Here is a 230686-nt window from a genome sequence, read left to right on the forward strand (position 1 = left end):
ATCTTCTTGATTAAACATAGTATTCTCTTCTATGGAAGGGTGAAATAATCCCCATAGTAGAGAGCGATGCGCACCGGCGACCAATACATTATTGGCGGCTGATTTATTCCATTCACCTATAAATTGCTCGCATCAGGAGGCCATCATCAACCTAAAACAGCCACAGCAACTGCCGGATCCCAGCCGGATTAACTTCCGCCTGCTGCACTATTTTCGCGTGGTGGCGGAAGAGATGAACTTCACCCAGGCCGCACTGCGGCTGAACATCTCTCAGCCCCCGCTCAGCAAGCACATCAAGGAACTGGAGAGCCAGTTGGGCGTCGAGCTGTTCAAACGCACCACACGCTCGATGGCGCTGACGCTGGCAGGCCGAACCTTGTTTCACAACGTCGAGATGCTATTGGATCAGGCGGGTAATGCACTCAATCAGGTGCAGCAATTGGGGCGTGGCGAAGCGGGACACATGGTGATTGGCATGGTCGGCACTTCGGTGTGGGGCGGGCTGATACCGGCGCTGAAGCGCTTTACCGAACAAACGGCCAACGTCACCTGGGCGTTGAACGAACTGACGCCCAGCCAGCAGATCACCGCGTTGCAAAAGCGTCATATCGATATTGGCGTCTGGCGGGAAGCCAGGGAACAGATACTGCCGGGGCTGACATGCCAACTGCTGGCACGGGAGAACATTGCGCTGGTGCTGCCGCAGGACCACCCGCTAGCCCAGGCAGAAAGCCTGCCGCTGGCGGCGCTGCGGCATGAAAAATTCATCGTACTGCCGCCTCATGAAGCCAGTCTGGGGTTGTACCTGCATAACCTGTGTCTGCAGCAGGGCTTCAAACCGGATATCGCCTATCAGGTCAACGAACCGCAAACCCTGATGGCACTGGTGGCCGAAGGCTATGGCATCACGCTGTTGCCGGACAGCTATGGCCGCATTCCGTGGCCCGGCGTACGTTTCTGTCCGCTGCAGCAGGCACCGTCGGCGGATCTGTACGCTATCCATCACGCCGACAGCGCAACACCAGTGGTTCAGGCCTTTCTGGCGATGCTGCGTAAGGCGACTTAGCAACGTACCGGCGAATTTACAGCGCCGGCTGTACCATAAACTGGCCTGCGCTGCCGCGATCCGCCATTTCCAGCGTCTGGCTGTAGTAGAGGAACGGGAAATGTTCCGAGGTGGACTGATTGAAGTAAACCAGCAGCTCAACGTCCCCGTCGATCCACACCGTGTCTTTCCAACCGCGATCTTCCGCCATTGGTTGCGCACCGTTAACGCGTTTAACCAGGAACTGTACGCCCTGAATGTGGAACGCCTGCGGGGTATCCGCATGGATGTTCCAGCGTTCCCAGCTCCCCTGCTGAGTTTGCACATCGATGCGGTTCATGTCCCAGATCGCCCCGTTAATCCCGGCCTGGCTGTCGCCCAAACGGAATTCGCGGGTACGACTGACGCTGCCGTCCAACAGCTGATCCGCCAACAGGCGCATCGGCAGGTTATCGGTCACCAGCGGCAATAATCCGGTCGGCTTCAACGTCAGCACCTGGGTAGAAACCAGAATGCTCGAAGGCTCAAACAGACCGCGCAGGCGATCCATAATGCCCGCCGCTTCGCCGGCGGTGATGGTCACCTCATCGCCTTTTGACATGTCGATCAAGACTTCGCGGCGTTCGCCCGGTGCCAGTGAAAGCTGCTGTACCGCGACCGGCGCAGGTAAAAAGCCCTGATCGCTGGCGATCACGTTGAGCGGTCGGCCGTCGCTCAGTTGCAGCATGTAGCGGCGTGAGTTGGAAGCGTTAAGCAGGCGCAGGCGCACCCAACCGCGGGAAACTTCGATGTATGGGTTTTGCACGCCGTTAACCAGCAGCGTATCGCCGACAAAGCCCCCCTGCGACGGCGGATCGTATTCCGGTGTGCCAAAGTTATCGAGCCGCTTGTCCTGAATGATCAACGGGAAATCATCTACGCCATAGTGATTCGGCAACGGCAGTGATTTGCTGACCTCGTCTTCGACCAGCCACAGCCCGGTCAAGCCATTGTAAACATGGGGTGCCATGCGGTTGGGGGTGCTGGCGTGATACCAGCACGTCGCCGCGTTCTGGCGGATCGGCAGCACCGGCGACCAGTCAACGTTGGGAGACATCATGCGCGGCGCGCCGCCCACCAACGTACCCGGCACCTGCAGGCCGCTGATGGTCATTGCCACCGGCTCCGGCAGGCGGTTGCTGTAAATCAGCTTTACGTCATCACCGTTGTAAACCCGCACCGTCGGCCCAAGGTACATGCCGTTGATCCCCCACACCGACGCCTTGCGGTTATCCATAAATGCCCAGTGGGCGCGCTGCAAGGTTAAAAACAGCGGTTGGCCACGGCGGGATTCCAGCAACGGGGGGACAGGTAACGGGGTCTGCGTTCCGCTCGCCTCAGCCCTCAGCGGCACGGCTCCCGCGCACAGCGCCAAGCCCGATGCCTGAATAAACTGACGTCGACTGAGTGACATATTTTCTCCATGAAAAGCAATGACTAAACCGTGTGCAAAGACCGGGCCCCTGTTAATCAGATTAGCAGGAGCCCCGGCGTTAACGGCATTTGGCGCCGTTTAAAAGTTCATTCTTTGAAGCCGGTAGGAATATTATTTTCCGGCGGCATTGCGCTGGGCGACTTCCGCATCCAGCTCGGCGATTTTCGCCAGCATCAGCTCATGACAATGGGCCGCCAGCTCACGCACATTTTCTCTACCATAGCCGCTGATATCGACCGGCTCCAACATTTCGACGATCGCATGACCATTATTCCAACGGTTAAGATTAATTTTACCGCTGGTGGTGGAAACGCAGATGGGCACAATCGGCACCCCGGCGGCGATTGCCGCATGGAATGCGCCGGTTTTAAACGGCATCAGCCCGCGCCCGCGGCTGCGGGTGCCTTCTGGAAACATCCAGATCGAAATGTCGCGTTTTTTAAACTGTTCGGCGACCTGTGCGATGGTGCCGTGCGCTTTGGCGCGATTATCACGGTCAATCAGCAGGTTACCGGTCAGCCAATACAGCGGGCCGAAGAACGGCACCCACAGCAGGCTTTTTTTACCCACGGTCACGGTACGCGGCTGTACCGCTTTGGCGGCGGTCACCATATCGTAGTTATTCTGGTGGTTGGCGATGTAAATGCAGTTGCCATTCTTGGCCGCATCGGCCGGTACGCGGACTTCCACCTTTAAACCGAATAACCCGGAAAGGCGGCCAAACAGGTGACCGAAGGTCGCCACATGGCGAGGATCGCGCGGGCTGAACAAACAGTAGATAGAACCGAAGATGCACACCAAAATACAATATAGAGTGGCAAGAATGGCACGCAAAATTAATAACATAACAACCTCATTAGCACACTGCCGACGCAGCCTGAAACGCTGCGCAGATCCCTTTACTCATTCTTTGATTGCAGGGGCTGAAAACCTGCCCTGCATTTTTTTGCTATTTTCCCGCCAGCCGGCGATACGCACAATAATTTTATGCAGAGAAATGTTAACTATTTGAAAATAATTGCCGGTTACGTGAAAAAAAGCGGGCGCAATATGCTGCGCCCGCTGGTTATTCCCTCTGGGTTACTCTTCGCTGTCGCCCGTCGGCGCTCGCGCAGGGGCGTCGATCTCTACGCGGTCGATACGCTGCAGGCCACGTGGCAGTGAGGTGCCTTTACGGCCCCGCTCCGCACGGAACTTCTGCAAATCTTCCGGACGCAGCGTCAGCTTGCGTTTACCCACATGCAGCGTCACGGAAGTCTGCGGCGGCAACACGAACAGCCATGTCAGCTTGTCTTCACCGGAGGCGGCCTGCGCCGATGGGATAGAGACAATCTTGTTGCCCTTGCCCTTCGACAGCTGAGGCAGATCGGCAACCGGGAACAGCAACATGCGGCCCGCCGCGGTGATCGACAGCAGCATATCGTCGTCGCCGTGAATTTCCATAGGCGCCAGCACTTTGGCGTTGTCCGGCAGGGTTATCATCGCCTTACCGGCACGGTTGCGTGCCACCAAATCGTTGAAGGTACAAACGAAGCCGTAACCGGCGTCGGAAGCCATCAGCAGTTTTTGGTCGTCCGCCGCCATCAGCACCTGCTCAATGGTGGCGCCCGGCGGTGGCGTCAGCTTGCCGGTCAGCGGCTCGCCCTGCCCACGTGCCGAAGGCAGCGTCAACGGATCCAGCGCGTAGCTGCGTCCGGTGGAGTCGATAAACACCACCGGCTGGTTGGTCTTGCCGCGTGCTGCGCTGCGGTAGCTGTCGCCGGCCTTATAGCTCAGGCCGCTTGGGTCGATATCGTGGCCCTTGGCGCTGCGCACCCAGCCCATTTCAGACAGCACAATGGTCACCGGCTCAGAAGGCACGAAGTCGTGCTCACTCATCGCCTTGGCTTCCGCACGCTCGGTAATCGGCGAGCGGCGATCGTCGCCGTAGGCCAATGCATCGGCCTGGATTTCTTTCTTGATCAGGGTGCTAAGCTTACGCTCGGAGGCCAGCAGCGCCTGCAACTGATCGCGCTCTTGAGCCAACTCATCCTGTTCACCGCGGATCTTGAACTCTTCCAGCTTCGCCAAGTGACGAAGTTTCAGTTCGAGTATCGCTTCGGCCTGAGTGTCTGTAATGCCAAAACGCGCCATCAGCACCGGCTTGGGCTCGTCCTCACTGCGGATGATGTGGATCACTTCATCGATATTGAGGAATGCCACCAGCAAACCTTCGAGGATGTGCAGGCGTTTCAGCACTTTTTCCAGGCGGTAATTCAGGCGGCGGCGCACCGTGTCGCGACGGAACGCCAGCCACTCGGTCAGGATTTCCACCAGCCCTTTGACCTGCGGGCGGTTGTCCAGACCGATCATGTTCATGTTGATGCGGTAGCTGCGTTCCAGATCGGTGGTTGCGAACAGGTGGTTCATCACCTGATCCAGATCGATGCGGTTGGAGCGCGGCACAACCACCAGTCGCGTTGGGTTCTCGTGATCGGATTCATCACGCAGATCTTCAACCATCGGCAGCTTTTTGGCGCGCATCTGGCTGGCGATCTGCTCCAGCACCTTGGCGCCGGAAACCTGGTGCGGCAAGGCGGTGATCACCGCGCTGCCGTCTTCTTTCTTCCAAACGGCGCGCATACGTACTGAACCGCGGCCATTTTGATAAATTTTGCGAATTTCGTCGCGCGGCGTGATGATCTCGGCTTCGGTCGGGAAGTCCGGCCCCTGCACGAATTCGAGCAGGTCTTCAAGCGAAGCTCCCGGTCGTTCGAGCAGCTCCACCGCGGCGGCAGCCACTTCACGCACGTTGTGCGGAGGGATATCGGTCGCCATGCCCACGGCAATGCCGGTGGTGCCGTTCAGCAGAATGTTGGGCAGGCGTGCCGGCAACATCTTCGGTTCCTGCATCGTGCCGTCAAAGTTCGGCACCCAGTCAACGGTGCCCTGGCCCAGCTCAGCCAGCAACACTTCCGCATACTTGGACAGGCGCGACTCGGTATAACGCATCGCGGCGAAAGATTTCGGATCGTCCGGTGCCCCCCAGTTCCCCTGGCCGTCCACCAACGGATAGCGATAAGAGAACGGCTGCGCCATCAATACCATGGCTTCATAACAGGCGCTATCGCCGTGCGGATGGTATTTACCCAGCACATCACCTACGGTACGGGCGGATTTTTTGAATTTGGCGCTGTTGCTCAGCCCCAGTTCCGACATGGCGTAGATGATGCGGCGCTGTACCGGCTTCAAACCGTCACCGATGTACGGCAACGCCCGATCCATGATGACGTACATGGAATAGTTCAGATAGGCGTTTTCAGTGAATGTGTGCAGCGGTAAACGCTCTACACCGTCATGAGTCAGATCACTCATTACTCAATTATCCTCAGACCGTGGCTTGGCAATCCCTGGACGACAAAGGGTTGATTCTGCCTGCGATAGTAACCCATCAGCGGGGTAGCTGTCACAGATGGCGCAGCAATCATCCGGCGAAGCCAGCGTATCAGGCAGTTTTATGCAAAATAGCGCTATGCGGCGACGCATTTATTGACTCACAGTCAACACTGTTGTGCGCTGGATCGCATTTTTACCTGTATTGCTAACGATTACACTCCTTATCAGCGAAATGTTTCCCGCCCCTGACGCGGAGAACATCACACATTTTAATTCTGACAGGAGCCGTGAAAGATGAGCAATATCCTGATTATCAATGCTAAAAAGCAGTTTGGCCATTCCAACGGCGAACTCAACCAAACCCTGAGTGACGTGGCGGAAAGCTTCCTGCGCGATGTGAAGCATCAGGTGCAGGTCACCGTGGTCGACGACGGTTACGACATCGATGCCGAGGTGCAAAAATACCTGTGGGCCGACGTGGTGATTTATCAGATGCCGGGCTGGTGGATGGGCGAGCCGTGGATCCTGAAAAAATACATTGATGAAGTGTTCACCGCCGGGCACGGCAGCCTGTACGCCAGCGACGGTCGCACCCGTTCAGACGCCGGCAAGAAGTACGGCTCCGGCGGCCTGATCCAGGGCAAGAAATACATGCTGAGCCTGACCTGGAACGCCCCGCTGGAAGCCTTTACCGACCCGGATCAGTTCTTCCATGGCGTCGGCGTCGACGGCGTGTATCTGCATTTCCATAAGGCCAATCAGTTCCTGGGAATGGAAGCGCTGCCGACCTTTATCTGTAATGATGTGATTAAACAACCGGATATCGACAGCGACATCGCACGTTATCGCGCGCATCTGACCGAAATTTTTGCTTAACTAGCATTATGCACGTCAATCAATGAGGTAATGATGATCACCGTAATTGCAGAAATCAAAACCAAGCCGGGCCACCGTGAAACGGTTCTGAAGGCGATTGAGAAACTGGTTCCGCTGGTACTGGCAGAGGATGGCTGTAGCGAATATACGCCGATGATCGACAGCCACACCCAGGCGCCATGGCAGAAGCTGTCGCCGGACTCGGTGTTTATGCTGGAGAAATGGGCCAGTCAGGCGCATCTGGAAAAGCATCTGGATATCGCTCACATGCACCGTCATCGCGACACCATCAAAGACAGCGTGCTGGGCGTGACCATTCACGTGCTGGGCAACGCCCTGTAAGCCCCGTGGGGACCGTCAATCGGTTCCTACAGCGTCTGCGCATCAATATGCGCACTGACGTAGTCCAGAAAACAGGTAATACGCGCCGCCAACTGGGTATTGCGGTAATACACCGCATTAATCGGTTGGCGCACGTCCAGCGTTTCCTGTTCCAGCAAGGGGATCAGTCGCCCCGCACGCTGATCGTCTCGCGTCATGAAATCAGCCAACTGCACTATCCCTTCCCCCCGCAACGCCAACTGACGCAGAGTTTCACCGCTGGAAGCCGATATTGTCGGGGTGATGGCAAAATGCTGCGCCTGCTGATAGCGCAACGGCCACAGATTGAGCGACTCCGGCTGGGTGAACCCAAGCAGGCAGTGCTCGCGCAGCGCTTCCACACTGCCCGGCGTACCATAACGCGCGAGATATTCCGGGCTGGCGAGAATGCGTAAGCGGCTGGAACCCAACAGGCGCGCATGAATGGTCGAATCCCGCAGCGCACCAATGCGAATGGCAATATCGGTGCGCTTTTCCAGCAGATCGATGATCAGGTTATCGGTATTCAGCTCCAGCTCAATCTGCGGATAGCTTTGCCGGAAACCGGCCACCAGCGGCACGATCACATGCTCCATAAACGGAGCGGCAGCGTTGACCCGCAGTTTCCCGGCAGGGATCAACCTGCGCAGCGCCATTTGCTCTTCGGCATTTTCCACCGAGTGGATAATCTCGCGTGCATGGCTGAGAAAGTTCTGACCTTCTTCGGTCAGCTCAAGTCTACGCGTGGTGCGGCGCATCAGGGTCGTATCGAGTTTTTTTTCCAACCGGCTGAGTGCGCGGCTGATGCCGGAGGTGGTCTGACCGAGCTGTTCGGCTGCGGCAGTGATGGAGCCACTGTCAACGACGGTGGTAAAGGCCAGTAATTCTTCGAGGGTGATTTTCATGCATGCCGCCCAGAGTGGTCGGGTGCCGTACGCAGCGCCCCTGCGGAAAGAAGGCCCGGCGGGGAAGCCGGGCCTGACAGTCAGACAGAAAGCTCGGCCATATCGCCTTTGTCCTGCAGCCAGTTACGGCGGTCTTCTGAACGCTTCTTGGCCAGCAGCATGTCCATCATTGCCAGCGTCTGATCCACATCGTCGTCACTCACCGTCAATTGGACCAGACGGCGGGTATTCGGATCGAGCGTGGTTTCACGCAGCTGCAATGGGTTCATCTCGCCCAGCCCTTTAAAGCGCTGAACGTTCGGCTTGCCTTTTTTGCGCTTCAGCTGTTCCAGCACGCCGGCTTTCTCTTCTTCGTCCAGCGCGTAGTACACCTCTTTGCCGAGGTCGATGCGGTACAGAGGCGGCATCGCCACATACACGTGACCGCCCTTCACCAGCGAACGGAAGTGACGTACGAACAGCGCGCACAGCAGCGTGGCGATGTGCAAACCGTCGGAGTCCGCATCCGCCAGGATACAGATTTTACCGTAACGCAGCTGGCTAAGATCTTCGCTGTCCGGGTCAATGCCGATCGCCACGGAGATGTCGTGCACTTCCTGCGAGGCCAGCACTTCGTCCGAGGAGACTTCCCAGGTGTTGAGGATTTTGCCTTTCAGCGGCATGATCGCCTGATATTCGCGATCGCGCGCCTGCTTGGCTGAACCGCCCGCCGAATCCCCTTCTACCAGGAACAGTTCGGTCATGTTCAGATCCTGCGACGTACAATCGGCCAGTTTGCCTGGCAGCGCCGGCCCGCTGGTCAGCTTCTTGCGCACCACTTTTTTGGCGGCACGCAAACGACGCTGGGCACTGGAGATCGCCAACTCGGCCAGCTGTTCCGCCGCCTGAACGTTCTGGTTCAGCCACAGGCTGAAGGCGTCTTTCACCACGCCGGAAACGAAGGCCGCACACTGGCGCGATGACAAACGTTCTTTAGTCTGGCCGGCGAACTGCGGATCCTGCATCTTGACCGACAGCACGTAGGCGCAACGGTCCCAGATATCTTCGGCAGACAACTTAACGCCGCGCGGCAGAATGTTGCGGAATTCGCAGAACTCACGCATCGCGTCCAGCAGACCCTGACGCAGGCCGTTGACGTGGGTACCGCCCTGCATGGTCGGGATCAGGTTGACGTAGCTTTCGGTCAGCAGCTCACCGCCTTCCGGCAGCCACAGCAACGCCCAGTCCACCGCTTCGGTATCGCCGGAGAAGTTACCGACAAAGGCCGCTTCCGGCAGGGTGATCAGGCCGTTGACCGCTTCCATCAGGTAATCGGTCAGGCCGTCCTGATAGCACCAGCGTTGCTCGGTGTTGTTCAGCTTGTCGATGAAGTAAATTTCGACCCCGGGGCACAGCACCGCTTTGGCCTTCAGCAGGTGGCTGAGGCGCGATACCGAGAAACGCGGGCTGTCGAAGAACTGCTCGTCAGGCCAGAAGTGGATGCTGGTGCCGGTATTGCGTTTGCCGCAGCTGCCGGTCACCGCCAATTCCTGCACCTTGTCGCCGTTTTCGAAGGCAATGCTGTAGACGTTACCGTCACGCTTAACGTTGACTTCCACCCGTTTCGACAGGGCGTTAACCACAGAGATCCCCACGCCATGCAGGCCGCCGGAGAACTGGTAGTTTTTATTGGAAAATTTACCGCCGGCGTGCAGACGACACATGATCAACTCAACCGCAGGTACGCCTTCTTCAGGGTGGATATCCACCGGCATGCCGCGGCCGTCGTCGATCACTTCCAGTGACTGATCGGCGTGCAAAATCACGTCGATGCGCTTGGCGTGACCGGCCAAAGCTTCATCGACACTGTTATCTATCACCTCTTGGCCGAGGTGATTGGGGCGCGTCGTGTCGGTATACATGCCGGGACGACGGCGCACTGGTTCTAGACCGCTGAGTACTTCAATGGCATCAGCGTTATAGCTGGATTGAGTCATCGTTGAATTTTTCGTGGTTAAAGGAAGGAACCGGAACCGCCTGCTCAGACAGCGTTGAGCCCTAAAAAATCCACAATCTGGGGGAAGTAGTGCTCGAAACCGACGAAAGCGTGGTTTCCACCCGATTCCACCGTCTGACGGCACGCAGTGTAATAGGCCACCGCTTGCCCATAATCGAGAATTTCATCGCCCGTTTGTTGCAGCAACCAGATTAAATCCGGTGACTCCAAGGGATCGATCTGCATCGTTTTCAGATCGTAAACGTGTCGTGACTCTAACACATATTGCTGGCCGGTGTAGGGGTTCTCGTTTTCGCCAAGGTAGTCAATCAGCAGCTCAAACGGCTTCACAGCAGGGTTAACCACTACCGCTGGCAGTGAAAAACACTGCGAAAGCCAGGTCGCGTAGTAGCCCCCCAGCGAGGAACCGACCAGGCCCATCGTCTGCCCGGCACGCTCCATCACCAGATTTTCGATCATTTCGGCGGCTTCGGCCGGGAAAACCGGCAGCTGTGGCACCAACATTTCGATGTGCGGATGATGCTCGGCCAGCCACGTCTTGAAGGACGTCGCTTTGGCCGAGTACGGCGAACTGTTAAAACCGTGCAGATAGAGCAGTGTAGAAGGCATCAGTACCCATCCGAATCCATGTCGGGGCGGAAGTCGTCGTTTTCCAATCGGAAAACCTGCGTCTCGATACGGCCGTCCGGCAACAGGTCAAGATAGCGCCAGCCGGGCGAAACATCGTCGATGGTAAAATTGGTGCAGTGCGGCTTGAACTGTACGCAGGTCGACGGCGACGCCAGCAGACGACGCCCCTGCCACTCCAGATCCAGCTCCTGGTGAATATGCCCGCACAGCAGCGTGTTCACTTTCGGGTAGCGCAGCAGCACCGCACCCAGCATATGTGGGTTGCGCAGGCTGTGCTGATCGAGCCAGGTGCAGCCGGAAGGCAGCGGATGATGGTGCAACAGCATCAGGGTATAGCGCTCGGGATAGGCCTGCAGGCAGCGCTCCATCCACTCGAGCTGGTACTCGCTCAGTTCGCCGTGCGGTACGCCGAAAACCTGACTGTCCAGCAGCAACACCTGCCAGTGGTCGCCCACCAGCACCTGCTTTGACGGAGTGATACCGGCGTCGGCCAATGCGTCGACCATCGCCGGCTGAAAGTCATGATTACCCGGCAACCAGACGCAAGGCGCCGGCAGACGGGCAATACCTTCGGCAAAATGCCGGTAGGCAGCCAATGAATGATCCTGGGCCAAATCGCCGGTGGCGACGACCAAATCAAAATCCCGCTGCTGCGCCAAAATGGCGTCCAACACCGCGTGATAGCTGCGATAGGTATTGATGCCAAGCAAAGTCTCGTTTTCGCCGGCAAAAAGGTGGGTATCTGTTATTTGCAGAATCCTGACCCTGGCCCCACTTGCCACGGTCGGTTTAAACAGGCTTTCCAAATGGTGTCCTTTGTTATCTCAGTCTGTCTAACAAACCGGAACCGCCATCGCTCCATGCGCCAAACAGTAGCGCAACCAATCAGCAAGAAACTGGTTAATTTGATGCTTTTCGTCGCGTTGATGCAACTTTTTGTTGGGATAATCATAACGCGCTTTAAAGCGATAGATCTGCTGACTTGAACACACTTCCGCAACCATCGCGTCATGATACAGGCGCACCGTCATGGCAGGCAGGCTCCAATAGCTGACCGCCGGGACGGTCTGCTCAATCTGCACCAGCGAGGTATAGCGCGTGGATTCCACAATAGTCAGACGATAACTGGCGCCACTCACCTGATAAGTCACCGTTTCACCCACTTCATCGTTGCGCGGCAGCAAGCGGCGCAATTGCGCGAAGTTGGTTTCGCACAATCTCATCATTTCGGGGAAATCAGGGGTATAGCGCTGTTTCATTAGTTGGCCCACTCTTTTCTCAACGATTCATGGTGCAACGCCAGCCACTGCAATGCAATCACTGATGCCGCGTTATCAATCGCGCCCTCTTCAACCCAGCGGTAAGCCTGTTCGCGGCTGACCACATGGACACGGATATCTTCATGCTCTTCTTCCAGTCCATGGATGCCTTCCGCCGTGGTGGCGTCCACCTCGCCGACCATGATCGACAAGCGCTCGCTGGTGCCGCCGGGGCTCGCCAGATAGCTCAGCACCGGCTTGCAGCGCCCGACCACCACGCCGGCTTCTTCCTGCGCTTCGCGGCGGCATACGTCTTCAACGCTCTCGCCGGTTTCGATCATACCCGCCACCATTTCCAGTAGCCAGGGCGAGCTACTGGTATCGACCGCAGCGATACGCAGTTGTTCAATCAGCACCACCTCGTCACGCACCGGGTCATAAGGCAACAGCACCGCCGCGTGCCCACGCTCGAAAATTTCGCGCTTAATCTCCGGGCTCATGTCGCCGTTGAACAAACGGTGACGAAAGCGATATAAATTGAGTGAAAAAAAACCACGGTAAAGTGTCTCACGTGCAATAATTTCTACATCATTTTTATCGAGAGTAACGGGCGATGGCTGCGAGTGGCTCATAAGCGAATTCTCCTGCGTGAGTATGCCGATAAAATAAACAGTTTTGATGACAGAAACGGCGGGATAATCTTCCTCGGCTTTATGATAGATTGTGAGCCATGATATCAGGTGTGACGTACGCAGCCAGTTGAACTAAGGTAAACAGGCGGCCTGAAAGGTAAAAGTTACGCAAGATGGCACATTCCGCCACCTTATGCGTACAACAGACTCTGTTAGAATCGGCAACTATTTCGTCTATCGTCAGCGCTAACAACATAGCAATATTGCTGCACAACAAGGAATGCAAATGAAGAAACTGCTCCCCCTTCTTATCGGACTGAGCCTGGGCGGCTTCAGTGCAATGAGCCAGGCAGAGAACCTGCTGCAGGTCTACAAACAGGCCAGGGAAAGTAACCCGGATCTGCGCAAAACCGCCGCTGACCGTGACGCCGCATTCGAAAAAATCAACGAAGCGCGCAGCCCATTGCTGCCACAGCTGGGGTTAACCGCGGGTTACGATTACACCAATGGTTATCGTGACAGCAATGGCGTAAACAGTAACGTCACCAGCGGCTCACTGGCGTTGACCCAGACCATCTTCGACATGTCCAAATGGCGCGCGCTGACGCTGCAGGAAAAAACCGCCGGTATTTCCGACGTGACTTTCCAGACTTCGTCACAACAGCTGATCCTCGATACTGCCACCGCCTATTTCAACGTGTTGAGCGCCATCGACTCACTGTCCTATACCCAAGCGCAGAAACAGGCGGTTTATCGCACCCTGGATCAAACCACCCAACGCTTTAACGTTGGCCTGGTAGCGATCACCGACGTGCAGAACGCCCGTTCCAACTACGATACGGTACTGGCGGCGGAAGTGACCGCCCGCAACACCCTGGATAACGCGTTGGAAAAACTGCGTCAGGTGACCGGTACCTTCTACCCGGAACTGGCTTCGCTGAATACCGACCGTTTCAGCACCCAGCGCCCGGAAGCGGTCAATAACCTGCTGAAAGAAGCGGAAAGCCGCAACCTGAGCCTGTTGTCCGCTCGCCTTAGCCAGGATCTGGCTCGTGAGCAAATCCGCTCAGCGCAAACTGGCTATATGCCAACAATAGACGTCAGCGCATCTACCGGCATCAGCAATACCAAATATAACGGTTCCGCTACTAGTGGCCCGGCGAATTCAACACGTTACAGCGATTCCGATGCTGGTCAGAATAAGGTTGGCATCAGCTTTAACTTGCCACTGTACAGCGGCGGCCAGACCAATTCGCAGGTGCAGCAGGCGCAGTACAACTTCGTCGGTGCCAGCGAGCAGTTGGAAAGCGCACACCGCAGCGTAGTACAGACCGTTCGTTCCTCATTCAATAACGTGAACGCCTCAATCAGCAGCATCAACGCCTACAAACAGGCGGTGGTATCTGCCCAGAGTTCACTGGATGCGATGGAAGCCGGTTATCAGGTAGGTACCCGTACCATCGTCGACGTGTTGGATGCCACCACCACGCTGTATAACGCCAAGCAACAGCTCTCCAGCGCGCGTTATACCTATCTGATCAACCAGTTGAACATCAAGTCTGCGCTCGGCACCTTGAACGAGAACGACTTGCTGTTGCTGAACGGCGCATTGGGCAAACCGATTTCTACCTCGCAAGACGTGGTAGCGCCACCGACTGCGGCACAAGACGCTTATGCTGACGGTTATCAGGACAATGCCCCTGCGCAGCAAAGCGCAGCGCCGGCACCGGTTGCCGCTACCCGGACATCTGCGCCGGTGAGCACAACCACTCCGCCTGTTCGCAACAGCGGCAATCCGTTCCGCAACTGATTCGCGCACAGCATTGAAAACGGGGTATGGCATCTGCCAGCCCCGTTTTTTTTGTCTCTGCTTATAGGTTTGGATCCTCAGCCCCAATGGCAGGAGTACACTTCCGTGCGTTTGGGCTGAAGATCTGGCTGAAGATCGAGAAAGGGCTCAAATAACCTGCATAAGTGCTTTCATGTATCCCATCGCATAGGCCATACCCGAGTGCCATGGCGCCTCACAGCTCATCTGCGGCGAATGATCGGGGATCAATACGCCGTCAAATTTGCAATCTTTTAGCACTCGCAACACCTTCGGCATGTCTATGTCGCCTTCATCGATAAAGGTTTCATGGTAGTACGGCACTTTGCCCTTCACATTGCGAAAGTGGATGTAGGCAATGGCATCCTGCTGTGCATACTGCTCCACCGCCTGGTAGACATCCCCCTCTGACATTTCGGCGATAGTGCCAAGGCAGAATTCCAGGGCATTGGCGCGGCTGGGTTGCAAATCCAGCAGTTTTTGATACAAATGCGGTTGATTGACCAACCGTGGCTGACCTCTTACAAACTCGAGCGGCGGATCATCCGGATGCGCTGCCAGCCTGACGCCAGCCTCTTCCGCCACCGGGACAATCTGCGCCAGGAACCACTCAAGACGCTGCCAAAGCTGCTCTGTCGTCGCCACCTCTCTCAACCCCGTAGCCTCTTCATCCACCACCATATTCCACGCCATGCTGGCCGGTAACGGGCTTTCTGTTTGCTCATTGGCCCCGTTCAGCCCAACGGTTTTTGCTCCGCCCCGCGCTTTATTTTCCTCTATTCGACCGGCGACGCCGGCCAGGCTGAAGTTATAGCCAAAAACGGGAATACCCGCGGCGCCCACGTTGCGAATAATTTGTTTAACCGTTTCTATCTGCTGAGTTTTTTTGGGGCCATCAAACAGAATGTCGTCCCAATGGCAGGGATCGAAGTTTTCGATGGCAAAAAATGTCAGGCCGAATTTCTCCATCCGGGCACGAATGTCGAGCAGCTCTTCCGTGCTCCAGATCTCCGCCTGTGCCGTTCCCCACCCTTGAGTGTCGCCCACGGGCTGATTCGAACGAGAAAAGCGATCGTTTCGATGAAAATAATCCACCATGTGCACCACGATATGAGTCGCACCGCACTGGCGAGCAAAGGCAAAGTGCTCATCATCCAGCATGTGCTTGTACAGACCGAAACCCAGTTTCATCACGTTATCTCCTGAAGAAAAAATTTTATTTATAACCGATTACGGATTCGTACCCTGCCCTCAGGCAGAAGCTATCAACCTGTAGGACAGGTTATGGGAAATAAAAATGACAGAAAAGAGGCAAATCACCGCGATGTGATCTTCATCGTCAATATGGCAACGGCAAACCGTCGGAAAGAAGAGGGGGTGATATCATCACGGCTATCGCTTTATCTCGTTTGGATGGGATCCGATGGAGAACACTTCAAGCTGGCAACGCCTGATCGAAGGCGAACTGCCGCCGGCACAGCGCCCTGCGCCGGCAATCTATGCTTCCTGGCTACGGTGTCGCAACCTGATGCAGCCTGCGGTGTGGAAAGCGCCCCACTGCGCGCTGGGCGCCACTTTCACGTCAATCTGCCAGCGTAAGAACGATCTGCTGACGCTCGGCCAGGCGGCGCTGGAAGACGCCTGCGAATACATGGAGCAGCGCCGCTGCCTGTTGGCTATCCTCGACGAAAGCGGCTGCATGCTGTGGCTGTGCGGCGATGCTCTGACCCGCGAACGTCTGCAACAGTTGGGGTTTATCCCCGGTGCCTACTGGGCGGAAGGTGATATCGGCACCAATGCACCGTCGCTGGCGGCGGCGGAGGGTCATCCGATACAGGTACGCGGCAGCGAGCACGTGCGTCAGGCGCTGCACGACTGGTCATTCTGCGCCACCCCGGTCTATGACAACAGCGGCCGCCAGCGCGGGTCGATTGCGCTGGGCTGCCTGCTGGCCGACTGCGCCGCCGGTGATCTGTCCCTGACGCTGGCGCTGGCACGCGAAATCGGTAATTCGCTGAATGCCGACGGCCTCCTCGCCGAGTCCAACCGCCACCTGAATCAGCTTTACGGCCTGCTCGACGGCGTGGATGACGGCGTCATGGCCTGGGACCATCGCGGCTACCTGCAGTACATCAACCAGCGTGCCGCCACCCTGTTGAAACTGGATGAGCAGCAAAGCCAGGGCAAACCGCTGACACAGTTGCTCACGCTGCCCGCGTTGCTCAACCGAGCCATCGTACAGCGTCAGGCGCTGCAGCACGTTGAAGTCACCTTCGAAAGCCAACGGCAGTTTATCGCCACGCTATTGACCCTGAAGCCGATCTTCGACGGCGAACGCTGCAGCTTTATCGCCCTGCTGCACCCGCTGGAAAGATTGCGCCAGTATGTGAGCAGCCAATTGGGGCGCGTCAGCCACAGCTTTGAACAGATGCCGTCCGCCTCGCTGGAAATGCGCCGGCTGATCCGCTACGGCCAGCAGGCGGCGAAGGGGCAGCATCCCATTTTGCTGTGTGGCGAAGAAGGCGTCGGCAAGGAACAACTCAGCCAGGCGATCCACAATGCCAGCGATCGCGCCGCCGGGCCTTATATCGCCCTCAACTGCCAGCTATTGCCGGAGGCCCAGGGGTTGCGTGAGCTGCTGGGCAGCGACGCCAACGAAGAAGAAGCGGGCCAGCTCAGCAAGTTTGAACTGGCCAACGGCGGGACGCTGTACCTGGAGCAGATCGAGTATCTGCCGGTAGAAATGCAGTCGGCGCTGCTGCAGGTGCTGAAAACCGGTGTGGTAATGCGGCTCAACTCGAACCGGGTGATCCCGGTCGACGTGCGGGTGATCGCCAGCAGCGCCGCCAATCTGCCGCTGTTGGTGCAGCAAAATCGCTTCCGTCGTCAGCTGTTTTACAGCCTGCAGGCGTTCGAGATCCAGATCCCGGCGTTACGCCAGCGCCTGAGCGATATTCCGCTGTTGGTGAAACATCATCTGCGTACGCTGGAACAGCATTTCCAGTGCCGATTCCGGGTGGATGACGAGGTGATGGCCCAACTTGGGCTCTATCTGTGGCCCGGCAACGATCTGGAGCTCAAAGGCGTGGTGGAGCGCACGGCGATGATGTGCCACGGCCACCACCTGCAACTGGCCGATCTGCCCGAGCACCTGCTCGGTCAACAGCCCTTACTGGAGAGCGATCCGCAGCCGGGTATGCCGCTATTAACATTGGCGGAAATGGAGCGTCAGGCAATCATTCGCGCGGCCAACGTCAGCCGCGGACAGTTGAATGAAATGGCGCAGCTGCTGGGGATTGGTCGTACTACCCTGTGGCGGAAAATCAAACAGTATCAGATTGATATCCGCCAGTTTAAGCTGCGCGCCTGAGGCGGCCGTCAGTGGCTGAGCTGCAATACCCCGCGCGCCGCATCCAGCATCGCTTTTTGGCCGTTGCGGGTTTTGCTCAGGCAGTCATGCATGCCAATCACCATCGGGATCCCCATCGCCTTCGCGAGGATCGCGCTGTGCGACAGCGCATTGCCACCGCTCAGGCAAATGCCCAGCACCAGGCGGCGATCTAACATCACCACGTCAGACGGCATCAGTTCGTCCATGACCAGGATCGACGGAGCGGTCAGCGTGATCAACGGCAACGGCTGCTGCTGCAGATGGCTCAAGGTACGGCGCAGCATGTCGCGTACATCCAACTCGCGCGCCCGCATATATTCGTCGTCCAGCGCGCGATAGTCCTCGGCTATCGCCTCCATTTCCTGCTGCCAGGCCTGCTCGGCGCTGCATTGCTGACGGGCAATGCGGGTATAGGCCGCCTGCTGCAGGTCCGGATCGTCCAGAAGCATGCTGTGTGCGCCGAAGATCGCCGCCTGCGGCTTGCCAATCAACGAGCCGGTGCGTTCCGCCAGGCGGTTCAAATCACTCAAGGTGTGTTGCAGTGCTTCACGGAGCCGCTGCTGTTCGTTCAGAACGTCGTCGGCGCCAATCTGGCGTTCGATGACCTTAGGACAGAAGCTGTGCGCCTGCCACACCGGGCCGCTGGTGACGCTTTCCGCCACCGGGATACCGTGCAGCGAAGGCAAGCTTTGCTCAGAGACCGTCTCGCCAAAGTGTTGCTCCGCCAGTACGCTAAAGGCCGCTAACGCCTGGTCGGCCTGCGCCCCGTCGGCAATCAGCCGGATGGTGTCGCCATGACGCACCTGCAACAATGCCAGCTGGTTAAGGCTGCGAGGGTTGGCGCACTGGCCCTGCTTTTCCAGCACCAGTTCGGCATCGAACGGCGCCAGCGTTTCCGCCAGCCGCGCCGCCGGGCGGGCGTGCAGCCCATGGGGGTTCTGCACCGTCCAACTGACGCTTTTCCCCTGCGTCAGCGGTAATTCAACGTTTTTGACTACGGGAGGAACGGCCTCGCCCAGCTGCGCCTGTTTGGCCTGCAGCGCGCCCTGCGCCTCGGCCAGCACCTGTTCCAGCCCCGCGCCGGCATTGGCGGCGACCACGGCGGCCAGCGTCCCTTCAACCAACGGTGCCGAACACAGCCTGACTTTGGCGGCCAGCGCCGGATCCAGCAGATCGATGGCGGTTTCGGCGCTCAACAACGCGCTGCCCAAGTCCATCAGCACAACAATGCCCGCGCCCTCGGCCACCGACTCTATCGCTTCCATCACCTTGATCGCATCGGTGCCAATCGGGTGTTCCGCGTCATCGACACCCGCCGCCAGCGCCAGCTTGCAGCCGTCGCCTCGCATCATCTGCAATGCCAGTTCCTCAACGCCGCGAGCCAACTGCGCGCTGTGTGAAACTACAACGATATTGATCATCTCGCCTCCTGCTATTGGCCGGCGACCTCTGCCAGCGTTTTCATCATCAGCATCACCGAAGTCGCGCCCGGGTCCTGATGGCCAATGCTGCGCTCACCCAGGTAGCTGGCTCGCCCTTTGCGTGCCTGCATGGTGATGGTGCTTTCGACCGCCTGCTCCGCCCGCTCACTGGCGCGCTGCAGGGCTTCCGCCACGCTGAGCTGCTGCTCAACCGACTGACCAAGGCTGTCCACCACCGCCCACCAGGCGTCGCACATGGTTTTATCACCCGGTTCCGCCTTGCCGCGCATCACTACGCCGTCAACGCCTTCCTGCATCAGTTGATGCAGCTCCGCCAGATCCAGGCTCTGCTTGGCGTTGGCCGCCTGTGCCGCACGGATGAAGAAGGTGCCAAACAGCGGACCGCTGGCGCCGCCCACGCTGGAAAGCAGCGTCATGCCGGTGTTTTTCAGGATAAAACCAATGTCTTTGTCCGCCACCGAAGGCAGTTTCTCCACCACCTTGTTGAAGCCGCGGTTCATGTTCAGCCCGTGGTCGGCGTCGCCGATCTCGGTATCCAGCCGGGTCAAGAAATCGCGCTGCTGAGTGAACACTTCGCCGCAACGCATCAGCCAATCGACCACTTGTTGTTTGGTTAACGCCATAATTCCTCCTCAGCAACCCCAACGCAGCGCAGGCGTTTTCACCGGCGCATCCCACAGGGACAACAGTTCGTCATCCACCTTCAGCAGCGTGATTGAAACCCCTTGCATATCCAGCGACGTGCAGTAGGAACCGATCAGGCTGCGTTCGACGATCATCCCCGCTTCGGCACAGCGTTCCGCCAGACGGTGATAGACGCCATACAGCTCGGACAGGGGCGTCGCGCCCAGGTTGTTCACCAATGCAATCACGCGATCGCCACGCGTCAGCGGCTGTTTGGTTTGCGCTTCATCACGCCATTCTCCCTGCTGACGATCCCAGACGCGGAGGGTGCGCTGGTAGTGGCCATGGTCTATCAGGGTATGGAACATGTCGTCCACCGCCGCATTGAGGGTGGTAAACGGACGCCGCGCAATGCCCGGCTCGCCATGAATGCCGACGCCAAACTCCATCTCGTTTTCCGCCAGCACGAACGAGGGCTTGCCGGCGGCCGGTACGGTACAGGCCCCCAATGCGATGCCGATCGAATGCCCGTGATTATTGATGCTGTGACCCAACGTCACCAGGCTATCCAGATCGTCGCCGCGCGCCGCTGCCGCACCGAGCAGTTTTTCCATCAGCACGGTATTGGCCACCCCACGACGTCCGGCGGTGAACAGGCTGTCTTTGACCGCCACGTCATCGTCCACCAGCACCGTCGCCACCTGGACGCCGCTGTCGTGCAGCAGCTCGGTGGCGGTTTCAAAGTTCAGCACGTCGCCGGTGTAGTTTTTAATCAGCAACAGCACCCCGGCACCGCCGTCGATCGCCTGGCCGCACTCGTACATTTTGTCCGGCGTTGGCGAGGTGAAAATTTCGCCCGGGCAGGCGCCGTCAAGCATACCTTCGCCAACAAAACCGCAGTGCATCGGCTCATGGCCGCTGCCGCCACCGGACAGGATCGCCACTTTGCCCGCGACCGGCGCGTCGGCGCGAGTGACGAACACCGGCTCCTGATGCATCAACAGCTCCGGGTGCGCCTCCGCCAGCCCCAGCAGTTGCTCTTCCAGTACCGATTCCACCTTATTAATCAGTTTCTTCACGGTTATTTCCTCGTTTGGTCCACGGGACGCAGCCTGCTGCGCCCCTGCGGTATCAGCTTGAGTGTCGTTGCAGCCAGGCTTTGCCCAGCCGATCTGCCGTCAGAATGGCCGCCTGAACGCTGGCCGGCGTGACCTTGAACGGCATGTTGTGAATTGTTTCGCCGGCGGCGCAGCTGGCTTCGGCAACCGCCATGATTTTCTCTGCCGCATCGCCGCTAACCCCCATTTGCGCCAGCGTGATCGGCAAACCGAGCTGCTGACAGAAATCCAGCACCGTTTCGATCTGCTCCATGCTGCTGTTTTGCAGCACCAGCTGCGACAGCGTGCCAAAAGCCACTTTCTCGCCGTGGTACAGATGATGGCACTCTTCAAGCACGGTAAAGCCGTTGTGGATGGCATGCGCCCCCGCCAACCCGCTGCTTTCAAAGCCGATGCCGCTCAGGTAGGTATTGGCCTCGATAATGCGTTCGACCGCCTCCGTCACTACCCCGGCCTCGACCGCCAGCTTGGCCTTGACGCCCTCCGCCAACAGCGTCTCATAACACAGGCGCGCCAGGCTGAGGGCCGCCAGCGTCGATTTTCCGCCCGCCATGCTGGTGGCCTGCGCATCGAAACACGCCTGCGCCTCAAAATAAGTCGACAGCGCATCGCCCATGCCCGCCACCAGCAGCCGCACCGGGGCCTTGGCGATAATGGCACTGTCCATCACCACCATGTCCGGATTGCGCGGATAAATCAGGTATTCGGCAAATTCGCCCTGTTCGGTATAAATCACCGACAACGCGCTGGTCGGCGCATCGGTAGAGGCAATCGTCGGGATCAGCACCACCGGCAGGTGCTGGTAATACGCAATCGCTTTGGCAGTATCCAGCGTTTTGCCGCCGCCGATGCCAATCACACCGCGACAGCCGTGAGCCTTGAGCTCCTGGCCGAGCCGGTCGATTTCCTTATGGCAGCATTCGCCGTTGAACACGCAGGCATGGTGCTTCACCCCGTGCTGTTGCAGGCTGCCCATCAGGGTATCGCCCGCCAGCTTCATCACGAAGTCGTCGGCAATCACGAAATAATGGTCGGCAAGGTTTTTTGCGTATTCGCCCACGGCGGCCAATGCGTTGGCGCCCTGGATGTACTTGCCTGGAGACTGGATGATTCTCAACATAACCGGATCCTTGTAGGGAAATTGGCGATGGTAACGTTCAGATATCAGGTGATGCTGCGTCGGTCTTGTGCCGCCGCGTTGTTATGGACTGACTATAGGGCTTGCCGCTCGCTTTGCGATCTCGGGATTTTTCGTTTCATTATGGAACATTACTTTCCCCATGACGTTCCACAATGAAACCCTGACGCCGCTTTTTTCGTCAGTAAAGCGAGCTGGCGCACAGCCCAACGTATAACTGCGTAAAGAGTGGATTCTGTGGGCGTTTCAGCTTTAATTTTGACCATCTTTCCCCTATTCTTACGGCCACTACTGGGAAAGGGCGAAAACAGCCCGACTGATGGGATTACTAACGATGAAACGGACAAAAAACATCAACCAAGAGACGTTCCGCAAATCCTGGCGCAACTACCGTGTTGCCCCCGTTGCTTTGGCGATCAGCGCAGTCTTTATGCTGGCCGGCTGCGAGAAGAGCGATGAAACTGTCTCCATGTATCAGAATGCCGACGACTGTTCGCGCAACAACCCTTCCATGAGCGAGCAGTGCACCACCGCCTATAACAACGCCCTGAAAGAAGCCGAGAAAACGGCGCCGAAATACGCGACCCGCGAAGACTGCGTCGCCGAGTTCGGCGAAGCTCAGTGTACTCAGGCACCTGCTCCGGCCCAGGCCGGCATGGCCGCAGAGTCGCAGAGCAGCGGCAGCTTCTGGATGCCGCTGATGGCCGGTTACATGATGGGCCGCATGATGGGAGGCTCCGGTTTTGCTCAGCAGCCGTTGTTCACCTCCAAAAATGCAGCCAGCCCGGCTAACGGCAAATTCGTTGACGCCAGCGGCAAGAGCTATGGTCCCGCGACCGCCGGCGGTCGCACCATGACGGTGCCGAAAACCGCGATGGCACCTAAGCCGGCAGTGACCAATACCGTCACCCGTGGCGGCTTTGGCGAATCCGTGGCCAAGCAAACCAGCATGCAGCGCAGCAGCGCGACGTCCAATTCCGGCTCACGCAGCATGGGCGGTTAATGCATGAAACGCGTTGCGATTACCGAGCGTCCGGACTGGCGCGAAAAAGCCACCGAATTCGGCTTCCGTTTCCACACCATGTACGGCGAACCCTACTGGTGTGAAGACGCCTATTACCAATTCACGCTGGCGCAAATCGAAGAAATTGAAAACGCCACCGCCGAATTGCACCAGATGTGCCTGCAGGTGGTAGAGAAAGTGGTCAGCAGCGATGCGCTGATGACCAAGTTCCGCATCCCGAAACACACCTGGGAATTCGTGCGCAGCTCATGGCACACCAACCAGCCTTCGCTGTATTCGCGTCTCGATCTGGCCTACGACGGCGTTAACCCGCCCAAGCTGCTGGAAAACAACGCCGATACGCCGACCTCATTGTATGAAGCGGCCTTTTTCCAATGGCTGTGGCTGGAAGATCAGATCAATGCGGGCAATCTCAGCCCGGAATCCGATCAGTACAACAGCCTGCAGGAAAAGCTGATCGAGCGTTTCGCCGATCTGAAAGCGCACCACGGCTTTGGCCTGCTGCACATGGCCTGCTGCCAGGACAGCGAAGAAGATCGCGGGACAGTGCAGTATTTGCAAGATTGCGCGCTGGAAGCCGGCGTGCCGACCGAATTCCTGTTTATGGAAGAGATTGGCCTGGGTGAGAAAGGTCAGTTTACCGACCTGCAGAACCAGGTCATCGGTAACCTGTTCAAGCTTTACCCGTGGGAATTCATGCTGCGCGAGATGTTTTCCACCAAGCTGGAAGACGCCGGCGTACGCTGGCTGGAGCCGGCATGGAAAAGCATCATTTCCAACAAGGCGCTGCTGCCGATGCTGTGGGAAATGTTCCCGGATCATCCAAATCTACTGGCGGCCTACTTTGCTGAAGACGAGCATCCGCAGCTTGACCACTACGTCACCAAGCCGCTGTTCTCACGCGAAGGTGCCAATATCCAGATCGTGCAAAACGGCCAGCAAGTCGCGAGCGTCGATGGCCCTTACGGCGAAGAAGGCATGATCGTGCAGCAATTCCACCCGCTGCCCCAGTTCGAAGGCAGCTATACGCTGATCGGCAGTTGGCTGGTCGACGATCAACCCTGCGGGATCGGCCTGCGCGAAGATCGTGAACTGATCACCCAGGATCTGTCGCGTTTCTATCCGCATATCATTCTCGGCTAACGGCTCTGTTCTTGAGTAAAAAGCGCGATCTTATCGCGCTTTTTTTATGCTTTTCGCCTGGTGATTAATCGATTAACCTCCTATAATCGAAGCGTCTGTTCTCCTCGGGCGGAGCAACCAGATATGAAACTGACGTCCACGATCCCACCGCAGGTCAACCTGGCGGACGGATGCTTTACCGCACCTGATATCCAACGCAAATCCACGACGCTGGGCAGCCTGGCAGGGATCTTTGCCGATCCCGTGGCCTGGCAAAGCTTGTCGGCGGAGCTTGCCGTCTATCAGGTAGAAATGTTGCCTTCCGTTCAGCAGGAGGGCGAGCTGTTTGTCGGCACCACTCATCTGCAACCCGGCCGGGTGGGCGACGAATTCTTTATGACCCGTGGGCATTTCCACCAGCGGCCAGAACAGGCCGAGTTCTATTTTGGCCTACGGGGTCAAGGCTTGCTGTTGCTGCAACACCAGGACGGCGCTTGTTCGCTGGAACAGGTTTCCCCCGGTAGCGTTCACCATATCCCCTCCTTTACCGCACACCGTTTGATCAACACCGGTAATGACGTGCTCTCTGCGCTGGCGGTCTGGCCAACGGTCGCCGGCCACAACTACGATGCGTTGCAGCCTCAGGGATTCAAGCTGCGGGTCTTTGCCGACGGCGAAGGTTGGAAGGCGGAGGCGCAGTATGAGTGACTCGATGCTGCGATTTGGGCTTGATGTCCGCATTAGCGACAGCCCGATGGGGTTCGGCTATGGCGATGACGTCATTGGCCCTTTGCCGGAGATCCGCACGCTGGAGCAAATCCGCCGCTCCCTGCGCGATCCTGACTGCCAGGGACCAGAGCAGGTGTATGCCATCGCAATGGACGTCGCCAAACAGCAACATTTGGCCGAATTGAAGAAACGCATGTTGCTGTTCGGCATTGTCACCTATGCCAAAGGTCAGTTGGGTCAGGAGCCGATACGCAGCCAGGGACACGTGCACCGTATCAGCGCGCACAGCGGTTGGTCACCACCGGAGCTGTATGAAATCTGGCAGGGAAAGGCGATCATTTACATGCAGGAACGGGTGGAATATGAACCGGGCCGCTGCTTCGCCGTCCACGCCGGGCCCGGCGAGAAGGTGCTGGTGCCGCCGGGCTGGGCCCACGCCACGATTTCTGCCGACCCTCACCAGCCGCTGACCTTCGCTGCCTGGTGCGATCGTGAATATGGCTTTGAATACGATGCCGTGCGTGAATACAAAGGACTGGCGTGGTACCCGCTGTTGCAGGGCGACAATATTATCTGGCAACAGAACCCGCGTTATCAATCCGGCCGGCTGCACGCCATCGGCCCACGCCAATACCATGAATTCGGTCTGAGTGATGCCCCGTTATACTCGCAGTTTGAGGCCGATCCGGCGCGCTTCCAGTTCATTTCCAAACCGGGCAGCGTAGCGGAAAAATGGCAGCGGTTTGAGCCATAACAAAAGCGGGGGCGAATACAGGTACATTCGCCCCCGCTTCTCTATTCAACGACAGATTAAGAGAACAAACCGCAGGCCACCCCTGCCGCCGCCAGGGCCAGCAGCCCCAACATCGCTTTCACCGGTGACAACCCCCGCTTGGCCATCAGGTACCAGGTCATCAGCACCACGATCAGCGGCATCAGGTTAGGGAAAATGCCGTCCAGCATTTGCTGCAGGTGAATATTCACCCCGTCTTTGGTGACGAACTCCAGGCCGGTGCCCAGCTTGACGTAGCTCGCGGCTACGCCGCCCATAACGAACACTCCCAGCAGGGAAAGCGCTTCCCGCAGACGTGAGGACTTGCTGCTGACCAGCATTTCCACCGAGCCGGAGCCCATATGGTAGCCCTTCATAAACAGCCAGTAAGAGCCGGGAATGACGATCAGACTGAACGCCATAATATAGAATAACGGGCCAATCACGCTGCCGCCGGCTGCCAGCGCCATACCGATGCTCAACAAAATGGGCAACAGCATGCCCGGCACCATGGAGTCGCCGATACCGGCCACCGGCCCCATCAGGCCGACCTTGAGCGTATTGATGGTTTCACCGTCGATCGGCTCGCCGTTGGCACGTTTCTCCTCCAGCCCGATCACCATGCCGTTAACAATCGCGCCCAGCTGCGGCTCGGTGTTATAGAACGAGGTGTGGCGGCGAATGGCCTCAATGCGCTGTTGTTTTTCCGGATACAGCTTTTTCAGCGCCGGCATCATGCTCAGGCAAAAACCGTAAGATTCCAGACGTTCAAAGCTCATCGATGACAGGTTGTACATCATCCAGCTGCGCCAGCAACGACGCAGGTCCTGCTTATTCAATTTTGGTGTTGGCGTATCCATCAGAATTCATCCTCATCGTCAGCCTGAGGCGCGGCCTGTGCGGCAGCCACCTGCGGCTCTGGCTTATAGTTGTAGTGAATCAATGCCAGCAGCGCGCCGACAATCACCAGCGCCACCATATTCAGCTTGAGGAAAACAATGCAGATAAACCCCACCAGGAAGTAAATCAGCATGCTGTAGCTTTTAATAATCTGCTTAAGAAGAATGGCGATACCGACCGCAGGCAGAATGCCGCCGACCACGTTCATAGTAGTCAGCACCAGCGTCGGTAAGCTGTCCATAAAGGCGTTGATATAGCGCGCCCCGAAAAAGACGGCGATAAACGTCGGCACAAAGCGCAACAGGAAGTTGGTGACCTGTGGCCAGATGGCGCTGTTGAGGTAAATGCCCTGTTCATCCCCGCGTTCCACCGCCAGATCCGCACGGTGGTTCCAGTAGGAATTGAGTACCATCATGGCATTGAACAGCACGGTGCCCATGATGCCGATAGTTGCCGCCAGGGCGACGGCCACCTCGGGCCCTTTACCGGAAAGAATGCCCAGCGCAATCGCCGGGAAGGCCACAAAGTTGAGGTCGGCCGGCATCGATCCGCCCGGTGTCACCATGGCGATATAAACCGCCTGTACCGCCACACCGATGATGATGCCGGTCTGTACATCGCCGAGGATAGCCCCCACCAGCATGCCGGAGACCAGCGGACGGCTGAGAATATACCAGCCTCCGGTCAGTCCCAGCAGCCAGGGGCTGCTCAGCGCGCCGAGATAGCAAAGTATCCCGATAAGCGTCGCTTCAAACCACATAGTTCACTCCTGCCGTTCAGGCTTATTTGAGTTTCTTTTTTGCGTCCAGCCAACTGAAATGGCTGGCATCCGGGACTAAACGGAATTCGATGGCATGGCCGTGTTCGGTCAGAAAATCGAAGGCTTCCGACTCTGTCACAGTCACGGATTGATTCGGACCGATAGTCACCGCGTCCTTGCGGGCAGACATCGGGCCGACGTTGATTTTCTTGTTGCGATTGCTGAGATCGATCCCTGCCTCCATCAGTCGGCGCAGCGTGACCGGCGATTTGCCAATCACGAAGTACTGCTTGTCGCTGGCGATCACCTTCGGCAATTTTTCTATCGCTTGCTGTACGGTGAACAGCCATACCTTGGTGTCCTGCACTGCCCCTTTCATCACCGATGACAACAACGGATCCGCAGCGACCTCATCATCAATCGCCACGATGCCATCGCAGGGCAGCTCTTTCGCCCAGCGGGTCACCAATTGACCGTGAATGACCCGGTCGTCGATACGTACGAATGAAATAGCCATACTCTCTCCTCAGAAATCGTCCATTTGCGCCGTTGCCGCCGGACGGGCAAGCGCAATCGCCTCACCGCCCTGCGCCACCAGCTCCTGTGCCGCCAGTTGAACATCCTTTCCTTCCAGCAATTCGGCACTCATCAGCAACATCGGGAAATTCACGCCGGTCACCACCGCTATCGGCACTGGCGTATTGGGATCAAAGGCGTGACGGCAGGCCACGTTGTACGGCGTACCGCACAGCATATCGCACAGCACCAACACGCCATCGGCCCCGTCGCTCACCCGGAGCAGTTCGTCAGCAAAATCCTGCTTGAAAGCCTCGATACCGGCGCCTTCACTCAGACCGACATGGCTGGTCCCCGGCAATTCGCCGTAAACCATGTGCGCGCTGCTCAGTAACGCCTCGGCCAGCGGCCCATGAGAAGTCACAATCACTCTCAACATAATGTTTATCCCCTTACCCAGGCTTTGATGGTGCCCAGGGTTTTACCCAGGCTGCGGCCATGAGGACTGATGCGATACGCCCCTACCACAGCCGGGACGATGAAGGTTTCCGCGTAATGCACCACGAAGGGAGCAAAATGGCCCTCAGGGCTTTCAACCACGGCCTCTTCCCCTTCCACCAGGTTCAGCACGTTCACTCGTCCTTCGGTATGGTGCAACACCGGTTCACTGAACCAGTGACGGCGGGTTTCGATAAATTCGCGCTCGTGCAGGCCGGTTCGCTCTTCCTGCCAGCCTTGCCCTTCAGCAACCGGTTCAATCCGGTTGACCAGATGCTCCGTTGCCCAGTCGGTGTCGCATTGCCAGTTGATCACCTGCTCACCGTGCTGCAGATGCACCGGGCGCGGCAGGCCATCTAACCCCACACGGCCCCAGTCCCACAGTTTGAAGGTGAAAATGTACGGCGTAGCGCTGATCTCCAGCACCATGGTACCCGCACCTGAGCAGTGCACCGTTCCTGCCGGGATCAGGAAGTGGTCGTGTTTGCGCGCCGGGAAGCGGTTCACAAAACGGCGATCGTCGAACGCCTTTTCGCCTCTTTGGGCGGCGGCCAGATCGGTCATCATCGCCTGCGGATCGGTGCCGTTTTTCATCCCCAGATACACTTCGGCATCCTGCTCTGCCGCCAGAATGTAATAGCTTTCATCCTGGGTGTAGTGCATACCGAAATGCTGTTGGATGTATTCCGTCAGCGGGTGCACCTGGAAGCTGAGGTTTTGCCCGCCGACGGTGTCCAGCAGGTCAAAACGGATCGGGAATTCGGCGCCGAAGCGTGCGTGCACCCGATCGCCCAGCAGGGGCCTAGGGTATAACAGCACCAAATCTTGTGAGGGGATCTCGACCCGAACGTCACCAAAACGCATTAGCAGGCTGTTTTCCTCGGGCACGCAGTCAAAACACCACGCGTAGTTGGCTGCCGTCGGGTCGAGATCGAACTGTTGTTTCATCCATTGACCGCCCCAGATGCCGGGGTCAAAAAAGGGCACGACGCGGAACGGACGTTGGGTGACCTGCTGCAAACCAGCGTGGAATGCTTCACCGCTCACGGCCTTGGGCTTACCTGCCTGGTTGGTGTCCAACACCAGGTCCGCACGCTGCAACAACGGGGTTTTATGGCGATCGAACACCCGCCATTCCACAAAAAAGGCCCGCTTGTAACGACGCAACACGTCTTCGTCCACATTGGTTACGCCCCAGTTGCCCAGTTCGCCACGGCGAAAACGCTGCTGGATTTCCCAGCGAGCCATGTCGGCATACACCAGCACATCGCCCTCGGTGATCAACGCCGCGCCGGGCCCATAAATCACGACCAGACCACTTTCGACGCTCGCAATTTGATCGCGCAGTTGCTGCACACGCTCATCATCAAAAAACTCAGGCAGTTGATGGCATGACAGCACGCCAAAAACACGATCATCGGTTAAGTTGCGCTCAATCATCGCGTGAATATGCGATTCATCATATTTGGCAAACTCGGAGTTAATACTGCTGGCTGGCTGCAGCGGATGGATAAAATTCTCGCTCAGCTCTGCCAAATTCACCCCAGGGTAGCAATCCACCACTAACAGGGTTTTGCGTAATCCGAGGGCGGCAACCTTGCGGCTGACAGCCTCGACCACCGCCGGCCAACCTTGCCAGGCGGCATGATCAAACCCCTGAACCGCCACTTCCGGGTGTTTGTCATAGCTTGTTGCGTTGCGCTGTTGCTCTGTCATATCCTTCTGCCTATGCACTGAATAGATAGAAAAAGATTAATCGATTAACCTCATAACAAACAGGCTGATTAACGAGATTAACCTCATATAACTGATAATAATCTGCTAAAAAGCTTATAAATCGCGATCGCCGTCACACTCTATTTAACGGAATTGCGCAGAAAAAGGTTAATCGATATACCTTAGTGCAAGAGCCAGTATCGACAGGAGATGAAATGAGCACCATAACCTTGGCGGATGTCGCCGCATACGCAAAAGTCTCCACCGCCACGGTTTCGATGGTCTTGCGCAACCGTGGCCGTATTTCGGATGAAACACGCAAGCGTGTGCTGAGCGCCATCGATCATCTGGGCTACGTTTACAATCAGACCGCGGCAAACCTGCGCAATCGCAGCAGCAATCAGGTCGGCCTGTTGCTGCACGACATCACCAACCCCTTTTATGCCGAGATGACCGCCGGGCTAAGCCAGGAGATGGAACGCCATCAACTGATGCTGTTTCTGGCCAACAGCGAAGAATCAGCCGACAGGCAACAAAAATTTGTCGACTCGCTGCTGCAAAACAGTGCCAGCGGCATGGTGCTGTGCGCCGCACGTCAGACGCCGAGCCTGTTTTTTGAAACGCTGAAACGCCGCAAGATCCCGGCCATCATGGTGGTCAGGCCGGTAGCCGATGCGCACTTTGACTTTGTCGGCACCGATAACTTCCTCGGCACGCAGTTGGCAACCCAGCATCTGTTGGATCTCGGCCACCGCAATATCGCTTTCATCGGGGGATCCATCAACTCCACCACCCGCGCGCAGCGATTGGGGGGTTACACCAGCAAACTGCTGGAACGGGGCATTATGGTCAAGGGAGAATGGATCGTGGACAGCGAAGCCAGCCAAAGCTCCGGCGCCAAGGCCGCGGAACAGCTGTTGATGGCCCATCCGGAAATCACGGCGGCGTTATGCTATCAGGACATTGTCGCGTTGGGCGTGATGCAGACATTACGCAAACTCGACCGCCAGATTGGCCGTGATTTCGCGCTGATAGGGTTTGATGATATTACCGAAGCGTCGTTGGTGCAGCCGGGTTTGACCACCGTATCGGTGGCCTCACGCGAGATCGGCCGCAAAGCGGGGGAACTGCTGTATAGCCGTATTCAGGGCAATGATGAACCGCCAAAACGCATCATCCTGCCGCCTTCGTTGGTGATCCGTCAATCCTGCGGCTTTGCCGATCAATCTACGCCGGCCTGATGCCGGCGTAGTACCTTTAACCGACCTGTACCGACAGCATACTCAGTGCGCTCATCTCGATACCCTCCACCGGCAGAGTTATCGCCTCTTTGCCGTCCCAACTGCCCAGTACGTATAACAGCGGCAGGTAGTGTTCCGGCGTAGGGTTAGACAGCGCCGCGCCTTCATGCTGCATAAAATTGACCAGCGGGTGGTTATCCCCCTGATAATTCAGGTTATCACGCACAAACCGATCAAACGACGTTGCCCACGGATAAGGGGTAGCGTCACCCTGCCATTTCACCATCCGCAGGTTATGCACCACGTTGCCGCTGGCGACGATCATCACCCCCTGGTCACGCAGCACCGCCAGTTTACGGCCCAGTTCATAATGGTATTCCGCCGGTTTGGTTCCGTCGATGCTGAGCTGCACGATGGGAATATCCGCCTCGGGATACATTTTAATCAACACGCCCCAGGTGCCGTGATCCAAGCCCCATTCACTGTCGTCTGCCGTGACGGCGATCGGCGCCAACACTTGCTGGATCTGCGCCGCCAGCTCAGGGGAGCCGGGTGCCGGATACCGGGTATCGAACAGCGCCTGCGGGAAGCCGCCAAAGTCATGAATGGTTTTTGGGTTTTCCATCGCGGTCACTGCGGTGCCACGAGTGTACCAGTGAGCGGAAACGGCAATGATGGCCTTCGGGCGCGGCAGCGTTTCACCCAGATGACGCCAGGCCTGGGTATAGCGGTTTTCTTCCAGCGCGTTCATCGGACTACCGTGGCCGAGAAAAAGTGCAGGCATACGAGAGCTGTTCATACAAGATCCTTGGTCAGTCGCAAACATGATGGGGACTAGACTACGCCGTTTGCCACGGCGACACAGCCGGATAACCGTGATGATGATCTTCAATAAATTTGAACGGTTAAAACGATAGAAACAATCAGCCAAATCCACTCGATTTATGCCTTTACTCTGTTAGTATCAGAAAATAAACGATAATTTCAGCATACAAGGAGACGACCATGTCCGTACCTCTGCTCCTGACCTTGCTGGCCGGCGGTGCCACCTTTGTCGGCGCCCTGTTCGGCATTATTGGCCAGAAGCCTTCCAACCGAATGCTGGCTTTTGCTCTCGGGTTTGCCGCCGGGATTATGTTGCTGATATCGCTGATGGAAATGCTGCCCGCGGCGCTGCACACCGTCGGCATGTCGCCCATGCTGGGTTACGGCATGTTCATGCTTGGGCTGCTGGGCTATTTCGCGCTGGACCGCATGCTGCCGCACCAGCACCCGCAGGACCTGATGCAGCAGCCGCTCAAGCCGCACAACCTGAAGCGCACCGCCGTGCTGCTGACGCTGGGCATCAGCCTGCACAACTTCCCGGAAGGTATCGCCACCTTCGTCACCGCCAGCGCCGATCTGGAACTGGGCATGGGGATAGCGTTGGCCGTGGCTATCCACAATATTCCTGAAGGTCTGGCGGTGGCCGGGCCGGTGTATGCCGCAACCGGTTCCAAGACCAAAGCCCTGCTGTGGTCCGGTATTTCCGGCATGGCAGAGATTCTCGGCGGCGTGTTGGCGTTCCTGCTGCTTGGCCCGATGATTTCGCCGGTGGTGATGGCGTCGATTATGGCGGCGGTTGCCGGCATCATGGTGGCGCTGTCGGTTGATGAACTGATGCCGTTGGCCAAAGAAATCGATCCGCACAATAACCCGAGCTACGGCGTGCTGTGTGGGATGGCGGTGATGGGATTCAGCCTGACGCTGTTGCAAAGCGGCGGCATAGGTTAACGATTTTCCGCCACAAAAAAAGCCGCATTACGCGGCTTTTTTATCGTCAGAAAGTCAGTCCGTTATCAGCTGGCTTTCTTTTCGTGAGCCTGGCGGTAAGCCACCAGATCTTCGATGGTCAATACGGTCATATCATGCTGCTTGGCAAACACGATCACTTCCGCCGCATGCGCCATGCTGCCATCGTCGTTAGTCAGTTCACACAGTACACCGGCAGGTTTGAAACCGGCCATAGAGACCAGATCGATAGTCGCTTCAGTGTGGCCACGACGGCTCAGCACGCCACCCGGCTGCGCACGCAGCGGGAACACGTGCCCAGGACGGTTCAAATCGCTTGGCTTGGCGTTATCGGCCACGGCCGCACGGATAGTGGTCAGGCGATCGGAAGCGGAAACGCCGGTGGTCACGCCCTGCGCCGCTTCGATAGTCACGGTGAAGGCCGTCTGGAACTGGCTGGAGTTGTTGGTCACCATCATCGGCAGTTCAAGCTGCTGACGACGTTCTTCGGTGAGACACAGACACACAATACCGCTGCCATGGCGAATGGTCAGCGCCATCTGCTCAACGGTCATGGTTTCTGCGGCGAAGATCATATCACCTTCGTTTTCACGATTTTCATCATCGAGCACCATTACACCGCGGCCATTGCGCAATGCTTCAATAGCTCGCTCTACGCGTTCTACCGGCGTGCCGAAATCTGAAAGTAGGGTCTGATTCATGGTAAAAAACCTCATTAAAAAATTATGGATTACCAGAACCAGGGCGATCTTGAGGAGTAGCTAGCAATAGCTAAAAAAATAACGCAAGCGGGCGCAAACCCGGCAGATACCGTTACTCTCTCCCATCCGGACTATAACCGTCGGCCCCGGAATTACACCGGATCTGCTGACCTCTAACCAAACTGCAAGAGACTGGCTGAGCGCTCGCGGGCTTTCACCGTAAAAGGTGATTTACCGCCGGTGGGGACTTGCACCCCGCCCTGAGAATAAGCGTTTCGACTATAGCGCTAATGATTAATCAGGGCAATTGGCAAAAGCACAATTCGACCAATCACAGGGAATGCGGTTATTAGTTTATCCGGCGGGCAACTCGCATTACACTAGGCGACAGCTATTAAACTCTGAAAGGGATACGCCATGATTGACCCGAAAAAAATTGAACAGATCGCACGCCAGGTGCATGAATCCATGCCTAAAGGCGTACGTGAATTCGGGGAAGACGTTGAGAAGAAAATCCGTCAGGTGCTGCAGTCGCAGCTAACCCGTTTGGATTTGGTCAACCGCGAAGAGTTCGACGTACAGACACAGGTGCTGCTGCGCACCCGTGAAAAGCTGGCGTTGCTGGAACAGCGCATGAACGAGTTGGAAAGCAAGCTGAACACCACACCCGCTTCGCAACAGCCAGACGCAGAATAGTTATCGCTAAGGGCGCGGCATCGCGCCCTTACTGCCGTTTTAGCGCCGCCTTCGGCCTGCGCGGCAACACCAGCCAAATCAACGCGAACATCCCCAGTGCATACAGGCTTTTCCAGCCGATAATGACCATCAGCAGCAAACACAGCACCAGCCCTACCGCCGCCATTAGCCGCGAACGTCCGTGCAAAATTCGACAGCCCGCCAGCATACACAGCAGGTAGATCAGCACAAAGATGCCATTGGCATACACCAACAGCATATCCAGCGGCAGTCTCAGCGTATAAATCAACAGGGTGAACAACAGGCAACAGCCCACCACCGCGCTTAATGCATTGACCGGTGCCTGTCCGGCGGACAGCTTAGCCAACGCGCTGGCTGGCCGATCCTGCGCCTGCGACCACACCAGCCGGGCGAAGCTTTGGGTATAGATATTCACGCTGGCAAAGCAGGCCAGGTAACCAATGACGCAGGCTACCCACAACGCATGTTGCCCAAACAATTGCACCACGATGCCCGGCAATGACGCAGCCGCCGCCTGATGTTCACCGTACGCGTGAAAGTGCAATACCGCCACGGTACAACCCCAGTACACCGCCCCGGCGACCAGCAGGCCAAACAGCAGGGCACGTGGGAAGTCGCGCTCCGGGTTACGAAACTCGGTTGCCAGATGCGCAAAGGCTTCCAAACCGACAAAGCACCAGAACATCACCGCCAGCGCGTGGAACAAATTAGGGGGAGATACTTCGTCGAGTGCTGGCCATGGGATTTGAGCAGGAGAGATGCCGCCACGCCACCAAATTGCGGCGACCAGCGCCACCACCAGCATGGCGATCAGCGTTTGAATATTGGCGCTGGAACCGGCGCTGCGCGTGCCCAGCAGCCAAATCACCATCAGCGTGGCTATTTGCACCAGCAGCAGGCCATTGGCGCTCCAGCCGAACGCGGCCTGCCAAAAACCTGCGGCAATCTGTAACGCCGCAGGCAGGCCCACCGGGATCACCGACAAAAACAGCCAGCCGGTCACTTTCGCCATCCGCGGGCCAAAAGCCAGACCGACAAAATGCGCGGCGCCACCGGCGCTGGGGAAATGCCGACCCAAAGCCGCAAAAGCGATGGCAATCGGAAACACCAGCGCAATCAATACCGGCCAGGCCCATAGGCTGTCGCCCTGAGCCACCTGGGCCGCCAGTGCAGGAACAGCGAACACCCCCGTTCCCAGCAATGAAGTGGACAATAGCCCAACGCCCTGCGCCAAACTCAGTTCCTGCTTCAGTCCACTCACTGCCACCGCCGTTTTATCCGCCATACTTCAAGTTGCATCCGCGTTCGCGGCTCTTGCTCACCCGGATCGCTGACTCATGTAAGCTCATCGGGAGTTGCTCGATTGCCGCCTTGATGCAACTCGAATTATTTAGGCTAAAAAGAGTCTGTTAGCCACGCCCGTCTTTGATTGCCTTGATAATATTGGTGGTCGACAGGCCGTCTTCAAAGTTCAGCACCTTGACGTCGCCGCCGTTGGCCCATACCTCGGCGCTGCCGGCAATCTCTTCCGGCTTATAGTCGCCGCCTTTCACCAGCAGATCCGGCAGGATATCGGCGATCAGGCGTTGCGGCGTGTCTTCTTCGAATGCCACGACCCAATCCACCGCCTCCAACGCACCCAGTACGATCATGCGGTTTTCCAGCGCGTTGACCGGACGGGTCTCGCCTTTCAGGCGCTTGGTTGAAGCGTCGCTGTTGACCGCCACAATCAGGCGATCGCCCAGTTTGCGGGCATTCGCCAGATAGGAAACGTGACCGGCATGCAGAATGTCGAAGATGCCGTTGGTCATCACCACTTTTTCACCACGCTGACGTGCTTGCGCTACGGCGTTTTTCAACTGGGCTTCGCTCATGACGCCAAAGCCGGTTTCGGCACGGCCACGCACCGCGTTTTCCAGTTCGATCGGAGAAACGGTCGAGGTCCCCAGCTTGCCCACCACCACGCCGGCAGCGGCATTGGCCAGGAAACAGGACTCTTCCAGCGTGTTGCCGGCAGCCAAAGCGGCGGCCAGCACGCCAATAACGGTATCGCCGGCACCGGTAACGTCGAACACTTCCTGCGCCAGGGTAGGCAGGTGCAGCGGCGGTAAGCCCGGTTGCAGCAGCGTCATGCCGTGCTCGGAACGGGTGACCAGCAGCGCGGAAAGCTCAAAGTCCGCCACCAGCTTCATGCCGCGTTCGACCAGTTCGGCTTCGTCCTTGCAGTGGCCTACCACAGCTTCGAATTCGGACAGGTTTGGCGTCAGCAGCGTCGCGCCACGATAACGCTCAAAATCGGAGCCCTTTGGATCGATCAGCACCGGCACCTTGGCGGCCCGCGCCAGTTGGATCATGCTCTGCACCTGGCTCAGCGCGCCTTTGGCGTAGTCAGACAGCACCAGCGCACCAATTTGCGGCAATGCCTGCTGGATGCGTTCCAGCATGGGCTGCGAATCGACGTTGGAGAAACCTTCTTCGAAATCGAGACGGATCAGCTGCTGATTGCGCGACAGCACGCGCAGCTTGGTGATGGTCGGATGTGTCGGTACCGAAACAAAATCACAGCGTACGTTCACTTCATTCAGCTTGGCGCTTAGCGCACGCGCCGCGTCATCAATACCGGTCAAGCCCACCAGGCGAGAGTTGGCGCCCAGTGACGCGATGTTCATCGCTACGTTTGCCGCACCGCCAGGACGCTCTTCAATGGTTTCAACCTTGACCACCGGCACCGGCGCTTCCGGTGAAATACGGCTGGTCGGCCCATACCAATAGCGATCCAACATGACGTCACCCACCACCAATACCCCGGCGCGGCGAAAATCAGGCAGTGTAACTTTCATCCGATAACTCCAAAAAAGTACAAAATTTTAGTGGCGCAGATATTACCACAGACGTCTGTAATAGCTGCAAAACGTATTGCGCAACCGGCCTGCCTAGCCCAGCCACTTCGCCCAACTGGTGCGGACTTGCTCACGCTCGGCGGCGAACTGCTCCTTGGCGACCTTGCCGGAATGCTCCTGCAACGCCAGGTGGTGAATTTCATCGCGCATGGTGACGTAGGCCTGAGTGAGCGCCTGCGCCTCTTCTTCCGGCATGATACCGTAATTGGCCATCAGCTCGAAAATGCGCACGTTATCCGACCAACGCGTCAGACGGGGCTCGGTGCTTGCATAGCCTAAGACCAGATACTGGGCAATAAATTCGATATCGGTGATCCCGCCTTCGTCGGCTTTGATATCAAAGAGTTCACGCTGCTTGTTGCCGAGGTGATTACGCATTTTCTCGCGCATCTCGCGTACCTCCAGCTGCAGCGTTTCGCCGTCGCGGGGTTTGCACAAAATCTCACGGCGGATCACGTCAAACTGCTGATGCAGCGCCGGATCGCCATGTACGATACGCGCCCGCACCAGTGCCTGATGCTCCCAGGTCCAGGCCTCGTTCTGCTGATAATCGGCAAAGGCTTCAACCGTGCTGACCAACATGCCTGCCGCGCCCGAAGGCCGCAGACGAGCGTCCACCTCGTACAAAATGCCGGAGGAGGTGCGGGTACTGAACAGGTGCATAACGCGCTGCGCCAAACGCAGATAAAACTGACGGCCGTCGATGCAGCGATCGCCGTCGGTCATCACGTCCGGCGGACAGTCCAGGATAAACACCAGATCAAGATCGGAGCTGTAACCCAGCTCCCAACCGCCCAGTTTTCCGTAGCCAATCACGGCAAAACCGCGCCCTTCCCGCTCCTGCAAATGGGTCGGCTGGCCATAGCGCGCCACCATGTCGTTCCACGCTTGCTGCACCACCGCATCGATAATGGCTTCCGCCAGATAGGTGAGGTGATCGCTTACTTTCATCACCGGCAGCGCGCCGGAAATATCCCCGGCGGCGATACGCAACTGCTGGGCCTGTTTAAACTGACGCAGCGCCTCAAGCTTCTGTTCTTCGTCGTCTTCCGGTACCCGCAACAGGTACTGGCGCAGTTCGCTGCGGTAAGCATCCGGCGCCACAGGCTGATACAGCGTCGCCGGATCCAGCAGTTCGTCCAACAGCAGCGGATAGCGCGACAGCTGGTTGGCGACCATCGGCGAAGCGGCGCACAGGCGAATCAGATGGCTGAGCGCCGCATGGTATTCCACCAGCAGCTCAAGGTAGGTGGTGCGCGTCACGATGCTCAACAGCAGTTGAGTCAACCGCAGCAGCGCAGTTGGCGCATCCTGACGCGGACAGACTTCCGCCAGCAGACGCGGCATCAGTTGATCAAGCACATCGCGACCGCGCGGGCCGATGGTGCGTTTGTCGACGTCGTGACGAAACTCGGCGATGGTACGCAACATTTGCCTGCGCGCTTCTTCATCCAGGTGTGGCGTCAACGGCGCCAGTTCATGTTCTTCCAGTGCGTCCTGCCACAGGCTGTGGTAGTGCTGATAATCGGGATCTTCGCCCACATCGGGGCTATCGTCGCCAATCAGGTCGTCAAATACCGCTCTGACCGCCTGCATATGGTTATCCAACGCGGCCAGCAGCGTCGACCAGTCATCGAACCCCATGCCCCAGGCCAGACGGGCCTGGTCGAGTTCATCTTGCGGCAGGGTTTGGGTTTGCTGATCGGCAATCGCCTGCAGCAGGTTTTCCAGCCGGCGCAGGAACAAGTAACTGGCGCTCATCGCCTGTACCTGTTGCGGCTCCAGCAACCCCAGTTCCCCGACCGCCTGCAGCGTGGGCAGCAGCGATCGCCCCTGCAGCGCCGGCTCTCGCCCGCCGCGGATCAATTGGAATACCTGGGTGATAAATTCAATTTCGCGGATACCGCCGGCACCCAGCTTGATGTTGTCTTTCAGCCCACGCCGCCGCACTTCACGGGCAATCATGCCTTTCATATTGCGCAGCGACTGGATCACACTGAAATCGATATAGCGGCGAAAAACGAACGGCCGTAGGGTCTTGCGCAACTCTTCACTGTAGGCGTCTTCCGCACCGCCCATCAACCGCGCTTTCACCATCGCGTAACGCTCCCAGTCTCGCCCCTGCTCCTGATAATAGTCTTCCAGGGCGGCGAAGCTCATGACCAGCGGGCCACTGTCGCCGAAGGGCCGCAGCCGCATATCCACGCGGTAGACAAAGCCGTCGATGGTTTGCTGATCCAGCGCCTTGATCAGCCGCTGCCCCAGGCGCGTAAAGAACTGCGCGTTATCCAACTCGCGCCGGCCTCCCTGAGTCTGACCGTTTTCCGGGTAGGCAAAAATCAGGTCGATATCGGACGAGAAGTTCAGCTCGCCGCCGCCCAGTTTCCCCATGCCGAGGATCAGCAACGGCTGGGGTACGCCCTGGGCGTTGCACGGGGTGCCCCACTCACGGCAGCAGGTTTGATACAGCCAGTCGCGAGCGCTGACGATCAGCGTTTCCGCCAGCCCGCTCAGCTGCAACAGCGTCTCTTGCGTGCTGCACAGGTTCTGCGCCTGCGCCCAGGCGATCCTCACCAGCGTCTCGCGACGGAACAGACGCAACGCGCGCATCAGTTGCGCTTCGTCGCGCACATCTTCCAGCGTGTCTTGCAGCCAGGCGGCGTAATGTTGCCACTCGTCCGCGACCGGCGGCTGTTTGCGCAACGTCTGCAGCCATTGCGGCTGGCTGAGCAACATGTCACAGACAAAATCGCTCGATGCCAAAACCTGCTGTTCCTGGCTGCTGAGCGCGCAGTCCGCGCCCTGAGTTTCCTGAAAACGCTGCACGATGCTCTGTGCCTGAACCTGTAACCTGCTCGAGAGTGGCAACATAGTGAAGGATCCGTTCTGCGGCCTGCGCCTCGCAGGCCAGCTTTATTAGCGGAGCGCGCCGTTTAACCAGAATGGCGCATGCGATAAGGCCTGCTTGCGGCTGGATTCGTACCAGCCTTGACGACGTTCGGCCAGCGCCTGCTGCAGTTCGCGCCAGCTTTCGATATAAGGACCGGTTTCGTCGTCGGGATAAGCGCCGGACAGCAGGATAAATGCCGACACTTGACGGGTCAGGCGCGGCAGCTGTTCCTCGTATTCATCCTCGTTCAAGGTGCGCGTGAAGGCCTCTTTCAACTCAGCCGCGCTGCGCCCCAGCATAATGTCGCTGAAACGTTTGAATGAACCGTCGAGCTTGGTTTGCGCCTTGGCGTCGATAAAGGGTTTCCAGGCACCGGTCACCAACCATGATGTGAGCGCTAACTTACACTGCAGGTATTCTGCGCTGTAGCACAGCACCTGCGGCTGAGTGCTCTTGTCAATCAACAGCGGCTCCAGTGCGGTCAGGCGGGCGCGCAGATCGGCGCTGGCCTTGCGGGGTACCAACCCACCGAAGATCACCAGTGCCTGACGGATCAGCGCAATCGCCTCCATCACCGAGCGACGGGCCTGGGTATCACCGCGCAGCCACAGCTCTTCGTGATACTGCCAGTGGCTCAGGCCCAGTTCGAAGCTGGCAACCATACCCTGCTCTACGCTGGATTTGGCCGCAGGCTTCAATACCGTCAGCGGGCGGCGCTCACGCGGAGCATTGCCCTGCGCCAGATGATAGCCGCGCGCCGCCTTGCTCAGGTTGCCCTGGCGCAGGCCGCCGTGCTTCGCCAATTCGTTGGCCAACGCCAGCAGATCGTCGGTATTGCCCGTTTTAAGCTCCAGTTCAATCTCGCACAGCGCTTCACTCAGCTCACCGGCGCTGACCTCGCCCTGGTCAAGCCCAACCTCAATCTCGCTCTTACCGTAAGTAACCACCCACTTCTCACGCACGAAGTCGGTGCGGAACAGGGGTTGCAACGCCAGCTGCAGCGCTGCAACATCACAGCCTTGCGGCCAGATATCCGTCGGGAACCGTTCCAACGCCAGTTCCGGCGTGGTGATAGCCACATTATATTCCGGGCGCTGATGCAATCCCGCCACCACCTTACCGGCGGTTTTGATGGTCATTTCATAACTGTCGTCGAAGCCGCGGATACGCAGCCCCATATCCTGACTGCGCAGGAAATTATCGGCGGTTTCGAAGTAGATATTGGTCAGTTTTTGCGGCGCGGAATGCTGATGAGGCCAGGCAGCCAACTGCTGCGGCAAAGCGGCAACCGCATCCGGGGTAGCAATAAATTTCAGTTCTATTTCAACGGTCATAAGTCTTTTACACCAATAAGTTACGCATTCGCGTCAGCCTTCACGGCGGCGGGCCTCGCCTGCCGCGCTCTGCCCAATGACGCACAGTTGCCGTTATCTTACCGCGATTCCCTGCGCCTTAACCCTGCTAACTGCAGAAAAAACCTGTTACGTTATAAAACACTGCGCAACTCACAGAATCTGCCACAGTAAGATAGTTCTCATTCCGGTTTTTGCGTTGCGTCGTCAGACTGAACGCTCTACTATCGTTCCCATAAATTCACACAGAAACGATGAACTAATGCAGAAATTACGCCTAATTTGCCTTGCCGTGCTGAGCTTCAGCATCACTTGGGGCGCCCATGCCGAAGATAAGCGCTATATCTCCGATGAATTGAATACTTACGTCCATAGCGGCCCGGGTAATCAGTACCGTATCGTCGGTACCCTGAACGCCGGTGAAGAAGTCACCCTGTTGAGCGTAAATGACAGCACCAGCTATGGCCAGATCCGCGATGCGAAAGGCCGTACTACCTGGATCCCGCTCAATCAGCTGAGCCAGACCCCAAGCCTGCGCACCCAAGTGCCGGCGCTGGAGCAACAGGTAAAAACCCTGACCGACAAGCTGGCCAACATCGACAGCAGCTGGAACCAGCGCACGGCAGAAATGCAGCAGAAAGTGGCCGGCAGCGACAGCACCATCAGCGGTCTGCAGCAGGAAAACCAGGATCTGAAAAATCAGCTGGTGGTCGCACAGAAAAAGGTTAACGCGGTTAATCTGCAGCTCGACGACAAGCAGCGCACCATTATTCTGCAGTGGTTCATGTACGGCGGTGGCGTAGCCGGCGTAGGCCTGCTGCTTGGCTTGCTGTTGCCACACCTGATCCCACGTCGCAAAAGCAACAACCGCTGGATGAACTGATTTCAGTCTCCTTCTGTTTGAGATCGGGCGCCTGCGGGGCGCCCTTTTTATTGGCTGCGGCACCGCCCGGCTAATTGAGGTAATCTGGTCAGCAGAGCCTTAAAGTAAATTCAGGAGTTAACAGTGAAGACTTACCTGGTCGGCGGCGCCGTCCGCGACAGCCTGCTTGAGATACCGGTATTCGACCGCGACTGGGTGGTGGTGGGCGCCGCGCCGTCAGAACTGATCGCGCTGGGATATCAACAGGTCGGTAAAGACTTCCCGGTGTTTCTTAACCCCAAGACCCATGAAGAATATGCGCTGGCGCGCACCGAGCGGAAATCCGGCCAGGGCTACACCGGCTTTACTTGCTACGCCGCGCCGGACGTGACGTTGGAACAGGATCTGCAGCGCCGGGATCTGACCATTAACGCCATCGCCCGCAGCGCCGACGGGGAGTTAATCGACCCTTTCAACGGCGTGGCAGACCTGCAAGCGCGGGTGTTGCGCCACGTATCTGAAGCTTTTGGTGAAGATCCGTTGCGCGTGCTGCGCGTGGCGCGCTTTGCCGCCCGCTTCGCCCATCTGGGTTTTACCGTCGCCCCGGAAACCGCGGAGTTGATGCGCCAGATGGCGAACAGCGGCGAACTGGCGGCGCTGACCCCAGAACGGGTCTGGAAAGAAACCGAGAAGGCGCTGCAGAGCCAAAGCCCGCAGGTCTATTTCCAGGTGCTGCGCGACTGCGAGGCGCTAAACGTGCTGTTCCCGGAGATCGACGCTTTGTTCGGCGTACCGGCCCCCGCCAAATGGCATCCGGAGATCGACACCGGCATTCACACGCTGATGACGCTGGCTATCGCCGCCCAACTCAGCCCCGAGGTCGACGTTCGCTTCTCGGCGCTGTGCCATGATCTGGGTAAAGGGCAGACGCCAAAAGAGCTGTGGCCTCACCACCACGGCCACGGGCCGGCAGGGGTCGTGTTGGTCGACGCCTTGTGTCAGCGGTTGCGCGTGCCCAACCCGGTGCGCGACCTGGCCAAACTGGTAGCCGAGTATCACGATCTGATCCACACCGTGAACAAACTGCGCCCGGAGACCCTGCTGAAACTGTTTGATGCGGTCGATGTGTGGCGCAAGCCTCAGCGGTTGGAACAGATGATCCTCACCAGCGAAGCCGATGCTCGCGGCCGTACCGGATTTGAAAACAATCCCTACCCGCAGGGTGACTATCTGCGCCAGGCGTTTCAGGTGGCGAATGCCGTCTCGGTAAAAGAGGTGGTGGCCAGCGGCCTGCAAGGGCTGGCGATCCGCGATGAGCTCAAACGCCGCCGCCAGCAGGCGTTGGCCGACTGGAAACAAACCCAGGATAGTGTGAACCAACAGGCATAAAAAAACCCCGCAGCGCGGGGTTTTTCATTGCTGTGCCGCTTACATGAAGACCATGTAAACCACGGCGGCAACGATAAAGCGGTAGATAGCGAACGGCACAAACGAGATGCGTTTGATCAGCGACAGGAAGGTCTTGATCGCGATCAGCGCCACAACGAAGGCGGTAGCAAAACCGACGGCGAACATCGGTACATCGCTCATCGTCAGGAAGTGCAGGCTCTTGTACAAGTCCAGGCCGCTGGCACCGATCATCATCGGCACCGCCAGAATGAAGGAGAACTCGGAGGCCGCATAACGGTTCACGCCCACCAGCATACCGCCGGCAATGGTCGAACCTGAACGGGAAAAGCCCGGCCACAGCGCCAGACACTGGAAGCAACCAATCATAAACGCCTGGCGGTAGGTGATGTCATCCAGCCCTTCCGCGCTCGGTTTTTTCGGCTTCAGCCATTCTGCCGCCAGCAACAGGAAACCGCCGACCACCAACGCATACATCACGTTTTTCGGTGCGAACAGCGATTTGATGAAATCATGGAACAACAGCCCCAGCACCACCGCGGGGATCATCGCCAGCAGGATGTGGCCCAGTTTCAACCGGCCTGCCGTTTTGCCTTCGTGTTCAACCGGCTTGCCGCCGAAATGAATGCCGATCAGCCCGAACAGGCGGCGCCAGAACATCACCACAACTGCCAGAATCGACCCCAGTTGAATGATCACCTCAAAGGTTTTGGCCTTATCGCCGGTGAACCCCAGCCACTCGCCTACAATGATCATATGCCCGGTAGAAGACACCGGCAAAAATTCAGTTAACCCTTCAACCACCCCAAGAACAAACGCAATAAACAGTGAATGCATGTCCGCCATGTGCTTCGATCACCCTATAAATTTACGGCTATAAACATAAAAAAGCGGCAGTGTTCAATACATTGCCGCTAAAACAATTCTCAGGTTCAGACCAGGTTAACGGTCTTTAGTTGCACCTGTATGACAGAACATCACACCGGACGGGTACCACGCTCAATAATCACCCCAACCCGGCTGGCATGTGCAACGGCGCCCGGTTTGCTGACCTTAATACGGACCCAGGGGGAATTGAAGCGCTGGAGCAATATTTCAGATATTTCCTCTGCCACCCGCTCCACCAGCGCAAAGCGGTTCGGCTCTACGTGCTGGATGATGGCTTCACTGATATCGGCATAGCTAAGACAGTCGTTCACATCGTCGCTGGCAGCCGCCTGGCGGTTGTCCCAACCCATTTCGATATCGAACACCAGCTTCTGGCGAATGTTTTGTTCCCAGTCATAAACGCCAATGGTGGTGATTACGGTAAGTTCTTCTATAAATACGATATCCATCACGTCATTCTCTGTTTTTGGCCTTGCCGGATACCACTTCCAGCGGAATATGCGTATTATCCCTTTATGTTGCGAGTAAAACGACCCTTATTAAACGGAACCGCGTTATGAGTGCTACCGCGCTTGGCATGATTATCTTCGCGTATCTGTGTGGCTCGATTTCCAGTGCGATCCTGGTTTGTCGGATCGCCAGGCTGCCCGATCCGCGTGAACATGGCTCAGGGAATCCAGGGGCTACCAACGTCCTGCGCATCGGCGGTCGCCTGGCGGCGGCGGCGGTGCTGGTTTTCGATATTCTCAAAGGAATGCTGCCGGTGTGGCTGGCATACAAGCTTAATGTCCCGCCGCTGTACCTGGGGCTGACGGCGATTGCCGCCTGCGTCGGGCACATCTATCCGGTGTTCTTCCATTTCCGCGGCGGCAAGGGCGTGGCAACGGCATTTGGCGCCATAGCGCCGATAGGCTGGGATCTGACCGGTCTGATGACCGGCACCTGGTTGCTGACCGTGTTGCTCAGCGGTTACTCTTCGCTGGGCGCGATTGTCAGCGCGCTGATTGCCCCCTTCTACGTTTGGTGGTTCAAACCGCAGTTCACCTTCCCGGTAGCCATGCTGTCATGCCTGATCCTGATGCGGCACCACGACAACATTCAGCGCCTTTGGCGTGGCCAGGAAGGCAAAATTTGGGGCAAATTCCGCAAGAAAAAGCCTGAAACGGTTGAGCAGGAAACCAAAAAAGAAGAGTGATTCATAACGCCTGAGGCAGGTCAGCCTGCCCCGAATTAGCCCGGGTTCTGTTCCCCACGGTGCCCGGTTTTTTGAGTTATCACTCTATCGTTGTGAATATATTGCGTTCTCCCGCCTGGGTGACGTTTCTGCGGCAATAATACCTCTCGTTCAAAATCGCATGAATTGCCAAATCACCCCATCGCTAATGATTATCATTAGCGACAATTAAATATTGTCATTCCCTAAGATGGATCATCAATAACATGCCTATGAAGACTATTCGGCGCCTGATAATAAAACAGCCTAACCTTTTTATGCTGCTGGCAGGAATATGTACCAGTTCATTGGCTTATGCCGCGGGAGAAAACGAAAGTGTCATTACCGTTTACGACGAGGGAAATACGGCAGAAGAAGCCATAGGGTCCAATGGGACCTATGCCGCAAAACAAAGCGTTACGGCAACCAAAACCAGCACGCCATTAATCAAAACTCCCCAGTCTATTTCCGTTATTACGGAAGAAGAATTACAAACCAAACGCCCCGCCACCATTAAAAATGCGCTCAACTACACGCCGGGTGTAGTTACAGGCAATAGCGGCAGTTCGAGCATATTTGATAGCGTCATGATCCGTGGTTTCAATAATGTCAGCCAGAATATCTATTTGGACGGTTTGAAATTACAGGGGGATATGTATGCCGACAGCAAAGTGGATCCGTATTTTTTACAGCGGGTAGAAGTTTTGCGTGGTCCGGCCTCGGTGCTGTATGGCAAAAGCAATCCCGGCGGTGTTATTTCCAGCGTCAGCAAGCGTCCACAAAAACAGCCATTACATGAATTACAACTGCAGGCCGGCAATCATCATGAATGGAAAACCCAATTCGATTTCAGCGACGCTCTTGATGATGAAGAAGCCTTGGCTTACCGCTTAACCGGTAATTATTACGAAGCGCATAGCCAGCAAAAAGGGGAGCGGGAAAAACGCTATGCCATTGCGCCTTCTTTGCTTTGGCAACCTTCAGAAAAAACATCACTGTTATTCCAGCTGTCTTTGCAAAACGAGCCACGCACCGGTTATTACGGCTGGCTACCGAGTGAAGGAACTTTAACTTCCGGTGAATTCGGCAAATTCTCCCCTTCGTTTAACGAGGGCGAGCCCAGCTTTAACCGTTTCGAACGCCAGCAGCGTATGGTGGGCTATCAGCTCGATCATGCCTTCAACGATACCTGGTCCTTCCATCAGGCCGTCCGCTATCAGCATACCAAGGTCAACTGGCGCAGCATCTATGGCAACGGCCTTTGCAACCCAATGACCTGCATGGGGGTTGCTCCTCAGCAGTATGGCACCACATTGTCCCGCGCAGCGATAGTCAGCGACGAGAGATTGAATGGGTTAACCACCGATACCCGGCTGGAAGGGAAACTGAACGCCGGCAGTTGGCGCCACACCCTGTTGATGGGGATCGACTATTCGCAGCTGCGTAACGATCTGCAAAACAAGATGGGCTCTGCCGCGCCGCTCAATCTGGTAAACCCGCAGTATGGTAACCATGATGTGCTTTATTTTGGCGACACCCATACGATTAACAAAAACCACCAGTTAGGCACTTATCTGCAGGATCAGGCCGAATGGCAGAACTGGGTATTCACGCTGGGCGGCCGCTTTGACCACAGCGTCGTAAAAACCCACGAAAGCAGTAATATAACCGGCGCAGGATCCTCATCCAGCATCACGGATAATGAATTCACCTGGCGTGGCGGCGTTAATTATGTCTTCAATAACGGCATCGCACCTTACGTGAGCTATAGCGAATCATTTGAACCCAATAGCGGCAACAGTTTATCAGGCCAGGCTTTCAAGCCTTCCCGTGGGAAGCAATATGAAGCCGGAATTAAATTCATCCCTGATAACGCACCGGTTTCTGCTTCTATCGCCGCATTCCAACTGACCAAAGACAATAATTTGCGCCGGGATGCCCTTAACCCTTATTACAATGTGCAAGAGGGTAAAATTCGCTCTCGCGGCATTGAAATTGAAGGCAAGGCCGCACTCACCTATAACCTTAATTTAATCGCAAGCTATACCTATACTAATGCTGAGTTCCGCGATAACTCCGGTAATAATGGCCATACTCCCGCCATGGTGCCTAAACATATGGCTAATTTGTGGACCGATTACACCTTTAATCAAGGCTGGTTAAATGGGCTGAGCCTCGGCGGCGGCGCACGTTATGTGTCCAGCACCCCAGGTGACGACGGCAATAATTTCAAAGTCCCGAGCTATACGGTTTTTGACACCGCCATAAAATATCAACTGGACAATATTCCCGGACTGGAAAACGCAGAAATTGCTTTAAACGTAAACAATCTTTTTGATAAACACTATGTTTCCTCTTGCTTTACCAATAATACCTGTTCATGGGGTGCAGAACGGCAAATCCTCACCACGTTAACGCTACATTGGTAATAACACTCGATTACAGAATTATTCTTTTCAAATTACATTGAGCTATTTGTCGTGCCTTAGCGATGGCGTTTAATTTTCGCCATTTTATTTCTTGGTCAATCTTGGCCAAGAAACCTTATTTATATTCCTCAGGGGAGTTATTATGAGTAGTCATCAAACGGGGGCCGGTAAGCCTGGTCCTATCGGGCGACTGCTGCGGCCTATACGTGGGAGCCTTATTGTCGCCGGGGTACTGGCAGCTATCGGCACAATATTCACGCTGGTGCCGTTGGCGGGCATTGCCCATATTGCCGTCATTGTTTTGGGTCATCAGGAACAAACAGGAGCCGCTACTCCGTTTCTGGCGGCGGGTGGGATTGGCGACAGCGTCGTCGTCTGCCTGGTCAGCCTGTTTGTCGGCTTAATCATTGTCACCCTGGCCGAAGTGCTCGCACACCTGGCCGATAACCGCATTACCCACGGCCTGCGCATTACGGCGGCCCGACGCCTGGCGCAGGTGCCCCTGGGGTGGTTTAGCGACCGTGCTTCAGGCGAAGTGAAACAGGCGATGCAGGACGATATTGGCACCCTGCACGATCTCACCGCCCACTTTTTCACCACCCTGGGACGCACAATCGGCGCGATGCTGATCTCGGTTATCTACATGTTCATCATGGACTGGCGGATGGCGATCGTCTCGATTATTCCTTTCTTCCTGTTCTTCTTCATTTTCGGCAAGGCTCAAAAAGCCGGCGCGCCCCATATGGGCGAGTTTGTTAAGGGGTTAGGCCGTATCAATAATGCCGTGGCCGAATTCGTTAACGGCATCCCGGTGATCAAAACCTTCAGCGGCGGCGGCAAAGCGCACAGCAGCTACCGTAAAGCGATCGCCTCCTTTACTCAGGTATTCACCCGTACCATGAGCCCGGTGATCAAGACCATAGCGCTGGCGAATGCCATCGTTGCTCCGGTGACCGTATTGGGTGTGGTGTTGGTTTTCGGTACCTTGTTTGTAGCACTGGGCTGGCTTGAACCGCTTAACGTCTTGCCGTTCGCCCTGGTCGCGCCGGGTATTTCCGCCCCGCTGCTGTTAATGGGCTTTATTACCCACGGCCTGCGTAATGCCACAGGGGCGGCGGAACGCATACAATCGCTGCTGGATACGCCAATCCTCACGCAGCCAGAGAGGCAACCCGTGCTGCAAGATGCGGAGATCCGTTTCGAGCAAACGGGCTATTCCTACAATAGTGACGGTCACGTGCTGGCAGACATCAACCTCAGCCTGAAACCCGGCAGCGTAACCGCCATCGTCGGCCCATCCGGCGCGGGTAAATCCACCCTGGCGCGCTTGCTGTTACGTTTCTTCGACCCGACCCAAGGACGCATTACGCTCGGCGGTGTCGATCTGCGCGAATTGAGCTCTACCCTGCTTTATCAACACATTGGTTTCGTGCTGCAGGAAGTGAAGCTGATCCACGCCAGCCTGCGAGAAAACATTGCGTTGGGTCGCCCCAATGCCAGCATGCAGGAAATCGAAGCCGCTGCCATGGCAGCCAATATTCACGATCATATCCTGAGCTTGCCACGAGGTTACGACTCGGTAGTCGGAGAGGATGCAAAACTCTCCGGGGGTGAACAGCAGCGCGTAAGCATCGCGCGCGCCGTGTTGTTGAACCCACCGATTTTGGTGCTGGATGAAGCCACCGCCGCCGCTGACGCGGAGAACGAATACCTGATTCAGGAAGCCCTTTCCAACTTTGCCAAAAATCGCACGTTGCTGGTGATTGCCCACAGGTTAGACACCATCATGCACGCCGACCATATCGTTGTGCTTGAGGACGGCACGATCCGCGAACAAGGCAACCATGCCGAGTTGTTGGCCGGCCAAGGCCGTTATGCTCGTCTCTGGGCTGCGGGGGGTTACGAAAACATGACGAAACAGGCGGATCAACCATGTTAAAAACATTTATGCAGTTGCTCGGCAACGATGCTCCCATATTCCGTCGTTATATCGGCATGGCCGCGCTTTACGGTGTGTGTTGCGGCCTGACGGTCACCACCTTGGTACCTGTTGTCGGCAACCTGCTGCAAGGTGAAGTCTACACGGCGGCCGGTTGGCTGATGGCGCTTTTCGCCGGCGTACTTTTGAGCTGGCTGTTGCGCAGACGCGTCGATTTTGCCGGCATGAACGTAGGCTCATCGCTGTTACTGACGGCCCGTCAACGCATTGGCGACCATGTGGCTACCTTGCCTATCGGCTGGTTCACTCCTGATAATACGGCGCGACTCAGCCATGTGGTTTCTCAGGGGATGATGGATGTGGCGCAACTCCCGGCGCACCTTTTTACACCAATTGTCAGCGGTGTTGTCACGCCGCTGGTACTGGTGATAGCGCTTTGCACCTTGCAGTGGCAAATGGGGCTGCTGGCGCTGGCGGCCCTGCCCCTGATTGCCGGTATTTTCCTGCTCTCGGCCCGGCTCGGTACTCAGGCTGACGAAGCCTTCCATCAGGCATCCGCCCACACCAGCCAACGTATGGTGGAGTTTGCGCAGGCACAGTCAGTACTGCGCGCCTTCAACGGTGAAGGCAGCGGGACCCGTTTCCTCGAACAGGCCATCGATCGGCAGTATCAGTCAGGCAAGCGGCTTATTTATATCTCCACCGCCTCTGTGGTGTTCAACTCCTGGGTAGTGCAACTGGTGTTTGCCACCCTGTTGGTCACCGGGGCAACGCTACTGAGTCACACCCAGGGGAGCCTGCCGGCTATCGGTAACGCGGTGGGAACGGTGATCGCCCTGATGCTGGTTAGCCGCTTTATCGACCCGTTGCTGGACGTTGCCAGCTATGGCGAAGCCCTGAGAAACGCTCGTGGCCAGTTAAATGCCGTCAGCGAAATTTTAGCCATTACCCCCTTGCCGGAACCACAGCAGGCTCAGCAGCCGAACGACGCTTCGCTGGAGTTGCGCGATGTTTCGTTCAGCTATTCGCCAGAACAGGCTGCCGTACTGCGCGGGGTCAGCTTTAAGGTTGAACCCGGCACAATGACCGCACTGGTTGGCGCATCCGGCTCGGGTAAAACCAGTTTGGTTCGTTTGATTGCGCGTTTCTTTGACGTCACGGGCGGGGCAGTGATGATTGGCGGAGCCGACGTACGCCAGATCCCTAACGAACAATTGACGGATCAGATCAGCCAGATTTTCCAAAATACCTATCTGTTCCAGGGCAGCATTGGCGAAAACATCCGTCTGGGTAAGCCGACGGCCAGCGATGAGGAAGTGTTGATGGCCATCGAACAGGCCGGGGCGGCGGAAATCATCGAACGGCTGCCCCAGGGGCTGGATACCCCGGTTGGGGAAGGCGGCGCTCGGCTTTCCGGCGGCGAGCGCCAGCGTATTTCTATCGCCCGTGCGCTGATTAAAGACGCCCCTGTTCTGCTGGTTGATGAAGCGACTGCGGCACTGGATCCCGAGAATCAAGCGATCATCGCCGACACCCTTGCACGGCTGCGTGGCAAAAAGACGTTGATTGTCATTGCGCACCAGCTGTCGACGGTAGCGATGGCCGATCAAATCCTGGTGCTGCAAGACGGCGAAATTGCTGAACGCGGCACCCACGCCCAGCTTGAAGCCCTGGGGGGACGCTACGCACACTTCCTGACTCAGCGGCAGCGGACCAAAGGTTGGCGTATTGCCTGACTGAAAACTGAAAAGGCTCCCACGAGGGAGCCTTTTGTCTGGCTATGGCACTGTCCGGGCCAATTAGACGGCAGGCAGCTCAGCCAACGGCCAGCGCGGCCGTACCGAAACGCTCAGTTCCGGATTAGCACCGCTTTTCAGCCGCACCATGCCTGCGTAGGCGATCATCGCGCCATTATCGGTACAGAACTCCGGTCGGGCGTAAAACACTTCACCGCCGCGCTTATGCATCATTTCTGCCAGCTTGGTTCGCAGCGTACGGTTGGCGCTGACGCCACCGGCCATCACCAGACGTTTAAAGCCGGTTTGTTCCAGCGCGCGTTTGCATTTGATCGCCAGCGTATCCACCACCGCATCTTCAAACGCCCGGGCAATGTCAGCACGCGTCTGATCGTCATTGCCGTTGGAGCGAATGGTATTGGCGGCAAAGGTCTTCAGCCCGGAGAAGCTGAAATCCAGCCCTGGGCGGTCAGTCATCGGACGCGGGAAGGTAAAACGCCCCGCCGTACCCTGTTGCGCCATCTTCGACAGCATCGGCCCACCGGGGTAGTCCAGCCCAAGCAGCTTGGCGGTTTTATCGAAAGCCTCACCGGCCGCATCGTCGACCGATTCGCCCAGCAGTTCATATTCGCCGATACCGGTCACGCTGATCAGCTGCGTATGCCCGCCAGACACCAGCAGCGCGACAAACGGGAACGCCGGCGGGTTATCTTCCAGCATCGGCGCCAGCAGGTGGCCTTCCATATGATGCACCGGCACCGCCGGCACATTCCAGGCAAACGCCAGTGCGCGGCCAATGGTCGCCCCGACCAGCAGCGCGCCCACCAGGCCCGGCCCGGCGGTGTAGGCAACGCCGTCGATATCCGCTGCGGTCAGGTTCGCTTCCTTCAATGCCGCCTGAATCAACGGCACGGTTTTGCGCACGTGATCGCGGGAGGCCAGCTCCGGTACCACGCCGCCGTAGTCGGCATGCAGCTTCACCTGGCTGTACAATTGGTTGGCTAATAAACCGGCCTGATCGTCATACACTGCAATTCCGGTTTCATCGCAGGAGGTTTCTATGCCCAGTACTCGCATTACATTTCCCATCATTCACGTGCGGCCGCCAGTTTAGCACAATCGAGCCGGTTTACCGCCAGCGTGGCGCACGCTTGTCACCATTATTGGGCTATGTTGATGATTACAGCCACAAATGCCGATTTGATTAAAAACGAGCATTTTTTTCTGATTAGTCTATAATCAGCGCCCGATGCAAAATTGCGCATGTTTTACCAGGGTGGCCGCAGGTTTCAATTTGCTGTGGTGCTTTACAAAGCAGCATCCGTTGAAGTAAAATTCCGCACCATTTTGAAATTGCTGGCGCTTGGCCAGCAGCAAACCGAATTTTATTGAGGTGAGAGGCACATGCCTGTAATTAAAGTACGTGAAAACGAGCCATTTGACGTTGCTCTGCGTCGTTTCAAACGCTCTTGCGAAAAAGCGGGCGTTCTGGCTGAAGTTCGTCGTCGTGAGTTCTATGAAAAACCGACTACCGAACGTAAGCGCGCTAAAGCTTCTGCTGTGAAACGTCACGCGAAGAAACTGGCTCGCGAAAACGCACGCCGCACTCGTCTGTATTAATTCTTCGGGGGTAACCCCGCCGCGTGAATTTCTGATTTTAAAAATCGCGCAGACCGAGTAGTTGCATACGAAGGCCGTGCTTTCCGAAAGGAATGCGCGGCTTGTTCTCGTTTATAGGCTAGTAAAGTAAGGGCTTATGGCTGGACGAATTCCGCGCGTATTTATCAATGACTTGCTGGCTCGCACCGACATCGTCGATCTGATCGATGCCCGGGTAAAGCTCAAAAAGCAGGGCAAGAACTATCACGCGTGCTGTCCGTTCCACCACGAAAAAACGCCTTCATTTACGGTTAATGGCGAAAAGCAGTTTTACCACTGTTTTGGTTGTGGTGCGCACGGTAACGCCGTCGACTTTCTGATGAATTACGACAGGCTCGAGTTTGTCGAAACCATCGAAGAGCTGGCAACCATGCACGGACTGGAAGTGCCTTACGAGGCGGGTTCCGGGCCGACGCAAATCGAACGCCATCAGCGTCAAAGCCTGTATCAACTGATGGAACAGCTCAGCGCGTTCTATCAACAGTCACTGCATCAGTCCTCCGGCACGCCGGCACGCAATTATCTGCAACAGCGCGGACTGAGTGACGATGTTATCCGCCATTTCGCCATCGGCTTTGCACCTGCCGGTTGGGATAACGCCTTAAAGCGTTTTGGTCGCGACGCCGAGTCACGCCTGGCATTGAACGATGCAGGCATGCTGGTGACTAACGATCAAGGACGCTCGTACGATCGTTTCCGTGAGCGCGTAATGTTCCCTATCCGCGACAAGCGCGGGCGAGTAATCGCCTTTGGCGGACGTGTGTTGGGTGACGGCATGCCGAAATACCTGAACTCACCGGAAACCGAAGTCTTCCACAAGGGTCGTCAGTTGTACGGCCTGTATGAAGCGCAACAGAGCCACCCTACCCCGCAGCGCTTGCTGGTAGTGGAAGGCTATATGGACGTGGTGGCGCTGGCGCAATACGGCATCGATTATGCCGTCGCCTCGCTTGGCACCTCGACAACGGCCGAACATATTCAGCTGCTGTTCCGCGCCACCGACAACGTCGTCTGTTGCTATGACGGTGACAGAGCCGGTCGCGAAGCGGCCTGGCGCGCACTGGAAACCGCGCTGCCCTATCTCAATGACGGGCGTCAGCTGCGGTTTATGTTTTTGCCCGACGGCGAAGACCCGGACACATTGGTACGCAAAGAAGGCAAAGAGGCCTTCGAACAGCGAATGGAGCTGGCGCAGCCGCTTTCCACTTTCCTGTTCGAAACCCTGATGCCGCAGGTAGACCTGAGCAGCCCGGACGGCCGCGCCAAGCTGAGCACACTGGCACTGCCGCTGATTACTCAGGTACCGGGCGAAACGTTGCGCTTGTACCTGCGCCAACAGCTCGGCAGCAAGCTGGGTTTGCTGGACGACAGCCAGCTCGACAAGCTGATGCCCAAGCAAGCCGAAAATGCGAATACTTATCAGGCGCCCCAGCTAAAACGCACAACCATGCGTATACTGATAGGGTTACTGGTACAAAATCCGCAGCTGGCTACACTTATCCCTTCGCTAGAGGGATTGGAGCAGACCAAACAGGCGGGTTTGCCGCTGTTTGTCGAGCTGGTGCAGACCTGCCTGGCTCAGCCGGGGCTGACGACCGGCCAGCTGTTGGAGCAGTATCGCGACAACAAATTGAGCCAACAGCTTGAAACCTTGGCAACATGGAACCATATGATCGTTGAGGATATGGTTGAACAGACTTTTTTGGATACTTTAGCCAGCCTGTACGACTCGGTACTGGAACAACGGCTGGAGACATTGATCGCACAGGCCAGAACCCATGGCCTCAGCCCGGAAGAACGTGAAGAAGTCCGTTCTTTGAATCAGGTGCTGGCGAAGAAAAACTGAATACCAAACGGCTTAAGTGCCGATAAATGCGAGGGCAGAGCCCTGCAATATGCCGCCACAGTGGGCCGCGGCAACAACAAAAACGCCCCAAATGCTATTGTTGGCGGTTTCGCCGACCGACACCAACCCAAATACTCTGAAGTGTGGATACCGTCTTATGGAGCAAAACCCGCAGTCACAGCTAAAGCTACTTGTCACCCGTGGTAAGGAGCAAGGCTATCTGACCTATGCTGAGGTCAATGACCATCTGCCGGAAGATATCGTCGACTCCGACCAGATCGAAGACATCATCCAGATGATTAACGACATGGGCATCCAGGTTCTGGAAGAAGCGCCGGACGCCGACGACCTGTTGCTTGCTGAAAACTCAAACAGCACAGACGAAGATGCGGAAGAAGCTGCCGCTCAGGTATTGTCCAGCGTTGAGTCTGAAATCGGCCGTACCACCGACCCGGTGCGCATGTACATGCGCGAAATGGGGACCGTTGAACTGCTGACGCGCGAAGGCGAAATCGACATCGCCAAGCGCATTGAAGACGGCATCAACCAGGTGCAGTGCTCGGTTGCCGAGTACCCGGAAGCCATTACCTATTTGCTGGAACAGTACGATCGCGTCGAAGCGGGCGAAGCCCGTCTGTCCGATCTGATCACCGGCTTCGTCGATCCTAATGCGGAAGAGGACATCGCCCCTACCGCTACCCACGTGGGTTCTGAGCTGTCTACCGAAGAGCAGAATGACGACGACGAAGAAGAAGATGAAGACGAAGAAGAAGACGACAACAGCATCGATCCTGAGCTGGCCCGTCAGAAATTCGCCGACCTGCGCGATCAGTACGAAGCGACTCGTGTCGTCATCAAAAAGAACGGCCGCAGCCACGCCAGCGCAGCAGAAGAAATTCTGAAGCTGTCTGAAGTGTTCAAGCAGTTCCGCCTGGTGCCGAAACAGTTCGACTTCCTGGTCAACAGCATGCGTACCATGATGGACCGCGTTCGTACTCAAGAACGTATCATCATGAAGCTGTGCGTTGAACAGTGCAAAATGCCGAAGAAAAACTTCGTGACTCTGTTCGCCGGCAACGAAACCAGCACCACCTGGTTCGAAGCCGCGCTGGCAATGGCCAAGCCATGGTCAGAGAAGCTGAAAGACGTCGCCGAAGATGTGCAACGCAGCCTGCAGAAACTGCGTCAGATCGAAGAAGAGACCGGCTTGACCATCGAGCAGGTGAAGGACATCAACCGCCGCATGTCTATCGGTGAAGCGAAAGCCCGCCGTGCGAAGAAAGAGATGGTTGAAGCGAACTTGCGTCTGGTTATTTCTATCGCCAAGAAATACACCAACCGCGGCCTGCAGTTCCTGGATCTGATCCAGGAAGGCAACATCGGTCTGATGAAAGCGGTAGACAAGTTTGAATACCGTCGTGGTTATAAGTTCTCGACTTACGCCACCTGGTGGATCCGTCAGGCTATCACCCGTTCTATCGCTGACCAGGCGCGTACCATCCGTATTCCGGTGCATATGATTGAGACCATCAACAAGCTCAACCGTATTTCGCGCCAGATGCTGCAAGAGATGGGCCGCGAACCGACGCCGGAAGAGCTGGCTGAACGCATGCTGATGCCGGAAGACAAAATCCGCAAAGTGCTGAAGATCGCCAAAGAGCCGATCTCCATGGAAACGCCGATCGGTGATGATGAAGATTCACATCTGGGCGATTTCATCGAGGATACCACCCTCGAGCTGCCGCTGGATTCTGCCACCTCGGAAAGCCTGCGCTCCGCAACGCACGACGTATTGGCCGGCCTGACCGCCCGTGAAGCGAAAGTGCTGCGTATGCGTTTCGGCATCGATATGAACACTGACCACACTTTGGAAGAAGTGGGCAAACAGTTCGACGTTACCCGTGAGCGTATTCGTCAGATCGAAGCCAAAGCACTGCGTAAACTGCGCCACCCAAGCCGTTCCGAAGTGCTGCGCAGCTTCCTGGACGACTAAGGCTCAGCTGTTCGCAAAAAACCCCGGCTTGCCGGGGTTTTTTATTGCCTAAAACATGCTGTTGCCGCTGGCGGTTTTCTCCGGCACCGGTTGGGTCACGTCCCAGTGCTCCACGATTTTGCCTGCGTCATCAAGCCGGAAAATATCGATAATCGCGGCCGTCTTACCCTTTTCACGCCCGCTGGTCTCTACGTGCAAAATCACATAGTTGCCGTCGACAAACGCCTGTTTGATTTCACTGTGAGAATCGGGGTAACGAGCTTTGAGCAACTCGACAAACTTGCGGAACCCTTCCACCCCATCCTGCGCATTGGGATTGTGCTGTTTGTACTCGTCGCCCAGAAAGGGCCGCGCCGCCGCAAAATCTTTGTTATTCAGCCCCTGCTGATAAAACTCCAGCACGTTATTTTTGTTCTTCAGTTCCTGCGCGCTGTTGCCCGCATGGGCAGCGCCGGTCGCCAACAGCAGAGCGACCAACCCCGCTTTAATCATCGCTTTCATCTCGCAACTCCCTCTCAGATTATTTCAATGCCAGAAACAGCTCACGATAACTCTCTGTAAGCTGCTCCAGCGTGGCGCGATTCAATCCGCTGGGGTTAGGCAATACCCAAACCTCAGTTTTACCGATCGTCATCTCCTGACGGCCCCAGGCCGCATTTTTCACCCCAAAGGCGCTGCTGAACGCCTGCTTGCCCAGAATCGCCAATGCGCGCGGCTGATAGCGCAAGATTTTTTCTTTTAACGCCTCGCCGCCGCTGAGCAATTCCTCACGCGTCACTTCGCTGGCTGCTACCGTTGGCCGCGCCACCAGCGCGGTGATGCCGCAGCCGGTATCCTGTAGCTGTTGCCACTGCTCGGGTACCAGTTGACGTTCGGTAAAGCCGGCCTGATGCACCACCTTCCAGAAGCGGTTGCTGCCGTTGGCAAAAGGGTAGCCTTGGTGGGCGGAGGAGAGGCCGGGGTTGATGCCGCAAAACACCACCCGCAGGTTTGGCGCCAGGAGTTCCATAGGGTTCGGGAGTCCATTAAAGGGGATTTACAGCGGTTATCGCAAAATCCGCCAGTAATTACAACAGGCTAGAACTGCGCATAAAAGCAACATACGGATGGTTAACTGTAGACCTGCGTCGAAGGATTGCCGTATAATCTCGCCGCTTGGCCCCTTAGCTCAGTTGGTTAGAGCACGCGACTCATAATCGCTTGGTCACTGGTTCAAGTCCAGTAGGGGCCACCAAATCTCGCTGTTTTCACAGCCAAAAAAGCCACCTTCCCAAAGGTGGCTTTTTTATTTCCATCCGCCCGCGTGATCAGCCTCCACCGCTCTGCCGTTGATGCGCCAACTGTTCGGCACGCAGCAGAATTTCCTGCAGATCGTCCTCGTCGATATCAAACAGTTCGCCCTGCATCAGCGCCTCGTGCAGATCGGCGCGGGTGATAGACACCGCATCAATCGGCAGATTGGCCGGCTTCGCCTCGGTCGGTGCCAAAGGGTGCGGGTAGCGTCGCCCGGCCAGGTTATTGAAGACGATCGCCAGCAGCGCCAGTAGCACCGAGTTCAGCAACACCGGGTACAGCACAAAGCTATAGCCCAGTTGATGAATACCCGGGCCACCGAGAATCGCGGTCAGCGCCACAGCGCCGCCGGGCGGGTGCAGGCAACGCAGCTTAAACATCAAGCCAATCGCCAGTGCGGCCGCCACGCCGCAAGCCAGCCCAGGGTCGGCAATCAGCAAACTGGTGCTGACCCCCACTGCCGCAGCCGACATATTGCCGCCTACAATCGACCAGGGCTGCGCCAACGGGCTGTTCGGCACGCCAAACAGCAATACGGCCGAGGCCCCCATCGGGGCGATAAACCACAGGTTCACCTCGCCCAAAACAAAATGGCTGATCCAGCCGGCAATCATCAGCCCCAGCCCGGCACCGACGCTGGAAAGCAAAATCTCTTTTTTGCCCACCGCCAATGGATGCGGCCACAAACGTGCGCACCCTACTTTTACTCTTTCCAACAACGGCATTTTCATGTTACTTCGTGCTGCCAAATTCAACTTAATGGCAACAAATATATCACAACGCCAGGCGTCACCGCTCGCCGCGCTTTTCACTGGGAAAATAACTTTCGGCTAACAGATTGATCTTTAGCCACTCCTCGTCAATTATCAAAGTTCGCCTCCCTTTGCCTTGAGGAAAACCCCAATGTCTCAGCCGATTGCCGAACTCTATACCGACGCCGAATTTTTCAGTCCTTATGCCATGTCGGCGTTTGTTACCCTGACGGAAAAAGGCATTCCCTTCACCGTAAAGCCGGTCGATTTGTCGCAGGGGAAAAACCATGAGCCGGCCTACGCGGCCCTGTCATTGACGCGCCGGGTGCCGACGCTGGTGGTCGGTGAGTTTCAACTTTCGGAGTCTTCGGCGATTGATGAGTACCTGGATGAGATCCACCCTGCCCATCCGGTGTACCCACGCGATGTTAAACACCGTGCCAAAGCTCGCGAAGTTCAGGCATGGCTGCGCAGCGATCTGTTGCAACTCCGTGCCGAGCGGCCCACCGAGGCGGTGTTCATTAACGGCAAGTTTCCTCCGCTGTCCAATGCCGCGCAGGGGGCCGCCAACAAGTTGATTGCCGCCGTTGAAAAGCTGCTGAGCCACGGCCAGGATAATTTGTTCAGGGAATGGTGTATTGCCGATACCGATCTGGCTTTGATGCTGAACAGGCTGGTAATACATGGCGATCCGGTGCCGGAAAACATTCGCCACTACGCACACAAGCAGTGGCAACGCCCTTCTGTGCAGGCCTGGTTGGCGCTGCCGGAAAAAATGCGCGGGTGATAAAAAATCGGCGGCCACGACGCCGCCGTTCTCAACTGAGAAATAACATCACTTCTTGAGGGAAGGCAAATCACCATCCCGCGGGCAGATAGCCTAACAGCGACGCGATGGCATACACCGCACTGGCCAGATACAGTAACACGATGCTGATCTGCAACAGCGGGTGGGTGATCCAGTTACACTGCCAACGCGGTGTCTGGTCGCCATGCTTGCGCGCCCCACGCAGGATCAGCATTGGCATAATCGACAAAATCACCCCGCTGAAAACCCCGGCGAAATAGAGCGCGTTAACGAATGACACCAACCCGCTGTAGGCCAGCGCGAACGGCGGCAGCACCACCAGCAGCAGCACGCCGAAACGGCGCAGCGGCTGTTCGTCGTTGCCCAGCCTGAACTGGTCGAAAATATTGGTCAGGAAGCTGCCGCCGAGGCCCCAGTAAGAGGTCAGCATCGCGCACAGGGCAAAAATATTGGCGGAGAAGAAGGCCCACTGCCCTAACGCCTGGCCCCATGAAATGGTCGCCACGTCAGAAATGTTATTCAGCCCGCTGAGTGCAATCACCGACATCGGCACCGCCGCCAGCAGCACAAAGGTCACGGCCATTCCGACCATAATCGCCTTGGGCAGTTGTTCTGGCTTGTCCGAAAAGCCGCGCGCCATTTCCGGCACGATATACTGCGCAGAGAAGCAGAACACCACCACGTTGAATACCGGCACCATAAAGCGCCAGTCACCGTCCAGCAGGTTGCGCATCTGGGTGGTGTCTTTGAGCAGCGTGGCCGCCACCAGCGCACTCAGCATGGCCACCATGCCGATGCTGATAAACTTCTCCCCGCGGCCAATCGCCTTTAACCCCAGGTACAAGACCCCTGCAGCAGGCACGAAAAACAGCAGGCTGCCTATTGCCGGGGAAATGCCGAACAGGGACTGTAATAGCTTGCCGCTGCCGCTCATGTAGGCGGTCAACGCCCCAATGCTGTTAACGCAAACCGAAGCAAACATCAGCCAGGCACCGATACCGCCGACATAGCGTTTCGCCAATCCGCTCAATTGCAGATGGGCACGGGTGCGCAGGGTAGATTCAGCGACGTACAGCATAGTGATGGTGGTCAGGCTGCCCACCAGCACCAGCCAGAACAACAGCGGCAGGAAGCCGGCCTTGCTGGAGGCGTAGGCGATGGACAGCACGCCGGCGCCAATGTTGGTGCCGACAATCATCGCCACCCCTTCGAGGAAACTCAGTGATTTGGCGGGTGCAGGCGTTCGCACCCCGGCGGCAAGCGCCGGAGAAATAGAGATGTTTTCAGAAGACATGCAGCATCCTTTGGCTCCCGGCGGCGCTGGCCACCGGGGTTGGTTAATTTCCCAGGGGTTAACAGCTCACATCGATACACAGGTATTTCAGCTCCAGATATTCTTCAATCCCGTAACGCGATCCTTCACGCCCGAGTCCTGACTGCTTCACGCCGCCAAAAGGTGCCACTTCATTGGATATCAGCCCGGTATTGATGCCGACCATGCCGTATTCCAACGCCTCAGGCACTCGCCATTGACGCGAGGCGTTCTGCGTGAACAGGTAGGCGGCCAAACCGAACTCGGTATCGTTGGCCATGGCGATAGCTTCCGCCTCGTCATGGAAACGGAACAGCGGTGCCACCGGGCCAAAAGTTTCCTCTTTGGCGAAGCGCATTTTCTGCGTCACGCCGGTCACCACCGTAGGCTGGAAGAAGGTGCGACCCAGTTCGTGCGGCTGACCGCCGGTAGCGATCTGCGCGCCTTTGATCAAGGCATCGTCGATATGGCTCTGCACTTTTTCCACCGCATCCTGGTCAATCAACGGGCCCTGAGTGGTGCCCTCCTGACTGCCGTCACCGACCTTCAGTTGCTCAACCGCCGCCACCAGCTTATCCACCAGGCGGTCATAGATGCCGTCCTGCACGTAGATGCGGTTGGCGCAGACGCAGGTCTGGCCGCTATTGCGGAATTTGGAGGCCATAATGCCTGCCACGGCCGCGTCCAGGTTGGCGTCGTCGAAAACGATCACCGGCGCATTGCCGCCCAGCTCCAGCGACAGCTTTTTGATGGTTGGCGCGCACTGTGCCATCAGAATGCGGCCAACCTCGGTCGAACCGGTAAAGCTCAATTTGCGCACCACCGGGCTGTCACACAGTACTTTGCCCACCTGAGCGGCGTCGCCGGTCACCACCTGCAACACCCCTGCCGGGATACCGGCGTCCTGCGCCAGCTTGCCCAACGCCAGCGCGGTCAGCGGCGTTTGTTCGGCCGGTTTAACGATAATTGCGCAACCTGCCGCCAGCGCCGGCGCCACCTTGCGGGTGATCATCGCCGCCGGGAAGTTCCACGGGGTGATCGCCGCGCAAACGCCGATGGGCTGCTTCACCACCACCAGTCGTTGTGAGGCCTGCGGCGCTTGCAGCACCGCGCCGTCCACTCGCTTGGCCTCTTCGGCAAACCAGGTGATAAACGAGGCGGCGTAGGCCACTTCACCGCGCGCTTCCGCCAGCGATTTGCCCTGCTCCGCGGTCATCAACTGCGCCAGATCTTCCTGGGCCGCCAGCACCTTGTCGGCCCAGGTCAGCATCAGAGCGGAACGCTGTTTGGCTGTCAGCTGTTTCCAGCCTTGCTGCGCAACCTGCGCAGCGTTAATCGCCTGTTGAGTTTCTTCGCCGCTGACTAACGGAATACTGGCCAGCTCAACGCCGGTCGCCGGATTGATGACCGCTTCACGTTTGCCGCTCAGCGCATCGCACCACTCGCCGTTAATCAGGCACTGGCTGCGCAGCAGCTCGGGGTTATTCAATTTCATGCCGGTCACTCCTTATTGAGCCAGCGCGCGGGAAAGAATGCCCAGCGCCTTGGTGAACTGGTCTTCAGGAATGGTCAGCGGGTACAGGAAGCGGATCACGTTGCCGTTAACGCCACAGCTCAGCAGCAGCAGGCCTTCTTCCAGCGCTTTCTGCTGCACCTGGCGGGTGATCTCGGCAGAGGGTTTGCCGGTCTTGGGATCGTTGAACTCCACCGCCACCATCGAACCCTGCGCCCGAATATCCGCAATCGCCGGGCTGGTCTGGCGCGCCTGCTGCAACACTTCCACCAGATGCTGGCCCAGGCGTTGAGAACGTTGGCACAGCTGCTCTTCCTCAATCACATCCAGCACCGCCAACGCTGCCGCCACCGCCAGCGGGTTACCGGCATAGGTGCCACCCAGCCCGCCCGGTGCCGGGGCATCCATCACCGCTGCACGACCGGCTACGGCCGACAACGGCATGCCGCCCGCCAGGCTTTTCGCCATGGTGATAAGATCGGGTTTGATGTTGTAATGATCCATGGCAAACAGCTTGCCGGTACGGGCAAAACCGGTTTGCACTTCGTCGGCAATCAGCAAAATGCCGTGTTCGTCGCACAAGGTGCGCAACGCCTGCATAAACTCGGCCGGTGCGACGTTGAAACCGCCTTCACCTTGCACCGGCTCCAACACGATGGCCGCAACCTGCTTGGGATCGATATCCGCTTTAAAGATGCGCTCCAGGCTGTTCATCGCATCTTCGGTGGTCACGCCGTACAGCGCATTAGGATACTGGCCGTGGAACACCGATCCCGGGAATGGTCCGAAGCCCAGTTTGTAAGGTGCCACTTTGCCGGTCAGCGCCATGGTCATGTAGGTGCGGCCGTGGAAGCCACCTCCAAAGGTGATCAGACCCGGACGACCAGTGTGGGCGCGGGCAATTTTGACGGCGTTCTCTACCGCTTCCGCCCCCGTGGTGAAGAACGCGGTTTTACATGGCCCTTCGATCGGCGCACACTGGTTGATGCGTTCGGCCAGCGAAACGTAGCTTTCGTAAGGGACAATCTGGTAAGCGGTATGGGTGAAGGCCTTCAGCTGCTTCTCAATGGCAGCGATCACCTTCGGGTGACGGTGTCCGGTATTCAGCACGGCGATACCGGAGGCAAAATCGATAACTTCATTCCCTTCGACATCCCACAGCGTGGCGTTCTCGGCGCGTTCGGCGTAAAAACCGCACATCACGCCGACCCCACGTGGGGTGGCATCCTGACGACGTTGATTCAATTCTGCGTTTTTCATGTTGTTCTCTCCAGTCGGTAGTCGGTGCCAGCTAAACGGTTTGTTCACATTCGTGAAACAATGACGTTTATTTACACAGGATGTGGCCCTATAATCGAGAGCCAGTTACGATTAATTGAGGGATCCAATTGCGCTCACTGAGTGGTGACCTGCTGTTGCAACGCCTTGGCGAACAGCCGGATGATAAGCTGCATAAGCGGCTGTATAATGCGATCCGCACCAGTATTTTGGACGGCAGCCTGCCGCCCTCCAGCCGTCTGCCCGCCTCACGGGATTTGGCTCAGGAGCTTAGCCTTTCTCGTAACACCGTATTAACCGTTTATGAACAACTCTTGGCGGAAGGCTATGTCCTGGCGCGTGCCGGAAGCGGCACATTCGTCGCCGAAACCGTCCCGGACAGCTGTTTATCCACCGTCAGCGCCCCGGCAGGCAGTGACGGGGAACAGCGGCGCATTGAACTGTCGGCGCGCGGTGCCACCCTGCTGCACCACGCCAGCGCCAGCCCCAAACAGTGGGGAGCCTTTATCCCCGGCGTGCCTGACGTCAATGCTTTCCCACACCAGTTATTCAGCAAGATCCAGGCGCGTATCAGCCGTCGTCCGGCCCCGCAGAAGTTGACCTACAGCAACCAGGGCGGCAGCCCGGAGCTACAGCATGCGCTGGTGGACTATCTGCGCGTAGCGCGCTCGGTACGCTGTTCACCAGAGCAAATTCTGATTACCGAAGGCATCCATCAGGCGATAGATCTGGTGACGCGCCTACTGTGCAATCCAGGCGACGACGCGTGGATTGAAGAACCGGGCTATTGGGGGATCCGCAATATCCTGCGAATGAACGACGTGAATATCTGCCCGTTGGCGGTGGATGAAGCCGGTATGGTGCCACCGGAACAGCCTGCCGAGGCGCCGCGGCTAATTTTCGTCACGCCGTCGCACCAATACCCACTGGGATCGGTAATGAGCCTGGCGCGTCGGCAACGGTTATTGGCCTTGGCGCGCAACGCCGGCAGTTGGATTGTTGAAGATGACTACGACAGCGAGTTTCGCTTTTCCGGTCAGCCGATCCCGGCGTTGCAGGGGTTGGAAGCCGACGCGCCGGTGATCTATATCGGCACCTTCAGCAAAACGCTGTATCCGGCGCTGCGACTGGGTTATGTGGTGCTGCCTAAGCCGCTAATGGCGGCGCTGAAAACCGCCCATGCGGAACTGTATCGCGGCGGCCATTTGCTGATCCAGACCGCGCTGGCGCAGTTTATCCAGGAAGGCCACTACAGCGCGCATATCCGCCGTATGCGCCTGCTGTACGCCCGGCGACGCGCCTTCCTCACCGCTCTGATCGAGCAGCATCTGGGTAAACAGGCGCTGAGTGAGTTCAATAACAATGCCGGGCTGCACCTGATCCTCAACCTGCCGGACCAGGCGGACGATGTGGCGATTGCCGCCGCAGCCAATACGCGCGGCGTACTGGTGCGGCCGCTGTCGCGTTACTACATGTTGCCCAACCATCGCCGCGGCCTGCTGATGGGTTTTGCCTGCGTACCGGAAGAGCAGATGGCCGCCGCTTTTACCCTGCTGTTGGAGTGCATCAACCCCTGAAAACAAAAGGCGGCCCCAAGAGCACGAACGAACTTCATAAGGTCTGGAGCTGCCATTTTCCCGTCCGCCACTGCAAACGATGGGTCAATTTCAGCGCCTGCAAAAAGTTTTCATCGTGAGAAACCACCAACATCGCGCCGGGGAAACTGGCCAGCGAAGCCTCGATCGCCAGTGACGACGCCAGATCCAAATGGTTAGTCGGCTCATCCAGCAACAGCAACTGCGCCGGCTCCCGACGCCACAGCATACAGGCCAGCGCCGCCTTCAGTCGTTCGCCGCCGCTCAGCGCTGCCATTGGCAACAGTACGCGTTCGGCGTTGAGCTGCAACTGCGCCAGTTGACTGCGGACCGTACCCTCATTGAGCGGTGAATCCTGCAGCCCCAGATGCTCAACCACAGACAGCGAAAGATCGAGCTGTGAAAGGGTTTGATCGAGGTAAGCCGTCGGCAGTGGGCAGTGACAACTCCCCGCTTTGGCCGCCAACTGCCCCAGGATCACCTTCAGCAACGTGGATTTCCCGCAGCCGTTCGGGCCGGTCAGCGCCACGCGCATCGGGCCATCAATGCGAAAATCCAGCGGCGGCATGGCGATAAAAGGCAGTTCCAACTGTTCGAGCACCAGCACCTGCTTGCCCGCCACCACGGCGCTTCCCGGCAGCGTGAGCATCACCGGACAATCGTCTTCCACTCGCTGATAGGCATCGCGGACGGCGGCATCGAGAGCATCCTTCTGGTCCTGATGCTGTTTGCGCAACGTACCGAGACTTTCTTTGGCCGCCGCTTTGTAGGCCACGCGCTCAAAGGAAGCGATATTGAGCGTATCGACGGTTTTCAGCGTTTGCGCAGAGCGCCGTTGGCTGATGTCATGTTCTTTCTGCTGCCGGGCCCGGGTACGCCGACGTTCCTGGCGCGCGTGTTCCAGCCCGGCTCGTGCGGCCTGCTGCTCCAAATCACGCTGGCGGCGATAGTCATCGTAGTTGCCGCCGTAGCTGTGCAGTTCGCCCGGCGTCAGTTCGACAATGCGCTGCATACGCGCCAACAGCTGCCGATCGTGGCTGGCCACCAGCAAGCCGCCGCGCCACTGTTCCACCTGTTGATACAACCAGTCGCGGCCCCGGCCGTCGAGGTGGTTGGTCGGTTCGTCGAGCAACAAAAAATCCGCGTTGCTCAGTATCGCCCCACACAGCGCGGCACGCATTCGTTCACCGCCGCTCAAATCGCTCACCGGGCGTTGCGCATCGAACGCCGGTAACCCGGCGGCGACAAAGGCAGCCTGCAGACGATCGCGCAGATCCCACTGACCTTCCAAAAGATCGAGATCGTCCGCCTGCGGTTGCCCCTGCTCAAGGCGGGCCAATGCGGCAAATATCTCGCCGTAGCCCAGTAGCTGGGCCAGCGTAGTCTGTGGAGAGAGCTCCGGCTGTTGCGCGACGTAAGCCAGAGATCCATGGGCTTCAACATGCCCGCCACCGGGAAGATCCTGCCCGGCGATCAAACGCAGCAAGCGCGTTTTGCCGACGCCATTGCGCCCAACCAGGCCGCAGCGTTGCCGATCAAAAGTCAGATCCAAGGGGCCGAACAGCGTTTCGCCGTCAGCGAACTGGCAGATCAGGTGATGTAAAACAAAATAAGGGGACTGCGCAAAATGAGCCATAAGCACTCCTGAATGAAATCAAAACATCCCCACCAGGCACGGGTGTGCGCAACGTGGGACAAGATATCAGCAGGCGTGTGTGTTCATTTTCGGTGATGGCTCCGCAGAGAGAGGGAATTTATAACAGGCAAATGCTAACCCATTTGTTGTTCACCATGCAAACAGGGGCACAGATTCATGACATCTATCACATTCAGCGCAACGCAGATTCCCAACGGCAGAGACAACGGCTAGATTTATCTCATCCGACCACTTGAGGTCGCACATAATAATAACGATGAAAGACGCGATGGAGACTGCAATGAGCAATTACCCACACCTGCTGGCACCGCTGGATCTCGGCTTCACCACCCTGAAAAACCGGGTACTGATGGGATCGATGCACACCGGCCTGGAAGAACTGCCGAATGGCCCCGAGCGCATGGCCGCTTTCTATGCCGAGCGTGCCGCAGCCGGCGTAGCGCTAATCGTCACCGGCGGCATCGCCCCCAATGAAAAAGGTGTGGTGTATCGCGGCGGCTCAACCCTTAGCCACCCGGAGCAGGTCGACCATCACCGCATCGTCACCGACGCCGTCCACCAGGCCGGCGGTAAAATTGCGCTGCAGATCCTGCATGCCGGTCGCTACAGCTACCAGCCGCAACCGGTAGCCCCCTCCGCGCTGCAGGCGCCGATCAATCCCTTTGCCCCTACCGCACTGAGCGAAGCGGATATCTTGCAGACCATCGCGGACTTCGCGCGTTGTGCGGCTTTGGCCCAGCAGGCCTGCTACGACGGCGTCGAGGTGATGGGCTCCGAAGGCTATTTGATCAACCAATTTCTGGTCGCGCGCACCAACCAGCGCGATGACCAATGGGGCGGCAGCTTCAGCAACCGCATGCGTTTTGCCGTGGAGATCGTCCGAGCGGTACGCCAGGCGGTCGGCCGCGAATTTATCCTGATTTACCGCCTTTCGATGCTCGATCTGGTTGAAGACGGCTCCAGTTGGCAGGAAATCGAGCAGTTGGCACTGGCCGTTGAGCAGGCCGGAGCCACCATTATCAACACCGGCATTGGCTGGCATGAAGCGCGTATCCCAACCATTGCCACCATGGTGCCACGCGCCGGATTCAGCTGGGTGACCCGAAAGCTGATGGGTAAAGTGCAAATCCCGCTGATCACCACCAACCGCATCAACGACCCGGCGGTAGCCGAACAGGTCCTGGCCGACGGCTGCGCCGACATGGTATCAATGGCGCGCCCGTTCCTGGCCGACGCCGCTTTTGTGCAGAAAGCCGCCGAAGGGCGTGCCGACGAAATCAATACCTGCATTGGGTGCAACCAGGCTTGCCTCGACCAAATTTTTGAAGGCAAGCTGACCTCCTGCCTGGTGAACCCCCGTGCCTGCCGCGAAACCGAGATGCCGCTGGTCGCCGCGGAGAAGCCGAAAAGGCTGGCGGTGATTGGTGCCGGGCCGGCCGGGTTGGCGTTTGCGACCACCGCTGCCAGCCGCGGCCACCGGGTGACGCTATTCGATGCCGCCGATCAGATTGGCGGCCAGTTCAATATAGCCAAGCAGATCCCCGGTAAAGAGGAGTTTCATGAAACGCTGCGTTATTTCCGTCGTCAATTGACGCTGCAAGAGGTCGAAGTGAAGCTCGGCGCCTGGGTGACGGCGGCCGATCTGGCGGCGTTCGACGAAGTGATCCTTGCCTGCGGTATCGTGCCGCGTACCCCGGCGATCCCCGGCATCGACAACGCCAAGGTACTCACCTATCTGGATGTGTTGCGCGACAAAAAACCGGTCGGCCAGCGCGTGGCGATTATCGGTGCCGGCGGCATCGGCTTCGATACCGCCGAATACCTCAGCCAACACGGGGTGTCGAGCAGTCTGGATCCGGCGGAATTTAACCGTGAATGGGGTATCGATGACCAGCTTGGCCAACGCGGTGGGCTGGCGGCGCAGGGGCCGGTGGTCAGTCGCCCTGCTCGGCAGATCTACCTGCTGCAACGCAAAACCAGCAAAGTGGGCGAAGGCCTGGGGAAAACCACCGGTTGGATCCACCGCACCAGCCTGGCGATGCGCGGTGTAAAAATGCTCAACAGCGTGAACTATCAACGCATTGATGATGAAGGCCTGCATATTTCACGCGCCGAACAGGAAAGCTGTCTGCCGGTGGATACGGTGATTATCTGCGCCGGACAGGAACCCAGACGCGAGCTGCAGCAACCGCTGCTGGAGATGGGAAAAACCGTGCATTTGATTGGCGGGGCGGACGTCGCCGCCGAGCTGGATGCCCGCCGCGCTATCGATCAGGGCACGCGGCTGGCAATGGCGCTGTAATTACAATCAGGGGCGCATTCACTGCGCCCCCTCAATCAATCAGTAACGTGCGCCGGATTTCACCGCTCTGAGGATCACAAACTTCTTGTTGGATGCCACCACGGTGCAGTTGCCAAACAGGCGCTTCAGCTTATGGTGGTAATCCAGATGACGGTTGCCGACGATGCGCAACTCGCCACCGACCTGCAGGCAACGCTTGGCGTCGCAGAACATCTGCCAGGCGGTGTGATCGGTGATCGCATGCTGTTGGTGGAACGGTGGGTTGCACAGTACCGCCTGCACGCTTTCACGCTCAATCCCCGCCAGTGAGTTGTTCACCTCAAACTGACAACGATCCAGATCCTGCGGCAGGTTGTGCTCCACGTTCAACTCGCTGGATGCCACCGCCATATAAGACTCATCGACAAACGTCATCTGAGCCTGCGGGTTCTGCGCCAGCGCCGTCAGGCCAATCACGCCGTTACCACAGCCGAGATCGACAATATGCCCTTCCAGATCCTTCGGCAGATGCTCCAGGAACAGGCGCGCGCCGATGTCCAGATTGCTGCGCGAGAACACGTTGGCATGGTTGTGGATAAGCCAATCCGTGCCGTCCAGCGTCCAGTTGGTGGTTTCCGGGGCCGCCGGCGGCACAATGTCCGTCACTTCGCAGTGGATCAGACGCGCTTTCTTCCATGCCAGGCTGGTGCGCGTTGGGCCGAGCACCTTTTCAAACAGCTGCATGGTCGAGGTGTGAACGTCACGCGCCTTGGCTCCGGCGATGATAACCGTGTCCGGCGCCACCACGTTGCGCAACGAGCGCAGTTGCTGTTCCAGCAGTGCCAGCGCTTTAGGAATGCGGATCAGCACCACTGCCGGTGATGCAGGCAGTTCGGCCAGGCTGTCCAGCAGCGTCACCTGCTCCGGATCCAGTTCATTGAGCTTCAGGTTATGGCGCGTTGCCAACTGACTCATGTAGGAGTCGCTGATGCTGTAAGGCTGATGAGCGTGCAGTGCGCAGGCCAGCGTGCCAAAGTTGTCGTTGAAAATCAGCACTGGGCGATCGCCAATGGTTATATTTTCAAGCTGTTGCAGCAGATATTCGTCCGCCGCTTCCCAAGCCTGCAATTGGGTGGATTCTTCCTGTTGGGGATAACGTTCCAGCTCAAGGTGCTGTGTTCCCAGATCGAGTTGGCTCATTGCCCCTCCTGACTGATAAAATTTGGGCTGTTTATCCCCTAAAAACGTCCGGCAGTAAAATGTTTTTTCGGATAAATTGCGCATTAATTCGCATCGTGGAAAGCCAATCCCGCTTTTCACTCCTTAAAGCTATAGCATTCATTCCGCTTATTCCGAACTGGGCAATTTTTCACCTGACCTGATGTAACTTTAAATGTTACACTCATTCACCCAATGGAATGGGGATGAAAATGATTTCATCGTTCCGAGACGGATACCTGGCGCAATTCTATAGGGAGGGTCGGCGCGATCGTTTGATCCCCTCAATCATTGAGCGCCAGCTGCCCAGAAAACTCGATATGCTGGCTGCTGCGCAAAAAGAATGTGATTTACATAACCCGACCGGTAATTATTACAAACGCCTGTCCGGCCCTTTTCAAGGCTGGTCCAGCATGCGGGTGAATCTTCAATGGCGACTAATGTTTCAATGGCGCCACGATGCTGCTGAGCAGATTTATCTGGATCCGCACCAAGATACCTAGGTAACGGAGAACATATGTTAGAGACTACAAGCCGGAAACCCACCACGGTGGGGGAAGTGCTGCAAGAAGAGTATTTAACACCGCTGGGTATTGGCCAGGAGGATCTTGCGAAGGTCTTGGGTGTCACCCGCGCCACGGTAAATCGCTTGTGCAATGGGCATCGTCGTCTTAGCGTTGCGGAAGCGAACTTGTTTGCCGATCTGTTCGAAACCACCGCCGATTTCTGGCTAAACCTGCAGGCGGCCCACGACCGCTGGGAAGCCCGACAGGCCAATGTGCAGCGCAAGCGTCTGCGTCCGATTATGGAAATATTGGGGCGTAATATTACCCATGCGTGAAATCGAACTGACCTACCTGCAGGGCTACCCTGAACATCTGCAAAGCCAGGTGCAGCAGCTGATCGACCAACGACGCCTGGGGGATGTGTTGTTGCAGCGCTATCCGCAGGTGCATGACTGCACCACCGACAAGTCGCTTTATCAGTTTACCGTCGATCTGAAAAACCAGTATTTGCGTAATGCACAACCGCTGAGCAAAGTGGCCTACGACGGTAAAATTCAGGTGATGAAACACGCACTGGGCATGCACACCGCCATTTCCCGCGTGCAGGGCGGCAAACTGAAGGCCAAGGCGGAAATCCGCGTGGCGACGGTCTTCAAGCTGGCGCCGGAGCCGTTTCTACGCATGATCGTGGTGCATGAGTTGGCACATCTGAAAGAGAAAGACCACAACAAGGCCTTCTACAGCCTGTGCTGCCATATGGAACCCAATTACCATCAGCTGGAGTTCGACACCCGGCTGTATCTGACCCACCTTTCGGTGTTTGGCGATCTGTACGCATAGCGAGATTCGCCTTCTGTAAATGCCGTGATAATCTGGTTCTTTCTACCCTGTGCGGTACGTGAAACTCATGGGGTATAGCGCATGGGAACCGGAGATATCTATGATTCGCTTTGCCGTTGTGGGCACCAACTGGATTACGGAACGCTTTATTGACGCCGCGCACGAAAGCGGCAAGCTGAAACTGACCGCCGTCTATTCGCGCAAGCTGGAAAAAGCGCAGGAATTTGGCGCCAACTACCACACCAGCCTGTTTTCCGATTCCCTCGAGGCGCTGGCCCAATCCGATGCCATCGATGCAGTTTACATCGCCAGCCCCAACGCCCTTCACTGCCAACAATCTTTACTGTTCCTCAGCCATAAAAAGCATGTGATTTGCGAAAAGCCGCTGGTGTCCAACCTGCGTGAAGCCGAAAAGCTGGTGGCCTGCGCGCGTGAAAATCAGGTGGTGCTGTTCGAAGCCTTCAAAAGCGCTCATCTGCCGAATTTCCTGGCCCTGCAACAGGCGCTGCCGCAAATCGGCCGGTTGCGCAAAGCCTTCCTCAACTATTGCCAATACTCGTCACGCTACCCGCGTTATCTGGCCGGCGAAAATCCGAATACCTTCAACCCGCAGTTTTCCAACGGGTCAATCATGGACATCGGCTATTACTGCCTGGCCAGCGCCGTTGCCCTGTTCGGCGAACCGAAATCGGTCATTGCCAGCGCGGCGTTGCTGGATACCGGTGTGGATGCCCACGGTACCGCTTGCCTCAACTACGGCGATTTTGACGTCACCCTCTCCCACTCCAAGGTCAGCAACTCGGACATTCCCAGTGAGATCCAGGGCGAAGAAGGGACGCTGGTGATTGAGAAAATTTCTGAGTGCCAGGGCGTGGTGCTGACCCCGCGCGGCGGCCATCGTCAGGATCTGGCCCAGCCTCAGCACATCAATACCATGCTGTATGAGGCACAGGTGTTCGCCGACCTGGTGGAAAAACGGCAGGTAGAACACCCGGGGCTGGAGAATTCGCTGATTATCGCCCGCCTGCTGACCGAAATTCGCCGCCAGACCGGCGTAGTCTTCCCTGCCGACGGAGAGTGACATGAAACCCTTATTACTGATGCAAACCGGCGATGCCCCAGAGGTTATCCGTCGGGAAAAAGCCAACTTCGACGGCATGTTCTTGCAACAGGGGAACATTGATGCCGATCGCGTGCAGATCGTGCACCTTCCCGCAGGCGAGCAACCGCTGCCGCCGCACAATTACGCCGGCGTGGTGATCACCGGTTCACCGGCGATGGTGACCGAACAGCTGCCGTGGAGCGAGCTAGCCGCCGAGTGGCTGCGCCAGGCGATGCAGATCCAACTGCCGATCTTCGGCGCCTGCTATGGGCACCAGCTGCTGGCCTATGCGCTTGGCGGTGAAGTCGGTTATCACCCGCAGGGCATGGAAGTCGGCACATTGGACGTCGAGTTGCTGCCCGCCGCCGCCAACGACCGACGAATGACGATGTTACCGCCGCGCTTCAAGGCCAATCTGATCCACTCGCAGAGCGTGTTGACGCCCCCCGTCGGCGCAGTCGCGCTGGCCCGATCGCAACAGGATGCCTATCAGATCCTCAGTTATGGCGATCGCGTGCTGACGACGCAGTTCCATCCGGAATTTAACGGCGCGGTGATGCACCAGTATCTGAGCTGGCTCGGTGAGCTGTATCCAGAGCAGCAGGCAGCGTATCAGCTTAAGCAACAGCAGGTTAGCGACACGCCGTTCAGTCGGCTGCTGCTGCAGGGATTTGTCGTCAGCCTCGGTGCGCAAAAAGCCCTGGCCGGGTAACTTAATAAACGTTGACCGCTGACATATTTTGCATTACTTTCTGCCGTGCAAAGGGGAGTAACTTCATTGCCGGTCAATCGTCATTACGATGCGCAAGCATCCGGTTACCGGGCAACATGATGTAACGGGCACGTTCAGTGCACCTTCATCAACGTTGTAAGTGAGACCTTGCCGGAAGGCGAGGTTTGCTTGCAGCGTTCATAAGAGCGGCTAGCGTCTTCCGACGTTGGCCGTTTTTGTTTTTGAAGGATACCTCTGATGATGAATACCGTTGGCACACCTTGGTTATGGGGCAGCTTTGCCGCCATCATAGTTGTGATGCTCGCAATCGACTTACTGCTGCAAGGCCGCAAAGGCGCACACACCATGACGCTGAAGCAGGCCGCCAGTTGGTCGCTGGTGTGGGTCAGCCTCTCTTTGCTGTTCAACCTGGGCTTCTGGTACTACCTGAACCAAACCGCCGGGCGTGCCGTCGCCGATACCCAGGCGCTGGCCTTTCTCACCGGTTATCTGATCGAAAAAGCGCTGGCGGTCGATAACGTCTTCGTCTGGCTGATGCTGTTCAGCTACTTTGCCGTTCCGGCCAACCTGCAGCGCCGGGTGCTGATTTTTGGCGTGCTGGGCGCGATTGTGCTGCGTACCATCATGATCTTCGCCGGCAGCTGGCTGGTAACTCAATTCCAGTGGCTGCTGTACCTGTTCGGCGCGTTCCTGCTGTTTACCGGTATCAAGATGGCGCTGGCGAAGGAAGATGACTCGGCGATTGGCGACAAGCCGCTGGTGAAATGGCTGCGTAGCCACCTGCGCATGACCGATAATCTGGAAGGCGAGCGCTTCTTCGTGCGCCGCAACGGCCTGCTGTTCGCTACGCCGCTGGTGCTGGTGCTGATCCTGGTCGAACTGAGCGACGTGATCTTTGCGGTCGACAGCATCCCGGCAATTTTTGCCGTGACCACAGATCCGTTCATCGTCCTGACCTCCAACCTGTTCGCCATCATGGGCCTGCGCGCCATGTACTTCTTACTGGCTAACGTGGCAGAACGCTTCTCGATGCTGAAATACGGCCTGTCGATTATCCTGATGTTTATCGGCGTCAAGATGTTGATTATCGACTTCTTCCATATCCCGATCGGCGTTTCGCTTGGCGTGGTGGCCGGTATCCTGACGTTAACGCTGGTGATCAACGCCTGGGTTAACCGCCGTAACGACCGTTTGGCCAATAATAAAGCACCATAATCTGTTATCCGGGGCGCTAGTCGCCCCGCGATTGTTTGGCAATTGCCCCCAAACGCCAAATGTTATTGCGATCACACAAATGTAACCAGCATGTTATCAAGAGTTGATCCGCGCTCAGAATTTCATCCTCTCCCCTTTCCAACCCTATGGGTTTACTGAATACTGATTCGGCAAACACACTTGGTTACAGATCCCAACAAAGTTGTCCGGTGGCGTTCCCACCGAGGTGACAAAGTCTGTACGCAACATCATCGGGAAAAAAGCATTATGCAAAAATTACTACAAAGGATCGTACAGGGCAGTCTGGTTAAACAAATCATGATCGGCCTGGTGGCCGGTATTATCGTGGCGCTGATCTCACCGGCGACGGCTTCTGCGGTGGGCCTGCTTGGTGCCCTGTTCGTCGGGGCACTAAAAGCGGTAGCGCCGGTATTGGTGCTGGTGCTGGTCATGGCCTCGATCGCCAACCACAAGCACGGGCAAAAAACCAATATCCGTCCGATCCTGTTCCTCTATCTGCTGGGGACCTTCGCCGCGGCGCTGGTGGCGGTTGTGGTCAGCTTTATGTTCCCGTCCAACCTGGCGCTGGTGACCGGCAATGCGGATATCAATCCGCCGGGCGGCATTATTGAGGTGCTGAAAGGCCTGCTGATGAGCGTGGTCGCCAACCCGTTCCATGCGCTGATTAACGCCAACTATATCGGCATTCTGGCCTGGGCCGTAGGTCTGGGGTTGGCGCTGCGCCACGCCTCTGAAACCACCAAATCGCTGATTAACGATATGTCGCATGCGGTCACCCTGGTGGTACGCGCGGTGATCCGTTGTGCTCCACTCGGCATTTTCGGCCTGGTGGCCTCGACGCTGGCGGATACTGGCTTTGGCGTACTTTGGGGCTATGCCCAACTGCTGGTGGTGCTGATCGGCTGTATGCTGTTGGTGGCGCTGGTGCTGAACCCGCTGATCGTTTACTGGAAAATCCGTCGCAACCCTTATCCGCTGGTGTTTGCCTGCCTGCGCGAAAGCGGCGTGACCGCCTTCTTCACCCGCAGCTCAGCCGCCAACATCCCGGTGAATATGGAACTGTGCAAAAAGCTGAATCTGAACGAAGACACCTATTCAGTTTCCATCCCGCTGGGCGCCACCATCAACATGGCCGGTGCCGCCATCACCATTACCGTGCTGACGCTGGCGGCGGTGCATACTCTGGGGATCCCGGTTGATGTGCCTACGGCACTGCTGCTCAGCGTCGTCGCGGCTATCTGTGCTTGCGGCGCTTCCGGCGTGGCTGGTGGATCGCTGCTGTTGATCCCATTAGCGTGCAACATGTTCGGCATTCCGAACGACGTGGCAATGCAGGTGGTGGCGGTTGGCTTTATCATCGGCGTACTGCAAGATTCCGCCGAAACCGCGCTGAACTCCTCGACCGACGTGCTGTTTACCGCAGCCGCCTGTCAGGCGGAAGATCAGCGTTTAGCAGATGAAGACCCGCTGAAAGTGCGTTAATCCCCAAAATGTTCTAGAAGGCGCTCGTGATCGGGCGCCTTTTTTACGACTGTCGCCTTACAATGTCACTCCGCTCTTAAAAATCGCCAGTTCACGGAAATCATTGGTTTCGTTGCGTGCTGGCTGGCCATTGGCAATCGCCACGATCAGATCGACAAACTGTTCCAGCAGACTTTCCATCGGGGTGCCGTGGATCAGCCGACCGGCATCGAAGTCGATCCAGTGCGGTTTCTTCGCCGCCAGTTCGCTGTTGGTCGCCAGCTTCACCGTCGGCACAAAGCCGCCATAGGGCGTACCGCGCCCGGTGCTGAACAACACCATATGGCAGCCGGCGCCGGCCAGCGCGCTGGTCGCCACCGCGTCATTGCCTGGCGCACTCAGCAGGTTTAAACCGGGTTGCCGCAGCCGTTCGCCATATTTGAGCACGTCCACCACCTGGCTGTGCCCGGCTTTTTGCGTACAACCGAGCGATTTCTCCTCCAGCGTGGTGATCCCGCCGGCTTTGTTGCCCGGCGAAGGGTTTTCATAAATCGGCTGGTTATGGGCGATAAAGTACTGTTTGAAATCGTTGACCATGCTGACGGTCTTTTCGAAAGTCTCCCGATCGCGGCAACGGCTCATCAGGATCCTTTCGGCGCCAAACATCTCCGGCACTTCAGTCAGTACCGTCGTGCCGCCGTTGGCAATCAGATAGTCGGAAAAACGCCCCAGCAGCGGATTGGCGGTGATACCGGACAGGCCGTCAGACCCGCCGCACTCCAGCCCAAATTTCAATTCACTCAGCTTGCCCGGCTGGCGACGGTCGTCACGCATCACCCGGTACAGCGCGTGCAGCTGCTCCAGCCCGGCCTCCACTTCATCATCCTGCTGTTGGCAAACCATAAAGCGGACCCGCTGTTCATCGGTCATCCCCAGCGTACTGCGGAAAACATCCACCTGATTGTTCTCGCACCCCAGGCCAATCACCAACACCGCGCCGGCGTTCGGATGGCGCACCATGTTTTGCAGCATGGTGCGGGTGTTCTCGTGATCTTGCCCCAGTTGCGAACAACCAAACGGATGACTGAACAGGTGCACGCCGTCGATCCCCTGCGCATCCGCAGTTTCCTTCAGAAAACGCTGCTGGATCTGTCGGGCAATGCCATTGACGCAGCCAACGGTCGGTATGATCCACAGCTCGTTGCGGATCCCCACTTCCCCGTTGCTACGGCGATAAAGCTGCACTTCCCGATCCGCAGCCTGCGGCGGCAATGCGAGAAATTGCGGCTGATACTGATAGCTATCCAGGTCGCTCAGGTTGGTTTTGGCATTTTGCGAGTGAATATGCACACCGGAAGCAATAGCCTCTAGCGCATGGCCGATCGGCAGACCATATTTGATGATTGCCTCACCGGCGGCTATCGGCCGTAGCGCAAACTTATGTCCGCGCGCTACCGGCTGCGCAAGCCAAATAGCCGTGCCGTCCAGCATCAACGTTTCATCGGCCGCCAGATCGCGCAGTGCCACCGCGACATTATCCAGCGAATGAATTTTTACCATGCTTTGCATAAACCCACCTCGGGCAGCGGCTACGCCAGTTCAATGGCGAAATAGTTTTTGGCATTGTCGAAACAGATGTTTTTCACCATCTCGCCCAGCAGCGCGATATCTGCCGGTGCTTCGCCGTCGGCCACCCAACGTCCCATCATCTGACAAAGGATGCGGCGGAAGTATTCATGGCGGGTATAAGACAGGAAGCTACGACTGTCGGTCAGCATACCGACAAAGCGGCTCAACAAGCCGAGCTGCGCCAATTGCGTCATCTGACGTTGCATGCCGTCTTTCTGATCGTTGAACCACCAGCCGGAACCGAACTGCATCTTGCCTGGCGTGCCTTCCCCCTGGAAGTTGCCGACCATGGTGGCGATCACCTCATTGTCACGCGGGTTGAGACAGTACAGGATGGTCTTCGGCAGGCCCCCCTGACGCGCCTGGGCATCCAGCAGGCGTGAAAGTGGCTCTGCCAGCGGTCGGTCATTAATCGAATCGAAGCCGATGTCCGGGCCGACACTGGCCAGCATGCGGCTGTTATTATTGCGCAGCGCGCCGATGTGATATTGCTGCACCCATTCACGGCGTTGATATTCGGCCGCCAGGAACAACAGCACCGCACTTTTGAACTGGGCGCTCTGCTCTGGCGCAGGCAACTTACCGCTCAGGCGCGCCGTTAAAATCGCGTCCAATGCAGCTTCATCCGCCTCTCCATAGACCACCACGTCCAACGCATGGTCAGCCACCTTGCAGCCATGGGCGGCAAAATGATCCATGCGCTTTTTCAACGCGTCACACAGCGCGCTGAAGCGACCGATATGAATATCCGCTGCCGCTTCCAGCTTTTGCAGATAATCATTGAAACCCGGTGCGTCGATATTGAATGCCTTGTCCGGTCGCCAGCTTGGCAACACCTTGATAGCGAAACTGCTGTCGGCGGCAATGGCTTTATGGTGGCGCAGATCGTCGACAGGATCGTCAGTGGTGCCGACCATCTTCACATTCATCTGCTGCATGATGCCGCGCGCCCTGAAATCGTCCTGCGCCAGCAGGGCATTGCCGCGCTGCCAGATATCGTCCGCCGTCGCCGGGGACAGCAGCGTGTCGGTGATACCGAACGGACGACGCAGCTCCAGGTGGGTCCAGTGATACAGTGGGTTACCCAGGGTGTGCGGTACGGTAGCAGCCCAGGCATCGAATTTTTCACGATCGCCGGCATCGCCGGTGCACAGCCGTTCTGCCACCCCGTTGGTCCGCATCGCCCGCCATTTGTAGTGGTCACCCTTGAGCCAGATTTCGTATAAATTTTTGAAACGGGTGTTCTCGGCGATCTGTTCCGGCGGCAGGTGGCAGTGATAGTCAAAGATCGGTTGCTCCGCCGCATAGTCATGATACAAACGCCGGGCGAATTCGCTGCCCAGCAAGAAATCTTCGTTTAAAAACGTCGCCATAACTGGCTCCTCACCTTGCTTGCCGTTCGACACAGTGTTCAATGCGACAAAGTTATCACACCAATTTTATTGGGCGTCCAGCGAAATATCGCCTTAAGCTACGGCACCATAGCTCTCTAAAAGCCGTTTGCCGGCATTTTTGCGGCAAAATCGCGCCTAAATTGCCTCATCATGCGGCAAACAGTATTGCCGAATTGAAAAATGGCTTTTGTGATATCACTCAACTTTTAAACCTGTATGACAAGTTATTGTCTCGCCACCCAGTCGTGCTTGCGGCGGGAATACGCCGGTGATGAACAGGCCGGCGCAAATCAACGATAAAGGGATAGCCCCTTAAAACGCTGACGCCAACACGGCGCCGCCTATTCAAGACTGGGAGATATTTCGGATGCGTAAAATTAAAGGGTTACGCTGGTACATGATCGGACTGGTGACCATCGGCACCGTGCTGGGTTACCTGACGCGTAACGCCATTGCCGTCGCAGCACCCACGCTGGAAGACACCTTACACATCACTACGCAACAGTACTCTTACATCGTCGCGGCCTATTCTGCCTGTTACACCCTGATGCAACCGGTGGCGGGATATGTGCTGGACGTCTTAGGCACCAAAGTCGGATACGCCATGTTCGCCATCCTGTGGGCGCTGTTTTGCATGGGCACGGCGCTGGCCAACAGTTGGGGCGGGCTGGCACTGGCACGCGGGGCCGTGGGCATGGCGGAAGCGGCAATGATCCCCGCCGGTCTGAAGGCCAGCAGCGAGTGGTTCCCGGCCAAAGAGCGTTCCATCGCCGTCGGTTACTTCAACGTCGGCTCATCGATAGGCGGCATGCTGGCGCCGCCGCTGGTGGTGTGGGCGATCGTCGCGCACAGTTGGGAAATGGCGTTCATCATCACCGGCGTGCTGAGCCTGATCTGGGCTGTCTGCTGGCTGATTTTCTATAAACATCCGAAAGACCAGAAGAAACTCAGCGACGAAGAGCGCGATTACATCCTGGGGGGCCAGGAAGCACAGCACCAAACCGGTAATGCCAAGAAAATGTCCGCTTGGCAGATTGTTCGTAACCGCCAGTTCTGGGGCATCGCGCTGCCGCGATTTCTGGCAGAGCCGGCCTGGGGCACCTTCAATGCCTGGATCCCGTTATTCATGTTCAAAGCCTACGGCTTCAACCTGAAAGAGATCGCCATGTTCGCCTGGATGCCGATGCTGTTCGCCGATCTGGGCTGTATCGTCGGTGGTTACCTGCCGCCGTTTTTCCAGAAACACTTTAAGGTAAACCTGATTGTTTCACGTAAGCTGGTGGTCACCCTGGGCGCCGTACTGATGATTGGCCCCGGCATGATAGGTCTGTTTACCAGCCCCTATGCAGCTATCGCGCTGCTGTGCGTCGGCGGTTTTGCCCATCAGGCGCTGTCTGGCGCACTGATTACCCTGTCTTCTGACGTCTTCGGTCGCAACGAGGTGGCCACCGCCAACGGCCTCACCGGCATGGCGGCCTGGACCGCCAGCACCCTGTTTGCCCTGGTGGTCGGCGCCCTGGCGGACACCCTGGGCTTCAGCCCGCTGTTTGCCGCACTGTCGGTATTCGATATTCTCGGCGCCATCGTGATCTGGACCGTCCTGCAAAATCAGCCCGCCACACAACCCGAAGAGCAAGTATTGGAACCCTCCCCCGCACGCCATTAACCCCACCGCCCGGCCACCGTGCCGGGCGTTCCCCGGAGGCCACTGGCAGCTCTGCCGGATAAGTGGTATAACAAATCCATGGCCATGTGCCCCCTATCCAAAGAGCATTCACTATGGAATTCACTGAAACCAGACGCCTGTATCAGCAACTGGCCGCCGAGCTTAAACAGCGTATCGAAAGCGGCCGATACCCGGTGGGCGATAAACTGCCGGCCGAGCGCTACATTGCCGAAGAGATGAACGTCAGCCGTACCGTAGTGCGCGAAGCGATCATCATGCTGGAAGTGGAAGGCTACGTCGACGTACGCAAAGGCTCCGGGATCCACGTGATGTCCAACCAGCAAAAGCATCTGGTGGTGCCGGGCGACAGCATTGAGTTTGCCACCGCCGGGCCCTTCGAGCTGCTGCAGGCGCGCCAGCTGATTGAAAGCAACATCGCCGAATTCGCCGCGACCCAGGTTACCAAGCAGGACATCGTCCAACTGATGGAGATCCAGGAACAGGCTCGCAAGGAAGATCGCTTCCGCGACTCTCAGTGGGATCTGAAATTCCACGTGCAGGTGGCGCTGGCCACTCAGAACACCGCCATGGCTACCATCGTGGAAAAAATGTGGGTTCAGCGGGTGAATAATCCTTACTGGATCAAGCTGCATGAGCACATCGACAATCGTTCGATCGCCAGCTGGTGCGACGATCACGATCAGATCCTCAAGGCATTGATACGTAAAGATCCTTACGCCGCCAAGTTGGCCATGTGGCAGCACCTGGAAAACACCAAGCAAATGCTGTTCAACGCCACCAGCGACGATTTTGAATATAACGCCGACCGCTACCTGTTCGCCGATAACCCGGTAGTGCATCTCGATGGGGTAGCCGCCGAAAATAAATAGCCCAGGCGGTCAAAAATCGTCGGGTTATGTCAGGTATTGTAAAATCCGCTGAATCGATGCCTGAACGGCGATTTGCCGTGTAGTATTTCACCGCTGGCAACGTAGATTTCCCTGTTGCCAATCGTGCTATTTTGGTAAAGTTGAGCCACTTTTTTACCCTCTGCTACGGGGCGGGACGCGAATACATGCGCTGGTTGTTTGCCATGCTTATTGCTCTTTTTTGCTGGACCGATTCGGTCTCCGGCCAAAAGCTATGCGCGGCACCTTCCAAAGCAACCCCTACGTCGCTGAGCAGTTTACCTTCGCTCTCAGATCCGTTGCTTTCCCCTTACGACCAGGTTTATCGGTCACCGGCAGAGCTGCAGCGAAAAAAACCGGGTAAATTGCCGTTGTTATTGCCACGGTTGCATTCCTTCTCCGGCTCGCTGTCGACCTGCGCCCAACTACCGCCGGTCTATACCCTGGCCGCAGAGCTGGGCCACCGCACCAAACTCCCGCGCCAGAACTCACCTGCGCTCAACCGGCTTGCCCAGGTCAACTGGACGCTGCACACCCCGCAGCAGCAAAACAGGCTAGGCGGCTGGAAAGAAAGTAATATGCTTTACCGTGGCACGCTGACTTACCACTCATGACCGGTGTCGCACCGACTAGAATCCACTAAAAAGCAACGCCGTTTCATCATTATCAGCAGCCAGCATCGCCCGCGCGTTTTCGGCCCACACCCGATCAGCCGCTGAGATAAAAACAAACAATGACGTTTTAGGAACACCGGATGGACATCATTAAAGAACTGTTACATGCCTTATGGCAGCAGGATTTTGAGACGCTGGCGAACCCTTCGCTGGTCTGGACCCTCTACGTGCTGCTGTTTATGATCCTGTTTTTGGAAAACGGTCTGCTGCCGGCCGCCTTTCTGCCTGGGGACAGCCTGCTGATCCTGGTCGGCGTCCTGATCGCCAAAGGCACCATGAATTTCCCGCTCACCATCCTGATCCTGACCGTCGCCGCCAGCCTGGGGTGCTGGGTCAGCTACATACAGGGCAAGTGGCTCGGCAATACCCGAACGGTACAGGGCTGGCTGTCGCACCTGCCGGCTCATTATCATCAACGGGCGCACCAGCTGTTCCACCGCCACGGGCTTTCCGCCCTGCTGGTCGGTCGTTTCCTGGCGTTTGTCCGCACCCTGCTGCCGACCATTGCCGGCCTGTCTGGTCTGAGCAATGCCCGCTTCCAGTTCTTTAACTGGATGAGCGGCCTGCTGTGGGTGGTGATCCTCACCTCGCTGGGCTTTGCTCTGGGCAAAACCCCGGTCTTCCGCAAGTATGAAGATCAACTGATGTTCTGCCTGATGCTGCTGCCGCTGGTGCTGCTGGTCGTCGGGCTGGTCGGCTCGCTGATCGTCTTGTGGCGCAAGAAACGCGCCGATAGCCAGGACCAGGGGAAAGGGGCGTGATGATCAAGCGCCCGCGCTGGCAGTACATGTTGCTGATTGCGCTCGCCTTGTTGGCGCTTGCCACGCTGTTGGTGCCCTGCATGGTGCGCACCGAGAGCGAACTGCGCATCCGTGCGGGCCAGCAAGGCCTTTCGCTGCCTGACGGTTTTTATGTCTATCAGCGACTGGATCAGCGCGGTATCCGCATCAAAAGCATTACCCCGGAAGGCGACGGCCTGGTGATCCGCCTGGACTCGCCGGAACAGCAGTTGCTGGCGCGCGAGGCCTTGCAAACTATTCTGCCGCCGGGGTACATCATTGCCCTGAGCGAATCCCCAGTACCCACTCACTGGGTGCGCGAATTTGCGCGCTCCCCCCTTAATCTGGGATAATACCCTTTCATATGAAGGGGTTTCCTTTCATATCATCGCCCTGTTCAATTAATCATCACTCAACACTGAACCGGGGCGGATTCTTTGGGGTCTTCACGATTTATGACTATGCTCAAGGTTAGCGTCAGTCAGCCACGTAAGACTCCTGTCGCACTGCCCCTGTCGGCAGTCAGGAAAGCGGATACGTGCCAACGCATCCCAATAACAAGGAATTGATAGCATGAAATTACGCCAATCTATGTTACTGGCTCTCCCATTCTTCGTCTTCCCGGCCCTGTCATTTGCGGCTGAGGGCGGCTGTGCCGCCAAAGCGCAAGAGATTCAAAAACAGATCGATTACGCCACCCAGCACGGCAATACTCACCGCGTCGCCGGGTTGAAAACGGCGCTGAGCGAAGTGCAGACAAATTGCACCGAAGCCGGTCTGCAGGCCGATCGCCAGAAAAAAATCGATGAGAAGCAAAGCAAGGTAGCCGAACGTCAGCAGGAGCTGAAAGAAGCTCAGCAGACCGGCAATCTGGACAAAGTGGCCAAGAAACAGAAAAAGCTGGCTGAAGCTCAAGCCGAGCTTAAGCAAGCCCAAGCGGAATAATTTTTTTACACTAGCGGATTTATCGCTGAGAGCCGCACCATGCGGGATTTTTACCGCATTTAAAATAGATGCTTAGTGATATCAGCTACCCATCGGCCCTTTGCTCCGGCGAAAAAATCCGCTATGTTAAAAGTCTGTCTCAGTTAACGTCAAGGAATTATCACATGGCACATGATTCAAATGCAGAAAACTTACGCGCTGAACTTAAATCCTTAGCCGATACGCTGGAAGAAGTGTTGAACTCTTCCACCGATAAACCAAAAGCCGAACTGGAAAAGCTGCGCTCCAAAGCTGAAGGCGCGCTGAAGGATACTCGTGCTCGCCTGAGCGATGCCGGGGACAAACTGGCTTCTCAAACCAAACAGATCGCCGGCCAGGCGGACGAGTATGTTCGTGATAATCCGTGGACCGGTATCGGTATCGGCGCTGCCGTCGGTGTGGTGCTGGGCGTTCTGTTAGCGCGCCGCTAATTATGGCTGAACAACAACCGCAAGTTCGTGCACAGGGCCCCGCCAAGGGGGTCCTGGACGTCGGCCAGCGCATCATCACTATTCTGGTCGGTATGGTGGAAACCCGTGTCCGTCTGGCAGTGGTCGAGCTGGAAGAGGAGAAAGCCAACCTCATTCAGTTGCTGATCATGGCCGGCATGACGCTGTTGTTCACCGCGTTTGGCCTGATGAGCCTGTTGATCCTGATTTTCTGGGCCATCGATCCTATCTACCGTCTGATGGCGTTAGGGGCCACTACCGGGGTGCTGTTGTTCCTGGCGGTATTCGGTGCCATTTGGACACTGGTCAAGGCCCGCCGCTCCACGTTGCTGGGTGCTACGCGCAAACAGCTGGAAATCGACCGTTCCGAGCTGGAGGACGAAAAATGAATCGTCGCCGCTATCTGGAATGGAGAAAAGAGAAGCTCATCCGCAAGATCCAGCAGCAAAGGCTGGATCTTGCGGAAAACAAAACGTTGTGGCTGGAAAAGACCGAGCGCATTGACCGCGGCTGGCAAACGATTTTCGGCCTGCGCAAATACCTGGTGATCGGTTCCAGCGTGATGGCCCTGTACGGTATTCGCCATCCGAGCAAGCTGATCCGCTGGTCGCGTCGCGCCTTCGGTGCTTTTGGCACTATCCGTTTGATCCAGAAAACCTTTTCCAACAAATAACCTTTCGCAGTTCCTTCAATTCTTCCGTTGTTAAGCCCGCCTTTTCACAGAAAATGCCCGTTTCTGTCGGTGAAGGCTGGGCAACATTCTGATTCCCCTCTCTTTGTTAGCAGGCTAAAGATTCAGTTTTTTTGAAAAAATACGACAGTTTTACTTGCTAACAAAGCGTGCGCTTCCCGATTAACATTCATTCCATCGACACGAAACGGGCAGGACAGGGTCAGATACCCGGCATACCGCCCATCGACATGAAAACGCCAAGACTGGCAAACAAAAATCACTTTGGAGTAAATGATGAAAAAATTAGAAGATACAGGTTTGCTGGTTGCGCGTATTTTGATGCCGATTCTGTTTATCGTGGCAGGCTACGGCAAAATGGGTGATGCCTATGCCGGAACCCAACAGTACATGCAATCGATGGGCGTGCCTGGCTTCTTGCTGCCACTGACCATCCTGCTGGAATTTGGCGGCGGTCTGGCAATCTTGTTCGGTTTCCTGACTCGCACCGTGGCGCTGTTCACCGCCGGTTTTACCGTGCTGACCGCGTTACTGTTCCATACTAACTTTGCTGAAGGCGTAAACCAGCTGATGTTCATGAAGAACCTGACCATCGCCGGTGGTTTCCTGGTACTGGCTGTTGCCGGCCCGGGCGGTTTCAGCATCGACCGTCTTTTGAACAAAAAGTGGTAAGCTTTTAATACCGACACAGGGGTCCGGCATGCCGGACCCTTCTGCTTTTTCACTCGGACACGAAGGAGATCCCCATGGGACAACTCGTCGATGGCGTTTGGCAAGACATCTGGTATGACACCTCATCCACCGGAGGCCGTTTCAAGCGCTCAACCTCTCAGTTCCGCAACTGGGTGACCGCCGACGGTCAGCCGGGCGAACACGGCGTCGGAGGTTTTAAAGCGGAGAAAGATCGTTATCACCTGTACGTTTCACTTGCCTGCCCTTGGGCGCATCGCACTCTGCTGATGCGTAAATTGAAAGGGCTGGAGCAGATCGTTCCTGTTTCTGTGGTACATCCGCTGATGCTGGAAAACGGCTGGACCTTCGGCACCGATTTCCCTGAAGCGACCGGCGATGACCTCTATCACTCAGATTTCCTCTACCAGCTTTACCTGCGCGCCGACCCGCATTACACCGGCCGTGTGACCGTACCGGTGCTGTGGGACAAGCAGCAGCAGGCCATCGTCAGCAATGAATCCGCCGATATTATTCGCATGTTCAACAGCGCATTCGATGGCGTTGGCGCGCGCGCCGGCGACTATTATCCTGCAGAGCTGCGCGGGAAAATTGATGAGCTGAACGGCTGGATTTACGACCTGGTGAACAACGGGGTGTATAAGGCCGGCTTTGCCACCAGCCAGGAAGCCTATGACGAAGCGGTACACGGGGTATTCGACGCCCTGGCGCGGCTGGAGCAAATTCTGGGACAACAGCGTTATCTGACGGGCGATCGCCTGACTGAGGCTGACCTGCGCCTGTGGACCACGTTGATACGCTTCGATCCGGTGTATGTTACCCACTTTAAGTGCGACAAACACCGCATCAGCGATTACCTCAACCTGTACGGCTTCCTGCGTGATATCTACCAGATGCCAGGCATGGCCGAAACGGTCAGTTTGCCGCACATCCGCAATCACTATTATCGCAGCCACGCCACCATCAATCCGCACGGCATCATTTCGATTGGGCCGGCGCAGGATCTCGATGAACCACACGGTCGCGACACGCGTTTCGGTTAACGACAAGCTCCCCTTTGCCTGCGGCAAGGGGGAGCGCTTACTGACGCTCCAATTGGGTGAACAGCCTTGGGATCTCGCGCAGGAACCAGGCCTTCGCTTCGCCCATGCTGTCGCGCCGCCAGGCCATGATAATGTCAACTTCACGGCTGTATTCCGGCCCCACCACTCGCAAGCGCCCTTCTTCGATATCTTTCTCGACCATCGGGTAAGGCATGGTCGCCACGCCCAGACCGGCCAACAGCGCCAAACGTTTGTCTTCAATGGTGCTCACCGTCAGACGCTGCTGCTTATCCAGTAATTGTACGGTCAATACCGGGCGTTCCCTGGCGGTATCCGCTACCGCAATGCCACGGTATTTCACCCGCGTAGCTTCGGCCAGCGGCTCCGGCTCCAGATGGATCGGATGGTCCGGCGCGGCTACGTACATGCTCGTCACTTTGTACAATTTACGAGTGTTGATTTCTGACGAGGCACGAAAGTGCATGTCCGGGGCGATAACGATATCGGCGCGCCCCTGCTCCAACCGCTCCCAGGCCCCGGCCAGCACCTCAGTGAAGATAGACACCTGGGTATTGGCTTTCAGCGCCAGCTTATCGACCAGCGGAAACAGCTTGCTTGGCGGCGACAACGCTTCGCTGACGATAGTCAGATGCGTTTCCCAGCCGCGCGCCAGTGCCTCGGCGTCGGTGGTCAACTTATCCGCCGCCTCCAGCAGCACTCGTCCACGATCCAGCAGCATGCGGCCGACATTGGTGAATTTGGTTCGGTGGCCGGAGCGGTCGAACAGCACCACGTCCAATTCTTCTTCCAATTTTTGCATGGTGTAGCTGAGCGCCGAGGGTACGCGCCCCAGCTCATCGGCTGCCGCAGCAAAGCTGCCACGTCGGTCGATCGCATCCATAACCCTTAACGCCTCAAGCGTTAACGCCCGATCTCTGGCCATCGAATCTCTCTGTCAGGAAATTTGAATATGCCGACCAGATTAACTGGCTAACAATCCGGCGTCCAGATGCTTACCATTTAGATAATGAATTTAGAGAGCCGATTGCCATGATTACATGCAGAACAGCAAAACAATGCGGGCAAGCTGACTTTGGTTGGCTGCAGGCTCGCTACACCTTTTCTTTTGGACATTACTTCGATCCCAAGCTGATGGGTTACGCCTCGCTGCGGGTGCTCAATCAGGAAGTCCTGGCGCCGGGCGCAGCCTTGCAGCCGCGCACTTATCCGAGCGTGGACATTCTGAATCTGATCCTGCAGGGCCAGGCGGAATACCGCGACAGCGAGGGCAACACAGTGAGCGCCAAGGCCGGCGAGGCTTTGCTGCTGGCCACCCAGCCAGGGCTGAGTTACAGCGAACAGAACGCCAGCAACGACACGCCGCTGACCCGTCTGCAACTGTGGTTGGATGCCTGCCCAGACACCAATAACGAGCGTGTGCAACACCTGGTACTGCCGACCAGCGGCGTGACGCTGCTGGCCTCGCCGGACGGTGCTCAGGGGAGCCTGCAACTGCGCCAACAGGTGTGGATCCACCATCTGGATTTACAGGCCGGTGAGCAGCAGACGCTGGCGTTGAACGGACCCCGTGCGTACCTGCAGTCGATTCACGGCACCATCGAAGCCCAAGGCAATAACCACGATGGCCAGAGCCTGACGTGCGGTGATGGAGCATTTATCCACGAGGAGAACCGTCTGACGATCCGCGCCAAAACGCCACTGCGCGCGTTGCTGATCGATCTGCCGGTCTGAGTCACATCCTGAAAGGAAAAAACCCCGCGTAACTTGCGTTACGCGGGGTTTTCTTTATAGAGGGAGTTGACCGGTAAGCCGGGTTCTGTCGTGGACAGTCATTCCTCTAGGCCAGCAATCGCTCACTGGCTCAAGCAGCCTACCCGGGTTCAGTACGGGCCGTACCATGTGAACCCCTATTTGGCCTTGCTCCGGGTGGAGTTTACCGTGCCACGAACTGTTGCCAGTCGCGCGGTGCGCTCTTACCGCACCCTTTCACCCTTACCTGATCCCGCTTGCGCGGGCCATCGGCGGTTTGCTCTCTGTTGCACTAGTCGTAGGCTTGCGCCTCCCAGGCGTTACCTGGCACCCTGCCCTATGGAGCCCGGACTTTCCTCCCCTCCATCTGTCTCCCCCGAAAGGGACGGCAATGAAGCGGCGACTGTCTGGTCAACTCCGGCGCGGATAGTAGCGTTGCGCTCACGGCAGGTCAACCGCTTTACTGTTCTTGTTGCTCCAATGCGTATTTATACAACGCATTTTTCTTCACGCCGTGGATCTCCGCCGCCAGCGCGGCCGCCTTTTTCAACGGTAATTCTTTTTGCAGCAGCGCCAGGGTCCGCAACGCCTCCAGCGGCAGTGCATCTTCCTGTGCTTTGTGGCCTTCAACGATCAGCACCATCTCGCCGCGACGACGCACTTCGTCTTCCTGCACCCAGGCCAGCAATTCGCCGACCGGCGCACCGGTAATGGATTCCCAGGTTTTGGTCAGCTCACGCGCCAGCACCACGTAACGCTGCGGCCCCCACACGGTCACCATGTCTTGCAAACTTTCCAGCAGACGGTGGGTTGATTCGTAGAAAATCAGCGTGCGCGGTTCCTCTGCCAGCGCCATCAGCGTATCCTTACGCCCCTTGGTTTTCGCCGGCAGGAACCCTTCGTAACAGAAGCGGTCTGAAGCCAGACCGGCAGCGCACAGCGCGGTGGTTGCCGCACAGGCGCCCGGCAGCGGTACCACGCGGATACCGGCTTCGCGGCAGCGGCGCACCAGGTGGTAGCCGGGATCGTTAATCAAGGGCGTACCGGCGTCGGAAACCAGCGCAATGCTCTGGCCTTCCTGCAATTTCGCCAGCAGTTGATCTGCCTTTTGCTGTTCGTTATGGTCATGCAACGCAAACAACCGCGCGCTAATCGCAAAGTGTTGCAACAGCAACCCGGTATGGCGCGTGTCCTCCGCCGCAATCAGATCAACGCTTTTCAGTACCTCTAACGCACGGTGGGTAATATCCCCTAAATTGCCGATTGGGGTGGGCACCACATACAGCGTTGATGCAGAAATGACTGATTGTTGGTGTTGATTCATTGTTTCATCCGGATTGCCGATTTAATATTAAGCATCTTGAAAAAAACATCACTGGATACAGTATGCTTTCCTCAACATTCGTTCGTACCAAAGCAGGGCGTTCAAAGCCTGTCCGACTTACCGCAGTTATCGCGGCAGCCCTTTTCCTTGCAGGCTGCCCGAGTCAGGCCCCGCAGACGCCGCCCGCTAATATACAGGACGAAGCGAGCGCCAGTTCCGATTACTATCTGCAGCAGCTGCAGCAAAGCAGCAATGATAACAAGGCTGACTGGCAATTACTTGCTATTCGCGCGTTGCTGCGCGAAGGGAAACTGCCGCAGGCCAGTGAACAACTGAACCAGCTGCCGAAAAACCTCAGCAGCGTTCAACTGGTGGAGCGCCAGTTATTGAGCGCCGAGCTGCAGGTGGCGAACAATAGCTATGTCGCGGCCCGCACTACGCTGAGCCATCTGGATACCGGCTCGTTGTCGACCAACCAACGAGTGCGCTTCTACCAGGCACAGATTGCTGCCAATCAGGGTAAACCTTCGCTGCCGCTGATCCGTGCTTATATCGAGCAAGAACCGCTGGTGACCGGCAAAGCGCATCAAACCAATCTGGACCAAACCTGGCTGTCCCTGCTGCAGCTGACGTCGCAGGACATGAACAGTCTGGTGATCAACGCCAATGAGAATGTACTGCAAGGCTGGTTGGATCTGCTGCGCGTTTATCAGGACAACAAGCAGGATCCCGATCTGCTGAAGGCCGGCATTAAAGATTGGCAGAATCGCTACCCGCAGAACCCAGCGGCGAAAACCCTGCCTACTCAGTTGAACCAGGTGTTGAACTTTACCCAGGCTTCCACTTCAAAAATCGCGCTGCTGCTGCCGTTGAACGGCCAGGCAAAAGTGTTCGCCGATGCGATCCAAAAAGGGTTTGAAGCGGCAAAAAACGGCGTGACGCCTTCCGCTCCGGTGCAACAACAGCAGCAACAGCCTACCAGCGAGCCGGTGCAGGCTCCTGCTTCGACGGATCCCAATGCCAACGGCGCAGTAAGCACGTCAGCGCCGTCAGCAGATGCTGCCCCGGTAACGGCCGCTCAGCCTTCAGCCCCATCCACCGCGCCGATTACGCCGCCGCAGGCCGCTAACGCGCAGATTAAAGTGTATGATACCTCCAGCCAGCCACTGGCCGCGCTGCTGACGCAGGCCCAGCAGGATGGAGCCACCTTGGTGGTCGGCCCGCTGCTGAAAGAAAATGTCGATCAACTGGCCGGCAGCACCACCACCCTGAACGTCTTGGCGCTCAACCAGCCGGAAACGCCGAAAGACAATCCGAACATTTGCTACTTCGCGCTTTCACCGGAAGATGAAGCCCGCGATGCTGCCCGCCACATTTGGGAACAGCAGAAACGGCAACCGCTGCTGTTGATCCCGCGCGGTGCCTTCGGCGATCGCGTTGCCAAAGCCTTTAATCAGGAGTGGCAGAAACTGGGCGGCCAAACGGTGCTGCAGCAAAATATCGGCTCCGCCGGTGAACTGCGCCAAATGGTGAACAGCGGCGGCATTCGCATGTCGGGCACGCCAATCTCCACCGCACCGGCACCGCAGGCGGTCACCATTGCCGGGCTGACCATTCCTGCGCCACCGAGTGATACGCCAGCAGCCAGCGGCGGCAGCGTAGATTCGGTCTATATCGTCGCGACCCAGTCCCAGCTGACGTTGATTAAACCGATGATCGACATGGCCACCAACTCGCGCAGCAAGCCGGCGATGTACGCCAGTTCGCGCAGCTACCAGGCCGGGGCCGGTCCGGATTTCCGCCTGGAAATGGAAGGCCTGCAGTTCAGCGATATCCCGTTGCTGGCCGGTGCCAACCCGCAGCTGTTGCAGCAGGCAAGCAGCCAGTTCCGCAACGACTACTCGCTGGTGCGCCTGTACGCCATGGGGATGGATGCCTGGACATTGTCCAACCACTTTGCTGAAATGCGCCAGTTGCCCGGCTTCCAGGTCTCCGGCACCACGGGCATGCTGACCGCCTCACCGGGTTGCGTCATCAACAGAAAACTGCCTTGGCTGCAATACCGCCAGGGCATGGTCGTCCCGGTCTCTTGAGTCAACGCGCTACAGGGGCGGGCTATGAATTACAAGCCCGCCACTATCTGGAACGCGCCGGGCTCACCTTCTTCGCCGCCAATGTTACGCTGCGCGGCGGTGAGCTCGACCTCATCATGCGCGATGGCCAAACCTGGGTGTTCGTTGAAGTACGCTACCGACGCAGCGATGCGTTTGGCGGTGCCGCCGCCAGCGTTACCTATCGCAAGCAACAGCGGTTGCTGCATGCCGCCGCCGTTTGGCTGGCGGGGCGCGGAGCCAGTTTTGACACATCGTCTTGCCGTTTTGATGTTTTGGCCATTACCGGTAACCAGTTAGAATGGATACCCAATGCCTTCAATGCGGATTAAACGCGGTTTACCGGTGCAGACCGGCCCTTTGACTTAGTGGATTAATACAACGTGCTGGATAGAATTAAAGCCTGTTTTACCGAAAGCATCCAAACCCAGATTGCGGCGGCGGAAGCTTTGCCCGACGCCATCTCGCGTGCAGCAATGACGCTGGTTCAATCCTTACTCAACGGCAATAAAATTCTGTGCTGCGGTAACGGCACCTCGGCAGCCAATGCGCAGCATTTCGCCGCCAGCATGATCAACCGCTTTGAAACCGAGCGCCCAAGCCTGCCGGCCATTGCACTGAATGCCGATAACGTGGTGCTGACCGCGATCACCAACGATCGCCTGCACGATGAAGTCTATGCCAAACAGGTTCGCGCGCTCGGCCACGCCGGCGACGTGCTGCTGGCAATTTCCACCCGCGGCAACAGCCGTGATATTGTGAAAGCGGTCGAAGCTGCCGTGACGCGTGACATGACGATTGTCGCACTTACCGGTTACGACGGTGGGGAGCTGGCCGGCTTGCTTGGCCAACAGGATGTCGAGATCCGTATCCCTTCCCACCGCAGTGCACGCATTCAGGAAATGCATATGCTGACTGTAAATTGCCTATGCGACCTGATAGATAATACGTTGTTTCCCCACCAGGACGATTAAGGAACTGAGATGAAGCTAAAAGCCACATTTGCAGTGCTGTCCAGCGCCCTGCTGTTACAAGGTTGTATTGCAGGCGTTGTCGTTGGCAGCGCCGCCGTCGCCACTAAAACGGCCACCGACCCACGCAGCGTGGGGACTCAGGTAGACGATGGGACGCTGGAAGCCCGGGTTGAAAATGCCCTGAGCAAAGATCAGCAGTTGAAGAAAGAAGCCCGGGTGGTTGCAACCGCCTATCAGGGTAAAGTCCTGCTGACCGGCCAATCGCCAAGCACCGATCTGGCGGCCCGTGCCAAGCAGATTGCCATGGGTGTTGAAGGCACCACCGAAGTGTATAACGAGATCCGTCAGGGGACGCCGGTTAGCCTGAGCACCGCCTCTTCCGATACCTGGATCACCACCAAGGTCCGTTCACAGCTGCTCACCAGCGATACGGTGAAGTCATCCAACGTGAAAGTGACCACTGAAAATGGCGAAGTGTTCTTGCTGGGCCTGGTCACCCAACAGGAAGGCCAGTCTGCGGCGCAGATCGCCAGCCAGGTGAGCGGCGTAAAACACGTCACCACCGCCTTTACCTTCGTGAAATAATCCTTCAGGCAAGGGGTCTTCCCCTTGCCGCTTTTCTGCACGCTCCCCGCTGTTTTACCCTGGTTTAATGAGTCGCGTTTAAAGTAACCTCTCACTTCATTACGGATAAAATTCAAATGGACAGAATTTTAATCGGTTTTCTCACTGCCGTTTCTTTATTCACCGCCGACGTTTCCGCCGCCAATCCCCCACAGGAAGTTCCCCGTGCCGAGCATGCCCCGGCTTCGATGGCCGATCAAACCGTTACCACTGAAGGCGCGATCACGGTCAACCAGGTAAAAATCAATTATCAGGCGCAAACCGGGGTGCTGGAATTGAGTAAAGACGACCCGGAAGATCCCGTGACCGGCATGTTCTATGTCGCGTATTTCAAAAAGAATGAGAATAAGAGCGAGAGCAGGCCGATTACCTTTATCTACAACGGCGGGCCGGGCTCTGCCTCGCTTTGGCTGCATATGGGAGCTCTGGGGCCTAAACGGGTTATCGCTACTCAGCCAGAAAAAACACAGCTGGCGCCTTACCCACTAACCGATAACCAGTACAGCCTGCTCAACGTCAGCGATCTGGTGTTTATCGATGCCCCCGGGACGGGTTACAGCCGCTTTTCCAGCAGTGCCGCCAGCCAGCCAGAGAGAGCGCAGCAAAAATCACAGAGTGCCAGCAACGTTTATGGCGTCAACGGCGATGCTCAGGCTTTTTCTCAATTTATCGTTCAGTTTCTAACGCATTACCAACGCTGGAACTCACCTAAATATTTATTGGGTGAAAGCTACGGCACTACCCGCTCGGTGGTATTGGCCGAGACGCTAAAAAATCAGAATATCGATCTTAACGGCATTATCCTGATGTCGCAGTTTCTGAACTACGACAATAATGTCGACGATCCCAATCAAAACCCCGGCGTCGATCAGCCTTACTATCTGGCGCTACCAACCTACGCAGCCAGCGCATGGTACCACCAGCGGCTGCCGGGCAAACACCAGAGCCTGCAAACCTTGCTAGACCAGGCCGAGCAGTTTGCGCTGGGGACTTATGCTCAAGCATTGCTGCAAGGCGCCAATCTGCCTGAAAAAGATCGCCAAACGCTCGCCGAGCAGCTTTACCAATTTACCGGCATTCCGGCCGATTATTGGCTCAAGGCCAATCTGCGCCTGAGTGGGCCGGTTTTCGCCAAGCAACTGTTGAGCCGTCAGGATGAGACCATTGGCAGAATCGATACCCGCTATCGTGGACCGTCGCTGGATAATATCGCTGAAACGTCCAATTACGATCCCAACATCAGTGCAATTACTTCCGCCTACGTCGCGCAATTCCACGATTATCTTGGCAAAACGCTGCATTTTAGCGCCGATCAAAACTATCGCGCATTTTCCGATGAGACATATGACTGGAACATGTCCAGCAACAGCCGGGACAGATCATTTAACGTGTTGCCGAGCCTGTCACGGGTGATGAAAATGAACCCGGCAATGAAAGTGATGGTGATAGGCGGAGTTTACGATCTGGCCACTCCTTACTTCGTCGCCAAATATGAGATGAGCCATCTGCCCGTGTCGCCCAAATTACGCGACAATATCCGTTTCTATTGGTATGACACCGGGCATATGCCGTACGTGGATGAGCCATCGCTCAAAAAGATGCATGCGGACTTAAGCGCATTTATCAGCAATAAGCCCTGATGCGGACTAGCCGCTGAAGAGAGAGATACCTTGCCCGAAAGCAGGGTATCTCTTGGTTAATCCAGCTTATTCTCTTTCAGGAAACCTTCCCCACCCAACTGACGCATCTGGCGCATGATCCACTGCTGTCGCTGTATGACATAGCCGGAAGGCGCATTGGCCTTGAAGCGATGCGGATTGGGCAGCACGGCTGCCAGCAACGCGGCCTCCGAGGCGGTCAGGCGCTTGGCCGGTTTATTGAAGTAGCGCCGTGACGCTTCCTCTACGCCGAACACGCCGTCACCGAACTCCACGATATTCAGGTATACCGTCAGGATCCGACGCTTGGTCCACACCAGCTCAATGCCGGAGGTCAAACCGGCCTCCAATCCTTTGCGCAACCAGCTGCGGCCATCCCACAGAAACAGGTTCTTCGCGGTTTGCTGCGACAGCGTCGAAGCGCCGCGAATGCGCGTAGGTCGACGTTCATTGTGGCTGAACGCTTTTTCTATCGCCGCCACGTCAAAACCCCAGTGATCCGGGAACTTCTGATCTTCCGCCGCCATCACCGCCAGCGCCATCTGCGGGGAAATCTCGTCCATCGACACCCAGTCGGAATGCGCCACATAGCCAAAATCGCCCCTCAGCCAGGCGCCGATCTGCCGCTCTACCATCACCGCCGAAAAAGGCACCGGCAAAAAAGCGAAGGCCACGATGCCCAGCAGCCATACCCCGACCACCGCGATCGCGGCGCGTTTCAACCAAAACCATGGCCGGGATAGCATCGATTTGCCCACAGACTTTCTCATTCAGCCAAGTCCAGCACCCGTGAAACCAGCTTATCAATCCCGCGGGCAGCCTCACCGATTGATTTCGCCAACATATAGGCCGGCGTGGTCACCACTTTGTTCTCAATATCCACCACGATATCGTCAACCGGACAAATGACCGGCTCACCGCCCATGGCATCAATCACTTCACCGAGGTCAGGATCGTTGCCAATGGTCAGCCGCACTTGTTGATCCAGCAGCTTTGGCAGCAGCGCCGGCGCAATGCACATAAAACCGATTGGTTTATTTGCCTTATGCATTTCTTGCGTTAGCTTCGCCAAATCTTTATCAATCCAGCATTCCGCCCCTTCGCTGGCAAAACTGCTGAGGTTCTTTGCCGCACCAAACCCGCCGGGGACGATCAGGGCGTCCAGTTGGTCGGCATCGGCCTGTGAAAGCGGCTGGATCTTGCCTCTCGCAATGCGTGCGGACTCCAGCAAAACATTGCGCGCCTCCGGCATTTCATCGCCAGATAAGTGATTAATAACATGAAGTTGAGGTTTATCAGGGGCAAAGCACACCGCCTGCGCGCCTGCCCGGTCCAACGCCAGCAGCGTCAGGACGGCCTCATGGATCTCCGTACCGTCATAAACCCCACAGCCGCTCAGCACTACGCCCACGTTTTTCATCACCCTTCCTCCTGTTGATACTGTCAACTGGTTAGTGCTCGGAGTAGACAAACACTAATCTACATCACACATTTTAATGAATCTTCTAACAAGAGCGCTTACATTTGGTATGTTGTTGGCTGTATGATGTTTAGGAATTCTCTACAACCTGCTCGACCAGAACACTAAATCCAATACGCAGGTTCACAATTTCCCTGGTGTTGGCGCAATATTCGCGCACCCCGGCCTAGGTCGGGGTCATTTTTTTTCAGCTTCCGCTACCCACGCTCGCAGTACCTGCACATCGTTACGCCACTCCTGCTTCAGCTCATCCACCCAGTCCTGCACGTTATCCCACCATGCCGGCAACGTCGGGGTTTGAATTTGCTGTGCCAGCTGTTGCAGATGGCGCAGCCCCACCGAACCCGCAGCGCCTTTAATCTTGTGCCCTTCTTCCGTGATGCCTTTCTGGTCGCGCGCGGTCATATTGGAATCCAGCACCGCCAGATAGCCCGGCATCATTTGCTCAAACATCTCCAGGCTCTGATGGATCAACTGCGGCCCCACCAGGTCCATGTACTGTTCCAGCATGGTGGTATCCAGTAAAGACTCATTAATTTGCATCGTCTTTTGCTCCATTTTCTTTGTGGTGTGAGAGGGTTGATGATCCCAGTAATGTTTAATCACCTTGGTCAGCGCCGGCACCGACAGCGGCTTGCTCAGCACGTCGTCCATCCCCGCGTCGAGATACTCTTTCTTGTCTTTCAGCACGTTGGCGGTCAATGCAACCAGCGGCGGCAACGCCTGCCCGGCATAGCGCTCTCGCAGCACCCGGGCGATATCCAGCCCGGTCATATCCGGCAATTGGATATCCAGCAACACCAGATCGAACTCGTCCGGATCAAACATCGCCAGCGCATCCTTGCCGTTCATCGCCACTTCGACGCTGTTGCCCAGCTTCTCCAGCACCGAACGCGCCACAATCACGTTCAGCTCGATATCTTCGACCAGCAGGATATGCAGCGCCGGTAATGGCAAGGCCTCTTCCGCCTGCGTTTCACTTTCCGCTTCCTGCACCGCCGGCGCCTGGATGGTCAAAGTGAAGCAAGAACCGTGCCCTTGCACGCTGTTGACGGTGATATCGCCGCCCATGCTCTGCGCCAGGCGCTTGGAAACCGCCAGCCCAATGCCGGTGCCGGTTGCCGGACGACCGCCGTGCTGGTCCTTGACCTGATAATACATGGCGAAGATCTTGTCCTGTTCATCCTGCGGAATGCCCATGCCGGAGTCTTCCACCTCAAACACCAGCCGATCCTGCTCCTCACGCCGCACGCGGACCACAATTTGCCCCTGCGGTGTGAATTTCACCGCATTGCCGATCAGGTTCCATAGGATCTGACGCAGGCGGGTACCATCGGTAATGATTTGCTGCGGCAGCGGTGGCTGCGGCTCCATCACAAACTGCAGGCCTTTCGGCTGAGCCAACAGGCCGGAGAGGTTTTCCAGGTCCGCCAGGAAGCCGGTAAAATCTACCGGTTGATTGTCGAGCTGCACCTTGCGCCGCTCAAGCTTGTCCATCTCGATAATGTCGTTGAAGATATTGCCCAGGGTAATGGCGCTGACATGGATGGTTTTGAGGTATTTCAGCTGTTCGTCGTTTAACTCGGTATCGAGCAGAATGCGGCTCAGCCCGACAATGCCGTTAAGCGGCGTACGAAGCTCGTGGCTGATCGTGGAGATGAAGGTGGTCTTGTCCCTGCTGGCGTTCTCCAACGCGTCCTGATAGCGCTTACGCTCGGTTATATCGCGGCCAAAGCCCATCAGCCCATGCCGTTTGCCAACGCGGTCGTAAAACGGCACTTTGCGCAGCTCAAAACAGGCCTTGCGCCCGTCCGGATAGACCAGCCACTGTTCATAGGTCAGCGAAACGTTGTGGCGGAACACTTTCTCATCGGTTTCTATCACCTTTTCGGCGATTTCCTGGCCGTAAACGTCGTACGGCGTCAGGCCAATCAGCTGTTTTTCGCTTTTGCCGGTCAGCAGCTCCATCGCCCGGTTACAGCCGGAGAATTCTTTGTCTTCGTTGCGGTAATACACCAGGTCCGGTGAGGCATCGAGGAAAGAACGCAACAGCGCCGACTGCTGGCCCAGTTCGATTTGCGCCAGTTCACGCTGTTCCATCTCTTCCGTCAGCTTGTCCATCACCTGCTGGCGCTCTTCTTCCGCCTTGATACGGTCGGCAATTTCCTGATTCAGCTGGCTGATGTTATCTTTAAGCTGCTGGTTCAGCTCCAGGTCGCGGTGGCGCATTTCTTCCAGCTTATCCACCAGCCGCGCCAGGCGCTGGCGTGATTCTTCAAGCTGTTCGACCACCACCGACAGAAAGTAGACTGCCCAGGGCGTAATCAACAGGCCGAAGAAGATTGAGCGCACCACGTCGATGCTTTCCACTTCGCCGCGCAGCAGCATGGTCACCGCCATCTGCACCACCATCGCCAGCACCACCAGCGCCGACGCCAACAGCAGCGAAAAGCGTACCAGCCCCAGTTTTACCATTAAATCAACGTAGTACTGGGCTAACACCCGGATTTGCTTCATAGCCGCTCCCATCAGACAGAATCGTCTAAATCATACCGTAAAACACCGAGGAGATAAGGAAGCAAACGCCGAAGTGTGGGAAAGATTGCAAATCAAAACAGCGATCAAGGGCGATATTGCTGCTTTTCATCCAATCGGCTGCCCTGCCCGCCATGGCGCTGCAAATAGCCGCCGACCGCCTGCATGCCGTTCCAGCGGTTTTCGCACCATAACGGTGCCAGCAGCGTCGGCCGACGCGCGCTGGCGGAAATACGGTGATATACCACCTCCTGCGGCGTATGGCGAATCATCTCCCCGGCGCTGGCGGCATAGGCCTCAAGCGACAGTTCAGGCAGCCGGCCCGCCTGCCAGGCCCGCGCCAGCGTGCTGCCAATCACGATGTGCAGCGGATGCAGCTTGATGCCATCCACACCGCTGTCCACCACCCGTTGTAAGGTGGTCAAGTGGTCGGCTGCGGTTTCCCCCGGCAGCCCGACAATCAGATGGCTGCATACCTTCAGCCCGCGCTCGCGTGCCCGTTGGGCGGTGTGCTGATAACAGGAGAAATTATGGCCGCGGTTGATGCGCTTTAGCGTTTTATCGTGCGCCGTCTGCAACCCGAGCTCCAGCCACACTTCGTAGCCTTTTTCGCGGTAACTCGCCAGCAGATCCAGGGCGGCAGGTGGTACGCAGTCCGGCCGGGTTCCGACACAAATGCCGACCATATCCGCCTGGCCCAACGCCTGGCGATACATTTCCGCCAGCAGATTCACTTCTGCATAAGTACTGGTATAGGCCTGGAAATAGGCCAGGTAGCGTTTTGCGCGATTCACCCTGCCGGCCTGCAGCGCCAACTGTTCGGCGATGCTTTGATGCTGCATCTGTTCATCGGCAAATGAAGCGACATTGCAGAAGGTACAGCCACCGCGCCCCAGCGTGCCGTCGCGGTTCGGGCAACTGAACCCGCCGTGCAGCGTGAGTTTATGGATCTTTTCGCCGTATCGCCGCTGAAGGTCGGCACCAAACATATTGACTAATTGCGGCAACTGCATAATCTTGGGGGTCTCTGTGCTCAAAGCCCGTGATGCTAATAAAAAACGGCTTTTCCCGCGATGACAGAGATCAACGCTTTCTCCGCAAGGCTTCACCAAGCATAACTATTCATTATAAATGCAAATAAAATCATCCTGACCGAGATGAATTTTTCTTATTTCTACGCAACCGTTAACGCCAGTATGACATTGCGATGAAAAATAGTTGCAAACAACAAAAAAGAATAAGTTATTAGAATAAAACTCTGACATTCCCACCCGCACTAGCATGGTGCAGAGATTCAGGCGTTGCACTATAGTGAGACAGCTCACATTTCTTCGGGGGGCGACGCTCCTCTGCGCAAGCTCAAAAAACGCCAAAAAACAATTAATATCAAATAATTAAATACAATTATTTCATTAGAAAACCCCCTTAGGCCTATATTTGACCTGCGTATTCTTTCTCGCTAAGTTGGAAGTCCGCTGGAAGCTTTCTGGACGGGCAAACGTCTCGTCATATTTATGCAGTAATTTAAGACTCCCTCTTAAAACAAGTCATTTACCACTTGTGAGCACCATCACGAGAGGCCATTGACGGAGGGCGGAAAAGCAGATCGGCGATATTCAGCTTGCTGATTGGACTTCTGCCTGACGTTGAGAAGCCCGCTCGTGAGTCGGTTGTGAGAGTCACGCAGAGCCTGGGGAGGTTCACTGATATGTTGTACGATAAATCCCAAGAGCGGGACAACTGTGGTTTCGGCCTGATCGCCCACATAGAAGGCGAACCTAGCCATAAGGTCGTGCGTACCGCTATTCACGCACTGGCCCGCATGCAGCACCGTGGCGCAATCCTTGCTGACGGCAAGACTGGCGACGGTTGCGGCCTGTTATTACAAAAGCCCGACCGCTTTTTCCGCATGGTGGCGGAAGAGCGCAGCTGGCGCTTAGCCAAGAACTACGCCGTTGGCATGATGTTCCTCAGCCAGAACGAAGAGGAAGCCCGTGCCAGCCGCCGCATTGTAGAAGAAGAGCTGCAGAACGAAACGCTGTCGGTTGTTGGCTGGCGTGAAGTGCCGACCAACCCGGACGTTTTGGGTGAAATCGCCCTCTCCTCCCTGCCGCGTATTGAACAGATTTTCGTTAACGCCCCGGCCGGTTGGCGTCCACGCGATATGGAACGCCGCCTGTTTATCGCGCGTCGCCGTATCGAGAAGCGCGTCCAGGACGACAGCTTCTATGTTTGCAGCTTTTCGAATCTGGTGACGATCTATAAAGGCCTGTGCATGCCTGCGGATCTGCCCCGTTTCTATCTTGATTTGGCGGACCTGCGTCTGGAGTCGGCCATCTGCCTGTTCCACCAGCGTTTTTCCACCAATACCGTACCGCGCTGGCCGCTGGCGCAGCCGTTCCGCTATCTGGCGCACAACGGCGAAATCAACACCATCACCGGCAACCGCCAATGGGCGCGCGCCCGTACTTATAAATTCCAGACGCCGCTGATCCCGGATCTGCAAACGGCAGCGCCGTTCGTTAACGAAACCGGTTCCGACTCCAGCTCGCTGGATAACATGCTGGAGCTGTTGCTGGCTGGCGGTATGGATTTGATCCGCGCCATGCGCCTGCTGGTTCCGCCAGCCTGGCAGAACAACCCGGATATGGACACCGATCTGCGCGCCTTCTTCGACTTCAACTCGATGCACATGGAGCCGTGGGACGGCCCTGCGGGTATTGTGATGTCCGATGGCCGCTACGCCGCCTGTAACCTGGACCGTAACGGTCTGCGTCCGGCACGCTACGTCATCACCAAAGACAAGCTGATTACCTGTGCTTCTGAAGTCGGCATCTGGGATTACCAGCCGGATGAAGTGGTAGAGAAAGGCCGCGTGGGCCCCGGCGAGCTGATGGTGATCGATACCCGCAGCGGCAAGATCCTGCACTCTGCCGAAACCGACGACGATCTCAAAAGCCGCCACCCGTATAAGGAGTGGATGGAAAAGAACGTCAAGCGGCTGGTGCCGTTCGAAGACCTGCCGGCCGATCAGGTCGGCAGTCGTGAGCTTGACGACTCGCAGCTCGAGACTTACCAGAAACAGTTCGGCTACAGCAGCGAAGAACTGGATCAGGTGATCCGTGTGCTGGGCGAGATTGGCCAGGAAGCTACCGGCTCAATGGGTGACGATACCCCGTTTGCCGTGCTGTCCAGCCGCCCACGCATCATCTATGACTATTTCCGTCAGCAGTTCGCTCAGGTGACCAACCCGCCTATCGATCCGCTGCGCGAAGCGCACGTCATGTCGCTGGCCACCAGTATCGGCCGTGAAATGAACGTGTTTTGCGAGGCCGAAGGCCAGGCGCACCGTTTAAGCTTTAAATCGCCGATCCTGCTTTACTCCGATTTCAAACAGCTCACTACGCTGGAAGGCGAATACTATCGGGCCGACACGCTCGATCTGACCTTTGATCCGGCGGAGCAGGATCTGGAGCAGACCATCCGTTCGCTGTGCGACGAAGCGGAACGTAAAGTCCGCGACGGGGCCGTGCTGCTGGTGCTGTCAGACCGTGCCATCACCCCCCAACGCCTGCCGGTGCCTGCGCCAATGGCCGTCGGTGCGATCCAGACCCGTCTGGTCGAGAAAAGCCTGCGCTGCGATGCCAACATCATTGTTGAAACCGCCAGTGCCCGCGATCCACACCATTTCGCCGTACTGTTAGGCTTTGGTGCGACGGCGGTCTACCCCTACCTGGCTTACGAAACGCTGGCCAAGTTGGTAGATACCCAGGCAATCGACAAGAAATACCGCGACGTGATGCTGAACTACCGCAACGGCATCAATAAGGGCTTGTACAAGATCATGTCCAAAATGGGCATATCTACTATCGCCTCTTACCGCTGCGCCAAACTGTTCGAGGCCGTCGGCCTGCACCGCGATCTGTCCGATTTGTGTTTCCAGGGCGTGGTCAGCCGCATCGGCGGCGCCAGCTTCAGCGACATCCAACAGGATCTGCAGAACCTGTCCAAGCGTGCGTGGTTGAAACGTAAACCGCTGGAACAGGGCGGCCTGCTGAAGTTCGTCCACGACGGCGAGTACCATGCGTACAACCCTGACGTGGTGAGCACGTTGCAAACGGCAGTGCACAGCGGCAAGTACAGCGACTATCAGACTTATGCCAAGCTGGTGAACGAGCGTCCGGTGGCCATGCTGCGCGACCTGTTGGCCATCACGCCGAAGGGCACGCCAATTCCGGTTGATCAGGTTGAGCCTGCTGAATCGCTGTTCAAACGTTTCGATACCGCGGCGATGTCTATCGGTGCCCTGAGCCCTGAAGCGCACGAGTCGTTGGCCATTGCCATGAACAGCCTCGGCGGTTTCTCCAACTCCGGCGAAGGCGGTGAAGATCCGGCCCGTTACGGCACCAATAAGGTGTCGCGCATCAAGCAGGTGGCATCCGGCCGTTTCGGCGTGACGCCGGCTTATCTGGTGAATGCCGATGTGATCCAAATTAAAGTGGCGCAAGGAGCCAAGCCGGGTGAAGGCGGCCAGTTGCCGGGGGATAAGGTTACCCCTTATATCGCCAAGCTGCGTTATTCGGTACCGGGCGTGACGCTGATCTCGCCGCCACCGCACCACGACATCTACTCGATTGAAGATCTGGCACAGCTGATCTTCGACCTGAAACAGGTCAACCCGAAGGCCATGATCTCGGTGAAGCTGGTTTCCGAACCGGGCGTGGGCACCATCGCGACCGGCGTGGCAAAAGCCTATGCGGATCTGATCACCATTGCCGGCTACGACGGCGGTACCGGCGCCAGCCCACTGTCTTCAGTGAAATACGCCGGCTGTCCGTGGGAATTGGGCCTGGTGGAAACCCAGCAAGCGTTGGTAGCCAACGGCCTGCGCCATAAAATTCGCCTGCAGGTGGACGGTGGCCTGAAAACCGGCGTGGATATCGTTAAAGCAGCAATTCTGGGCGCAGAAAGCTTCGGCTTCGGCACCGGCCCTATGGTGGCGCTGGGTTGTAAGTACCTGCGTATCTGTCACCTGAACAACTGCGCAACCGGCGTGGCAACTCAGGATGAAAAACTGCGCCGCGATCATTACCACGGCCTGCCGGAACGCGTGACCAATTACTTCCAGTTTATCGCGCGCGAAACCCGCGAGATCATGGCGCAATTAGGGGTCAGCCAACTGGTGGATCTGATTGGTCGTACCGATTTCCTGACCGAGCTGGACGGTATCTCCGCCAAGCAGAACAAGCTGGATCTGTCGCCGTTGCTGAAAACTGCCACGCCGCATCCGGGCAAGGCGCTGCATTGCACCGAAAGCAGCAACCCACCGTTCGACCAAGGGTTGATGAACAAGGATCTGCTGGCGCAGGCGGAACCGCATATTGAAGCGAAAAGCAGCAAAGCCTTCTACTTCGATATCCGCAACACCGACCGCTCTGTCGGCGCTACCCTGTCCGGAGCCATCGCTACCGTGCACGGCGACCAGGGCATGGCGGCCGATCCGATCAAGGCCTACTTCTCCGGTACCGCCGGCCAGAGCTTCGGCGTATGGAATGCGGGCGGCGTAGAACTGACCCTGACCGGCGACGCCAACGACTACGTCGGCAAAGGCATGGCTGGCGGCCGTATCGCCGTGCGTCCACCGATTGGCTCCGCGTTCCGCAGTCATGAAGCCAGCATCATCGGCAACACCTGCCTGTACGGCGCTACCGGCGGCAAGCTGTTCGCTGCGGGCCGTGCGGGTGAGCGCTTCGCCGTACGCAACTCCGGTGCCATCACCGTGGTAGAAGGCATCGGCGACAACGGTTGTGAATACATGACCGGCGGCATCGTCTGCGTGTTGGGCAAAACCGGCATCAACTTTGGTGCGGGCATGACCGGCGGCTTCGCCTACGTGCTGGATGAAGACGGCGAGTTCCGTAAACGTGTGAACCCGGAACTGGTGGAAGTGTTGGATGTCGACCAACTGGCAATTCATGAAGAGCACCTGCGCGGATTGATTACCGAGCACGTGCAGGCGACCGGTTCTTCGCGTGCGGAAGAGATCCTGGCCAACTGGCCGGAATGGGCACCGAAGTTTGCTCTGGTCAAGCCGAAGTCCAGTGATGTCAAAGCATTGTTGGGTCACCGTAGTCGTTCCGCAGCCGAGCTGCGGGTTCAGGCGCAGTAAGAGGTCATTAAATGAGTCAGAATGTTTATCAATTTATCGACCTGCAGCGCGTTGATCCGCCAAAGAAACCGCTGAAGATCCGTAAAATTGAGTTTGTAGAGATTTACGAGCCGTTTTCGGAAACTCAGGCGAAAGCGCAGGCGGACCGCTGCCTGTCTTGCGGTAACCCTTATTGCGAATGGAAATGCCCGGTTCACAACTACATCCCGAACTGGCTGAAGCTGGCGAATGAAGGCCGCATCATGGAGGCGGCGGATCTGGCGCACCAGACCAACAGCCTGCCGGAAGTCTGCGGCCGCGTTTGCCCACAGGATCGCCTGTGTGAAGGCTCTTGTACCCTCAACGATGAGTTCGGTGCGGTGACCATCGGTAATATCGAGCGCTATATCAGCGATAAAGCGATCGAAATGGGCTGGAAACCCGACATGTCCCATGTGCTGCCTACCGGCAAGCGCGTAGCGGTTATCGGTGCCGGTCCTGCCGGCTTGGCCTGTGCAGATGTGCTGACCCGTAACGGTGTGAAAGCGGTGGTTTACGATCGCCATCCCGAGATCGGTGGCCTGCTGACCTTCGGCATTCCGGCCTTCAAGCTGGAAAAAGAAGTGATGGTGAAGCGCCGTGGCATCTTCAGCGAGATGGGCATTGAATTCCAGCTCAACACTGAAGTGGGCAAAGACATCGCCATGGAAACGCTGCTGAGTGAGTTTGACGCGGTGTTCCTCGGTGTCGGTACCTATCAATCGATGCGCGGTGGCCTGGAGAATGAAGACGCGCCGGGGGTCTACGACGCATTGCCGTTCCTGATTGCCAACACCAAGCAGCTGATGGGTTATCAAGCCGAGCAGCATGAGCCGTATGTCAGCATGGAAGGCAAGCGCGTCGTGGTGCTGGGCGGTGGTGATACCGCAATGGACTGCGTACGCACCTCTATCCGCCAGGGCGCCACCGAGGTTATCTGCGCCTACCGTCGTGATGAAGCCAACATGCCAGGCTCCAAGCGCGAAGTGAAAAACGCGCGTGAGGAAGGGGTTGATTTCAAATTCAACCTGCAGCCGCTGAGCATCGAACTGAACAGCGCCGGCCGCGTCGCCGGTGTGAAAATGGTTCGTACCCAACTGGGTGCGCCAGACGCCAATGGTCGTCAGGTTGCAGAACAGGTGCCAGGCTCCGAGCACGTCATCGATGCCGATGCTGTGGTCATGGCGTTTGGTTTCCGTCCGCACCAGATGGACTGGCTGGCTGCCCACGACGTCGAGCTCGACAAGCAAGGCCGCATCGTGGCACCGGAGAGCACGGATAATGCCTTCCAAACCAGCAACCCGAAAATCTTCGCCGGTGGCGATGCGGTGCGCGGTTCTGACCTGGTGGTCACGGCGATTGCTGAGGGGCGTAAAGCCGCCGATGGCATCATGAGCTATCTGGAAGTGTAATCTTCCGCTGACCTCCCCCCAAGGGCCCGCAGCCAAAACTGCCGGGCCTTTGTTTTTTCACTGCTGCCCACACGCTTTGTAACACCCCCTTTAACCCAACGCGCTATAGTATTGAGTTAGCATCACTCAGGGGCGCTGCTGCGTCTGATATCTTGATAAGGATAGCTAACCATGAAATTCTCCTTTCCCTTACTGACCGGCGCACTGCTGGTTGTCAGCTTCAATTCACTGGCCATGTCGCTCGACTCTCAGGAAGTGGGTTACAACATTGAGGCACGCGGTGCGGCGTCGGTGGTCGCTCAATTGGCTAAAGCAGGCCAGCTTGCCGCGGTAGAAAAAAACATCAAACTGGGCGACGATAACTGGATCGCTCTGGCCCCTAAACTGGCCAACGGCGGCAACGCCTCCTTTACCGCCGGCGTGAAGTCAGCCCTGTCTTCCGCGTTGGTCTATAACCCTGCAGCGGTGCTGCATGCCCTCGATAAAGGCAATAACTTACCGATCAACGATATCTGTACCGCACCGCCGGAAGTGCAAGGCGATACCGCTATCACCACGTTCAAGCAGCGCGCCACCCATGCACTCACCACCGTGCGTATCGGCGACCTCAGTGCACCGCGTGACGCCTGTATCGCCTCATTGAAAAGCTAAGCCAAGCTGGATCGCAGGCAATAAAAAAGGTCGCCGAAGCGACCTTTGAGCTTGCACCACTGCGGGATTATTTCACCACGCGCAGTGCCGGGCGGCCACCACGTGGCGGCGGAGGCGGTTCATCGTCCGAATCGTTATCTTCACTCAGATCCGGCCGATCGCCATCAATCACCGACATCAGGCTTTCCGATGGGATCGTCTCATTATCCAGGCCTTCAAACGCGCCTTCCGCTTCATAAGCGGCTTCCGGTTCAAACATGGTACCTGCACCGTTCTCACGCGCATAGATCGCCAGTACGGCTGCCATTGGCACAGAAACCTGACGCGGCACACCGCCGAAACGTGCGTTGAAATGCACTTCGTCGTTGCCCAGTTCCAGATTGCCCACCGCACGCGGCGCAATGTTCAGAACAATCTGTCCATCGCGGGCGAATTCCATCGGCACTTGCACATCAGGACGCGTCACATCTACCACCAGATGCGGTGTTAGCTGATTGTCCAGCAACCAGTCATAGAACGCCCGCAGCAAGTACGGACGGCGTGGAGTCATCTGAGACATATCCATGACGCTTAGCCCCGAGTCTGCAGGCGCATTTCGCGCTCGGCTTCGGTCAGGGAGGCCAGGAAGGCATCGCGTTCGAACACGCGAGTCATGTAGCCTTTCAGCTCTTTGGAGCCGGCACCGCTCAGTTCAATGCCTAACTGCGGCAAACGCCACAGCAGCGGCGCCAGGTAGCAATCCACCAGGCTGAACTCTTCGCTCATGAAATACGGCGTCTGACCAAAGATAGGGGCAATCGCCAGCAGCTCTTCGCGCAGTTGACGGCGAGCTGATTCAGCTTCCTGACCGTTGCTCTGCTCGATTTTGTACATCAGCGAATACCAGTTTTTCTCGATACGCAGCATCATCAGGCGGCTCTCGCCACGCGCGACCGGATAAACCGGCATCAACGGCGGGTGCGGGAAGCGTTCATCAAGGTATTCCATGATGATACGGGATTCATACAGGGTCAGTTCGCGATCGACCAGCGTAGGCACCGTCTGGTACGGATTGAGGTCAATCAGATCCTGCGGCAGGTTATCCAACTCAACCTGCTCAATCTCGACGCTGACACCTTTCTCCGCCAGTACGATACGTACTTGATGGCTAAAAATGTCGGTCGGGCCAGAGAACAGCGTCATTACCGAACGTTTGTTGGCAGCGACAGCCATGAAAACCTCCAAGTTATCTAGAAAATACTGCGAATAGCCCACTGACAGGCTGCTATCCTGAATGATCTTGACCGCAGGCCAGCAACTCGCAGCTAAACCTTAGGTCATAAAACCGGCCTCGGAGGTAAACTGATAACTGCTGCATGGCGAACAGGCGCAAAAGTGGATGATAGTTTACCAGATTTTGCTTGTTTTGTGGGGGCTGTGCGGCGAATTCGTATTGAATTGTCTGATATACCAAAGATTTTAGTAGCAGTAACGTGATTTTCAGGCATAAAAAAACCCGGTGAAGCACCGGGTTTTTGGCGTAAATTCCACTGCCGAAGCAGTAAAAAATTAACGCTTGGAGAACTGCGGACGGCGACGTGCTTTACGCAGACCGACTTTCTTACGTTCAACCTGACGGGCGTCACGAGTGACGAAGCCAGCTTTACGCAATTCTGCACGCAGAGTCTCGTCGTACTCCATCAGTGCACGGGTGATACCGTGACGGATAGCACCAGCTTGACCAGAGATACCACCACCTTTAACGGTGATGTACAGGTCAAATTTACCAACCATGTCAGTCAGTTCCAGCGGTTGACGAACTACCATGCGGGCAGTTTCGCGACCGAAGTACTGTTCCAGGCTGCGCTGGTTAATTACGATGTTACCACTGCCCGGCTTGATGAAAACGCGAGCGGCGGAGCTTTTGCGGCGACCAGTGCCGTAGTATTGATTTTCAGCCATTGCCTATAATCCCGATTAGATGTCAAGAACTTGCGGTTGCTGTGCCGCATGAGTGTGCTCGTTGCCCGCGTAAACTTTCAGTTTACGGAACATTGCACGACCCAACGGACCCTTTGGCAGCATGCCTTTAACCGCGATTTCAATCACGCGCTCAGGACGGCGGGCAATCATCTCTTCAAAGGTCGCTTGCTTGATACCACCGATGTGGCCGGTGTGGTGGTAATACACCTTGTCTGTACGCTTGTTGCCGGTTACAGCAACTTTTTCTGCGTTCAGAACGATGATGTAGTCACCGGTATCAACGTGCGGGGTGTATTCCGCTTTATGCTTGCCGCGCAGACGACGAGCCAGTTCAGTAGCGAGACGGCCTAAAGTTTTACCATCTGCATCAACAACGTACCAGTCGCGTTGAACGCTCTCTGGTTTAGCTGTAAAAGTTTTCATTAGAAAGCTTACCCAATAATTAGTTACACGTTGGTGAACACCCAAACGCTCGAAAACAGTTGAGGCTCACACGACCATACAAGTCCAGCAAACCTACCCCTTCGAATAGCCATTGCCGGCACTATAAAGTTTTTGGGAAAAAAACTTTGTTGTAACGTGGGGTCGCAAGATTATAGAGAAGTCGCTCACAAAGATCGAACGCTTTTTGAATGGAAACGCAATTAATCGCCAGCAGCGGAAAATCGGGGCGCCAGCAGTAACGCCCCCGGGCAATCACGGCAGATGCGGCAACTTGAGATATTCCTCGCTTTGCATCTCCTGCAGGCGTGACAGGCAGCGCTGGTACTCGAACTTCAGCCGCTCGCCCTGGTAAATCTCGAACATCGAGGCTTCGGCGGCGATCACCAACTTGACGTGGCGCTCGTAGAATTCATCCACCAACGCCAGGAAGCGGCGTGCGGTATTTTCCTTTAGCGGCCCCATCACGCGCACATTATACAGGATAACGCTGTGGTAGAAGCGCGATAAGGCGATGTAATCAAGCTGGCTGCGTGCTTCCTCACACAAGGTGTGAAAATCTACGGCCAGCACGCCGTCTACCGCGTGGATAACCTGCAGCGGCCGGTGATTGATCTGCAATACCGGTGCCGCCTCGCCTTTCTTGCCGGCCAGTTTCACGAACATCTGATCCATCGCCTGTCGGGTTTGTTCATCCAGCGGCGTCAGATACAGGTGCGCCTGAGTCAGGGTGCGCAGACGATAATCAATGCCGGCGTCAACGTTCATCACATCGCAATATTCGTTAATCAAATCGATCGCCGGCAGGAAGCGCGCGCGCTGCAGACCGTTGCGATACAAATCGTCCGGCGGAATATTGGAGGTAGCGACCAGCGTGATGCCACGGGCAAACAACGCCTGTAACAGCGTCGCCAGCAGCATGGCGTCGGTGATGTCTGAAACAAAGAACTCGTCGAAACACAGCACATCGGTTTGCGCCTTGAACCCATCAGCGATGATTTCCAGTGGGTTTTCCTGCCCCTGTAATTCGGTCAGCTCTTCGTGCACCCGCAGCATGAATCGGTGGAAATGCAGCCGTAGCTTGCGCTCACCCGGCAGGCTGTGGAAGAACATATCCATCAGCCAGGTTTTGCCACGCCCGACCCCGCCCCACATATATAAGCCCTGTACCGGGCGCTGTTTTGCCGTTTCGCTGCTTTTACCCAGCAGACGGCTCAGCTTGCCGCGCAGACCGCCGACCGGGGCACTGGCAACCGGTATTTGCTGCAAGGCCTGATAGATATGATCCAGCTGAGTCACGGCCTGGCGTTGAACCTCATCGGCCTGGTATTCCCCCGCAGCAAGCAGCCGCTGGTAGCGTGATAACGGTGATTGTGCCTGCATCTGTTCGATGTTCCCTAAGAACGCTTAGAAATTATTTAGCCCATTTTCGCGACATATTACGGCCGGTTAGCCCTCATATCGCCACAAATGCCCACTCTGAGCGGCGCTGAAAACCCTGCAAAAATCAGGTCAAAGCTCATCAGGATTCCACTCGGACAAGGTTAACGGTTATAGTGGATATTATTAAGTGAAAAATCCCTGCGGAACAACGAAGTCAAAATAGGAGTCATCATGACCTGGGAGTATGCGCTGATTGGTTTGGTGGTCGGTATCGTCATTGGTGCGGTAGCGATGCGTTTTGGTAACCGTAAATTACGTCAACAACAAGTTTTGCAGAACGAGTTGGATAAGAGCAAAACCGAGCTGGAAGAGTATCGTCAGGAGTTGGTCGGTCACTTTGCCCGCAGCGCCGAGCTGCTGGACAACATGGCACGCGATTATCGCCAGCTGTATCAGCATATGGCGAAAAGCTCCAACAACCTGCTGCCGGATCTGCCGATGCAGGAAAATCCGTTCCGCTATCGCCTGACCGAAGCCGAAGCGGATAACGACCAGGCGCCGGTAGAAATGCCGCGCGACTACTCCGAAGGCGCATCAGGCCTGCTGCGTGGCGAACGTCCACGTCGCGACTAAACGCCGTTCTTCGCCCGTGGGCCAGCCCCACGGGTTTTTGATCCCCCTCATACTTATTCCCCTGCACTGAGCTATCCTTAACGCTGACGATTGAGTGAACTTTTCACGCAAATTCACGGTCTTACCCTTCACTATGGTATTGCTGCTGCTTTATCATCACTATTCCACCGGCAGGTATTGAGAGAGCTATTATCAATGAAGAAAAAGTCGTTAATTCTTAGTGCATTGGCAATGAGTATTGGCCTCACACTGACCTCCGTACCGGCTGCCACCGCCGCGATGCCCATCGCCGTTCAGGGGCAACCGCTGCCAAGCCTGGCGCCGATGCTGGAGAAGGTCTTGCCCGCAGTGGTCAGCGTGCATGTTGAAGGAACCCAGGTACAGCGCCAGCAAGTTCCGGAGGAGTTCAGACGCTTCTTTGGCCCAGGCGGCCCTGGGCAACAACAAAGCTCGCGCCCGTTTGAAGGCTTGGGTTCCGGCGTCATCATCGACGCCGCCAAGGGCTATGTACTGACCAACAACCACGTGATCAACAACGCCGATAAAATCAGCGTGCAGTTGAACGATGGCCGTGAAGTGGACGCCAAGCTGGTAGGCCGTGACGAACAGTCCGATATCGCCCTGCTGCAGCTCAACGACGTGAAAAACCTGACCGCTATAAAAATAGCGGACTCCGATAAACTGCGGGTCGGCGATTTCGCCGTGGCCGTCGGCAACCCGTTTGGCCTGGGCCAAACCGCCACTTCCGGCATCATTTCCGCCTTGGGCCGCAGCGGCCTGAACCTGGAAGGGTTGGAAAACTTTATTCAGACCGATGCGTCCATCAACCGCGGTAACTCCGGCGGCGCACTGGTTAACCTCAATGGTGAGCTGATCGGCATCAACACCGCCATTTTGGCGCCAAGCGGCGGCAACGTCGGTATCGGTTTTGCCATTCCGAGCAACATGGCGCAGAACCTCAGCCAGCAGTTAATCGAGTTTGGCGAAGTGAAACGCGGGCTGCTGGGCATTAAAGGCAGTGAAATGACGGCTGATATGGCCAAAGCCTTTAATACCGACGCGCAACGCGGGGCATTCGTCAGTGAAGTGCTGCCGAAATCCGCCGCGGCCAAGGCGGGCATCAAGGCCGGCGACATCCTGGTTTCGGTCGACGGCAAGCCCGTCAGCAGTTTCGCCGAACTGCGCGCCAAGGTCGGTACCACCGCACCGGGGAAAACCATCAAGGTCGGCCTGCTGCGCGACGGCAAACCGCAGGAAGTTTCCGTTACGCTGGATAACAGCGAAAGCGCCTCAACCAATGCCGAAACGCTTTCCCCAGCCCTGCAGGGGGTTTCACTGAGCAACGGGGCGATCCCAAGCGGTGAAAAAGGCGTGAAGATCGATAAAGTGGATAAAGGCTCTGCGGCTGCACAAATCGGGCTGCAAAAAGACGATGTGATCATTGGCGTCAACCGCCAGCGAATTGAGAACATCACGGCGTTGCGCAAGGTGCTTGAGGCCAAACCACCGGTCATGGCGCTGAACATCGTGCGCGGCGGCGAAACCATTTATCTGCTGCTGCGCTGATCGTATATTTGTTTAAAAACCGGGCGCGGTGACATACTGCGCCCGGTATTCTCATGTTATCCTCCCGGTATCTTTCATCTCACGTACTAAAACTCCATGTTTGCTAAGCTCTTGCGCTCCGTCGTTATTGGTCTAATCGTTGCCGGCCTGCTGCTGGTTGCTTTGCCCGTGCTACGTTCTTCCAATGCTTTGTTCGCAGAAAAACATGATAATACCCGTGATGAAACGCCCGTCAGTTACAACAAGGCGGTGCGACGTGCCGCGCCTGCCGTAGTCAATATCTACAACCGCAACATGAACGGCACCGCCAACGTGCTGTCGCTGGGTTCTGGCGTGATCATGAATGAACGCGGCTATATCCTGACCAATCGACACGTGATCAAGGATGCGCAACAAATTACCGTGGTCGTGCAGGACGGTCGCCGCTATGAGGCGCTGCTGGTCGGCTCGGACAGCCTGACCGATCTGGCGGTGCTGAAAATAGATCAGGGCAACCTGCCGGTGATCCCGATTAATAACGCGCGCACCGCGCACGTGGGTGACGTCGTGCTGGCGATTGGCAACCCTTATAACCTCGGCCAGACCGTGACTCAGGGGATCCTCAGCGCCACAGGCCGTATCAGTATGAGCACCACCGGGCGCCAGACCTTCCTGCAGACCGATGCCTCGATTAACCGCGGCAACTCGGGCGGTGCTTTGGTCAACTCCCTGGGCGAGTTAATCGGCATCAATACCCTGACCTACGATAAAATCACCGACGGTGAAACGCCGGAAGGCCTGGGCTTCGCCATTCCCATCGAACTGGCCACCAAGATTATGGACAAGCTGATCCGCGACGGCCGCGTCATTCGGGGTTATTTTGGTATTCAGGGCAAAGAGATTATTCCGCTGCGCTCGTCCAATTCCGGTATCGATCGCCTGCAGGGCATTATCGTGACTGAAATTACCCAGGGCGGGCCGGCAGGCAACGCCGGTTTCCATATTAACGACGTGATCATTAACGTGGACAACAAGCCTGCGGTATCGGTGTTGGAGACCATGGATCAGGTGGCCGAGATACGCCCGGGTACGGAAATTCCGGTGGTGGTCCTGCGCGAAGGCAAACGCATCACGCTGAAGATGACCGTGGGTGAATTCCCGGAAGACAATAATTAAAAAGGCCCGGCAATGCCGAGCCCTCAATACTGCATTGACTACGCCGGAGCCAGGCCCCGGCGTCAGACAAATTACTCGCCTTTCACACGCTCGATATTAGCACCCAGCGCGCGCAGCTTGTCTTCAATACGCTCATAACCACGGTCGATGTGATAGATACGATCGACCACGGTCACGCCGTCGGCGATGCAACCGGCCAATACCAGGCTGGCAGAAGCACGCAGATCGGTCGCCATCACCTGAGCACCCGACAGTTGCTCAACGCCGTGGCAAATCACGGTGTTGCTCTCGATCTCAGCGTGTGCGCCCATGCGGATCAGCTCAGGCACATGCATGAAGCGGTTTTCAAAGATGGTTTCGGTGATCACGCCGGTGCCTTCCGCAACCAGGTTCAGCAGGCTGAACTGAGCCTGCATATCGGTCGGGAACCCCGGGTGTGGCGCAGTACGCACGGTCACCGCTTTAGGGCGTTTGCCATGCATATCCAGGCTGATCCAGTCTTCGCCCACTTCGATATCCGCACCGGCTTCGCGCAGCTTGGCCAACACGGCATCCAGCGTATCAGGACGGGTGTCGCGACACATCACCTTGCCGCCGGAAACGGCTGCAGCAATCAGGAAAGTGCCGGTCTCGATGCGATCCGGCAGAACGCGGTAAACGCCGCCACCCAGACGTTCAACGCCCTCGATGGTAATGCGGTCACTGCCGGCACCGGTGATTTTTGCACCCAGCGTGTTGAGGAAGTTGGCGGTATCGACAATTTCCGGTTCGCGCGCCGCATTCTCAATCACGGTGGTACCGGTCGCCAGGGTGGCAGCACTCATGATGGTCACGGTAGCGCCCACGCTGACCTTGTCCATAACGATGTGCGCGCCCTTCAGGCGGCCATCGACGGAAGCTTTAACATAGCCTTCTTCCAGTTTGATCTCTGCACCGAGCTGTTCCAGACCCGTAATGTGCAGATCGACCGGACGCGCACCGATGGCGCAGCCGCCCGGCAGAGAAACCTGACCACGACCGAAACGGGCAACCAACGGCCCCAACGCCCAGATAGAGGCGCGCATGGTTTTCACCAGATCGTAGGGCGCACAGAACTCGTTCACGCCGCTGGCGTCAACGAATACGGAGCCGTTGCGTTCAATCTTGGTGCCTAATTGGCTGAGTAGCTTAATGGTGGTGTCGATGTCCTTCAGCTTCGGGACATTCTGCAACTCGACCGGCTCTTCCGCTAACAATGCGGCGAACAGGATCGGCAGGGCGGCGTTTTTAGCCCCGGAAATAGCCACTTCACCGCTGAGGCGGGTCCGGCCCTGCACACGAAATTTATCCATTTGACTACTCTCTGTTATCTAAACTGACGCTGCCCGCCCCGCTGGGCAAACAGCCTTAAAATCCGTTGAGTTTGCGATCTCGCTGCCACTCTTCAGGGGTGTACGCCTTAATCGACAAGGCGTGAATACGGTTGTCCGCAATGTATTCCATCAGCGGCGCATAGACCGTCTGTTGTTTCTTGACGCGGCTCATGGCGGCAAACAGCTCACCGACCACGATCACCTGAAAATGGCTGCCGTCGCCGGTAACATGTGCTTCTTCCAGTGCCAATGCGCGCATCAGCACATCTTTAATCTCGCTATTTTCCATAGTATCCAGTTCTGTATCAAAAGGATCATAATCAGCCTGATATCTTAGTGGAATACGACGTTTTCTTAAACTAAAGAAAAAGCCCCTGTTGTACAGGGGCTTTCTGGGGAGAAAACGTCTTCATCCAGTTGAAAATCGGGCTAACCAGCGGTATCGACAGGCATTATTGCTTGCAGATTGTACAGTGCGATCAGCGTTTTCAAGCGATCGCCGGCGCCAGAAATTTTTAATTCCACGCCATGTTGGCGCTGCTGTTCGCGCAGATGCACCAGCAGTGCCAGCCCGGACGAGTCCACCCGCTGCAGTTGAGTCACGTCGATAACGGTTTTATCCGCCAGCAACGTTTCCCGCTGTTCCCACAGCGGCAGCAGCGTTTCCCGATCCAGTGCACCGCGCAGGATCAGGGTCTGTTGCTGCGATTCAAAGCTGAGTGCCGCTGACATCAGTTTTTCTGATCCAGCGTAATCGGCTGAGCCGCCGCCGCTTGCAGTTGCTTGGTCAGGCCGTCGATCCCCTGGGTACGCAGCGTAGAAGCCCACTCGTTCTGCTTGGTGGTAATCATGCTGACGCCTTCGGCGATCATGTCATAGGCCTGCCAGTGACCGGTTTTGGTGTTTTTGCGCCACTGGAAGTCCAGACGCACCGGCGGGCGACCGCCGTTGTCGATGATGGTCACGCGGATCGCCACAATGCTGGCGTCGCCCAGCGGCTTCTCGGGTTCAATCTGATAAGTTTGGCCGTGGTACATGGCCAGCGCCTGGCCGTAAGCCTGTTCCAGATAGGCCTGGAATGCGGTGAAGTAGGCTTCACGCTGCGCCGGCGTCGCTTCTTTGTAAAAACGGCCCAGCACCAGCGCACCGGCGTATTTGACCTGCACAAACGGCATCAGTTCCTGATGCACCACTGAACGCAGGTAGTTCGGGTCCTGCTTGATTTTCGGCTGTTCGGTTTTCAGACGGGTGAAGGTCTTCTCAGCCGCGTCTTGCATCAGGCTGTAAGGATTGGTCTGATCGACCGCATTCGCCAGCGGTGCGACCACCAGCAGGGCAACCATAAGTAAACGTTTAAACATGCAGGTTTCCTCTCTTAATGAATAGGGGCAGCGGCTTGTGGGGCAGCGCCGGCAGCCGGCTGAGCAGCCGCGTCTCCCGTTTTGGCTGCATCATCCTGACCGCCGCTCTTATACAGGAACTGGCCGATCAGATCTTCCAGAACCATGGCTGATTTGGTGTCCTGAATCGTGCCGCCGTCTTTCAAAATGGCCGTGCCCATGTCCGGATCTTCAAAACCGACGTTCAGCGCCAGATATTGTTCCCCCAACAGGCCGGAGGTGCGGATCGCCAGCGAACTGGTGTCCGGGATCTGGTCGTATTTATCCTGGATATCCAGGGCTACGCGCGGCGTATAGGTTTTAGGATCGAGCGTGATATCAGCCACTCGGCCAATCATCACACCGCCGATTTTCACCGGAGAACGCGCTTTCAGACCGCCGATGTTATCGAAGGTCGCATAGATGCGGTATGTCGGCTCGTTACCGATCGACTTAATGTTGGCCACTTGCAGGCACAGAAACACGATGGCGCACAGCGCAATCAGCATAAATGCCCCAACCCAGATTTCACTCTTCTTCGTTTGCATCGAATCAATTCCCAAACATCAGTGCTGTCAGCACGAAATCCAATCCCAACACCGCCAGTGACGAATGTACCACGGTACGGGTCGTTGCCCGGCTTATCCCTTCAGAGGTCGGTACGGCATCATACCCGTTGAAGATGGCAATCCAGGTCACGGTGATGGCAAATACCACGCTCTTGATCAGGCAGTTGAGCAGGTCTTTTTTCCACTCAACAGCGCCCTGCATGGCCGACCAGAAGAAACCGCTGTCAATGCCCTTCCAGTCTACGCCAACCACCGAGCCGCCCCAGATGCCGATAGCGACAAAAATCATCGTCAGCAATGGCATGCTGATCAAACCGGCCCAGAAGCGCGGCGCAACGATACGCCGCAGCGGATCGACGGCCATCATTTCCAGACTGGAGATTTGTTCCGTTGCCTTCATCAGGCCAATTTCGGCCGTCAATGCAGAGCCTGCACGTCCGGCAAACAGCAGCGCGGTGACCACCGGACCCAGTTCACGCAGCAGCGATAACGCCACCATCATGCCCAGGCTGGCTTCAGCGCTGTAAGTGGTGAGCACCAGATAGCCCTGCAACCCCAGCACCATACCGATAAACAACCCGGAAACCACGATGATCAGCAGCGACTGCACGCCAACGCTGTGCAACTGCTTGAGCAACAGTGGCCACTGCCTGCGCGGCTCAGGCCGCCCGACCAGCGCGTTGAACAGCATCAACCCGGCGCGCCCAAAGCTGGCGCTGGTGTTGATGCCACGGCGTCCTAACGACGCTAACGCCCGTAATAACATCAGCTTATTTACTCCCTAAACCTAACAGCTCGGCCTGGTAATCGCCGGCCGGATAACGGAAGGGTACCGGCCCATCGGCAATACCATCCAGGAACTGGCGCACGCGTGCATCAGGATTGTTCTGTAATTGCTGCGCCGTGCCTTCGGCTATCACCCGATGATCGGCCACAATGTAAGCGTAGTCGGCGATGCTCAGCACTTCCGGCACGTCGTGCGAAACCACGATGCAGGTGATGCCCAGCGCGTGATTCAGCTCATCGATCAGCTTGACCAGTACGCCCATGGTGATGGGATCCTGGCCGACGAAAGGCTCGTCGAACATGATCATCTCCGGATCGAGCGCAATCGCACGTGCCAGCGCAGCTCGCCGCGCCATGCCGCCTGACAATTCATTCGGCATCAGATCGGCCGCTCCCCGCAGCCCCACCGCTTCCAGCTTCATCATCACCGTGCTGCGCAGAATGGGCTCCGGCAAACGGCTATGTTCGCGCAGCGGGTAAGCCACGTTTTCGAACACCGTCAGATCGGTAAACAGCGCGCCAGACTGAAACAGCATGCTCATTTTCTTGCGCGCTTCATACAGTTGATGGCGAGACAATGCGGGAATGTTATCGCCATCAAACCAGATTTCACCGCTGTCCGGTGCCAGTTGGCCGCCGATCAGACGCAGCAGCGTCGTTTTGCCAATACCGGACGGCCCCATGATCGCCGTGACCTTGCCACGGGGAACCGTCAGGTTGATATCTTCGAATATCAGTCGATCGCCACGCGAGAACGTCATGTCGCGAACTTCGACCAGATTCTCTGCCTTCTGGTGCATGTTAATTGATCCTTTACGGGTCATTTTTGCCAAATCTACCCACGATGTTAAAGCAACGGGCGCAATGCGTCTCATCTTTACAAAAACTTACCGCCATTTCGCTACCAATGGTGCCATAGGTTTTACTTTTACGCGCCACCCGGTCAAAATTGGCGCCATAACGAAAAAAAACGAAAGTGTTCATATATTAGCCGGGAAAACCCGTTGCTGTGGCTTTAACCTGCGCAACGGAGGGCAAAGCAAGATAGCCGAATTACGGCTTTTAACCAACGAACCGGGATGATACCCAACAAAGGACCCTGCATGTTTCTCGCGATAGCTTTATTAATCGTTGGTTTATTTTTACTGGTATATGGTGCAGACCGCTTAGTTTACGGTGCTGCGGTAATTTCCCGTTCACTCGGCGTGCCACCGCTGATTATCGGTATGACCATCGTCGGCATCGGCACTTCACTGCCGGAGCTGTTTGTGTCGACCACTGCGGCATTGAACGGGCAAATCGATATGGCCGTGGGGAACGTATTAGGTTCCAACATCACGAATATTTTGCTGATCCTCGGCGTTGCCGCGCTGATACACCCGCTGGCGGCGCGATCCGAAGTGTTGCGGCGCGAACTGCCGCTGATGTTGGCGGTCACAGTATTGTGCGGTTTCGTGCTGATGGACGGCACGCTTAGCCGACTGGATGGCGTGCTGCTGTTGGCCGCCGCCGCGGTATTTATTCTGTTGATGTTGAAAATTGCCCGGTTGGCGCAGCGTGAAGGCAGCGACAGCCTGACCGTGGAGCAACTCGCCGAACTGCCGCAGGACAGCAGCAACACCGTGGCGGTGTTGTGGCTGGTGCTGGCGTTTATCATTCTGCCGCTGTCTTCCAAAATGGTGGTCGATAACGCCACGGTCATCGCGCACTATTTCGGTATGAGTGAGTTGGTGGTGGGCCTGACCGTCATTGCCATCGGCACCAGCCTGCCGGAGCTGGCCACGTCGATCGCCGGCGCACTCAAGGGCGAAGATGATATGGCGATTGGCAATATCATCGGCTCCAACATTTTCAACACGGTGATCGTGCTGGGCGTGCCCGCCCTGCTGTCTCCGGGGACCGTCGATGGTGCCGCCTTCCATCGCGATTACTGGGTCATGCTGGCCGTCAGCATTGTGCTCAGCGCCCTGTGCATCGGGCGCAAACATCGCATCGGTCATCTGGCCGGCGCTCTGTTATTATGTGGTTTTATTGCGTACCTTGCGGTGCTGTTTTTTAACCCTTTCAATTCATTTAGCTATAGCCTCTAGCTTTCAAGTTGCAGCCAGGCGGCAAACTCACTCATCCCCAGGTGCCTGCTCAGGTAAGTCACCGGGATGAGTGGATACGGCGCTGTAATTTGAGAGATGACGGGTATGACCGATGGGAATGAGCATGTCGAACATTCAGTTGCAACCGGGCTTTGATTTTCAGCAGGCAGGCAAAGAAGTGCTGCAGATTGAGCGTGACGGGCTGGCCCAGCTCGATCAATACATCAATGCAGACTTTACCCGCGCCTGCGAGTTGATCGCCGAATGCAGCGGCAAAGTGGTTGTGATGGGCATGGGTAAATCCGGGCACATCGGCTGCAAGATTGCCGCCACCTTCGCCAGCACCGGAACGCCGTCGTTCTTTGTTCATCCGGCCGAGGCCAGCCATGGCGATCTCGGCATGGTCACCGCACAGGATATCGTGCTCGCCATTTCCAATTCGGGTGAGTCCAACGAAATACAGGCGCTGATCCCGGTGTTGAAACGTCAGCGTATCCCGCTGATCTGCATGACCAACAACCCGGAAAGTTCGATGGGCAAGGCGGCGGATATTCACCTGTGCATCAAGGTGCCACAGGAAGCCTGCCCACTCGGCCTGGCGCCGACCACCAGCACCACCGCCACGTTGGTGATGGGCGATGCGTTGGCCGTCGCACTGTTAAAAGCTCGCGGTTTCACGCCGGAAGATTTTGCGTTATCGCACCCAGGGGGCGCTCTGGGCCGCCGCCTGCTGCTGCGCGTATGCGACATCATGCACAGCGGCGATGAAATTCCTCACGTCAGCGCCGATGCATCGCTGCGCGACGCGCTGCTGGAAATTACCCGAAAAAATCTGGGCATGACGGTTATCTGCGATGATTTGATGAAAATCGCCGGTATCTTCACCGACGGTGACCTGCGCCGGATTTTCGATATGGGCATCAATCTCAACGAGGCCCGCATCGTCGATGTCATGACGCTCGGCGGCGTGCGGGTACGTCCGAACCTGCTGGCGGTCGACGCGCTGAATCTGATGCAGCAACGTCACATCACCGCGCTGCTGGTTGCCGATGGCGACCAATTGCTGGGTGTGGTACATATGCATGACATGCTGCGCGCCGGCGTCGTTTAACTATGGAAGAGAACTCAATGAGTCTGGTTGAAACCTGCTACGGGCCTGTAGAGCAAGAGGTCATGGCGCGTGCCGGCAAAATCCGCCTGCTGATTTGTGATGTCGACGGCGTGCTGTCAGACGGCCTGATTTTCATGGGCAACAATGGTGAAGAATTAAAAGCGTTTAACGTACGCGACGGTTACGGCATCCGCTGCCTGAAAACCTCGGATATCGAAGTGGCAATCATTACCGGTCGCTCCGCCAAGCTGTTGGAAGACCGGGCTAAAACGCTCGGCATCACGCACCTTTATCAGGGGCAATCCGATAAGCTTTTGGCCTTCCGCGAACTGTTGGATACACTGTCGCTGACGGCGGATCAGGTCGCCTATATCGGCGACGACCTGATCGACTGGCCGGTGATGGCGCAGGTTGGCCTGGCGGTCGCGGTGGCAGATGCGCACCCGCTGCTGACGCCACGGGCACATTATGTTACCCGCATTGCCGGCGGCCGCGGTGCGGTACGTGAGCTGTGCGACATTATTCTTTTGGCTCAAAACAAGCTGGAAGACGCCAAAGGGCTATCGATATGAGTAAAACCAAACTTTGGATCACCGTGCTGCTGGCGGTGATCGCACTGGCGCTGATTGGCTGGAACATGACGGATTTCAGTGATGATACGGCTCCGGGGCCGGTGAACAGCCAGGACCCGACTTATCAGAGCCAGCATACGGTCACCATAGTGTACAATCCGACCGGCAAGCTGAGTTACAAGCTGGTGGCGGAAGACGTGAAGTACTATACCGCCGATGAATTAAGCTGGTTCACCCAGCCGGTGATGACGCTGTTTGATGAAAACGCGGTGGCCACCTGGTCAGTTCGCGCCGACCGCGCCAAACTGACTAAAGACCGGATGCTGTATCTTTACGGCCACGTCGAGGTGAACAGCCTGACCACCACGTCGCAGCTGGAAAAAATTAAAACAGACAATGCTCAGGTGAACCTGGTGACCCAGGATGTGGCTTCGGATGACGAAGTGACGCTCTACGGGACGAACTTCACCTCTAACGGCATGAAAATGCGTGGGAACCTGCGGGCCAAGACCGCTGAGCTGATTGATAAGGTTAAGACCAACTATGAAATTCAAAACCAACAAACCAAGCCGTAATCTGTTAATCGGCAGCTTGATTTTGGCCGCCAGCGCCCCCGCATGGGCGCTGAAGTCCGACTCCAATCAGCCGGTGAGCATCGACTCGCTGAAACAGTCTCTGGACATGCAGAGCAACGTCAGCACCTTTACTGATAACGTGGTGATCAAACAAGGCACCATCGATATCAAAGCGGACAAAGTCGTGGTCACCCGCCCGGGCGGCGATCAGAACAAAACCTATATTGAAGCCTTTGGCAACCCGGTCACCTTCTATCAGATGCAAGACAGTGGCAAGCCGGTGAAAGGCCACGCTCAGAAGGTGCGTTACGATGTGGCGTCTCAGTTGGTGACCCTGACCGGGAACGCCTATCTGGAACAGCTCGACAGCAACGTCAAGGGCGATCGCATCACCTACCTGGTGCAACAGCAGCAAATGCAGGCGTTTAGCGATAAAGGCAAACGCGTGACTACGGTTCTGGTACCGTCGCAGTTGCAAGACAAAAACGGGCAAAACAAGAGTAACTAATCACTTATGGCTACACTCATCGCAGAAAACCTGGCGAAAGCCTACAAGGGCCGCAAAGTCGTTGAAGACGTCAGCCTGAAAGTGAAATCCGGCGAGATCGTCGGCCTGCTGGGGCCAAACGGCGCCGGCAAGACCACCACTTTCTACATGGTGGTCGGTATCGTTCAGCGTGACGCCGGGCGTATCGTGATTGACGAAGAAGACATCAGCCTGCTGCCGCTGCACGCCCGTGCGCGTCGTGGCATCGGCTATCTGCCGCAGGAAGCCTCGATCTTCCGCCGTCTGAGCGTTTACGACAACCTGATGGCAGTGCTGGAAATCCGTGACGATCTCAGCAGCGAACAGCGGGCGGACCGTGCGGTAGAGCTGATGGAAGAGTTCCATATCTCCCACCTGCGCGACAACCTGGGCCAGGCGCTGTCCGGTGGCGAACGTCGCCGCGTGGAGATCGCCCGTGCGCTGGCGGCTAACCCGAAATTCATCCTGCTGGATGAACCCTTCGCCGGGGTTGACCCGATTTCCGTTATCGACATTAAAAAAATTATCGAGCACTTGCGTGACAGCGGCCTGGGCGTGCTGATCACCGACCACAACGTGCGCGAAACGCTGGACGTGTGTGAACGCGCCTATATCGTCAGCCAGGGCAAACTGATTGCTCACGGCACGCCGGATGCTATTCTGGCCGATGAGCAGGTAAAACGCGTTTATCTGGGCGAAGAATTCCGCCTCTGAGTGCCGGCGCGTCCTGATGGGCGACTGTTAACGGAAGTAGACTGAAGAATATGAAGCAAGGTTTGCAACTCAGGTTTAGCCAACAACTGGCCATGACCCCCCAGCTCCAGCAGGCCATACGCCTGCTGCAGTTGTCCACGCTTGAGCTCCAGCAGGAGATACAGCTGGCGTTAGAGAGCAATCCACTGCTTGAACAAACCGATTTGCACGAAGAAATCGACGCTAAAGAGACCACCGAAACCGAAGGTTTGGATACCCGGGAGGCGCTGGAGCAAAAGGACATGCCCGAAGAGCTGCCGCTGGACGCCACCTGGGACGAGATCTATACCGCCGGCACTCCGTCAGGGACCCGCACCGATTACAGTGACGATGAACTGCCGGTGTATCAGGGCGAAACCACCCAAACCCTGCAGGATTACCTGATGTGGCAGGTGGATCTGACGCCGTTTTCCGATACCGATGCCGCCATCGCCACCTCAATCGTCGACGCCGTCGATGACACCGGCTATCTCACCGTGCCGCTGGAAGACATTCTGGAGAGCATGGGTGACGATAATGTGACAATGGACGAAGTCGAAGCGGTTTTAAAGCGCGTGCAGCGGTTTGATCCGGTTGGCGTCGCGGCGCGCGACCTGCGCGATTGTCTGCTGGTTCAGCTTTCCCAGTACGCCAAAGACACCCCTTACCTCGCAGAAGCACGCCTGATCATCAGCGAACATCTGGACCTGTTGGCGAACCACGACTTTCGCAGCCTGATGCGAACAACCCGCTCAAAAGAAGATACACTGAAAGAAGCGATGCTGCTGATCCAGTCACTCGATCCGCGTCCAGGCCAGTCGATCAACACCGGCGAATCTGAGTACGTGATCCCGGACGTGCTGGTACGCAAAGTGCAGGATGTGTGGACGGTCGAGCTCAACAGCGACAGCATCCCAAGGCTGAAGATCAATCAGCAGTATGCCGCACTGGGCAACACTGCGCGTAACGACAGCGACGGTCAGTACATCCGCAGCAATCTGCAGGAAGCGAAATGGCTGATCAAGAGCCTGGAAAGCCGCAACGACACCCTGCTGAAAGTTTCGCGCTGCATCGTCGAGCAGCAACAGGCGTTCTTTGAGCAAGGCGCGGAATTTATGAAGCCCATGGTGCTGGCGGATATCGCTCAGGCCGTGGAGATGCATGAATCGACAATTTCACGCGTGACCACGCAGAAGTTTTTGCACAGTCCGCGCGGCATTTTCGAATTGAAGTATTTCTTCTCAAGCCACGTGAATACCGACAGCGGAGGCGAAGCTTCCTCTACGGCGATCCGTGCGGTGGTGAAGAAATTGATTGCGGCGGAAAACCCCGCCAAACCGCTCAGCGACAGCAAGCTGGCCACCCTGCTCTCCGATCAGGGGATCATCGTGGCGCGGCGTACCGTCGCCAAGTACCGAGAGTCTTTGTCCATCCCGCCGTCCAACCAGCGTAAACAGTTGGTTTGACCTCTATTGAGAAGGAAGACACTATGCAGCTCAACATTACCGGACACCACATCGAAATCACCGAACCCTTGCGTGAGTTCGTGAACACCAAGTTCGCCAAACTCGAACAGTATTTTGACCGCATAAATCAGGTGTATGTCGTGCTTAGTGTGGAAAAAGTGCAGCAGATTGCGGAAGCGACGGTGCACGTGAATGGAGGCGAGTTGCACGCCACCTCGGAAGACGAGAACATGTATGCGGCAATTGATACCCTGATCGACAAACTGGCGCGTCAATTGAACAAACATAAAGACAAACTGAAACAACACTGACATTCTGGGCCGTTTCCGTCAGCGGGTACGGCTCAAACGTAGCCTCGGCCATCGGCGCGTTACCTGTTTGGGTACGCGCCGATAAGCCATCAGGGTTAAACAAGGCGAAAAATCACCTCACAAGCCTGCTTGCTGGTGTGGTTTTAAGTGAAGATGAGATGAACAACGAAACAATGCAGTTAAGCTCGGTATTAAATATCGAGTGCACCAGAAGCTCTGTACATTGCACCAGCAAGAAACGGGCTTTGGAAATTATTAGCGAACTGGCCGCCAAACAGCTCAACCTGCCACCCCAGGTGGTGTTTGACGCGGTTCTCACCCGCGAGCGCATGGGCAGCACCGGTATCGGCAACGGTATCGCCATTCCCCATGGCAAACTGGAAGAGGACACACTGCGGGCCGTTGGCGTATTTATTCGTCTCGACCAACCTATCGCCTTCGACGCCATTGATAACCAGCCGGTCGATCTGCTGTTCGCCCTGCTGGTGCCGGCCGACCAATGTAAAACCCATTTGCATACCCTGTCTCTGGTCGCCAAGCGTCTGGCCGACAAAACAGTATGCCGTCGCCTGCGCGCGGCCCAAAGTGACGAAGAGCTTTACCAAATCATCACCGAGTAACGCCCGGCTGGCGTGACTTCCAGCCCGGATAACGATACTGTTTAGCCATGATGGATTCCGGTTCAGGCCGGAATAATAAAGTTTCTAACGGTGGCGATAGACGCCGCCGAGATGCCAGGGGGAGTTGCCACATGGTGCTGATGATTGTCAGCGGCCGTTCCGGTTCAGGGAAATCCGTCGCCTTGCGGGCGCTGGAAGACATGGGTTTTTACTGCGTTGATAACCTGCCCGTGGTACTGCTGCCGCAGCTTGCCAATACGCTGGCGGAACGCAACAGCTCCGCGGCGGTAAGCATCGACGTGCGTAACATGCCGGAATCGCCGGAAGTGTTTGAATATGCGATGACCCAACTGCCTGACAGCTTTTCGCCGCAGTTGCTGTTCCTCGACGCCGATCGTAACACACTGATCCGCCGTTACAGTGATACTCGCCGCTTACACCCGCTGTCCAGCAAGAACCTGTCGCTGGAAAGCGCCATCGACGAAGAAAGCGATCTGCTTGAGCCGCTGCGTTCACGGGCCGATCTGATCATCGACACCTCGGAAATGTCGGTGCATGAACTGGCCGAAATGCTGCGTACCCGTTTACTGGGCAAACGCGAGCGCGAACTGACCATGGTGTTTGAATCCTTCGGCTTTAAACACGGCATCCCGATCGACGCCGATTACGTGTTCGACGTGCGATTCCTGCCGAACCCACACTGGGATCCTAAACTTCGCCCGATGACCGGCCTGGATAAACCCGTCGCCTCATTCCTCGATCGCCACACTGAAGTGCACAACTTTATCTACCAGACCCGCAGCTATCTGGAACAGTGGCTGCCGATGCTGGAAACCAACAACCGCAGTTACCTGACGGTGGCCATTGGCTGTACCGGCGGTAAGCACCGTTCCGTCTACGTGGCAGAACAGTTGGCCGACTACTTCCGTTCACGCGGCAAGAACGTGCAATCGCGACACCGCACGCTGGAAAAACGTAAACAATGACGGTCAAGCAAACGGTTGAAATCAAAAACAAACTGGGCATGCACGCCCGCCCGGCGATGAAGCTGTTCGAGCTGGTGCAGAGTTTTGACGCCGAAGTGATGCTGCGTAACGACAGCGGCACCGAGGCCGAAGCTAGCAGCGTGATTGCACTGCTGATGCTGGACTCCGCGCAGGGGCGCCATATCGAGGTGGAAGCCACCGGCCCGGATGAGGTAAAAGCGCTGGCCGCAGTGGTTGAGCTGATTAATTCCGGTTTTGACGAAGACTAGTTTCCCCGCAGCGAAGAAGCCAGTATCAAGAACGCGCCCATCAAGGCGCGTTCAACATTTGTGAGACATCCCCCAATTCCCCGTGCATGCCAAATGGAAACATCTTGCCTCTCTGCAAAACCGATCCCAACGATTGTAACGACCATAACAAACTGATTTTATTATTTAATAATAAATCTACAGTGACTTCTCAACAGCAAAACACCGACATATTACGCCGCCGTTCGCCGCAGAGACAAAAAATGAAGTTTACAATTTGTGAACTAATAGCTCAGCCGCTACAATGATGACAGGGCATGAATGAGGGAGCGATGCATATAATTTCAAGGGAACCGTTCAACGAGGCCGCTCTCCGCTACCCCAACGAAGCAGCCTCTCTCAACACAATCTACAAAACGCTGCGCCGAGGGACGTTCCATACACCGGAAGAATTAAAATCCCTTTTCCCTAGCCTGGACCGAATGAAGTACAAAGCAAAATGGTGGGTCATTGATGTCGGAGGAAATCATCTCAGGATCTTATTCTTTGCCAACTTTGATACCCAGAAAATATTTGTTAAACAGATAGTGACTCACGCAGAGTACGACAGATTACTGCAGCAGTACCGGAGGAACCCAAAATGATCACCGATGCGCTTAAGGCCACCCATGAGCTGTTGCGCGCCATTCCCTTATTAGGTGGCAGCACCTCGCCGCAGGATTACCGTGATGCTCTGGCGTTAGTGGAACACCTGCTTGAAACCGACGAGCGCCACCCGCTGATTGACGTTCTGGCAGCCAAGATCGCCGAGTATGAAGATAACAGCCCTGATTTTGCGGAGTTCAATCAGCGCATCGCACAGCTACCGCAAGGCGTAGCCGCGCTCAGCGTACTGATGGAGCAATACGGTCTCAGCCAAAGCGACTTCGAAAACGAGATCGGCAAAAAGTCACTGGTGAGCCAAATTCTAAGCGGAAAGCGATCGCTGACCATCCCCCATATCATGGCGCTGGCAAAACGTTTCAACCTGCCGCCGGCCTTGTTCTTGCCAGAAACCCGTTAGGGAGGGATCCCAGTCCTAGATCCGGCTCAAGCAGTCCAGCGCCACCGCCTTGAAGCTGTCGAAGTTGTCGCTGCCCAACAGGCGGCTCATTGAGCGTTCACGTACAAAGGTGACGAACAGTTCGTAAATTGCCATCGCTTCTTCGTAATCACTTTTGCTGATCGCCAACAGGAAGATCACGTGGGCGATTTCTCCCTCTCCCCAGACCACGCCCTGCGGCGCCAGCAGCGTCACCACCACGGTTTTCTTCGCCAACAGGCCCAGCGAGTGCGGCAGTGCAATCCCTTCTCCCAGCAACGTGGAAACAATCGCCTCACGTTCCACAACCGATGGATAGAAATCATCGCCAACGTAGCCTTCACTCTCCAGTTGGCTGCACACTTTCTGGAACAATTGCGCCTGAGTCAGCGGCTCGTTCACCACCATAAAATGCTCGGCGTCGAAAAATTTCTCCAGCATGTAGGGCTTGGTGCGATCCACCAGCACCAGCTTACCCAGCTGTTCGAGCTGGTATTCGGTCGGGAACGGCGACATCACCACCACCGGTTTGTTCTTTTCGCTGACCCGCGCGTTGGAAATGACAAAGTCTTCGTCGATATGATTGAGTACCTCGTAATCGCGTAGCGAAACGATGCGCGTCATCACCAACTGCGGGTATTTGCGCGCAATTTGCGCCTGGATCATCCGGACCGTCGAGTTGCCGGTATCGCAGACCAACATCACCTGCGGGTGGCGTTCGTAGCCGATGTTGTAATGCCGCTCCAGGCCAACGCCAATGTGCAGCACCAAATAGCCGATCTCGTTTTCACTCAGGGTGTAAGGCGTGTATTTTCCCCAGCTCGATACGGCCGCCAGCGTTACGTCGTAGGCCATCGGGTAGTGCTGCTTGATGTTCGCCAACAGGGGATTGGGGATATTAATCTGGTATTTCACCCGGGTGATCATGGTTTTGATGTGGGTGAGCAGATCGGCCCGCAGCTGTTTGTCCCCCTGCAGGTTGTAGTTATAGTGCGAATTGATATACGACAGGATGTAATCCACCAGCGCCTCTTCATCGTCGGCGTTGATCTCGGTCGGCTGCACCTCCTGCACGCGACGCGCGGCGATATTGACCCGCAGATAAGCCTCCTCCGCCACCGAGACCTCTTTGCCGCTGGCTTTGCGTAACTCCCCGGCTAACCAGGTAGAGGCCTTGCGCACCGCGTCATCACCGTCCTCAACGTCAAAGTCCGGCAGCGGATAGCCGTCGGTAATGCGCCGCAGTGCCACCGCACAGTAGAAAATCAGGTACTGCTCACCCTCGTCGGTCAGACGAATAGCGTATTGCGACAGCAGCGGATGCAGCAGCCCGGCAAAGGTCGCCACCTGCGGTTGCCGCAGGATCTCATTGTTAAGCAACGGGTTCTCGGCGTCGGCCAAATGCAGTTGGAATAACAAGTCGGTCAGACAGGCACGGATCGCCATCTCCGAACCGAACAGCTTCATGCCGTAGCGCGGCTTGGTCTCGATGGTCAACTGATAGTGCGCCAGGCGCTCCCTCACCTCAGCCATGTCGTTTTGCAGCGTGCCGCGGCTGACAAACCATTCGTCGGCTAAATCTTCCAGCTTCAGAGAAAAGGCTGAGGTCAAAAAACGAACCAGCAGATAGTGCACCCGCTCCTGTGCGCTGCGCGGCGTAGCGTGCTTTTTACGCTCCTGATGCTGCAGGGCGCTGAACAACCTGGCGTCATCCACCTGCAGGCGATAGCCCGCCCCGCGGCTATGCACAAAGTGCGCACCATACTTTTCCAAAATATCGTTCAGCGCGGTGATGTCAGCGCGTACGGTTCGGGTGGACACAGCGAAGCGCTTCGCCAACTCATCCTGAGGCAAGGTTTCGGACTGCAAAGCATCAAACAGATAGGCCAAACGCGGGTAGGGAAATCGCACCATTCTCTTTCCGTCAATTAGAGTGCCCGCCAGGAGGCTCCGGCGGGCAACAAGTTACTTGGCAAGCGGCAAGAACACCATTTGCGAGGGGCTGCCCACTGGCGTATAGCCTTCAACAAAGCTGAGTTTGCCACTGGCCTTATCCACGCTGAAGCGGGTGACGTTATCGCTGCGTTGATTCATCGCATACAGATAACGCCCGTCCGGGCTCAGCGTAAGCGATCGCGGGTAATCTCCGCGCGTCCAGGTTTCCGCCACCGAATGCAGCTCGCCGCCGCTGCCCACGCTAAACTGCGCAATGCTGTTGTGCAGCCGATTGGCCACGTACAGGTTTTTGCCATCCTCGCTCAGGACCAGGCCGGCGGCGAAGTTGGTGCCTTTATAATCGGCAGGCAGCGAAGAGACCACGTGCAACTGTTTCAGAGTACCTTTTTGATTATCAAAACGGTAGCTGGTCAGCGTGGAAGCCTCTTCATTCACCAGCAGCACGGTTTTCCCGTCCGGATGGAACACGAAATGACGCGGCCCGGCGCCGGCAGAAGATGCCGCGATCCACGGCGGATCGTTCGGCGTTAACTGGCCGCTGGCGTCGTCAAAGCGCCATTGATAAATACGATCCAGCCCCAGATCGGTAGAGAATACAAACTTGCCGCTCGGATCGCTGGCGATCATATGCGCATGCGGGCCATTGTGATCGCTGATGGCAAAACTCCCCTCCACCGCCGCCTCCGGCTTGCCGGCCCCTGCCGGCCCTTGCTGTTGCTGCACCGAACTGGCCTTACCCAGCTTGCCGTCGCCCTCAACCGGGAAAACCGCTACGGTGCCGCTGACATAGTTTGCCACCAGCAGGTGGCGCCCGTTTGGCGTCAGGAAAAGATAAACCGGCCCCGCCCCCTGCGAATCAACCTGATTGAGCTGGGTCAGGCTGCCGTCCTTTGGTTGGATGCGGTAAGCGATAATGCCGCCGTGTTGAGTCCCGTTAAAGTCCGCCACTTCACTGGCGACATACAGCGTCTGGCCTTTGGCATCCACGGTAAGCTGCGCCGGATTCGGCTGGCTGCTGGCCAACGTCCTGGCGCTCAGTGCACCACTGACCGGATCGACCTGCACCCGGTAAACGCCTTCGCCGTTAGGGTTGTAAGTACCGATATAAGCAAAATGAGATGACGTAGATTTCATTGCATCCTCAGCATGAAGCGCCGGGCTAGCCATTGCCAGCAGCGCCAGAGTGACTGCAGTTCGCAGGGTGGAAGAAGTTTGCCAGTTTCGCATAGTTATCCTGATGGTATACCCGTCGTCTTTCAAGCCACAGCGTTGTTATCTGCACTCACTCCCCCCAAAAGTAAACGCCTGGGGATGAATAAGCTGGCCGCCTAGCTGCAATTTGAAAGCCAGAGGGGAAAGATAGTGGCGCGGTGTGCCCGCGCCTGGGGATACAGAGCCTGCGCCTCCCTGCCTTACGTCATCCGATAATGCGCTTTACCCCACCAGCTTTTTGGTGGTCGCCAGCAGGGCTTTCACGTCCTGTGGGCGGGTGTTGCCGGTGGCGGAATCGATGATTGAACTGTAGATGTGCGGGATCACGCGCTTCACGCCGGCAGCCAATGCGATCTCGACGATCGGCTCGAAGTTTTCCAGATCGATACCGCCGGTAGGTTCCAGCATAAAGTCATGCTCGGCACAGGCTTTGGCGACATACTCGTATTCTTCTCTGCATGCCAGTCCGCCCATCGGGAAATATTTGATTGAGCTGCCGCCCATGTCTTTCAACAAGGCGATGGCGGTTTCCACCGGCACAATGCCGTCCGGCGCGGCAGCGCTCAGCGGCCCCGTCGAAATCTTCACCCAGCCAACACGGCCGGTTGGCGACACCAGACCGTTCACCACGCTGTCATTCTGGCCCAGCAGCGCACGGCTGGCACCCACACCGGTAAACACCTGATTGACGTGCTGCGGCTGCACTTTCTGGGAAATCAGACTGACCATCGCCGATTGTTTAGGATCGCCTGCGCCCAGCCCCACCGACAACGCATTCTCAATCAGTCGCGCATAGCGCTGCATATCCGCAACTGCACTGTCGACGTCCGGGTAGTTCTTGGAAAGCACCCCCACCAGCACATGCCCTTCTGCCGCGGCATAAATCTCCTGCGCGTTGTCTTTCGAACCGGCCAACACGTTGAGACACACGCGGTCGCGATAGTAGTTAGGTTGCAGCTTCATGCTTGTTTCTCCTTGAACAGATTTTTAATGCAGGTGAAAACGGTCATCAGCTGTTGCTGGTCAACGCTGCGCACGTCCACTTCAATCTTGCCTTCGTTAGCTTTATAACCGCGGAAGTAGATGGCGATCTCGCCGGTTTTCAGCGCCTGCACGATGTCGTAGGTCGACCATCCCAGCACCGCTTCGTCGAACGTGATTTCTGCCCGTGCAATATCACGCCCGGCGCTGTCCCAGACGGTTTTGGCGCTGATACCGGCCAGGGTGTTCAGACTGTCGATAAACGGCGTCATTCTTTCCACCATCTGCTGTCCGGTGGTTTTCTCCAGCCGCAGGTAGCTTTCGATCGCCTGCGTCAGGCCGAGGATGCCCTCTTTACCGACCTTCATCGCCCGGCCAATACCGCCGGTTTGCAGCTTCACCCATTCAACGTACTGTTTCCTGCCAATCACCAGACCGCTGGTGGGGCCTTCGATGGCCTTGGCGCCGCTGTAAACCACCAGATCGGCTCCCATCTGGTAGTAGCACAGCAGATCTTCTTCCGCCGCGGCATCGACGATCAGCGGCAGGTTATGTTTGCGCGCCACCACCACCGCCTGCTCAACGGAAAGTATGCTTTTCTGCACGCAGTGGTGTGACTTGATATAGAGAATCGCCGCCGTTTGCGGCGTTATGCAGGCCTCTAGCTGCTCGGCAGAACACTCGTTGGCGTAACCGGCTTCAACCACCTTCCCCCCGCCCAGCGCCACCATGGTATCGACCGGGGCACCAAAGTTGACATTATGGCCACGCGGCAACACGATTTCGCGTGGAACGGTAATAGGCGCGGAGTGCAGGTTCACCAACAGGTTGGCGTTGTCTCTGACGATCAGCGCCGCCACTGACTGGGCGATGCCCGCCGAGGCGCAGGAAACTACCACCGCGTTTTCGACATTCAGCAGGTTGGCGATGTAAGCGCCGGTCTTGTCGACCAGATCCTTGATTTCGAAGTAGTGGTTCATGCCGTAATCCACGGCGTCGATAACGTCCTGGCGCGGCGTGGACACGCCGAGTGCAGTCATGCGACCTGAAGTGTTGATGACCTGTTTTAAATTATATTTTTCATAAATCGAAGACATGAGCGGCTTTCCCTTCATCGGTTAATAGGATTTCCCCGGCCACCACGGCAGCCAACGGAACCAGCAATTGTTGACCCTCGGCCGACTGCCCTTCTGAATCGGCGAACACCTGTGGCCCCTGACGGAGCTCGAACAGCGTGAAATCGGCATCGCAACCCGGTTCCAGCCGCCCCTTATGGGACAGGTGCAGCGCCGAGGCGGCATTTTCCGTCACGCAGGCAATCACCTGCGGCAGCGACAGCCCCACGCTGAAGAATTTGGACATCACCGTCGCCAGGCTGTGTACCGGCCCGGCCATTCGGTTGCGACAGTAGATATCGGAGCTGATGGTATGCGGCAAAATGCCGAGCGCTATCGCCTGCCGTGCCACCTCGAAGCTGAAGCTGGCGGTGCCGTGGCCAACATCCAGCAAGACGCCGCGCTTTAGCGCGCGCTGGATAGACTCACGCAGTGTGCCCGCCGGTGTCAGAATGCGATTCGGTTTACCGTTGTAGCAGTGAGTGATAATGTCGCCACGGGTCAGCAGATCGGCGATTTCATCCAGATCCGGCGGGTTATTACCGATATGCACCATCAGTGGCAACAGGTTATTTTCTTGCTGGATCTCTTTGGCCAATACCAGCGGTCGAATGCCGTTCTGGCCGACCACGCTGCTGCTCATGCGCGCCTTGATGCCGATGACAAAACCGGCATGTTTGTCGATCGCCCGGCTGACTTTCTGCTTATCGATGTCTGCCAAATCAGCCAGTTCGTTCTGACGCAGCAGGCCAATGCGCGAAATATTCAGGAAGGCGAAAACGTTGGTTTTGGTGCTGCGCGTCAGCGTATAAAACGCATCCACGTCGTCGGTGCCGGTACTGCCGGCATCCACCACCGTGGTGACGCCACAGGCCGTGCCGACCAAGTCCGGTTCGTCATGGTAAATCGGCGAAGAGGGGTAGCAGTGCACGTGGGAGTCGATCCAGCCGGCGCTCAGGCGGCAGTTGCCCGCCAGATCCAGGTTCCGATGGGCGTGGACGTCGTCGGCCAACTGCCCCACCTCGGCAATCTTGCCGTCCTTGACCGCCAGATCCACCAGCCGATCATCCGCCAGCCTGGCGCGTCTGATTACTAAGTCATACATACCGCATTACTCCTTTTCCTGCCTGAGGACGGCACCGCGTACCGTCCTCAGCAATCACGCTCGTGATTAAACGATAGCTACCGGGAAAATGGCCCCTAACAGCATCGCACCGAGGATCGCCCCACCGGTAATCGGCTTATTCCAGATATAGAACAGCAAGGCGCCAAGCAGCGAGCCGATACCGATCGGAATGGAAGCGGTCATCGCCGACAAGATGATCAACGGCCCCAGGAAACGCCCCGAAGAGTTACCGGCGCCCATCATCACGTCCGCCCCGTAGGTGGAGTTGCTCTGATTGATGGTAAATTTACGCGCCAAAATGATCAGGTAGCCAATCGCCAGGCCAATCACCAGGCCGGTCACCAGCGAGGCGGCGAAGTTAGCGACCGGGAAGATGATCCCCGCCCCCAGCAGCAGCGCCGGAACCCCCAGCCCCACGCCGGTCTGGATCGCACCGCCGATGTCCAGGATCCCCACCAGCGAACCTTCAATGATGCGCGCAAACAGGAAGCTGGCGCCGAAGGCCGCCACGGCACCGTAAACGCCGGTGTCCATTCCCGCACGCAGCATGGAAACGAAGGCGACTTCGTTAAACGCGCCAATGCCATACAGGTAGTACATGTGCGTCCCGGCGAACACGCCGGAGGAGAGCAGGCCAACAAAAATCGGGAATGACCAGTCGGCATACCAGAAGCCTTTTTGGGTTTGTTCTTCCATTTTCCAGCTCCTTATTTACCGCTCAGGGTGTTGTGAATGGCGTCCAACCAACCCGGCACGCCGAGGCTGAAGGACTCGAGGACTTTCATGTCAAAGCCGCGGAAGAACCCGCTCAGCACGAACAGCAGCACGATCACCGCCATCATGATCTTGGTGATTTTGTTCCAGCCGCTCTCTTCCACGCCTTTACCGATCAGGATGCCCAGCACCAGACCCGGTACGGCGTTGCCCATGATCAGCTGCGCCAGGCCGCCGAAGATGGTGCCCCAGAAGCCGGAACGGCGTCCGGCGTCGATCGCCGCCAGCCAGAAGATCACCGGCATCACGGTATTCACCAGCAAGTTCGCTGCCGGCACCAGCACCTTGATCGCCGTCACCTGCAATGCGGCAGGCACGGCGGAAGCCGTGGTATTCAGGAAGGCCACAACCAGCATGCCGATGATGCCGCAGGCGATAGCCATTTTTTTCGGATCGTGCAGCGTTTGCGCCAGGTTGCGATTTTTAACCATCAACGCAGCCGCGCCCCAGTGTGGAATAATGCGGTGGTCAACGTCCTGCGTGAAGGCCCCTGCCGCCACTGAAGACGCCCAGGCGTTGAAGAAGAAGCCCAGACCGAATGAGAAGTGGGAAGCCGGATCGCCCTCGCAGGAGTTCAGCTCGCCCAGGGTGCGGAAAGCCCCCATGCCCTGTGTCGTCGGAGCATGGAACATACGTGCAGCGCCGGCCCCTACGCCAACCCCCACCAGTCCGCCGATAATAAGCGACTTAAATAAGATGATTAAAAACATCAGTATACCCTTTGATTTATGCTAACGTTTTTATTTCGCGACGAAGACAACTTTTTCTGTATTGATCATTGTCACGTTCACGGTTATTTCCAGAGCCACGGAGTAGCTTTTTCTTTCGCGCGGCAGAAAGAAAAACAGAAACTTTTCTTTTGTTATTTTCTCTTCTGCTTTTAATACGCTGACATCCTGCGGTTCAATACGCAGCAGAATATTACTGGTGGATTTTAATACCGCGCCCTGCACATTGGCCAAGGCGGAAGCAAAAGCTTTCGCTTTGCTGTCGCCCTTACCCTCCACCTTTACCGACGTTGTATATTGTTCTTTCATTACGGGTTGCCGTGTTTTTTGACGTAGGCTTCCACCAGCCTTTGACCCAGCTCTTCTTTATCCATAAAACCAAAACCCAATACGGTGCAGCCTTCGTTTATTGCCGTCACGCCCTCATCAATGGAGCGCATGCCGTATTTGGCTTTGTAGCCGTATTTAGTTTGTGCGGTAATGGCACCCGCGCCGCCGCTGCCGCAGAAAGAAATCCCCAGCTGTGCGCCTTCCGCTTTCATCACGTCGCCCAGCTTCATGTCAGCCGCCACGCCGGGGATCACGATGGCTTTTCCACCTGCATTTTCAATGCCCTGACCCACTTTCTGACCTTTACCCAAACGATCGCCAATCACTACGGTAATCTGACCCATGGTATTTTCTCCTGATTAATTTAATTCGCTAAAAACTATTGGTTATTATCTTTTGCCACTTCAAAATGTACGGAAAGCAAATAGGCTTCTTCAATCGGCAGAGTGGTGAATTGGTCGACTACCCGTTCCGCCATTTGCATAGATTCCGCCGAGATTTCGTCAAACAGTGATTTATCCACTTCCGGTAATGGCTCACCGGTGATTGAGCGCAACACCATGGCGCGAATATGCGACTCCAGCATCTGTTGCTGCACCGCATTGGTATAAATGTCTTCGGCGTTTAGCATGGCGGTAATATCAGCCAGCACCCGTTCGGTTATCGATCCGGCCGTGCTGACGTCAGGTTGTTCACTATTTTCTCTCGCAGCAGATCCATCATTCACTTTTCAGTTCCCCTAGATCCAAACATGATTCCGTAAGTCGCACAGCGCATCACCTGAATAAGCCGCCTTCTCTGATGCCTTTACCCTAACCCCGGGGAGATATTCTGTGTACTCTGTTTTTTTCCAGTTGAAAGTGGAAATTCAGTGACCGTCAGGGATCCATTTCGCAAAATAAGCATCTGCCAGATAATTCAATTAGATTACAAAAAGATATCGCCACAAAAGGTTTCCAGTTGAGCCATGGGCGGTGAAAAGCTTCGTGATCGGGATCTCTTTCTTTTCCCGGCTTAACCGCCTACTATCGGTAAGACAATTCGACATCAACAACACCCCCGTACCTCTGGCGCGGGGGTTTTGCTTTTGTGCTGTTTTTCCGAATTTATGGGCGCGTTACCCGACGCCTTTTGATTTGACTGGAGAGTGGAATGACCAAGCCAACCATTACTATTAATGAGCTGGATGCGGAACGCCTGGATGCGCTATTGGAACAACCGGCCTTTGCCAACACCGATGTCGCGGCTGCGCTGAACATCGAGCTGGATCGCGCCGAAATTCTGCCGCCGTCCCAGATCCCGGCCAACGTAGTGACCATGAACAGCCGCGTACGTTTCCGCGATCTGCATACGGCAGAAGAACACGTGCGTACGCTGGTTTATCCGGCTTCGCTGAAGGACAGCCACGAACAGCTGTCGGTGATGGCGCCGCTGGGCGCAGCGCTGCTGGGCATGCACATCGGCAACCAGATTACCTGGCAGTTGCCGAACGGTGAAGAAGCACGTATCGAAGTGCTGGAACTGTTGTACCAGCCGGAAGCGGCGGGTGAATACCACCGCTAAGCGGTTTTCAGGGCGGTGACCAGCCGCCCTTTCTGTCTCCTACAAGCTGATAGCAAATCAGTACCTCAATCAACAACAACACATAAACTCTGGCATGCAGCCGATCATTGCCCATTCCCCGGTTTCGCCGCGTGCTGAGGCAGGCACCGTTCTGCTATCTGGCCGCAGAACGGCGCGAAAGGGATTAGCGGAATTTCTTGTGGTTAGCGTCGCGGGTTTGCTTGAAGCCCTGTGCAACCTGCTTAGCTTCAGCCAGCTTACCCTGATTGGCCAGCGCCAGTGATTGATCGATCTGACCGATCAACGTGTCCAGTCCGTGATGGAAATCTTTTATCTCTGGGCTATCGGGAACTTTATCCTCCAGCTTGGGCGGCGTACTTTGCTTCGCATCCACCGCAGCAGCGCGCATGTTCTGCAGGCTTTGCTTCAGGGTATCCGTAGAGTCGGTGCTCAGCACCGTTTTGTAATTGCCTGCGATGGTATCCATATCGTCGGCCAGATCGGCCGCGACCGCCAGTGAACTGGCGCCCAGCAGTGCCAGCGCCATCAGCGCTTTGAGTTTGTTCGACATGCTTGCTCACCTTCCAGTTATTGTTTTAGTGGTCCCCTTTCAGGGCCGTGCGCCGCCATTGACCACGCCATGACGCAGCACAGCCTAACCATAGGCAAGGGAGCAGAAAACCGAAACCGGAGATTTGTAAGCAAGGTTAAAACAGAGGAAGAAGGGAAACGGCTGGCAACCGGAGCGGCCAGCCGTGGCGAACATTATTGACCGGCTATTTTCATGTCCGGCAGCAAAACGGAGCCGCACTGAATATTGCTGCGGGTTTCGATGTCGCTGCCCACGCTGACAATGTTGCGCAGCATATCCTTCAGGTTGCCGGCGATGGTGATCTCGCTGACCGGATACTGGATCTCACCGTTTTCCACCCAGAAACCGGCCGCGCCGCGCGAATAGTCACCGGTGATACCGCTAACGCCCTGGCCCATCAGTTCGGTCACCACCAGGCCGGTGCCCAGTTGCTTCAGCATGCCGGCAAAGTCATTACCCTGCCCGGCAATACGCCAGTTGTGGATACCGCCCGCGTGCCCGGTGCTGTGCATCCCGAGTTTACGGGCCGCATAGCTGGTCAGCAGCCAGGTTTGCAGTACGCCGTCTTTAACGATGTCGCGTCGTTGGGTACGAACGCCTTCGCTGTCGAACGGCGTGGAAGCCAGGCCTTTCAGCAGGTGCGGGTGTTCTTCGATGGTCAGCCATTCCGGCAGGATTTGCTTGCCCAAAGAATCCAACAGGAAGGTGGATTTACGGTAAACGCTGCTGCCGCTGATGGCGCCAACCAGATGGCCGAACAGGCCGGTCGCCACTTCGGAGGCGAACAGCACCGGAGCGGTCATGGTGGACAGCTTGCGCGGGGCCAGGCGCGACAGCGTGCGGCGGGCACATTCCTGTCCCACCCATTCAGGGCTTTCCAGATCGCCCATCGCACGGCCGATGGTATAGGCGTAGTCGCGCTCCATATCGCCATCATGCTCGGCAATCACGCAGCTCGACAGCGAGTGCCGGCTGGAACAGTAGCTTTGCAGCATGCCGTGACTGTTGCCAAACACCTTGATGCCGTAGTGGCTGTTAAAACTGCCGCCTTCGGTATTGGTGATGCGCTTGTCAGCCGCCAGCGAAGCCTGCTCTGCGCGAGCAGCCAATTCGATACCGCGTTCGGCGTCCAGTTCTGCCGGGTGGAACAGATCCAGATCCGGCGCTTCAAACGCCAACAGGTCCTTTTCCGCCGGGCCGGCGTTCGGATCTACCGAGGTATAACGGGCAATATCCAGCGCCGCCTGCACGGTGCGGGCAATGGCATCCGGACTGAGATCGGTGGAAGAAGCGCTGCCTTTGCGTTGCTGGTGATAGACGGTAATGCCCAACGCGCCATCGCTGTTGAACTCAACGTTCTCCACTTCGCCAAAGCGAGTGCTGACGCTGATACCGGTAGATTTGGTCACGGCAACTTCTGCCGCATCAGAACCGGCGCGCGCCAGTTCCAAAGCCTGTGAAACGGCCTGTTCCAGCGCCTTGCGCTGTTCTGCAACTTGAGTGACTACTTTCATCAATCTGCCATACTTAATCAGAAAATCGTTGAGAAAAGTGCCGTGGCGGCGTGGTTGCGCGCGGAGTCACGCGCAAAAATCATGTGATTTATACTTTTGAGTCTAACAGGAACCGCGTGGAATTTCGCATAAAGCGAGTACGGGGACACAGAATGATCGCTAAAACAGCAGGCTTATCACTCAATCACCAATTTTACCGATTTGCCTATATTGGCGAGCATATTGATCAATGCATCAAGCGTAAATTTATCTGTTTTCCGGTTTACCACATCAGACACGCGCGGTCGTGAAGTGTGTAAATACCGAGCGGCTTCCTCCTGCCGATAGCCTTCCCCCTCTATCCAGGCGCTTATTTCCCCCATCAGTTGCCTTTTAAGCGCGATGATGTGTTCAATCTCTGCATTGGATTGCGTCTGCAACTGCCGGGCCTCGTCAGGGGCAAACCCCAGGTCAGCGAACACATTGCCACCTTGTGGTGTAACATGCCTGGAATGGGTATCAATTGGCTTGGTCATTTTTTCTTACCCCGCTCTTCTATCACTGCGTCATAACGCACTTTGATAATCTGAATATCGTGCTGACTGGTTTTCGCCGTCTTCTTCTGAAAACTGTGCAAAACATAAATAACGTCATTGAATTTAGCCACGTAAATCACTCTAAAAGCCCCTGCAAGGGCATATAAGCGAATTTCACAAACACCGGCGCCACACCCCTTCATCGGTTTCCAATTGCCGGGTTCTACTCCCTTTTGCACTTTGCTTAATTCAAACCCGGCAGCTCTACGTGCGTCTACCGGAAACGCTAATAGGTCTGCCAACGAGGAGCCACGCCAGTCAATGGCCTTTTCATTCTCATCATCCATGAGCACCACCTCCATATGTATAAAATTTTATACACATGTGGTGGTAAAAACAACAAATCAAAAAATAACTGTCGGTGAATTAAGGCCTATTTCTTGTCGCATCGGCAGCTATACTCAATCTGCTCTGGCGCGCAATTGGCGGGTTGCTGGACAACCTGTTAGGATTAGCCTCTTTTTAACGGAGCCTACCATGAACAAACAGCCTGAAGACTGGCTCGACGATGTCCCGGAGAACACGGACGAGGACGATGACGAGATTATCTGGGTCAGTAAAAGTGAAATTAAACGTGATGCCGAAGCCCTGAAAGACCTGGGGACCGAACTGGTCGAACTGGGTAAAAACGCGCTGGAACGCATCCCGCTGGATGAAGATTTACGTGCCGCAATTGAACTGGCGCAGAAGATCAAGAAAGAAGGCCGCCGCCGTCAGCTGCAGCTGATTGGCAAAATGCTGCGCGCCCGCGATGTAGAGCCGATTCAGACCGCGCTCGACAAGCTGAAGAACCGCCATAACCAACAGGTTTCGCTGTTCCACAAGCTGGAAGCGCTGCGTGACCGTCTGGTGGAAGAAGGTGATGACGCGATCCCGTCGATTCTGGCGCTGTATCCGGAAGCCGATCGCCAGCAATTGCGCTCACTGGTGCGTAACGCCCAGAAAGAGAAAGCCGCTAACAAGCCGCCGAAAGCCTACCGTCAAATTTTCCAATACCTGCGCGAACTGGCCGAAACCGCCGAATAATCGCCGCCGTCACCACGGGATGAACCCGATTCATCCCCGGTGATGTGCAGGTTCACCGCTGCTTTCACGGATATTGAAACGCAGGCTGCCTTCCAACTCTTCTTCCGCCTCTTCAAACAGCAGGATAATCGCGCCAAAGCGACGTTTGCTGCGGGCATTGAGATGGGTAAACTCAATCTCGACCGGCAAGCCGATATCCACCGTCACCACGTCCCACAGCGCATCAAGATTGGCGCCAAACGCCTCATCCAGCGCGAACTTATGCGCGAAGTCGCGGTAAAACGCCGGCAAATCATTAATCTGATTAAAATCGAACTCTACTTTTGCCATCAAGCTCACTCCACCCGAATGAAGTTTTTATAATGGTCACGCGTGACAAAAATCAGGCCATCACTGGAATACAGCAGGCGATCGGCACCGCGCCGGCCGCATTGATAATTGATATCCGCCTCGCGCCATACCCGGCTGCGGGCCGTAGGCAGTTGTCCTTCACGGTTTGAGAAACGATCGCCGCCAATCGCCTTGCCCGGCAGTACCGAACACAGATTGCCGTTACGTGCATCCCAACCCTGCTCACGCGCCTGCTTCTTGGTAATGTAATACTCCGGCAGCCGCTGATGCTGCTGCAGGTAGCTCACCACCCTTTTCTGCTGCGTCAGTTGGTCAATACTCTGGCCTTCGGCCACCGCCGGCACGTTGGTAATAGCCCGATCGTTACCACGCAGTGCGCTAAAACCGGCAATCACAACGGCGATGACTACCGCCACGAGGATCCGCTTATTCATTGCTGTCCCTGAATTATGGCCTACAAGGGTGCACTGGCACCCATGCTAGTTGGATTTATAGATGAAGAGGATGAAGCAGAGATGACTGGCATGTAACGTTTTCACTTCAGGGAAACCACGCCCCACAACCTGCAACACCCGTTCAAGCTAATCATGCCATTGTGCAGCGCGTCTGGCACTCAGTGCAACTCTGAAACAGGCCTTTATCAGGCAAGTATAGCCCCGGCAGGGGCATTTGGCGTCTCAGTCGATCAGCGCGTGACGGTAGCGGTGCAGCATGTCGGCCAAACGTTTTACCGGTCCGGTAACGCTGAGCGGTGCCTGATAATCCACCAGCTTTTGCTGATAGTCATTCATTTCATCCAGCAGCCGATCGTAATAGTAGGCACGCTTCACGTCGTTCTTGGCTGAAACCACATGGTCGGCGGTTTTGCGGATCTGTTTGTGGAAGGCCGAAAGCTCTTCGCTAACCGGGATCTCTGCCCGCTGCATGCGCTGATGAGCAATGATCAGGTTCAGCGCCAGCCGGTATTTGGCGATGTCGTTCGGGAACATCATCAGCAGTTGGTTAAGTTGCTGATACAGCGCAGGCAGGTGGTTTTGTCGACGAAGCGACGCCTTGGTGGTCAACGCCGAGACCGCGCTGCCGACAAACTGGTTCAGCAGCGTGCGACCGGTACGTTCACGTGAATTATCGCGGATCAGCAGCAGTACCATCAGCCCCACGCAGCTGCCGAGGAACTGACCGAGCGCACCGTCGAGGAACTGAGTGACGTTGAATTCCATCGGGTTACTCAACACCAAAATGTTGATGGTCCCCGCCAGCAGGCCGAGCGACCCCAGCCGTCTTTTCTGCACTTCGATACCGATGAAAAACGCCAGCAGCCCCAGACTGAGGCACAGCAGTAAAATGCTTTGCTGGGTCGCCGGCAGGATCACCATAAAGAACAGCGAACCGACCGGGATTGCCGCCAGCATGCCCAGCACAAAGTCCATTGCGACCATGCGCGGCGCGGGGGTACGCATCGCCAGCGAGGTGATCACCGCAATGATCACCATAAAGCCGCTGCCGGAGGTCCAGCCGGTCCACAGCCACAGCAGGCAGCCAAAGGCCGTCGCCACAAAGGTGCGCAGGCCGTTAATCATCGCGTGGTGGCCTTCAGCCGAAGTCGGTTTGATCACCACCTCGCTGCTCAACACACCCTCTTCTACCGCGCTGATGCTGCTGTTGGTATGCACGCCTTTAGCCAACAGCAGGTAACGCGTGGCCGCCCCCACCCAACTGGTGATGGTCAGCAAGGTTTCGTCAGTGCGGTTGGTGGTCAGCACCTGGCGCAACAGCTTCATGCGTTTATGGATTTCCTGCGGGGTGTCTGCCGGTACCATCAGCAGTTCGCGGATATTTTCTTTCACCGCATCCGGGTGATTCAACAGGATTAAATACGTCTCGCAGGCCTGGGTAATCAGCGTCAGCGACAGCGTATGCAACGCCAGAACACGGCGGTTCACCTTTTGCCAGCGCGAAGACTCCATCATCAGATTGCTGCGCATGCCGTTCAGCGCAGTGGTGCCCTTCACCAGGTTGCTCCAGGCGCGGTCGATATCTTCTTTCTCGGCATTGCTGATGCACATCTGCATCAGCCGGTACTGATCCACCAGCAGTTGATCCACGGCGCGATCGATATCTTGTTTGATCGAACGCGGCGAGAACAGCAGATCCGCCAGCACTGCGCTGACGATCCCGAGCACGATCTCGCTGCAGCGCTCAATGGCGAACTGCGGCGCTTCCAGCAGGTGGGCTTCGCTGGTGGCGACCGTCACGATAATGATCAGCGCGGTATAGCCGGCCAGCCCCCAGGCATAGGAGTTCTCGACTTTAATCAGCGAGGAAAGCCAGGTGCAAAAACCGGCCCAAATGCAGCACAGCAACAGCATCACGACCGGCGCACGCGCGGTAGTGATGATAATCGCCAGGCCGACGAAACAGCCGATAAAGGTGCCGATGATACGCAACCAGCCGCGGTGACGGATGGCGCCGGAGAAAGGCTCACCGCCCGCCGCAAAGGCCGGGCCGGCGGCCACGATGGCGGCGGTCATCGCCGACCAACGTGGGGTTTCCAGATTGAGATGGAAGCCGACGAACAGGGCAAACACAATCGCAAAGCTGAGCTTGAAGGCAAACCTCAGCCGGATAAAGGTTGGGTTATTCATTAACCGAACTCACGCAGCCGATGCATCAAACGCACAAAAGGCGAGCCGCTATCGGTAGCGCGATCGTTCTTGCCTGTGATCACCACGGTAGCCGTGGTGCCTGCCGGGTACGGATGCAACTGGTCTTTGTCGTCCAGCAGGATTTTCACCGGCACGCGCTGTGCCAGACGCACCCACTCCAGGTTGCTGTCGATCGACGCCAGCCCTTTGCTGTTCACGGTGCTGCTGCTGTTATTGACGGCGGCAGCCACGCTGTCGACGGTGCCATGCATGATACGGTTACTGCCCAGCGGAGTGATTTCCGCACGGTCGCCCTTGTTCAGGCCATGCAGCTTGGTTTCTTCCAGGTAGGCCAGAATGTAGAAACTGTTTTTCTTCACCAGCGCCACAGCGACAGAACCGCGGGTAATGTACTCACCGGCATGTACGTTCAGGTTAGTGATCCAGCCATCGGCCGGTGCACGCACCGTGGTGCGTTCCAAATCCAGCTTCGCCAGTTCACGAGTCGCTACTGCCTTCGCCAACTGATGTTCTACGGTTTGCAAAACGTTATTCGCCTGGTCAATCTCTTCCTGCGACATTGCCTGCACGCCCAAGCGAACGCGACGGCCCGCCTCACGTCTTTTCTCCGCTGCCAGGGTCTGGTAATAGGCCACGTCGGCGTTGGCTTCTGCCAGGGCCTGTTGGTAGCGCGGCTGGTCGATCACCAACAGCACCTGTCCTTTCTTGACCAACTGGTTATCCACCAGCGGCACGTCGGTCAGCAGACCGGTAACGTCCGGCGCTATCGCCACTACATCAGCGGTAAACTTGGCATCACGCGTCCAGGGGGACTCGGTGTAAAACACCCAGGCTTTGAATACGGCGACGATCCCCAACAGGACCAGAATCAGAGTGATCGCGATTCGGGTTATTTTTATTGAAAAATTTTTCACAGCGACCTCAAACGAAAAGACATGAAATCAGATAGAACAAACAGCAGTACAGCGCGGTATTAAACAGCGCCGGATGCCAGACAAAATCGTAAATCCCGGTAGGTTGCAGCAAGCGACGCAGCAAAAAAAACAGCGCCAGCGAGACCAGCAACTCAAAAAATACCGGGGGAAACGACAGTCCGAAAATGACCATAACCGGAAGCAAACTCATCAATTTTTCCTTATTGTTCACTACACCGGGCGTTAACCTTCATTTCCATTCACATTCTCTTTACATTTTAGCTGACACGCACCACAAATTCCGCCCCAGACAGGTTGTCCAGGCCACGAACCTGAAAAAAAGGTAAACTCTGGAACGTACATCCGCGATAGGGAATGCGAGGATACCGGAGGGATCGGCCACGACGTCGGCGCCGATCGCACTCGCGCGTTGGTAAGGTCTTTCCACCCGACCCCGTTATATTAGCGTGCTTACTATCAACTCATCAACAATCTGTGATCTAAATCACTTTTAAGCCAGAGTGAATAATGGAAAGATTAAAACGGATGTCGGTATTCGCCAAAGTGGTTGAATGCGGGTCATTTACTGCGGCGGCGCGCCAACTCGATATGAGCGTTTCGTCTATCAGCCAGACCGTCTCCAAACTGGAGAATGAGCTGCAGGTTAAGCTGCTTAACCGCAGCACGCGCAGCATTGGCCTGACGGAAGCCGGTAAAATCTATTATCAGGGTTGTCGTCGCATGTTGCTGGAAGTGAGCGAGGTGCACGAACAGCTGTACGCGTTTAACAATACGCCGACCGGTACGCTGCGCATTGGTAGCTCCTCCACCATGGCGCAAAACGTGCTGGCGACCATGACTGCCGATATGCTGAAAGAATATCCTGGCCTGACGGTGAACCTGGTGACCGGTATTCCGGCGCCGGATCTGATTGCTGACGGGCTGGACGTGGTGATCCGCACCGGTGCGTTGCAGGACTCCAGCCTGTTTTCCAAACGCCTGGGATCCATGCCGATGGTGGTCTGCGCCGCAAAAAGCTATCTCAGCCAGCACGGCACGCCGCAGAAGCCCAGCGACATGGTCAACTTTTCCTGGCTGGAATACAGCGTGCGGCCGGATAGCGAATTCGAACTGATCGCACCCGAAGGCATCAGCACGCGCATTGCGCCGCAGGGACGTTTTGTCACCAACGATTCACAGACCATGATCCGCTGGTTGAAAGCCGGTGCCGGCATCGCCTATGCGCCACTGATGTGGGTGATCGAAGAGATCAAACGTGGTGAAATCGAGATCCTGTTTAAAAGCTATCATGCGGATCCTCGCCCGGTGTACGCGGTGTACACCGAGAAAGATAAGCTGCCGCTGAAGGTGCAGGTGTGCATCAACTACCTGAGCGACTACTTTAAGCGCGTGGCGGAAGTCTATCAGGGGTATCGCTGAGCCAAAATCGGCGTGCCAGAGCGCCAAGCAACAGCAAAACCAGCATGCCCAACCCCCAAACCAGCCAGACAAGATATCCCGCCCAGGTGAGCAGCAGCGGGAAATAACTCGCCAGCCAGCCTCCCAGTTGCTGCAACAGAGGCAGCCCACTGTCCAGCAGCGCTGGCGGCACCAGGCTAAGCAACCCCGTCAACCGGGGTGCCAGTTCCGCAGAGCCGCTTTGTGCCAGCCCCGTCAACGCCGGCAGCCAGGCCAACACGCCGGAAGCTCCCCAAGCCAGCAACGTCCATAACGCCATGGCCGCCAACAAGACGACCAGACTCCATCCTGATTTGGTCATGGTTGCCCTCCGCTGACCGCCGTACCGCATTGCTGGCAGAAACGGCTCCCCGGCGGCAGCGGCGCCGAACACCCACGACAGGACGCTGACTCCGTTTCGAAAGGTTGGCCGCAGCGGTGGCAGTAACGGGCACCGGGCCGGTTAGGTGCCTGACATTGCAGGCACTGCGGGCCCTGATCTCCATGCTGGTTATAACGGTTACCATGGTGTCCGCCCCCGTGCCGCGAACGTGAGTGGCCGCCACCAAAGCCACCTTGTCCCAAAAGCCTTTTCAACATGCTCATCGCACTTTCCCTCTCTGCTTTACGCCAGGGCTCAATGTAAACCCTAGAGTAAACTCCAGGGTAAAGTGCTGCGAGAGGGATTTACGTTTAATTACATCCTTAGAGCAGCAACGCTTTGATGTGGCTAGCAAAAAGCATCATCTGTCATTACCTGGCCTGCTGCCGGTGCGCTATGCTGCGGAGACCTCTCCCTGCATCAGGAATAAAAATGAAAAAAATCATACTGGACTGCGATCCGGGGCATGACGATGCTATCGCCATGCTGCTGGCCTGGGGCAATCCGCAGATCGATCTGCTGGCCGTCACCACCGTGGTGGGCAACCAAACGCTGGATAAGGTGACCCACAACGCGCTGGCTGTTGCACGCATCGCCAATATCACCGGCGTGCCCTTCGCCGCCGGCTGCCCGCGGCCGCTGGTGCGGCAAATCGAGGTCGCACCCGATATTCACGGCGAGTCCGGCCTGGACGGCCCGGTTTTACCTGAGCCAACGCTGACGCTGGAAACGCTACACGCGGTAGATTTGATTATCGACACCATCATGGCCCATCCGCCAGGCAGCGTGACGCTGGTCCCCACCGGCGGCCTGACCAATATCGCCATGGCAGTACGTAAAGAACCGCGGATTGCCGAGCGTGTGAAGGAAGTGGTGCTGATGGGGGGTGGCTATCACGTGGGTAACTGGAGCGCGGTAGCGGAATTCAATATCAAGATAGATCCGGAAGCCGCGCATATCGTTTTTAATGAGAAATGGCCGCTGACCATGGTCGGGCTGGATCTGACCCATCAGGCGCTCGCCACCCCAGAGGTGTGTGCACGCATTGCCGCCATCCACACCGGGCCGGCCAGGTTTGTCGGCGAACTACTCGAGTTCTTTGGCAAAATGTACCAGCAGGCACAGGGTTTCAGTGCACCGCCGGTGCACGATCCATGCGCTGTGGCCTACGTTATTGCCCCCGATGTGATGACGGTGCGAAAAGTCCCGGTGGATATCGAACTCACCGGCACCCTGACGCTGGGCATGACGGTAGCCGACTTCCGCGCAGCGCCGCCGCCCGACTGCCATACGCAGGTGGCCGTAACGCTGGATCAGGAAAAATTCTGGGGTTTGGTGGTGGATGCTCTAGAGAGGATTGGGGACGTGAAGATTTAATGAAAGATTAACAAGGGCATTACCGCTTCGGCAGGCAGGGTGGCACTCTGTGCGGCCAGCTAGTTGGGAGCTTACTAGATACGGCAGAACGGGTAACTGGTGATTGCTGAGAGTTTTCTGACCATAATCGGCATCACTGATCCGGTTACGGCGGCGAGAAGTGGGAGGATTTAGGGCTTAAAGACAGTAACCCCGGCTTTGACCGGGGATATTGTTTATGGACCAGCCCATACTAGTTTTGATTTTAATTCCTCAGGTACGATTTTAAATAAGCTCCTAATATAATCCAGGTGCTGATTATAATTTGGAGATATATTATCATTACATTTTTCAAAATAATATTTTGCCTGATGATTTAAAAACCATATATCATGCTCAGTAAATTCGCTTATGAGTAAAGTCAGCGTAAGGTTATGTACCAACTCAGCCTCAAAGTAACATGACATATCCCGCCCTTTCACTTTCTTATCAAGGGACTGAACGTTCCTTATATAAGGCAGAGAGAGTGCCAGCATTTTTACATATATCTCATTCTTTTTCATAAGAATGTCATTTCCTTGATGGCATTGGTTTGGCCCCAGCAGGAGCTTTTTTAGTCTGAGCCCATGAACCATTTTTCAACAACTTCTCTATATAAGAAGCATCACCGGTCTTTTTATATATCTCTTGAGCTGCAACCATTCGATGATTACCTTCCGATATATAATAGTTTCCTTTGCTATCTACGTAACCAGCAATACGGCCTTCAGGTGCAGTAAATCTATAATTACCATTCAGCATATCACCTTTTATTTGATCTACTTGCTGTGGGTCTCGTAATCCTACTTGCATACTTTTTATGCTCGTCGACACCCCACTTTTAGATATATTTGATACTGTTGTTTTAGCTAACGTTACAAGTTCTTTGCCCAACATCCCAAGGGAAGCAACTACCGCTTGATTCTCTGGATCTGATGCAAAAGCTGCAAATTTCGTCCAGCCAGGGCTGTTTACATCAATATTCGCCAGATCTTGAGAGTTCCACTGCTGAACATAGGCTTTCGCTTCTTCGCTGGTCATTGCATCGACACCCGGCAATTTACCCACCCAGCCCGGGCGATCTGCCATCTCTAACCCACCTTGAACTTGCTCTTTATCAAACACCTGAACTTCTAAAGGATTGTCTTCCAGCTTGTTGTCCAAAGCCGCACTTTGCTCATCGCTCAGTTTCTTATATTTATTAAGGACAGCCGAACAATCTCCACCAGAAGCTTTACACGCCTGCATTTCTTTATCGAACGCAAGGGACTGTGTCGCACTCAGATAGTTATTCTCAACCGCATTCTTACCGGCTTGCGAAGCCGTTACCGCCCCTGCCGTACTGTCTGAGGCTATCCCCCCTGCCAGTCCTGCCGCCAGTTGGCTCAAAGCACTGACCTCCTGCTTCTCACCTTCTGTCAGGCTGCTTATGTCACGCCCCGGGAACCTTATCTCTACTATCACCCGCGCGGCCAGCTCGCCACCGCCCGCACCCACTGCACCGGCTACCGCAGACTGGTTGTTCAGTTGCGCAGTTATCGCCCCCAGTAACGCATGCGCCATTGCGTTCGCAGCCACGTTATCTTCACCGACCCGCGCCTTGATTTCTCGCGCCAGATACGGTGCCGCTCCGCTCGCCAGGGCGCCGGCCAGATTGTTCCCCGCCAGAGCCTGCAGCACGCCCGTTACGGCTTGTGCGGCCCGCTGTATATCGCTGCCGGTGCCGTATTTCTGCATCTCGGCCTGATATTCCGGCGTTTTACGCAACGCTTTCGCATCCAGCCCCGGGTGCTTGTCCTTTGCCTTCTGCAAACCATTGATATCACCCTGGGTACGAACAATATCCATCGTTTGCCCGGCGATCTCGCCGATCAACTGCGCCTGCTTCAGCCGGTTCTGCTCTTTCTCCTTGTCGAAGATCGGCCCGATGCTGCCATTGGCGTTATCCGTATCCCGACTCAGCTGATTTACATCCTGCTGCTGGTTGGCCCGATCGCGAATAACCACGCTACCGCCCGACAACGCAGCCTTGGTCGTGCCTTCTGCGTGCCCTTTATTGCCCGCGCCGGAAAGAACCGCACCCGCCAGATTGGTCAGCAAATCTGACCCCACCGGGCCGCCGCTGCTGATGCTACCCCCCTGATGCTCGGCCTTGAAATCCGCCTGGTTATGGATATCACTGAAGCCCAGGGTGCCGGTATCAAGACGGTTTTTCTCTGGTGCGGCAGTACTGGCTATGACTGCGCCGTCCAACTGCGTATGCTGGTTAACCTTAATATCATAGCCGCCCTTGCCGGCAAATATACCGGTTTGCTCCTGCACGCTGTCATAATTGCTGTGCAATTTGTCACGGCTCATACTCAGACTCGCCGAGCCGCCGGCACCGAAGATAGCCACACTGACACCACCACTGGCGCTGCTTTGTTTGGCGTCATAGTTGTCGCTATCCTGCAGGCTTTGCATTATCAGGTTACCGCCAGTATCCACCTCCACCCTTTCGCCACTGATTTGTGCCCCTGACAAAAGAGTATTCCGGGTACTGCGCGTTGACATCACGCCACCGGTGTCTATCGTCGTCTCAGTCCAAAACGTTCCATCCCCATGCTCACTGCCCTGGCTTTTGTTGGCATTGGCGAAGACGCTCAATCCCGTCTGTTTTCCTACACCAATGCTGACGCCGATATTACCGCCGCTGCTCTTGTTGCTTCCTTCGGTCTTCTGAGTATTGGCTGCGCCCAACAGCAAGATGTCACGCTCGGCACCCAGAGTGGTGTTGCCCGCCACTTTAAACTGACTGCCTACAACGACAATGTCACCGCTGTCAGCAGTATTGCCCTTGCCGGTCGCCGTCACCTGCAGATTATTACCGACACTGAATGTTGAACCGGCGACGTTAGTTTGTTCCTGATGCTGTTTCGACGACGATTTCTGGCCGCCAAGAGAAATACTGACCCCTACCATGCTGCCTTCTTCAGTATCGGTATCGCCGACTTTTGCCAGTCGACCCGCCTGAGCGGCCTGCACGCCGGATAATGCCGCTTTGGCCCCCTGCAGAGCAGTAAGTCGGCCGTCGGTCTCCTGCTTTGCCTGTTGAGCCGTTGCCACCGCACTATTAATCGCACTGCCCACCGTACCGGACAGCGCCAAACTCAGGCCACTCTGTTTCTGTTCGAAGGCTTCGTCACGACGACGAATATCCTTACCCGAATCGATATGGACGCTATCCCCCGTCATCGACAGGTTCTTATCCACAATCACATCTGCGCCACTGATATGCACCTTGCCGAGCGCTTCGATATCTACGCTGCCGCCGGTCGAGCCTATGGTGCTGACGCTCTGGCTTTGGGTGGTGCCATCTTCGTTCAATTGATGACGAGAAGATTTACTGCCGAGGGTCGCGCCGATGCCGCCGCCGCTGAACACGCCGCTGGTTTTTTTCTCATTCAGCCGGTAACGGGATTGCTCCTCGGTGGCGGCAAAAATACCGATGTTATTGTCGGCTTTTAATGTGACCTGGCCGTCGCCCACCACCGTCGAGCCACGTACGGTCAGATCGTTAGTGGCCTTGAGCAAAACGTTGTCGCCACTCAGTACCGTTCCTTTCTCATGGGTCGCGTAGTCCTCCTCCACCGTATGGGTGGTGGTTTTGGACATAAACCCTTTCTTGACCCTGGTCTCTTCGAAGAAGCTGTAGTCACTTTCAGTGACGCTGCCCACCACGATATTACGGTCGGCGTTAGCCACCAAATTGCCACTGACCTGTGCTTGCGTCCCCTTGAAGATGACATCCTGGTCGGCATCAACGCGCAAACTGCCGCCGGCGATTTCGGTGACCTGTTGGCGTATGGACTCTTTCACTCGCTGCTGGCCGCCGCCATGGCTTGCCTGATACTCCCGGCTTTCCACGCTGTTGAGATTTACGTCTCGCTTGCCACTCAGGAGGATGTCGCTGTCGCTCACCAACATCGCTGCCTGCGAGTTCAAATCACGCTCGGCATGTAGCGTCATATTTCCACTACTGGTGATGATGCTGCGATCGGCACCGCTGCTGATGCGCTCGCTATTATTGGTTTTATCAATGGATTCTGTGCGATTGACAAGCAGGTTGATGTCACCTGTCGCCTGCAGGTTCATCGTGCCGTCAGAGGCGAGCCTCGCGCCGATAACATCGATATTTTTGTCGACACGCATGATCAACGCATCTTCTGCGCTGATGACAGCAGTATCGCCAACTTCGGTACGCGACAGGGACAACGTCTGGCCGCCCTGAGTCCCCGTGGCATCCCACTGGCGAGCCTGGGTTTTATTGATAATGCTGCCATCCAGGCTTTCAATCGCGACCCGCTTGCCGCTGATGGTCGAGCCGATATTGCTGATATCGCCAATGGCGCTGAGCTGCAAATTGCCGTCGGCATCGATCAGCCCCTGGTTAAGGTTGCTGATACCCGCTTTACTATTAACGTTCAGCCGTTCACCCCCTTGTAGCGAGCTGCCGTCATTGCGGATGCTGCCGCCGTTCAGGTTAACGATATTGCCGGTGATCACGCTGCCGTTGAGCTGGGCGGCGTCACCTTTGGCCAAATAGAGTTTGGGTGCCAACACCGTTTGGCCGTTGATCGTTACCTTCTCCCACCAGACGATGCTTTTCTCCAACTGCGCAACCTGGCCCGGCGTCAGGCTAACGCCAAACTGCAAGTTCAGGCCGCTCTGCGCTTGTGCGGCGTTGTCGATCAACTGCTGCATCTGCGCCAAATCGGAGCCGATACCGTTGAGATAGCGCTTGCCGGTCTGGCTGAGCATGGCGTTGCTGATATAGCGGGTATCGAACGCCGCATCCCCCAGGAACCGATAGTCGTAGTCCGGATTGAGCCGCAGCCGATCGAGGAAGTAGGCCGAACCGATAAACTGTTTTTCATCGGTAAAACGGCGGTCGTTTTCACGCGGAGCGGCACCCGGCTGTTGGCCCAGCATGGCGTAGAGATCGTTGAACAGGCTGCTATCCAACTGCCCCAGGCCGTCCAGTTTCGGGTTGGTGGTGATCAGGTATGGGCTGTTGGGATCCGCGCTAACGACAAAACGGCCGCTATCCCCGCCCGGCAATGGGTAGTCCGCCAGGGCTACGGCGTTATTACCCAGCGAGCCCAGGGCCGCCTGCAGGTTGTCTTTCCACTCCGCTGAACCAAAGGCAACGCTCTGATCCGCTGCCAGATCCTGCTGTTGAACACCGCTGATAGCCTCCGGCTGCTGCAGGCTGGCCAACGTTGGTCTAGCCAGGGTATGGCTCAGGCTGCCAGCGTTCGGTGTCACCATGCTGTTGCTGATATCGTCGGTAAAGCGGACGTTGACGGCACCACCGGCCTGGATCACGCTGCGATAAACAGCGGTGTTTTCGCTCTGGTACTCTGGCTGTCCGGTTAAGCGGTACTGAATGGGGGTATTGACGTTATCACGGATATAACTGCCGCTTTTTTTGAAGTCAGCCAGCGAGCGGTGTTTGTCGAAATCATACTGCGCGATTTCGCCGTCATAACGGTAATTCAGGTATTTATTCTGGCTCCCTGCCTGGGTGCTCTCATTGTTCAGCGAGCCGCCACTCAGCGAGATATCACCGTTGGCCAGCATGTCGCTGGCAATATTGTCAAAACGCGCAATGGTGCCGGCAATGTCCTTTCCTGCGGCAATACGCCCGGCGCCCCCGTTTGCCGTGACGGTTACGCTGGATGATTCAACCAGGATCTTTTTATCTACGGCTGGCGCTTTGGGCGCTAAATAATAGTAATCATCAACGGAACCGTTGCCATGCCCCATGCTGCCGCCGGTGCGCACCGTTTTGATGTAATAACCAAGCTCGCTTTCAGCCAGATCCCCCAGTTTCATTTTGACCAGCGTCTGGCCGTTCCACAGCGGATCTTTCGCCGTCGTCTGCTTTTCAGTGCTCACCGACCAGCCATCACGCTGATTGAGCAAATGCGCGGTGTTGATCTGAATATCGCCATTTTCGGTCTCGATGGTACCTGAGGTGTTGACGATTTCGCTGTTGGCGTTGCCGGCCGCGTCTTTTTGCATCCACAGGCTGTTGCCTGCCAGGATGTCGCCGCGCTGGTTAGTGATGCGCTCCGCCAACAGTTGCACATCACCACCGCCGTACAACATGCCGATGTTGAGCAGGTGGTTAGCGGCGCTCAGCAGCAAATTGCCGGCGGTACCGATAAACCCGTTGTTGTTGATGTCGCCATGGCTCAGCAACTGTACCCAGCCGCCGGACTGCAGACTGGCGGTGCTGTTTTGCGTGATGCCGGCGGCTTCGATACGCACGTCGCCGCTTCCGCCACGCAGGGTACCGGCATGGATCAACTGGCCAGCGCTACGCACATCGATGCCCTGGCCCTGGAGGGTACCCAGCAGCACAACATCACCGTCGCTGCTCAGGGTCAGATTTTTACCTGCCGCCAGGGTGCCATTCTGGGTGAAGGCTTCCTTTAACGTCAGCGTAATATTGCCCAGCGCCGCCAGTTGACCGTACTGATTCAGCAGGTTGCTCACCAATGTCGCATCGCCGCCGCTGAACAGCTTGCCGTTCTGGCGGTTATCTATCTGCTGCGCGTTAACGCTCATCTGGCTTGTCGCCAGTAGCGTGCCGGCATTATCCAGGCTGCCTGTCTGCAGCGTTAAATTGCCGCCCTGCAAGGTTCCCAGATTATTCAGAACATCGAGCGTAAACCGGGTATCGCCGATGCCGCTCAATGTGCCGCTGTTATCCAACCGGGTGCCCCTGAACGTCAGGCTATTGGCCTGCAGCCAGCCGAGGTTATTCAGCGAAGGGGCTTGAAGATCCAGCGCGCCGCCGACGATCATTTTGCCTGAGTTGATCAACTGGCGATCCAACCGCAATACGCTGCCGCCATCTCCCTGCAGATCCCCAGCGTTGTTTAGCTCTGCCGCCTCTACCCGCAGGGTTCCCAGGCTGCGCACCGTGCCGCCGGCCAGGTTATGGAATATGCCACTCAGCGTGGCCTCCAGGTTTTTTTGCCCCTGCAGCCTGCCGGTGTTGGTCAGCTCGGCGGCTTTTAACGTCAGCTCGCCCGCCTGTACATGGCCCTGATTGTTCAAGATCTGCGCCGTCAGATCCGTTTTTCCACTGGAGAAGATCTTGCTGTTGGTTTCCGTCTTCAGGCTGTCGCTGAGATCCAAATGGATCCCTCCCGTACCTGCCTGCAACACGCCTTTATGATCCAACTGCTGAGCCGCCAACCTGATGCTCTCGCCCTGCCATACTCCGCCGTTATCGACGGTCGCCGCACCGACCGTCAGTTCTCCTTCACTGAGCAGCTTGCCGCTTACCCTGTTGTTCAAATCCTTTTGCAGCTGCAACGCCAACTGCCGTAAACCAATCAGATTGCCGCTGTTGTTCACCGTGTTTGCCGTGACGGTGGTCGCCGCCCCCTGCGCTTCCCCCTGATTGCTGATGCTGTCGGCCGAAAGTTGCAATGCGCCTTCGCTCAATACCTTGCCTTGGTTATTCAGCGTGGCCGCCGTCAGTTTTAGTGGGCCCTGGCTCAGCACTTGCCCACTGTTGTGCAGCGTCTGTCCTACCGTTGCCGTCAGCCCATTTTCCCCCAGGGCGCTGCCGGTGTTGGCCCAACCTTGTACGCCGATATCAATATTCTGTCCCTGTAGCTTACCGGCGTTATTCAAGCGTTCCCCCTGTAGCGCCAGCGTCCCTCCGGCCAGCACTCGCCCTGCCAGGCGGTTTTGCAGATCTTTCGCTGTAATCTCCGCCAGCTCCTTGGCCTGTATCAGCCCACTGTTCTCCACGTCTTGCGCCGTGAGCTTCATGCTGTTTGCCGCGAGGGTGCCGGTATTGTTCAACGTTGGAGCCTTTAACGTCAGCGTATTGTCCGCCACCAGCTTGCCCTGGTTGTCCACCTTTTCACTAAAGCTCAGTTCCACCCCGGAGGCACCGATCTGCCCGCTGTTGATCAGGGTAGTGCCATTCACCGTCAGCCGTTTGCCGGCCAACAGCTCGCCTTGTTGATCGAGACGATCTACCTTCAGTGTGAAGCCATCATCGGCCTGCAGATGCCCGCGCTGACGCAGTGAATCACCGCGCCAGTCAATGTTGAGTGCGTCGATTTGGCCGCTGTTATCCGCCGTCGCGGCGGAAAAGTTCAAATCCCCCAAGGTGTTAAAGACGCCCGCCAACTGCGCGTCTTGCGTAATTTTTAACGCCATGCCCTGTTTGGCCTGGGTGCGAGCGCCTGCGATGGTCGACAAGTTCCGGCTGTCCATCGTCAGGGCGAGTTCGCTGGATAGCAGGCCGCCCAACCGCACGTCATTAGCCTGGATGACAATATCGCTATTACTCAGCAGCGATGAGCCTGCAATTGTGCTCAGTATGCCGCCGTTGAGGGTGATGCCCTGTTTGCCGCTGGCGCTGCCCGCCAGCAAGAATTCCCCTGCTTTTACGGTCAGGGGGCCATCTGCAGAAAGAGAGCCTGCAACGTTAAGCTTGTCGCTCACCTGCAGCTCAAGGTGCTGTTTGGCCCCGATGGCCCCCTGGTTATCGACGTTTTTGGCGGTGATCCGCTGTACACCGCCCGCTTGCAGCTGCCCCCGGTTATCAAGCCGTTCGCCGATCAGCGTCTGCGCACCCTGTGCCTGTATCCGTCCGCTGTTGTTCAGGCGCTGTGTTTGAATGTGGCTGTCGCGGTTGGCGGCCAATTGGCCGCTGCTGCTGAGGTTATTGGCCTGCAGGTGCAGATCGCGTCCGGCGGTCAGGGTGCCCAGCCAGTCGCCGTCACCACTAAGCGTCATATTGATGTCGCCCTCGGCGCTCAGGCTGCTGTCTTTGGCGCTGCTCAGGGTGCCTGCGGTCAACTGCAGTTTGCCGTCAGTACTGACTTTGCCCGCCTGTAATTTACCTGCGGCGCTAAGCTGCATATCGCCTTTGGCGTTCAACGAGGCCTTGTCCAGAGCCAGTTCGCCCCGGCTGTTCAGGCTCATCGCCTGGCCGGCTTTATGGTTACCGCTCAGCGTCATTCCTGCCGCCGTGGCATTCAGGCTCCCCTCTGCCAGCGCATTATTCAGCCGCAGTTGCCCATTGGCATCCAATTGAATATCGCCCTCACGCGCATTGAGGTTGCCGAGATTGACCCCGACGCCCTTTTCACTGGAGACCAGGTGGATACGGTTGGCGTACATGCCGCCAAGCGCGCCGGTATCAATCGCCACCTTGGGCGCGTCGCCGCTGCCTGCAATCGCCGTGGCCTTGCCGGTAGCATCGACCCGGTTGGCCCCGAGCGTGACGCTGAGGTCTTTGGCATGCAGTTGCGCGTTGATTTCGGTTGCGCGGGCGATCAAGGCGAACCTGTCGCTCTTGCTAGCGTCCAGCCCTTGGCCCTGAATGGTGATCGCCCCCTGAGTGACCTCCAGCGCCTGCAGCTGGCCGTCTGCTCCCAGCACCGGTTTGCCGGTCGTCAGCGTCGCGTTGGGGGTATTGATAAAGCCGCAGCCGTCGCAGGTGATGCCATAGGGGTTGGCGACCATCACGCTGGCCTGCTTGCCCGCGACCTCCAGATAACCGCGCAGCTGTGAAGGGTTCGGTGCCACCACCTCATTGATGATGCCCTGCGCTTCCCTGCCGGCCTGCAGGTTGGGGTTGTTCTGAATCAGCCCGCCAAGCTGGCTCTGGTTGAGCTGGCCAGTGGCGTTGTTGAGGATCGTCCCCTCTTTGCCAACGTTGAAATCGTTGTATTTATTATGCGAAATACCGGCCTGGTTCGGCGTGGCGATATTGATTACCGGCACGCCATTGGCGGCCTGATCCACTCGGGTATTGCCTTCGGCTACGTTCACGCCTTCAGCCAGTGCCGGCAACAACGGCTGCCCGGCCAGCAATGCGCACAGGGTATAGCTCAGTAAGCGCTGGGGAATATTAAGGTTTTGATTATTATTATGTTTCATCCTTGAAACCTTCCTGTGCGTTAGCGTTAAATAGCGATATTGATCCGGTAATAGACCGAAACACGGTCCGGCTTCATTCCATCCGGGTAAGCCAGCGGCCAGCCGACGGTCAGTTGACTGCTGAAATAACGGCTACGGCTCCCCAGCCCCAGGGCACCGCCCCACAGCGTCCCCGAGGCATTGGCATCCAGCGCGTCACGGTGCAGATAGCCGCCGTCCAGCGCCGCCAGGGCGTTAATACTGCCGACGTACGGCAAGGTCACCAGCGCCCGGTTAACTTCATTACGCCAGTAGCCACCCTTGTCACCGGAAAGATACTGCTCCTTGAAACCACGTACCGAGCTCTCACCGCCGATGGTCAGACGCTCGCTGCCGTACAAGCGGTGATTGCTCCACTGGCTGTACAGGCTGGTGAGGTAAGTCCAATCCTGTGCCAGCGGCAGGTAGTAGCTGCCGGAAAGCGAAAGCTTATGAAATTCGGCGCGGGGGGCTTCCTTGATTTTACCGCTGTCGCTCTCCGCACCTAGCCAGGGCACCCCGCGGCTATAGGCCGGGTTCAGCGTGGCGAAACCGCCCAACAGCTTTTGGCTGTGGCTGGCACCCAGCGTCACGCTGGTCAGTTTGCGGCTGCTGCTTTCCAGCCGGGTGTCATTGAGATAATTGCGATTGACGCGGTGAGTGACCCCCAGCGACAGGCCGGTTTTCATTTCGCCGTTACGGAACAGCACCCGCGAAACGCCCAGCCGGTGGGTCTGGCTGTCACCGCTGGAACGCCAGTCAAAACCCCGGTTGTTGAGGGTGGCCAGGTAGTCGCTGTAGGAATAGTTGTAATCCAGCGTCCAGTAGCCGTAAGGCAGGCTGACGCCGGTCTGCACGCTGCGCGCATTGTGATCGTTGGCGAAATCGCTGCTGCGGGCACCGGCGACAAACCATTGATCCGCCAGCCCCAGCAGGTTATTGCCGGTCAGCGATCCGTTGATCTGGCCGGTACCGGTGCTTTTTTGCCCGCTGTTGTCGAACCCCGCCCCTAGCATCAGAGGAAATTCAGGTTTGGCGCTCAGATTGACCACCGAGTAACCCGGCCGGCTACCCGGCAGAATTTCTATCTGCACCGGCTGCTGACGCAGACGGTTGATCTGTTCCATGCCCTGCTCGATATCACGCAGATTAAGAATCTTGCCCTGCAGGCCCGGGAAGGCCATTTTCAGCATGCGATCGTCTTGTTGTTCCAGCAGAACGTTCTCCAGCCTGCCCTCCAGCACCAGCAACCGCAGCTCGCCGCGCGACAGATCCTGTTCGGTCAGGAATGCGCGGCTGGTGATATAGCCACGGTTGATATACCAATCGGAGATCTGCTGCACCAGCATCTGGATTTGGCCCAGATTCAGGCATTGCTGCAGATAAGGCTGCGTGAGTTTGCGTTGCGCACTGGCGGGCAGATGAGCCGCGCCTTCCAGCCGGATATGGGTGATGCTAAAGCAAGGTCCGCCAGCGGTGGCGTTGGGTTTTGCAGGGGTCGGCAAGGCCGGCGTCAGGCTACGTTGCAGTTCCTGCCGCTGCAGCTGGTTTTGCTCCAGCAATTCGCGCTGCTGCTGTTGAATGGTGTCACGATCTGCCGGGCTAAGCAGGTTTGCGCCCGCCGCAGAGGAAAAGAAAATGCACAGCAAAGCTGTCGAGAGCCGTTGAGTCACTGAATCCATTCAGAAGATCATCCGTGTGTTTTTTCAGCATTTTAACGACGGAGGGGAGAATGTAACAAGCTGTGAATCATTAGCCGGAGAGGTAATCAGGGCGAGCGAAACAGAAAGTTCTTAGGGGAAACCGCAGAAAATAGCTTCAAATAGTTAAATCTAATTTATTGATTTACTGAGGCTGGGAAAAACAGTGAATCGCTCTTAATTTAAACGAAGCCAACCTATTGTCGTTAATGCGATGCAGGCCGCAAAATGGCGTTTGATAGGGGCCGGGATCCGGCCCCAGGAGACAATTATGCGGTACCGCCAACGGTCAGGGTGTCCAGCTTCAGGGTCGGCTGGCCGACGCCCACCGGCAGGCTTTGCCCTTCTTTGCCACACACGCCAACGCCTTTATCCAGCGCCAGATCGTTGCCGACCATCGAAATCTGCTGCATCGCCTCAATACCGGAGCCAATCAGCGTAGCGCCTTTCACCGGTTTGGTAATGCGGCCATTTTCAATCAAATAGGCTTCGGTGGTGGAGAACACGAACTTGCCCGAAGTGATATCCACCTGACCACCGCCGAAATTCGGCGCATACAGGCCGTACTCAACGCTGGCGATGATCTCTTCCGGCGTCGACTTACCCGCCAGCATGTAGGTATTGGTCATGCGCGGCATCGGCAGGTGCGCATAAGACTCGCGGCGGCCGTTTCCGGTCGGCGCAACGCCCATCAGGCGCGCATTGAGCTTGTCCTGCATGTAGCCCTTCAGGATGCCGTTCTCAATCAGCACGTTGTACTGGCCCGGTACGCCTTCGTCATCGATGGCCAGTGAACCACGGCGCCCTTGCAGAGTACCGTCATCCACCACGGTGCAAAGCTCGGAAGCCACCAACTGGCCCATCTGACCGCTGAACACCGACGTACCGCGACGGTTGAAGTCACCCTCCAGGCCGTGGCCCACCGCCTCATGCAGCAGCACGCCTGGCCAGCCGGCGCCTAACACTACCGGCATATTGCCCGCAGGGGCCGCAACGGCAGACAGGTTAATCAACGCCATGCGTACCGCCTCTTTGGCATAGGCATCGGCGCGAACGTCGCCCTCGACGACTTCCAGGAAATAGTCATAGCCAAAACGACCGCCGCCGCCGCTGGAACCGCGCTCACGCTTGCCGTCTTGTTCCACCAGCACGCTGACGGACAAACGCACCAGGGGGCGAACGTCCGCCGCCAGGGTGCCGTCGGTGGCCGCGACCAGTATTTGCTCATACACGCCGGTGATGCTGGCGCTGACTTCCTGCACGCGCTTATCGGTAGCGCGGGCCACCTTATCAACGCGATGCAGCAAGGCAATTTTCTCTTCACGTGGCAGGCTTTGCAGCGGATCAAGCAGCGGATACAGCGCCTTGTGGCTGATTTCGCCCAGGGTATGCACCTGGCCGTTACCCTTGTCACGTACGATGCTGCGCGCCGCCTGGGCGCTTTGCTGCAAAGCATTCAGGGTAATCTGATCGGCGTAGGCGAAGCCGGTTTTCTCGCCGCTGACGGCGCGCACCCCGACCCCTTGATCGATATTGTAAGAACCATCCTTGATAATGCCGTCTTCAATCACCCAGGCTTCATGGTAGCTCGACTGGAAATAGAGATCGGCATAATCAAGGCGGCGTTCTGCCAGTTGCCCCAGGACGGAAAACAGGTCTTGGTGGCTCAGCTTATTAGCAGCAAGTAACTGCTCACTGACAAACGTCAGGCTCATAATTTTTTCACTCTTTAATGGAGGAGTTTTTTTCAAACGGCGCCGTCAGCGACATCTGGAATCTGTTGTGTTGCAACACCGGCATCTGTTCGCGAAGGGTTTTAAGGCCGGTAATGTCGACCCGCACCTTCAATGCCGAGACCGCATCCGCGTTTTCGGCCAGCACCTTGCCCCAACCGTCTACCGCCAGCGAGTGGCCCCAGGTACGGCGAGTCGGGCCATGGCTGCCGACCTGCGCCGGCGCCAGGATCACGCATTGGTTTTCAATCGCCCTTGCGCGCAGCAGAATTTCCCAGTGCGCTTCGCCGGTCACGCGGGTAAAGGCGGCCGGCACGGAAATCAGTTCAGCGCCCTGCGCTCGCAACGCCTGGAACAGCGCCGGGAAGCGCAAATCGTAGCAGATGGTCATGCCAAGCCGACCGACAGGGGTATCCACTACCGTGAGCTGCTGGCCATGTTGATAGGTATCTGACTCACGATAATGGCCGTGGGAGTCGTTAATGTCCACGTCGAACATGTGCAGCTTGTCGTAACGCGCCCGGATTTCACCCTGATCGTCAAACAGCAGGCTGCTGGTAGTAATAAGCGCAGGATTTTCGCGGCTGACCAGCGGCATGGAGCCGACCAGCAACCAAACGCCATAGCGTCGCGCCATTTCGCGCACCGCATTTTGCAACGGCCCGTCGCCCTGTTGCTCCGCATGCTCACGATAGGCCGCAGAGTTGGCGAACAGCAGCGCGTTCTCCGGCGTCATAACCAGTTTTACCCCGGCATTGAGCTGCTTAATCTGCTGTTCAATCTGAGCCAGGTTGTCACGCACCCGATCGCCACTGCACAACTGTAACAACGCAACGTTAGCATTTCTCATGACGCCTTATCCTCCTTTGGCTTACGCAACACCTCATTGATCTTCGGCTGATCCAGGCTGCCGCCGATATGGTAACGAATCAGCGAAATCTTGTTCCACAGCGGCCCCAACACTTTGGACGCGGCAAACACCGCGGCACCGACAATCGGGTTAATCACGAAGGCCGTCGCCACGCCGACGGTGGCTGAAATTTCCGGCGCCACCACCGCTTCCATATCAATCTGCCGACGCGCCAGGTCAATTTGGCCGCTCATGGCAATATCAGCTGCCAGCCCGTCAACCAAAAGGTTATCGGTATGCATTATGCCATCTTTCAACCACGAGGTGCTGCGGATGGAGTCAAAGTAGAAGCCTTTCCCGAAGGTATCGCTGAAATCGAACTGCAGCTTGCGTAACAGGGCATCGAAGCTCACCAGACGCAACAGCTGACCGGCGCGACCGCCCCCCATGCTGTCGATTTCGCCCTTGCCCATATTGATTTTCAACGCGCCACTCAGGGTGTTCAACTGCGGTTTCCACGGCTGGCCGCGCCAATACAGATCGAAATCGACGTCATAAGGTGCGCCTTTCAGCGGCGTGGTGATACCGAAGAAAGCCGCGGTTTCATCAATTTTGGCGCCCAACAGTTTACCTTTCAGCGAGCTGCGCTCTTCCTGGGCATTCTGTTTCCATAAACCGCTGGCGGTCATGCGCCCTTTGCCGGTATCGACCAACCCGTGCGTCAGCAGGAGGGTATCGCCCTGATTGGTCAAATCCGCCTCAACCTTGCCGAGGTTTTGCCCCATGACCCAGCAAGACTTACAGCGCAGCATCAGCGACGGCCAGTCGCGGAAGGACACCTTGTCTGTGGCCGCCTGCGCAGCGGTGGCTGCCGTCGAAGTCCCCTTACCGGCGTCAAACTGCGGGTTGTAATAGAGATAATTGATATCGGCGCGCCACGGCCCCCGGTCTGCTACCCGCAGGTTGCCGTCCACTTCATCGCCCTTGGCGCTGACCAGCGTGCCGCCCAGCTGTTTCTCTGCCGACAGCGTCAGCTTGTGCCAGGCCTGGCCCCCTAACAACAGCTGCGGCGTTTTCAGCGCAACCGTGGTCGGGAAGTTAAATCCACCCACTTTTCCCATGCCGTCACTTTGTTTCAGCGCCGGCGCCATCAGGCCCAGCCACTTCTCACCGTCCAGCGGCGGCAGGTTAAGCGTCAGCGATTTTCCGCTCGGTAACGGCGGGGTTCCGTTGCCCGCCGTCTGCCATGCCGCGCGGGCTAAGGTGACCTGCTGTTTGGCGAAGATCCATTCGCTGTTGAAATGGTTTTGTTTGCCAGCACTACCGGTCAGCATGAATCCGTTCAGGCCGCCTTTCACTTTTACGCTCAGCGGCAATGGCTCACCCGCTGGTTTATCTAACGGCGAAGGTAAGTGACTGCTTACTTTCTTAAGGTCCGCATCAACGCCGATGTCATAGCTGGCCGAGCCCTGATGAGGCAAGACGATAGCCACCTGACCTTGCCAGGGCGCGCTGCCGCTTAATGCATCGCTCACTTCTTTCGGTATGCCCGGGAATTTTCCCGGCAGCCAGTCAGCCTTGAGGCCAACGTTGACCTTGTAGTCGCTTTTCCCTTCCAACGTGTTGAAATTCACCGCCACCGGCTGCCCAAACCAGTTGGCAGACAGGGTATCGCTGCTCAGGTTACCGTTATCAAAACGGAACTTGCCGCTGACCTTTTGCAGCTCACTCTCGATCGGCTTAACCAACAGTGAGTTATTGTTCAGCGCAACCTCTCCGGTGGCGCGAACCAGCTCGCCGTTCAAGGGGATATCTAGGTGTAAGCGCCCACTGACATTACCACCAATCTGCAGTTCGTCCAGGGCAGAGCCCAGTGAATCGTGCAGCGGAGTCTGTTTGAAATAATCATGGATCTCAGCCCCCTGGCCCGCGACCTCCGCATCCACCAACAAACGCTCTTTCAGGTAGTCCGGAATGACGGCGCTGACATTTTTGCCATCGACTTTACCCAATTTGGTTTGCGGAGCGTTCATCCACAGCCCCTCATTGGCAAAGTCGAGATCGATAGCCAGATCGGTCAACGCCGGCCAATCCGGTTGGAACTGGAAGGTAGAATGGCGCAGCGGGACAAACACCTCAAACTGACCTTCGTTTTTGCGGTACGGGAAATGCTGCGGATCGCCGTTGTAGAGCAGTGTGGCGTTATCCACCTGCCCGCCCTGGATGGCACCGCTGAGGTAATCCACCAGATGCTTGCCCATCAGGGGCTCAGGGAAGTAGCGCCAGGCGTCCGCACCGTCATACAGACGAATGCCTGCCAGAATATTCAGCCACGGGTCGCCTTTGGCCGGCTGTTGATAGCGGAAGTCGCCGTTAACCCACAGCGATTTGGCTTTCACATCCAGGTTTTTGCTCGCCAGTTCCCAGCCCTGCTCGTTGTTCTGCCAGGTCAGAGCCCCACGTGCGCTGCTGATTTCCAGAGGGGCCCGGAACATGTCGCCATACGGCAAGGTGCTGTTGTTGAGATCAAGTTGCAGACGGCCATTCTCCACACCGCCACTCAGTGCGCCGGAGAAGTGATTCACCCCGGGCAACAGTTTCCAGTGCTGCCAGCTGACGTCCTGCCAGAGGGCCTGGAAACGCGTTTTCTCCGGTTGTTTCAGTGGGATATCCAACGCCAGCGCGTTGACCTTGCCTTGCGGTTGCAGGTCGTTCCAACGGTCCAGCACGTCCGGGCTGAGGAAAGAGAAGGTCGGCAGTAACGCGGCCAGGCGCTCAAGCTGAATATCAGTGGCGCGTACGCGCAGCTCTTCGGTTTGCCCTGGGCCCAGGAACTCGGTATTTTCCGGCAACCAAAGTGCAGACAGCTTGCCCTGTGGCCAGGCCTGACCGTCGGTGGCCAGGTTCAACTGCGGGACGTCCACCTGCCAGCCAGTGCCCTGACGGCTGAGCGTCAGCGCCAGGTTGTCCACGTCCAGCCGGTGAGCTTGAGTCCCCACGTTCCAGTTGGCCGCCCCCTGTTTCAGTAATGCGCTGCCGGTGGCGATTTCACCATTTTGGATCTGCAGCCAGGCCGCCAGACTGAAATCTGCGCTTTCGAGCCCGGTATTGGTACGCAGCCAACGGGTGAACCAGGGCTTCATGTCGATATTGTCGGCCTGCATATAGACAGTGCCGGTATTCAATAGCCCCTGGTTATCGCGCAGATCCATACGCAGTTGCACCACGCCATGCTGACCGTTCAGCGTCGACAGGCTGATCTGCCCTTCTGCCCGGTGACGATCGCGGCCGTTCAACCAGGTCAACTGCGGGATTTCGAATTCGGCACGCGCGCCAGCGGGCGTCAGGAATGAGATGCGGCTGTCGCGCAGGTCGAAATGATCCAGCTGATGCAGCAGCAAATCGGTGATTTTACCCGGTTCGATAGTGCTGCCCTGGTGCTCATCGCCGCCCAGCGTGGTGTTAAGATCGAACTGGAGTTGGTGGAAGGTAAGATCGCGGAACTGCCAGCGCCAATGCAGCAGCGATTGCCACACGTCCAGCGCCAGCGTAACGCGTTCAATATGCAGGTTACTTTTAGGCAGCGCGGCGCGCACGTTGCGCATTTCAAGCTGTGGGCCAAAAGTTTCCCAACTGCCCTGCATGAAATCGACCTGTACGGGCACGCCGGAGAGGCTTTCAACCTTGGCCAGCAATTGAGGGCGGTAGTTGTTCAGTTCAGGCAGCGCCAGACGCAGCCCGCTGATCAGCAACGCCACGATGACAATCAGAGTGGCGCCTGTAGCTAACAAAATCCCAGGCAGTCGCCTCACGCAGTTCTCCTTGCTTCCGCTGCCTGGCAACGGGAATCTCTATGCACGGTGGGGCTCAGCACGCTGAGCCCCACCCATGTCGGTCTTTGGCCGCCGCCCGGCGGACTACATCATGACAACGTCAAATTGTTCCTGGCTGTATAAAGGTTCGATTTGTACCTTCACCTGCTTGCCCACAAAGATTTCCACTTCGGCCAGCGCATGGGACTCTTCGCTTTTCAGCGCCTCGCCCACCGCCGCAGAAGCGTAAACCAGGAAACGATCTGAATCATAAGCATGGTGTACGCGCACAATTTCACGCAAAATTTCGTAGCACACGGTTTCCACTGTTTTCAGCGTGCCGCGTCCATGACAGGTAGGACAATCGTTACACAGCACATGTTCAATGCTTTCCCGTGTACGTTTACGCGTCATTTCCACTAAGCCTAGCTGAGAGAAGCCGTTGATCGTGGTTTTTACTCGATCTTTACTCAGCGCCAACTCCAGCGAATGCAGCACCCGACGACGATGCTCCTCATTGTTCATGTCAATGAAGTCAATGATGATAATGCCGCCCAAGTTGCGCAGCCGTAGCTGGCGGGCAATGGCCTGGGTCGCTTCGATATTGGTGTTGAAGATGGTTTCGTCGAGGTTGCGATGACCGACAAAGGCACCGGTATTGATATCCACGGTGGTCATCGCCTCGGTCTGATCGATGATCAGGTAACCGCCGGACTTCAGCTCTACCTTGCGCTCCAGCGCACGCTGTATCTCGTTTTCGACGTCGTACAGATCGAAGATCGGCTGGCTGCCGGTGTACAGCTCCAGCTTGGCGGTAATATCCGGGATGTACTCACCGGTAAATTCCACCAGCAGGTCGTGGGTCAGGCGGGAATCGACGCGGATCCGGTCCAGCGCCGCGCCGGCGAAATCACGCAGAATGCGTTGCGCCAGTGCCAGCTCACCGTACAGTTTGTATTTGGTCTGGTTGCGTTTTTTACGCTCCATTACCTTGGTCCACAGGCGTTTGAGGAAGGCGGCGTCCTGCGCCAGCTCTTCTTCGCCAATGCCTTCCGCCGCGGTGCGGATGATAAAACCGCCCAGCTCATCACAGTAACCGGCCACCGCTTTTTTCAGGCGATCGCGCTCGGCTTCACTTTCTATACGCTGGGAAACGCCAACGTGCGCCGCCCCCGGCATAAACACCAGGTAACGCGAAGGCAAAGTGATGTCGGTGGTCAGGCGTGCGCCCTTGGTACCGAGCGGATCTTTCACCACCTGCACCATCAGATCCTGCCCCTGGCGCACCAGTTCGGCAATGTCACGCACGTGGAAATTTTTCTGCTCATCGCCGGCGACGCATTCCGTGTGCGGCATGATATCGGAAGCGTGCAGGAAGGCCGCTTTATCCAGACCGATATCGACGAATGCCGCCTGCATGCCCGGCAACACGCGGCTTACGCGCCCTTTATAAATATTGCCGACGATGCCGCGCTTGGATTCGCGCTCGATATGGATCTCTTGCAGGATGCCGCCATCAATATAGGCAACCCGCGTTTCAGACGGTGTGATATTAACCAGTAGCTCAGCTGTCATGCCTTCTCCTCAGAGCCGGTCGATAATGGCAGCGCCCATCAACCGGTTCTTACATCACGTAATGCGACAAAATTACTGAGCAGCTCATGTGTTTCGACTAACGGCAGACCCATCACCGCATGATAACTCCCGGTTATCGTTCTGACGAAACAACCACCCTTTCCTTGAATTCCGTAGGCGCCCGCTTTATCCATCGGCTCGCCCGTAGCAATATAGTCGCAGATATCCTGCTGTGACAGGTTGCGGAATGTCACGTCTGTCACCACCAGTTGGCACAGAACGTCATGGCGATCGGCGATCGCCACCGCGGTCATCACCTGATGCTGTTTACCCGACAGCGCCGCCAGCATTTTAGCCGCGTGCGTCTCGTCCTGGGGTTTTTCCAACACCCGGCCATTGAGCACCACAATGGTATCGGCACCCAGCACCGGCCACGCCTGCGGTGCCAGCGCCACGCCGGCTTTAGCCTTATCCTGCGCCAAACGGCGCACGTAGGCTTCCGCGGCTTCCCCTTCCTGCCGCTGCTCTTCGGTATCCGTCAGGATAACTTCAAAGGGAACGCCCAATAGGGCCAGTAATTCATGTCGACGGGGAGATCCGGAGGCCAGATAAAGCGAAGTCATTGATATACCCTTACTGTACGGCGAACTGACGGCGAATTTTGCGCATCAGCAGGAATAACCACGGCCACAGGATGCCGTTTACCACACTACTCCAGAACACCTCTGGGCGGAAAGAAACGTTGATCACTAAAAACTCGGCCCAGAACACCACAACGTCCATCGCCAGTGACAGCAGCACGACGATCAGCGCCTGTTGCCAGAGCGCCATATTGCGGAACAGTTGGAATTTGAACGCCACCAGATAGGCAATGATGCCTAACGCCAGTGCGCGCACGCCCAGCGTGGAACCGAGGATCAGATCCATAATCAGCCCCAGCACGAAGCCGGTGCCGACGTTAACCCGATGAGGCAGCGCCATCACCCAGTAGATCAGGATCAAAGCCAGCCAGGAGGGACGGAACATGTAGATCTGTTCCGGCCACGGCATGATTTGCAGCACCAGCGCCACCAGGAATGACAGCCAGATTATCCAGCGCCCGTTGCTGCGGTAACGATTCATTGCGTGACTCCCGCGGCAGGAGCAGCGGTTTGTACTGCGGCCCCGGTTGCCGGAGCAGGCAGAGGCAATTGCGGCCCAACCGCATCGGCCGGCGGCAGAACCTGCGGCATCATCTGCATCAGACGCTCATTGGCGACGCGATGAACTTCATCAGGCGGCAACGGCATGTCGCCGTTACGATCGGCCCCCCACAGCAGCAGCAAATAGCGCAAGCGCTGTAGCCCCGCAGTAGGCCGTGCCTGGATCACGGTATAGGCACGCTGATTATCCACTTTGACCGAGGATACCACCGCCACCGGATAACCTTCCGGGAAGCGGCCACCAAGGCCGGAAGTGACCAGCACATCGCCCACGCGGATATCAGTATTGTTCGGCAGATGTTCGAGCTGTAAATCGTCGGCACAACCGCTGCCTGCGGCGATCACCCGAATATCGTTGCGCAGCACCTGGATGGGCAGTGCGTGTGAAGCATCGCAGATCAGCAGCACGCGGCTGGTGACTTTAGCCACCGCCACCACCTGGCCCACGACGCCTTTATCACTGATGACCGGCTGGCCTTCATAAACGCCGTTATCCGATCCTTTGTCGATCACCACCTGATCGCTGTAAGGATCCGAGCCGGTCGAGATCACCTGAGTGACCATTTTGTGTTCGTCCTGGCGCAGCGGTGAACCTAACAGCTCACGCAAGCGGGCGTTTTCCTGCTTGAATTGGCCAAGAAGAAGAATATCGCTGTTTTTCAGCAGCAGTTCCTGCCGCAGAGCCCGGTTTTCCAGCTCCAGCTGTTGGCGGGTAGCCAGCGTTTCTGAAACGCTGTCCAAAACTTTACGTGGCCCATTGGCCAAAAAATAGAAAGGGCTGACGGCCGTGTCCATGTAGTTACGTATTTTCACGAACGTACCGAGACGGCTATCGGCAACGATCAGGCCAATGGCCACGATCACTGCCAAAAAAAGTCGTAGTTGCAGGGAAGGCCCCCTGCTAAAAATCGGCTTCATAAATTATGCGTGTTCCTCGACAACAGAAAGAGGAACCGTACCTGATTTTCGCTTTGCGCATTCACCCGATACGATTCCTCCTTCTTGGGGCTGACTATTCTTCGCTGAACAAATCGCCGCCATGCATGTCGATCATTTCCAACGCCTTGCCACCGCCGCGTGCTACGCAGGTCAGCGGATCTTCTGCCACGACTACCGGAATCCCGGTTTCTTCCATCAGCAGGCGATCCAGGTTGCGCAGCAATGCGCCGCCGCCGGTCAACACCATACCGCGTTCGGAAATGTCGGAAGCCAGCTCTGGCGGACACTGCTCCAGCGCCACCATCACCGCACTGACGATGCCGGTCAACGGCTCCTGCAGCGCTTCGAGGATTTCATTGGAATTCAGGGTAAAGCCGCGTGGCACGCCCTCAGCCAGGTTACGGCCGCGAACTTCGATTTCATGCACTTCATCGCCCGGATAAGCGGAACCGATGCCGTGCTTGATACGTTCGGCGGTCGCTTCACCGATCAGTGAGCCGTAGTTGCGACGCACGTAATTAATGATGGCTTCGTCGAAACGGTCGCCGCCGATGCGCACGGAAGAAGAGTAGACCACACCGTTCAGTGAGATCACGGCCACTTCTGTGGTACCGCCACCGATATCCACCACCATGGAACCTGTTGCTTCAGAAACCGGCAGGCCGGCGCCGATTGCGGCAGCCATAGGTTCTTCAATCAGAAACACCTCACGCGCACCGGCCCCTTGGGCAGATTCGCGGATGGCGCGGCGCTCAACCTGAGTTGCGCCAACCGGCACACACACCAGCACGCGCGGGCTTGGCCGCATGAAGCTGTTGCTGTGAACCTGTTTGATAAAGTGCTGCAGCATTTTTTCGGTCACGAAGAAATCGGCGATCACGCCGTCTTTCATCGGGCGAATAGCCGCGATATTGCCGGGCGTACGCCCCAGCATTTGTTTAGCCTCATGACCCACGGCCGCAACGCTCTTGGGTGAACCGGCACGATCCTGGCGAATGGCAACCACCGACGGTTCGTTCAGTACAATGCCTTGCCCTTTAACATAAATCAGGGTATTGGCGGTACCCAAGTCGATGGACAAGTCGTTGGAAAACATGCCACGAAATTTCTTAAACATAACTAAAGGATAATCCTGCAAGCTGGGGGCGGAAAATAAAATCCGCCTACTTTACCAACCACACGAAGCAGCGACAAGGCGCAAAAACGTTCTACTTCGGTGAAAAATAGTCTGTATTGTTTCTGCTCGAATGCACGGAAATTGGATGAGGCCTGAATTCCCTGAACAAAGGCTCAGTTTACCACCCTGTCAGCGCACGAAACGGCGTAACACAGCTCATAAAATCTAACATATTCCCTGATTGCCGCTGGTGGTAAGCACCTACCAACGTTCAACAGAAAAGGACTGACAAGAGCCTATATCAAATAGGCGTCATTGTCGCAGGCAGTTTGGGGGTGATCCCAAAATGACAGAGAAAAAAGCCCAGATGAATTGGCGCTCATTCTACGTTAATTTTTGTTCGGTATTCAGGTTAAACACGATAACGACGCGAATATTTTTTACGCCCGACGTCTATCGGTTCCGGCGACGCGAAAAAGTCGCCCTGTCCACCGAGGATCCCTCGCTCTTTCAGCGTCTGCCATTCATTACGCGTCCGCACGCTGGCGGCGAAAACCTGAGTGCTGGTGCCTTCGCAGGCGCCGGTCAGGCTCTGAACGAACAGCTGATTTTCATCACGCTTATCAATACTCCGCACCAGACCTGGATGGAGCTTAACCAACTCCACCGGTAAGGACTTGATATAGGAGGTACTTACCACGGTTAACCCGGCCTGGGACACCGCCAGACGACAGCCCAAGCCTGACAGTAACTTCAGTACCGGACGTAAACGGTCGATATGTTGACACACGTCTGCCTCTGCAAGTTCAATCAGAATTCGCCGACGATGACTTTTTTCACACTGTAACAGGCTATCACGCAGCCAACGTTGGAAACTGCGCTGTAATAGTGAGTCTACGCTCAGCGTGAAGGCCAACGTTTCTTCGGGCCACAGCGTCAGTAAAGGAAGAATACGGCTCAGATGTTGACGATCGTAGCTTTCCGCCAGCCCTAACTGCCGCACCAGAGGCATATACTCCGATGGCAGCAGTTCCTGGGTGCCATCGTAGATCCGGCTCATGATCTCACGGTGGTGCACTTCCCCTTCCACCGTCACCGCCGGTTTCTGATACAAACGCGGGCCGCCTCGTGCCAGCACCTGTTCCAGCAGGGTGCGCCACTTGACGCTGCCGCGCCCTTTTTCCGGCACCTGGCTGTCATAAACATACCAGCCGTTCTCGCCTTGCAACGTAGCATGGCGCGTTGCCTGCTCCGCGTAATCGATCACCTGCTCGGTGGTTTGCCCGCTGCGGTACGCCACGATACCAATGTGCAAAAATGCTTCGCGATCGACCAGCACCGTTGAAGGCAAGGCGTCAATCGCGTGCACCAGCTGTGAAGCAATGCCATCCGCCTCTTTCAGCGTACGGTGCGGCAGCAGGACGGTGAAGTCGCTGTGGAAATAACGCGCCAGCAGCGCCGCCGGATAGCGCATCACGAAGGTCGACAGCAGATTGACCAGCGAGTACATCAGTTCCTGCACCGCGCTGTTTCCGTGAATTTCCCGCAGCGTGTCAAAATCGGGCAGTCGTACCATCATCACAATGCCGTGCGAGCCCTCTTCTTCCAACTGGGTGGTTAGCTGATTGTCGAAGAACAGTCGGTTATTAAGGCCGGTTTTGGCATCCTGAGCGGCAAAGGCGCGGATCAAGGTATCGACCCGATTGCGTTCCTCGCGCGCTTCCGCCAAATCTGCCAGCAAGCGATCGAGCGCGCCGCTGACGTTCGCCGGCCATTCGCGCATGTCGCCCTGCATCACGCTCTCTCTTTCGCCGTTGAGGATGCGTCGTGCACGGCGTTCCAGCCGGTCCTCTCCGTCGGCCTGATCGCGAAGCCAGCGCAGGCTAAACAGCAAAATCATCACCATCACCACGATCGAAAGCGTCACGGCAGCGGTAGATTGCAACGAGCGTACGTCGCTGGCGAAGGGGTCAATATAAGTAATTTGCAGTGCCGCGCCGGGGTGTTGCATCAGCGGCAGAGCCACCTGCTTGTAGCCGTTGAGGGGATCCCAGGGCTGCTTGAGCGTCGGCAATTTATAGGAAAGGAGGTTGCTGTGGCTGGTATCCACGCTGACTGCCACAATACCCAGTGGGCGCATCACCAACGGCAACCAGCGTTTCTGCTCCTCTGGGGATTCACGCAGCATCGCCTGATCGAGCGAGGTCATCAGCGACTCGAAGCGGCGCTCCAGACGCTCCTGAGTGACGTAAAAGAAGCTGTATGAGCAGCCCATCAGCATCAAAAACATCGCCAAAGCAACAAGCAAGGTGATCAATGCAGAGAGTTTGGTGGTGAATCGCATCCCTGTGCCTTGTCCGGTATGGTTACGTGAGTTTTCACCTTTGGAAGTATAAAGGCCCCGAATCCGCTCAAATGAATCCAACACAATATCCTGATTTTTTTAATGAATAGCGGCACCGCTCCGGCGATACCCATTGTCGGTTCACGCAACCCAAGCTACCAAGCCTCGACAACGAAGAAAACCTTCAATCACCCTTTTTTGTCTTTTATCAGGACATAAATTTCTTATATGCATATAGTCAATTAAATCTGATTCAGCCATCCATGGCAAAAATGTAAACAAGAGGAAGAGTGACATGCGTGCACTGTTATTGGAACAACAAGGCGATCAAACTCTGGCTCACATCAAGGATATCAGCAGCGATATGCTGCCAGACGGCGATGTCAGGGTAGACGTCAACTGGTCCAGCCTTAACTATAAAGATGCGTTGGCGATCACCGGCAAAGGCAAGATCGTGCGTAACTTCCCGATGGTGCCAGGCATCGATTTCGCCGGTACGGTACGCGAAAGCCGCGACGATCGTTTTAAAGAAGGCCAAAGCGTGGTGCTTACCGGTTGGGGCGTGGGTGAAAACCACTGGGGCGGCCTGGCCGAACAGGCGAGGGTTTCCGGCGAATGGCTGGTGCCGCTGCCGAACGGGCTGGATGAACGCAAAGCGATGATCCTGGGGACGGCCGGCTTTACCGCCATGCTGTGCGTAATGGCGCTGGAAGAAGGTGGCGTGCGCCCGGACGACGGCGATATTTTGGTTACCGGTGCCAGCGGCGGGGTTGGCAGTACGGCCATCGCCATTCTGGCGGCGTTGGGCTATCACGTCACCGCCATCAGCGGGCGCGAGAGCAATACCGAGTACCTGAAAGCGCTGGGCGCCAAAGAAGTCCTGTCGCGCGACGGCTATCTGGAAGCCCCGCGTCCGCTGGAAAAGCAGCTCTGGGCCGGGGCAGTAGATACCGTCGGCGACACGCTGCTGGCGCGAGTCCTGGCACAGATGAATTATAACGGCACCGTTGCCGCCTGTGGCCTGGCCGGTGGCTATCACCTGCCCACTACGGTGATGCCGTTTATCCTGCGCAATGTTCGCCTGCAGGGTGTGGATTCGGTGCATACGCCACTGCATCGCCGCCAAACCGCCTGGGAGCGCCTGGCGGGGATTCTGCCGGACAGTTTCTACCAACAGGCCACCCAGGAAATCACACTGGAACAGGCACCGGCCACCGCCGTCGCGCTGCTGGATCACCAAGTGACCGGCCGCACTCTGGTGAAAATCCGCTAAGTTTTATCCCCCCGGCAACGGGGGGAACATCCGCCTGCGAAATTTCATATTTTCCCGCGTCCTCTCGCATATAGCCTGATTTCACGCCATGCTTACAACACATGATACCCCAGCATACTGTAGGGGCGTTGCATGCTGCGCCCGCGTTATTCGGGGCAAAGATAGCCGCCCTCTACAGTCACTCTGACGGGTGCAGGTTTGAATGCCCGCACCTGAAAGGCTGCGGGGATAAAACGCGGAGAAAACACCATGAGAAAGCCCCCTAAATTGACCGAAGCCGATGTCACGCCCGAGAGCGTGTTTCATCAGCGGCGTAAAGTGTTGCAGGCGTTGGGTATCACCGCCGCGTCGCTGGCCTTGCCGCTTAATGCACAGGCCGATTTGCTGTCATGGTTCAAAGGCAACGATCGTCCCAAGGCCCCCGCCGGCAAACCGCTGGAATTCAGCAAACCGGCAGCCTGGCAGGCTCAACTGGCCATGACGCCGGAAGACAAAGTCACCGGTTACAACAACTTCTACGAATTCGGTCTCGATAAAGCCGATCCTGCAGCAAATGCCGGCGGTCTGAAGACCGAAGGCTGGAAAGTGCGTATCGACGGCGAGGTCGCCAAACCGATCACCCTGGACATTGATGACTTGATCAAACGCTTTCCGCTGGAAGAGCGCATTTACCGTATGCGCTGCGTGGAAGCCTGGTCGATGGTGGTGCCCTGGATTGGCTTTGAGCTGGGTAAGCTGATCAAGCTGGCGGAGCCGAACAGCAATGCCCGCTACGTCGCTTTCCAAACGCTGTACGATCCAGAGCAGATGCCGGGACAGAAAGACCGTTTTATCGGCGGCGGACTGAAGTACCCCTATGTCGAGGGCCTGCGTCTCGATGAAGCCATGAACCCGTTGGCCCTGCTGACCGTCGGCGTATACGGCAAAACGCTGCCGCCGCAAAACGGTGCGCCGCTGCGGTTGATTACCCCCTGGAAATACGGTTTTAAAGGCATCAAGTCGATCGTCCATATCCGTCTGGTGCGCGATCAGCCGCCCACCACCTGGAACGAATCTGCGCCGAATGAATACGGCTTCTATGCCAACGTGAACCCGAACGTCGATCATCCACGCTGGTCACAGGCGACCGAACGCTTTATCGGCTCCGGCGGCATTCTGGACGTTAAACGCCAACCCACGCTGCTGTTTAACGGCTATGGTGAACAGGTGGCGTCGCTGTATCGCGGCCTGGATCTGCGGGAGAATTTTTAAGTGCGCTTAACACCGACCCATATCATAGGGATCAAGGTTGCCATTTATCTGGTGGCATTTCTGCCTTTTCTCTGGCTGGTGCTGTCGGTGGACCAGGGGTGGTTCAGCGCCGATCCGGCCAAAGACATTCAGCATTTTACCGGCAGAATGACGTTGAAACTGTTGCTGGCGACCTTGATGATTACGCCACTGGCGCGCTATGCCCGGCAACCGCTGTTGATACGTTGCCGTCGTCTGGTGGGATTGTGGTGTTTTGCCTGGGGCACGCTGCATCTGATAAGCTATTCGACGCTGGAGCTGGGGCTGAGCAATATCGGCCTGCTGGGGCGCGAACTGGTCACCCGTCCTTACCTGACGCTCGGCATTGTCAGTTGGCTGATCCTGCTGGCGCTGGCCGCAACCTCCACGCTGTGGGCAATGCGCAAACTGGGGGCCAAGTGGCAAAGGTTGCATAATCTGGTCTATCTGGTGGCGATCCTGGCACCGATTCACTACCTGTGGTCGGTAAAAACCTTTTCGCCGCAGCCCTTCATTTATGCCCTGCTGGCCGTCGCGCTGCTGGCGCTGCGATACAAGAAATTCCGCAATTGGTGGCGTTAAAAGGCGGAACTTTTCTGTGTTCTACCCCTCATAATGCAATATCGCCCTGGCCAGTTTACCGATTTAGGGTTGAATATCTTCGCTGATAAGACCAGTATTTAGCTGCGAATTGCTACGATATCGTTATAATGCCCGACCTTGTTCCTGTTCTCAGGGTGAATTTTCCCCTTAACAGGTGACAAATCTGTGACGTCGGGTTATTTTCTACGATGATGGTTTTATTGCCGGAGATACCAGCACAATGGCGGATAAGTTTCACATTTTGCTTCTGAACGGCCCCAATCTGAATCTGCTGGGGACGCGTGAGCCGGAGAAGTACGGCAGCACGACGTTAACAGAGATTGTTAACGGATTGGAAAACCAGGCATCCGCACTGGATATTACCCTGAGCCATCTGCAGTCTAACGCCGAACATGCGCTGATCGACCGCATACACCAGGCGCGCGGCAACACAGATTTTATTCTGATTAACCCTGCCGCGTTCACGCATACCAGCGTGGCGCTGCGTGATGCATTGCTGGCGGTGCAGATCCCGTTTATCGAGATCCACCTCTCCAACGTGCATGCCCGAGAGCCTTTCCGCCATCACTCTTACCTCTCCGATATTGCGGTAGGCGTGATTTGCGGCCTCGGCGCGGATGGCTACACATTTGCTTTACAGGCAGCGGTTAACCGTCTGTCGAAAACCCACTAATTGCTACGCAAAAGAGTACGGAATCACACTCATGGATATTCGTAAAATCAAGAAACTGATCGAACTGGTTGAAGAATCAGGTATTTCTGAACTGGAAATCTCTGAAGGCGAAGAGTCAGTTCGCATCAGCCGCGCTGCTCCAGCGCAGGCTTACCCAATGATGCCACAGGCATACGCAATGCCGGCACAGCCGCAGCCAGCACTGGCTACTGCCGTTGCCAGCGCGCCAGCCGAAACGCCTGCAGCACCAGCGGCCATGAGTGGCCACATCGTTCGTTCCCCAATGGTCGGTACTTTCTACCGCACGCCAAGCCCGGATGCGAAAGCCTTCATCGAAATCGGCCAGAAAGTGAACGCCGGCGACACTCTGTGCATCGTTGAAGCCATGAAAATGATGAACCAGATCGAAGCGGACAAATCCGGCGTGGTGAAAGCCATCCTGGTAGAGAACGGCCAACCGGTAGAATTTGACGAGCCATTGGTCGTCATCGAATAACGAGGCGAACATGCTTGATAAAATTGTTATCGCCAACCGTGGCGAGATCGCGCTTCGTATCCTGCGTGCTTGTAAAGAGCTGGGCATCAAAACCGTTGCCGTGCACTCGACAGCGGATCGCGATCTGAAACACGTACTGCTGGCTGACGAGACCGTGTGTATCGGTCCTGCGCCATCGGTAAAAAGTTACCTGAATATCCCGGCAATCATCTCTGCAGCGGAAATCACCGGCGCAGTGGCGATCCACCCGGGCTACGGCTTCCTGTCTGAAAACGCCGATTTCGCCGAGCAGATCGAACGCTCCGGCTTTATCTTCATTGGCCCGAGAGCCGAAACTATTCGCCTGATGGGCGACAAGGTTTCCGCTATCAATGCCATGAAGAAGGCCGGCGTGCCTTGCGTACCTGGCTCCGATGGCCCGCTGACCGAAGACATGGATAAAAACCGTGCCTTCGCCAAGCGCATCGGTTATCCGGTCATCATCAAGGCGTCCGGCGGCGGCGGCGGCCGTGGCATGCGCGTTGTGCGCAGCGACAAAGATCTCGAGCAATCCATCTCCATGACCAAGGCGGAGGCCAAAGCGGCTTTCAACAACGACATGGTTTACATGGAAAAATACCTGGAAAACCCACGCCATATCGAAATTCAGGTATTGGCGGACGGTCAGGGTAATGCCATCTATCTGGCCGAGCGCGACTGCTCCATGCAGCGTCGCCACCAGAAAGTGGTTGAAGAGGCTCCGGCACCGGGCATCACCAGCGAAATGCGCCGTTATATCGGCGAGCGCTGCTCGAAGGCCTGTGTGGAAATCGGCTATCGCGGTGCGGGGACTTTCGAGTTCCTGTATGAAAACGGCGAGTTCTATTTCATCGAAATGAACACCCGTATTCAGGTTGAGCATCCGGTTACCGAGATGATCACCGGCGTGGATCTGATCAAAGAGCAGCTGCGTATCGCTGCCGGTCAGCCGCTGTCGATCAAACAGGAAGAAGTGAAGGTTCACGGCCACGCAGTGGAATGCCGTATCAACGCCGAAGATCCGAACACCTTCCTGCCGAGCCCAGGCAAGATCACCCGTTTCCATGCGCCAGGCGGTTTCGGCGTGCGTTGGGAATCTCATATTTACGCCGGTTATACCGTACCGCCGTACTATGACTCCATGATCGGCAAACTGATCACCTACGGTGAAAACCGTGACGTGGCGATTGCCCGCATGAAGAACGCCCTGGCTGAGCTGATCATCGATGGCATCAAAACCAACGTTGAACTGCAGCAGCGGATCATGAGCGACGAAAACTTCCAGCACGGTGGCACCAACATCCACTATCTGGAGAAAAAGCTCGGTCTGCAGGAAACCTAAGGCAGGCATTCATCTCGCCTGACAGAAGGCCGGTTAATCACCGGCCTTTTTCTTTTTCATCCCAGGCTAAGTAACGGGCTTGGCAAAACCCTGTCATGCCGTAGAATTCCCTACCTTTGGCAAATCCATAGCCGTATATCTATTGGAGAAACGGATGGACACTCGCTTTATTCAAGCTCACCGCGAAGCACGCTGGGCGCTGGGCCTGACGCTGCTTTACCTGCTGGCCTGGTCGCTGGCGGCCTATCTGCCGGACAGCGCATCCGGTATTACCGGTCTGCCGCACTGGTTCGAAATGGCCTGCCTGTTGGTTCCGCTGCTGTTCATCGGCCTGTGTTGGCTCATGGTACGCGGCGTATTCCGCGATATTTCACTGGAGGACGGCGATGCAAACTGAAGTCATTCTGCCGCTGGTCGCCTATCTGTTGCTGGTGTTCGGGCTGTCGGTTTACGCCTATAGCCGACGCCAGAGCGGCAACTTCCTCAGCGAATATTTCCTGGGCAACCGCTCGATGGGCGGCTTCGTGCTGGCCATGACCCTGACCGCCACCTATATCAGTGCCAGTTCGTTTATCGGGGGACCCGGCGCCGCCTACAAATACGGCCTTGGCTGGGTGCTATTGGCGATGATCCAACTGCCGGCGGTTTGGCTTTCGCTCGGCGTGCTGGGCAAGAAGTTTGCCATTCTGGCGCGCCGCTACAACGCCATTACCCTCAACGACATGCTGTACGGCCGCTATCAAAGCCGCCTGTTGGTCTGGCTGGCCAGCCTCAGCCTGTTGGTGGCGTTCTTGGGAGCCATGACGGTGCAGTTTATCGGTGGCGCGCGCCTGCTGGAAACCGCCGCCGGCATTCCTTACGACACCGGTTTGCTGATCTTCGGCATCAGCATCGCGCTGTATACCGCCTTTGGCGGCTTCCGCGCCAGCGTGCTCAATGACGCCATGCAGGGGCTGGTGATGCTGATCGGCACCGTGTTACTGCTGGTTGCGGTGATCCACGCCGCCGGCGGCCTGCACAGCGCCGTAGACAAGCTGCAACAGATTGATCCCGCACTGGTATCGCCGCAGGGCGGTGAACAGATCCTCAGCCTGCCGTTTATGGCATCGTTCTGGATCCTGGTCTGCTTTGGCGTGATTGGCCTGCCGCACACGGCGGTGCGCTGCATTTCCTACAAGGACAGCAAGGCGGTGCATCGCGGTATCATCCTTGGCACCATGGTCGTAGCGGTGCTGATGTTCGGCATGCATCTGGCCGGCGCTCTGGGCCGCGCGGTGTTGCCGGATCTGAAGATCCCCGATCAGGTGATCCCGACGCTGATGATCACCGTGCTGCCGCCTTATGCCGCCGGTATCTTCCTGGCGGCGCCGATGGCGGCAATCATGTCGACCATCAACGCACAATTGCTGCAATCTTCTGCCACTATTATTAAAGATCTCTATCTGGGCGTACGCCCGCAGCAGATGCAGAACGAACGCTTGATCAAACGCTTCTCCAGCCTGACCACGCTGATCCTGGGCTTGCTGGTGCTGTTGGCGGCCTGGCGTCCACCGGAAATGATCATCTGGCTGAACCTGCTGGCATTCGGCGGCCTGGAAGCGGTATTCCTCTGGCCACTGGTGCTGGGTCTGTACTGGGAACGCGCCAACGCGCAGGGAGCACTTAGCTCCATGGTGACGGGTGCGGTATGCTATACGCTATTGGCCAGTTTCAATCTGCAGCTGGCAGGGTTGCACCCTATCGTTCCTTCGCTGCTGCTTAGCCTGCTGGCGTTTTATATCGGTAACGTCGTCGGCGAAAAGCGCCGGGTGGCGTCATCATTAGCTTCTTAAAGAGAATTGTTATGCCTTGGATCCAACTAAAACTGAACACCACCGGCAGCCAGGCGGAAGACCTGAGCGACGCGCTGGTTGAAAGCGGCGCAGTATCGGTCACCTTTCAGGACACCCACGACAACCCGGTGTTCGAACCGCTGCCGGGCGAAACCCTGCTGTGGGGCGATACCGATGTGATCGGGCTGTACGATGCAGAAACCGACATGGCCGAGGTGGTCGCGATGCTGGAACAGCACCCGCTGCTGGGCGCCGGCTTCCGCCATAAGATCGAACAGCTGGAAGACAAGGACTGGGAGCGCGAGTGGATGGACAACTTCCACCCGATGCGCTTCGGCGAACGTCTGTGGATCTGCCCAAGCTGGCGCGACGTGCCCGATCCGAACGCGGTCAACGTGATGCTCGACCCAGGCCTGGCGTTTGGTACCGGCACTCACCCGACCACCGCGCTGTGCCTGCAGTGGCTGGACGGGCTGGATCTGGCGGGTAAAACCATTATCGACTTCGGCTGCGGGTCCGGCATTCTGGCAATTGCCGCGCTGAAGCTCGGTGCAGCGCGCGCTATCGGCATCGATATCGATCCCCAGGCCATTCAGGCCAGTCGCGACAACGCGCAGCGTAACGGCGTTTCAGAGCGTCTGGAGCTGTATCTGCCGAAAGACCAGCCAGCCGATCTGCTGGCCGACGTAGTCGTCGCCAACATCCTGGCCGGCCCGTTGCGTGAGCTGGCTCCCTTGATCGGCTGTCTGCCTAAGTCCGGCGGTTATCTGGGCCTGTCCGGCGTGTTGGCCACCCAGGCGGCAAGCGTGGCGCAAGCCTATGAAGATAAATTCACGCTGGATCCGGTCGCAGAGCGTGAAGAGTGGTGCCGCATCACCGGTCAGCGCAAGTAATCCCCTTACTGCCCTGAAAAAACCATCGCCGACGTAGCCCGTCGCGGTGGTTTTTTGTTTTTCCTGCCTGCGCGACGACAACACCGCACACCCTTGAAACGGCATGGCAAATTCACCGTGACCCTGGATATTTTCTGCCTAAGCCTTCACCCCGCAATTTCAGCATAATTCAGCCCATTCTCCATGAAAAACCCTGACAAACGACTTAAATCACTGCCGTTATCGGGCTGAATCGAGACTCATTACAGATAAAATTCTGTTGTATCGGGAATATTTTATAGCGCACCAATTAACCAATAATGTTCAACTCATTGTTAAATATATATAATATTTTTATGAATCCCGACAATGCGCATTTTGATTGCCGAATAGCGGCCAATTGGTCAAAGTTTGGCCTTTCATCTCAACGCAAAAATGCGTAATATACGCGCCCTTGCGGACACAGTATGGTTACTCTTTGTCTATGCGCATTGGACACCACCAGCTTACAAATTGCCTGATTGCGGCCCCGATGGCCGGCATTACAGATCGCCCATTTAGAACCCTATGTCATGCAATGGGTGCTGGGATGGCTGTATCCGAAATGCTCTCCTCCAATCCGGAGGTGTGGCGGACGGATAAGTCGCGTCTGCGTATGGTCCATAGCGATGAACCAGGGATCCGCTCCGTGCAGATTGCCGGATGCGATCCGGATGATATGGCCGCCGCAGCGCGTATTAACGTGGCTAGTGGCGCACAGATCATCGATATCAATATGGGTTGCCCGGCCAAGAAAGTGAACCGGAAGCTTGCAGGGTCTGCATTACTGCAGTACCCGGATCTGGTTAAACAGATCCTCCACGCGGTGGTTAACGCCGTGGATGTGCCGGTAACGCTTAAGATCCGCACCGGCTGGGCGCCAGAACACCGTAACTGTGTAGAGATTGCCCATCTGGCCGAAGACTGTGGTATACAGGCCCTGACTATTCATGGCCGAACCCGTGCCTGCCTGTTCAACGGCAACGCGGAGTACGACAGCATTCGGGCAGTTAAGCAGAATGTTTCCATTCCGATTATCGCGAATGGCGACATTACTGACCCGCATAAAGCCAGAGCAGTGCTCGACTACACCGGGGCTGATGCCCTGATGATAGGCCGCGCTGCTCAGGGGAGACCCTGGATCTTCCGGGAAATCCAGCATTATCTGGACACTGGGGAACTGCTGCCCCCTCTGCCACTTGGCGAGGTTAAGCGTTTGTTGATAGGGCATATTCGGGAATTGCACGGCTTTTACGGCCAAGGCAAGGGATTCCGGATTGCTCGTAAGCACGTCTCCTGGTATCTCCAGGAGCACGCCCCGAATGACCAGTTTCGGCGCACATTCAACGCCATAGAGGATGCCAGCGAACAGCTGGAGGCGTTGGAGGCATATTTCGAAAATCTTGCGTAACAAAAAAGAGCTGACAGAACTATGTTCGAACAACGCGTAAATTCTGACGTACTGACCGTTTCAACCGTGAACTCACAGGATCAAGTGACTCAAAAGCCTCTGCGTGACTCGGTTAAACAAGCACTGAAGAACTATTTTGCTCAACTGAATGGTCAAGACGTTAACGATCTGTATGAGCTGGTATTGGCTGAAGTTGAACAGCCACTGTTGGACATGGTGATGCAATACACCCGTGGCAACCAGACCCGTGCAGCCCTGATGATGGGCATCAACCGCGGTACGCTGCGTAAGAAATTGAAAAAATACGGCATGAACTGATACTAGTCAGTTGGCATGTTGAAAAGGCGCAACCTCGCAAGAGGCGGCGCCTTTTTCTTGTTGGTCGTCCCATCTGAACGTAAAAAAGGCGCTTGCCCCTCCGGGTCAGCGCCTTTGTGTTGATTAAGTCTTATTAAGCCGCGTGATGATGGCCATGGTGGTGGCCGTCATCTCCCCGCTTCGCGTGCGGTAGCGCGTACAAGAAGTACACCAGCAGGGAAATCACTATCAACCCAAGCGTAATGAACAGCACGGTTGGTGGGGTGCATGAACCGAGATAGAGGCAAACCAATACGCAAATAGGCACCAGTACCTTGAACCACGGCATGCGATAAGTCCCTTGCATCTTTTTCTTGCGCACCACAAAGATACCGACAATCACCGCCAGATACTGCAGCAGACGGCAAACCGTTGCGACCTCCACCAGCAGCACAAAGGACTCTTTCGACATGGCATTCGCCAGGACGATAAAAATAATGGTCACCACCAACATCGCAATGATCGATTTGGCCGGTACGCCGCGTTTGTTATTGGCGCCGGCGGACTCCGGCAGGAAGCCATCCTCCGCCAGCGGCACCAGATTACGCGGCCCGGCAAAGCACATGGCCAGACCGATACCAAACAGGGCAACCACCGATCCTAATGACATCACCGCACGAGCGCCGTTGCCCAGAACCATCCCCACGCTGTCCGCCACGGAGTTATCGGAAGACGCCAGATGCTCGCCCCCCATGGACCCGATAATGGAAGCAAACAGCAGGAAATAGAGTGCCGTGACCGACAACAGCACCAGAATGATCGCCCGTGGGATGTCGCGGGTAGGGTTTTCCATATCTTGCGAGGCCACGCCGATATTCTCGAAACCCACCATCGCGTAAAACAACAGCAGGAATCCGCCTGAAAACTCCGCCGAGGTCAGATGACCAAACGCCGGTACTTCAACCCCGGTCGACTGCGGTACCAACCCTGGCACATCGGTAAAATTAGCCAGGTCGAAATGGCTGAAAGAGACCAGGATGCAGCTGATTAACGCCGCCAATACCAGCCAGCTGCTCACGCGGGTAAACACCGACATCACTTTTACCGAAATCAGGTTGATACCGCAAAGCACGCAGGCAAAAGCGATACTGATCATCGCCGAGTTGGCCGGCGCCAAATGGATACCTAACGCGGTGGTAATGATCCCCGGCAATGCGGCTACCTGTACCGCCAATGCAACGCAGGCGGCAAGAAAACGCATAAAGCCGATATTAAACCCCAGGAAAGGACCAAAAGTGGCGCTAACGTAAACGTAAACCCCCCCGGTTTTAGTAAAAATACCGGCCATTTCAGCAAAAGCCAATGCCATGATCAGCGCAAGAACGGCGCAGATCACCAGTACCGGAAACAGGTTCATACCCAGTTCAGAATAAGCTTTGCCGGGGGTGATGAAGATCCCTGCCCCCAGCAGGCAGTTAATGCCGAACAGGACTATCGTCCCGAACTTCATTTTGCCCGAGGTCGTTGTTTGAGTGCTCATTATTCACCTTTGCGAGACAAAGCGCCCAGACACCACCAGTAGGTGCCCGGACGCTCAGTAAGAAGGTCAGTCAAAGCAAAGACGGGAGTAGCTCAGAACATCGGCAGCAACGGGGCCTGCCGGCACGCTGAGCACTGACGTCAGTGTGTTTGACGTCCCCATTGGGATACGGCGTGAATGCCGTCAGGAAGCGCTCAGCAGAGCACGGACTCATGGGTAGTGGCGTTGGCCTTTAGCTGGTCAACGATGTTGCGGATGTCCTGCGCCAGCAGATTCATCAATGTGGTGCTGACGCCGTAGCGGATCAGAACGCGCATGATGATGGTGTTTTGACGGTTGCTCGGCAGGGGGTATGCCGCCGTTTGCCAACCGCGCTGTTTCACCTGGTTTTGCAAATCATACAGGGTGAAGCCTTTTACATCGTCTTTCAGGGTAAAGACCACGCCAGGCAACCCCCCTTCACTGCTGTAGAGCATTTCAAATTCTGGGAAGTCGGCCAATTTATGCGCCAGGAACTTGCCGGTATCCACACAGGTCTGCTGGATCTCGGAATAACCTTCTTTGCCCAGTCGCAGCAGTTGGTAGTACTGAGCAATGACGGAACCGCCGGGACGGCTGAAGTTGAGGGCGAAAGTCGCCATGTTGCCGCCGAGATAGTTCACGTAGAACACCAGATCGTCAGGCAAATCTTGTTTTTCACGCCATACCACCCAACCCAGGCCCAGCGGGGCCAGGCCGTATTTATGACCGGAAGAGTTGATGGATTTTACGCGCGGCAGACGGAAGTCCCATACGATGTGGCTTTGCTCTTCGACGAAAGGCGCAATGAAGCTGCCGGATGCCGCATCAACGTGGATCGGAATATCCAGGCCACGCTCTTTCTGTAGCTTGTCCAGCGCATTGGACAGGCCAAGTACGTCTTCGTACACCAGCGTAAAGGTCGTCCCGAAGGTAGGCACCACACCGATGGTATTTTCATCGATGTAATTAACCATGTCGTCGGGGTGAGCGCACAGGGCGCCTTCGCGGATGGGCACCTCGCGGTGCTCAATCTCAAAATAGGTACAGAATTTTTTCCAGCAAATCTGTACCGGGCCAGTGACCAGGTTTGGCTTGGAAGTGTCCAGCCCTTTCGCCTTGCGTTTTTGCTGCCAGTTACGTTTCAGCGCCAGACCGCCCAACATTGCCGCTTCGCTGGACCCCACACAGGAAGTACCAATCGAATTATTCACGTCTGGCGCATGCCACAACCCCGCCAGCATTTTTGTACAGCACACTTCAATTTTTGCCGTTTCTGGGTACAACTCTTTATCAATCAGGTTTTTTACCGATCCCAGCTTCATCAACTCGTCCACTTCGGGCTCTGACCAGGTGGTGCAGAACGTCGCCAAATTCTGTTTTTCATTGCCGTCTAGCATTAAACGATCTTTAATCAAATTCAAAACAGAACTCGGGCAGCTGGATGATTCTGGGATCTTCCCTTCCGATAAAGTGTGTTGGGCCACCTCAGTGGAATAGATAGGCATATATTGATTAGTCATAATAAATCACCTCTTTTTATTTGATGTGTTTTCATGAAAGTTGCCGTGGATACCGCTAATAATTACGCTTCGACTTACCTCCTTCAGGAATTAATTTTGGTTGTCACCCCAGCCTAATACCTCCCGGCCATCGTGATTAATCTTACGGTGGCCAGCCCTATTACCTGTTATTTACACGACATTTTCTCTATTGCCGCATGCAAGCGAGTCAGCGTTTTTTCTTTTCCCAATACGGCCAGGCAATCATTTAACGATGGCGTATCTTTCGCCCCGAGAATGAATAATCGCAACGGCATATTGATGTCTTTTAACGATGTACCGTATTCCTTGGAAATATCGCCAATCACCTGGTTAATCTCGGCACTTTGCCAGTCGTTTATCGTGGAGAAGCGCTGATAGATTTCACAGAAAACTGTCGGATGTGCAGAAGCAAGCAACTGCTCGTAAGTTTCCTGGTTGTGACACTGATATTCACCGTAATAACTGCGGCAGGCTTCTGCCATTTCCTTCATCGTTCTGGCTCGAGTTTTTAACAGCTCGGCCAGCCGTGCCAGCGGTGGGCCATCTTCCGTACTGATAGCCAGCCGTTGGAGCTGCCATTGCAAATCGGGCAATAAATGTTCGGCCGTGGCGGTAGCAATATAATGCTTGTTGAGCCACAGTAATTTCTCCGTATTGAATGCACTGGGGGAGTTGCTGACATTGTTAATATCGAACAGAGAGATCATCTCATCCAAAGAGAAAATTTCCTTATCCTGATATCCCCACCCCAAACGCACTAAATAGTTACGCAATGCCTCAGGTAAAAAACCTTCCTCTTGGTATTGCATTACGTTGGCCGCCCCGTGGCGCTTGGAAAGTTTTTTTCCGTCATCCCCGAGTATTGGCGAGACATGGGCAAACACCGGCGGCTCCAGCCCCAACGCCCGGTAAACATAAATCTGCTTCGGCGTATTATTGATATGTTCTTCGGCGCGGATGATATGCGTCATCTGCATGTCGATATCATCGACCACCACACAAAAATTATAAGTTGGCCAGCCGTCGGTACGGCGAATAATAAAGTCATCAAACTCGCTGTTGCTGAATTCAATACGCCCTCGGATCATGTCGTCCCAGGCCACAATACCCTGCTGTGGGCTTTTCAAACGCACCACGTGGGGCAGGCTGGGATCGTGCCCCAGATGATGCAGGCAGTGGCGGTCGTAAATGAAGTTCTCTTTGTTCTTTTCCTGCTTAGCCTTGAGTGCATTCAAGCGCTCCTCGCTGCAGTAGCAGCGGTAGGCCTGCCCAGACGCCAACAGTTGATCGACCACCTCGTTGTACCGCTCCAGGCGTTTAGTCTGGTAGAAGGGGCCTTCGTCCCAATACATACCCAACCACTTCATCGAGTCCAGGATGGCATCGACCGCGCCCTCCTTTTCCCGTTCCACGTCGGTATCTTCAATACGCAGAATAAATTTGCCGTGATTATGGCGTGCATAGAGCCAGGAATAGAGAGCTGTTCTTGCCCCGCCGACGTGTAAAAAACCCGTTGGGCTGGGCGCAAACCTTGTTCTTACGCTCATTAGAGAACTCCTTATTATTGAATAAAACCCCAAATAATGAGCATTGCATCAAGGTGATAAGCACATTCATCAACACTGAAGCAACTTCAAGCATTACGGGATTAAAACAGCGCCAGAGATAACACCTGCCAATATCAGGTGGCATTTCAAGCCATGCCCATGAGGTTCATTAACCGCTTGCCAATAAAGCCGTTGGATGTTGAATTGAATAAGAGAGATATTGCAATAATGTTTGAGTCCTAACCTCTGGCTTTTCCACCTTTATTATTTTATCTATTTCTTTCAACATGCCAGGGGAAACATTTTTGCATTCTATATAGCTTAATTTTTCATCCTTATTCTCTAATCGAAAAGAAAGACATCTGATAGCATCAATAATATTCTGAGAGACGGTGCAAATCTCTCTTCCCAAACGAACAAATCCCTGCACGCTACTTTGCTTAGCTATTAAAGTGGTATGAGTGATTTCTGGAGAGAATCGCACAAATAAATAACCGGGGAACAATGGAGTGGTGTGAGTTCTAAACGAATTTTTCCGGTCGGCACGTAATGTTAACCTGGTCTTCATTGGCATATAACATTCAACACCAATACGTTCTATTTCATCAATAACCTTCGCATGTAATCTGGAACGATAGCAAATGAGATACCATGAGTACATTTCTGCCCCTTATTCATTTCATTGCTTGTGATGGAAAACTAATTCATTGCTAACCCGGCCAACGGAAATAGCCGTCCGCAGCCATTGTTCTTAGGAACAAAGCTGAATCAGCACATTGGTTTTCATTGATCAGATGTCTATTTTCGCCAAGAAATTATCCCAAGGCGTTATCAGGAATTTGGATAGGGTATTTATCGAGATTGGGTCTACGTCAGAGTGCGAGTTAGCATTTCACCAATGCAGTAGCAGTGAGCGATCCCACTGTTTTTTGAAAATTTCATTTTGACCACCGGCACTACGCCAAAAACAATATTCCCTCTTGAGATAAAAATCCAGTACAAGAATCCACAGACGCAATTTTACTGGATGAGAATTGAAAATGGGCATTAAAACAAAATGAAATGTATCATCCTGTATCAAAAAGTTTCCAGATTGTTTTGCTTCAATAAAAACAATAATAAAAACAAAACATTGATGAAATAAGGCCGAGAAAAAACAATAGCACTAACATCCCCTGTTACAGGGGAAAAAATACACAAACGCATAATACATATTCATTGACTTCGCCATGATATAAAGCAAATTTCAAACTTTATATCCCACCGTATTTCAGCGCATTTACATGCTAATTTTTTGATCTTTTTGCGCATGTTTTGCACAAAAAACTCACCAAAAAATGCATCGTTTTCCTCCAATGGGAATCGGAATATTCGGATCCTCCCCCTGGCGTTGTGTGGTAAAATGCGCCGTCTTGGACCGCCTTCGCTGGCCTACAGCCCTCCTCCCGAAGCCTGATAGCAGCGCGAACCGCCCTTCGAGTGTAAAGATTTAGTCAATTATGGAATCTGGCTAAACCATAGTGGTATCTGGGTGTCTGAGTAGTTGTATCGCAATTGAGTGGATCTTTATGCGTTACAGGTTGCTGCCCCCTTAATGCATAAATGAGTTCATATGAAGCGTCCGCAAAAATTCACATCGGCCCTGCTGCATCCGCGCTACTGGTTTACCTGGTTCGGCCTGGCCTGCTTATTCCTGTTGGTCCAACTTCCCTACCCGCTGCTGCACAAGCTCGGCGTATGGATGGGCCGCACCTCGATGCGCTTTCTGAAACGTCGCGTTTCAATCACCCGCCGCAACCTGGAACTGTGCTTCCCGGATATGGATGAGGCTCAGCGCGAGCGTAAAGTGGTCGGCAACTTCGAATCCCTCGGCATGGGCCTGCTGGAAACCGGCATGGCCTGGTTCTGGTCAGATAAGCGCGTCAAACGTTGGTTCAACGTTTCCGGCATCAACCACCTGAAAATGGCGCAGCAGAACCAGCGCGGTGTGTTGGTGATTGGCGTGCACTTTATGTCGCTGGAGCTGGGTGGCCGTGCCATGGGCCTGTGCCAGCCAATGATGGCGATGTACCGCCCGCACAATAATAAAGCGATGGAATGGGCGCAAACCAAAGGTCGCATGCGTTCCAACAAGGCGATGCTCGATCGCAAAGATCTGCGCGGCATGGTTCATGCCCTCAAGCGCGGCGAGGCCGTATGGTTCGCCCCGGATCAAGACTACGGCCCACGCGGTAGCGTGTTCGCTCCATTGTTCGCCGTCGATCAGGCGGCCACCACCAGCGGTACCTTTATGCTGGCGCGCATGGCCAAGCCGGCGCTGGTGCCGGTGGTTCTGATCCGCCGCGAGAAGGGTCGGGGTTATGACCTGCTGATCCAACCGGCGTTGGAAAATTATCCTATCGGCGATGAAATTGCCGCAGCGGCTTACATGAATAAAGTGGTGGAAAAAGAGATCATGCGCGCTCCTGAGCAATACATGTGGCTGCATCGTCGCTTTAAAACCCGGCCGGCCGGCGCACCGTCGCTGTACTGAGCAAAAAAATATTCATCAGCCCGGCCAATGCCGGGCTTTTTTGTGCGCCGGATTTAAAAAACTGCGGATGAGCGCCGATCTTTGCTGTAACCTCCTTTTTTACCCGCACAGGAAAAGGAAATGATGAAAGCTCAAGTCCGTATTGCTCTGGTCGGTGACTACCAACCCCAGGCCGTTTCTCACCAGGCCATCCCCATCGCTCTCCAACTCACCGCCAAACACCTTAACGTCGATATTCAATCCCACTGGCTGCCCACAGAAAGCATTACCGACACGTCGGTCCTGCAACGCTATGATGCCATCTGGGTGGTGCCTGGCAGCCCGTACAATCATGACGACGGTGCCTTTCTGGCTATCCGCCATGCGCGCGAGCAAAACGTTCCCTTCCTCGGATCTTGCGGTGGTTTCCAATATGCGATCGTAGAGTACGCCCGTAACGTGATGGGTTGGCACGATGCCGGGCATGCGGAAACCGACAACGGGGGTCGGTTGGTGATCGCCCCCCTGAGCTGTTCGCTGGTCGAAAAAAGCGGTGCCATTATTTTCCAACCCAATACGCTGGCAGCCCGTGTCTACGGCAAGCTGGAAACGAGTGAAGGCTACCATTGCAACTTCGGCGTCAACCCGGAATTTGTCGCCGATCTGCAACGACACCCGCTGATAATCAGCGGCCACGACAGTGAAGGTGATGTTCGCTCGGTAGAGCTACCGGGACACCGTTTTTACGCCGCCACGCTGTTTCAGTCCGAACGTGCGGCATTGCGGAACGAGCTTTCGCCACTGGTGGTGGAACTGATCAGGACCGCGGCAACGGCCTGATACCTCCAGATTCGACAATAAGAAGGATCATGCCACAGTGATCCTCCTTCTGAGTTGATAATCGCAGGCTCACCACATCAGTTGCCCTATCAGTGGGGCGGCAATCACCGTGATAATCCCTGCCAGCATCATCACCAGGCTGGATACTACGCCTTCTTCCTGCCCCATCTCATAGGCTTTCGCGGTACCGGCGCCGTGCGACGAGGCCCCCAGCCCGGCCCCTTTCGCCAGGCTGCTGCGCACGGACAGACGCAGAAACAGGATGTCGCCCACCGCCATACCGAACACTCCGGTGATCACCACAAACAGCGCCACCAAATCCGGCTGGCCGCCCATCTGCCTGGCGGCTTCCAGCGCAAACGGCGTGGTGATGGAGCGCACCGCCAGGCTGCGTTGCACTTCTTCCGGTAACGTCAGCAGGCGCGCCAGCCACACCGAACTGTAAACCGCCACGCACACCGCCGTCAGCACCCCGGCGCTTAGCGACAACCAATGGCGGCGTATGATATGCAAATTCTCATACACCGGCACCGCGAAGGCGATGGTGGCCGGCCCCAGCAGCCACAGCAGCCAGTGCGTTTCACCGATGTAGTCCTGGTAGGAGATGTGGGTCACCACCAGCAGCAGCACCAGGATCATCGGCGTCAGCACCAGCGGCATCAGCAACAGGGAACGACGGCGTCGGTAAAGTTTTTTATTGGCGAAGTACAGCGCCAGGGTCGCCAGAAAGCAGGCGAGGCTAAGGATAAAATCATTCATCGCGTTGTTTGCGCCGTTGCAGCCAGACTTCCAGTCGATAAACACGATCGACCACCAATCCGGTCATGCCCAGCGTCAGCATGGTACTGATGGCAATCACCAGAAAAATCTTCCACCCTTCCACCATTAACAGCTGGGCATAGTTCACCACGGCCACCACCGCCGGGACAAAAAACAGCAGCATCTCGGCCAGCAACCAGCGCGAACCGGCCTTGACCCAGTTCAGCGGCAGAATGCGCAGCAGGATCAGCGCCAACAACATCAACATGCCGACAATGTTGGCGGGCAGCGGCAAATGGAACTGCTGCACCAGCCGGTCGGCAATCAAAAACAGCACCGCATATAAAGCAACCTGGATCGGCACCTGCAGCCGGGTCAACACCGAGGGAGCAACTTGGCGGAACGCCAGTAACATGGGGAAAGGCCTTAAGCAAAAAATTCACGGTTTACAGTATACGCAGCCAGGAAACCTCGCCTGAAATGAATTAAAATTATCGACATCATGCCATCAGGGAATAGTTTCCCGACGGTACTTCCCCCAGGAGAATCCAACGTGGATGTCCGCACCCTGCGCTACTTCGTGGAAGTGGTGCGCCAGCAAAGCTTTACCCGCGCGGCGGAGAAACTGTTCGTCACCCAGCCGACCATCAGCAAGATGCTGCGCCATTTGGAAGAAGAGCTGGAATGCACGCTGCTGATCCGCGAAGGCCGCAAACTGCACCTGACCGACAGCGGGCAAGCGGTATATCAACGTGGGCTGGCGATCATCGATGAGTTCCGCCAGTTGGAGGCGGAGCTGGAAGACATCAGCTCGGTCAAAAAAGGCGTGCTGCGGCTGGGTATTCCACCCATGGTCGGGCGGCAGATTGCCGATCTGATCCGTCAATTCCGCCAAACCTACCCTGGCATCGAGCTGAAAATCTCCGAGCTGGGCGGGCTGTCGGTGGAGCAGGCGGTGATGTCCGGCGAGCTGGATCTGGCGATGACCATACTGCCGGTCGATTCGGATCAGCCGCTGACCTTCCTGCCGTTACTCGTCCACCCCATGTGCGTGGTTGCGCCGCGTACGCCACACTGGCTTAACCGCACCAGCATCAATATCACCGAGTTGGCCGACTGGCCGATCCTGCTTTATAACGAGGACTTCGCGCTGTACAAAATGCTGATGAAAGCGTTCCGTCAGGCCGGGTTTGAGCCGCAGATAGCAGTGCGCAGCGGACAGTGGGATTTCCTGGCTTCGATGGTGCAGGCAGGGGTCGGTATCGCCACCCTGCCGGAGCCGGTCTGCCAATGGCTGGATAAGGAAAACCTGATCTGGCTGCCGCTGGAACCGCGTATGGAATGGAAAGTCGGGTTGATCTGGCGGCAGGGCAGCTACCTGTCGCACAGTGCACAGGCCTGGATAGCCTGTTGCCGCGACTACTGGCCGGCAGCCAGTAGCTATAAATAATCAGGGCCGCATTTGCGGCCCCGTGGGTATTATCCTTCTCGCTCTATCAACAGCGCTTCCAGCAGGTCGAGATCGTGCAGGAGCTTTTGCAGCGTCTCGTTGCTGATTTTCTGCGTGGCGCGCAGGTGATATAGCTCGCCGCGCTCGGCGCGCAGCGCAGTCAGGCGGAAACGACGCTCGAGGTTTTCCAGCATCAGCGCATTTTCGATATCGTCTTTGGTGGTGATGCGCCGCCGTAACGTCCCCACCACCCGCGAACTGATCTCTTTCAGCACCTGCGGATCGAGGTTTTCCTCGGTATCCACCGCCAATCGCTCTTCCATCTTGTTGATGCTTTCGATCGCCACTTCGGCTGCCATGGCGATTGCCATCCGCTCTTCGCTCTTGCTGACGCTCTTATCCGCCACCTGAACGCCACGCAGCAACAGCGGCAGCGCCAGTACCCCGGCAATCAACGAAAGCAGGATCACCCCAGCGGCGATAAACACCAGTTGGTAACGCGCAGGGAAGGCGGTGCCATCACTCAGCAACAGCGGAATTGACAGCACACCGGCCAGCGTAATCGCCCCTCGCACCCCGGCAAACGACGCTACCCACAGCTCGCGGGTGGTGTATTCACCGAACTGCAACGGCCGCTTTTTCATAAAGCGACGGCTGGCGTTTTTCATCAGCCACAGCCAGGTAAAACGCAATACCAGCAGCGCCGCGTAGATAATCGCCACGTCGGCAAACAGGTACCAGGTCTGAATGGTCGGATCCAGCTCCGCCTGCAGGATAGAGGTTTCCAGGATCCCCGGCAGCTGCAGGCCCAACATGATGAACACCATGCCGTTGAACACAAACTCCAGCATCGCCCAGACGCTGTTGGCGCGCAGGCGCATCGCCAGCGGCGCGTTACGGATCACGCCGGACTGGCTGATGGTCATCCCCGCCGCTACCGCAGCCAGGATCCCGGAGACGCCAATGTGTTCGGCAATCAGGTAAGAGGCAAAAGGCAGCAGCAGCAGGAAGACGATCTGCGTCGCCGGGTCATCACCACTCCAGCGGCTCATGATCCGCAAAGATTTACTGTAGAGCCAGGTGACCGCTACGCCGGCCAGCAGGCCGCCGATCGCCACCTTGAGAAACTCGAGTGTCGCGCCGCCCACGGTAAACACCATGGTGCCCATCGCCACCGCAATAGCGAATTTGAGTGAAACCAGGCCGGACGCATCGTTCATCAGCGCCTCGCCTTCCAGCACACCCATGATCGGCTTCGGAATACGCCCTTTGCCGACGATGCCGGACAGCGCCACGGCATCCGTTGGCGACAGCACCGCCGCCAGCGCAAACGCCGCCACCAGAGGAATGCCCGGCACCATGGCGTAAATCAGATAACCGACGCCGACCACGGTGATCAGCACCAATACCAGCGCCAGGCCAAGAATTTCGCGACCGTGGTGCAAAAACTCCCGCGTCGGGGTTTTCCAGCCATCGGCAAACAGCAGCGGCGGGATAAACAGCACCAGGAACAGTTCAGGGTCAAAGTCGACGTGCAGCCCGAAATGCGGCCAGGCCAACAGGGCCCCGATACCGATTTGCATTAACGGCAGCGGCACCTGGAACGGCAACATGCGCGTCACCACCCCGGACAGGGAGACCACCAGGATTAAAATGAGGATTGTAAAAAAGATTTCCATGCTTTCCTTAGACTCTTGGGTTCAGACTACATCTCTGATGTATACCCGATAGTAGATCACTTTTTTTACGGCGGTTAAAGCTTGTTGTGCCTTTCAAAATGCAGCATCGGCAGAAGGAGATTTATCTGAATCAGAAGTGGGGACAAACATCCCCCGCCGGAACGACGGGGGAAACGACATAGCGGTTAGATTGCCCAGCCGCCGGCATAGAATGCCACCAGCGCCACGGCGATCAGCACGGTGCCGATATTCAAACGACGCCATTCGCCTGAGAAGACACGGCCAATCACCAATGAGCTGAAGCCCAGCATGATACCGGTGACGATATTGCAGGTCAGCACGATAAACACGGCGCACAGCAGGCCGGACATGGCATCGACAAAATCATTGAAGTCCAGTTTGGTGACGTTGCTCAGCATCAACAGGCCGACGTACATCAGCGCCGGGGCGGTCGCGTAAACCGGCACCAGATAAGACAATGGCGACAGGAACAGGATCAGCAAGAACAGCAGGCCGACCACGGTCGCGGTCAGGCCGGTTTTGCCGCCCGCTGCCGTACCCGCTGCGGATTCGATATACACCGCCGCCGGGGCCGCGCCGACCAAACCAGAGAAAATGCTGCTCAGAGAGTCCGAAGTCAGCGCTTTGCCGCCGTTGATGATTTGCCCGTCTTTATCCAGCAGGTTGGCCTGGCCGGCCACCGCACGGATGGTACCGGTGGCGTCAAACACCGCGGTCATCACCAGCGCCAGCACGCTCGGCAATACCACCGGCTGCAATGCGCCCATGATATCCAGGCTGAAAATCAACGAGTTGCCGTTGGCATCCGCCAGGCTTGGCATCGCGAAGAGGCCCTGGTATTTCACCGCCGGGTCAAACACCAGCCCCACCACCGAAATGGTGATGATCACCAGCAGAATACCGCCGGGAACGCGCAGTTTTTCCAGCCCGAAAATCACCGCCAACCCGAGCAGCGTCATCACGACCGGGAACGAAGTGAATGCGCCCAGGGCCACCGGCAGGCCGTCCAGCGGGTTTTTCACCACCAGACCAACGCCGTTAGCCGCGATCAGCAACAGGAACAGGCCGATACCGATGCCGGTGCCATGGGCGACGCCCATCGGTAAATTGCGCAGGATCCAGGCGCGAATGCCGGTTACCGAAATAATGGTAAAGAGCACGCCCATCAGGAATACCGCCCCCAACGCCACCGGAATGCTGATGTGTTGGCCCAGCACCAGACTGAACGCCGTGAAGGCGGTCAGTGAAATCGCACAGCCGATGGCCATCGGCAAATTGGCCCATAACCCCATCAGCAACGAACCGAGGCCCGCCACCAGGCAGGTGGCGACAAACACCGCCGTGGGCGGGAAGCCGGCTTTGCCCAGCATGCTCGGCACCACGATCACCGAGTACACCATCGCCAGGAAGGTGGTTAACCCCGCCACCACTTCCTGACGCACGGTGCTGCCACGCGCAGAAATATTAAAATAGCCATCAAGCCCGCCTTTTGGTTTAACGGCGTTATTCGCTTGAGAATTCGACATGTTGCTGTCCCCTGTGTTTCATTGCCAGCCCGTTTAAAGAGGCTTGTTATTCCGCCCACGCATGTTCATTAGGGTAACGTTTGCTTTTCTGCCCCTTGCTCACGTCGCCAACCGGCGTCGCATAAAAGGCAAACGTTTAACTCACAGTGAATGGTGCGGGTAATTTATGGTGGTTTATTCAAGGCAAACGATTATCCAGCCTTCCATACCGTCTGATCAACCAAAGATCGCGCCAATTTATGCAGAAAAGCACTGGGATCAATCATTATCGAAAACACGGTATTTGTCTCATAGGTAAATCCGATGGGAACGCCCCCCTTTCGGAGGGCAAAAGCGGGCTACTGAGCCTGTGCCGCCTTTTCATCCATGTACATCAGTTCCCAGATGTGTCCGTCCAGATCCTGAAAACCGTGCCCGTACATAAAGCCATAATCTTGCGGCTGGTTATAGGTGTTGCCGCCGGCGGCAATCGCCTTGCGCACCAGGTCGTCAACCGCCGCCCGGTTAGGCTGCGACAGGCATATCAGCACTTCGGTCGCCTTTCTGGCATCGCCGATCGGGTTAGGGGTGAACATTTTGAATTTGTCGTGGGTTAACAGCATCACATAGATGCTGTCGCTGACCACCATGCAGGCGGCGGTATCATCGGTGAACTGCGGATTAAAGCTGAAGCCCAGCCGGGTGAAGAATTCAATGGAAACGGGCAGATCGCCCACCGGCAGGTTAACAAAGATTTGCGTAGCCATGGGCTACCTCCGACGAAGAGTGACCTCATCGAGTATAGCCCACTCGCTCATTTCAGCAGGTCATAAGGCCCACCCTGCTCCAGTGCCCGCTGGTAGGCCGGGCGCGTATGGATACGCTGTAGGTAGCCACGCAGCTTCGGGCAGCCGTCCAGTGCGCCACGCGCCGCCATCGCCTCCAGCGGGAAACTCATCTGGATGTCCGCCGCGCTGAATTCATTACCGACAAACCAGGTGCTTTTCTCCAGGTGTTGCTCAAGATAGTCGCAGTGCGGAGCGATCTGTTTATCCAGATACTCCCGCTGTACGCCTTTGCCAATGGCCCCCGCCACCGGCCGCAATAGCCAGGGAATCGGCGGCTGCCCCAGGCGGCTAAACACCAGCTTCATCAACAACAGCGGCATCAACGACCCTTCGGCATAATGCAGCCAGTAACGGTACTGCTGACGAGCGTGATAATCGGTGGGGATAAACTGCCCCTGGGCATCGTAGGCTTCCTGCAGATATTCAATAATGGCGCCGGACTCCGCCAGCGTCAGATCGCCATCGACAATCACTGGCGACTTGCCGAGCGGATGGATTTTTTTCAACTCCGGTGGCGCCAGCATGGTTTGCGGATCGCGCTGATAACGCTGCACCTGGTACGGCACACCCAATTCTTCCAAAAACCACAGGATACGCTGCGATCGCGAGTTATTTAGATGGTGCACGATAATCATGGGGCTTCTCCACTCTGTTGCCATACCCGTTATATGCCGAGGCTTCTGGTTAAAGGGTAGTGGTGAATTATCCCGCCTGCCAGCAAGGCCATCTGCCGCTCAAATTTAAATCAATAAATTTGACAGAGATACTCAAAACTCTCCGATTTTCTCTTTGGGTACGACGGCCTATTATCTAACACATCGAGAGACAACAGCCTCTCACCTAAAAAATACCCTGAGGATTGAATCATGAAAAACATCAAATTTTTTGCTACCGCTCTGCTGCTAACCACCGCTTCTTTCGCCAGCGTTGCCGCTGACCAACCTGCTAACCAGCCTGCGGCCGGGGCCCAGAAAATCGGTGTGGTGTCCGTGAGCGGCGCTTCTAACCTGAGCACGCTGGAAAATGAACTGGCCAGCAAAGCCGCTGCATCAGGTGCCAGCTCTTACCGCATCATCTCCGCCGGTGGCCAGAACAAACTGTACGGCACCGCAGAAATCTTCAACTGATCGTCAGACAGTAAACTGATGGAAGAATGAAGCCCCGTAAGGGGCTTTTCTTGTTTCTAGCGGGCATCAAATCGCGTCGCCAGCTTCTGCAGACGAAACTGCTCGGCCATGTAATCGACAAACACCCGGGTTTTGGTCGGCAGAAACTTGGTGGTCGGAAAGTACAGGTACACACTGCCGCGATCGACATACCAACCTGGTAAAACCCGCACCAGCCGGCCGCTTTCCAGATAAGGCAAGGCATTCGGCATGGCGATCAGCGCAATACCCAATCCCAGTTCTGCGGCCTGCGCTGCGGCATCCGGTTCGTTTACCGTCATTTTGATTTCCATCGACGGCGCTCGCTGCTCATTCTCCGCATTGCGCAGCGGCAAATTGCGGATCCGCCCGGTTTGCGGTGAGCGGATAAAAATGCCCGCATGGTTCATCAACTGTTCCGGCTGCTGGATGGCTGTGTTGCGCTGCAGATAGGCTGCAGAAGCCACCAGGACGCCGTGGGCTGGAGCCAGTTCACGTGCAATCATGCCCTGCGCCAATTCGATACCGCCCCCCATAGCGGCATCAAAATGCTCACCAATCAGGTCCACTTTGCGGTTGTCGAAATGCCAGTCGGGGACAATTGCCGGGTAACGCGCCAGAAAGTCGGGCAGCATAGGCATGACAAAATGCAGGCCGAACGCCGTCCCCATGCTGACCTTCAGCGTGCCGGCCGCCACGCCGCCGCTGCTGCTTACCCCCTTTAATGCGCACTGGATCGACAACAAGCCGCCGCTGACCTCCTGCAAAAAACGTTCGCCCTCTTCGGTCAGGATCAATTTGCGCGTATTGCGCTGGAAAAGCCTTACCCCGACGATCGTCTCCAGCTTGGTCACGTTCTTCCCGACGGCCGCAGAGCTGATGCCCAGCTTGCGTCCGGCCGCGGAAAAGCTGCCGTTCTCTGCACTGCTGACAAAACATTCCAGATGGCCCAGCATGGTTTCCCCTGTTGATTTCAAACCTATGGTTTAAGCTGATTATAGCTCTTTGTGGCTAGTGGCCGCCGTGCATTTCCCAGATACTGGTCCGGTAGATTTATTAACCTCCCCCTACTCTGGAGAAACACCATGACAACAACACGTCCTCTGCAAAACAAAGTCGCCTTCATTCAGGGCGGCTCACGCGGCATTGGCGCCGCCATCGTCAAACGTCTGGCGCGTGAAGGTGCGGCAGTGGCCTTCACCTACGTGGCCTCCGCCGACAGAGCAGACGCGGTGGTGAGCGAAATCACCGCTTCCGGAGGCAAAGCGCTCGCCATCAAGGCTGACAGCGCCGATGCTGCGGCGGTGCAGCAGGCCGTTCGCCAGGCAGTGAATAGCTTCGGTAATCTGGATATTCTGGTTAATAACGCCGGCGTGTTCACACTGGGCAGCACCGAAGAGTTAGCGCTGGCGGATCTGGATCGCATGTTGGCCGTTAACGTGCGCAGCGTATTTGTCGCCAGCCAGGAAGCCGCGCACCATATGAATGACGGCGGTCGCATCATCCATATCGGCAGCACTAACGCCGAACGCGTGCCCTTTGGCGGCGCCGCGGTGTACTCAATGAGCAAATCAGCCTTGGTGGGCCTGACCAAAGGCATGGCGCGCGATCTCGGCCCGCGCGGCATCACCGTCAACAACGTGCAGCCTGGTCCGGTAGATACCGAAATGAATCCGGATGAAGGGGATTTCGCTGAACAATTGAAACAGCTGATGGCCGTAGGCCGCTACGGCAAGGATGAAGAGATCGCCAGCTTTGTTGCTTACCTCGCCGGGCCGGAAGCGGGCTATATCACCGGCGCCAGCCTAAGCATCGACGGCGGCTTTTCGGCTTAAGATCCCCATTCATGTTCATACCGTCGACACGTCATCAATACGTGTCGATTTTTTTTAATTTTATCGACATGTAATGTTTGCGTGTTTAAAACGTCGACATATTACTGCTTGCATGTCGAACAAAATGAGAAAAATGAACATGACATGGCAATCAGATCAGCCTTTCAACACAATGCCTTTACTCCCACCCTCGACTGACTGCATTGAATCTGTTGCGATTTTGAAAGCGTGTATCCCTGCCAGAGCTGCGTTGGCTGAACTGAAACAGGCAGGTGAATTACTGCCAAACCAAAGTTTACTGATCAATCTATTACCGTTTTTGGAAGCAAAAGATAGCTCAGAGATAGAGAACATAGTCACCACATCAGACAAGCTGTTCCAGTATTCTCAAGATGACAGTATGGCCGATCCCGCAACTAAAGAGGCTTTGCGTTATCGCACCGCTCTTTATGAAGGGTTTGTACATTTAGCCCCGAGGCCACTGTGTACCAACACAGCCATAGAAATTTGCAGTCAATTAAAAGCCATCAAAATGGAGATACGCAAAATACCTGGGACAACACTGAGTCATCAAAATACGAGGGAAATTATCTACCCCCCCAGTAGGTGAAGGGAAAATCCGTGATTTATTAAGAAACTGGGAGCAATTCCTTCATGACGAAGACGAACTTGATCCGCTAATAAAAATGGCCGTTGCACACTATCAATTTGAGGCCATACACCCTTTCATCGACGGCAATGGGCGAACCGGGCGCATCCTTAATATTCTCTATCTGATAGAACAGAAACTTCTCACGCTGCCTATCCTCTATTTAAGTCGCTATATCGTTCAGCACAAAAATGAGTATTACCGCTCACAGATGCAGGTCACCCTCGCCGGGAATTGGAAAGATTGGATTATTTACATGCTGACCGCAGTAGAACAAACGGCTCAATGGACAACAGCGAAAATCGCTGCCGTCAGATCTCTCATTGGACATACCAATGAATACATCCAGCTTCGCCTGCCGAAAATTTACAGCCATCAACTGGTACATATCATCTTTGAGCAACCTTACTGCCGAATTACTAACCTGGTAGATGGCGGTGTCGCCAAGCGCCAAACTGCCTCAGAATACCTAAAAAAACTCTGTGAGATCGGTGTATTAAGGGAAATACAGGCTGGAAAAGAAAAGCTTTTTGTTCATCCTAAGCTGACAGTCCTCATGTCGCATGACAGCAATCAGTTTGATCATTATTGAAAAGCAAAAAGCCCCTTTCGGGGCTTTTTTTTGGCTTCAGACAACCGGATATCAGAAAGGAATATCGTCGTCGAAGTCCATTGGCGGTTCATTGCTGCTGGCAGCCGGTGCGCTGTTCTGCGCCGGGCGCGCCTGCTGGCCACCGCTGAACTGGTTGCCGCCTTGTGGCTGCTGAGGCTGACCCCAACCGCCCTGGCCGCCGGAAGCCTGACCACCGCCTGCCGGTGCGCCACCGCCTTGACGGCCGCCCAGCATCTGCATGGTGCCGCCAACGTTAACCACCACTTCGGTGGTGTATTTTTCTACGCCGGCCTGATCGGTCCATTTGCGAGTCTGCAGCGCGCCCTCGATGTACACCTGGGAACCTTTACGCAGATATTCGCCTGCCACTTCAGCCAGCTTGCCGAACAGCACAACGCGGTGCCACTCGGTCTTTTCTTTCTGCTCGCCAGTCGCCTTGTCACGCCAGCTTTCGGAGGTTGCCAGGGTAATGTTGGCCACTGCACCGCCATTCGGCATGTAACGGACTTCTGGGTCTTGGCCCAGATTCCCGACCAGAATTACTTTGTTTACGCCTCTGCTGGCCATGAGAACTCTCCTGATGATTGATTTTTACACAGTATAAACGAGTAAGTTTAACACGCTCAGCCTGAAACGACACCCGTGTTGATTACTGCGTGCTGTATTCCGGAATTGTCCTTTCGATCGACCTGTTTGCATTCATGTACTGGATATTCATTCAGGTTTTTTTGTGTCATAATTATGCGTTTCGTACTGGCTGTGCCGGTTTTTTGCGCGTTCGATCACATAATCGTGCGTAAATCACCCAGACAGGCGCGGTGTATCATCAAGACGGGAAGTGTAAATGGACAATATCGAAGTTCGTGGTGCTCGAACCCATAATCTCAAAAACATCAACCTGATTATCCCGCGTGACAAGCTGATCGTCGTCACCGGTCTGTCCGGTTCAGGCAAGTCCTCGCTGGCCTTTGATACCCTGTATGCCGAAGGGCAGCGTCGCTACGTCGAATCGCTCTCCGCCTATGCACGCCAGTTCCTTTCGCTGATGGAAAAACCGGACGTCGACCACATTGAAGGTCTGTCACCGGCGATCTCCATCGAGCAGAAATCAACCTCGCACAACCCGCGATCCACGGTCGGCACCATCACCGAGATCCACGATTACCTGCGTCTGCTGTTTGCCCGCGTCGGCGAACCGCGTTGCCCGGATCACCATGTCGAACTGGCGGCGCAGACCGTCAGCCAGATGGTGGACAACGTGCTCAGCCAGCCGGAAGGCAAGCGCCTGATGCTGCTGGCCCCGGTGGTAAAAGACCGCAAGGGCGAGCACACCAAAACGCTGGAAAACCTCGCGAGCCAGGGCTATATCCGTGCGCGTATCGACGGTGAAGTGTGCGATCTTTCCGATCCCCCGAAGCTGGAGTTGCAGAAAAAGCACACCATCGAAGTGGTGGTCGATCGCTTTAAAGTGCGTGATGATCTGTCGCAGCGTCTGGCGGAATCCTTCGAGACCGCGCTGGAGCTGTCCGGCGGCACCGCCGTTGTGGCCGATATGGACGACGAAAAAGCGGATGAGCTGCTGTTCTCCGCCAACTTCGCCTGCCCTATCTGCGGCTACAGCATGCGCGAACTGGAACCGCGCCTGTTTTCGTTCAACAACCCGGCCGGCGCCTGCCCGACGTGCGATGGTCTGGGCGTACAGCAGTTCTTCGATCCGGAACGCGTAGTGCAGAACCCCGAGCTTTCGCTGGCCGGCGGTGCCATTCGCGGTTGGGATCGTCGCAACTTCTACTACTTCCAGATGCTGCGCTCGCTGGCAGAGCATTACGCGTTTGACGTTGAAGCGCCGTTCAACAGCCTGGACGCCAACGTGCAGAAAGCGGTGCTCAGCGGCTCCGGCAAAGAATCGATCGAATTCAAATACATCAACGATCGCGGTGACACCACCGTGCGCCGCCATCCGTTCGAAGGCGTGCTGCACAACATGGAGCGCCGTTATAAAGAAACCGAATCCAGTGCGGTGCGCGAAGAGCTGGCGAAGTTTATCAGCAACCGCCCTTGCGCCTCGTGCCACGGCACCCGTCTGCGCGAAGAAGCACGAAACGTGTTCGTTGAAGACACTACGCTGCCGGAAATTTCCGATCTGAGCATCGGCCATGCGATGACCTTCTTCCAGAACATGAAACTCAGCGGGCAGCGCGCCAAGATCGCCGAGAAAGTGCTGAAAGAGATTGGCGATCGCCTGAAGTTCCTGGTGAACGTCGGCCTGAACTACCTGTCGCTGTCGCGTTCGGCGGAAACCCTCTCCGGCGGTGAAGCGCAGCGTATTCGTTTAGCCAGCCAGATTGGTGCCGGCCTGGTGGGCGTGATGTACGTGCTGGATGAGCCGTCAATCGGCCTGCATCAGCGCGACAACGAACGCCTGCTGGAAACCCTGATCCATCTGCGTAACCTCGGCAATACGGTCATCGTCGTGGAGCATGACGAAGACGCCATCCGCGCCGCCGACCATGTGATCGATATCGGTCCCGGTGCCGGCGTGCACGGCGGTCAGGTAGTGGCGGAAGGCACCGTCGAAGACATCATGGCGCAGCCTGAGTCCTTGACCGGCCAGTTCCTCAGCGGCAAACGCGAGATTGCCATTCCGGAGCAACGCGTACCGGCCGATCCGACCAAGGTACTGAAACTGAGCGGTGCTCGCGGTAACAACCTGAAGGACGTGACGCTGACGCTGCCGGTGGGGTTGTTTACCTGCATTACCGGGGTATCCGGCTCCGGCAAATCCACGCTGATCAACGACACGCTGTTCCCGATCGCCCAGCGCCAGCTCAACGGTGCCACTATCGCCGAACCGGCGCCGTTCCGTGAAGTGACCGGTCTGGAACATTTCGACAAGGTGATCGACATCGATCAAAGCCCGATCGGTCGTACCCCACGTTCCAACCCGGCAACTTACACCGGCATCTTCACTCCGGTGCGTGAGCTGTTCGCCGGCGTGCCGGAATCACGCAGTCGCGGTTACAACCCCGGCCGCTTCAGCTTTAACGTCAAGGGCGGCCGCTGCGAAGCCTGCCAGGGCGACGGTGTGATCAAGGTGGAAATGCACTTCCTGCCGGACATCTATGTGCCGTGCGACCAGTGCAAGGGCAAACGCTATAACCGCGAAACGCTGGAAGTGAAGTACAAAGGCAAAAGCATCCACGAAGTGCTGGAGATGACCATCGAAGAGGCACGTGATTTCTTCGACGCGGTACCGGCATTGGCGCGTAAGCTGCAAACCTTGATTGAAGTCGGCCTGTCGTACATCCGTCTCGGCCAGTCGGCAACCACGCTGTCCGGCGGTGAGGCGCAGCGCGTCAAGCTGGCTCGCGAGCTGTCAAAACGCGGCACCGGTCAAACGCTGTACATCCTGGATGAGCCGACCACCGGGCTGCACTTCGCCGATATTCAGCAACTGCTGGCGGTACTGCATCAGCTGCGCGATCAGGGCAATACCATCGTGGTAATTGAGCACAACCTGGACGTGATTAAAACCGCGGACTGGATTGTCGACCTGGGGCCGGAAGGCGGCAGCGGCGGCGGTGAGATCCTTGTTGCCGGCACGCCGGAAACCGTGGCTAACTGCGAAACGTCGCATACCGCACGCTTTCTTAAGCCGTTACTGAAGAAGAAATAATCCCCTGCCAGGCGGGCCGTTCCTGTAGCGGCCCGCACGCTTATCCGTTTCGGTCAAATTGAACAGAAACAGGCAAGATTTAGACATTTTCAGGCATTTCCCTCCCCGCTCCCAACTTTTATCATCAATGTTCCCTCTGTGGCACTTTGCCGTACTCAGGCCACGTCCACCGGCACCCTGCTGCCGGAAGCCGTTCCCCCCATACACTGATGACTGGAGTTACCATGAACATTACGCACGCCTATGCCGCGCATGACGCCAAATCAGCGTTAGTTCCTTTTGATTACACGCCGCGCACCTTGCGCGACCACGATGTGCAAATCAAGGTTCTGTTCTGTGGCGTCTGCCATTCGGATTTGCACCAGGCCCGCAACGAATGGAGCAACACCCTTTTTCCGGTGGTACCCGGCCACGAAATTGTGGGGCGTGTGAGCGCCGTCGGCAACCATGTGTCACGCTATCAGGTCGGCGATTTGGTCGGCGTGGGCTGCATGGTGGACTCCTGCCGCAGCTGTCCGAGCTGCGACGAGGGTCTGGAGCAATATTGTGAAAATGGGTTTACCGGCACCTATAACGGTGAGGATCGACAAACCGGCGCCACCACCTATGGCGGCTACTCCACCGATATGGTGGTAGATCAGGACTTTGTTTTGCGCGTACCGGAAAACCTCGATCCTGCCGGTGTCGCCCCCTTGCTGTGCGCCGGTATCACCACCTATTCCCCGCTGCGTCAATGGGGTGCCGGTCCGGGTAAAAAGGTGGGCATCGTCGGTCTCGGCGGGCTGGGGCACATGGGCGTTAAACTGGCTCGGGCGATGGGAGCGCATGTGGTGCTGTTCACGACTTCAGCGTCCAAAGTCGAAGATGCCAAACGCCTTGGCGCTCACGAAGTGGTGATCTCACGCAATCCAGAAGAGATGGCGCAGCACACCAACAGTTTCGATTTTATTCTTAACACGGTGGCGGCCCAGCACGACTTGAACCCGTTCCTCAATCTGCTGCGCCGTGACGGCACCCTGACGCTGGTTGGCGCACCGGAGCACGACCATCCGTCACCGCAGGTGTTCAACCTGATCATGAAGCGTCGCCGCATCGCCGGTTCACTGATTGGCGGCATTGCAGAAACCCAGGAGATGCTGGATTTCTGCGGTCAACACGGCATTACCTCGGATATCGAACTGATCCCGATGCAGCAGATCAATGAAGCCTTCGAGCGGATGCTGAAAAGCGACGTGAAATATCGCTTCGTGGTGGATATCGACTCTTTGCGAGCCTAAGCATCTCGGGCGCCCGCAGCGGCGCCCAATTTTCTTACAACTGCTTTATCACTCGCGCCGGATTGCCGCCAACCACGCAGTTAGCGGGCACATCCTTGGTCACCACCGCACCGGAGGCCACCACCACGTTATCCCCCAGCGTCACGCCGGGATTAATCACCGCACGGCCGCCAATCCACACATTATTGCCAATGCGCACCGGTTTGCCGAACTCCGCCCCGCCCACGCGGGTTTCCGCATCCAGCGGATGGGTGGCGGTATAAATATGCACTCCCGGCGCCAGCAGGCAGTTATCGCCGATATGCACTTCGCATACGTCGAGGATCACGCAGTCAAAATTGGCGTAGAAATTCTTCCCCAGATAGATGTTGTAGCCGTAATCACAGCGAAACGTCGGTTCGATGGTGCCCCCCTGATACTGGCCCAACAGCTCTGCCAATCCCTGTTTACGCAGGTCGCCCTCATCCGGTGACGAATGGTTGTAACGGTGGATCAATTGGCGTGCGCGCTTGCGCTCGCTGCGCAGCAGTTCGTCGCCGGCGTCATACAATTCACCGGCAATCATTTTGCGTTTTTCTTCACTCATCGCCATCTCGCGGCATCCTTTGGTGGTTCGGTTATAGATTAAAAAGCCTAGTCTTTCCTGATTAACAATAAAAAGGGAACGTTCCCAATCTCGAATCGCGATCACAGTTTGGCGGGAAAAAAGAAGAAATAAACGAAGGGCTCAGGCAGGCGCTACACCTGCCGTTTATGGCTAGGCGCGCAGCTCCTGGCGAACGTGGTCGGGTAAACCTTCCAGCACCAGCTGATAAGAGCTGTCGATCAACGTATAAAATTGCGAGTTCGGCAGGTTGCCATCGAGAAACACCGTATTCCAGTGCGCCTTGTTCAGGCCCACGCAGGGGACGATCTCCGGGTGATGCTCACGCAGGCTTTCCGCCAGCTCCGGGCTGGATTTTACCGCCAGCGCAGGTCGTCCTTGTACTTCACACACCATGGCGAACATGACGTCGCCGACCTTGATCTGGCTGGCCTGCCACTGGTTCTGGTCGCTCTGTTCCGCGCCCGGCTTCGCCATGCAGTATTCCAGCAGTGCTGTGTTATTCATTGGGTTATTCCCCCTGTAAAGTGGCCACAACCCGACGTGAACCGCCGTGGATGCGGTGCTCCCCCAGCCAAATTCCCTGCCATGTGCCCAACATCAGCCGCCCGTGACCGACAGGCAGCGTCAGCGACGTGCCCAACAGAGAGGATTTGATGTGCGCCGGCATGTCGTCCGGCCCTTCATAGTCGTGCTGATAGGGTGCGTTCTCTGGCACCTGACGCAGGAAATGCTGCTCCATGTCGGCTCGCACCGTTGGATCGCAATTCTCGTTCAGCGTCAGCGAGGCCGAGGTATGCTGCAACAACAGATGCAGCAGGCCAGTTTGCAGGCGGTGTAAGTGGGTTAGCTGGTCAGTAATCTCTTCGGTAACCAGATGAAAACCACGCGCTTTTGCGCTGAGGATTAGCGTTTGCTGATGCCACATAAGTGAGCGCCCCTCAATCAGTATATTCTCTCTCCAGTTTGCGGCAACCCTGGCGGCAAACCGACAACAAAAAAGGAGCGATATCGCTATCGCTCCCTGGCTAACGTCAGTTTACCCTAACAGCTTTTACTGCACGGCGGCAAACGCCTCGGCCACCTGATGCACGTTGTGGTGGTTCAGGCCAGCCATGCAAACGCGTCCGCTGTGGATCAGGTACACGCCAAACTCGTCACGCAGGCGATCGACCTGTGCGGCGCTAAAGCCGGTGTAGCTGAACATGCCGCGCTGGGCGAGCAGATAATCGAAGTTCCGCTGCGGCAGGGCGATTTTCAGCGCTTCCACCAGCGTCTTGCGCATCTCGAGGATGCGGGTGCGCATGGTTTCCACTTCGGCCAGCCACTGGGCTTTCAGTTGCGTGTCGTTCAGCACCTTCGCCACCACCTGCGCACCGAAGTTCGGCGGGCTGGAGTAGTTACGGCGCACAGTGGCCTTCAGTTGCCCCAACACGCGCCCGGCGGCTTCTTCGCTTTCACACACCACCGACAGGCCGCCGACGCGTTCGCCGTACAGCGAGAAAATTTTCGAGAAGGAATTGCTCACCAGGCATGGCAGACCGGCCGCGGCAATAGTGCGGATAGCGTAGGCGTCATCGGCAATGCCGCCGCCGAAGCCCTGATAAGCGATATCGAGGAACGGGATCAGTTCACGCTCGGCGATCACTTTGACCACTTCATCCCACTGAGCCTGGGTCAGGTCGGAACCGGTCGGGTTATGGCAGCACGGGTGCAGCAGCGCGATGCTGTGCTTCGGCAGCTGTTTCAACGCGTCCAGCATGGCGTCAAATTTCACGCCCAGGCTTTCGCTGTCGAAGTACGGATAGGTATTCACCTTGAACCCAGCGCCGCCAAAGATGGCAACGTGGTTTTCCCAGGTCGGATCGCTGACCCACACCTGTGAATCCGGGAAGTAACTTTTCAGGAAGTCGGCACCGACTTTCAGCGCGCCGGAACCGCCCACGGTTTGAATAGTGGCGATGCGCCCTTGTTGCAGCATCGGGTGTTCGGCACCGAACAGCAAATGTTGGATCGCCGTGCGGTAAGGCAGCAGACCTTCCATCGGCAGGTACACCGACGCCCCCTGATCCACGCTGTTCAGTTGCGCTTCTGCCGCAGCCACCGCTTTCATCTGCGGGATAATGCCCTGCTCGTCATAGTAAAGGCCGATACTCAGGTTAACCTTGTGCGCACGTGAGTCTTTTTTGAATTTTTCCATCAGCGACAGGATCGGGTCACCTGCGTAGGCATCAACATTCTGGAACACGGATTATTCTCCTGGATTATGGTGAGTAGGCACAGCGTTACGCTCCTAATATAGACGGAAAAGGCCGTTCAGTTTGAGCTTTATCTCGCAACCGGCAACAAACCATTTTCCTTGATTCGGTTGAGCACCACCGCCGTTTTGATATGCGCCACGCTTTTGTGGCGGGACAGCGTCTGGCTGATCAAATCGTCCAGCGCCGGCAGGTCCGCCACCGCAACCTTCAGCAGATAATCAGCATCGCCGGTGGTTTTGTAGGCGTCAAGAATGGCGTCCACTTCTTCCAGCATCTGGTGGAAACTGTCGATCTGCTCCTGAGCATGGTGGGTCAGACTCACTTCTATCAGGCCAACCAACCCCAGCCCGACGGCCTCCGGTGCCAGTCGCGCGTGGTAACCGCGGATCAGTTGCGCCTGTTCCAGGCTGATGCGCCGCCGCGAACACTGGGATGCAGACAGCCCCACCAGATCGCTCAGCTCCTGATTGGTCAGACGGCCATTGGCCTGTAACAGCGTCAGGATTTTCATATCAAAATCGTCAATGTTGTACATAGCCACCTGTAAACTGTGTTAATAAATGTTGACGTTACAGCCTATCAGTTTTTTGACTGTGGATACCCTTCCAGCACCGAGGTTGTGAAACGCACAGCAGCAATGCCGGACGTTTCCGCCTGCAAATGGCATAAAAAACGGGTAACTCGCGCAAGTCAGCAACAATGAGCGGTTAAATAGCGCATAAAACCACGAATGTATAATAAGGACGCCGATGAAAAGATTTCTCCCTCTCGCACTGCTGGTTGCCGCCGGGAGCGCCAGCGCACAATCGCATTTGGATAAGGTGATACAGCAGGGCACGCTGGAAGTGTGCACCACCGGCGATTACAAACCCTATACCTTCCTGAAAGAAGACGGCAGCTACGAAGGCATCGATATCGCCATGGCGGAATCGCTGGCAAAAAGCCTGGGTGCCAAGGTGAAATGGGTGAAATGGGTGAAAACCAGTTGGAAAACCCTGACGCCGGACTTTGTCGCCGGCAAGTGTGATATCGCCATGGGCGGCATTTCGGTCACGCTACAGCGGCAACGGCAGGTGTTCTTCGCCGCCCCGCTTGATACCGACGGCAAGATCCCTTTGGTGCGCTGCACCGACGTGAAAAAATACCGCACCATTGACCAGATCAATAAAGCGTCCGTGCGCCTGCTTGAGCCGGCGGGCGGAACCAACGAGGCCTTTGTCCACGCCTATCTGCCCAAGGCCAAACTGACGTTGACCCATGATAATTTGGGGATTTTCCAGCAACTGGTCGACAAGAAAGCCGATGTGATGATCACCGACGCCTCTGAGGCGCAGTATCAGCAAAAACGCTATCCGAAGCTGTGCGCGGTCAACCCGAAAAAGCCGATGCAGTATGGCGAAAAGGCTTACATGCTGCCGCGTGACGATTTGAGCTGGAAGCTGTATGTGGATCAGTGGCTGCACCTGGCCAAGGCGACCGGTGAGTATCAAAGCATTATCGATCAGTGGCTGGCAGTGAAGAAGTAACTCAATATAACAGGGGCCGCAGCCTGACGGCCCCTAATGAACCTATTCGCCGATATATTCCATCGCCACGCGCTGCGTCAGCTTGGTAATCAGTTCATAAGCGCTGATGCCAGTGCAGTCGGCGATGCGTTCAACCGGTAACTCCCTCCCCCACAGCACTACCTCATCGCCGACCTTGTCGGTCGCGTTCGGTCCCAGATCGACCGACATCATGTCCATCGACACCCGGCCGACGATCGGCACTTCACGGCCGTTGAGCCACACCGGCGTACCGGAAGGCGCGCTGCGCGGGTAACCGTCACCGTAGCCCATCGCCACCACGCCCAAGCGGGTATCACCTTCGCTGACCCAGGTGCCGCCGTAGCCTACGGACTCGCCGGCCTTGTGCTCTCGCACCGCGATCAGGTTGGACTTCAGCGTCATCGCCGGCTGCAGATCAAACTGGCTGCCGTTGGCGTCCTCCATCGGCGAGACGCCATACAGGATAATGCCTGGGCGTACCCAGTCGTTATGCGCATCCGGCCACAGCAGGGTACCACCGGAGGCGGCAATAGAACGCTGGCCCGGTTTGCCGCGGGCAAACTGTTCAAAGCACTGCATTTGTTTGAGCGTGGCATCGGAGCCCGGCTCATCGGCACGGCTGAAGTGGCTCATGATATTCACCGGCTGCACCACATTACGGCAGGCGCTCAGACGCTGATAAAACGCCTCGGCATGCTCAGGGCGGACCCCCAGACGATGCATGCCGGTATCCAGCTTCATCCACACCGGCACCGGACGCGCCAGCGTGGCCTGCTCCAGCGCTTCAAGCTGTTCGATACTGTGCACGGCGGTTTCGATGTTATTGGCCACCAGCACCGGCAGATCCTCGGCCGAGAAGAAGCCCTCGAGCATCAGGATGGGTTTGACGATGCCACCGGAGCGCAGCTTCAACGCCTCGCCAATGCGCGCCACGCCGTAGCAGTCGGCATCTTGCAGGGTGTGAGCTGTTTCCAGCAGGCCATGTCCATAAGCGTTTGCTTTCACAACGGCAATCAGGCGACTTTGCGGTGCCTGACGGCGTACCTGTTGCAGATTATGTCGCAGAGCGCGGCGGTCGATTACAGCGGTTGCCGCTTTCATTTCAATTCCTTAGCTGATTATTCGTCATCATACTGTGGCCCCGCATAGTTATCGAAGCGCGACCACTGGCCGTTAAAGGTAAGACGTACGGTACCGATTGGGCCGTTACGCTGCTTACCCAGAATAATTTCGGCAATCCCTTTCAGATCGCTGTTCTCGTGATACACCTCATCACGGTAGATGAACATGATCAGGTCGGCATCCTGCTCGATGGAGCCGGACTCACGCAGGTCGGAGTTGACCGGGCGCTTGTCGGCACGCTGCTCCAGGCTTCGGTTCAGCTGCGACAGCGCCACTACCGGTACCTGCAGCTCTTTAGCCAGGGCTTTTAACGAGCGGGAAATCTCGGCAATTTCCAACGTTCGGTTGTCGGAGAGCGACGGCACGCGCATCAACTGCAGGTAGTCGATCATGATCAGGCTGATGCCGTCATGTTCACGGAAAATACGTCTCGCACGGGAGCGCACTTCGGTTGGCGTCAGGCCAGAGGAGTCGTCAATGTACATATTGCGCTTCTCCAGCAGGATACCCATGGTGCTGGAAATTCGCGCCCAGTCCTCATCGTCCAGCTGGCCGGTACGGATACGGGTCTGGTCCACACGCGACAGCGAGGCCAGCATACGCATCATGATCTGGTTGCAGGGCATTTCCAGGCTGAAAATCAGCACGGGTTTGTCCTGCGTCATCGCGGCGTGTTCGCACAGGTTCATGGCGAAGGTGGTTTTGCCCATTGCAGGACGGGCAGCGACGATGATCAGATCCGATTTTTGCAAACCGGCGGTTTTCTTATTGAGATCCTGATAGCCGGTATCCACCCCGGTGACGCCATCGTGCGGCTGCTGATACAGCTGCTCAATACGCGCAACGGTATCTTCCAGGATACGCTCGATACCTTTTGGACCCTCATCTTTGCTGGCGCGGTTTTCCGCGATTTGGAATACCCGCGATTCGGCTAAATCGAGCAAATCTTCACTGCTGCGCCCCTGCGGATCGTAGCCGGCGTCCGCGATCTCATTGGCCACCGAGATCATCTCACGCACTACCGCACGTTCACGCACGATGTCCGCATAAGCGCCGATGTTGGCAGCGCTTGGGGTATTTTTCGATAATTCGGCCAGATAGGCGAAGCCGCCGACGGAGTCCAGTTCGCCCCGCTGCTCCAGCGATTCGGACAGGGTGATCAGATCGATAGGCCGACTCATCTCCAGCAGGCGCTGCATCTCGGTAAAGATCAGGCGGTGCGGGCGGCTGAAGAAATCATTGGAGACCACGCGTTCCGCCACGTTATCCCAGCGTTCGTTATCCAGCATCAAACCGCCCAACACTGACTGCTCAGCCTCCAGCGAATGTGGTGGCATCTTCAGCCCTTCCATCTGGCGATCGCGGGGACGTTCTCTGGCTTCGTCTGCGTTTGTTTTGTTGGTTGGTTTTTTTCCTGCCATGAAGCGTATTCTTAATCCGGTTGCGAATGAAGGATCCTGACGCGAGAGTATACGTGATTTTTATCTGTGATTCCTGCGGCATAACCGATGCAAAAAAGGTATCAATCCGCCCGTGGACAAACTGGATCGCCAATACTAAAACGCGTAGGGTGAAATCAGACACCCACACGAGGTACTGATATGGCCAAGCGCATTCAATTCTCCGCCACCGGCGGCCCCGAAGTGTTGCAATACGTTGATTTTACCCCGCTGGACCCGGCAGCCGGTGAGGTTCAGGTCGAGAACAAGGCGATCGGCATCAACTATATCGACACCTACATACGCAGCGGGTTATACCCGCCCGCCAGCCTGCCAAGCGGGTTGGGCACCGAGGCGGCCGGCGTGGTCACCAAGATCGGCGCGGGCGTCAGCGCGCTGAAGCCGGGTGACCGGGTGGTTTACGCCCAGTCATCGCTTGGTGCTTACAGCGAAGTGCACAACGTTGCGCAGGAAAAGGTGGCCATCCTGCCGCACAATCTGAGTTTCGAGCAAGGGGCAGCCTCATTCCTGAAGGGGTTGACGGTGCATTACCTGCTGCGCCAAACCCATGAAGTGCAGCCGGGTGAAGTATTCCTGTTCCATGCTGCCGCAGGCGGTGTCGGGTTGATTGCCTGCCAGTGGGCCAAAGCGCTCGGGGCGAAGCTGATCGGCAGCGTCGGTTCCGACGAAAAGGCCGAGCTGGCGAAGCGTGCCGGCGCCTGGGCCACCATCAACTACCATAAGGAAGACATCGCCCAGCGCGTCGCCGAACTGACCCAGGGCGAAAAAGTCGGCGTGGTGTATGACTCTGTGGGCCAAAGCACCTGGCAAGCCTCGCTCAATAGTCTGAAGCGACGCGGGCTAATGGTGAGCTTTGGCAACGCCTCCGGCCCGGTTACCGGTGTCGATCTGGCCTTGCTCAACCAGAAAGGCTCTTTGTATGTCACCCGCCCTTCCCTCAATGGCTACATCACCACCCGTGCGGAACTGCAATTTGCCAGCAATGAGTTGTTTTCCTTGATCGGTAGCGGTGCTATCAAGGTCGACGTGAAAGAAGAGCAGAAGTTTGCGCTGGCTGACGCGCAACGTGCGCATCAGGTGCTGGAAAGCCGTAATACCAGCGGCTCAAGCCTGCTGATCCCTGGCCGCTGAGGGGGATAAAAAGATCGGTAAAATTTGGTAGAAAATGCTGTCTGGCATCGTCAGGCTAGGGTAAAGGGAATATGATCATCTGACATTGCATGTTGAACAATAAGGAAATAGCACTGAAATGAAACTGAAAATGCTGGTTGCCGCACTGGTTTTCGCTGCAGCCACAGCGCAGGCCGCGACGCCAAACGCTGAAAAGGACGCATTGATGAAATACCCTTACTCTGCCGCCTATACGCAATGTATGAGCAAACCAGATCTCAATACGCCAAGTATGGCTGCCTGCATTGAAACAGAGTTCAACCTTTGGGATGCACGCCTGAACAAGTCCTACAAGGAAGCGCTCAAGTTTAAGGCGGCCCCAAAAGCCTGGCGTGAGGCACAGCGTAACTGGCTGAAGTTCAAAGACAGCCAATGTCTGGCTCTGGTCGCAGCGCCGCATGGTTCTGGCGATGCATTGGATGCGGGCTCATGCGAACTGAACATGACTATTGAACGCACGTTGCAGCTTGAAAGCGACAACTGGCCAAGATCTTAATATGGCTGGATTATCAGTAACAAAAAGGGCTCCGTGAGGAGCCCTTTTTGTTACTACGTTTGTAGGGGTAGAGCAGAGTCCGCCAGAGACAGTGGGTTGCTTAAGCAACGCTCGTATTGGGTCTTATTGTCTCTTGCGGTGATGAAATCGGTCGCATCGCTGCATCGGCAAACATCCTAACAGCCCCGAGGCGCAAAAAAAATCGCTAATGCGCCGCACCGGCCGTTTAAACCTCAAGCTGTGATCGCTGCCGCATTAAGAACGCATCTGTTGCTCAGTTTTCAGCGTGACCGACTGATTATTCGACAAAAAATTAATAGCGACGTATTGAAGGCTTCTGCATTGAACGGTAGATCCAAACGCCAACCACCGCCAAAATCAGCCACGGCAACAGCTTAATCACCATCGCAAACAAGCCGCCAATCAGCATGAACGCCGCGGCCACCAGCAGCGCCGCGAACACGCCCAGCAGCGAAATGCCCGTCACCATCAGCACGACGACAAAACCGACCAGAAAGAAGAGTTCCAACATGATTTTGCTCCTTCGCAAAACAAAGTATCTGCGGAGGTATTACAAGAAGCGTGCCAACAAGGCGAGAGAACTAAGTGATTGAAATTGAAAAAAAGGCACGCCACATTACGCAGCATGCCTGGTCAAAAACACTAACTGTTAGTCAGATTTTTATCTCTATTACGCCATCTCAGTGCGCGGTAAGCGAACCAGATCCAGCGCCTGCTCGACCACGCGCGCATCGGCCCCTGGCTTGTGGGCATTTGCGCTCAGGTGACGGCGCCACTGGCGAGCACCGGGCACGCCCTGGAACAACCCAAGGATATGGCGGGTGATATGGCCCAAATAGGTGCCCTTTGACAGCTCACGTTCAATGTACGGATACAGCGATTCGATAATCGCTATGCTGTCCATAACTTCGGTCTGACAGCCAAACAGTTCACTGTCGACCCGCGCCAGAATGCCCGGGTTCTGGTAGGCTTCGCGCCCCATCATCACGCCATCAAGATGCTGCAAATGCTGTTTCGCCTCTTCCAGCGTTTTCACTCCACCATTAATCGCCAGAGTGAGCGTCGGGAAATCGCGTTTTAACTGGTACACACGCGGGTAATCCAGCGGCGGCACTTCGCGGTTCTCTTTCGGACTCAGGCCCGACAGCCATGCCTTACGAGCATGAATGGTAAACATGTCGCATTCACCGCGCCCGGCAACGGTGGCGATGAAATCGCACAGAAACTCGTAGCTGTCCTGATCGTCAATACCAATGCGGGTTTTCACCGTCACCGGGATCGACACCACGTCGCGCATCGCCTTGATGCAGTCGGCAACCAGCGTTGCCTGCCCCATCAGGCAGGCACCGAACATGCCGTTTTGCACCCTATCCGACGGGCAACCGACGTTGAGGTTGATCTCGTCATAGCCGCGCTGCTCAGCCAGTTTGGCACAGTGCGCCAGCGCAGCAGGATCGCTGCCGCCCAGCTGCAGCGCCACAGGATGTTCTTCTTCGCTGTAGGCCAGATAGTCGCCCTTGCCGTGGATAATCGCGCCGGTAGTCACCATCTCGGTGTACAGCAAGGTTTCCTTGGTCAGCAGGCGGTGGAAGTAACGGCAATGACGATCGGTCCAGTCGAGCATCGGCGCGATGGAAAAACGATTGGCGGCGTATTTTGGGGCGTTATTGTCTGTCGTCATGCTGGGCTACTGGCTACCTGATTCTGTCTGGGGTTCAACGAACGGCATGCTGCCGCAAACGGCTATTATAACGACAATCGGCGGCGTTGGGAAAACCGCTGTGTCGCCCGATAAAAAAGCAGCGGCAAAAGCGAATAAAAAGAGGCGGTCAGGTGTTCTCTTTGTAAGGCCGCAGCTCTGCGTCCTTCATGATGAGGAAACAACCATGAACAGTTACGTTAAACGCCTGCTGCTGCCAGTCATTGCCGGTTCACTGCTGTTTTCCGGTTCAGCCCTGGCGATGGGCGGCGATGGCAGCGGTCAAACCACGCCAACCTGCCCCAAAGGCCAGATATACGACACGAAAACCAAAACCTGCATGGTGGATAAAAGCAGCATGGTCAGCGACAACGATCGTACGAACTATGCCTATGCGCTGGCCAAAAGTGGCCGCTATCAGGAAGCGCTGGATGTGCTGAATACCCTCAAAGATCCCAACACTGCCGTGGCGCTGAATTACCGCGGCTACGCCACCCGCAAGCTCGGCCGCACCGACGAAGGGATCGGCTACTATTTAAAATCAGTGGCGCTCGATCCGAAATACCCGAAAGTCCGCGAATACCTGGGTGAGGCTTATATGATTAAAGGCCGCCAGGATTTGGCGAAAGAGCAACTCAAGGTGATCCAATCGCTGTGCGGAACCGGTTGTGAAGAGTACCGCGATCTGGCGGCGGCTATCGATCACCACCCTGAATCGTAAAGCCCGGAGGCAAACATCAGCAGCGACGCTATCCGCAACGAAATCGGCCAATATCTCTCCCGCCTGTGGCGCTATGGCTTGGTGCTGTCCCACCGGCGGGACGTAGCCGACGATTTGGTGCAGGCCACCTGCGTGCGGGCGTTGGAACGCGCCGCACAGTTTGCCGTGGGAACGCGTATGGACCGCTGGTTATTTTCAATTCTTCACTCCATCTGGTTAAACGAGGTCCGCTCTCAGCACATCCGCCAGGGACAGGGCTTTGTCGACGTTGACGAACTGGCCGGAGCGGAAAACGGCGAGCAGCCGATTTGGGCCAATGAGGTAATGCAGCGGGTTAACCAACTGCCGGAGGCGCAGCGCAATACGTTGTTTCTGGTGTACGTGGAGGATCTTTCTTACCGGGAAGCCGCTGAGGTGCTGGGCGTGCCCATTGGCACCATCATGAGTCGTCTGGCGGCGGCACGGCTGCGGCTGGCGAACGACAGCCTGCTGCAAACCCGCACCCCGCAGGTAAAAGGAGAACAATCATGAGTTCAGCCTACGCAACGGATGAACTGCTGGTCGCCTACCTGGATAATCAGTTGGACCCACAGCAACGCCACCGGCTGGAACAGCGTCTGGCCGGCGAACCGGCGTTAGCAGAACGCTTGTCGTTGCTGGAACGCAGCAGCTTGCCCTTTAAGCAAGCCTTTGCGTCTTTGCTTGATGAAGCGCCGGTGCATAAATTGCAGTCAACATTGCCACTTGCCGTCCCCTCGCGACCGCACGCTATCAGCCGCCGTGGCCTGATTGCCGCCGCGGTCGGTTTTCTGGCGCTGGGCATCGCGGGCGATCGTGCCTATCTGCAGCTCAGCCAACCGGATGACAACTGGCGTGCTCTGGTCGCTCAGTATATGGCGCTCTACACGCCGGAAACCCTGGCAGGGTTTGAGGGTTCCGCAGCACAAATCGCCGCCCAATTGCAGCACACTGGCGATCGGCTGGCTATCGCACTCTCGATGCCCAAACTGGTGTTGAAAGGGGCTGAACTGAAAAACGCCCGCGTGCTGGCGTACGACGATCGCCGCATTGCTCAACTGACCTGGCTGGATGCGCAGTACGGTGCATTGGCGTTGTGTATCATTCAGCAATCGGGCAAGCCGCAGCCCGCCGAAAGCGAACGTCGCCAGGGGATGAACGTGGTCTATTGGTCCGATACCAGACACAGTTTCATGCTGATTGGCCATAACCCGGCAGTGGACATGGCCAGATTGGCCAGTCAATTACAGCGTTCGCTGGCCGCCTAATAGCCCAAGCGAAGTCATAGCCTTCGAGAGCGGCATGGAAAATCGTGAATATCATCACATTTCTAGCCAACTACAGGCGCTTAACCGGACGTTTAATGCGCCATATTGGCAGAAAAGGGGCCGACTCTCGGCGATTCGGCTGAAGCATGGTAAAATCGGCTTTTTTACGTACCGGGAAATTTGCCATGAACTCAAGCACCCAGGAAAAGCTGCTGGCGCAGGCTGAACAACTCTGCCAGCAACGCAATGTGCGGCTGACACCGCAGCGGCTGGAAGTGTTACGCCTGATGGCACAACAGCCCGGTGCCATCAGCGCCTACGACCTGCTGGATTTGCTGCGCGTAGCCGAACCGCAGGCCAAACCCCCCACGGTTTACCGTGCATTGGATTTCCTGTTGGAACAAGGCTTTATTCATCGTGTGGAATCGGCGAACAGCTACGTGCTGTGCCATCATTTCGAACAGCCGATGCATACTTCCGCGCTGTTTATTTGCGATCGCTGCGGCCAGGTGACCGAACGCACGACCGAAGGGATCGAAGAGACGCTGCAAAAGCTGGCGAAAGAGTCGGGTTTTGCCCTGCGTCACAGCGTGGTCGAAGCTCATGGCCTGTGTGAGGGTTGCGTTGAGGTAGAAGCCTGCGACAGCAAACATGATTGTGGCGAACACGATCACAGCATCGCTATCAAGAAGAAATAAATAGGTTATCAGGTACCTCCCTGTACCTGTAGCCATGGCGTTAAGGGGATGAGAACGCCAGGTTTTCAAGCGTTGTTTACGGCCGCAATCCGCTGCGGCCTATCGCACTACCAGCGATACTTGTTGTGGTCTTCCCAGGATTTCACTTCTTTCTCGGCCGCCTCTTTCTGGTAGCCGTAGCGTTCCTGAATTTTACCGACAAGCTGTTCGCGTTTCCCTTCAATGACCGTCAAATCGTCATCGGTCAGCTTGCCCCATTTTTCCTTCACTTTCCCTTTAAACTGCTTCCAGTTACCGTCGGCTTGATCTTTGTTCATAACCTCTCCGTTACCTGTGATTAGTCAGTTTTAAAACTTGTCGCTGGGCTTAACTGAGTAATAATTATGGTCAATTTACCTAAAATGAAAGAAGCATCACTCCAATTCATTCCGCCAGCCACATGAGTAACTATAGCAACAGATATCGATAAAGAACAAAAAACCAGAATAAAAATTCAACAAACCAAAAGAATTCAGTAAAACACCCGAAATAACAGTCAGTAAGCGAGACTAAATCGACGCGATAATATGTAACTCAATATGAACACAAAACATTAATAAATTTTATGATTAACTCTAAATGCGAGCCGTTGGATCCGCGGCAAACCAGGTGCCGCGCAGCCTGTGGCGGTGCCAAATCCACCCGAGCGCAATGCCGCGCAGAGAAAGAAAGACCGCCAGCGCCAGCCATAAGCCATGATTGCCCAATACGGGTACGGTCAGCAGGGTCAAACCATAACCGGCCGCCGCAACAGCCATGCTGTTGCGCATTTCTGCCCCTCGGGTGGCGCCAATAAACATGCCGTCCAGCAAATAGCACCATACCCCCACCAATGGCAGCACCACTTGCCACGGCAGATAGTGGCCGGCCAGCGCACGCAGTTCCGGTAACGAGGTCAAGGCGGCAATAATATGCTGGCCGGCAACGGCATAAACCAGGCCAAAGGCCAACGCGACCAGACAGGCTTGTCGACAAGCCGCACGCCACACCTTGCGCAATTGGCTATCGTCGCGCGCGCCATAGGCATGGCCGGAGTGCGCTTCGACCGCGTAGGCAAAACCGTCTAGCGCGTAAGCAGTAAAGGTCAGTAAGTTCATCAGCACCGCATTCACCGCCACCACCTCGCCGCCCAGCCGGGCACCGAAGATGGTCAGAGAAGCGAAACACAGCTGCAACAGCAGTGAACGCAGCATAATGTCGCGGTTCAGCGCCAGCAAACGCCGCAGGTTGCCGCGCCAGGCAGTGCGCAGCATCGGCATGGAAATACCACGCAGGCGCATGACACGCCAGGACAGCCATAAGCCCAGCAGCAGCGTGGCATACTCAGAAATGGCGGTCGCCGTCGCTGCACCTTGCACATTCCAGCCCAGCCCCATCACCAGCCAGATATCCAGCACGATATTCAATAAATTGCCGACAATCAGCAGGATCACCGGCGCACGTACGTATTGCACGCCAAGCAGCCAACCCAGGATAACCATGTTCGCCAATGCCGCCGGCGCGCTCAGCCAGCGGATCTCGAGGAACAATCGGGCCTGCTCCAGCACGGCTTCGTCGCCACCGACGACCTGCAGCGCCAGATCGATCAGCGGATGGCGTAACGACACAATGGCCACGCCGGCCAATACCGCCAGCAGCAGCGGCTGCATAAAGGCACGCGCCAGCCCCTGTGGATTTTGCGCGCCCAACGCCTGCGCCGTCAGGCCGGTGGTGCTCATACGCAGGAATAACAACAGCATGAACAGGAAGCTGGTCGCCATGGCGCCCACCGCCACACCGCCCAGATAAACAGGGCTGTCGAGGTGACCGATCACTGCGGTATCCACCAGCCCAAGCAACGGCACGGTAATATTGGAGAAGATCATGGGCAGCGCCAGGTGCCACAAGGCTTTATCGGTATCGCTGGTGAAGGCGGAAAGCAGGCGCATAGTGAAATGTTCCCGTGGCAATGCGGTTTTAATCGGTCAGAAATGACATCGCCCCAGAGCTGGGGCGATTTTAATCAGAGGGCAGCGTGCAGGCTTATGGGTTAAACCCAGTCGCCGTTGCGGATCACGCCGACCGCCAAGCCTTCAATGGTGAAGTTCTGCTGACGCAGATCAACCACAATCGGCTGGAATTCGCTGTTTTCCGGCAGCAGCTCAACCACGTTACCGTGCTTTTTCAGCCGCTTGACCGTCACTTCATCTTCGATGCGCGCCACAACCACCTGGCCATTACGCACGTCCTGAGTTTTATGCACCGCCAGCAGGTCACCGTCCAAAATACCGATATCACGCATCGACATGCCGTTAACCCGCAGCAGGAAATCCGCGCTCGGTTTGAACAGGGAAGGATCCACCTTGTAGTGGCCTTCGATATGCTGCTGCGCCAGCAGCGGCTCACCGGCAGCCACGCGGCCAATCAGCGGTAAACCCTCTTCATCTTCCATCAGCAACCGAATGCCGCGCGAAGCGCCGGAGACGATTTCGATGACGCCTTTACGCGCCAGCGCTTTCAGGTGTTCTTCTGCGGCATTTGGCGAACGGAACCCCAGACGCATGGCGATCTCGGCACGCGTTGGCGGCATGCCAGTGGACGAAATATGATCGCGAATCAGATCATAGACCTCTTGCTGTCTGGTAGTTAGTGCTTTCATTCCGCCCCCTGTTTGTTTATACAGTCTTGCTGTGAGTATATACAGGTAAGTGCGGCTTGTGAACCGAAGAATGAATAAAAATCAGGGATTAGCGACCCGGATCGCAACGAGCTCGCTTTGCTCAGACAAAGTGCTGCCACAGCACCGTGCCCCAAACAAACAGCGCCAAAATCACCGCCAACAATACCGCCGCCGACCCCATATCCTTGGCCCGGCCGGACAGCTCGTGATACTCGGTCCCCACCCGGTCGACAATCGCCTCAATCGCGCTGTTGAGCATCTCGACAATCATCACCAGCACCACCGACCCAATCAGTAAAATGCGCGCTATCGCACCCACGTCCAGCCAAATCGCCAGTATGATAGCCAGCACGGTCACCACCAACTCCTGGCGGAACGCCGCTTCGTGCTGCCAGGCAGCGGAAAAACCTTTATAAGAGTAGCCGGCGGCTTTAATAATACGGGTCAGGCCGGTTGCTTGGTTCGTCATGTTTTTAGTGCCTTTCGCAGAGGTAAGTCATAATTAAACAGTCTAGGCCAGGAAGCGCTCACGGCTCCCGGTTTTCCAACACCACAGATCTGCTACCCGGTTTCTGGTATGCTTGCGGCGCATTGCTAACAAGAGGCTTCACGTTGTTATGTCAGGTTGGCGTAAAATTTATTATAAACTATTGAATTTACCACTCAAATTATTGGTAAGAAGTAAGGTTATCCCTTCAGATCCGGTCACGGAGTTAGGGTTGGATCCCTCACGGCCGATTTTGTATGTTTTACCTTATAATTCCAAGGCGGATTTACTGACGCTGCGCACCCAGTGCCTGGCGCAGGATTTGCCCGATCCTCTCAATCCGCTGGAAATAGACGGCACCGTGCTGCCCAGCCACGTGTTTATTCACGATGGCCCGCGCGTATTCCGCTATTACACGCCGAAAGAAGAGTCGGTAAAACTGTTCCACGACTATCTGGATCTGCACCGCAGCAACCCGGATCTCGATATTCAGATGCTGCCGGTTTCGGTGATGTTTGGCCGCTCTCCGGGGCGCGAAGGCCACGGCACGCCGCATCTGCGCTTGCTAAATGGCGTCCAGAAATTCTTCGCCGTGCTGTGGCTCGGCCGCGATAGCTTTGTGCGTTTCTCCAATACCGTTTCGCTGCGCCGCATGGCGACCGAGCATGGTACCGACAAGATCATCGCGCAAAAGCTGGCCCGCGTAGCCCGAATGCACTTCTCGCGTCAGCGTCTGGCTGCCGTAGGCCCAAGCCTGCCGGCCCGTCAGGACCTGTTCAACAAGCTGTTGGCGTCCAAAGCGATCGAAAAAGCGGTTGAAGACGAAGCGCGCAGTAAAAAAATCTCCCACGAAAAAGCCCAGCAGAATGCGATTGCACTGATGGAAGAGATTGCCGCCGACTTCTCTTACGAGACGGTGCGCCTTTCCGACCGCGTGCTGAGCTGGACCTGGAACCGGCTGTATCAGGGCATCAACGTCACCAACGCCGAGCGGGTACGTCAGTTGGCCCAGGATGGCCACGAGATCGTTTATGTGCCCTGCCACCGCAGCCACATGGACTATCTGCTGTTGTCCTACGTGCTGTACCATCAGGGCCTGGTGCCACCGCACATTGCGGCCGGCATCAACCTCAACTTCTGGCCGGCCGGACCGATCTTCCGTCGCCTGGGTGCGTTCTTCATCCGCCGGACCTTCAAAGGCAACAAGCTGTACTCGACGGTGTTCCGTGAATACCTCGGCGAGCTGTTTACCCGCGGTTATTCGGTGGAGTACTTTGTCGAAGGCGGACGTTCCCGTACCGGGCGTCTGCTGGAGCCGAAGACCGGCACCTTGTCGATGACCATTCAGGCGATGCTGCGCGGCGGAACTCGCCCTATCACGCTGGTGCCGATTTACATCGGTTACGAGCACGTGATGGAAGTGGGGACCTACGCCAAAGAGCTGCGCGGGGCGACCAAAGAAAAAGAGAGCCTGCTGCAGATGCTGCGCGGCTTGCGCAAGCTGCGTAATCTCGGCCAGGGCTACGTCAACTTCGGCGATCCCCTGCCGCTGACCACCTACCTGAACCAGAATGTGCCGCAGTGGCGCGAATCGATTGACCCGATCGAATCCCAGCGCCCAAGCTGGCTGACGCCGACGGTCAACGATCTGGCGGCCAAGATTATGGTGCGCATCAACAATGCCGCAGCGGCCAACGCCATGAACCTGTGTTCCACGGCGCTGCTGGCCTCACGTCAGCGTTCACTGACCCGCGAACAGTTGCTTGAGCAGTTGGAATGCTATCTGCAACTGATGCGCAACGTGCCTTATGCCGACGACGTGACCGTGCCGACCCAAACGCCGGATGAGCTGCTGGATCACGCGCTGAACATGAACAAGTTCGAGGTGGAAAAGGATAACATCGGCGATATCATCATCCTGCCGCGCGAGCAGGCGGTGCTGATGACCTATTACCGCAACAATATCCACCACCTGCTGGTTCTGCCGTCACTGATTGCCACCATCGTGATGCACCATCGCCGGGTATCTCGCGCTGAACTGCTGCGCCAGATTGGTTTGATTTACCCGATGCTGAAAGCCGAGCTGTTCCTGCACAACGACAAGGAACAACTGCCGGAGGTGCTGCAGCCGCTGATCGAGGAAATGATCCGTCAGCAACTGATCTGCGATAAGGGTGACGATCTGGTATTGAATCCGGCCCGCATCCGCCCATTGCAGTTGTTGGCCGCCGGCATTCGTGAAACCCTGCAACGCTATGCCATCACCATGTCTATCCTCAGCGCCAACCCAAGCATTAACCGCGGTGCGCTGGAGAAAGAGAGCCGTATCATGGCGCAGCGTTTATCGGTGCTGCACGGCATCAACGCGCCGGAGTTCTTCGACAAGGCGGTGTTCTCTACCCTGGTGGCAACGCTGCGTGAAGAAGGTTACATCAACGATATCGGCGATGCGGTGCGTGAGCACACCATGGAGGTGTACAACATGCTGAGCGACCTGATTACCCCGGAAATCAAACTGACCATTGAAAGCGTCAGCATGCCGGCGGAAACCAACGCTCTGCCAGAGGCGGACGCAGCGGAAGAGAAAGACCAGTAATTCGTTGATATAGAAAACAAAAAGGCACCCAAGGGTGCCTTTTTTACTGTCCGAATGCGGTCAACTTTGCCAGAAACTCAGCGCAATACCGATAAACAGCACCAGCCCAACATAGTTGTTATCCAGGAATGCTTTGAAACAGGCATCCCGTTCACGGCCGGCAATTTGTTTTTGCTGATGGATAAACAGGGCGCCCGCCAGCAACAGCGACCAATAAAACGCGCCGCTCAACTGCGCCAGATAGCCCACCCACAGCATCAGCAGCAAGGTGGCAAACTGCAGCAGGCCGACGATCAGCTTGTCGTAGCGACCGAACAATATGGCGGTGGATTTCACGCCAATCTTCAGGTCATCGTCGCGATCGACCATGGCATACAGCGTATCGTAGGCCACCGTCCAGCAGATGTTGGCCAGCAGCAGCAGCCAGCAGCTTAGCGGCAGCGATTCGCTGACGGCGGCGTAGGCCATCGGAATGCCCCAACCAAACGCGGCGCCCAACACGAACTGCGGCAGATGAGTGACCCGCTTCATAAACGGATAGGCCCATGCCAGCGCCAGCGCAGCCAAAGACAGCCAGATAGTCATCGCATTCAGCGTCAGCACCAGCGCGAACGAAATCAGCACCAGCACCACGAACAGGATTTTGGCCTCTTTTTCGCTCACCCGGCCGCTGGGCATCGGGCGTCCGGCGGTACGCTTCACATGGCCATCAACAGCGCGATCGGCATAATCATTCACCACACAACCGGCGGCACGCATCAGGAAAACCCCCACCACGAACACCAGCAGGATAGACAGCGACGGCACGCCCTTCCCCGCCAGCCACAGCGCCCACAGCGTCGGCCACAGCAACAGCAAGGTACCAATAGGTTTATCGATGCGCATCAGATGGCTATAAGCCTGCCATTTACTTTGAATCACGCTTCCCTCCAAGGTATTTCCTCTCCTCATTATTCGGGGTCAGTACTGCCCGCGGCGTACAGCGGCGAAGCCGGTAGAAACAGTTCGGTCAGCAACAGCGGTTTACCCGCCAGTCGCAGGCGGGAACGGCGTGCCCACAGCGCATCTTGCCGACCGATATGGATGTAATCGCGAGTTAACTCGTCGCTGCTAAAAAGATAGCGCCCTAGCGGCAGCGTGCCCAGATCCACCAGCGCCAGATCCGGGCCGGTCAGGGTTTCCTGCGGGATCACCGTACGCCCCAGCAGCCAGGGCTGGTTGTCACCCAACAGCACGATTTCACGCAGCCAGTATCGTGGGCTGTCCGGCAGGTGCTCAGCTTCCTCACCCAGTTGATCACGAGTGACAAAACATTCACGCTGCGGCTCAACGTGCACACGGCCACAGTGGCGTTCAAAGCGACGAGTCATGGATCCTAACTCCATCAGCCAATCGCTGACGGCGGCGGGTGCCGGAGGGTGTTGCGCGGATAACCACTCCAGCGGCGGCAGGATGGAATCCTTATTGCCAGACATTGTTCTACTCCATGCCGGACGCCGCGCTCTGCAGCCGCGTCAGACCAGACAAACCGTTAACAGATGCCCATTGTAACGCAGAAATTCAAAAGCGGCAGGCTGATTCGTGGCGTTGCGCACAGCAAAATAACGCCCGAAAAAGCAGCACAATGTCATCTCTCTGACATCTGTTTTCTTTACCTTCGTTCACCGGAGCGATGGGGATTCTGTGATCCTCTGCAAACTTTCGCCTCAGCCACATTGCTTTATCTACGCGCGTAGATAGTCTTGTGCCGCAGCGTTGAATCGCCATCAGTCCAACACTTTGTCAGCAAACCTTCTTGCCGACACCAGGGAAACCATCTTTAACGGCGCCATTTATTATGGCGCATGACGAAAAGAGGATATCAATGCCA

General features: G+C 56.5%; 216 protein-coding genes, 1 tRNA gene, 1 other RNA gene, 1 pseudogene and 1 riboswitch (2 of these 220 only partly in view). Of the genes and pseudogenes, 101 read left to right on the plus strand and 118 right to left on the minus strand.

Annotation, left to right across the window (positions count from 1 at the left end):
• Positions 1 to 18, minus strand: partial view of a xanthosine phosphorylase gene (xapA, locus tag LQ945_RS09965; protein ID WP_270102814.1) — the beginning only. Its footprint begins 804 nt before the window's first position; the window shows 18 of its 822 coding nt (coding positions 1-18); it begins with the start codon at positions 16 to 18; its stop codon lies off the left edge, out of view.
• Positions 19 to 169: 151 nt separating this feature from the next.
• On the opposite strand from xapA, the gene LQ945_RS09970 reads away from it, so the two are divergent.
• Positions 170 to 1066: a LysR family transcriptional regulator gene (locus tag LQ945_RS09970; protein ID WP_316044526.1), complete on the plus strand. Its 897-nt coding sequence runs from the start codon at positions 170 to 172 to the stop codon at positions 1064 to 1066.
• Positions 1067 to 1082: 16 nt separating this feature from the next.
• Here the strand turns inward: LQ945_RS09970 and ftsP are convergent, their stop codons facing one another.
• From ftsP to parC, 3 genes are all read right to left on the minus strand, one after another.
• Positions 1083 to 2498: a cell division protein FtsP gene (ftsP, locus tag LQ945_RS09975; protein WP_044553517.1), complete on the minus strand. Its 1416-nt coding sequence runs from the start codon at positions 2496 to 2498 to the stop codon at positions 1083 to 1085.
• Between the two features lie 132 nt (positions 2499 to 2630).
• Positions 2631 to 3365: a 1-acylglycerol-3-phosphate O-acyltransferase gene (locus tag LQ945_RS09980; RefSeq protein WP_020828680.1), complete on the minus strand. Its 735-nt coding sequence runs from the start codon at positions 3363 to 3365 to the stop codon at positions 2631 to 2633.
• A 234-nt stretch (positions 3366 to 3599) separates the two neighbouring features.
• Complete coding sequence (gene parC, locus LQ945_RS09985; protein WP_270102815.1) at positions 3600 to 5873, minus strand: DNA topoisomerase IV subunit A; 2274 nt, start codon at positions 5871 to 5873, stop codon at positions 3600 to 3602.
• Between the two features lie 315 nt (positions 5874 to 6188).
• Here parC and LQ945_RS09990 point away from each other — a divergent pair, with 315 nt between their 5' ends.
• Positions 6189 to 6770: an NAD(P)H-dependent oxidoreductase gene (locus tag LQ945_RS09990; RefSeq protein WP_270102816.1), complete on the plus strand. Its 582-nt coding sequence runs from the start codon at positions 6189 to 6191 to the stop codon at positions 6768 to 6770.
• 33 nt (positions 6771 to 6803) lie between these two features.
• Positions 6804 to 7112 (plus strand): putative quinol monooxygenase, encoded by a 309-nt coding sequence (locus LQ945_RS09995; protein WP_020828683.1) that lies wholly within the window; start codon positions 6804 to 6806, stop codon positions 7110 to 7112.
• 26 nt (positions 7113 to 7138) lie between these two features.
• Here LQ945_RS09995 and LQ945_RS10000 read toward each other — a convergent pair whose 3' ends face one another.
• The 6 genes from LQ945_RS10000 to nudF all read right to left on the minus strand — a co-directional run bounded on the left by LQ945_RS10000 (position 7139) and on the right by nudF (position 12552).
• Positions 7139 to 8035: a LysR substrate-binding domain-containing protein gene (locus LQ945_RS10000; RefSeq protein WP_046372605.1), complete on the minus strand. Its 897-nt coding sequence runs from the start codon at positions 8033 to 8035 to the stop codon at positions 7139 to 7141.
• 80 nt (positions 8036 to 8115) lie between these two features.
• Positions 8116 to 10011 (minus strand): DNA topoisomerase IV subunit B, encoded by a 1896-nt coding sequence (gene parE / locus LQ945_RS10005; protein ID WP_020828685.1) that lies wholly within the window; start codon positions 10009 to 10011, stop codon positions 8116 to 8118.
• Positions 10012 to 10055: 44 nt separating this feature from the next.
• Entirely contained in the window at positions 10056 to 10640 is a 585-nt protein-coding gene (yqiA, locus tag LQ945_RS10010; RefSeq protein ID WP_270102817.1) for an esterase YqiA, read from the minus strand.
• Complete coding sequence (gene cpdA / locus LQ945_RS10015) at positions 10640 to 11467, minus strand: 3',5'-cyclic-AMP phosphodiesterase (protein WP_044553525.1); 828 nt, start codon at positions 11465 to 11467, stop codon at positions 10640 to 10642. Before cpdA ends, yqiA begins: the two co-directional genes overlap by 1 nt.
• A gap of 27 nt (positions 11468 to 11494) precedes the next feature.
• Positions 11495 to 11920: a DUF1249 family protein gene (locus tag LQ945_RS10020; RefSeq protein ID WP_020828688.1), complete on the minus strand. Its 426-nt coding sequence runs from the start codon at positions 11918 to 11920 to the stop codon at positions 11495 to 11497.
• Positions 11920 to 12552: an ADP-ribose diphosphatase gene (gene nudF, locus LQ945_RS10025; protein WP_044553528.1), complete on the minus strand. Its 633-nt coding sequence runs from the start codon at positions 12550 to 12552 to the stop codon at positions 11920 to 11922. Before nudF ends, LQ945_RS10020 begins: the two co-directional genes overlap by 1 nt.
• Before the next feature lie 286 nt (positions 12553 to 12838).
• Between nudF and tolC the strand changes: the two genes are divergently transcribed.
• Positions 12839 to 14362: an outer membrane channel protein TolC gene (gene tolC, locus LQ945_RS10030; protein WP_270102818.1), complete on the plus strand. Its 1524-nt coding sequence runs from the start codon at positions 12839 to 12841 to the stop codon at positions 14360 to 14362.
• A 147-nt stretch (positions 14363 to 14509) separates the two neighbouring features.
• Here tolC and LQ945_RS10035 read toward each other — a convergent pair whose 3' ends face one another.
• Positions 14510 to 15571 carry a mannonate dehydratase gene (locus tag LQ945_RS10035; protein WP_270102978.1) on the minus strand — a complete coding sequence of 354 codons (1062 nt, stop codon included), beginning with the start codon at positions 15569 to 15571 and terminating at the stop codon, positions 14510 to 14512.
• Between the two features lie 232 nt (positions 15572 to 15803).
• Here LQ945_RS10035 and dhaR point away from each other — a divergent pair, with 232 nt between their 5' ends.
• Complete coding sequence (gene dhaR, locus LQ945_RS10040) at positions 15804 to 17750, plus strand: dihydroxyacetone kinase operon transcriptional regulator DhaR (protein ID WP_269934144.1); 1947 nt, start codon at positions 15804 to 15806, stop codon at positions 17748 to 17750.
• Between the two features lie 8 nt (positions 17751 to 17758).
• On the opposite strand, the gene dhaM is transcribed toward dhaR, so the two are convergent.
• The 4 genes from dhaM to LQ945_RS10060 are packed head-to-tail and all read right to left on the minus strand — an operon-like array spanning position 17759 to position 22075.
• Entirely contained in the window at positions 17759 to 19192 is a 1434-nt protein-coding gene (gene dhaM, locus LQ945_RS10045) for a dihydroxyacetone kinase phosphoryl donor subunit DhaM (RefSeq protein WP_269934143.1), read from the minus strand.
• An 11-nt stretch (positions 19193 to 19203) separates the two neighbouring features.
• Complete coding sequence (dhaL, locus tag LQ945_RS10050) at positions 19204 to 19836, minus strand: dihydroxyacetone kinase subunit DhaL (RefSeq protein WP_182822123.1); 633 nt, start codon at positions 19834 to 19836, stop codon at positions 19204 to 19206.
• Positions 19837 to 19845: 9 nt separating this feature from the next.
• On the minus strand, positions 19846 to 20916 hold the full coding sequence (gene dhaK / locus LQ945_RS10055; RefSeq protein ID WP_270102819.1) for a dihydroxyacetone kinase subunit DhaK: 1071 nt from the start codon (positions 20914 to 20916) through the stop codon (positions 19846 to 19848).
• Positions 20917 to 20968: 52 nt separating this feature from the next.
• Positions 20969 to 22075, minus strand: coding sequence for a glycerol dehydrogenase (locus LQ945_RS10060; protein WP_044553539.1), 1107 nt, complete (start codon positions 22073 to 22075; stop codon positions 20969 to 20971).
• Positions 22076 to 22427: 352 nt separating this feature from the next.
• Between LQ945_RS10060 and LQ945_RS10065 the strand changes: the two genes are divergently transcribed.
• The 4 genes from LQ945_RS10065 to LQ945_RS10080 all read left to right on the plus strand — a co-directional run bounded on the left by LQ945_RS10065 (position 22428) and on the right by LQ945_RS10080 (position 25722).
• Positions 22428 to 23096 (plus strand): DUF1190 family protein, encoded by a 669-nt coding sequence (locus LQ945_RS10065; protein ID WP_020828697.1) that lies wholly within the window; start codon positions 22428 to 22430, stop codon positions 23094 to 23096.
• Between the two features lie 3 nt (positions 23097 to 23099).
• Complete coding sequence (locus LQ945_RS10070) at positions 23100 to 24260, plus strand: glutathionylspermidine synthase family protein (RefSeq protein ID WP_269934142.1); 1161 nt, start codon at positions 23100 to 23102, stop codon at positions 24258 to 24260.
• 123 nt (positions 24261 to 24383) lie between these two features.
• Positions 24384 to 24947 carry a glucose-6-phosphate isomerase family protein gene (locus LQ945_RS10075; RefSeq protein ID WP_269934141.1) on the plus strand — a complete coding sequence of 188 codons (564 nt, stop codon included), beginning with the start codon at positions 24384 to 24386 and terminating at the stop codon, positions 24945 to 24947.
• Positions 24940 to 25722, plus strand: a complete 783-nt coding sequence (locus tag LQ945_RS10080) for a glucose-6-phosphate isomerase family protein (protein ID WP_269934140.1) — start codon at positions 24940 to 24942, stop codon at positions 25720 to 25722. The genes LQ945_RS10075 and LQ945_RS10080 overlap by 8 nt, the downstream gene beginning before the upstream one ends.
• A 56-nt stretch (positions 25723 to 25778) precedes the next feature.
• Here LQ945_RS10080 and LQ945_RS10085 read toward each other — a convergent pair whose 3' ends face one another.
• The 5 genes from LQ945_RS10085 to LQ945_RS10105 are packed head-to-tail and all read right to left on the minus strand — an operon-like array spanning position 25779 to position 30130.
• Entirely contained in the window at positions 25779 to 26600 is an 822-nt protein-coding gene (locus LQ945_RS10085; protein ID WP_182822131.1) for a PTS system mannose/fructose/sorbose family transporter subunit IID, read from the minus strand.
• Complete coding sequence (locus LQ945_RS10090) at positions 26600 to 27400, minus strand: PTS mannose/fructose/sorbose/N-acetylgalactosamine transporter subunit IIC (RefSeq protein WP_182822133.1); 801 nt, start codon at positions 27398 to 27400, stop codon at positions 26600 to 26602. Before LQ945_RS10090 ends, LQ945_RS10085 begins: the two co-directional genes overlap by 1 nt.
• Positions 27401 to 27422: 22 nt before the next feature.
• Positions 27423 to 27917 carry a PTS system mannose/fructose/N-acetylgalactosamine-transporter subunit IIB gene (locus LQ945_RS10095; RefSeq protein WP_262241100.1) on the minus strand — a complete coding sequence of 165 codons (495 nt, stop codon included), beginning with the start codon at positions 27915 to 27917 and terminating at the stop codon, positions 27423 to 27425.
• Positions 27918 to 27926: 9 nt separating this feature from the next.
• Positions 27927 to 28355 (minus strand): PTS sugar transporter subunit IIA, encoded by a 429-nt coding sequence (locus LQ945_RS10100; protein ID WP_262241101.1) that lies wholly within the window; start codon positions 28353 to 28355, stop codon positions 27927 to 27929.
• A gap of 5 nt (positions 28356 to 28360) precedes the next feature.
• Positions 28361 to 30130: a class I mannose-6-phosphate isomerase gene (locus LQ945_RS10105; RefSeq protein ID WP_270102820.1), complete on the minus strand. Its 1770-nt coding sequence runs from the start codon at positions 30128 to 30130 to the stop codon at positions 28361 to 28363.
• A 215-nt stretch (positions 30131 to 30345) separates the two neighbouring features.
• Here LQ945_RS10105 and LQ945_RS10110 point away from each other — a divergent pair, with 215 nt between their 5' ends.
• Complete coding sequence (locus tag LQ945_RS10110) at positions 30346 to 31371, plus strand: LacI family DNA-binding transcriptional regulator (RefSeq protein ID WP_262241103.1); 1026 nt, start codon at positions 30346 to 30348, stop codon at positions 31369 to 31371.
• A gap of 16 nt (positions 31372 to 31387) precedes the next feature.
• Here LQ945_RS10110 and ygiD read toward each other — a convergent pair whose 3' ends face one another.
• Entirely contained in the window at positions 31388 to 32170 is a 783-nt protein-coding gene (gene ygiD / locus LQ945_RS10115) for a 4,5-DOPA dioxygenase extradiol (RefSeq protein ID WP_044553551.1), read from the minus strand.
• A 206-nt stretch (positions 32171 to 32376) separates the two neighbouring features.
• Here ygiD and zupT point away from each other — a divergent pair, with 206 nt between their 5' ends.
• On the plus strand, positions 32377 to 33144 hold the full coding sequence (gene zupT / locus LQ945_RS10120; protein ID WP_044553553.1) for a zinc transporter ZupT: 768 nt from the start codon (positions 32377 to 32379) through the stop codon (positions 33142 to 33144).
• 65 nt (positions 33145 to 33209) lie between these two features.
• Here the strand turns inward: zupT and ribB are convergent, their stop codons facing one another.
• Positions 33210 to 33863 (minus strand): 3,4-dihydroxy-2-butanone-4-phosphate synthase, encoded by a 654-nt coding sequence (gene ribB / locus LQ945_RS10125; RefSeq protein WP_269934137.1) that lies wholly within the window; start codon positions 33861 to 33863, stop codon positions 33210 to 33212.
• 110 nt (positions 33864 to 33973) lie between these two features.
• Positions 33974 to 34135: riboswitch (FMN riboswitch) on the minus strand.
• Positions 34136 to 34280: 145 nt separating this feature from the next.
• Here ribB and ubiK point away from each other — a divergent pair.
• A complete protein-coding gene (gene ubiK / locus LQ945_RS10130) occupies positions 34281 to 34559 on the plus strand; it encodes a ubiquinone biosynthesis accessory factor UbiK (protein WP_270102821.1) in 279 nt (92 codons plus the stop codon).
• A 28-nt stretch (positions 34560 to 34587) separates the two neighbouring features.
• Here ubiK and yjeH read toward each other — a convergent pair whose 3' ends face one another.
• The 4 genes from yjeH to LQ945_RS10150 form a co-directional block, all read right to left on the minus strand.
• Positions 34588 to 35841 carry an L-methionine/branched-chain amino acid transporter gene (gene yjeH / locus LQ945_RS10135; RefSeq protein WP_262241140.1) on the minus strand — a complete coding sequence of 418 codons (1254 nt, stop codon included), beginning with the start codon at positions 35839 to 35841 and terminating at the stop codon, positions 34588 to 34590.
• Positions 35842 to 35989: 148 nt separating this feature from the next.
• The gene (hldE, locus tag LQ945_RS10140; protein WP_270102822.1) at positions 35990 to 37420 is read right to left on the minus strand and encodes a bifunctional D-glycero-beta-D-manno-heptose-7-phosphate kinase/D-glycero-beta-D-manno-heptose 1-phosphate adenylyltransferase HldE; all 1431 of its coding nucleotides are present in this window, start codon (positions 37418 to 37420) and stop codon (positions 35990 to 35992) included.
• A gap of 93 nt (positions 37421 to 37513) precedes the next feature.
• A complete protein-coding gene (glnE, locus tag LQ945_RS10145) occupies positions 37514 to 40351 on the minus strand; it encodes a bifunctional [glutamate--ammonia ligase]-adenylyl-L-tyrosine phosphorylase/[glutamate--ammonia-ligase] adenylyltransferase (RefSeq protein WP_270102823.1) in 2838 nt (945 codons plus the stop codon).
• 45 nt (positions 40352 to 40396) lie between these two features.
• Positions 40397 to 41704, minus strand: a complete 1308-nt coding sequence (locus LQ945_RS10150) for an inorganic triphosphatase (protein ID WP_270102824.1) — start codon at positions 41702 to 41704, stop codon at positions 40397 to 40399.
• A gap of 280 nt (positions 41705 to 41984) precedes the next feature.
• Between LQ945_RS10150 and LQ945_RS10155 the strand changes: the two genes are divergently transcribed.
• Together LQ945_RS10155 and LQ945_RS10160 are read left to right on the plus strand one after the other, a co-directional pair.
• On the plus strand, positions 41985 to 42605 hold the full coding sequence (locus LQ945_RS10155) for a TIGR04211 family SH3 domain-containing protein (protein ID WP_262241108.1): 621 nt from the start codon (positions 41985 to 41987) through the stop codon (positions 42603 to 42605).
• 123 nt (positions 42606 to 42728) lie between these two features.
• On the plus strand, positions 42729 to 43973 hold the full coding sequence (locus tag LQ945_RS10160) for a multifunctional CCA addition/repair protein (protein WP_269934134.1): 1245 nt from the start codon (positions 42729 to 42731) through the stop codon (positions 43971 to 43973).
• A gap of 39 nt (positions 43974 to 44012) precedes the next feature.
• Here LQ945_RS10160 and bacA read toward each other — a convergent pair whose 3' ends face one another.
• Positions 44013 to 44837 (minus strand): undecaprenyl-diphosphate phosphatase, encoded by an 825-nt coding sequence (gene bacA, locus LQ945_RS10165; RefSeq protein ID WP_269934133.1) that lies wholly within the window; start codon positions 44835 to 44837, stop codon positions 44013 to 44015.
• A gap of 131 nt (positions 44838 to 44968) precedes the next feature.
• The gene (gene folB, locus LQ945_RS10170; RefSeq protein WP_006320572.1) at positions 44969 to 45328 is read right to left on the minus strand and encodes a bifunctional dihydroneopterin aldolase/7,8-dihydroneopterin epimerase; all 360 of its coding nucleotides are present in this window, start codon (positions 45326 to 45328) and stop codon (positions 44969 to 44971) included.
• Between the two features lie 107 nt (positions 45329 to 45435).
• Between folB and plsY the strand changes: the two genes are divergently transcribed.
• The 4 genes from plsY (at position 45436) to LQ945_RS10190 (ending at position 52196) form a co-directional block, all read left to right on the plus strand.
• Complete coding sequence (plsY, locus tag LQ945_RS10175) at positions 45436 to 46074, plus strand: glycerol-3-phosphate 1-O-acyltransferase PlsY (protein WP_044553562.1); 639 nt, start codon at positions 45436 to 45438, stop codon at positions 46072 to 46074.
• A gap of 245 nt (positions 46075 to 46319) precedes the next feature.
• On the plus strand, positions 46320 to 48521 hold the full coding sequence (fhuA, locus tag LQ945_RS10180; RefSeq protein WP_270102825.1) for a ferrichrome porin FhuA: 2202 nt from the start codon (positions 46320 to 46322) through the stop codon (positions 48519 to 48521).
• Between the two features lie 142 nt (positions 48522 to 48663).
• A complete protein-coding gene (locus tag LQ945_RS10185; protein WP_270102826.1) occupies positions 48664 to 50460 on the plus strand; it encodes an ABC transporter ATP-binding protein in 1797 nt (598 codons plus the stop codon).
• Positions 50454 to 52196 (plus strand): ABC transporter ATP-binding protein, encoded by a 1743-nt coding sequence (locus LQ945_RS10190; protein ID WP_270102827.1) that lies wholly within the window; start codon positions 50454 to 50456, stop codon positions 52194 to 52196. Before LQ945_RS10185 ends, LQ945_RS10190 begins: the two co-directional genes overlap by 7 nt.
• Before the next feature lie 63 nt (positions 52197 to 52259).
• Here LQ945_RS10190 and tsaD read toward each other — a convergent pair whose 3' ends face one another.
• Complete coding sequence (gene tsaD / locus LQ945_RS10195) at positions 52260 to 53273, minus strand: tRNA (adenosine(37)-N6)-threonylcarbamoyltransferase complex transferase subunit TsaD (protein ID WP_020828723.1); 1014 nt, start codon at positions 53271 to 53273, stop codon at positions 52260 to 52262.
• A 327-nt stretch (positions 53274 to 53600) separates the two neighbouring features.
• Here tsaD and rpsU point away from each other — a divergent pair, with 327 nt between their 5' ends.
• The 3 genes from rpsU to rpoD all read left to right on the plus strand — a co-directional run bounded on the left by rpsU (position 53601) and on the right by rpoD (position 57694).
• Positions 53601 to 53816, plus strand: a complete 216-nt coding sequence (gene rpsU / locus LQ945_RS10200; RefSeq protein ID WP_001144069.1) for a 30S ribosomal protein S21 — start codon at positions 53601 to 53603, stop codon at positions 53814 to 53816.
• Between the two features lie 136 nt (positions 53817 to 53952).
• On the plus strand, positions 53953 to 55701 hold the full coding sequence (gene dnaG, locus LQ945_RS10205; RefSeq protein WP_044553570.1) for a DNA primase: 1749 nt from the start codon (positions 53953 to 53955) through the stop codon (positions 55699 to 55701).
• Positions 55702 to 55858: 157 nt separating this feature from the next.
• Complete coding sequence (gene rpoD / locus LQ945_RS10210) at positions 55859 to 57694, plus strand: RNA polymerase sigma factor RpoD (protein WP_020831770.1); 1836 nt, start codon at positions 55859 to 55861, stop codon at positions 57692 to 57694.
• Between the two features lie 48 nt (positions 57695 to 57742).
• Here rpoD and LQ945_RS10215 read toward each other — a convergent pair whose 3' ends face one another.
• Together LQ945_RS10215 and mug are read right to left on the minus strand one after the other, a co-directional pair.
• Positions 57743 to 58186 (minus strand): ester cyclase, encoded by a 444-nt coding sequence (locus LQ945_RS10215; RefSeq protein WP_182822230.1) that lies wholly within the window; start codon positions 58184 to 58186, stop codon positions 57743 to 57745.
• Positions 58187 to 58214: 28 nt separating this feature from the next.
• Positions 58215 to 58703, minus strand: a complete 489-nt coding sequence (gene mug, locus LQ945_RS10220; protein ID WP_270102828.1) for a G/U mismatch-specific DNA glycosylase — start codon at positions 58701 to 58703, stop codon at positions 58215 to 58217.
• A gap of 148 nt (positions 58704 to 58851) precedes the next feature.
• Between mug and LQ945_RS10225 the strand changes: the two genes are divergently transcribed.
• Positions 58852 to 58928, plus strand: a tRNA-Ile gene (locus LQ945_RS10225).
• A gap of 73 nt (positions 58929 to 59001) precedes the next feature.
• On the opposite strand, the gene LQ945_RS10230 is transcribed toward LQ945_RS10225, so the two are convergent.
• Complete coding sequence (locus LQ945_RS10230) at positions 59002 to 59718, minus strand: HPP family protein (protein ID WP_044553581.1); 717 nt, start codon at positions 59716 to 59718, stop codon at positions 59002 to 59004.
• Positions 59719 to 59890: 172 nt separating this feature from the next.
• Here LQ945_RS10230 and yfcF point away from each other — a divergent pair, with 172 nt between their 5' ends.
• On the plus strand, positions 59891 to 60526 hold the full coding sequence (gene yfcF / locus LQ945_RS10235; RefSeq protein WP_182822142.1) for a glutathione transferase: 636 nt from the start codon (positions 59891 to 59893) through the stop codon (positions 60524 to 60526).
• Positions 60527 to 60596: 70 nt separating this feature from the next.
• On the opposite strand, the gene LQ945_RS10240 is transcribed toward yfcF, so the two are convergent.
• From LQ945_RS10240 to LQ945_RS10250, 3 genes are read right to left on the minus strand one after another with little or no spacing between them, the layout of a single operon-like run.
• Positions 60597 to 61841, minus strand: coding sequence for an aromatic amino acid transport family protein (locus LQ945_RS10240; protein WP_270102829.1), 1245 nt, complete (start codon positions 61839 to 61841; stop codon positions 60597 to 60599).
• A gap of 58 nt (positions 61842 to 61899) precedes the next feature.
• A complete protein-coding gene (locus LQ945_RS10245) occupies positions 61900 to 63354 on the minus strand; it encodes an NAD-dependent succinate-semialdehyde dehydrogenase (protein ID WP_270102830.1) in 1455 nt (484 codons plus the stop codon).
• A 12-nt stretch (positions 63355 to 63366) separates the two neighbouring features.
• Positions 63367 to 64632 carry a 4-aminobutyrate--2-oxoglutarate transaminase gene (locus tag LQ945_RS10250; RefSeq protein WP_270102831.1) on the minus strand — a complete coding sequence of 422 codons (1266 nt, stop codon included), beginning with the start codon at positions 64630 to 64632 and terminating at the stop codon, positions 63367 to 63369.
• Between the two features lie 128 nt (positions 64633 to 64760).
• Here LQ945_RS10250 and LQ945_RS10255 point away from each other — a divergent pair, with 128 nt between their 5' ends.
• Positions 64761 to 66227: a PLP-dependent aminotransferase family protein gene (locus LQ945_RS10255; RefSeq protein WP_182822146.1), complete on the plus strand. Its 1467-nt coding sequence runs from the start codon at positions 64761 to 64763 to the stop codon at positions 66225 to 66227.
• Between the two features lie 34 nt (positions 66228 to 66261).
• On the opposite strand, the gene LQ945_RS10260 is transcribed toward LQ945_RS10255, so the two are convergent.
• Positions 66262 to 67881: an ABC-F family ATP-binding cassette domain-containing protein gene (locus LQ945_RS10260; RefSeq protein WP_270102832.1), complete on the minus strand. Its 1620-nt coding sequence runs from the start codon at positions 67879 to 67881 to the stop codon at positions 66262 to 66264.
• A gap of 301 nt (positions 67882 to 68182) precedes the next feature.
• Here LQ945_RS10260 and LQ945_RS10265 point away from each other — a divergent pair, with 301 nt between their 5' ends.
• Positions 68183 to 70204 (plus strand): FAD-dependent oxidoreductase, encoded by a 2022-nt coding sequence (locus tag LQ945_RS10265; protein WP_270102833.1) that lies wholly within the window; start codon positions 68183 to 68185, stop codon positions 70202 to 70204.
• 39 nt (positions 70205 to 70243) lie between these two features.
• Here the strand turns inward: LQ945_RS10265 and rlmG are convergent, their stop codons facing one another.
• Positions 70244 to 71383, minus strand: coding sequence for a 23S rRNA (guanine(1835)-N(2))-methyltransferase RlmG (gene rlmG, locus LQ945_RS10270; protein ID WP_044553602.1), 1140 nt, complete (start codon positions 71381 to 71383; stop codon positions 70244 to 70246).
• A gap of 224 nt (positions 71384 to 71607) precedes the next feature.
• On the opposite strand from rlmG, the gene LQ945_RS10275 reads away from it, so the two are divergent.
• From LQ945_RS10275 to sstT, 7 genes are all read left to right on the plus strand, one after another.
• Complete coding sequence (locus LQ945_RS10275) at positions 71608 to 71904, plus strand: type II toxin-antitoxin system RelE/ParE family toxin (RefSeq protein WP_270102834.1); 297 nt, start codon at positions 71608 to 71610, stop codon at positions 71902 to 71904.
• Positions 71905 to 71918: 14 nt separating this feature from the next.
• Positions 71919 to 72242, plus strand: a complete 324-nt coding sequence (locus LQ945_RS10280; RefSeq protein WP_044553604.1) for a HigA family addiction module antitoxin — start codon at positions 71919 to 71921, stop codon at positions 72240 to 72242.
• Positions 72235 to 72747, plus strand: a complete 513-nt coding sequence (locus LQ945_RS10285; RefSeq protein ID WP_020831788.1) for a M48 family metallopeptidase — start codon at positions 72235 to 72237, stop codon at positions 72745 to 72747. The genes LQ945_RS10280 and LQ945_RS10285 overlap by 8 nt, the downstream gene beginning before the upstream one ends.
• Positions 72748 to 72847: 100 nt before the next feature.
• Positions 72848 to 73828: a Gfo/Idh/MocA family protein gene (locus LQ945_RS10290; RefSeq protein WP_270102835.1), complete on the plus strand. Its 981-nt coding sequence runs from the start codon at positions 72848 to 72850 to the stop codon at positions 73826 to 73828.
• A gap of 1 nt (position 73829) precedes the next feature.
• Positions 73830 to 74561 carry a glutamine amidotransferase gene (locus LQ945_RS10295; protein ID WP_269934121.1) on the plus strand — a complete coding sequence of 244 codons (732 nt, stop codon included), beginning with the start codon at positions 73830 to 73832 and terminating at the stop codon, positions 74559 to 74561.
• A 258-nt stretch (positions 74562 to 74819) separates the two neighbouring features.
• A complete protein-coding gene (locus LQ945_RS10300; protein ID WP_044553611.1) occupies positions 74820 to 75797 on the plus strand; it encodes a TerC family protein in 978 nt (325 codons plus the stop codon).
• Positions 75798 to 76064: 267 nt separating this feature from the next.
• Positions 76065 to 77300 (plus strand): serine/threonine transporter SstT, encoded by a 1236-nt coding sequence (gene sstT, locus LQ945_RS10305; protein ID WP_182822156.1) that lies wholly within the window; start codon positions 76065 to 76067, stop codon positions 77298 to 77300.
• 57 nt (positions 77301 to 77357) lie between these two features.
• Here sstT and LQ945_RS10310 read toward each other — a convergent pair whose 3' ends face one another.
• Complete coding sequence (locus LQ945_RS10310) at positions 77358 to 78848, minus strand: UxaA family hydrolase (RefSeq protein ID WP_270102836.1); 1491 nt, start codon at positions 78846 to 78848, stop codon at positions 77358 to 77360.
• Positions 78849 to 78868: 20 nt separating this feature from the next.
• Positions 78869 to 80281, minus strand: a complete 1413-nt coding sequence (gene uxaC, locus LQ945_RS10315) for a glucuronate isomerase (protein WP_270102837.1) — start codon at positions 80279 to 80281, stop codon at positions 78869 to 78871.
• Between the two features lie 388 nt (positions 80282 to 80669).
• Here uxaC and LQ945_RS10320 point away from each other — a divergent pair, with 388 nt between their 5' ends.
• The 11 genes from LQ945_RS10320 to LQ945_RS10370 all read left to right on the plus strand — a co-directional run bounded on the left by LQ945_RS10320 (position 80670) and on the right by LQ945_RS10370 (position 88186).
• On the plus strand, positions 80670 to 81968 hold the full coding sequence (locus tag LQ945_RS10320; RefSeq protein WP_270102838.1) for an MFS transporter: 1299 nt from the start codon (positions 80670 to 80672) through the stop codon (positions 81966 to 81968).
• 113 nt (positions 81969 to 82081) lie between these two features.
• Entirely contained in the window at positions 82082 to 82858 is a 777-nt protein-coding gene (gene exuR, locus LQ945_RS10325; RefSeq protein WP_044553621.1) for a transcriptional regulator ExuR, read from the plus strand.
• Between the two features lie 185 nt (positions 82859 to 83043).
• Positions 83044 to 83490 carry a hypothetical protein gene (locus LQ945_RS10330; protein WP_333482959.1) on the plus strand — a complete coding sequence of 149 codons (447 nt, stop codon included), beginning with the start codon at positions 83044 to 83046 and terminating at the stop codon, positions 83488 to 83490.
• A gap of 140 nt (positions 83491 to 83630) precedes the next feature.
• Positions 83631 to 84311 (plus strand): DedA family protein, encoded by a 681-nt coding sequence (locus tag LQ945_RS10335; RefSeq protein ID WP_020831800.1) that lies wholly within the window; start codon positions 83631 to 83633, stop codon positions 84309 to 84311.
• Entirely contained in the window at positions 84311 to 84682 is a 372-nt protein-coding gene (gene mzrA, locus LQ945_RS10340) for an EnvZ/OmpR regulon moderator MzrA (RefSeq protein ID WP_269934116.1), read from the plus strand. The genes LQ945_RS10335 and mzrA overlap by 1 nt, the downstream gene beginning before the upstream one ends.
• Before the next feature lie 220 nt (positions 84683 to 84902).
• Positions 84903 to 85274 carry a DUF1090 domain-containing protein gene (locus tag LQ945_RS10345; protein ID WP_044553622.1) on the plus strand — a complete coding sequence of 124 codons (372 nt, stop codon included), beginning with the start codon at positions 84903 to 84905 and terminating at the stop codon, positions 85272 to 85274.
• 164 nt (positions 85275 to 85438) lie between these two features.
• Complete coding sequence (locus LQ945_RS10350; protein WP_020831805.1) at positions 85439 to 85744, plus strand: DUF883 family protein; 306 nt, start codon at positions 85439 to 85441, stop codon at positions 85742 to 85744.
• Between the two features lie 2 nt (positions 85745 to 85746).
• Entirely contained in the window at positions 85747 to 86151 is a 405-nt protein-coding gene (locus tag LQ945_RS10355) for a phage holin family protein (RefSeq protein ID WP_044553624.1), read from the plus strand.
• Positions 86148 to 86435 carry a YqjK-like family protein gene (locus tag LQ945_RS10360; RefSeq protein WP_044553626.1) on the plus strand — a complete coding sequence of 96 codons (288 nt, stop codon included), beginning with the start codon at positions 86148 to 86150 and terminating at the stop codon, positions 86433 to 86435. The genes LQ945_RS10355 and LQ945_RS10360 overlap by 4 nt, the downstream gene beginning before the upstream one ends.
• 294 nt (positions 86436 to 86729) lie before the next feature.
• Positions 86730 to 87125, plus strand: coding sequence for a DoxX family protein (locus tag LQ945_RS10365; RefSeq protein ID WP_122080286.1), 396 nt, complete (start codon positions 86730 to 86732; stop codon positions 87123 to 87125).
• 74 nt (positions 87126 to 87199) lie between these two features.
• Positions 87200 to 88186 (plus strand): glutathione S-transferase family protein, encoded by a 987-nt coding sequence (locus LQ945_RS10370; RefSeq protein WP_270102840.1) that lies wholly within the window; start codon positions 87200 to 87202, stop codon positions 88184 to 88186.
• Between the two features lie 37 nt (positions 88187 to 88223).
• Here LQ945_RS10370 and LQ945_RS10375 read toward each other — a convergent pair whose 3' ends face one another.
• Positions 88224 to 89129, minus strand: a complete 906-nt coding sequence (locus tag LQ945_RS10375; protein WP_041414994.1) for a LysR family transcriptional regulator — start codon at positions 89127 to 89129, stop codon at positions 88224 to 88226.
• A 107-nt stretch (positions 89130 to 89236) separates the two neighbouring features.
• Here LQ945_RS10375 and LQ945_RS10380 point away from each other — a divergent pair, with 107 nt between their 5' ends.
• Positions 89237 to 89938 (plus strand): pirin family protein, encoded by a 702-nt coding sequence (locus LQ945_RS10380; protein WP_270102841.1) that lies wholly within the window; start codon positions 89237 to 89239, stop codon positions 89936 to 89938.
• A gap of 58 nt (positions 89939 to 89996) precedes the next feature.
• On the opposite strand, the gene rnpB is transcribed toward LQ945_RS10380, so the two are convergent.
• Together rnpB and rsmI are read right to left on the minus strand one after the other, a co-directional pair.
• Positions 89997 to 90375, minus strand: an RNA gene (gene rnpB / locus LQ945_RS10385) — RNase P RNA component class A.
• A gap of 41 nt (positions 90376 to 90416) precedes the next feature.
• The gene (gene rsmI / locus LQ945_RS10390) at positions 90417 to 91280 is read right to left on the minus strand and encodes a 16S rRNA (cytidine(1402)-2'-O)-methyltransferase (RefSeq protein WP_012147032.1); all 864 of its coding nucleotides are present in this window, start codon (positions 91278 to 91280) and stop codon (positions 90417 to 90419) included.
• A 62-nt stretch (positions 91281 to 91342) separates the two neighbouring features.
• Here rsmI and LQ945_RS10395 point away from each other — a divergent pair, with 62 nt between their 5' ends.
• The 5 genes from LQ945_RS10395 to LQ945_RS10415 all read left to right on the plus strand — a co-directional run bounded on the left by LQ945_RS10395 (position 91343) and on the right by LQ945_RS10415 (position 96629).
• Positions 91343 to 93373, plus strand: a complete 2031-nt coding sequence (locus LQ945_RS10395) for a penicillin-binding protein activator (RefSeq protein WP_270102842.1) — start codon at positions 91343 to 91345, stop codon at positions 93371 to 93373.
• The gene (locus LQ945_RS10400) at positions 93370 to 93723 is read left to right on the plus strand and encodes a YraN family protein (RefSeq protein WP_262240794.1); all 354 of its coding nucleotides are present in this window, start codon (positions 93370 to 93372) and stop codon (positions 93721 to 93723) included. The genes LQ945_RS10395 and LQ945_RS10400 overlap by 4 nt, the downstream gene beginning before the upstream one ends.
• 51 nt (positions 93724 to 93774) lie before the next feature.
• A complete protein-coding gene (diaA, locus tag LQ945_RS10405) occupies positions 93775 to 94365 on the plus strand; it encodes a DnaA initiator-associating protein DiaA (RefSeq protein WP_020831820.1) in 591 nt (196 codons plus the stop codon).
• A 9-nt stretch (positions 94366 to 94374) separates the two neighbouring features.
• Entirely contained in the window at positions 94375 to 94950 is a 576-nt protein-coding gene (dolP, locus tag LQ945_RS10410) for a division/outer membrane stress-associated lipid-binding lipoprotein (RefSeq protein WP_020831822.1), read from the plus strand.
• Positions 94951 to 95066: 116 nt separating this feature from the next.
• Positions 95067 to 96629 carry a S10 family peptidase gene (locus tag LQ945_RS10415; protein WP_270102843.1) on the plus strand — a complete coding sequence of 521 codons (1563 nt, stop codon included), beginning with the start codon at positions 95067 to 95069 and terminating at the stop codon, positions 96627 to 96629.
• 56 nt (positions 96630 to 96685) lie between these two features.
• On the opposite strand, the gene mtgA is transcribed toward LQ945_RS10415, so the two are convergent.
• The 4 genes from mtgA to LQ945_RS10435 all read right to left on the minus strand — a co-directional run bounded on the left by mtgA (position 96686) and on the right by LQ945_RS10435 (position 101675).
• Positions 96686 to 97417, minus strand: coding sequence for a monofunctional biosynthetic peptidoglycan transglycosylase (gene mtgA, locus LQ945_RS10420; RefSeq protein ID WP_044553640.1), 732 nt, complete (start codon positions 97415 to 97417; stop codon positions 96686 to 96688).
• Positions 97414 to 98067, minus strand: a complete 654-nt coding sequence (gene elbB, locus LQ945_RS10425; protein ID WP_044553642.1) for an isoprenoid biosynthesis glyoxalase ElbB — start codon at positions 98065 to 98067, stop codon at positions 97414 to 97416. The genes mtgA and elbB overlap by 4 nt, the downstream gene beginning before the upstream one ends.
• 237 nt (positions 98068 to 98304) lie before the next feature.
• A complete protein-coding gene (arcB, locus tag LQ945_RS10430; protein WP_182822165.1) occupies positions 98305 to 100644 on the minus strand; it encodes an aerobic respiration two-component sensor histidine kinase ArcB in 2340 nt (779 codons plus the stop codon).
• Between the two features lie 104 nt (positions 100645 to 100748).
• A complete protein-coding gene (locus LQ945_RS10435; protein WP_270102979.1) occupies positions 100749 to 101675 on the minus strand; it encodes a TIGR01212 family radical SAM protein in 927 nt (308 codons plus the stop codon).
• 695 nt (positions 101676 to 102370) lie between these two features.
• Here LQ945_RS10435 and gltB point away from each other — a divergent pair.
• The 3 genes from gltB (at position 102371) to LQ945_RS10450 (ending at position 108912) form a co-directional block, all read left to right on the plus strand.
• A complete protein-coding gene (gltB, locus tag LQ945_RS10440) occupies positions 102371 to 106831 on the plus strand; it encodes a glutamate synthase large subunit (protein WP_044553648.1) in 4461 nt (1486 codons plus the stop codon).
• Between the two features lie 11 nt (positions 106832 to 106842).
• Positions 106843 to 108261: a glutamate synthase small subunit gene (locus tag LQ945_RS10445; protein ID WP_044553650.1), complete on the plus strand. Its 1419-nt coding sequence runs from the start codon at positions 106843 to 106845 to the stop codon at positions 108259 to 108261.
• 171 nt (positions 108262 to 108432) lie between these two features.
• Positions 108433 to 108912 (plus strand): hypothetical protein, encoded by a 480-nt coding sequence (locus LQ945_RS10450; protein ID WP_044553652.1) that lies wholly within the window; start codon positions 108433 to 108435, stop codon positions 108910 to 108912.
• 67 nt (positions 108913 to 108979) lie between these two features.
• On the opposite strand, the gene sspB is transcribed toward LQ945_RS10450, so the two are convergent.
• From sspB to zapE, 5 genes are all read right to left on the minus strand, one after another.
• Complete coding sequence (sspB, locus tag LQ945_RS10455) at positions 108980 to 109477, minus strand: ClpXP protease specificity-enhancing factor (protein ID WP_046372555.1); 498 nt, start codon at positions 109475 to 109477, stop codon at positions 108980 to 108982.
• A 5-nt stretch (positions 109478 to 109482) separates the two neighbouring features.
• A complete protein-coding gene (gene sspA / locus LQ945_RS10460; protein WP_012147043.1) occupies positions 109483 to 110124 on the minus strand; it encodes a stringent starvation protein SspA in 642 nt (213 codons plus the stop codon).
• A gap of 336 nt (positions 110125 to 110460) precedes the next feature.
• The gene (gene rpsI / locus LQ945_RS10465; protein ID WP_020831838.1) at positions 110461 to 110853 is read right to left on the minus strand and encodes a 30S ribosomal protein S9; all 393 of its coding nucleotides are present in this window, start codon (positions 110851 to 110853) and stop codon (positions 110461 to 110463) included.
• 15 nt (positions 110854 to 110868) lie between these two features.
• A complete protein-coding gene (gene rplM, locus LQ945_RS10470; RefSeq protein ID WP_020831840.1) occupies positions 110869 to 111297 on the minus strand; it encodes a 50S ribosomal protein L13 in 429 nt (142 codons plus the stop codon).
• Between the two features lie 273 nt (positions 111298 to 111570).
• Positions 111571 to 112698, minus strand: coding sequence for a cell division protein ZapE (zapE, locus tag LQ945_RS10475; RefSeq protein WP_270102844.1), 1128 nt, complete (start codon positions 112696 to 112698; stop codon positions 111571 to 111573).
• A 231-nt stretch (positions 112699 to 112929) separates the two neighbouring features.
• Here zapE and zapG point away from each other — a divergent pair, with 231 nt between their 5' ends.
• From zapG to degS, 3 genes are all read left to right on the plus strand, one after another.
• A complete protein-coding gene (zapG, locus tag LQ945_RS10480; protein ID WP_020831844.1) occupies positions 112930 to 113331 on the plus strand; it encodes a Z-ring associated protein ZapG in 402 nt (133 codons plus the stop codon).
• Between the two features lie 195 nt (positions 113332 to 113526).
• On the plus strand, positions 113527 to 114897 hold the full coding sequence (gene degQ / locus LQ945_RS10485) for a serine endoprotease DegQ (RefSeq protein ID WP_270102845.1): 1371 nt from the start codon (positions 113527 to 113529) through the stop codon (positions 114895 to 114897).
• A 96-nt stretch (positions 114898 to 114993) separates the two neighbouring features.
• Positions 114994 to 116052: an outer membrane-stress sensor serine endopeptidase DegS gene (gene degS, locus LQ945_RS10490; RefSeq protein ID WP_270102846.1), complete on the plus strand. Its 1059-nt coding sequence runs from the start codon at positions 114994 to 114996 to the stop codon at positions 116050 to 116052.
• A 71-nt stretch (positions 116053 to 116123) separates the two neighbouring features.
• On the opposite strand, the gene murA is transcribed toward degS, so the two are convergent.
• The 7 genes from murA to mlaF all read right to left on the minus strand — a co-directional run bounded on the left by murA (position 116124) and on the right by mlaF (position 120938).
• The gene (murA, locus tag LQ945_RS10495; RefSeq protein ID WP_020831849.1) at positions 116124 to 117383 is read right to left on the minus strand and encodes a UDP-N-acetylglucosamine 1-carboxyvinyltransferase; all 1260 of its coding nucleotides are present in this window, start codon (positions 117381 to 117383) and stop codon (positions 116124 to 116126) included.
• Between the two features lie 55 nt (positions 117384 to 117438).
• Complete coding sequence (ibaG, locus tag LQ945_RS10500) at positions 117439 to 117693, minus strand: BolA family iron metabolism protein IbaG (RefSeq protein WP_044553663.1); 255 nt, start codon at positions 117691 to 117693, stop codon at positions 117439 to 117441.
• Between the two features lie 140 nt (positions 117694 to 117833).
• Positions 117834 to 118136 (minus strand): lipid asymmetry maintenance protein MlaB, encoded by a 303-nt coding sequence (gene mlaB / locus LQ945_RS10505; RefSeq protein WP_270102847.1) that lies wholly within the window; start codon positions 118134 to 118136, stop codon positions 117834 to 117836.
• Complete coding sequence (gene mlaC, locus LQ945_RS10510) at positions 118136 to 118765, minus strand: phospholipid-binding protein MlaC (protein WP_044553666.1); 630 nt, start codon at positions 118763 to 118765, stop codon at positions 118136 to 118138. The genes mlaB and mlaC overlap by 1 nt, the downstream gene beginning before the upstream one ends.
• 14 nt (positions 118766 to 118779) lie before the next feature.
• Complete coding sequence (gene mlaD, locus LQ945_RS10515) at positions 118780 to 119331, minus strand: outer membrane lipid asymmetry maintenance protein MlaD (RefSeq protein ID WP_041415008.1); 552 nt, start codon at positions 119329 to 119331, stop codon at positions 118780 to 118782.
• Positions 119332 to 119335: 4 nt separating this feature from the next.
• Entirely contained in the window at positions 119336 to 120118 is a 783-nt protein-coding gene (gene mlaE / locus LQ945_RS10520) for a lipid asymmetry maintenance ABC transporter permease subunit MlaE (protein ID WP_044553668.1), read from the minus strand.
• A 4-nt stretch (positions 120119 to 120122) separates the two neighbouring features.
• The gene (gene mlaF / locus LQ945_RS10525; protein WP_129941635.1) at positions 120123 to 120938 is read right to left on the minus strand and encodes a phospholipid ABC transporter ATP-binding protein MlaF; all 816 of its coding nucleotides are present in this window, start codon (positions 120936 to 120938) and stop codon (positions 120123 to 120125) included.
• Here mlaF and LQ945_RS10530 point away from each other — a divergent pair.
• From LQ945_RS10530 to LQ945_RS10595, 14 genes are all read left to right on the plus strand, one after another.
• Positions 120937 to 121221, plus strand: coding sequence for a hypothetical protein (locus LQ945_RS10530; RefSeq protein ID WP_182822170.1), 285 nt, complete (start codon positions 120937 to 120939; stop codon positions 121219 to 121221). The genes mlaF and LQ945_RS10530 overlap by 2 nt on opposite strands.
• Before the next feature lie 20 nt (positions 121222 to 121241).
• Positions 121242 to 122228, plus strand: coding sequence for a calcium/sodium antiporter (locus tag LQ945_RS10535; protein WP_044553672.1), 987 nt, complete (start codon positions 121242 to 121244; stop codon positions 122226 to 122228).
• A gap of 124 nt (positions 122229 to 122352) precedes the next feature.
• Entirely contained in the window at positions 122353 to 123339 is a 987-nt protein-coding gene (gene kdsD / locus LQ945_RS10540) for an arabinose-5-phosphate isomerase KdsD (protein ID WP_044553673.1), read from the plus strand.
• A 17-nt stretch (positions 123340 to 123356) separates the two neighbouring features.
• Positions 123357 to 123911: a 3-deoxy-manno-octulosonate-8-phosphatase KdsC gene (gene kdsC, locus LQ945_RS10545; RefSeq protein WP_044553674.1), complete on the plus strand. Its 555-nt coding sequence runs from the start codon at positions 123357 to 123359 to the stop codon at positions 123909 to 123911.
• Positions 123908 to 124486, plus strand: coding sequence for an LPS export ABC transporter periplasmic protein LptC (lptC, locus tag LQ945_RS10550; RefSeq protein WP_044553675.1), 579 nt, complete (start codon positions 123908 to 123910; stop codon positions 124484 to 124486). Before kdsC ends, lptC begins: the two co-directional genes overlap by 4 nt.
• Positions 124455 to 124994 carry a lipopolysaccharide ABC transporter substrate-binding protein LptA gene (gene lptA, locus LQ945_RS10555; protein WP_020831865.1) on the plus strand — a complete coding sequence of 180 codons (540 nt, stop codon included), beginning with the start codon at positions 124455 to 124457 and terminating at the stop codon, positions 124992 to 124994. The genes lptC and lptA overlap by 32 nt, the downstream gene beginning before the upstream one ends.
• 6 nt (positions 124995 to 125000) lie before the next feature.
• On the plus strand, positions 125001 to 125726 hold the full coding sequence (gene lptB, locus LQ945_RS10560; protein WP_020831867.1) for an LPS export ABC transporter ATP-binding protein: 726 nt from the start codon (positions 125001 to 125003) through the stop codon (positions 125724 to 125726).
• A 50-nt stretch (positions 125727 to 125776) separates the two neighbouring features.
• Positions 125777 to 127210, plus strand: a complete 1434-nt coding sequence (rpoN, locus tag LQ945_RS10565; RefSeq protein WP_262240783.1) for an RNA polymerase factor sigma-54 — start codon at positions 125777 to 125779, stop codon at positions 127208 to 127210.
• Between the two features lie 23 nt (positions 127211 to 127233).
• A complete protein-coding gene (gene hpf, locus LQ945_RS10570) occupies positions 127234 to 127521 on the plus strand; it encodes a ribosome hibernation promoting factor (protein WP_004948547.1) in 288 nt (95 codons plus the stop codon).
• A gap of 158 nt (positions 127522 to 127679) precedes the next feature.
• On the plus strand, positions 127680 to 128141 hold the full coding sequence (gene ptsN, locus LQ945_RS10575) for a PTS IIA-like nitrogen regulatory protein PtsN (protein WP_115060613.1): 462 nt from the start codon (positions 127680 to 127682) through the stop codon (positions 128139 to 128141).
• Between the two features lie 131 nt (positions 128142 to 128272).
• Positions 128273 to 129127, plus strand: coding sequence for an RNase adapter RapZ (gene rapZ / locus LQ945_RS10580; protein WP_012147065.1), 855 nt, complete (start codon positions 128273 to 128275; stop codon positions 129125 to 129127).
• Positions 129124 to 129396 (plus strand): PTS phosphocarrier protein NPr, encoded by a 273-nt coding sequence (npr, locus tag LQ945_RS10585; RefSeq protein WP_044553677.1) that lies wholly within the window; start codon positions 129124 to 129126, stop codon positions 129394 to 129396. The genes rapZ and npr overlap by 4 nt, the downstream gene beginning before the upstream one ends.
• Before the next feature lie 311 nt (positions 129397 to 129707).
• Positions 129708 to 130019: a type II toxin-antitoxin system HigB family toxin gene (locus tag LQ945_RS10590; protein ID WP_270102848.1), complete on the plus strand. Its 312-nt coding sequence runs from the start codon at positions 129708 to 129710 to the stop codon at positions 130017 to 130019.
• A complete protein-coding gene (locus tag LQ945_RS10595; RefSeq protein WP_182822172.1) occupies positions 130016 to 130438 on the plus strand; it encodes a helix-turn-helix domain-containing protein in 423 nt (140 codons plus the stop codon). Before LQ945_RS10590 ends, LQ945_RS10595 begins: the two co-directional genes overlap by 4 nt.
• A 15-nt stretch (positions 130439 to 130453) precedes the next feature.
• Here the strand turns inward: LQ945_RS10595 and LQ945_RS10600 are convergent, their stop codons facing one another.
• The 10 genes from LQ945_RS10600 to LQ945_RS10645 form a co-directional block, all read right to left on the minus strand.
• Positions 130454 to 132370 carry a BglG family transcription antiterminator gene (locus LQ945_RS10600; RefSeq protein ID WP_044553678.1) on the minus strand — a complete coding sequence of 639 codons (1917 nt, stop codon included), beginning with the start codon at positions 132368 to 132370 and terminating at the stop codon, positions 130454 to 130456.
• A 51-nt stretch (positions 132371 to 132421) separates the two neighbouring features.
• Entirely contained in the window at positions 132422 to 133639 is a 1218-nt protein-coding gene (locus LQ945_RS10605) for a lactonase family protein (RefSeq protein ID WP_270102849.1), read from the minus strand.
• Positions 133640 to 133846: 207 nt separating this feature from the next.
• Positions 133847 to 134587 carry a 2-dehydro-3-deoxy-phosphogluconate aldolase gene (gene dagF / locus LQ945_RS10610; RefSeq protein WP_182822178.1) on the minus strand — a complete coding sequence of 247 codons (741 nt, stop codon included), beginning with the start codon at positions 134585 to 134587 and terminating at the stop codon, positions 133847 to 133849.
• The gene (locus LQ945_RS10615; RefSeq protein ID WP_270102850.1) at positions 134584 to 135702 is read right to left on the minus strand and encodes a DgaE family pyridoxal phosphate-dependent ammonia lyase; all 1119 of its coding nucleotides are present in this window, start codon (positions 135700 to 135702) and stop codon (positions 134584 to 134586) included. The genes dagF and LQ945_RS10615 overlap by 4 nt, the downstream gene beginning before the upstream one ends.
• On the minus strand, positions 135686 to 136825 hold the full coding sequence (locus LQ945_RS10620) for an amidohydrolase/deacetylase family metallohydrolase (RefSeq protein ID WP_270102851.1): 1140 nt from the start codon (positions 136823 to 136825) through the stop codon (positions 135686 to 135688). Before LQ945_RS10620 ends, LQ945_RS10615 begins: the two co-directional genes overlap by 17 nt.
• Before the next feature lie 66 nt (positions 136826 to 136891).
• Positions 136892 to 137542 (minus strand): DUF4310 family protein, encoded by a 651-nt coding sequence (locus tag LQ945_RS10625; RefSeq protein ID WP_044553683.1) that lies wholly within the window; start codon positions 137540 to 137542, stop codon positions 136892 to 136894.
• An 11-nt stretch (positions 137543 to 137553) separates the two neighbouring features.
• On the minus strand, positions 137554 to 138330 hold the full coding sequence (locus LQ945_RS10630; protein ID WP_012147073.1) for a DUF4311 domain-containing protein: 777 nt from the start codon (positions 138328 to 138330) through the stop codon (positions 137554 to 137556).
• A gap of 30 nt (positions 138331 to 138360) precedes the next feature.
• Entirely contained in the window at positions 138361 to 138657 is a 297-nt protein-coding gene (locus LQ945_RS10635) for a DUF4312 family protein (protein ID WP_262240778.1), read from the minus strand.
• On the minus strand, positions 138657 to 139022 hold the full coding sequence (locus tag LQ945_RS10640; RefSeq protein WP_012147075.1) for a glycine-rich SFCGS family protein: 366 nt from the start codon (positions 139020 to 139022) through the stop codon (positions 138657 to 138659). The genes LQ945_RS10635 and LQ945_RS10640 overlap by 1 nt, the downstream gene beginning before the upstream one ends.
• A gap of 35 nt (positions 139023 to 139057) precedes the next feature.
• A complete protein-coding gene (locus tag LQ945_RS10645) occupies positions 139058 to 139405 on the minus strand; it encodes a glycine dehydrogenase (protein WP_270102852.1) in 348 nt (115 codons plus the stop codon).
• Positions 139406 to 139830: 425 nt separating this feature from the next.
• Between LQ945_RS10645 and rnk the strand changes: the two genes are divergently transcribed.
• Positions 139831 to 140241 (plus strand): nucleoside diphosphate kinase regulator, encoded by a 411-nt coding sequence (rnk, locus tag LQ945_RS10650; RefSeq protein WP_020831894.1) that lies wholly within the window; start codon positions 139831 to 139833, stop codon positions 140239 to 140241.
• A gap of 184 nt (positions 140242 to 140425) precedes the next feature.
• Here the strand turns inward: rnk and cybC are convergent, their stop codons facing one another.
• From cybC to LQ945_RS10670, 4 genes are all read right to left on the minus strand, one after another.
• Positions 140426 to 140812 (minus strand): cytochrome b562, encoded by a 387-nt coding sequence (gene cybC, locus LQ945_RS10655; RefSeq protein WP_270102853.1) that lies wholly within the window; start codon positions 140810 to 140812, stop codon positions 140426 to 140428.
• Positions 140813 to 141006: 194 nt separating this feature from the next.
• A complete protein-coding gene (gene pmbA, locus LQ945_RS10660; RefSeq protein ID WP_270102854.1) occupies positions 141007 to 142347 on the minus strand; it encodes a metalloprotease PmbA in 1341 nt (446 codons plus the stop codon).
• 176 nt (positions 142348 to 142523) lie between these two features.
• A complete protein-coding gene (locus LQ945_RS10665) occupies positions 142524 to 142862 on the minus strand; it encodes a helix-turn-helix domain-containing protein (RefSeq protein WP_044553693.1) in 339 nt (112 codons plus the stop codon).
• Complete coding sequence (locus LQ945_RS10670) at positions 142859 to 143209, minus strand: type II toxin-antitoxin system RelE/ParE family toxin (RefSeq protein ID WP_262240776.1); 351 nt, start codon at positions 143207 to 143209, stop codon at positions 142859 to 142861. The genes LQ945_RS10665 and LQ945_RS10670 overlap by 4 nt, the downstream gene beginning before the upstream one ends.
• 190 nt (positions 143210 to 143399) lie before the next feature.
• Between LQ945_RS10670 and yjgA the strand changes: the two genes are divergently transcribed.
• Positions 143400 to 143948, plus strand: a complete 549-nt coding sequence (gene yjgA, locus LQ945_RS10675; RefSeq protein WP_262240775.1) for a ribosome biogenesis factor YjgA — start codon at positions 143400 to 143402, stop codon at positions 143946 to 143948.
• 30 nt (positions 143949 to 143978) lie between these two features.
• On the opposite strand, the gene LQ945_RS10680 is transcribed toward yjgA, so the two are convergent.
• From LQ945_RS10680 to aaeX, 5 genes are all read right to left on the minus strand, one after another.
• Positions 143979 to 144278: a barstar family protein gene (locus LQ945_RS10680; protein ID WP_044553699.1), complete on the minus strand. Its 300-nt coding sequence runs from the start codon at positions 144276 to 144278 to the stop codon at positions 143979 to 143981.
• A 5-nt stretch (positions 144279 to 144283) separates the two neighbouring features.
• Complete coding sequence (locus LQ945_RS10685; protein WP_269934098.1) at positions 144284 to 144733, minus strand: ribonuclease; 450 nt, start codon at positions 144731 to 144733, stop codon at positions 144284 to 144286.
• A 243-nt stretch (positions 144734 to 144976) separates the two neighbouring features.
• Positions 144977 to 146944, minus strand: coding sequence for a p-hydroxybenzoic acid efflux pump subunit AaeB (gene aaeB, locus LQ945_RS10690; RefSeq protein ID WP_044553702.1), 1968 nt, complete (start codon positions 146942 to 146944; stop codon positions 144977 to 144979).
• Complete coding sequence (aaeA, locus tag LQ945_RS10695; RefSeq protein ID WP_020831905.1) at positions 146944 to 147879, minus strand: p-hydroxybenzoic acid efflux pump subunit AaeA; 936 nt, start codon at positions 147877 to 147879, stop codon at positions 146944 to 146946. The genes aaeB and aaeA overlap by 1 nt, the downstream gene beginning before the upstream one ends.
• Before the next feature lie 7 nt (positions 147880 to 147886).
• Positions 147887 to 148090 (minus strand): p-hydroxybenzoic acid efflux pump operon protein AaeX, encoded by a 204-nt coding sequence (gene aaeX, locus LQ945_RS10700; protein WP_004936952.1) that lies wholly within the window; start codon positions 148088 to 148090, stop codon positions 147887 to 147889.
• A 317-nt stretch (positions 148091 to 148407) separates the two neighbouring features.
• On the opposite strand from aaeX, the gene aaeR reads away from it, so the two are divergent.
• Complete coding sequence (gene aaeR / locus LQ945_RS10705) at positions 148408 to 149319, plus strand: HTH-type transcriptional activator AaeR (protein WP_044553708.1); 912 nt, start codon at positions 148408 to 148410, stop codon at positions 149317 to 149319.
• On the opposite strand, the gene LQ945_RS10710 is transcribed toward aaeR, so the two are convergent.
• Together LQ945_RS10710 and LQ945_RS10715 are read right to left on the minus strand one after the other, a co-directional pair.
• Positions 149282 to 149659 (minus strand): hypothetical protein, encoded by a 378-nt coding sequence (locus LQ945_RS10710; protein WP_182822192.1) that lies wholly within the window; start codon positions 149657 to 149659, stop codon positions 149282 to 149284. The two genes, aaeR and LQ945_RS10710, sit on opposite strands and share 38 nt — an antisense overlap.
• Positions 149656 to 149943: a zinc ribbon domain-containing protein gene (locus tag LQ945_RS10715; RefSeq protein ID WP_333482960.1), complete on the minus strand. Its 288-nt coding sequence runs from the start codon at positions 149941 to 149943 to the stop codon at positions 149656 to 149658. Before LQ945_RS10715 ends, LQ945_RS10710 begins: the two co-directional genes overlap by 4 nt.
• A 208-nt stretch (positions 149944 to 150151) precedes the next feature.
• On the opposite strand from LQ945_RS10715, the gene LQ945_RS10720 reads away from it, so the two are divergent.
• On the plus strand, positions 150152 to 151096 hold the full coding sequence (locus LQ945_RS10720) for a nucleoside hydrolase (RefSeq protein ID WP_269934097.1): 945 nt from the start codon (positions 150152 to 150154) through the stop codon (positions 151094 to 151096).
• A 215-nt stretch (positions 151097 to 151311) separates the two neighbouring features.
• On the opposite strand, the gene LQ945_RS10725 is transcribed toward LQ945_RS10720, so the two are convergent.
• The 12 genes from LQ945_RS10725 to csrD all read right to left on the minus strand — a co-directional run bounded on the left by LQ945_RS10725 (position 151312) and on the right by csrD (position 176367).
• Positions 151312 to 151638, minus strand: coding sequence for a zinc ABC transporter substrate-binding protein (locus tag LQ945_RS10725; RefSeq protein ID WP_270102855.1), 327 nt, complete (start codon positions 151636 to 151638; stop codon positions 151312 to 151314).
• Positions 151639 to 151645: 7 nt separating this feature from the next.
• Positions 151646 to 161077 (minus strand): hemagglutinin repeat-containing protein, encoded by a 9432-nt coding sequence (locus LQ945_RS10730; protein WP_270102856.1) that lies wholly within the window; start codon positions 161075 to 161077, stop codon positions 151646 to 151648.
• Between the two features lie 26 nt (positions 161078 to 161103).
• On the minus strand, positions 161104 to 162777 hold the full coding sequence (locus tag LQ945_RS10735; RefSeq protein WP_270102857.1) for a ShlB/FhaC/HecB family hemolysin secretion/activation protein: 1674 nt from the start codon (positions 162775 to 162777) through the stop codon (positions 161104 to 161106).
• A 287-nt stretch (positions 162778 to 163064) separates the two neighbouring features.
• On the minus strand, positions 163065 to 164510 hold the full coding sequence (tldD, locus tag LQ945_RS10740; protein ID WP_270102858.1) for a metalloprotease TldD: 1446 nt from the start codon (positions 164508 to 164510) through the stop codon (positions 163065 to 163067).
• 7 nt (positions 164511 to 164517) lie between these two features.
• Positions 164518 to 165378 carry a deaminated glutathione amidase gene (nit1, locus tag LQ945_RS10745; protein ID WP_269934093.1) on the minus strand — a complete coding sequence of 287 codons (861 nt, stop codon included), beginning with the start codon at positions 165376 to 165378 and terminating at the stop codon, positions 164518 to 164520.
• Positions 165375 to 169190, minus strand: a complete 3816-nt coding sequence (yhdP, locus tag LQ945_RS10750; RefSeq protein ID WP_270102859.1) for an AsmA2 domain-containing protein YhdP — start codon at positions 169188 to 169190, stop codon at positions 165375 to 165377. The genes nit1 and yhdP overlap by 4 nt, the downstream gene beginning before the upstream one ends.
• A gap of 105 nt (positions 169191 to 169295) precedes the next feature.
• Positions 169296 to 170765, minus strand: a complete 1470-nt coding sequence (gene rng, locus LQ945_RS10755) for a ribonuclease G (protein WP_262240750.1) — start codon at positions 170763 to 170765, stop codon at positions 169296 to 169298.
• A 38-nt stretch (positions 170766 to 170803) separates the two neighbouring features.
• Positions 170804 to 171388, minus strand: a complete 585-nt coding sequence (locus LQ945_RS10760; RefSeq protein ID WP_270102860.1) for a Maf family protein — start codon at positions 171386 to 171388, stop codon at positions 170804 to 170806.
• Between the two features lie 10 nt (positions 171389 to 171398).
• The gene (gene mreD / locus LQ945_RS10765; protein ID WP_012147104.1) at positions 171399 to 171887 is read right to left on the minus strand and encodes a rod shape-determining protein MreD; all 489 of its coding nucleotides are present in this window, start codon (positions 171885 to 171887) and stop codon (positions 171399 to 171401) included.
• Entirely contained in the window at positions 171884 to 172885 is a 1002-nt protein-coding gene (gene mreC, locus LQ945_RS10770) for a rod shape-determining protein MreC (protein WP_041415027.1), read from the minus strand. Before mreC ends, mreD begins: the two co-directional genes overlap by 4 nt.
• A 94-nt stretch (positions 172886 to 172979) precedes the next feature.
• Positions 172980 to 174023, minus strand: coding sequence for a rod shape-determining protein MreB (mreB, locus tag LQ945_RS10775; RefSeq protein WP_012147106.1), 1044 nt, complete (start codon positions 174021 to 174023; stop codon positions 172980 to 172982).
• Positions 174024 to 174435: 412 nt separating this feature from the next.
• Positions 174436 to 176367: an RNase E specificity factor CsrD gene (gene csrD, locus LQ945_RS10780; RefSeq protein ID WP_182822210.1), complete on the minus strand. Its 1932-nt coding sequence runs from the start codon at positions 176365 to 176367 to the stop codon at positions 174436 to 174438.
• Positions 176368 to 176662: 295 nt separating this feature from the next.
• On the opposite strand from csrD, the gene LQ945_RS10785 reads away from it, so the two are divergent.
• The 11 genes from LQ945_RS10785 (at position 176663) to fis (ending at position 186513) form a co-directional block, all read left to right on the plus strand.
• Positions 176663 to 177640: an MDR family oxidoreductase gene (locus LQ945_RS10785; RefSeq protein WP_270102861.1), complete on the plus strand. Its 978-nt coding sequence runs from the start codon at positions 176663 to 176665 to the stop codon at positions 177638 to 177640.
• A 249-nt stretch (positions 177641 to 177889) separates the two neighbouring features.
• Positions 177890 to 178891 carry a protein-methionine-sulfoxide reductase catalytic subunit MsrP gene (gene msrP / locus LQ945_RS10790; RefSeq protein WP_044553735.1) on the plus strand — a complete coding sequence of 334 codons (1002 nt, stop codon included), beginning with the start codon at positions 177890 to 177892 and terminating at the stop codon, positions 178889 to 178891.
• Positions 178892 to 179491: a protein-methionine-sulfoxide reductase heme-binding subunit MsrQ gene (gene msrQ, locus LQ945_RS10795; RefSeq protein ID WP_270102862.1), complete on the plus strand. Its 600-nt coding sequence runs from the start codon at positions 178892 to 178894 to the stop codon at positions 179489 to 179491.
• 241 nt (positions 179492 to 179732) lie between these two features.
• Positions 179733 to 180185, plus strand: a complete 453-nt coding sequence (aroQ, locus tag LQ945_RS10800; protein ID WP_020832079.1) for a type II 3-dehydroquinate dehydratase — start codon at positions 179733 to 179735, stop codon at positions 180183 to 180185.
• 31 nt (positions 180186 to 180216) lie between these two features.
• Positions 180217 to 180681 (plus strand): acetyl-CoA carboxylase biotin carboxyl carrier protein, encoded by a 465-nt coding sequence (gene accB, locus LQ945_RS10805; RefSeq protein ID WP_270102863.1) that lies wholly within the window; start codon positions 180217 to 180219, stop codon positions 180679 to 180681.
• Between the two features lie 10 nt (positions 180682 to 180691).
• Complete coding sequence (accC, locus tag LQ945_RS10810; RefSeq protein ID WP_270102864.1) at positions 180692 to 182041, plus strand: acetyl-CoA carboxylase biotin carboxylase subunit; 1350 nt, start codon at positions 180692 to 180694, stop codon at positions 182039 to 182041.
• A gap of 154 nt (positions 182042 to 182195) precedes the next feature.
• Positions 182196 to 182438 carry a YhdT family protein gene (locus LQ945_RS10815; protein WP_262240746.1) on the plus strand — a complete coding sequence of 81 codons (243 nt, stop codon included), beginning with the start codon at positions 182196 to 182198 and terminating at the stop codon, positions 182436 to 182438.
• Entirely contained in the window at positions 182428 to 183873 is a 1446-nt protein-coding gene (gene panF, locus LQ945_RS10820; RefSeq protein ID WP_270102865.1) for a sodium/pantothenate symporter, read from the plus strand. Before LQ945_RS10815 ends, panF begins: the two co-directional genes overlap by 11 nt.
• An 11-nt stretch (positions 183874 to 183884) precedes the next feature.
• Positions 183885 to 184766 carry a 50S ribosomal protein L11 methyltransferase gene (gene prmA / locus LQ945_RS10825; RefSeq protein ID WP_269934086.1) on the plus strand — a complete coding sequence of 294 codons (882 nt, stop codon included), beginning with the start codon at positions 183885 to 183887 and terminating at the stop codon, positions 184764 to 184766.
• Between the two features lie 463 nt (positions 184767 to 185229).
• Positions 185230 to 186195, plus strand: coding sequence for a tRNA dihydrouridine synthase DusB (gene dusB, locus LQ945_RS10830; RefSeq protein ID WP_270102866.1), 966 nt, complete (start codon positions 185230 to 185232; stop codon positions 186193 to 186195).
• A 21-nt stretch (positions 186196 to 186216) separates the two neighbouring features.
• Positions 186217 to 186513: a DNA-binding transcriptional regulator Fis gene (fis, locus tag LQ945_RS10835; protein ID WP_000462905.1), complete on the plus strand. Its 297-nt coding sequence runs from the start codon at positions 186217 to 186219 to the stop codon at positions 186511 to 186513.
• A 133-nt stretch (positions 186514 to 186646) separates the two neighbouring features.
• On the opposite strand, the gene LQ945_RS10840 is transcribed toward fis, so the two are convergent.
• From LQ945_RS10840 to LQ945_RS10855, 4 genes are all read right to left on the minus strand, one after another.
• Positions 186647 to 188032 carry an APC family permease gene (locus tag LQ945_RS10840; protein ID WP_156033861.1) on the minus strand — a complete coding sequence of 462 codons (1386 nt, stop codon included), beginning with the start codon at positions 188030 to 188032 and terminating at the stop codon, positions 186647 to 186649.
• 194 nt (positions 188033 to 188226) lie between these two features.
• Positions 188227 to 189573 carry a glutamate decarboxylase gene (locus LQ945_RS10845; protein WP_122080323.1) on the minus strand — a complete coding sequence of 449 codons (1347 nt, stop codon included), beginning with the start codon at positions 189571 to 189573 and terminating at the stop codon, positions 188227 to 188229.
• 167 nt (positions 189574 to 189740) lie between these two features.
• Positions 189741 to 191141, minus strand: coding sequence for a glutamate--tRNA ligase (gene gltX, locus LQ945_RS10850; RefSeq protein WP_270102867.1), 1401 nt, complete (start codon positions 191139 to 191141; stop codon positions 189741 to 189743).
• 169 nt (positions 191142 to 191310) lie between these two features.
• Positions 191311 to 191802, minus strand: coding sequence for a transcription termination/antitermination NusG family protein (locus LQ945_RS10855; RefSeq protein WP_262240740.1), 492 nt, complete (start codon positions 191800 to 191802; stop codon positions 191311 to 191313).
• A gap of 951 nt (positions 191803 to 192753) precedes the next feature.
• Between LQ945_RS10855 and lpxP the strand changes: the two genes are divergently transcribed.
• Together lpxP and LQ945_RS10865 are read left to right on the plus strand one after the other, a co-directional pair.
• Entirely contained in the window at positions 192754 to 193674 is a 921-nt protein-coding gene (lpxP, locus tag LQ945_RS10860; protein ID WP_262240739.1) for a kdo(2)-lipid IV(A) palmitoleoyltransferase, read from the plus strand.
• Between the two features lie 123 nt (positions 193675 to 193797).
• Positions 193798 to 194493, plus strand: a complete 696-nt coding sequence (locus tag LQ945_RS10865) for a CTP synthase (protein WP_269934221.1) — start codon at positions 193798 to 193800, stop codon at positions 194491 to 194493.
• Between the two features lie 69 nt (positions 194494 to 194562).
• Here the strand turns inward: LQ945_RS10865 and LQ945_RS10870 are convergent, their stop codons facing one another.
• Both LQ945_RS10870 and LQ945_RS10875 read right to left on the minus strand, forming a co-directional pair.
• Positions 194563 to 195252, minus strand: coding sequence for an LrgB family protein (locus LQ945_RS10870; RefSeq protein WP_262240738.1), 690 nt, complete (start codon positions 195250 to 195252; stop codon positions 194563 to 194565).
• The gene (locus LQ945_RS10875; protein WP_262240737.1) at positions 195245 to 195667 is read right to left on the minus strand and encodes a CidA/LrgA family protein; all 423 of its coding nucleotides are present in this window, start codon (positions 195665 to 195667) and stop codon (positions 195245 to 195247) included. Before LQ945_RS10875 ends, LQ945_RS10870 begins: the two co-directional genes overlap by 8 nt.
• A 138-nt stretch (positions 195668 to 195805) precedes the next feature.
• On the opposite strand from LQ945_RS10875, the gene LQ945_RS10880 reads away from it, so the two are divergent.
• Entirely contained in the window at positions 195806 to 196702 is an 897-nt protein-coding gene (locus tag LQ945_RS10880) for a LysR family transcriptional regulator (protein WP_044553761.1), read from the plus strand.
• A gap of 29 nt (positions 196703 to 196731) precedes the next feature.
• Here the strand turns inward: LQ945_RS10880 and LQ945_RS10885 are convergent, their stop codons facing one another.
• The 4 genes from LQ945_RS10885 to LQ945_RS10900 all read right to left on the minus strand — a co-directional run bounded on the left by LQ945_RS10885 (position 196732) and on the right by LQ945_RS10900 (position 201390).
• Complete coding sequence (locus LQ945_RS10885) at positions 196732 to 198381, minus strand: Na+/H+ antiporter (RefSeq protein WP_044553762.1); 1650 nt, start codon at positions 198379 to 198381, stop codon at positions 196732 to 196734.
• A gap of 185 nt (positions 198382 to 198566) precedes the next feature.
• Positions 198567 to 199928, minus strand: coding sequence for an NCS2 family permease (locus LQ945_RS10890; RefSeq protein WP_262240735.1), 1362 nt, complete (start codon positions 199926 to 199928; stop codon positions 198567 to 198569).
• Between the two features lie 338 nt (positions 199929 to 200266).
• Positions 200267 to 200674, minus strand: coding sequence for a VOC family protein (locus tag LQ945_RS10895; RefSeq protein WP_182822218.1), 408 nt, complete (start codon positions 200672 to 200674; stop codon positions 200267 to 200269).
• A 47-nt stretch (positions 200675 to 200721) separates the two neighbouring features.
• On the minus strand, positions 200722 to 201390 hold the full coding sequence (locus LQ945_RS10900; protein ID WP_044553766.1) for a glutathione S-transferase family protein: 669 nt from the start codon (positions 201388 to 201390) through the stop codon (positions 200722 to 200724).
• A 231-nt stretch (positions 201391 to 201621) separates the two neighbouring features.
• Between LQ945_RS10900 and bhsA the strand changes: the two genes are divergently transcribed.
• Complete coding sequence (gene bhsA, locus LQ945_RS10905) at positions 201622 to 201882, plus strand: multiple stress resistance protein BhsA (RefSeq protein ID WP_020837147.1); 261 nt, start codon at positions 201622 to 201624, stop codon at positions 201880 to 201882.
• A 56-nt stretch (positions 201883 to 201938) separates the two neighbouring features.
• Here the strand turns inward: bhsA and LQ945_RS10910 are convergent, their stop codons facing one another.
• Positions 201939 to 202856, minus strand: coding sequence for a LysR family transcriptional regulator (locus LQ945_RS10910; protein ID WP_270102868.1), 918 nt, complete (start codon positions 202854 to 202856; stop codon positions 201939 to 201941).
• Between the two features lie 129 nt (positions 202857 to 202985).
• Here LQ945_RS10910 and LQ945_RS10915 point away from each other — a divergent pair, with 129 nt between their 5' ends.
• On the plus strand, positions 202986 to 203735 hold the full coding sequence (locus LQ945_RS10915) for a 3-oxoacyl-ACP reductase family protein (RefSeq protein WP_269934080.1): 750 nt from the start codon (positions 202986 to 202988) through the stop codon (positions 203733 to 203735).
• Between the two features lie 139 nt (positions 203736 to 203874).
• Positions 203875 to 204976, plus strand: a pseudogene (gene fic / locus LQ945_RS10920) (protein adenylyltransferase Fic).
• 51 nt (positions 204977 to 205027) lie between these two features.
• On the opposite strand, the gene ssb1 reads toward fic, so the two are convergent.
• Positions 205028 to 205564, minus strand: a complete 537-nt coding sequence (gene ssb1, locus LQ945_RS10925; RefSeq protein ID WP_044553774.1) for a single-stranded DNA-binding protein SSB1 — start codon at positions 205562 to 205564, stop codon at positions 205028 to 205030.
• A 277-nt stretch (positions 205565 to 205841) separates the two neighbouring features.
• On the opposite strand from ssb1, the gene uvrA reads away from it, so the two are divergent.
• Both uvrA and LQ945_RS10935 read left to right on the plus strand, forming a co-directional pair.
• Positions 205842 to 208673, plus strand: coding sequence for an excinuclease ABC subunit UvrA (gene uvrA, locus LQ945_RS10930; protein ID WP_044553776.1), 2832 nt, complete (start codon positions 205842 to 205844; stop codon positions 208671 to 208673).
• Between the two features lie 224 nt (positions 208674 to 208897).
• Complete coding sequence (locus LQ945_RS10935) at positions 208898 to 209950, plus strand: NAD(P)-dependent alcohol dehydrogenase (RefSeq protein WP_044553778.1); 1053 nt, start codon at positions 208898 to 208900, stop codon at positions 209948 to 209950.
• Between the two features lie 34 nt (positions 209951 to 209984).
• On the opposite strand, the gene maa is transcribed toward LQ945_RS10935, so the two are convergent.
• The 5 genes from maa to LQ945_RS10960 all read right to left on the minus strand — a co-directional run bounded on the left by maa (position 209985) and on the right by LQ945_RS10960 (position 213350).
• Positions 209985 to 210542, minus strand: a complete 558-nt coding sequence (maa, locus tag LQ945_RS10940) for a maltose O-acetyltransferase (protein ID WP_044553781.1) — start codon at positions 210540 to 210542, stop codon at positions 209985 to 209987.
• Between the two features lie 165 nt (positions 210543 to 210707).
• Entirely contained in the window at positions 210708 to 211061 is a 354-nt protein-coding gene (locus LQ945_RS10945) for an MmcQ/YjbR family DNA-binding protein (RefSeq protein ID WP_020837154.1), read from the minus strand.
• Between the two features lie 4 nt (positions 211062 to 211065).
• Positions 211066 to 211482: a secondary thiamine-phosphate synthase enzyme YjbQ gene (locus LQ945_RS10950; protein WP_017894193.1), complete on the minus strand. Its 417-nt coding sequence runs from the start codon at positions 211480 to 211482 to the stop codon at positions 211066 to 211068.
• A gap of 126 nt (positions 211483 to 211608) precedes the next feature.
• Entirely contained in the window at positions 211609 to 212802 is a 1194-nt protein-coding gene (locus tag LQ945_RS10955) for an amino acid aminotransferase (protein ID WP_270102869.1), read from the minus strand.
• Between the two features lie 80 nt (positions 212803 to 212882).
• A complete protein-coding gene (locus LQ945_RS10960; protein ID WP_020837156.1) occupies positions 212883 to 213350 on the minus strand; it encodes an Lrp/AsnC family transcriptional regulator in 468 nt (155 codons plus the stop codon).
• 214 nt (positions 213351 to 213564) lie between these two features.
• On the opposite strand from LQ945_RS10960, the gene LQ945_RS10965 reads away from it, so the two are divergent.
• Positions 213565 to 214341 (plus strand): transporter substrate-binding domain-containing protein, encoded by a 777-nt coding sequence (locus tag LQ945_RS10965; RefSeq protein WP_270102870.1) that lies wholly within the window; start codon positions 213565 to 213567, stop codon positions 214339 to 214341.
• 42 nt (positions 214342 to 214383) lie between these two features.
• On the opposite strand, the gene alr is transcribed toward LQ945_RS10965, so the two are convergent.
• Positions 214384 to 215463, minus strand: a complete 1080-nt coding sequence (gene alr / locus LQ945_RS10970; RefSeq protein ID WP_262242369.1) for an alanine racemase — start codon at positions 215461 to 215463, stop codon at positions 214384 to 214386.
• 17 nt (positions 215464 to 215480) lie between these two features.
• Positions 215481 to 216905: a replicative DNA helicase gene (gene dnaB / locus LQ945_RS10975; protein ID WP_020837159.1), complete on the minus strand. Its 1425-nt coding sequence runs from the start codon at positions 216903 to 216905 to the stop codon at positions 215481 to 215483.
• A gap of 180 nt (positions 216906 to 217085) precedes the next feature.
• Between dnaB and LQ945_RS10980 the strand changes: the two genes are divergently transcribed.
• Positions 217086 to 218075 (plus strand): quinone oxidoreductase, encoded by a 990-nt coding sequence (locus LQ945_RS10980; RefSeq protein WP_270102871.1) that lies wholly within the window; start codon positions 217086 to 217088, stop codon positions 218073 to 218075.
• 118 nt (positions 218076 to 218193) lie between these two features.
• Positions 218194 to 218610, plus strand: coding sequence for a lysozyme inhibitor LprI family protein (locus LQ945_RS10985; RefSeq protein ID WP_044553792.1), 417 nt, complete (start codon positions 218194 to 218196; stop codon positions 218608 to 218610).
• 313 nt (positions 218611 to 218923) lie between these two features.
• Here the strand turns inward: LQ945_RS10985 and pspG are convergent, their stop codons facing one another.
• Together pspG and dusA are read right to left on the minus strand one after the other, a co-directional pair.
• The gene (pspG, locus tag LQ945_RS10990) at positions 218924 to 219142 is read right to left on the minus strand and encodes an envelope stress response protein PspG (protein ID WP_269934075.1); all 219 of its coding nucleotides are present in this window, start codon (positions 219140 to 219142) and stop codon (positions 218924 to 218926) included.
• A gap of 159 nt (positions 219143 to 219301) precedes the next feature.
• Entirely contained in the window at positions 219302 to 220312 is a 1011-nt protein-coding gene (gene dusA, locus LQ945_RS10995) for a tRNA dihydrouridine(20/20a) synthase DusA (RefSeq protein WP_270102872.1), read from the minus strand.
• Between the two features lie 205 nt (positions 220313 to 220517).
• Between dusA and LQ945_RS11000 the strand changes: the two genes are divergently transcribed.
• The 4 genes from LQ945_RS11000 (at position 220518) to zur (ending at position 223035) form a co-directional block, all read left to right on the plus strand.
• Positions 220518 to 221051 carry a tetratricopeptide repeat protein gene (locus LQ945_RS11000; RefSeq protein WP_044553796.1) on the plus strand — a complete coding sequence of 178 codons (534 nt, stop codon included), beginning with the start codon at positions 220518 to 220520 and terminating at the stop codon, positions 221049 to 221051.
• A gap of 81 nt (positions 221052 to 221132) precedes the next feature.
• A complete protein-coding gene (locus LQ945_RS11005) occupies positions 221133 to 221582 on the plus strand; it encodes an RNA polymerase sigma factor (protein ID WP_270102980.1) in 450 nt (149 codons plus the stop codon).
• Complete coding sequence (locus LQ945_RS11010; RefSeq protein ID WP_270102873.1) at positions 221579 to 222337, plus strand: anti-sigma factor family protein; 759 nt, start codon at positions 221579 to 221581, stop codon at positions 222335 to 222337. Before LQ945_RS11005 ends, LQ945_RS11010 begins: the two co-directional genes overlap by 4 nt.
• A gap of 185 nt (positions 222338 to 222522) precedes the next feature.
• Entirely contained in the window at positions 222523 to 223035 is a 513-nt protein-coding gene (gene zur / locus LQ945_RS11015; protein WP_041415728.1) for a zinc uptake transcriptional repressor Zur, read from the plus strand.
• Between the two features lie 107 nt (positions 223036 to 223142).
• Here zur and LQ945_RS11020 read toward each other — a convergent pair whose 3' ends face one another.
• From LQ945_RS11020 to LQ945_RS11035, 4 genes are all read right to left on the minus strand, one after another.
• Positions 223143 to 223352 (minus strand): CsbD family protein, encoded by a 210-nt coding sequence (locus LQ945_RS11020; RefSeq protein WP_017894203.1) that lies wholly within the window; start codon positions 223350 to 223352, stop codon positions 223143 to 223145.
• A 297-nt stretch (positions 223353 to 223649) separates the two neighbouring features.
• Positions 223650 to 225002 (minus strand): MATE family efflux transporter DinF, encoded by a 1353-nt coding sequence (gene dinF, locus LQ945_RS11025; protein WP_270102874.1) that lies wholly within the window; start codon positions 225000 to 225002, stop codon positions 223650 to 223652.
• A 101-nt stretch (positions 225003 to 225103) separates the two neighbouring features.
• Positions 225104 to 225712, minus strand: coding sequence for a transcriptional repressor LexA (gene lexA / locus LQ945_RS11030; protein WP_037416119.1), 609 nt, complete (start codon positions 225710 to 225712; stop codon positions 225104 to 225106).
• A 121-nt stretch (positions 225713 to 225833) separates the two neighbouring features.
• Positions 225834 to 226202, minus strand: coding sequence for a diacylglycerol kinase (locus LQ945_RS11035; RefSeq protein ID WP_020837169.1), 369 nt, complete (start codon positions 226200 to 226202; stop codon positions 225834 to 225836).
• Positions 226203 to 226350: 148 nt separating this feature from the next.
• Between LQ945_RS11035 and plsB the strand changes: the two genes are divergently transcribed.
• Positions 226351 to 228816: a glycerol-3-phosphate 1-O-acyltransferase PlsB gene (gene plsB / locus LQ945_RS11040; protein ID WP_044553802.1), complete on the plus strand. Its 2466-nt coding sequence runs from the start codon at positions 226351 to 226353 to the stop codon at positions 228814 to 228816.
• Between the two features lie 60 nt (positions 228817 to 228876).
• On the opposite strand, the gene ubiA is transcribed toward plsB, so the two are convergent.
• Both ubiA and ubiC read right to left on the minus strand, forming a co-directional pair.
• Positions 228877 to 229749 (minus strand): 4-hydroxybenzoate octaprenyltransferase, encoded by an 873-nt coding sequence (gene ubiA / locus LQ945_RS11045; RefSeq protein WP_270102875.1) that lies wholly within the window; start codon positions 229747 to 229749, stop codon positions 228877 to 228879.
• A 17-nt stretch (positions 229750 to 229766) separates the two neighbouring features.
• Positions 229767 to 230291 (minus strand): chorismate lyase, encoded by a 525-nt coding sequence (gene ubiC, locus LQ945_RS11050; protein WP_269934069.1) that lies wholly within the window; start codon positions 230289 to 230291, stop codon positions 229767 to 229769.
• A 394-nt stretch (positions 230292 to 230685) separates the two neighbouring features.
• On the opposite strand from ubiC, the gene LQ945_RS11055 reads away from it, so the two are divergent.
• Position 230686 carries a 1-nt sliver of an MFS transporter gene (locus LQ945_RS11055; RefSeq protein ID WP_044553806.1) on the plus strand. Its footprint extends 1382 nt past the window's final position, so just 1 of its 1383 coding nucleotides falls inside the window; only part of the start codon is in view: it crosses the right edge, with 1 base visible at position 230686; its stop codon lies off the right edge, out of view.

The sequence above is a fragment of the Serratia liquefaciens genome (assembly GCF_027594825.1).
Taxonomy (GTDB): domain Bacteria; phylum Pseudomonadota; class Gammaproteobacteria; order Enterobacterales; family Enterobacteriaceae; genus Serratia; species Serratia liquefaciens_A.

Coding starts and splice junctions, on each gene's coding strand:
- ftsP (WP_044553517.1), bottom strand. CDS start 2,498: ATGTCACTCAGTCGACGTCAGTTTATTCAGGCATCGGGCTTGGCGCTG.
- LQ945_RS09980 (WP_020828680.1), bottom strand. CDS start 3,365: ATGTTATTAATTTTGCGTGCCATTCTTGCCACTCTATATTGTATTTTG.
- parC (WP_270102815.1), bottom strand. CDS start 5,873: ATGAGTGATCTGACTCATGACGGTGTAGAGCGTTTACCGCTGCACACA.
- LQ945_RS09990 (WP_270102816.1), top strand. CDS start 6,189: ATGAGCAATATCCTGATTATCAATGCTAAAAAGCAGTTTGGCCATTCC.
- LQ945_RS09995 (WP_020828683.1), top strand. CDS start 6,804: ATGATCACCGTAATTGCAGAAATCAAAACCAAGCCGGGCCACCGTGAA.
- LQ945_RS10000 (WP_046372605.1), bottom strand. CDS start 8,035: ATGAAAATCACCCTCGAAGAATTACTGGCCTTTACCACCGTCGTTGAC.
- parE (WP_020828685.1), bottom strand. CDS start 10,011: ATGACTCAATCCAGCTATAACGCTGATGCCATTGAAGTACTCAGCGGT.
- yqiA (WP_270102817.1), bottom strand. CDS start 10,640: ATGCCTTCTACACTGCTCTATCTGCACGGTTTTAACAGTTCGCCGTAC.
- LQ945_RS10020 (WP_020828688.1), bottom strand. CDS start 11,920: ATGAAACAGCGCTATACCCCTGATTTCCCCGAAATGATGAGATTGTGC.
- nudF (WP_044553528.1), bottom strand. CDS start 12,552: ATGAGCCACTCGCAGCCATCGCCCGTTACTCTCGATAAAAATGATGTA.
- tolC (WP_270102818.1), top strand. CDS start 12,839: ATGAAGAAACTGCTCCCCCTTCTTATCGGACTGAGCCTGGGCGGCTTC.
- LQ945_RS10035 (WP_270102978.1), bottom strand. CDS start 15,571: ATGAAACTGGGTTTCGGTCTGTACAAGCACATGCTGGATGATGAGCAC.
- dhaR (WP_269934144.1), top strand. CDS start 15,804: ATGGAGAACACTTCAAGCTGGCAACGCCTGATCGAAGGCGAACTGCCG.
- dhaM (WP_269934143.1), bottom strand. CDS start 19,192: ATGATCAATATCGTTGTAGTTTCACACAGCGCGCAGTTGGCTCGCGGC.
- dhaL (WP_182822123.1), bottom strand. CDS start 19,836: ATGGCGTTAACCAAACAACAAGTGGTCGATTGGCTGATGCGTTGCGGC.
- LQ945_RS10060 (WP_044553539.1), bottom strand. CDS start 22,075: ATGTTGAGAATCATCCAGTCTCCAGGCAAGTACATCCAGGGCGCCAAC.
- LQ945_RS10065 (WP_020828697.1), top strand. CDS start 22,428: ATGAAACGGACAAAAAACATCAACCAAGAGACGTTCCGCAAATCCTGG.
- LQ945_RS10070 (WP_269934142.1), top strand. CDS start 23,100: ATGAAACGCGTTGCGATTACCGAGCGTCCGGACTGGCGCGAAAAAGCC.
- LQ945_RS10075 (WP_269934141.1), top strand. CDS start 24,384: ATGAAACTGACGTCCACGATCCCACCGCAGGTCAACCTGGCGGACGGA.
- LQ945_RS10080 (WP_269934140.1), top strand. CDS start 24,940: ATGAGTGACTCGATGCTGCGATTTGGGCTTGATGTCCGCATTAGCGAC.
- LQ945_RS10085 (WP_182822131.1), bottom strand. CDS start 26,600: ATGGATACGCCAACACCAAAATTGAATAAGCAGGACCTGCGTCGTTGC.
- LQ945_RS10090 (WP_182822133.1), bottom strand. CDS start 27,400: ATGTGGTTTGAAGCGACGCTTATCGGGATACTTTGCTATCTCGGCGCG.
- LQ945_RS10095 (WP_262241100.1), bottom strand. CDS start 27,917: ATGGCTATTTCATTCGTACGTATCGACGACCGGGTCATTCACGGTCAA.
- LQ945_RS10100 (WP_262241101.1), bottom strand. CDS start 28,355: ATGTTGAGAGTGATTGTGACTTCTCATGGGCCGCTGGCCGAGGCGTTA.
- LQ945_RS10105 (WP_270102820.1), bottom strand. CDS start 30,130: ATGACAGAGCAACAGCGCAACGCAACAAGCTATGACAAACACCCGGAA.
- LQ945_RS10110 (WP_262241103.1), top strand. CDS start 30,346: ATGAGCACCATAACCTTGGCGGATGTCGCCGCATACGCAAAAGTCTCC.
- ygiD (WP_044553551.1), bottom strand. CDS start 32,170: ATGAACAGCTCTCGTATGCCTGCACTTTTTCTCGGCCACGGTAGTCCG.
- zupT (WP_044553553.1), top strand. CDS start 32,377: ATGTCCGTACCTCTGCTCCTGACCTTGCTGGCCGGCGGTGCCACCTTT.
- ribB (WP_269934137.1), bottom strand. CDS start 33,863: ATGAATCAGACCCTACTTTCAGATTTCGGCACGCCGGTAGAACGCGTA.
- ubiK (WP_270102821.1), top strand. CDS start 34,281: ATGATTGACCCGAAAAAAATTGAACAGATCGCACGCCAGGTGCATGAA.
- hldE (WP_270102822.1), bottom strand. CDS start 37,420: ATGAAAGTTACACTGCCTGATTTTCGCCGCGCCGGGGTATTGGTGGTG.
- glnE (WP_270102823.1), bottom strand. CDS start 40,351: ATGTTGCCACTCTCGAGCAGGTTACAGGTTCAGGCACAGAGCATCGTG.
- LQ945_RS10150 (WP_270102824.1), bottom strand. CDS start 41,704: ATGACCGTTGAAATAGAACTGAAATTTATTGCTACCCCGGATGCGGTT.
- LQ945_RS10155 (WP_262241108.1), top strand. CDS start 41,985: ATGCAGAAATTACGCCTAATTTGCCTTGCCGTGCTGAGCTTCAGCATC.
- bacA (WP_269934133.1), bottom strand. CDS start 44,837: ATGGCGGACATGCATTCACTGTTTATTGCGTTTGTTCTTGGGGTGGTT.
- folB (WP_006320572.1), bottom strand. CDS start 45,328: ATGGATATCGTATTTATAGAAGAACTTACCGTAATCACCACCATTGGC.
- plsY (WP_044553562.1), top strand. CDS start 45,436: ATGAGTGCTACCGCGCTTGGCATGATTATCTTCGCGTATCTGTGTGGC.
- fhuA (WP_270102825.1), top strand. CDS start 46,320: ATGCCTATGAAGACTATTCGGCGCCTGATAATAAAACAGCCTAACCTT.
- LQ945_RS10185 (WP_270102826.1), top strand. CDS start 48,664: ATGAGTAGTCATCAAACGGGGGCCGGTAAGCCTGGTCCTATCGGGCGA.
- LQ945_RS10190 (WP_270102827.1), top strand. CDS start 50,454: ATGTTAAAAACATTTATGCAGTTGCTCGGCAACGATGCTCCCATATTC.
- tsaD (WP_020828723.1), bottom strand. CDS start 53,273: ATGCGAGTACTGGGCATAGAAACCTCCTGCGATGAAACCGGAATTGCA.
- rpsU (WP_001144069.1), top strand. CDS start 53,601: ATGCCTGTAATTAAAGTACGTGAAAACGAGCCATTTGACGTTGCTCTG.
- dnaG (WP_044553570.1), top strand. CDS start 53,953: ATGGCTGGACGAATTCCGCGCGTATTTATCAATGACTTGCTGGCTCGC.
- rpoD (WP_020831770.1), top strand. CDS start 55,859: ATGGAGCAAAACCCGCAGTCACAGCTAAAGCTACTTGTCACCCGTGGT.
- LQ945_RS10215 (WP_182822230.1), bottom strand. CDS start 58,186: ATGATTAAAGCGGGGTTGGTCGCTCTGCTGTTGGCGACCGGCGCTGCC.
- mug (WP_270102828.1), bottom strand. CDS start 58,703: ATGGAACTCCTGGCGCCAAACCTGCGGGTGGTGTTTTGCGGCATCAAC.
- LQ945_RS10230 (WP_044553581.1), bottom strand. CDS start 59,718: ATGAAAATGCCGTTGTTGGAAAGAGTAAAAGTAGGGTGCGCACGTTTG.
- yfcF (WP_182822142.1), top strand. CDS start 59,891: ATGTCTCAGCCGATTGCCGAACTCTATACCGACGCCGAATTTTTCAGT.
- LQ945_RS10240 (WP_270102829.1), bottom strand. CDS start 61,841: ATGTCTTCTGAAAACATCTCTATTTCTCCGGCGCTTGCCGCCGGGGTG.
- LQ945_RS10245 (WP_270102830.1), bottom strand. CDS start 63,354: ATGAAATTGAATAACCCCGAGCTGCTGCGCAGCCAGTGCCTGATTAAC.
- LQ945_RS10250 (WP_270102831.1), bottom strand. CDS start 64,632: ATGAAAAACGCAGAATTGAATCAACGTCGTCAGGATGCCACCCCACGT.
- LQ945_RS10260 (WP_270102832.1), bottom strand. CDS start 67,881: ATGGCTCATTTTGCGCAGTCCCCTTATTTTGTTTTACATCACCTGATC.
- LQ945_RS10265 (WP_270102833.1), top strand. CDS start 68,183: ATGAGCAATTACCCACACCTGCTGGCACCGCTGGATCTCGGCTTCACC.
- rlmG (WP_044553602.1), bottom strand. CDS start 71,383: ATGAGCCAACTCGATCTGGGAACACAGCACCTTGAGCTGGAACGTTAT.
- LQ945_RS10275 (WP_270102834.1), top strand. CDS start 71,608: ATGAAAATGATTTCATCGTTCCGAGACGGATACCTGGCGCAATTCTAT.
- LQ945_RS10280 (WP_044553604.1), top strand. CDS start 71,919: ATGTTAGAGACTACAAGCCGGAAACCCACCACGGTGGGGGAAGTGCTG.
- LQ945_RS10285 (WP_020831788.1), top strand. CDS start 72,235: ATGCGTGAAATCGAACTGACCTACCTGCAGGGCTACCCTGAACATCTG.
- LQ945_RS10290 (WP_270102835.1), top strand. CDS start 72,848: ATGATTCGCTTTGCCGTTGTGGGCACCAACTGGATTACGGAACGCTTT.
- LQ945_RS10295 (WP_269934121.1), top strand. CDS start 73,830: ATGAAACCCTTATTACTGATGCAAACCGGCGATGCCCCAGAGGTTATC.
- LQ945_RS10300 (WP_044553611.1), top strand. CDS start 74,820: ATGATGAATACCGTTGGCACACCTTGGTTATGGGGCAGCTTTGCCGCC.
- sstT (WP_182822156.1), top strand. CDS start 76,065: ATGCAAAAATTACTACAAAGGATCGTACAGGGCAGTCTGGTTAAACAA.
- LQ945_RS10310 (WP_270102836.1), bottom strand. CDS start 78,848: ATGCAAAGCATGGTAAAAATTCATTCGCTGGATAATGTCGCGGTGGCA.
- uxaC (WP_270102837.1), bottom strand. CDS start 80,281: ATGGCGACGTTTTTAAACGAAGATTTCTTGCTGGGCAGCGAATTCGCC.
- LQ945_RS10320 (WP_270102838.1), top strand. CDS start 80,670: ATGCGTAAAATTAAAGGGTTACGCTGGTACATGATCGGACTGGTGACC.
- exuR (WP_044553621.1), top strand. CDS start 82,082: ATGGAATTCACTGAAACCAGACGCCTGTATCAGCAACTGGCCGCCGAG.
- LQ945_RS10330 (WP_333482959.1), top strand. CDS start 83,044: ATGCGCTGGTTGTTTGCCATGCTTATTGCTCTTTTTTGCTGGACCGAT.
- LQ945_RS10335 (WP_020831800.1), top strand. CDS start 83,631: ATGGACATCATTAAAGAACTGTTACATGCCTTATGGCAGCAGGATTTT.
- mzrA (WP_269934116.1), top strand. CDS start 84,311: ATGATCAAGCGCCCGCGCTGGCAGTACATGTTGCTGATTGCGCTCGCC.
- LQ945_RS10345 (WP_044553622.1), top strand. CDS start 84,903: ATGAAATTACGCCAATCTATGTTACTGGCTCTCCCATTCTTCGTCTTC.
- LQ945_RS10350 (WP_020831805.1), top strand. CDS start 85,439: ATGGCACATGATTCAAATGCAGAAAACTTACGCGCTGAACTTAAATCC.
- LQ945_RS10355 (WP_044553624.1), top strand. CDS start 85,747: ATGGCTGAACAACAACCGCAAGTTCGTGCACAGGGCCCCGCCAAGGGG.
- LQ945_RS10360 (WP_044553626.1), top strand. CDS start 86,148: ATGAATCGTCGCCGCTATCTGGAATGGAGAAAAGAGAAGCTCATCCGC.
- LQ945_RS10365 (WP_122080286.1), top strand. CDS start 86,730: ATGAAAAAATTAGAAGATACAGGTTTGCTGGTTGCGCGTATTTTGATG.
- LQ945_RS10370 (WP_270102840.1), top strand. CDS start 87,200: ATGGGACAACTCGTCGATGGCGTTTGGCAAGACATCTGGTATGACACC.
- LQ945_RS10375 (WP_041414994.1), bottom strand. CDS start 89,129: ATGGCCAGAGATCGGGCGTTAACGCTTGAGGCGTTAAGGGTTATGGAT.
- LQ945_RS10380 (WP_270102841.1), top strand. CDS start 89,237: ATGATTACATGCAGAACAGCAAAACAATGCGGGCAAGCTGACTTTGGT.
- rsmI (WP_012147032.1), bottom strand. CDS start 91,280: ATGAATCAACACCAACAATCAGTCATTTCTGCATCAACGCTGTATGTG.
- LQ945_RS10395 (WP_270102842.1), top strand. CDS start 91,343: ATGCTTTCCTCAACATTCGTTCGTACCAAAGCAGGGCGTTCAAAGCCT.
- dolP (WP_020831822.1), top strand. CDS start 94,375: ATGAAGCTAAAAGCCACATTTGCAGTGCTGTCCAGCGCCCTGCTGTTA.
- LQ945_RS10415 (WP_270102843.1), top strand. CDS start 95,067: ATGGACAGAATTTTAATCGGTTTTCTCACTGCCGTTTCTTTATTCACC.
- mtgA (WP_044553640.1), bottom strand. CDS start 97,417: ATGAGAAAGTCTGTGGGCAAATCGATGCTATCCCGGCCATGGTTTTGG.
- elbB (WP_044553642.1), bottom strand. CDS start 98,067: ATGAAAAACGTGGGCGTAGTGCTGAGCGGCTGTGGGGTTTATGACGGT.
- arcB (WP_182822165.1), bottom strand. CDS start 100,644: ATGAAGCAAATCCGGGTGTTAGCCCAGTACTACGTTGATTTAATGGTA.
- LQ945_RS10435 (WP_270102979.1), bottom strand. CDS start 101,675: ATGCAGTTGCCGCAATTAGTCAATATGTTTGGTGCCGACCTTCAGCGG.
- gltB (WP_044553648.1), top strand. CDS start 102,371: ATGTTGTACGATAAATCCCAAGAGCGGGACAACTGTGGTTTCGGCCTG.
- LQ945_RS10445 (WP_044553650.1), top strand. CDS start 106,843: ATGAGTCAGAATGTTTATCAATTTATCGACCTGCAGCGCGTTGATCCG.
- LQ945_RS10450 (WP_044553652.1), top strand. CDS start 108,433: ATGAAATTCTCCTTTCCCTTACTGACCGGCGCACTGCTGGTTGTCAGC.
- sspB (WP_046372555.1), bottom strand. CDS start 109,477: ATGGATATGTCTCAGATGACTCCACGCCGTCCGTACTTGCTGCGGGCG.
- sspA (WP_012147043.1), bottom strand. CDS start 110,124: ATGGCTGTCGCTGCCAACAAACGTTCGGTAATGACGCTGTTCTCTGGC.
- rpsI (WP_020831838.1), bottom strand. CDS start 110,853: ATGGCTGAAAATCAATACTACGGCACTGGTCGCCGCAAAAGCTCCGCC.
- rplM (WP_020831840.1), bottom strand. CDS start 111,297: ATGAAAACTTTTACAGCTAAACCAGAGAGCGTTCAACGCGACTGGTAC.
- zapE (WP_270102844.1), bottom strand. CDS start 112,698: ATGCAGGCACAATCACCGTTATCACGCTACCAGCGGCTGCTTGCTGCG.
- zapG (WP_020831844.1), top strand. CDS start 112,930: ATGACCTGGGAGTATGCGCTGATTGGTTTGGTGGTCGGTATCGTCATT.
- degQ (WP_270102845.1), top strand. CDS start 113,527: ATGAAGAAAAAGTCGTTAATTCTTAGTGCATTGGCAATGAGTATTGGC.
- degS (WP_270102846.1), top strand. CDS start 114,994: ATGTTTGCTAAGCTCTTGCGCTCCGTCGTTATTGGTCTAATCGTTGCC.
- murA (WP_020831849.1), bottom strand. CDS start 117,383: ATGGATAAATTTCGTGTGCAGGGCCGGACCCGCCTCAGCGGTGAAGTG.
- ibaG (WP_044553663.1), bottom strand. CDS start 117,693: ATGGAAAATAGCGAGATTAAAGATGTGCTGATGCGCGCATTGGCACTG.
- mlaB (WP_270102847.1), bottom strand. CDS start 118,136: ATGTCAGCGGCACTCAGCTTTGAATCGCAGCAACAGACCCTGATCCTG.
- mlaC (WP_044553666.1), bottom strand. CDS start 118,765: ATGTTTAAACGTTTACTTATGGTTGCCCTGCTGGTGGTCGCACCGCTG.
- mlaD (WP_041415008.1), bottom strand. CDS start 119,331: ATGCAAACGAAGAAGAGTGAAATCTGGGTTGGGGCATTTATGCTGATT.
- mlaE (WP_044553668.1), bottom strand. CDS start 120,118: ATGTTATTACGGGCGTTAGCGTCGTTAGGACGCCGTGGCATCAACACC.
- LQ945_RS10530 (WP_182822170.1), top strand. CDS start 120,937: ATGTTAATTGATCCTTTACGGGTCATTTTTGCCAAATCTACCCACGAT.
- mlaF (WP_129941635.1), bottom strand. CDS start 120,938: ATGCACCAGAAGGCAGAGAATCTGGTCGAAGTTCGCGACATGACGTTC.
- LQ945_RS10535 (WP_044553672.1), top strand. CDS start 121,242: ATGTTTCTCGCGATAGCTTTATTAATCGTTGGTTTATTTTTACTGGTA.
- kdsD (WP_044553673.1), top strand. CDS start 122,353: ATGTCGAACATTCAGTTGCAACCGGGCTTTGATTTTCAGCAGGCAGGC.
- kdsC (WP_044553674.1), top strand. CDS start 123,357: ATGAGTCTGGTTGAAACCTGCTACGGGCCTGTAGAGCAAGAGGTCATG.
- lptC (WP_044553675.1), top strand. CDS start 123,908: ATGAGTAAAACCAAACTTTGGATCACCGTGCTGCTGGCGGTGATCGCA.
- lptA (WP_020831865.1), top strand. CDS start 124,455: ATGAAATTCAAAACCAACAAACCAAGCCGTAATCTGTTAATCGGCAGC.
- lptB (WP_020831867.1), top strand. CDS start 125,001: ATGGCTACACTCATCGCAGAAAACCTGGCGAAAGCCTACAAGGGCCGC.
- rpoN (WP_262240783.1), top strand. CDS start 125,777: ATGAAGCAAGGTTTGCAACTCAGGTTTAGCCAACAACTGGCCATGACC.
- hpf (WP_004948547.1), top strand. CDS start 127,234: ATGCAGCTCAACATTACCGGACACCACATCGAAATCACCGAACCCTTG.
- ptsN (WP_115060613.1), top strand. CDS start 127,680: ATGAACAACGAAACAATGCAGTTAAGCTCGGTATTAAATATCGAGTGC.
- rapZ (WP_012147065.1), top strand. CDS start 128,273: ATGGTGCTGATGATTGTCAGCGGCCGTTCCGGTTCAGGGAAATCCGTC.
- npr (WP_044553677.1), top strand. CDS start 129,124: ATGACGGTCAAGCAAACGGTTGAAATCAAAAACAAACTGGGCATGCAC.
- LQ945_RS10590 (WP_270102848.1), top strand. CDS start 129,708: ATGCATATAATTTCAAGGGAACCGTTCAACGAGGCCGCTCTCCGCTAC.
- LQ945_RS10595 (WP_182822172.1), top strand. CDS start 130,016: ATGATCACCGATGCGCTTAAGGCCACCCATGAGCTGTTGCGCGCCATT.
- LQ945_RS10600 (WP_044553678.1), bottom strand. CDS start 132,370: ATGGTGCGATTTCCCTACCCGCGTTTGGCCTATCTGTTTGATGCTTTG.
- LQ945_RS10605 (WP_270102849.1), bottom strand. CDS start 133,639: ATGCGAAACTGGCAAACTTCTTCCACCCTGCGAACTGCAGTCACTCTG.
- dagF (WP_182822178.1), bottom strand. CDS start 134,587: ATGAAGCTGCAACCTAACTACTATCGCGACCGCGTGTGTCTCAACGTG.
- LQ945_RS10615 (WP_270102850.1), bottom strand. CDS start 135,702: ATGTCTTCGATTTATGAAAAATATAATTTAAAACAGGTCATCAACACT.
- LQ945_RS10620 (WP_270102851.1), bottom strand. CDS start 136,825: ATGTATGACTTAGTAATCAGACGCGCCAGGCTGGCGGATGATCGGCTG.
- LQ945_RS10625 (WP_044553683.1), bottom strand. CDS start 137,542: ATGGAAGAACAAACCCAAAAAGGCTTCTGGTATGCCGACTGGTCATTC.
- LQ945_RS10630 (WP_012147073.1), bottom strand. CDS start 138,330: ATGTTTTTAATCATCTTATTTAAGTCGCTTATTATCGGCGGACTGGTG.
- LQ945_RS10635 (WP_262240778.1), bottom strand. CDS start 138,657: ATGAAAGAACAATATACAACGTCGGTAAAGGTGGAGGGTAAGGGCGAC.
- LQ945_RS10640 (WP_012147075.1), bottom strand. CDS start 139,022: ATGGGTCAGATTACCGTAGTGATTGGCGATCGTTTGGGTAAAGGTCAG.
- rnk (WP_020831894.1), top strand. CDS start 139,831: ATGACCAAGCCAACCATTACTATTAATGAGCTGGATGCGGAACGCCTG.
- cybC (WP_270102853.1), bottom strand. CDS start 140,812: ATGTCGAACAAACTCAAAGCGCTGATGGCGCTGGCACTGCTGGGCGCC.
- pmbA (WP_270102854.1), bottom strand. CDS start 142,347: ATGAAAGTAGTCACTCAAGTTGCAGAACAGCGCAAGGCGCTGGAACAG.
- LQ945_RS10665 (WP_044553693.1), bottom strand. CDS start 142,862: ATGACCAAGCCAATTGATACCCATTCCAGGCATGTTACACCACAAGGT.
- LQ945_RS10670 (WP_262240776.1), bottom strand. CDS start 143,209: ATGGATGATGAGAATGAAAAGGCCATTGACTGGCGTGGCTCCTCGTTG.
- yjgA (WP_262240775.1), top strand. CDS start 143,400: ATGAACAAACAGCCTGAAGACTGGCTCGACGATGTCCCGGAGAACACG.
- LQ945_RS10680 (WP_044553699.1), bottom strand. CDS start 144,278: ATGGCAAAAGTAGAGTTCGATTTTAATCAGATTAATGATTTGCCGGCG.
- LQ945_RS10685 (WP_269934098.1), bottom strand. CDS start 144,733: ATGAATAAGCGGATCCTCGTGGCGGTAGTCATCGCCGTTGTGATTGCC.
- aaeB (WP_044553702.1), bottom strand. CDS start 146,944: ATGAATAACCCAACCTTTATCCGGCTGAGGTTTGCCTTCAAGCTCAGC.
- aaeX (WP_004936952.1), bottom strand. CDS start 148,090: ATGAGTTTGCTTCCGGTTATGGTCATTTTCGGACTGTCGTTTCCCCCG.
- aaeR (WP_044553708.1), top strand. CDS start 148,408: ATGGAAAGATTAAAACGGATGTCGGTATTCGCCAAAGTGGTTGAATGC.
- LQ945_RS10710 (WP_182822192.1), bottom strand. CDS start 149,659: ATGACCAAATCAGGATGGAGTCTGGTCGTCTTGTTGGCGGCCATGGCG.
- LQ945_RS10715 (WP_333482960.1), bottom strand. CDS start 149,943: ATGAGCATGTTGAAAAGGCTTTTGGGACAAGGTGGCTTTGGTGGCGGC.
- LQ945_RS10720 (WP_269934097.1), top strand. CDS start 150,152: ATGAAAAAAATCATACTGGACTGCGATCCGGGGCATGACGATGCTATC.
- LQ945_RS10725 (WP_270102855.1), bottom strand. CDS start 151,638: ATGAAAAAGAATGAGATATATGTAAAAATGCTGGCACTCTCTCTGCCT.
- LQ945_RS10730 (WP_270102856.1), bottom strand. CDS start 161,077: ATGAAACATAATAATAATCAAAACCTTAATATTCCCCAGCGCTTACTG.
- LQ945_RS10735 (WP_270102857.1), bottom strand. CDS start 162,777: ATGGATTCAGTGACTCAACGGCTCTCGACAGCTTTGCTGTGCATTTTC.
- tldD (WP_270102858.1), bottom strand. CDS start 164,510: ATGAGCCTGACGTTTGTCAGTGAGCAGTTACTTGCTGCTAATAAGCTG.
- nit1 (WP_269934093.1), bottom strand. CDS start 165,378: ATGAGAAATGCTAACGTTGCGTTGTTACAGTTGTGCAGTGGCGATCGG.
- rng (WP_262240750.1), bottom strand. CDS start 170,765: ATGACAGCTGAGCTACTGGTTAATATCACACCGTCTGAAACGCGGGTT.
- LQ945_RS10760 (WP_270102860.1), bottom strand. CDS start 171,388: ATGACTTCGCTTTATCTGGCCTCCGGATCTCCCCGTCGACATGAATTA.
- mreD (WP_012147104.1), bottom strand. CDS start 171,887: ATGAATCGTTACCGCAGCAACGGGCGCTGGATAATCTGGCTGTCATTC.
- mreC (WP_041415027.1), bottom strand. CDS start 172,885: ATGAAGCCGATTTTTAGCAGGGGGCCTTCCCTGCAACTACGACTTTTT.
- mreB (WP_012147106.1), bottom strand. CDS start 174,023: ATGTTTAAGAAATTTCGTGGCATGTTTTCCAACGACTTGTCCATCGAC.
- csrD (WP_182822210.1), bottom strand. CDS start 176,367: ATGCGATTCACCACCAAACTCTCTGCATTGATCACCTTGCTTGTTGCT.
- LQ945_RS10785 (WP_270102861.1), top strand. CDS start 176,663: ATGCGTGCACTGTTATTGGAACAACAAGGCGATCAAACTCTGGCTCAC.
- msrP (WP_044553735.1), top strand. CDS start 177,890: ATGAGAAAGCCCCCTAAATTGACCGAAGCCGATGTCACGCCCGAGAGC.
- aroQ (WP_020832079.1), top strand. CDS start 179,733: ATGGCGGATAAGTTTCACATTTTGCTTCTGAACGGCCCCAATCTGAAT.
- accB (WP_270102863.1), top strand. CDS start 180,217: ATGGATATTCGTAAAATCAAGAAACTGATCGAACTGGTTGAAGAATCA.
- accC (WP_270102864.1), top strand. CDS start 180,692: ATGCTTGATAAAATTGTTATCGCCAACCGTGGCGAGATCGCGCTTCGT.
- LQ945_RS10815 (WP_262240746.1), top strand. CDS start 182,196: ATGGACACTCGCTTTATTCAAGCTCACCGCGAAGCACGCTGGGCGCTG.
- panF (WP_270102865.1), top strand. CDS start 182,428: ATGCAAACTGAAGTCATTCTGCCGCTGGTCGCCTATCTGTTGCTGGTG.
- prmA (WP_269934086.1), top strand. CDS start 183,885: ATGCCTTGGATCCAACTAAAACTGAACACCACCGGCAGCCAGGCGGAA.
- dusB (WP_270102866.1), top strand. CDS start 185,230: ATGCGCATTGGACACCACCAGCTTACAAATTGCCTGATTGCGGCCCCG.
- fis (WP_000462905.1), top strand. CDS start 186,217: ATGTTCGAACAACGCGTAAATTCTGACGTACTGACCGTTTCAACCGTG.
- LQ945_RS10840 (WP_156033861.1), bottom strand. CDS start 188,032: ATGAGCACTCAAACAACGACCTCGGGCAAAATGAAGTTCGGGACGATA.
- LQ945_RS10845 (WP_122080323.1), bottom strand. CDS start 189,573: ATGACTAATCAATATATGCCTATCTATTCCACTGAGGTGGCCCAACAC.
- gltX (WP_270102867.1), bottom strand. CDS start 191,141: ATGAGCGTAAGAACAAGGTTTGCGCCCAGCCCAACGGGTTTTTTACAC.
- LQ945_RS10855 (WP_262240740.1), bottom strand. CDS start 191,802: ATGTACTCATGGTATCTCATTTGCTATCGTTCCAGATTACATGCGAAG.
- lpxP (WP_262240739.1), top strand. CDS start 192,754: ATGAAGCGTCCGCAAAAATTCACATCGGCCCTGCTGCATCCGCGCTAC.
- LQ945_RS10865 (WP_269934221.1), top strand. CDS start 193,798: ATGAAAGCTCAAGTCCGTATTGCTCTGGTCGGTGACTACCAACCCCAG.
- LQ945_RS10870 (WP_262240738.1), bottom strand. CDS start 195,252: ATGAATGATTTTATCCTTAGCCTCGCCTGCTTTCTGGCGACCCTGGCG.
- LQ945_RS10875 (WP_262240737.1), bottom strand. CDS start 195,667: ATGTTACTGGCGTTCCGCCAAGTTGCTCCCTCGGTGTTGACCCGGCTG.
- LQ945_RS10885 (WP_044553762.1), bottom strand. CDS start 198,381: ATGGAAATCTTTTTTACAATCCTCATTTTAATCCTGGTGGTCTCCCTG.
- LQ945_RS10890 (WP_262240735.1), bottom strand. CDS start 199,928: ATGTCGAATTCTCAAGCGAATAACGCCGTTAAACCAAAAGGCGGGCTT.
- LQ945_RS10895 (WP_182822218.1), bottom strand. CDS start 200,674: ATGGCTACGCAAATCTTTGTTAACCTGCCGGTGGGCGATCTGCCCGTT.
- LQ945_RS10900 (WP_044553766.1), bottom strand. CDS start 201,390: ATGATTATCGTGCACCATCTAAATAACTCGCGATCGCAGCGTATCCTG.
- bhsA (WP_020837147.1), top strand. CDS start 201,622: ATGAAAAACATCAAATTTTTTGCTACCGCTCTGCTGCTAACCACCGCT.
- LQ945_RS10910 (WP_270102868.1), bottom strand. CDS start 202,856: ATGCTGGGCCATCTGGAATGTTTTGTCAGCAGTGCAGAGAACGGCAGC.
- LQ945_RS10915 (WP_269934080.1), top strand. CDS start 202,986: ATGACAACAACACGTCCTCTGCAAAACAAAGTCGCCTTCATTCAGGGC.
- ssb1 (WP_044553774.1), bottom strand. CDS start 205,564: ATGGCCAGCAGAGGCGTAAACAAAGTAATTCTGGTCGGGAATCTGGGC.
- uvrA (WP_044553776.1), top strand. CDS start 205,842: ATGGACAATATCGAAGTTCGTGGTGCTCGAACCCATAATCTCAAAAAC.
- LQ945_RS10935 (WP_044553778.1), top strand. CDS start 208,898: ATGAACATTACGCACGCCTATGCCGCGCATGACGCCAAATCAGCGTTA.
- maa (WP_044553781.1), bottom strand. CDS start 210,542: ATGGCGATGAGTGAAGAAAAACGCAAAATGATTGCCGGTGAATTGTAT.
- LQ945_RS10945 (WP_020837154.1), bottom strand. CDS start 211,061: ATGAATAACACAGCACTGCTGGAATACTGCATGGCGAAGCCGGGCGCG.
- LQ945_RS10950 (WP_017894193.1), bottom strand. CDS start 211,482: ATGTGGCATCAGCAAACGCTAATCCTCAGCGCAAAAGCGCGTGGTTTT.
- LQ945_RS10960 (WP_020837156.1), bottom strand. CDS start 213,350: ATGTACAACATTGACGATTTTGATATGAAAATCCTGACGCTGTTACAG.
- LQ945_RS10965 (WP_270102870.1), top strand. CDS start 213,565: ATGAAAAGATTTCTCCCTCTCGCACTGCTGGTTGCCGCCGGGAGCGCC.
- alr (WP_262242369.1), bottom strand. CDS start 215,463: ATGAAAGCGGCAACCGCTGTAATCGACCGCCGCGCTCTGCGACATAAT.
- dnaB (WP_020837159.1), bottom strand. CDS start 216,905: ATGGCAGGAAAAAAACCAACCAACAAAACAAACGCAGACGAAGCCAGA.
- LQ945_RS10980 (WP_270102871.1), top strand. CDS start 217,086: ATGGCCAAGCGCATTCAATTCTCCGCCACCGGCGGCCCCGAAGTGTTG.
- LQ945_RS10985 (WP_044553792.1), top strand. CDS start 218,194: ATGAAACTGAAAATGCTGGTTGCCGCACTGGTTTTCGCTGCAGCCACA.
- pspG (WP_269934075.1), bottom strand. CDS start 219,142: ATGTTGGAACTCTTCTTTCTGGTCGGTTTTGTCGTCGTGCTGATGGTG.
- dusA (WP_270102872.1), bottom strand. CDS start 220,312: ATGACGACAGACAATAACGCCCCAAAATACGCCGCCAATCGTTTTTCC.
- LQ945_RS11000 (WP_044553796.1), top strand. CDS start 220,518: ATGAACAGTTACGTTAAACGCCTGCTGCTGCCAGTCATTGCCGGTTCA.
- LQ945_RS11010 (WP_270102873.1), top strand. CDS start 221,579: ATGAGTTCAGCCTACGCAACGGATGAACTGCTGGTCGCCTACCTGGAT.
- zur (WP_041415728.1), top strand. CDS start 222,523: ATGAACTCAAGCACCCAGGAAAAGCTGCTGGCGCAGGCTGAACAACTC.
- LQ945_RS11020 (WP_017894203.1), bottom strand. CDS start 223,352: ATGAACAAAGATCAAGCCGACGGTAACTGGAAGCAGTTTAAAGGGAAA.
- dinF (WP_270102874.1), bottom strand. CDS start 225,002: ATGCGCCTGCTTTCCGCCTTCACCAGCGATACCGATAAAGCCTTGTGG.
- lexA (WP_037416119.1), bottom strand. CDS start 225,712: ATGAAAGCACTAACTACCAGACAGCAAGAGGTCTATGATCTGATTCGC.
- LQ945_RS11035 (WP_020837169.1), bottom strand. CDS start 226,202: ATGACGAACCAAGCAACCGGCCTGACCCGTATTATTAAAGCCGCCGGC.
- plsB (WP_044553802.1), top strand. CDS start 226,351: ATGTCAGGTTGGCGTAAAATTTATTATAAACTATTGAATTTACCACTC.
- ubiC (WP_269934069.1), bottom strand. CDS start 230,291: ATGTCTGGCAATAAGGATTCCATCCTGCCGCCGCTGGAGTGGTTATCC.